The following is a 230,686-nucleotide window of genomic DNA, read 5'->3' as shown; positions in this document are numbered from 1 at the left end:
GCGCATCAGAAACTTGGCCGCCTTATCCGACGCTGCCGACCCATCGATCGCCAGGACCACATGTCGGACGGGCCGAGGGGTCTCTTTCACCACCAGTACAGAACATGGCGCATGGTGGATGGCGTGATTCGAGATACTGCCCAGCATGAAGCGATCGAGGGCATCCAAACCCCGTGACCCGATCGACAACAGTCCTACACTGCGCCGTGCATGCTTGAGGATCGTCTCCGCCACGCCGCCTCTATCCACCGTAACAGTTCCCTCTAGACCGAGGGTGGATAACAACTCCTCCGATTCCTTCTTGGTGGACTTGGCTGCTGTCTCGATCCGTTTCACTTCCGACTGAAGATATCGTTCGGTACCGACGATTATCGGTTGAATCATAAAGGGAGCTCGAAGGCTCGCCACATCGACGACATGCAGCGCATGCACCACGGGCTGAACGAGGAACGGTATCTCTGCCACCCATTTGATCGCCCATGTGCCGAACTTCGATCCATCAGTTGCCGCGAGAACCTTCATGTTTTCATATCCTTTTGTTCGACGAGACCTGTCCCGCTCGCTCAGAGGACTGCGGCGAACCGTTCTCGAAACGCCTGTGCCGAGAGGCCGGACAAGTCGCTATAGCGCCCCAATGTATCTGGATTGCTCAAGTCGTCCTGTGTAAGCCGAATCATGTATTGCCGGGCGATTTGATAGGACTGCGAATCGACATCCACCATCCTGACTCTGGTCCGTCCTGTCACGGAGTCGACCATTTGCCTGAACGGAATCGGAACGAACCGTCCATTCTGGATCGATACCATCGCCGACGTCCCGCCATCGAGCAGATATTGAGCGGCACAATACCCGAGATCACGCGTGTATTCGATGTCGTAGGGAATCGGATCCGCACAACGGAGTTCATAGCCCACGTTCTTTGCCACGACAGCAAAAGAAAGTCCCAGCGCATGGAGCTGTTTCGTCAGTTCACGCCGCAAGACACTGCCGACATCCACTTCGTTCAAACGCAAATGGCCATGCTCGTCTCGTTCGACATACTCCAACCCTCCAAGATCACGAGGATCGAGAATTTCAATCAGTCCCTCGGCCAGCACCACCACCCCGTCGGCCTGACCGTGTTCCAGCCGCTTAATCATCGTCCCGATCAAGAGATCGACGACTCGTTGGAGTCTCACCGGCCTCTCTCGAAACTCTTCAGGAATAATCGTGAGCGTGGCACCGGCTGCCTTTCCGATCCCTAATGCAAGATGCCCGGCCTTGCGCCCCATAGTCACCACCAGGTACCAGTGTGTCGTGGTGCGGGCATCCACCATCAAGTTCTTCACGATTTCGACGCCGACGTGACGGGCCGTCTGAAACCCGAATGTTGGAATCCCATGGGGAAGATCCAGATCGTTGTCGATCGTCTTGGGGACGTGGATGACTTGAAGTTGACCGCCGGATCGCTCCTCCAACTTCATGGCCGAAAACGCAGTATCGTCCCCGCCGATCGTCATCAAACGCGTGATGCCCAGGCGCTTCAGCGAGAACAACACGTTGTCGAGATGCTCCGCAGTTTTCGTCGGGTTCGCACGGGACGTACCCAGAAAAGACCCGCCTCGAAAATGGATCCGGCTGACATCCTCAATCGAGAGCGGCCGTACTTGTCCCGTGCTTCCTTCCATGAGCCATTTGAATCCATCGATCAGCCCGAGCACATCCGAGCCTCCTAGAGTGCTGCAGATCGTTGCCGCGCTGATCACACTATTGATCCCGGGAGCCGGCCCTCCACCGATCAGAATGCCGACGGTCGGACGCTGCTCTGTCATCTGCTTCTCCATAGAGTACTTCCCATCGCCCCCCTACTTCTTGATGACCTGCGGCATGGTTGTATACTCCATCCCCTTGTGATGGCAAGCGGGCCGACCCAGGGGGAGCGCGCGACACATTGATGAACCATCACGCAGGCTTGGCGTCATGGATACCGCCCTTCGCGTAGCGAAGGCGGATCATTCAGGCTTGTCTTCCAATCCGACATGCGCGCGAAGAGCATTGTAGTTGAACGCCGGCTTGCCCAATCGCCACAGGCCCGGATCGTGCTGAGCCATTTCATCGATCAACGCAGCGACCACGCCACGCATAGTAGGGATTGCAGCCGCATGTCGTGGCGTCTGCCCGCCGAGCGCGAGATGAGGCTGATCGGACCATTCAAGGTAGGCTTTCTCAAGAAACTGGCCGAGCAGCGCACCGTCTTCCTCCTGCGTCATAACCAACATGGGCGGTTCACCGGATGAGAGCTCAGCGGCCGAGAGCTGCCGAACGGGCGGCACCAGCGTCTCACCTCGGAAATGCAGTGAAAATCCAAATGAGGCCGCCAGTCGATGCTTGATCCGGTCAAGTCGTTCCGGACTGTCGCATTCCACGATGAGCTGCGAAGAGGTCAGCGTCAGTTTCGCCACAATAAACGCGGGAACCCCAGTCGTGTCCCGCTGAACCCACGTTCGTGTCAATGGAACGGCTCTCCCGATGCCCGCCTGCGATTCAACCGGAATCAATGGATTTTCCGATTCAAACTCGCTCATGGAGGACAACGTTTCAGCGAACAATCGATGTGCATGATGGTCGTAGAGCGCGATGGCATACAGATACGGTCGGCCGCCAGAATCGCGATAGCCGATGTGGGCGACCGCGTCCACCACGGCATCCAGGCGCCGCTGTGCGAACGCCCAGAGCATCATATAGCCGTAACGCTTGGCAAACTCCTTCCACTCCCCCAGCGCAAAGGATCCGGTGGTTATCTCCATTTCTCGACGCCATTCGGACGTCGTATCGAACAACGCGTCAGCATCCGCCTGTGACAGAGCGATTCCGCCTCCGGCCCAGACTGCCTTGTCGGGTTCCTGCGTGTTCGGATCATGAATAACCCGGGTGAGCAACGGACGGTCCAGCGCAAACTCCTTGACGAATCCCTCTCCGGGCAGCACCACTCTCGTTCCATCGGCGAGCGATCGCAGCACGAGATCTTCGCCAGGCGTCGGCGTAGAGGTCAGTTTCAGCACGTCGAGATGCGAATGTTTCAGCGGATCGAGCCACTGCCGTTCCTCATGGGGAATATGCTCGGTGATGACGTCCCGCAGCTGTTCGATAAGTGTCAGCTGCCCGTCTTCCGGATAGAAGTCGCAGAACAGGTAGAGACTCGCCAGTTCTGTTTCCTGCTCAAGTAGCGGAACAAGCCTGCCTGCTCCCTCTTGCAGATAGGGCTTCAGCGCCCGCGCGAACGCCAGTTCCCGCTGCAATCTAAATTCCGGCTCGAGAGAGCGTGCTTCCAAACGCGCGAGGACTGCATCGAGAGACGGAGGCCGCGGGCTCCAGAACCCGGCCGGCTGCTCATTCACGCGCTTCATGGATTTCTGTCATGACGATTTCCTCCGCATCGAGCCAATCTCGGAGAGCGCCCCCGTCATGACGGCCCCGCTCCTCCCAGATCTCATAGGCTTTGCGCGAGATCCGTTCCCACATTCCATCCGGCAATTCGACGGGCTTCACGGCCTTCTCCATGACAGAGGGGGATCGTTTATTCCCTTTGCTGGTTTTCTTCGTTGCCTTTCGCATAACTCGCTCCTCAATTAAACGTCGGTCGGTGACTCCCTGGAAAGGACACGGCGATGGCCCGGCCGAAACTTCGGGCTCCTGACCGTCAGAACAGGGCAAGAGGATCTCCGAAGAACGGACTCCGTGACACTGCCGAATAACGTACGAGACAACCCACGGCGTCCATGAGTCCCCATGACAATTACATCAATGCCCTGGGCCGTCGCCGCATCAAGAATTGAATCAGCCGGTAGTCCACCCACGATGAGGAAGTCGGACGCGAGGCCGGCGGAAGTGAGCGCGGATACGACGTCCGATAACCGCTTCGTGAGCACGGTCTTGATTGATTCCCGTGTTTCCACATGAGAAAGGGTGAAATCCAGTCCGTATGAAACCGGCTCCAGCACGTGAAGAATTTTCACGGAGGCGTTCAGTCGTTTGGCAACCATGGCTCCATATTCCAGCGCGTCGAGTGAGCAGTCTGAAAAGTCGATCGGCACGAGAAGCCGATGGAGAGCCGCATGATCGCGTCGGCTCTGGTCAGCCGGCTCCTCCCCAGTTCCTTCGGCGCGCACAGCCAGCACCGGGCAGGGGGCCGCCCGGATGATCCGCTCCGCCGTACTACCCAGCAGGACATGTGCCAGGCCGGTCTTCCCTCTCGTCCCCACGACAATCAGATCCGGATCCTCGGCGCTTGCCGCTGCGAGCACTCCTTCACTCGGGATGCCCGTCGCAATTTTTGGTTGAACCGAAATCCCGCGATCGGCAGTCCGTGCTTTCAACTTGGCCAATTCGTGCGTGGCCCGTTTCGTCATCTCACCCAAATACAGCCGATTGACGGGACTCTCAGGGTCGAGCCCAGGAGGAAATTCCAACACGTGCATGACGGTCAGGGCAGCCGGCCATGATTGGGCCAGAGCGAACGCATAGGCCTCCGCTTCTACCGCTCCCCGAGACCCATCAGTGGCCAAGAGAATTCTGGGCTTTGCTTCAGCGAGGCTCACACCGCCTCCACGCTTAGCAAGAATAGTTCTCCATTCATCGTCAGTATCACGTCCTCTGAAGGAGCAAGGGTGATGCCAGCCTCGATATGGTGAGACGGATGCTGATGGTTTAAGAACCAGCAAATCTGTCATCCTCATTCCTGCCGTCAGCAAAACGTTCCGTCTTCTGAGAAGAGGATCTCTGCTACAACGGTTGTTCGCCCGCTGTAGCAGAAGGCGCCATTCCCTGTGAAGCCCGTCCTCGTTCACTGTGCGCGGCCCGGCACTTCGGGATGTTATGGAGCGGCATTGGACTTGCTGAAGGTCATCTTCAGGAGGAGAGCGATGACCCGCGCGCAACGCCTTTTGCTTGGAGCCGTGGGGTTGGCTATCGCGATCACGATCTATTTCGTGTTTTTCTGTCCCTCGGAGTGCCGGTGAGCTCAAACCCAAAAGAAGAGAATGACGACTGCCGAAACAGGTCAGGAAGCCTCCGGACTGAAGGTGACGCCATGAAAATTTTGCTCACTGTCGACGGTTCCGACCATTCGTATGAAGCGGTCCGGTCCCTCAACTACCTGGCGCGCGCCGAGGAACTGCACATTGTGCACGTACTCGATGTTCCCAGTCCGGCCTATCCCATGATGATGCCGGAGGTGGCGCAAGAACTCTATGAGACGGTCGAGCGAAATATGCGCGATGACGGGACTCGTTTACTGGATCGCATTGTGTCATTGCTCCCATTGGATGTTGGACCAGTCGCGAAGCATCTGGTCGTCGGATCTCCGGCGGATCAGATCGTCACACTAGCGGATCAGCTGAAGGTGGATCTGATTCTTTTAGGCACCAGGGGTCTTGGACCGATCAAGGAACGGCTCATTGGAAGCGTCTCCCATCGAGTACTGACCTTTGGACCGGGTGCGAAACTGATTCTTCACGGTCCCTTGAAGGCGCTTCATCGAATACTGCTTCCCCTACAAGGAACCTATGACGCAGACCATGCCCTAGCCTTCCTTCAACAGAAACCCTTTCGCGACCCGCCCACGATTACGCTGTTCACCGTTCTTCCCCATACCAGGCCTCCCTGGCCGGTGGATGCCGTCTCAGCTGAGCACATGGAAACCCATTCCCTCCGCAAGGCAACCGACTTTCTCGACGAGACAGCGGCCAGGCTCGGAGCGTCAGGCTACCCGACCCACGTGTCTGCCGCATTGGGCACACCCGTTGATGGAATTCTTCAGGAAGCCAGGGCCTTGAATCCAGACCTTATCCTCACGGGTTCCCGAGCGCGCCGCGGCCTCACCCGTATGGTGCTCGGCAGCGTGTCACACGCCCTGTTGCACCAGGGGACCTATCCGCTCATGATTTTCGGCTGATTGTCGAAAGGGGCGCCCCATGCCGATGTACGACTACAAGTGTCTCGATTGTGGGAAAGAATCACTGATCGTCGTGACGTTGAAAGAGCATGAGCGAGGCGAGGTGACATGCCTGGCGTGCGGGAGCAAGAAGCTGCAACAACTTTTCAGCCCGTTCATCGCGCACACCACAAAGAAAAGTTAGCACCATGCTCACACCGACGCGGCGGTTCATGCGGTATCGATTGCTCGCGGCAGCGCTCCTCGGATTCTGCATGGTGAGCGGGCCGGCACTCTCTCCTGTGGAGGCCCAAGACTATCCTCCAGACATCGCGCGCGGAAAAGCAGTGTACGAACGTCACTGTCAGAACTGTCATGGCCCGGCCGGTCGAGGCGACGGTCCTGACGCCGCCCCCTTGAAAGTGCCACCGGCCGATTTTCAGCGATTCCGGTCGTTTCTGAAATCCGATGAAGAATTACTGCGAACCATCGAGCATGGCGTTGTCTTCAGTCCGATGCATTCGTGGCGCGGCCAGCTCACCGACGGAGAAATGCAGGACGTCGTCGCGCACATTCGCCTTCTGTCGCAGTAGGCGCTATGACCGGTTTATCGATTCATGAGATCCCCCAAATTCGCGATGATTCCTACGACCATCTCCCTCACGCCCTCTGATGCGTTGCTCCTTGCGGATATCCAGAATGATTTTCTTCCACGAGGGGCGCTCGGCATCAGCGACGGTGATGAAATTATTCCGATCCTGGAGCATTATGTCTGCCGATTTGCCGCTCGCGGGCTTTCGATTTTCCTGACGCGCGACTGGCATCCGCCGGACCATTGCTCTTTCGTGTCCCAAGGAGGCCCGTGGCCGACGCATTGTGTGGCAGGTTCCCCCGGCGCGTTACCACCGTCGTCGTTTGTGACACCGTCATCGGCGGTCATCATTTACAAAGCCATCGACCGAGATCAAGAAGCCTATTCAGCCTTCCACAACACCAGTTTGGATCGTCATCTCCGAGCCCTCCACGTGCAGCGCCTCTTCATCGGCGGATTGGCGACCGACTATTGTGTCTTGCACTCGGTGAAGAATGCTCGGACACTGGGCTATGACGTTTGCTTGCTGATGGACGCGATCAAGGCGGTCAACCTCCAGCCTGACGACGGTCATCTCGCAGAGGAGGTGATGATCAGCCTGGGAGCTGTGCCCGTTCGATGGGAGATGCTTGCAGCATGAATCCTTCGACCAGCGCCCTGCTGACCGATCTGTATGAGCTCACGATGGCTCAAGCGTACCTGGAACAGGGGATGGACAAGCCGGCTGTATTCGAGTTCTTTGTCCGCAAATTGCCTCTCCACCGGAACTTCTTAATGACTGCCGGTCTCGAACAGGTGCTGGACTATCTCTCGGAGTTGCACTTTTCCCAGGAAGAACTGGCCTGGCTGGATCAATCAGGGCAGTTCAGTTCGCGGCTCCTTCACTACCTGGAAACCCTGCGATTTACCGGGGATGTGGAAGCCATGCCCGAAGGAACTCTGTTCTTTCCTCCTGAGCCCATCCTCAGAATCGTCGCATCGCTTCCGCTGGCACAGCTCGTCGAAAGCCGTGTCATAAACCTGCTGAACTTTCAGACCATGGTGGCCTCCAAGGCGGCACGTTTGGTGCTGGTGGCAGAAGGAAAACCGCTCATCGATTTTGGGCTGCGCCGCGCGCATGGCGCCGAAGCCGGTCTCCTGGCCGCGCGAGCCAGCTACTTGGCCGGCTTCGCCGGAACCGCGACCGTGTTGGCCGGCATGGCGTATGGCATTCCTCTTTATGGCACGATGGCCCATTCGTTTGTGCAGGCTCATGAGGATGAAGCCGTCGCCTTCGAGCATCTTGCCCAGGCACAACCGGAGAACGTCGTCCTCTTGATCGATACCTACAATACCGAAGCTGCCGCGCGCAAAGTCGTCTCGTTGGCTCCAACGCTCAAACGCAAGGGAATTGCGATGAAGGGCGTCCGGCTTGACAGCGGAGATCTCGCCGACCATGCCAAAAAAGTCCGACGCATCTTGGATGAAGGTGGTTTGGCTCATGTACAGATCCTCGCCAGCGGCAGCCTCGATGAATACCGCTTGGGAGATCTGGTCCAAACCGGTGCGCCGATCGACAGCTTCGCCGTCGGCACGGCCCTGACGACCTCCTCTGACGCGCCTTCGCTGGACTGCGCCTACAAGCTTCAAGAATATGCGGGCCGTCCCTGTCGCAAACGATCAGAAGGCAAGGCCACCTGGCCAGGCCGCAAACAAGTCTACCGGTACTATACGGGCGACGGGCGTTTGGCCCACGACATCCTCACGACGCACCACGATCAACCACCCGGCGAACCGCTGCTCAGACCGGTTATGCAGCAGGGCCGCCCTCTCGCCTCATCACCGGGCTTGGCCGAAGTGCGACGCCATGTGGCTGCGCAGCTGGGACAACTTCCCGAAACGCTGCGAGCCCTTGATGTGGCCCCGGCCCATGACGTTCGGATTTCTCCGGCGTTGCAGACCCTGGCCCAGACGGTTGACCGCACTATTTAACACCGAAGGAGCACAAGATGACGCGCCCCTCCATACCGACCATCTTTGTGGGACTCATCATACTTATCGGATTTGCCGCCACCTGGGCGGGAGCGGCCGGTCCGTCGGCTTCCAGCACCAAATCGTCCGTGGCTCCTCCTTGCAAGAGTCTCTACAAGAAGAAATCCATTCCGGCGAAGACGCTGCACGCCCTCGTGCGTTCGCACGAACGATGGGTGGAGTATCGAGGCAACCCACATGCCAAACGCGCCGAGCTCTGCCAAGCCGACCTCAGCCGGGCCTCGCTCGCGGGCGCGAATCTCGAACGGGCTGACCTTGAAGGGACCATCCTGCGGCAAGCGAACCTGTATCAGGCCACTCTGATCCAGGCGAGTCTTGCGGGGGCCGACCTCACTAAAGCCGTCCTTGAGGACAGTAACTTCTCCGGAGCCGATCTGCGCCGTGCCCGACTCGCGGGCGCGAATCTCTTTCGTGCTATCGGCGATGAAGCCGCTCTCTTTGACGCCGTCTTCGTCGGCGCGACGATGCACGAGTCGACATTCGAGCGGGCTCAGTTGGAGGGGGCCGACCTCACCGCTGCCGACTTGACCGACGGCAACTTCGTCGACGCGCATTTTTACGGAGCGACGCTGAAAGATGCCGTCCTGGTGAATGCCGATCTGTCGGGCGCCGACCTGCGTCGTGCTGTCCTGACCAACGCCAATCTCTATCGGGCCAGTCTTCAGGGTGCGCTGCTGGACCATGCGCAACTCGAGCGGACCCATCTCATCGAAGCCGACTTAGAAAGCGCCTACCTGGACGAGGCAAACTTGCGCGAGGCCAACCTGAAGGAAGCCAGTCTGCGCGGTGCCGACCTGCGATACGCCAGTTTGTATGACGCAGACCTGCATGATACCGACCTGGAGGGAGCCAACTTGGAAGAAGCCAACCTGGCCAGGGCGAGCGTGAGCTCAGCAAGACTCCGGATGGCCATTCTTTACCATGCCGTCCTTGATGAAGCCGATTTCCAGGGTGCCCACATCAACCGGGCGGTCCTGATCGGAGCCAAGGGATGGCGCACCAACTTCACGAACGGCGATTTGAGCGAAATCTACGCTCCCAAATCCTCCCTCCGTCACGCTCAATTCAACAAGGCCAACCTGGAATCTGCTAATTTCGTCGGGGCAGATCTGAGCGGAACGAGGTTCACCGATGCAAATTTGGCCCACGCGAATCTCCAAGATGCGAACCTTCACGATGCCGTCCTCGCCGGGGCCGATTTGAGCGACGCTCGGCTGGATTCCGCAGACTTGCGTCGCGCGAACTTCAAGGGCGCCGAACTCTCCTCGGTCATCGGTCTCACGCAGTCACAACTCAACACCGCCTGCGTCGATGACCAGACCAAACTGCCGCCGGGGCTCAGCCGTCCAGTTCCCTGCAATGCGGCAAAGAAGCGAAACTAAGAAGCCATGACGGCCCCACATGAACACAATGTAAAGATCACGACAGAGCAACTTGCTCTGGAGGGTATCCTCGGCCTGCCGACCGGCGCGCGCGGGGTGGTCATCTTTGCACACGGGAGCGGGAGTGGGCGGTTTAGCCCTCGCAACAACTTCGTCGCCCGACGACTGCAGCGAGATGGACTCGGCACGCTGCTGCTCGATTTGTTGACTGAAGAGGAAGCGGACGATCGGCGCAAGGTCTTTGATATCGATCTACTGGCAGACAGACTCCTGCTGGCGAAAGGCTGGCTGGTCGCGGAGCTACGGACGAAGAACACGGGAATCGGTTACTTTGGAGCCAGCACCGGCGCCGGGGCAGCCCTGCAAGCCGCAGCGCGAGATCCGTCGAACATCAGAGCCGTCGTGTCACGAGGAGGACGACCGGACCTGGCTGAATCGTATCTGCCGTCGGTCGCGGCCCCGACCTTATTGATCGTCGGAGGCCACGATGAACCGGTCATTGACATGAACCAGGCAGCGTATGATCGGCTGACCTGTGCAAAGCAAGTGGTCATCATCCCTGGGGCAACACACCTGTTCGAGGAGCCTGGGACCCTGGAACAGGTAGCGGAACATGCAGGAAGATGGTTTGTACGGTATCTCGTTTGAGGAGCCCTGCTGAGGCTATTGGTTTATGAGAGCACGGTGTTCCTGACAACCTCCATGATTATCTCCGCTGCTTCCTTCGCTGAGACCTTTGTCGTATCGATTCTCACCCCAGGGTTCAGTGGGGCCTCGTAAGGGTCCTGTAATCCTGGAACGGTCGCCGATTCACCGCGCTGCCCGCGTCGATAGGTTCCCTTGTAGTCACGCTGCATCGCCAGTTCCAACGGACATTCCACGGCCACCTCGATGAACCTCGGAATCAGACTCCTGGCGAAATCGCGATAGGCCCGCCTATTAGCCGTGGCATCGAAGATCACCGTCACCCCATGCGAGACCAGTTTCGCACCCATGAGCGCGAGTGCACGATAGAACAGATCCCGTTCTCCGCCACTGTAGGTTGGATGAGGCGTCAAGATTCGCCGGACGGCATCCGATTCCAACACTTCGACGGAACTGATTTCCTCCAGCCTCGGCTTCAGTGCGGCAGCAATGGTGCTCTTTCCGGACGCGGGCAGGCCGGTGAGCCAGATGGCAACGCCTGGCACTCGATTCATACAGATGACCCCGCAATCGGCAACCGCCCGTCGGCCCGTCCCCGCGTGCTAATTCCGGGGACTATCGGCCACGACCTCATCATCCCCGGCAGTACTCGTTCGCACGTTCCGGCTCAAAACGCGGCACATCGAGAACATTTTCAATGAAGCGAAAGAGGCTTCGTCTGACGTCCATCGACAGAGTGGGATACCAGAGCGGGCTGGCCACGACCAGGCCGCGAAAGGCAAAGAACGGCGCCGCCGTTTCAGTGATCTCCTCGTCACCGCTGGCGTCCATGTAGGTGTCCCAGAACAAGCGGAAGAGAACTTCGAACGGTCCCCGGAGCTTGCCCCAGCTGATCAGTGAGTTCAGCAGATAATTGATCGTCATCGCGGTGATGTCGTCGGCTGGTTCGCCCCATTCTCCTCGTGACCGATCCAACACCGCAAACTCCGTTCCGGTACGGAACAGCACATTGTACGGATGGAAATCCCCGTGAACCTGAGAAAGTCGATTGGCTTTGTCACGGAGACGCCAGCGCCACCGATTGCACGCGTCCTCCACTGTTCGTAGGAGATCGCCGGTGATAAAGCCACAGCGCGCCGGATAGCTGTCGGTCAGTCCCATGATGCATTCGCCGTGACCGATCAATTCACGCAGCCGGCGCTTATACAGAGCTGCATCACGCCGTTTCTTTGCATGGATGTGGGCCAAGTAGCGCGCCAGCGCGATTGTGCGTTGGCGATCCACCTTGCGCAGCGTCCTGCCTTTCGCCAGCCGCGCAAGATCCCTATGATAGCTCACCCCGTCCGTCCATTCGTTCAACACAAAGAATTCACGAGCTTCGGCGATGGAAAAGAGCGCCTGTTTGGCATCGAATGCGCCCACATCCAGGGCCTTCACATGGCGCGGCAGGCGTCCATACGAATCGTAGTCCCACAACATGGCTTGTCCGCGATCAGCCATATGTTCGTGCCCAAACGGGCCGGGTTTCATGGTTTCAAGTACCGCGGACTGGACCCGACGTCCGATTTGAAACGTCAATTTGACCGGTGTCCCGTACCCATAACGCTTCTGTTCTCCCTTGGAGCTCTCTTTGCCGATTACTCCATAGGACAGCAAGCTGACCTTTGGGCCAAAGCGGGCCTGTAGGTAACGTTCCAAGGCTGACTTCCTCAACACCGGCATGCTGAGAGCCATCGCAATTCACGTTCCCGTCATAGCTCTTTGGAACCCTCGAGAAGGTCGCTGAATGCAAGCATGCTGGCGCGATGGGCTCCACCGATGAACAGGTCACTGTGGAAAAATGCGCCATGTTGGAGCCGCTGGGAAAGCTCGGGGATCAGGAAATATCTGCGCCAGCTGATTTGCCCACGCCGTCCAACCCGTCTCAAGTCGGCACATCGTTTGCTGACTCCGTTTGATGAAAGGGACGGAATTGTCTGGATGTGGAGGCGCTATGAAACTTGAGATTGAAAGCCGCAATGTCGCAATGACCCCCCGCTGGAAGACCGAGATTGAAGCCCGTATGGAAGACCTCCAACGAGGGCACGAGGATTTGATTCACGGCCGAGTCACGTTGACTAAGAATCGGCATCACAAGAAATTTGCGAACGTGGCGGAGGCACTGGTTGTTGTCACACTGCCCGGACGTCATACCATGACGGCCAGAAAGGAAGACAAGACCTTCGAGGAGGCCATGCGCTCTGCGTTTCATGCCGTGAGCATCGAACTCCGCAAGTATCGAGAAAAACGTGCGAAGACCGAGATTCGACTGTCACCGGTGCCGCCTCATCGCGGTGTGCTCTGCAAGCTCTTTCCCAAGGAGCAATACGGCTTCATCCTGAAAGAAGGAGGCGGTGAGGTCTATTTTCATGTGCATGCGCTGCAGGGGGTCGCCTTCGGCCATCTGGAGGATGGGATCGAGGTCCTCTTCGGCGAAGAGCAAGGAAACAAGGGCCTACAGGCGACCGTCGTCGTGCTCCCGCATCCCATGACGACAAGGGTGTCCTCATGACGATGGAGACGTTCAAAGTGCGTCCGTCGTGTTCACCTCCGTGATCGTCCGGGGACAAGTCGATTTCGAAGAGACGGGCGACCCGGAGTCCCTCAGCGAAAGTACTGGCGGGACCTATTTCCCCACCGTTTCTTGGTTATCCCCATTGATTGGAAACTAATAGTACTGTTATAGTTTCCCTAGTGTATGCCAAAACAATCCTCCATGCCGCGCCTTAAGCCGTCGTCCACTAAAATGGCCTTCCGTCAACGCATCATTCTGGAATCTCGTCGGCATTTCTTGGCTCATGGGTTTCGGGGCGTCACCATGGACGATCTAGCCCACGAGATGGCCATGAGCAAAAAAACGCTCTATGCCGGCTTTCCGAGCAAGACGGCTCTTGTGGAAGCCGTAATCCTTGAAAAGTTCAGGAACGTTGATGCCGATCTGAGCCGCATTGCATCTACATCCTCCTTAGATTCCCTCGGGTCACTCCGTCGTCTGCTCGAATGCGTGCAGGGACACATGGAGGAGATCCGACCGCCGTTCTTGCGCGACATTCGCCGCGAGATGCCGGATTTGTTTGCGGTGGTGGAACGCCGGAGGCGGGACCTGATTCAGCGCCATTTTGGAAAAGTGTTCCTGGAAGGTCGTCGTGCGGGGATCATCCGTCAGGACATTCCGCCCAAGCTGGCAATCGACATTCTGCTCGGTGCGGTACAGGCCGTGATAAATCCGTCAAAAATAGAAGAGCTGGGTTCCACACCCAAAACCGTCTTTACCGCCATCGTGCGGGTAGTCCTCGAAGGCTTGACCACCGAGAAAGCCAGACCGCTGCGTACAATCTGACTCGACAATTGGATGATGAAACGTATCCTGATCATACTTCTTGCGGCAGGAACGGTGATCATCGGAGGGTATCTCTATGTGCACTCCTTGTCCGAACGCGAGGCAGACCATACCCTCAGGATTGCAGGCAATATTGAGGCGCATGAGAGCGTAGTCAGCTTCAAGGTGCCTGGTCGTATCGTCGAGTTGCCCGTTCAAGAAGGTCAATATGTCAACAAGGGCGACCTGCTGGCGCGTCTCGATGACGACGATTACCGCCAGCAAGTGAGCGTGGACGAGGCGACCGTACGAACACGAGAAGCTGAGCTGAAGTTGGCCTTGGCCGGAAACCGGAAGCAGCAGATCCAAGCGGTGAAACAATCTGTGATCGACGCGCAATCGGATCTCGAACTCAAACGTGCAGAATTCCGCCGACGCCGAGCGCTGCTCGATGAGCAAGCCGTGTCGCAAGAAGATGTCGACAGCGCGGAAACGCTGATGAAGCGGGCAGAAGCGACGTATCGACGCCTTAAGGAAAATCATGACGAGATCGTCGAGGGCACGCGCAAGGAGGAAATTGCTGTGCGACAAGCCAATCTCCAGCTGGCCCAGGAACACTTGGAGATGGCCGGCGTGAACTTGTCTTATACCGTGCTCTCGGCGCCGATCTCCGGAGTGGTCCTCGTGCGGCAGGCAGAGCTCGGCGAAGTGGTCTCTCGTGGAACGCCGGTCGTCTCGATCGCCGATGTCGACCGCCTCTGGATGCGAGGCTATATCAACGAGACGGACCTGGGTCGAATTCAGTGGGATCAACCGGCCACCGTTCGCACGGACACCTATCCCGACAAGAAGTACCACGGTCGCATCTCGTTCATCGCATCCCAAGCTGAATTCACGCCGAAAAGCGTCGAGACCTACAAAGAACGGGTCACCCTCGTCTATCGAATCAAGATCAACCTGGACAACCAGAACCATGAGCTCAAGCCCGGAATGCCGGCTGAAGCGATCATCGACGCCCCGCCGGAACAATGACCTATGCCTTCCATCATCGCCATCACAGCCTTGACGAAACGGTTTTCGGGCATCACAGCCGTAGACCGTCTCACGTTCGAGGTACAGGCCGGTGAGATCTTCGGGCTGGTCGGCCCCGACGGAGCCGGGAAGACCACGGCGTTACGAATGTTGGCCGGCGTCCTCACACCGGACGGCGGATCGGCGACTGTCGCCGGAGCCGACATTGTCCATGATCCGGAAGCCGCCAAAGCCCGCCTCAGTTACATGCCTCAGCGCTTCGGGCTCTATGAGGACTTGACCGTCGAGGAAAATATTCGCTTCTACGCGGACGTCTTCGGCGTGTCTCGCCCGGAGCGAGTCGAGCGTTCTCAACGATTGCTCGATGCCGCCGGCATGAGTCCTTTTACAAACCGCTTGGCGGGTACGCTTTCCGGGGGCATGAAACAAAAGCTCGGACTCGTCTGTGCCCTCATCCACCGGCCACATGTGATCCTGCTCGACGAACCGACCAACGGTGTCGACCCGGTTTCGCGTCGAGATTTCTGGCGTATCCTGTATTCGCTGCTTGCCGAAGGGATTGGCATTGTGATGTCGACCTCCTACCTCGACGAGGCCGAACGATGCCATCGCGTGGCGCTGCTGCACCAAGGACGCATGCTGTATTGCGAGACGCCTGCCGGATTAAAGAGCCGCCTCCGCGGGACCATCCTGTCGGTTGTAGCAGGTGATCCCCGCCGCATTCGGACCGCCCTTGTCGGTGCAGACGGTGTCCTTCATGCATGGCTTGTCGGCGACGGCGTCCGTCTTGTAGTGGATGACGCCACACGCCGAATTCCCGAGCTTCGATCGGCACTTCGGGCTGCACATCTGTTGTTCGACCGCCTGGAAGTCGTAAAGCCCACGATCGAAGACTTGTTCGTCGCTGTTACATCGACAAGCAGCGGAGAGACGCCATGACGGATCTCCATACGTCCGCGGTAAGTGTCCGCGACCTCGTCAAACGCTTCGGGGACTTCGTGGCGGTGGACCACATCAATCTGGAGGCACGTGCGGGAGAAGTGGTGGGCTTCTTGGGTCCAAACGGGGCCGGAAAATCCACGACGATCCGTATGCTGTGCGGCCTGCTTCGTCCAACCGCAGGACAGGCCTTGGTGGCTGGTTACGATGTGGCACGGGAGGCGGAGCAGGTGCGTCGCCACATCGGGTACATGTCGCAAAAGTTTTCGCTCTACAACGATCTGCGGGTCATCGAAAACATTCGCTTTTTCGGCAGCATGTACGATGTGCCGGCGGCGATGCTCAAGCAACGGGAGGCGTGGGTACTGGAGATGGCCGGGTTGGTCGGACGGGAATCGACGGTGACCGGCACCTTACCCAGCGGATGGAAACAGCGGCTCGCCTTGGGCTGCGCCGTGCTCCATCGCCCGCCGATTCTTTTCTTGGACGAGCCGACATCCGGGGTCGATCCAATCTCACGCCGTCAATTCTGGGAACTGATCCATGCCATGGCGTCCGACGGAGTGACCGTTCTCGTTACTACGCATTACATGGACGAGGCTGAGTACTGCAACCGGCTCATTCTGATTTTTCACGGTAGGATCGTGGCTTCCGGATCGCCGAGCGAGTTGAAACAACAGACCATGACCGGCGAACTGCTGTTGATCGAATGCGATCCGCTGGGCCGGGCGCTCGATGCGCTCCAGCACGTTCCGGATATTCGGGACCTGGCTGTGTTCGGCAACGCCTTGCACGTTGTGGTTCAGCACGCTCAGACTGCGATCCCCCATCTTCGCGCTGTTTTGTCCGGACAAGGCGTCGCTGTATCAAGGATCGAGCCGATTCGTCCAAGCTTGGAAGACGTGTTCGTTTCATTGACCGCGCAATTGAGCGCGCACAGGAGCTAATGCGCTGCCATCGACTCCTCGCCATCATGCGTAAGGAAACGCTCCAGATTCGGCGCGATCTTACCAGTCTGCTGATCACGGTGGCCATGCCGCTGCTGCTGATGCTGGCGTTCGGCTATGGCGTACGTTTCGACGTCCAACACATTCCGGTCTATGTGTACGACCGTGAGGGAAGTCAGCAAAGTCAGGACTTTCTGAAGCATTTTCAAGCCTCGGAGTATTTCTCCGTCATCAAGGCCGTGGACAGTTATCCGGCGCTGATCGACGCGCTCGACGCCGGAGCCTGCCGGCTTGCCATCGTCATACCCACGGATTTCTCTGAGCGATTGAATACCGGCGGATCCGTAGGCATCCAAGCCCTGGTCGATGCCACCGACAACAACACCGCCAATATCAGTCTCAGCTACAGCGAATCCATCGTTCAGGCGTATAACCAGCGACTCCGTTTGGGCTGGGTTCAACGCCACGGGCAGGACGTCATGCCACCTCCTTTGAGGATCGACACGAGAACCTGGTTCAACGAAAACCTTGAAAGCACCGCCAATATCGTCCCTGGAGTCGTTGCTATCATCATGGCCGTGATCGGCTCATTTCTCACTTCGTTGACCATCGCTCGGGAATGGGAGCGCGGCACCATGGAACAGCTGGTGTCGACACCGGTCACGCCTATCGAACTGATGGTCGGCAAGCTCGTGCCGTATTTTTCGATCGGGCTCATCGATACCATGCTCTGCGCCGGTTTGGCGATCTGGTGGTTCGAGGTGCCGTTTCGCGGGCAATGGGGCGTGTTTGTCCTGAGCTGCACTCTGTTTTTACTCGTCGTCCTCGCTCTGGGATACGCCGTGTCGGTCGTGGCCAAGTCTCAACTGGCTGCCAGTCAAGCAGCCTTGATTGCCACGTTCCTGCCGGCCTTTCTGTTGTCGGGGTTTCTCTACCCTATCGATCAAATGCCGACCGTGATCCAGATCATCACGCATGTGATCCCAGCGCGCTATTTCATGTCGGTCATCCGCGATGTATTTCTCAAAGGAACGCCGCTTGTGTATCTCCTGGATGATCTGCTCGCATTGGCCCTCTTCGCCGCACTCTTGACACTCTTGGCCACGCGGGCGTTTCACAAAAAGCTGGCCTAGGATGCACATGTTGGGACGCCTTCGTGGCATGCTGATCAAAGAGTTCATCCAAGTCTTTCGGGACAAACGCACCCGCACGCTTTTGTTCGCGCCTCCCATTATTCAGATGCTCATCTTCGGCTATGCCGCAACCTTGGAGGTCCACCACATTCCCACCGCGGTGTTGGATTACGATCATAGCCAAGTGAGCCGCGATCTCGTGTCCCGCTTTACCGCAAGTCCTTACTTCGATGTTCGGGCATACCTGAACGATCGTCAGCAGATTCGAGATTGGATCGATCGCGGAGAGGTCATGGTGGCCCTCCAGATCAACGCGGGCTTTGCTCACGATCTTGGGAAAGGACAGACAGCGCGGCTTCAAGTGATCGTGGACAGCAGTAATTCGAATACGGCTCTGATTGCCGTCGGCTATGTCAACCAAATCGCGGCCCGATTCGCTCAAGAGTTTCAACATGCACGTCTTCTCCGCACATCGCCCTTTGCTCCATCGCAAATTCCTTCGATCGTTCTCGAGCGGCGTCCGTTGTACAACGTGAATTTCGACAGTCAGTGGTTTTTTGTGCCCGGTGTGATCGGCAATTTGATCTTGGTCATGGTCGTGAGCCTGACCGCGTTCGCGGTGGTCCGCGAGCGGGAAATCGGTACGCTCGAACAGATTATGGTCACACCCATCGGCCGCATGGAGTTCATTCTCGGCAAGACCGTCCCCTTCTTTCTGATCGGAATGCTTGATACCGCTCTGATCTCGCTGGTGGGTACCCTCTGGTTTGGCGTGCCGTTCCGTGGAAGCATCGGCGTTCTCGCGATCGGTGCCGTGTTGTTCATCCTATGCATGTTGGGGATCGGACTCTTCATCTCCACTATTTCTAGGACCCAGCAGCAAGCGATGGTATCGGGATTTTTCTTCAATATGCCGGCCATTATGTTCTCCGGCTTCGGCACACCCATCAGCAGCATGCCGGACTGGATGCAAACGCTCACCTATTTGAATCCGTTGCGCTATTTTCTGGAAGTGCTGCGAGGCATCTATCTAAAAGGCGTGGGCTTGGACGTGCTCTGGCCGCAGATGGTCGCCATGAGCCTCCTAGGCACGGCCATGTTAGTAATTAGCGTGACCCGCTTTCAGAAGTCCCTGGATTGACAGCGGCGGGGGACCATTCGATCCCCCGCCCTCGGCCTACACACAGTCGTTCTAGGCGGGTACATCCTTCAATGCAATACCCAAGGCATCGGCAATGCCCTTGCCATACGCCGGATCGGCCTTGAGACAGTGGCGGATATGGCGGATCTGGATATCACGAGGTGCGGCACCGATGGAACGAGCCGTGTTTTCAAACAGCAATTGCTGCTGCGCGGTCGGCATTAGCCGGAACAACGCGCCGGGCTGAGAGAAGTAGTCTGTGTCTTCACGATGGTTCCAATGGTCTGCGGCGCCCTCAAGACTGAGCGCCGGCTCGCGGAAATCCGGTTGCTCTTTCCACTCACCGGAGCTATTCGGCTCGTAACCGAGAGTGGCCCCATGATTATCGTCTACACGCATCGCGCCGTCTCGGTGGTAGCTGTGAGCCGGACACCGTGGAGCGTTCACCGGGATCAAATGGTGATTCACACCGAGCCGATAGCGCTGCGCGTCGCCGTAGCTGAAGAGACGACCCTGCAACATCTTGTCGGGTGAGAAGCCGATGCCCGGCACGACATTCGCCGGGTTGAACGCAGACTGTTCGACCTCGGCAAAGAAGTTTTCGGGGTTTCGGTTGAGTTCCATCACGCCGACCTCAATGAGGGGATAATCCTTGTGCGGCCACACTTTGGTCAGATCGAAGGGATGATAGGGCACCTTTGAAGCGTCGGCTTCCGGCATGACTTGTACCTGAAGGATCCACTTGGGATAGTCGCCTTTCTCAATACTCTCGTAGAGGTCACGTTGGTGGCTTTCGCGGTCCTTGCCGATCAACGTCGCGGCCTCAGTATCGGTCAAGTTTTTGATGCCCTGTTGGCACTTGAAGTGAAACTTGACCCAGTGGCGTTCGCGCTTGGCGTTGATGAAACTGAAGGTATGGCTCCCGAAGCCGTGCATATGACGGTAGGTCGCCGGGATGCCGCGATCGCTCATGACGATCGTAATCTGGTGTAGGGCTTCGGGCAGTGAGGTCCAGAAATCCCAGTTGTTCTTCGCGCTACGGAGGTTGGTACGCGGGTCTCGCTTGACCGCGTGATTAAGGTCGGGAAATTTGAGGGGATCGCGCAGGAAGAACACCGGGGTGTTGTTGCCGACCAAATCCCAGTTGCCTTCCTCGGTGTAGAACTTCAGTGCAAAGCCTCGGATGTCACGTTCGGCGTCGGCGGCACCGCGTTCCCCCGCGACCGTGGTGAAGCGGGCGAACAGGTCGGTCTTCTTTCCAACCTGGCTAAAAATCTTCGCACGTGTGTATCGTGTGATGTCCCGTGTCACCGTGAATGTGCCGTAGGCGCCTGAGCCCTTTGCATGCATGCGGCGCTCCGGGATCACCTCGCGATCGAAATGCGCGAGTTTTTCCAGGAACCACACATCCTGCAATAGCTGTGGGCCGCGTGGCCCGGCGGTCATCACATTCTGGTTGTCGGTGACCGGGCACCCGGCGGCAGTGGTCAGCTTCTTCTCATCGTTCATAGCATCTCCTCTTTGTTGAGATATAGATCAGTCCGCATGAGGTTCCTTCTTTTCTCCGCTTTTTGTGAACGCTCCGCCTCGACTTCGAACCGACCGAGGAGGGACAGAGTCCTTCCTCGGTCAGGCGTCTCGACGAGGCATTAATGGCTTATCGGTTGGATGTAGGGGTAGGCAGTGCCTTGAGATCCGATACTCTCGATCACGTCTACCCTCGTCCACTCCACTCCGGCCTTGACGCTGTCTTCCTGCGCGACCGTCGCATGAAGTGCATCGATGACATCCACCCGATGCGCATCGGCGGCCAAACTGTCGGACACGTTCACGACGCCGGTTGCGATCATCATCGACATAAATCCCACTGTCAACATGTTCTTCGCGCTCATGACATCCTCCTTGGGTTAGCTATCTGTTCAGATCATTCCGCTTACTTGAGTGCAAGATACCTTCCGCAAGAGAATCAGTCCAATTGATAGTTAATGAATCATCGATAAGTCTTACTTATCGATTCTGCGGGGCTGCAATTACCGGCAAGATTCGGCGGTTTCTGAATGGTGCGAAGGGGCAAGAGAAACAGAGTGGGCGCATCGTCACGGAGCCATTGCCAGGAGTTCGAGCGAATGTTGGAGGTCGCGCTTGACAACAGATGCCTATACCATGCATATTTATGCATATGCGTACCACGCTCAATATCGACGATCAACTCCTCAGGCGCGCGGGGCAACTCACCGGCGTTCAGGAAAAAACGCAACTCGTACGCTTGGGGCTTGAGGCCCTCATTTCTCGCGAAGCCGCTAAGCGACTTGCTCGACTGGGCGGCACTGAACCCCATCTGAAAGACATCCGCCGACGCCGGCCTGCTTAGCCATGGCCATACTGGTCGACACCTCCGTGTGGATCGACCACTTTCGTACGAGTTCATCTGCTCTTCGACGCCTGCTGGACAACGACTTGGTCGTATGTCACCCACTCGTCATTGGGGAAATCGCCTGCGGCAACATGAAGCATCGATCTGAGGTTCTTGAGTCTCTGGCCGTGTTGCCGACCACTCCCACTGTTGATCATCAAGAACTCCTGACATTTATCGAAACCCATCACCTCTTTGGACAGGGCTTAGGCTGGATCGACATTCATCTCCTCGCCTCGACGATGCTCCAGCGGGTGACACTCTGGACCCTCGATCAGTCTTTACGACAGGCTGCCAAGAAACTGCACTGCGGATTTGAGTAGTTAGATTAGCCGGGTTGTCCTCTGTCTAGCTGCAGAACACCACTCTGCGGCTAGGGTGATTCCCAGCATGGAACCATCTTCCCGCCAATTAGAATCAATGAAGGACTTTGGAGGAGGTGCATTATGGGTATCACGCTGTTACATGTTGCGATTGTGGCTACGGTGGCATTCTCTGCCGGGGCGCTCGGGTGCAGCCAGACGGCCTCCGAACGGCGCGCGGCTTCACCGACATTGGGAGAACGAATCAAACAGGATTCGGTCAGCGGCAGAGTCCATGACATCGGGGCGAAGTATGTGTCCATTAAGGACAGCAGCGGAGAAACCACACGTGTCCGCGTAGACGATCAAACCAAGATGGACCGCGTGGCGATCGGAGACCAGGTTAAAGCTTATGTTTCCGAGGATGGATATGCCTCGACGATTCAGCGAGTCTCGGAATAGGCCGCTCTGACGCTCAATATAATGCCGGCGGTAATCTACTCGCGACTCACATAGAGCAAGGCAATTTACCCCATAGTCTCTGCGACTACACCCGTCTGGGCAGGTTCCAGCGTCATCCCCTTTAACTCCTCTACGATGGCCATCTATCCTATTGTAATCAGAGCACAACTTCGCGTTTCTTCAAGGAGTTCCACAGCTGTGGTAGGCTGAAGTAGCGATCGTCCCGACTACAGAACAACGTCCAAGAGGATCATCATGAAGATGCTTCTTATCGTCTGTGGAAAGAAATTGGAGGACGAGATTGTCAATCTGTTTAAGGAACTTGGGCTTAGGGGATTCACAATGATCTCAGGCGTGGGAGGGAGCGGCGTGACCGGAACCGTGCTTAGCTCCGATACCAATCACGGTACCAATACGCTGTTCATGCTCGCGCTCGGCTATGAATCCGCGTTTCTGCCCAAGATTCTGGCCGCTCTCAAGGCGATTCGTGCCCAACATGTCCAAGGGCATCAGGAACGCGAAATCCCGTTGAAAGTCTTTCTTCAACCTTGTGAAATCATCATTTGAAGTTCCCCCTCCCGCTCTGCCCGATCATGACGTTCTTAGCTCCAACCCTTCCATAACGGCCGGCAAATTACCCTGCTCCGATCCACCCGAGACTGTGATCGACATGTTTCCGTAGGGATGACGTATAGATGGAAAAAGAACTCCACGTCATGAGGTGGCTACGCGTTTCTCATCCATGAGCGGGGCGGAGTAGAAAACAACTTACGTAGTGGGAGGCGAATCGTTCTAGACTCTAGTTTGTCTTTATCGTATGCGGCGCCTGGCCGATGATGCGGACCCTCGGGCCGCGCGGAAGAGGGGTCACACGATTGTCAGCTATCACGTTGTCAAGAACCCACTCGAACAGTCGTTTCGCGTCGTTCAGCTCAGGTTCTTTGGGAATGCCGTAATGCGCTTTTTGCATCGGTTCGTCATAGAGGCCGATACAGCCGTGGGATGCGGGATAGCCCGGCAGGTCTCGACCGTGAATCCAGTAGGAGACGCCTTCGCGATTGACAAAAAACCGGAGGGCGTAGTTCATGGGATAGGGTCTGTCCGTGCCCTCGATCGTATAGAGACAGGATTGATGCGAACCATGAGCCGCCGTCAGGCGAAACTCTCCGACCGGCGTCGGCTTTCGCGCTTCCCCGGAGGCAATCGGGACGGAAAAACGAAGCGCACCATATTCATAGGCGCCGAGAAACTGCTCGGACAGATCGATCAGTATGAACTGTTCCTCCTGCTCCGCAGGCGGATAGAAGGATGGCATCGGCTGAAAGTCCACCATGTCCTTCATGTTCTTCGGAACCTTGATGGACACCCCTGCATGCGCATGGCGCCGGTCGATTCGATTAAAGCGGGCCACGCTGATCCACAGTTCGCCGAACAGCTTTTCCAGCGACTCGCCGGTGCGGAGTTTCCGACATTCCCACTGCACAGTCCTATCGCTTGGATAGTGGATACCGCAGAGGCCTGGCGGCTTTGTCATCGGCTCCGAGTGAGAAATAGTGGGAACGAGAATGAGAATGACAAGCAGGCTATCTCTCATCAACCACGGCCCCGCAGTGGATATGAGGGACGCGCGTGCGACGAGTAACAAGAACTCCCACGGACTGTTCAAAGCGTTCCTCCGGCACGGCCGCTGGGTATTGCCCGTGGTAGAGGGAGTCTCTGGACGATGCGAGAGCGCCGGTGGCGACCGTTTCAACAGTCTGTTACGACCAATACTGCGACGCCTTCATATAGCCGAACAACAAATCTCGTCGGGCAAGAATCCCCACCAGCTTGTTATTCCGCACGACCGGTACGCGAGTCAAATAACGATCCTGGAACAGATCAGCCACTTGGGCGAATGTTTGATCTTCGGTCACGGTCACGGGCCGGGCCGACATGATTTCAGTGACCAGAAGTTTCCGAAGATCACGCCCATCGATCAAGGCCTGCAGCAGATCGTATTCGGTCACGATCCCGACCAACGTGCCGTCTTCTTCCACGACCGGAAGACTTCCGAAATTGCGATGCGTCATCAGGTGAGCGACGGCCGATGCAGCGGTGCGCGTCGTGCAGCGGGTGACGGCATCCTGCATCAATTGTTCGACGGTCAAGGTCCTTGGATCGCAGCCTTTCATGAAGAATTCGGTTTGTCGCATAGGTTCCTCACTAACCTCGTTTGCCGCCGGTTGCGAGATAGGTTCGCAAGACATCGCGTCTTGCGATAATGCCAATCAATTTATCTTTGGCGTCCACCACGGGGACGCGGACCAAATCGCTTGCGCGCAGCACGTGAACCAACGTTCCGAGCGTCGTTTCAGGTCTGACAGAATAAGGGTTGGCAGTCATGACATCCCTTGCCGCGACGGCACTGAGCTGATAACCGTCGTCGACAGCTGCGAGCAAATCGTGTTCGCTGACAATGCCGGCCAATTTGTGACCATTCTCCACGACAGGGACAGCCCCAAACCCTTCAATCATGAGGGAAGCAATCACGTCACCCTTTGTCCTCGGATGAACACATTGTACTTCGTTTTCCATCACTTGGCTGACGGTCATAGAATCAAAGCCTTTGACCTTGGCCGTTCCGGCCTTCTTCCTCTTTCTCATCTGCCCCTCCTTCTCAGCAGTCGTCGGCATGTTTCGCGAGCACTCGTCGCCGACAAACTGAACAGCAGAACTCCAATCCTCTTTCCAGCGGAAATCGACGACTTTCTGTTTACCGGACTCAACCTTAATCCCTTTGAGCCGTTGCACCTGACCCGCTCGGTGACCCTATTCGATCCGCCAGCTCACCAGGGTCTCAACGTACCTTGAATCCGAATCCATTTAGAGTGACGCGATTCACCACAGCCAAGAACCTACTCTGCCGCAAAACGCGACAACGTCTCGCAGCATCTCAGCACCGCCTTCATTGATAACTCCTCGGAAGATGAACGACTCTTCTTCCGTCTCGCCGTTTTCCACAGGCACATCCAATGCAGATCTAATACCCGAAACGATGTTCTCCACGATGGCCGCCATCGAGAAAAGGAACCCGCATGCGGATCTTATGTGCGGTCGATGGGTCCGAGCACTCACACTGGGGGATCCAAGCGCTCGAGGCCTTTGTCAGCTGTACGCCTGAACAGGTCACGTTGCTCCATGTCGTCGACAAACCCGCACTTCACGCGCTCACCGGACGGAACGCTCTCGGCGAGCGCCGTGCACTGGCCGCCATGGAAAAGGCCGGTGGCATGCTTCTTCGGCAAGCGGAACAATCAGCCCGGTTGGCTCTTGGCCAGGCCAAAACGGCCTCCCGCACCGAACTCCAGACCATCTTGGCCCATGGCCCCCTCGCAACCACGATCGTCAGACAAGCGCGACGCATGAAAGCGGGTCTGATCATCATGGGATCGCGCGGTCTGAACGACATTCAAGGATTCTTGCTGGGGAGCGTCTCTCGGCAAGTGGCATCGGCTGCTGCTTGTTCGGTTCTCGTCGTGAAACAGCCTATCCCCACACTGCTCCGCGTTGCCCTCGCGGTCGATGACTCCAAACCCTCGCGGGCAGCGGCCAAGTTTCTTCGATCCCGCATTCTTCCCGAATCCGCCATCGTCACGATCCTGACTTCAGTTGAAAGTCCCGTTACGGACTTCGCCGCAGAGTACTTATCCGAGTCGCAATTGGCCGAGTTGACCAAACCGGTCATAGACCGGGCAACCGCGTTCGTCAACAGCATGCGGGACGACTTCATCCAAGACGGCTTTCTGGTGGAGACGCAGGTCCGGATGAACCACGTCATCGAGACCATCGTCACCCACGTCGAAGCCAAGCGCGATGAGATACTGGTGATAGGGGCTCGCAATTTGACCAGGAGTGAACGGCTGCATCTCGGTAGCGTCTCCGAGAGCCTGCTCAGACACGCACCCTGTTCGGTCCTCATCGTACGAGGCGTCGGTGCGTGACTTCACCTATCACGGGATTCACCGGCTTCCGATCGACGATGTGCTGAAGCAGTTGGAGGTCGGCAGAGGCGGGCTATCCCCCGCTGAAGCTCAACGGCGTCTCGCTGAATTCGGACCGAATATTCTCATCGCGCCGGATCGCCACTCGCTCATTCGAGGGCTCGTCCGCCATTTCACCCACTTTCTGGCGATCCTCCTGTGGATTGCCGCCGGTCTGTCCTTTGGGGCGGAATTCATGAAGCCGGGCGAAGGCATGGCGACGTTGGGATGGGCCATTCTCGGTGTCATCATCATCAACGCGGGCTTCGCCTTTTTCCAGGAATATAAGGCCGAACGAGCCGTGCAGGCCCTCCACCGGTTGTTGCCGGACAAGGCTTGGGTGATGCGCGGCGGACAGTCCGTCGAGATCACGCGGCACAGCATTGTGCCCGGTGATGTGTTGATTCTCGAAGAAGGCGAGCGCGTGCCGGCGGATGCGCGTCTGATCGAAGTCACAGGCATGCGGGTGGACAACGCCGCGCTGACGGGCGAGTCCAAACCCAAACGCCGGATCGCAGAAGCCACACCGGATGGGCAGTGGCTCGATCTGCCGAACCTCGTCTTCGCCGGGACCACGATCCTCTCAGGACACGGACAGGCCGTGGTATTTGCCACGAGCATGCATTCAGAGTTCGGCAAAATCGCCGCCCTCACCACCACGGTCGAAACCGGACTCAGCCCCCTTCAGAAAGAGATCATTACGGTCACCCGCATCGTCGGCGTCATTTCCTTGGCCATGGGAGCCACCTTCTTCGTGATCGGTGTCTCAACCGGACTCGGTTACTGGATCAGCGCGATCTTCGGCATCGGCATCATCGTGGCTAACGTGCCCGAAGGACTCCTCCCGACCGTCACACTCGCACTCGCCATGAGCAGCCTACGCATGGCAAAGCGCAACGCACTGATCAAGCACCTGCCCTCCGTTGAAACCCTCGGCTGCACCTCCGTGATTTGCACGGACAAGACCGGCACCTTGACGGAGAACCGCATGAAAGTGGATCGATTCTATGCCGACGGACTCGTGATCGAATCGCGAGAGAGTTGTTTCTTCACCAGGGGGCGTTTGGTCAGCACCGCCGACGCGGAGCGATGGCGCCCCTTCTTCGATGCGCTTCTCCATTGCCACAATGCGAAGCGCGTCCGCGCCTCGGACGGACGTTTCGTGATCACCGGCGATCCCACGGAAGCGGCCTTATTGGAATTCGCCATCGAGCATGGGCTGGGCCACCAAGCTCCCCTACGACGCATGGGAGAACTCGCCTTCGACGCCGATCGGAAGCGGATGAGCACACTCCATTGGGCGGAAGGACGACTCATTGCATTTACCAAAGGCGCTCCGGAATCGGTCGTACCTCTCTGCGCCAGCCTGCAAGTGCATGGCAATGCCGTTATGATGACCGGCGACGAGCGCACGCGTATCTTGAGCCAGAGCCGGTCCTTTGCCGAGCAAGCCTACCGCGTGCTCGCCGTCGCCATGCGCGAGATCGCCCATCAGCCTGAGCATATTGAAGTGGAGACGGTTGAAGCGGACCTGACGTTCCTCGGGCTAGTGGCCATGATGGACCCACCGCACCGAGAAGTGCCTGAGGCGATCGCGCAATGCCGCAGAGCCGGCGTTCGTGTCGTCATGGTGACCGGCGACCATCCACTCACGGCATTGGCGGTTGCCCGTAAGATCGGCCTCGTGCCGGAACAGGCTGCGGCGGCATTGAGTGGATTTGTCCCGGTCATCGAAGGATCGCAGCTCGACAACACGGACGACGAGCAGCTCCGTCAGCTGCTGACACCGTCGCGTCCCGACGAGCCGGACCCGGTTTTTGCTCGGATGGCCCCACGGCATAAGATGAGAGTCGTGTCCACGCTGAAGGAGATGGGGCAAGTGGTCGCGGTCACCGGCGACGGAGTCAACGACGCACCGGCGCTCAAGAAAGCCGACATCGGCATCGCCATGGGCATCACCGGCACGGATGTCGCCAAAGAAACCGCCGACATGATCCTGCTCGATGACAATTTCGCAACGATCGTGAGCGCGATCGAAGAAGGCCGCACCGTCTATGACAACATTCGCAAATTCTCTTCCTATATACTCGCGAGCAACGTCCCGGAGTTGGTCCCATTTCTTGGCTATGGGTTCGTCGGCATGCCGCTGGCACTGACGATTCCTCAAGTCCTGGCAGTCGACCTCGGAACCGACATGATCCCCGCCCTTGGGCTCGGGACTGAGCGGCCCCATGCCGATGTCATGGACCTTCCACCACGCTCACGCAGCGAACGACTGTTGAGTCTTAGGCTTCTACTGAGGGCCTATCTCTTCCTCGGCCTCATCGAGGCCGTCATCGCGATGGGAGGGTTCTTTCTCTACCTCTTCAGTCAGGGCTGGACTTGGGGCGAACACCTGGAGTGGTCCTCACCCTTATACAAACAAGCGACAACCGTCACCTTTGCCGGAATTGTCCTGGCGCAGGTCGCCAATGTCTTGGCGTGCCGATCGGATCATCTCTCGGTGGCCCGGCTCGGATGGTTCAGCAATCCCCTCATTCTGTGGGGAATCCTCGTGGAGATTACCATCCTCATCATCATTACCTATACACCGATCGGCAACGCGATCTTCGGAACCAGCCCCGTGCCTGTCTGGATCTTCGGGCCACTCGCACTCGGGGCTCTCGTACTCCTGCTCGCTGAAGAGGGCCGAAAAATCATTGTGAGCCGGCACCATCGCGAATGAGAACTGGAATGACCCAGGCACGAACCCATTATGACCGCTGATCCCCAAGAACCCACTCGCCAGGTTCCTGTCAATGAAGTCGTTTCCCCCCACACCGCTCCTCCATCAACACATCGGCGTGCCGAGTCATTGCCTGAGCTGAGACTACCGGCCGCAATTACTCCGTTCTCCGCGCGACCGAAGCGATCTCGTCTGCCCTGGCTGATCGGCATCACGTTGATCATGCTCATTGGCGGAGGGGGAATCCGGTTGTGGTGGACATGGGGAACTCCTCCGATCCAGTACAAGACAGCCCTGGTCGATCGAGGACCGATCACTGCGATTGTGACCGCGACCGGTACGATCAACCCGGTCGTCTCCGTACAGGTCGGCAGTCAAGTGTCCGGCAAAGAGTCGCAACTCTTCGCTGATTTCAACTCCCAGGTCTCGAAAGGACAGATCCTGGCGCAGATCGATCAAAAGCCGTTCAAGGCCCGCCTGAGTCAAGCGCGCGCCGCGGTGAAAAGCGCCAGGGGCAACCTCGCCAAAGCCAACGTGGTGGCGATACAGCGCAAGCGGGAATTCGATCGCATGGCAGCGCTGCGTCCGCAGGCGTTCGTCTCCCAAGCGGACGTGGATCTCGCTGAAACCAACTACCGGGACGCGGCGGCCAACGTCGACGTCTTGCAGGCCCAGCTCGATCAGGTTCAGGCGGCATTAGCCTCGGCGGAGCTGGACCTCGGCTACACCACCATCTATTCGCCGGTGAACGGCATTGTGGTGTCGCGCAACGTGGACGTGGGCCAAACCTTAGCTGCCGCGTTCCAGACACCCATCCTCTTCGTGATCGCCCAAGACCTGACCCAGATGCAGGTGAATGCGAGCGTCAGTGAATCGGACATCGGCGGCGTGACTGAAGGCAAGCCGGCCAACTTCCGGGTGGACGCATATCCCAAACGGTTCTTCGAAGGAATCGTCACGCAAGTGAGAAATGCGCCCATCAGCGTTCAAAACGTGGTCACCTACGATGTCGTGATCACGGTGGCCAACCCGGAGCTGAAACTCAAGCCCGGCATGACGGCAAACGTCACGATCGTGACAGCCCAGAAAGAGAACCCCCTCCGTGTTCCGACAGGTGCACTACGGTTCAGGATGCCGAACGTTCCGATCGACAAGAAGGCCACCCGGGTGTGGGCGCTCGGCGGGGATAACCAGCCTCGCCAGGTGGACGTCACAACCGGCATTGCCGACTCGCTCTCCACTGAGATTACGGACGGTGTGCTGCACCAAGGAGACCGCGTGATCGTAGGCATTGAGACGGAAGAGGAGCAGGCCCAGAGAAAATTACCGCCGGGCTTCGAGCCGGGTCGGGGGATGAGATGAGGAACCGATGAGGCCGTCTGCGATTAAATGCATGGTCACAGCTGAAGACTGACTGCTGGAAGCTATACCCTATGCCCTTTCTCTGGCTCACCTTCCTTTCCGCCCTTCGGATTCTCCGCCGCAATCCGTTGCGAGCAGGCCTGACGATGCTCGGCATCATCATCGGTATCGGCGCCGTCGTTGCCATGGTCGGCCTCGGACAGGGCGCCACGGCCTCCGTGCAGGCTGAAATCTCGAGCCTGGGCACGAATGTGCTGATTATTGTCCCCGGAGCCACCACTGTCGGCGGCGTCCGTGGGGGGCTCGGCTCCATTTCGACGCTGACGGTCGACGATGCGGAGGACATAGAGAACAAAATCGTCGGTGTCACGACGGTCATGTACGGCACACGATCAGTTCTTCAAGTCATCCGGGAGAATAAGAACTGGAGCACGATCGTCTTCGGGACCACGCCGGTCTTCCCAGAAATTCGGAATTGGCCCATCGCCCAAGGACATTTTTTCACCCAGTCGGACCTCGATTCAGCCGGCAAAGTTGCCGTCTTGGGCAAAACCGTCGTGCAGAATCTGTTCGAACCGGGAGAAGACGTCGTCGGGAGTGAGATCCGCATCAGAAATGTTCCTCTCACAATCATCGGGGTCCTGGAGCCGAAAGGCCAATCTATCACGGGCCAAGATCAAGATGATTTCGTCGTGGTCCCGTTCTCTACGGCTGAACGCAAGGTCTTGGGAACGAAATTTCTAGGAACCGTCGGGATCATCCTCGTGGCAACTCACACCAGATACGAAATCCCCGCTGTTGCGGATGACATCAAGGACTTGTTGCGCGTGAAGCATCGACTGCACCAATCTGAAGAAGACGACTTTACGATTCGCACCATGGAGGATATCGCGAAGACCATCGCCGGCACCAGCCGGACCATGATGCTCATGTTGATGAGCATTGCCTCGATTTCGCTGATCGTCGGCGGGATCGGCATCATGAATATCCTGCTCGTCTCAGTGACGGAACGGACAAGGGAGATTGGGTTGCGAATGGCTGTCGGCGCAAAACGGACCCATATTCTATTACAGTTTCTCATTGAAGCGATCATCATGACCGCGATCGGGGGGATGCTCGGAGTAGGAATGGGAATCGGGATCGCCCGCTTGCTCACGGTCATCATCGGCTGGCCGACCATCATCAACGTTGAAGCGATAGTAGTCTCGTTTCTGTTCTCGCTGGTTGTCGGCCTGTTCTTCGGCCTCTATCCAGCGAACAAAGCCTCGAGAATGAACCCGATCGAAGCGCTGCACTATGAATAGTCGAGAACCGGCCTTCTGGAGTATGCCTGCGGATGAACTCCTCAGCCGACTCCAATCGACGCCTGAGGGGCTTCGTACCGAGGAGGCACAAGAGCGCCAATCACGATACCTGTCGTCCCGACTCAAACCACGTCGTGACGCTCACCCGCTGTCCATTCTTGGCGCGCAATTTCGCAGTCCGATCATCCTTATCCTGATTTTGGCCGCCCTGGTTTCGCTTTTTCTGTCCGATGCGACCGATGCCGCTATTATCTTGGCAATTATCCTGGTGAGCGCCTTGCTCGGGTTCTGGCAAGAGCACGGCGCCGTGAAAGCCGTGTCGACATTGCTCGCACTGGTTCATATCACCACTGAGGTGTGGCGAGACGGACGGAAGGTCGAGGTCCCGATCGACGACATCGTCCCCGGCGATGTCGTCGAACTCACAGCCGGGTCCAGCATTCCGGGAGACGGCTTGCTTCTTGAGGCCAAGGATCTCTTCGTCGATGAAGCGGCTTTGACGGGAGAAAGTTTTCCGACGGAAAAGCATGCCGGGATCTTGACCGAATCGGCCCCATTGGGGTCAAGGACCAACAGCATCTTCATGGGCAGCCATGTGGTGAGCGGACAGGCGAAGGCTGTGATCCTTCATATCGGCCGGGAGACGGAATTCGGCCGGCTGGCCCAACACCTCCAGTTTCGGCCTCCTGAGACCGAGTTTGAACGAGGGTTGAGGCGATTCGGCTATCTGTTGATGGAAGTAACCTTGTTGCTCGTGTTCGCCATCTTCGCCATCAACGTATACCTCCACAGACCGGCACTGGATTCGTTTTTGTTTTCCATGGCTCTCGCCGTAGGCCTCACTCCGCAACTTCTGCCGGCCATCATCAGCGTGAATCTTTCTCATGGAGCGAAACGTATGGCCCAGCGGAAGGTGATCGTCAAACGCCTCGCGTCCATCGAAAACTTCGGGAGCATGAACGTGCTCTGCTCGGACAAGACCGGCACGCTCACCGAAGGCATGATGCGACTACATGCGGCGCTCGATTTGGGAGGTCTCTCCAGCGAGCGCGTCCTCTTCCATGCCTCTCTCAACGCAATCTATGAGACCGGGTTCATCAATCCGCTGGATGAGGCACTTCGGACACAGTGCGTTGCTGATCTATCGGGATACCGGAAGCTGGACGAGGTACCGTACGACTTTCTCCGTAAACGACTGTCCATTCTGGTGGCCACACCCACGACCCACCTCCTGATTACGAAAGGCGCGGTGGAGCCGACGCTGACCGTCTGCACCAGTGCGGAATTGCCGGACGGAACGACGGTTTCCATGGACGGATGTCGCGAGAAGATCCGACAGCAGTTTCAGGACCTGAACCGACAAGGGCTCCGAACACTGGGCCTGGCGTATCGAGACTTGGGCGAAACGCCTCGTATCGACAAGACGCATGAAGCGGACATGACGTTCCTTGGGCTCTTGGTCTTCACGGATCCGGTCAGGCCTGACACGGCAGAAACGATCACAGCCTTACGGCATCTGGGCGTCGCACTGAAAGTCATCACGGGTGACCACCGGCTTGTCGCTTCTCATGTCAGCCAACAGGTGGGGATGGACCATCAGCGGCTCTTGACCGGACAGGACCTTCGTCAGATGACGGACCAAGCCCTGCTCCAACGGGTCAACGAGATCGATGTATTTGCAGAAGTGGAACCGAATCAGAAAGATCGGATCATTCTTGCGCTAAAGCGGGCGGGCAACGTGGTGGGCTATATCGGCGACGGCATCAACGACGCGCCGGCCTTGCATGCGGCAGATGTCGGCATCTCCGTCGAAAGCGCCGTCGATGTGGCGAAGGATGCCGCGGACATTGTCTTGTTGGAAACAAACCTGGCCGTGTTGGTGCAAGGAGTCCGTGAAGGACGGACGACCTTCGCCAACACGCTCAAGTATGTCTTCATGGCGACCAGCGCCAACTTCGGCAATATGTTCAGTATGGCCGGCGCCTCACTGTTCCTGCCGTTTCTCCCCCTGCTGCCGAAACAGATTCTCTTGACCAATTTGCTGACTGACATTCCCGAGATGACGATCGCCACCGACAGCGTCGACCATGAACTGATCGATCAGCCGAAACGCTGGGACATCGGCTTCATTCGCAAATTCATGCTGACGTTCGGGTTCGTCAGCTCAGTTTTCGACTATCTGACATTCGGGGCGCTGCTGTTCGTTCTACACGCGTCCCAGGACCAATTCAGGACCGGATGGTTCGTGGAGTCGGTCATCTCGGCATCGGCCATCGTGCTGGTGATTCGCACGAGACGACCCTTCCTCGCCAGCAGGCCGGGGAAGTATCTCGTGCTGGCCACTCTCGCGGTCGTCGGCACAACGCTGCTCCTTCCCTATGCGCCGGTCGCCGCACCACTCGGACTGACGCCGATGCCGCTGTCCTTTCTTCTACTCTTGGCAGCGATCCTCGTCAGCTATATTCTGACCGCTGAGTTGGTGAAGCGGCGCTTTTATTCGGGGGCTGAGGTTCGTTCTGAGGCAAGTCGCGTACAGGACAACGTCTCGTCTACATGGTGAGGACGACCTCTACCTCGCCGACTCGGCGGGCTACCCTCAAGGCCACTTCGTTTTCATGACGATCGAGCACGAGGTCAAGACGCGCGGCTCCGACCGAGAGGTTTCGAATCTCGACTCGCTCGAGGAACGGCGGGAGCGCGGGACGGACGAAACTCACGAGGCGGCGAGGGGCATCGATCCGTAAACCCAGACAGGCTTGAAGCAGCAGGAAGCCGGAACCGGCCGCCCAGGCCTGTGGGGCGCAGGCCGTCGGATAGAGTGTCGGACTTTCTCCGGGGCGCCGGGAGAATCCGCAAAACAATTCCGGCAGCCGATAGAGCTCAAGAAACAGACTGCTGTCGAAGAGCCCTGCCAAGACTTGCATGGCCCCTTGCTTATAGCCGTAGTTCGCCATACCGGCTGCAACGATGGCGTTGTCGTGAGGCCATACCGATCCGTTATGGTAGGACATGGGGTTATACCGAGCCTCCGAAGTCGCAATCGTCCGGATGCCCCATCCACTGAAAAAGTCCTCGCTCAATAGTGTGCGCGCGGTCCGCAGCCCTCGTTCCTGCCCGGCGATGCCGCCATACAGACAATGACCCGCGTTCGAGGAGCGCACACGACAGGGACGTCCTTTTCCGTCCAAGGCAAGCGCGTAGGAATTGATCTCCTCACACCAGAACGCTCGCTCGAACCGTTCTCGAAGTGATTCGGCCTCCTTCAGCAGACGATCGGCTTGATCGATATCGCCCAGAAGCCAGGCCAAGTCCGCCGCCGTTCGCTTCGCTTGATACACATAGGCCTGGACCTCGCACAACGCGATCGGCCCGTCCGCAGGCGTTCCGTCCGCGTGAAAGATGGCGTCATGGGAGTCTTTCCATCCTTGGTGCACCAGTCCATCGGCGGACCGCCGCGCATAGGTGGTAAAGCCCATACCGGTCGAGTCGCCGTGGCGATCGATCCACTGGAGCGCCCGCTGAATATGCGGCCAGAGCTTCGTGAGGAACCCGCGATCGCCGCTTCGCTCGTAGTACGCACCCGCCAGAACAATGAACAACGGCGTGGCATCGACGCTGCCGTAGTATCGGCCGAAGGGAATTTCTCCCAGCGCCGCCATCTCTCCTCGACGCGTCTCATGCAATATTTTTCCGACCTCGGCATCCTGTTCCGGCCGAACCTCCGTGGCCTGGGTCTCCGCCAGAAACCCCAGCACCCCTCGCGCGACAGCCGGATTCACCCAGAGCATCTGCAACGCCGTGATAATACCGTCCCGGCCGAACGGGACGCTGAACCAAGGCACTCCGGCATAGGGATAGAGCCCCTGTGGCGTCTTCGAGATCAACATATGAAGATCGGCAAGCGACCGGTTCAACCAGTGATTGAATTGCTCGTTCGCCGTATAAACATGAGCATCGCAGGCCTTCGCGTCCTGCAGAGCATGCTCTGTGTCATTGCATGCTCGGTTGTAGGAAAGAGAAACCCGGCTCCGGCGTTGCTTGATTTCGCAGGAAACGGCGATGTCCCATGTCATCCCGGCGTGCGGAGGAACGCGCGACTCAATACGGAATCCATCGGATGTCACCCGTTTCGGCGCGGGAGAACACCGGACATGGGTTCGACGGATGACCGCATCGAGTCCTTTGTACCCAAATACCAGTCCGGTCTTCGATCGAACCGTGTTGAGCTTTTCTCCGCGACGGAGCCGCTGCCGGCCTCTCGCCTCGAAGAGATCGGCGAAATCCGCATCCATGGTGATGGTGAGTAAGAGGGGAATTCGTGTGACCCCGTAGTTATGAACGTGGATGCGCTCATGACAGGTCCCTTGCCAGAGAAACCGGGTTCGGCACAGATGGAGGGTGCCGCGCGGCAGAGGCTTCTGCCCCTCTATCATCAGATCCGGATTGGTGAGATCGACCCGAAACAGTGCGTTGTCCTCCTTCACGGTTGCGCTGAGCAGCATCGGGCGCTGCGTCCCCATCGAGAGCTCAAATCGGGATAGGAAGCGTGTCCCCTCATGATAGAGACCCTGCGGACCAGGGAGCACTTGGTGAATATCGCCGTAGCGGTCAAACACCGCGAAGGTCTCGCCCTGCTTCAAGACTTCCGTGCGGCCCTCCGCAAACGAGGATGACGCGAGGATGTAATATTGATCGTTCCATCGAATAACATCGTTCATGAATGGTTCCCTTTACTATCCGGCGCTCGCTCGACTCATTCGCGTGGCAACCAGCGCCGTCACCATCAGAACAAGGCCGATCCCAAGCACACCGGTTTCAGGGCCTTGTTGTTCCATGATCCATCCGAACGCGGAGATCCCGCCGATAGCGGCGGTCATGGCACCGGTTCCATAAAGTCCCAAGACTCGCCCGACCATCTGACCCGGCGTCAGCTCCTGGATGATGCCCCAAGCAATCGGGGTAAAGGCACCCATTCCACAGCCGATCAGTCCCATGAGAAAGCCGGCGACATAGGGATCGAGCGTCAAGGTCAAGGCGCAGAGGGCGGCGCCGCTCAAGACACTCGTGCCCATAATCAGCCGCATGCGATCCTTGACTCTCCAGTCGGTCACCCAGAGCAGTCCGATCGACGTGAGCAACAATCCGACACCGAGCGCCGACCAGAGATATCCGACCTCGATCGGACCCAGCCCGAGCATTTTTCGCGCAAATACAGGGAACAGCGCGGTCAGCGCACTGGTGCCGAACGTGTAGAGAGCTGCGGTGCCGGTTAATAGCAACAGCTTTGGCTGGGTGACCACACTGTAGCGAAACCCCTCGACCAGATCCTGCAGCATTGTCGGCTTCGACGCAAGAGAAGGCGTACTTGTGACAGGGGTGCCGAAACGAACCAGCGCAAGGCACGCCGCCGAAATGATGTAGGTCGCGGCGTTGATGCATAAGACTTCTTGAGATCCATACGCGGCAATACCCAACCCGCTGAGCGCAGGACCGAACACAATGCCGAGACTCGTGGTGCCTTGGAGGAGGGCATTGGCCGCCGTGAATTGCTTCTTTGGGACGAACGCCGGCACCGCCGCGGTGAGGGCGGGTCCGAACACCGCCGTTGCAATCGCGTGCAACAGAACCAGCACATAGAGTACTGAGACCGTAAAGGATTCAACAGGAATGAGGCAAGGAATCAACCCGATCAGCAATGCGCGCAGCAAGTCGCTGCTGATCAGCAGGAGCTTTTTCGGAAGGCGATCGACATACACCCCGATGATCGGGCCCAGCACGATCGGAGGAATCGTCTGCAAAAGACCGATGATTGAAGTCTTGAGCGGGGATCCGGTAACGGCATAAACGAACCACAGAAGGGCCAGTTTGGAGATGCCGTCGCCGACTTGAGAGATGAGTTGTCCGGACCAGACAAGTCCGAAATCACGAGTCAGAAGCAGCGGACGATATTCGACCGAGGTGTGCTCTGATTTCTCCGCTGTCGTGGGAGAGCAGGACAAGGGGCCGGAGCGGCCCTGCATCAGCTCTCACCCTCCAGCCGAATCTTGTCGGTGTTGACCGCTCGAACTCCCGGAACCTGACGGGCAGCCTCAGCCGCCTCCAACGCAATAACTTGGAAGCGCACCGTCCCATTGAGCTGAACGACGCCCTCCTCCGTCTTCACCTCGAAGTTCGCAGCTTTCAACGTGGCACTTTTGGCGAAACGTTCTTTGACCATGGAGGTGAGGATTTCATCCTGCTTCTTCACCAACGCTTTCGCCAGGTCCTTCTCCAAAGAAAGCTTGTTGACGACAGCCTTGACGCCGTGAACCGTCTGTGCAACCTCCGTCGCAACGGCTTTCTCCTCTTCGCTGCAGATACGCCCTGTCAGGGTAATCGTTTGCTGATCGTCTTCCACTTCAATCTCGTAGCGGAACAGCCGTGAATCACCCATCAGAGCCAGTTTGACGGACAGGATCAGTGATCCCAGCGGCTTCTTGACGACGGGTTCTTTTTCCTTCGTCTCAGTGAGATCTTTCTCCTTGTCAGGCGGTGGATCGGCCTTCACGGCAGGAGCAGGTTGGGTTTGTGGCTTGGCTTCAGTAGGCTTGTGCGGAGCGGCTTGACTGTCGGCAGCGGCGGGAGGATGTGCCGGACGCGAAGCGGGTTTGTCCGGCGTCACCTCTTTATGATCCGTCGACGAATCACCCTTCGGAGTAGGTTGAGACTGCGCCTTGGGTTCCGTTGAAAGTTTGGGAGGAACGGGCTGACCGTCGGAGGTTGCCGGAGACTGTGGCGGTCGCGAAGCGGGTTTGTCCGACGTCACCTCTTTGTGATCGGCCGACGAATCACCTTTCGGAGGAGCAGGTTGAGATTGCGCCTTGGGTTCCGTTGATGGTTTGGAAGGAGCGGGCTGATTGTCGGAAGCCGCCGGAGCCTGTGGCGGACGCGAAGCGGGTTTATCCGGCGCACCCTCCTTTTCCTGAGATTCAGAGAACGCGGGGCACGCACCCATCGGTCCAATCAAGAACAGGCTCAGGCTCAGAATAATCACTGCTCGTGACGACTTGCTCATCGCACGGATCCTCCTTGCGAACCTCGTTCCTCAGAGTTTACTCAGGCATTGTAACTCGCCGTCTATCTTCTGTCATCCTCGCACGGCACGAGAGCCCCGGGGATGATCAGGGGCCTGCTCGGAATTCCTTGCCCCCGATGTTACTGGAGGTTCAGAAGTGTTTTTCGAACAGGCCGTTAAGCAGGTGTTTGCGATTGCGCGGCGTTTGGTTAGGAGGCAAAGGTGCCGGACGGGGAAGCTGCCAAAACTCGTGCATGCGACTTGTAGAAGCTGAACAACCATGCGGTGGCAGCCGTCATGAGCAGAATGAGGCTGATTCCTCCTAAGCTGGCGGCAGGACCGATCGTATCGGCAGCCCATCCAAATCCAGCCATTCCGGCCATTGATGACGCCATGCCTCCCGTTGCGAAGCTTGTGAAGACTCGACCGAGGAGATGTGAGGGTGTCAATTCTTGAAGCATCGTCCAAACCAACGGTGTAAACATGGCGGTACTGCCACCTATCACCGCGATCAGGGCTCCGGCAACGACAGGGGCTTCAAGAAAACCAAGCGCAGCCACGGCAAGGCCGCCGACCGCCAACGCGCCGGACATGAATCGCAGACGCCATGGTACGTCGCCCTGCGTGATCGATGTGAGACCGAGGGACGCGAGCAACATCCCGACGCCGAGCGCCGACCACAGCCATCCAAGTTGGATCGGACCCACTCCCAGCACGTCCTTCGCAAAGACTGGCAGTAAGAAAATGAACGCACTGATGCCGACGCTGTAGAGAGTCGCCGTCAACATGAGGAGCGTGACGGTCTTCTGTTCGACGAACACGAAGCGGAAACCCGCCAGCAGATCGCTCGTGATACCTTCGGTCAATCCTTTGCTTGCCGTACGCAGGTGGTCGAGCGTTTCGTGCATGCGGACGGGGAACAAGCACAGTGCAGAGATGAAGAACGTCGCGGCGTCGGCATAGAGCACATTTTGCGCTCCCATGAGCGCGATCCCGAGACCGCTGACGGCAGGCCCTACAAGAAGCCCGACGTTGGTCGTCGTTTGCATGAGCGCGTTGGCGGCGATAAGCCGATCCTTGGGCACAATGAGGGGTACTGCAGAGGTCAAGGCCGGCCCAAAGACGGTGGAAAAGATTGCGGTTGCAAATACAAGGACGTAGAGCCGATCGAGAGTCAAGGCGTCCATTGCATAGAGCACAGGGATCAGGAGCACCATCAGGGTTCGAAGAAGATCGACCCAGATCATAACCGGCTTCTTTCGGACGCGATCCAGATAGACACCGATCAACGGCCCAAACAGCAACGGGGGCAAGGTTTGAAGGAGTCCCACCACCACCATCTTGAGGGCGGATCCGGTCATCTCGTACACAAACCACAGCAGCGCCACCTTGTTGAGACTGTCGCCGATCTGCGAGATCGTCTGGCCCGCGAACAAAAAGCCGAAGTCTCTGGTTTTGACTAATTCCCAGCCTCGAGCACGGCTCGGAGTGGAGGAAGTCGCCGGCGCCTCAACTGCTACGTCAGACATGTCACCCTCGCCCAAGAATTTGATGCTGTTCTGTCTTGAAACTTCCATTATTCAGCTGCCCGGACGCGAAGGCGTGCGCAGTTTGAACATTTCCGTCTTCGAGAAGGCGCTCATACAGGGCCACATAGTCACGCGCCATCCGATCCGCCGCAAATCGTTCGTCAAATGCCGCCCGGCACTGCCCCCGGTCAATGAGGGCAACCTGACCGACCGCATCCACCATCTCCGACACGGTCTCACAAATAAAGCCGGTGACCCCATGATTGATGATTTCCGGGATCGACCCACGCCGATAAGCTAGCACCGGGGTTCCGCAGGCGAGGGCTTCGATCAATACCAACCCAAAGGGCTCCGGCCAATCGTAGGGACACACCAGCGCCATGGCATTGCCGATGAACTCATCCTTCTCTGCATCGGAAATCTCCCCGATAAACTCGATCAAGGGATGATTGAGCAACGGTTCAATTTCAGCTTCGAAGTAGTTCTGGTCGGCGGGATCTACTTTTGCCGCGATGCGCAGTGGAAGGCCCGCGCGTTTAGCGATTTCGATCGCCTGGTCCGGACGTTTCTCCGGAGAGATCCGCCCCAGAAACGCCAAATATCCTTGGGCTTGTGGATGAAACGTGTACAGGTTTCGTGGGAGGCCATGATGAACGGTCCCGGCCCAGTTCGCCCAGGGAAGCGGACGGCGCTGAGCATCGGATATGGACACCAAAGGCATTTCAGAAAACTCACGGAAGACCGGGACCAACTCGGGAAGGTCCAGGCGACCATGCAACGTCGTCACGACCGGAACGGTATTTCTCCGGGCTAACGGGAATCCGATGAAATCAAGATGTGAATGGATAATGTCGAAGTCGACGGTCGCTCCAAGGGCCCGCTCCTGCAGCATCATCAACGGAGCGTCTCGGTTGAAGATACCGGTATTCAAGCGGAGCGCTTGCGGGCAAATCGCTTCGAGGCGTGCGGCGGTTTCTGAGTCACCGCTGGCAAACAGTGTGACGTCATGACCCATGGCAACCAACTCTTCCGTGATGTACGACACGATCCGTTCGGTTCCCCCATAGAGCTTAGGCGGGACACTTTCCCAAAGCGGGGCGACTTGTGCGATTCTCATGATATTCCTTTCTCCTCGTGATCGACTGCTTCCTTGAGTCGTCAGCTTGTTGGTACTTATAGGAGCTGTTCTTTGATAGTGCCCACTCTAGAATCGGCTGGAGGTCGAAATTGTGGTCTTTCCGTCGATTCCATTAGCCGTTCGTGGAACTTCTCACTCGTCAACTCATAACTTCCATCGTCATGCTACTGATCGGACCGTCTCCGACTCAACGGACAAAATCTCCCCAACAAACCGGAATATGTCCATTCGAGCGCGCTTGACTTGTCGATTGGATATACGATACACGACCACTCCCGTCTTTCCAGCGCATCAAGTTCGATGCGCTGATGCAGGTGCACATCCCTTCGCGGAGCCTACAACTACTGGGTGATCCGCGCAGCCTTTACGATTTTTTCCCCTCTGATCTGCTCCAAGAATCGATCGGGCGGGACTGCCGGTGGAACGATCCGTACTTCCTGCCAACCTTCGTTCACTGCTCCTTTATGGCCCTTCATTTCATTCAACCATTGGTCAATGCTTTCCTGACTGGTTCCCTCACTGAAGGTGACCCAGAAGAGAAACGGTTGCGATTGACCATTCTGTACCGCCTGTTGGGCCGGTTGCATCACCTCAGCTTGCCGAGCCAATAGCTTGTCCGGATTCACATCGGAGCCTTTCGAAGCACCGAGGCCAGCCGCAAGCAACTTGTTTTTCAGGTCTTGATTGTACTGTTCCAGCCCGGCGACTTCCTTGGATAGCCGGTCATTGTCGACGGTGAGGGTTCGAATGGCTGCTTCGATCTGTCCATGTCTCATTTGTGCCTTGTTCGAGGGCTGGTGCACCACGCGCTCGACTTCCCGGCTTGTTGCCTGCTGCCTTTCCAATTCCTGTCTGACGGTCAGCACGCTGGACTCGACGGAGTCCTGCGTCGACGAGAGTTTGACCATGGCTTGCTGCAGTTGCGCCATGCCTTTCTGGTGAGAGCCAAGGGCTTCTCCGACTTTTGCTTGCATTCGCGCAAGCTCATCCAATTGCTGTTCGAGTTTTGCCACTTGAGCAAGTGACGCAGGTGGCGAGACCTCTTCTTGGGCGACCGGCATTGAGACTTGCTCTGGAGTCATCCACCCTGTCATTCGGTCTGTGACTAATCCGCCGATGAGGATCACGAGTACCACTTGTGCGAAGGCGAGATTGCGCATACCCGGCGCGACGGTGGCATTCGAACGACGGACCGCCAACGTATCGACAACAGCAGCGAAGCCCTTCCAGGCCTGACTCCAGAAACTTGGCGCGGGAACAAACACTGCGCTGAGTGATCCCCCTTGGGCCGTATTATGAACACACAGTTCGACGACATCGGAAGACAGCCGAACACGATCCGTTCTGAACCCATATTCAGGGGCGGCAAGTCCGCCTAGGAGCGATCCTTCCTCGGTCCGAAGCTGGACTGTCTCGATACGTTCAAGACTCTGCACGTGCAGCGTCGCACCGATGTTCGCACCCTCAAGCACCCCGACACGCCGCTCGTTGACATATACTTGGATTGGATCCGATGTGTCGCGGGTAGAGCGGCTGGGGCGACTGTTCAGCGACTCAAGGAGTTGTGATCGATAGACTTCTACATCCTCTTCGTGACTCATAGAGCCTCCTTACGGCCGAACTTGCAATTCCAGACGTGGCTTTTCTCCGCTCAACGATCCATTGACCCCAAGTCCCCAGGCCGCTTGCATGCAATCCAGACAAAGCGCGAGATGCCAAATCCGGTAATCACACCCATACCCTTGAGTGAACATCTCTCCCCATTGAGACCGTGAGAGGCAGGGGTAATGATCCGGCTCACTTTTTCGGTAATGTGCCTGGGCAACCCGGATGAGCCGTTCAGCCTCACTGTTGAATCGTTGACGATGGCGCTGCTGCTGGGTACTCAACTCAGTTAACTCTGTCTTGGTCAGACCCACCTCATTCATCGTACGCTGCCAGCCGCTCTCACGCCAGCGCCGGAAGTTCTTATAGATACGTTGGCTTTCCAACCCATTCAGTCCGGTGACCGCAATCACTTCCCCTGCACCCCACCCGTAACAGTGGCGATACAACGCGATAAGGGCGTCACGGCTGATGACCGCCCGCGCGACAAGCCCGTCGAGAAACCGGCCGAGCGGCCTCAGTAAATCCGGGTGATAACAAAACGGTTCCGGTTTGCTGTGCTGCTTGGCCACCAATGAGTCGAACAGGAACAACGGCCGGCATGGAACTTCGCTGCGTCCACAGACAAGAAAACGTTCAAGGTATTCCGAACCCCAACGCAACGCGAATTTTTCGTGCTCGATGTCGTCATTCCACTGGCCGGTTTCCCGTAGGAACCGCTTCGTATAACTCGTCGCTCGATCCAACAAACTCGGTAACGCTTGTGAAACGACCTGATCGAACTCATCCGACGTCGATACCACCTCTTCCAGGCGGCTCACCGTTGCCGTACGATCAGCCATCGCTTGGCCCTTACTGAGCGTATTATGCATTCTTGTCTCGCCTATTGTGCCTCGACCGACATCGGGAGAACACTGGACAAATATTCTGTCTCACTCGATAGTTTTGTCCGTTGTTCTGAACGCCGAAGTCTTGGTAGATTAAGTATTGTTTGCCGACTTTCAGATAAACATCTCGCCTTAACAGTAATCCATTATTTCGGCTTTATTCAATCCCCTTCGTTTGCCGATGGATGGCTGGTGTCTGACTTGGAACCGGTATTACTCATATCCCACCCCCTCATCCTACATCCTGAATTCCTGCACCATCCGGGCCACTCACCGTGGAGATTCATAAACCCATGTTTGTCAGTGAATCCGTGTCAGTCTGACCAGGCGGCCTCTGAAGAACCGTTTTCACTTCCCTACAGTCTGCTTGGAAGAGACTAGGTAGATCGGAAGGGTTGAACTCGGGAAAGCACCTGCTCATCCTCATCTAACCAGTTGATAGGGGCTATTTCACTCGCTGTTTCCACCACTTAACTGCTTCCATCGCGACCAAGGTGAGCAGCCCCATGGAGACCATCAGTTCCCAAGATTCGAGGGGTACCGGAGCGATTTTGAAAATCGGCGCGGCAGCCGGAATGGTGAGGATGGCCAGTTGAGCGCCTAGCGATACGAAGAACGCGAGCACGAGGGAATGGTTGGTGGCCAGCCCAAGCCGAAAAAGCGACCAGCGATCACTCCGGCAATTGAAGGCGTGCACCAGTTGCGTAACGACCATCACGGTGAACGTCACGGTGCGGGCCTGATCAATCGGCTGTTCCCAGACAAATAAACTGTATGCAAATACGCTCACTGCGATGACCGCCAACATCACCCCTTCTGCCCCAATTGCCAACAGTCGTCCCCGATCAAGCAGCTTCGTCTCCGGCCTTCGGGGTGGCTGACTCATGAGATCCGGAGCTTTCGGATCAGCCGCAAGCGCCAAGGCTGGGAACCCGTCGGTCACAAGATTCATCCAGAGGATCTGAATGGGCAGAAGCGGAAGCGGTAAGCCGACGAGTGCGGCAAACAACATCACGAGCACTTCGCTGACGTTGCACGACAAGAGGAAGTGGACCGTTTTTCTGATGTTGTCGAAGACGCCGCGGCCTTCCTCCACCGCGGCCGCAATCGACGCGAAATTGTCATCCGTGATGACCATATCGGCCGCTTCTTTTGTCACATCCGTCCCAGCCAGCCCCATGGCCACGCCGATATCCGCGGCTTTAACCGCCGGCGCGTCGTTCACGCCGTCTCCCGTCATCGCAACGATTGCCCCGCGACGTTTCCAGGCCTCGACGATGCGCAGCTTGTGTTCAGCTGAGACACGGGCATACACGCTCACGCGCTCGACGCGTTGCGCCAGTTGTTCGTCGGTCAAGCCATCGAGCTCGAGCCCGGACAATGCCACCGTCTCATCGCGATGCAGGCCCAACTCACGAGCGATCGCGACGGCTGTGTCCTTGTGATCTCCTGTGATCATGGCAGTTCGGATACCGGCCTCCCGGCAAAGGCGCACCGCCTCCGTCGCTTCGGGTCGCAAGGGATCCTTCATCGCGAAGAGACCGAGAAAGACCAGATCGCGCTCGACCTCCTCCGCCCCCCCCGCCGCTCGGTCAAGAGGACGATGGGCGACACCCAATACGCGGAGGGCTTGCCGCGCCAGCGACGAGTTGGTATCAGCGATCAGCCGGCGATGCCCTTCATCCAATTGTTCGGTGCGGCCATCCAGCGTCAGGCGACCGGAACAACGCTTCAGCAAGACATCCGGCGCTCCTTTGCTGTAGGCCATGCTGCCCTGCTCAGTCCGGCGGATGATCGTCATCATCTTGCGATCGGCATCGAACGGCACTTCTCGTTCCAGCGGCGCCCGGCGTTCCAGTTCATCTTTCGTGAGGCCGGCCTTCGCCGCTGCCACCAGCAGCGCCCCTTCGGTCGGATCGCCGACGACCTGCCAGATTCCGTTCTCTTGTCGCAATGCCGCACCGTTGCAGAGGACTGCCGCAGTGAGCAGCTGACTCATGCCTGCTGGAAGGAATGATGGTGGATGACTGCGGTGTACGGGACGGATCTCCCCGGACGGCTCATATCCCTCTCCGGTCACGTCGAAGCGGGAATTGTCCACAATCAGGCACGCGACCGTCATCTCGTTCTTCGTCAAGGTGCCGGTCTTGTCGGTGCAGATGACCGTGGCGGAACCCAGCGTTTCAACGGCGGGGAGTTTCCGAATCAGGGCATGTCGCCTGGCCATCCGGGTCACACCCAAAGCCAATGTGATGGTGACCACGGCGGGAAGGCCTTCTGGTACGGCCGCCACAGCGAGACTCACCGATATGAGAAACATCTCCACCAGCGGCTCACCCCGGAGAGACCCTAGAGCAAATACCACTGTAATCACGCCGATCGCGAGCCACAAAAGTGTATGGCCAAATTGTTCCAACCGGCGCTGCAGCGGAGTCTCGGCACGTTCCGCCTCCGCCGCCTTCTGAATCATGGCGGCGATCCGACCCAGTTCCGTACCGAGACCTGTCGCCACCACCAACCCATGGGCCTTACCGGATACGGCCACGGTTCCCATAAACACCATGTTGCTTTGATCGGCCAGTGGCACCGCGACGGCATCGAGCCGATCCGCTTGTTTTTGCACGGGCGTTGATTCACCGGTGAGTGAGGCTTCTTGAGCTCGAAGATTCGCCGTATGGAATAGACGCGCATCCGCCGGAATGCGATCACCCGCCTCGAGGGTGATGAGGTCCCCTTTCACCAGATCTCGTGCCGGGATGGATTGGAGCGCGCCGTCGCGGATGACGCGGGCCATTGCGATAGACATTTTGCGCAGGGCCGCCAACGATCGTTCGGCTCGGAACTCCTGCACGAATCCGAGCAAACCATTGAGAAAGACGATGGCCAGAATTGCCGCCGCATCGATCCAGTCTTCCAGCAAACCGGACACGACCGCGGCTCCTATCAGCACCCAGACGATAAGACTGGTGAATTGCGAGACAAAGAGTTTCAGCAAGGAGGGAGGAGGAGCTTCAGGTAGTTCGTTGGGTCCTTCTTGCGTTCGTCGGTGGGCCTCTTCCACGCTGAGGCCGACCTTGCAATCCGTGCGGAGCGCTGCGGCCACAGCCATCGCTTCCAATTGGTGCCACGGCGTCTTCGACACCGTTTCCTTTAACGCGGGGGTTCCGCTCTCCATGAGAAGACAAGCTCTTTTACCGACCGTTCATAGCAGAGTACATGCCTCGGCAACCCTCGACGAGGATGCCGACGTCGGCAGGAAGACTCGTGGCGTTTTGCCACGATATCTGATCGAGAGAGGTGGCCAAATGGGACAGGTGGCGTGAGAAAAGGCGAATGTATGCGTTTCTGATCCGCTTGGCACTATCCATTGGGCACCATGCTGAAACCTGGCTTGGTCGAGCGACGGCAGAAGAAAGCCGGTGTCAAAGGAAGAGGAGCGACACAGAAAATGAGGAACGGTGGGGCACGCGAGCCCAGGCAAGTACGCTCACCATTGATCTCGGAAAAAGAGGAAATATCCGACTGCGACCGCAATCGCTTGAAGCAAGATCAACCAGCGCATGAGACCCCATTGTGTCCCTGCCCGGTTCTCCACGAATCTCATTTTATCTTGGAGAGAAGGTTGCGAGAGGATAAAGGCCGCGACGATCTCTCTGGCGTCCTCCCGACTGATATTTCTCTCAAGCTGAACTTCTTCGATCGCTTTGCCGCGGTTGCCTTCCAACAGCGCTTCCAGTGCCTTATGGGGAAGATTGTGTTCCACTCGTGATTCCTCCGTCATCGTGCGATGGAGTGTACCAGAAACGGTCTGTTCGCGTCTTCCTGGATTTGACGTTGGCTCGGCTGGACGGGCATGTACGGCATACGGCATTTCCGGATCATGGAGCGCTTGGTATGACTTATGTATGGCAAACAGCCTCTCAGCTAACATGAGCTTTTATGCGGATACTGCGCACGGCGGTTCTCTACTTTCTTTTGGTGTTTGGGGCGGGATTCGTGCTGGGAATTGGGCGTGTCCTCCTTCTCGTTCCGCTGCTGGGAGAGAGAGCTGCAGAACTCTGTGAAATGCCACTGATGCTCACTGTCATCGTGGTCGCGGCCCGGCGGATAGTCCATCGGAGGTTGGATGAGCGTCGCCTGTCCTCAGCCCTCGCTGTTGGGGTTCTTGCCATGGGGCTCGTGTTGATCGGCGACTTGGTCGTGGGAATATTGTTTCGAGGGATGGCGGCACCGGAAGTCTTCTTCGACCGCGATCCTGTCTCAGGCGCCGCTTACTACGCGAGTCTCCTGCTTTTTGCCGTCATGCCCGCCATCCTCGTTCGTCGACGGCACACCTAACTCTCGAAGATGCAACGAATCAGAACAACGGGTGATGAGGGGCCGAGGCAAAAGGAGCGGCGGCCGGCACTTCGCCGGCATTACCAAGAAACCGCCAGTTGCCATCTTCTTTCACCAGATAGTGGACTTCGCGAAACCAGCTATCGAGTGTCACTCGATTCCCCGTACGTTCGTCGGTCCCGTACAACCCTCCTGTGCAGGTAACCTCTGCGCGAAGCGTATTATTCACCTGCGAGACCTTGATATCGGAAAACAGATGGAGCGATTCCACGGCCCTATAATGCTGGAATACCTCCCCCCACACCCGTCGCACGTCGTTTTCTTTCAAGCCATGGTAGTCATAGGTCGGAGCATAAAATTTCATGAGGGCGTCTACATCCTCTTTCTGCAGCGCGGCTTCGGCACGTTCGAACGCTGCGAGCAGCCCGTTCACCACTGGATGGCGCGACAGACTGCGTGGCTCAGTGATCTTCGTTCCTTCCACCAGCAGCGCGGTCTCCGGCAGGAGTTGGACCTTCGCCAGCACGGCAACGGGCTCGAAGGATCGACACAACACGAGCCCCAACACAAGGAACAGAGCCAACGTCCTCCCCCGATTCATTGCGCACTCCACGTCACCATGCCAACCTGGTTTGGGATGCTTCATTTTTTACGTTGTGGCTATGACGGCTTCAGCATGAGATACGCAACTCCGGCAGCAAGCACCAGAAACCCGACCAGCCAACGGACAAATCTCTGCCGCGCCGTTGCGAGTATCCGGTCCATCTTTTTCTTGAGCGCCGGTTCAGCAGCGATGTAGGCATCCACCAAATCCTTCGCCTCTTTCAGACCGATATTCCGTTGCTGACGAACAACTTTGATCGCCTCGATCACATTGCCATGCCACAGCGCTTCAACCGCCGTTTTGGGAAGATCCGGAGAACGCCGTGATGTGTTCGTCATGTCAGCGTCGGAACCGTGCGCCGAGATACGCGGGAGGCTCCTCATCCTGCTAAGTCTTGCCGAGAAACCTCGGCCGATCACGGACAGAGACCATTTTTACCAAGTCCCGCACGGAGAGCACGCCGATGATTTTTCCATTCTCCGTCACGGGCAAGTGGCGCACCCCCTGTTCGGCCATCACTTGACTGGCATCGCGTATCGTACGATTGACATCGATGCTGAACAGAGGAGAGCTCATCACGACACCGACATGAGTGCCGCGTGCATGCCGGTTGGTGGCCAGCCCTTTGCGGACCAGATCACGCTCGGTCACAATGCCGACGATTTCGCCGGCTTCGATCGTCAGCAAGGATCCAATCCGTTTCTCGGTCATCAACTGAGCGGCTTCCAGCAGAGACGCATCACTGGGGATCGTCGCGAGAGTCACCGCCATGAGGACACTCAGCGGGCGGTACACGTTGTTCAGTTCACAAACGGGGCCGCTCTCCGCATCCACAAACGATCGCACGAGGTCTCGCACCGAAATGATCCCGACAATCTCATCAGCTTCCACGACACAGAGATGGCGCACATGATTGGCTTCCATCAAATGGCTGGCATCCAACATGGAGCGGTCCCCGGCAATCGTCAAAATCGGGCTGACCATCACCTGATCTACCGTCGTGATCGTGGGGTCCAATCCCTTCGCAAGCACCTTCCGCACGAGATCCGTCTCCGTTGTAATCCCGTACGGTCCTCGCTTGGGATCATCTGATTCCACCAACACACAGCCGATCCGTCTGACACCCATCCGCTCGGCCGCGGCCGTTACCGTCGTATCTCGGGGAACTACCTCCAGGTAGCGATGCATAAAATCTTGAACGGCTCCCCCTCGATGTTCCATCGCAGCTCCTTACAGATTGATCGTTCAACGAATGGCCCGGGACCATTTTCCTCCGACATCCATGGCGACCACTATACCTGATATCTGAGCGGCCGCGCACATGGACGATAGTGCGATGAAGATACCGGAAACGAATTCCCAGGGTCCCTCCTAGCTCGGTCAGCATACACTCTCGCCTCTCCATCCTTCACTTCACGCCGATAAGGAGGACTCCTGACCTCATAATTTCTTCCCTGCCAAAAGCTTCCTGGAAACCACAGGCTCCCCAGCCCCCTTTGAATGGTCGCTCCAGGCTTCACAGCAAGGGTTCCACCTAGTTCGCTCACCATACAATCTGGACGCTCCATCCTTCACCTCCTACGCTACTTTGGTATCCACATATCTGGACACGTAACCATTCTTCCTGCTGCAACTCATTTGAATTGCGTACAAACCTTCAGCGAGGGAAATGGCGCGAAGTGCGACTCGATATCTCTCTGCAGTGGCATCCAACTTGCTGTTACAGCGGAGCGGACGACTTGGATAACGAAAGGGGTGAACCATGGAACGGACCACAAACCCCGTCACTGTTCGTATTGAGTGGTGTCGGCGACAGGTTGCGCAAGCCCGAACGGAGCCTGAGATGGATGGGTGGCAGGCCGAAGAAAACGGGCTGCGTGATGCCGTGATGAACCGGGATCGTACCGACGATTATCGTCTTTGTCCCCCCGGCATCTTGGAGCGGTATGTGCTGGGCTTTCAAGACGGGACGGTGTTGCTGCGCGCCGCGCGAATTGAGCGGATGATCCATGCTGTGCGGGTTCCGGACCCGGCTCCCCGGATGGGCTGGGACAGTCTACGGGGAGATGAACGATGAATTGCCTACGATGTAACGGCCTCGCCGTTCGAGACGACAGTATCTCGGTACAGATCGGTTCGTCGTCAGACTTTCATGGGTGGCGCTGCGTCAATTGTGGAATGATCATCGACGATGTGATCCGTCATAATCAGCGCGTCCCGCCACCATTGAAGAGATGCGGAAGCTCTGAACGACACCGGTACGAGAGTCAGGCTGCGTGACGACACCGATTCGACGTCCAATCACCCGTCATTTAACGTCGACGGGGAAAGGGCGGAGAGGAGATCGGTGGAGTTCCCATTACGTCCCGTGTAACACACTCTCTGAAGTAAGCGACACACTCTCGGCCTCGCTTCGCCCTTGACCCTGCCCATTGCCGGAACGCAGGAGCTTGTCTCCAAGGCCAACGGCCAGGTTTCGGTAGATGGTCACACCGATGTCTGGACGACGTCGAATGAGATCTTCCAGATCTCGCCGAAGCAGTTCGGCCACTTCGATGGGCTCTGAAACTGTCGCCGTGGCTGAGTGGGGTCTGGCCGAGAGGAGCGACACTTCGCCGCAGCTCTCTCCAGTGTGCACGGTACCGATGACGCGCGAAGAAGGACCGCCGCTGATGGTGACGTGCCCCTGAAGTATAAGGTACAGCCTGTCGGCCGGATCATGCTCGGTAAAGAGCCGTTCGCCCGCCCGCATGCTCCTTACTGCGCAGACCCCAGCCAGTCTCATCGCCTGTTCAGTGTTCATTCCATGAAACAACGGGACCTCTTTGATCGCTTGCGCCATACGTGGGGCGATGATGCAAGTAGAAAACCCTCGCATCACGACGTCGGCAACAGCCTGGACCGGTTCCATCAGACCCAGCGGCCCCAAATCTTGGAGCTTGTTCAAGCGCACCATCTTCATGATGTCGAGCCGTTCCACTTGATAGAACACCATGGCCGGCACATAGGCAACCGGGAGAAAATTCAACTCCAACAGAGTCCTCTGCATGCGAGGCGCATAGGCGCTGACGTCGATTTCAGTGTACTCGATCCCCATCTCCTCACGACACTTCCGTTCCAGCTCAGCCAGAAGAAATCGCACCACATCGTCGGCCAGCGCAATGAGTTCGAACACCCGCACAGTGTGCTCGACTGGGTCCATCGTATAGCCGACTGCCCCGACGATCTGGCCGCCGGAGCGGGCAAGAAAGTAATTAGTTTGACGCGCCTGTAGCTTGAAGAAACCATAATCCAGCCGCATGGGTCCGAAAATCTCTCGATTCCGCACTCGACCTCGTTCGATACGCAGTAAGGCGGGATAGCCCTCGGCTTGCAATTGCTCGAGGCGATAATCCCCGCCGGGAGGGTAGGAGGCGGAGTCTTCGTCCACAATAAAATCCGGTGTGAAGGGCGGCTGGTTCATCACCATATTGGCCAGCGCATAGGCTTCGGGGATGATGCGCGGGTTGTTGCGGCGTAATGCGAGTGCATCGCTGAAATACCGAGCCAGCAGCGCAAAGCTCTCCCGGTGGCGAAAGAAGTGCTTGAGCGGCAGAAAGCCAGTGGCAATGAATCCTTGGGCAAGACTGATGCGCTGGGCATAGGGATGCACGGTACGCGCGACAACAAGTCCCACATGTAAACGGTTCTTGATGGCCTCAAGCCGCTTGTCCATGAGCAGCTTCCCAACCTGCATCCGACGATAGTCCGGATGCACGGCAAGGCGGCCGAATTCTCCGACGAGATCGGAATGGGCTCCGAAGTCGAAGAGCACGGAGGCTGTCCCGACGACGCGGCCTGCTTCCGTATCTTCAGCCACAAGAATAAGGGCATCGTCCGTGAAGACGGAACGCTTCAGCCAGAGTTCATCGTAGAGTTCGCGATGCGGATAATCCGTGCCGTACACGGCGAGGAAGATCTCACGGATCTGGCCGACATCCTCTTCGCGGGCTTCTCGGATTTTGATCATGATCCTCCCGTTGGGGCAGATCAGACGGACGCCGCTTGCTTGTGGAGTTGGTGGCCGGCAATCTTGGCGATGGCCTGATAATACGCCGCCCCTACGGCTAAAGCTTCTTCATCGAAGTCGAACTTACTGGAATGTGCAGGATAGCCTTCTCGGCCGGGAACTTGACTGCCGAATCGGACATAGGCACCGGGTATTTTCTCCAGGTAATAGCTGAAGTCTTCCGCTCCCATATTGGCCGTTTTCAGCGGCAACACATTCGCCTCGCCGACCGCTTCGATCGCAGCACGTCGCGCGAGGGTCGCCATCTCCGGATGATTGACGAGCGGCGGCGTGCCCTCTGTGACCACGATGTGAATCTTCGCCCCATGCAACTGTGCGATGGACTCGGCAATGCGGCGCACGGAGTTGAGCAGTTGTTGCCGGACAGCTGGATCCTGAGCCCGTACTGTTCCTTCCAGTTTGGCCTGTCCCGCAATCACGTTCGGCGCAGTGCCCGCATGAAATTGGCCGACTGAGACAACAGAAGGACGGGCCGGATCCACCTCTCGTGAGACGATAGTCTGCAACGCCATGATCATGAGGCTCCCCACCACCACGGCATCGATGCTTTCGTGCGGTCTGGCACCATGAGCTCCTTGCCCGATGATTTCGATCGTAAAGTTATCGGATGAGGCGTTCACTGGTCCCTCACTCACCACAATGGTACCTGGGTGGTAATGCCGATCCAGATGCCCACCGAAGATCAGGCCCGCACCGTCAAGGACGCCCTCCCTGATCATGGCCATCGCGCCGGTGCCTTTTTCTTCAGCAGGCTGAAAAATCAACCGCACCGGCGCCGGTAAGTCTCTATCTCGGGAAAGCAGCGCAGCGGCGCCGAGCAACATCGTTGTGTGTCCATCATGGCCGCAAGCATGCATGACGCCGTCATGCACCGATGCGAACTCAAGGCCGGTCTCTTCTTGAACGGGAAGCGCATCGGTGTCGGCCCGCAGCACCACGCACGGAACTCCGGCCTCTCCGGGTATATCCGCGACCACGCCGGTGCCCGCCACGTTCGGGCGGTGTCGAACGTCGAGCCGCTGAAGGAATGCGCTGATCACGGCGGCCGTTCGCGCTTCCTGCCAACTTAACTCTGGATACCGATGCAGCTCTCTTCGCACCGCAACCAGTCGGTCATACAAGTCTTGAGGAACGAATGGCATGGGGGTTCTCACTGTACTCAGTTCACCGCGATCAAGCCGGTCCAACCGGACGTCGAGACCTCATCCTTCTTTCGACTGCACGCCTGGTTGATACGTCTCGTACACGTAGACAGGAACGGGTAAGTGGCCGAGATGCTTTTCGATCAAAGGCTTCACGTCTTTCCACTCGAGTCCGCCAACACCGGTCGCCAAACGAGGAAGTGCGACGCTCTTGATCTTCTCACTTTCGATCAACTTGGCGAGGGCTTTAAGACAGTGATTGATGTTCTCGATCGTGGCTTTCCCCGGTTTGGCTCCATGGCTGGAAGCTGGCTCCTGAGTAAACAGACTCACGATTCGCACACCACCTGCACCAGCCCAAGCCCACAATTCTCCGGTCTTTGGCGCAAACGTTTGGCAATAATGCCTGAAATCCTTGTACATGGCAGGCCACTGCTGCCTCAGAGACAACGCGAGGCCGCTCGCGAACCCGTCGTTCGGGGCCACGCCGTGCGCCACCATTTCCGCCCTTGTCCGCAACATATCTCCTTTTACTTCTTTCAACATGGAACCTCCTCTGAATTCTTGGGTCGAAACGGCATGGCACCTCTACGCATGTTGTCTCACACCGCCTCTATCAACATGAAGTCAACCGTACTTGCGAATCTCCTCCCCTTCCGCTATGAAAGTGAGAAGCCCTTCCTAACCGAGGATCTACATCGTGGTTCACATCAAACCGGCGACCGAGGTAGATTTTCCTGCCCTCCTCCACGTGCAAGAGGCTGCGTTCGGTGAATATGCCGGCCTCTACAAGGTAAGCGGCTGGACCACGGAAACCCTTGAGAGCCTGAAAGAGGATGCAAGAGAGAAGCATATTGTTGTGGCGGAAGAGGAAGGTACGATTGTCGGTTCCGTGCGCTTTTGGACGGTGGCCGGCGTGTGCGTGATCCGGTTGCTCTCCGTGAGTCCGACTCACCGGCGTCAGGGAGTCGGCCTGGCGCTGATCCGTGAGATCGAACGAACGACGACCGATGCCCATAAATTTTACGCCTGCACCATGCTGAGCACGGCGAGAAACATTCAGTTCTTTATGAAGCTCGGCTACAAGGCCGAAACGATTCTTCCCGATCACTACGACCATCTCGACCTTCTCTGCTTCGCAAAATACCGCTGAGCCGCCTTTCTCGAGGCACCGCGAGGAATCGTCAGACAACCCATCCTTCCATCGGCGCAACGGTTACGGCGTCTTTGCGCAACGGAATCCGTAGCCGAAGTATCGGTTCGTCGGCTGCGCACTGAACCGGTGAGCGGAACGCAGGAACTCGGCAACGTACAGCCAGGACCCACCGCGTACCACCTTCCCATCACCTTTTGCCGGCCCGATTGGGTTTTTCCGCGGACCATTCTTGTAATAATCATGGTCGTACCAGTCGAAGACCCATTCCCATGCATTGCCGGCCATATCGTAGATACCATACATACTCTTGCCCTCTTCAAACGACCCAACCGGGACTAACGCCATATGGTCATCCCTTTCTTTTCTTCCATAATTCGCGTGGAGCCGACTGGGTGCCTCATTGCCCCAGGGATAGATACGCCCATCCGTTCCCCGTGCCGCTTTCTCCCACTCCGCCTCCGTCGGCAGCCGTTTGCCGGCCCATTTGCAGTACTTGACGGCATCTTCCCAATTGACATTGACGACCGGTCGTCTCTGATGTTGGGGTTGATTCATGATGCTCCAATCCGGAGGCTCTTCCATGTCCGTCACCTCCAGATACCTGGCATATTGGCCTACGGTTACTTCATATTTGTCCATGTAAAAGGCATTCAAATAGATGCGTCGCACAGGCTTTTCATCATCGCCCATCAGGCTCCCCATTGTGAATTCCCCTGCCGGCACCAGTATCATCGGCATGTCTTGGATATCGGTCCATCCCACTCCTCCTGGAGATCCGCCCAATGTCAGCCTGTTCGATACGGCAACGGATCGCTGTCGTGGAAGTTTCGCCTGCAGCTGCAGATAAAGCGCTTGTTGATCGGTAGTGAGACCGAGCTCATTCGCACTGTCCAGGGCGTCTTCCGCCTGTTTCATCCTTTCAGGGGAAATCTTCCCGGAAGCAATCAGCTGCTTCGCCTCGTCCAGCAAGCGCCATGTCGTCACTTCCTCAAGGGACCGCCACACTGTGGCTTTTCGTAAACGCGGTTGCGTCGACCCGGTCGCACTGGACTTGGCATCCAGGTCCAATGCCGTTTCGTAATGGTCCTCCGCACAGGTCCAGGCCTCCAAGCCTCGGCACGCTTCAGCCAGGTTGATATGCGCCTGCGCATTCGACGGCTCTTTCAGGATCCCGGCTTCCAGCGATGCGCGTGCTTCCGCATACTGTTTGTTCTTCAACAGGCTTTCCCCCTTGGCAAAGTCCTGCTCACCGGCACCGGCAGCCTGCGCGATCGCCTCCGGAGCAATGAAGAGACACAACAAGGTCAGCTTTGCCAGCATCTGTCTCATGGAATTTTCCCCTCCCGATTGATGGTGATGACACCAGGAGCCGGCCTCGCCTCCTTGCCATGATGGTTTTCCTCGGCAAACTCACCACATACTCATACAAGTTTAGTGCCCTATGTAGCGGTAGACTCGCGCCTGCGAAGAAAGTCCTTAGGGACCGTTAACGACTCCTTGCTCTCCACCGGTTCATCCCTATCCCATCCACGCCACGCGACGGGAAAAGGACCACCACGCTCGTCTCACTACACCCATTCCGGCGCCTCCTCTGTCTTGACCACCTCCCCCGCGAACATGCTGTAGAGCACAGGCAACACGACCAGCGTCAGCGCCGTCGATGTGAAGAGCCCGCCTATGACGACGCTGGCGAGCGGCCGTTGGACCTCAGCCCCAATCCCCTGGGCCAGCGCCAGCGGCAGGAGCCCCAGCAATGTGGTCATCATTGTCATCACGACCGGGCGAAGACGCAGGCTGCATCCGGTGACGATCGCTTCGTCCGTTGGTTTCCCGCCGCTCCGCAGCTGATTAATGTAGGAGACGAGGACGATGCCATTCCCTACTGCGAGCCCGAACAGCTCGATGAAACCGATGGACGCCGGCACGCTCAGATACTGTCCGCTCAGCCACAGCGAAACCACGCCACCGATCAATGCGAAGGGGAGATTGAGAAAAATCAACGTTGCGTAACGTAGCGAGTGGAACGCCCAGAACAGGAGGAAATAGACGAGTCCCAAGGTAATCGGCACGACGATCGAGAGCCGCGCGTTGGCCCGTTCCATATTTTCGAATGCCCCGCCCCACACGACGCTGTACCCTTCCGGCAGGCGGATCTGCGTCGCCAGCCTCTTGCGGCCTTCATCCACGACGCCGCCGATGTCCCGCCCGACGACATTGAAGCCGATGTAAATGCGCCGCTTCACATGCTCGCGACTGATGCGGGCCGGGCCTTCGCGCATCTCGATCGTGGCAAGATCGCTCATCGGGATCAGTGCACCGGCCGCCGACTTCACCCGAATTTCCTTGATGGTGCCGATACTGTTGCGTTGCGGTTCCGGAAATCGAAGGGTCAACTGAAACCGCCGTTCACCCTCGTACACGTGAGTCGCCACCTTGCCTCCGATGGCAGTGGTGATGATCTCCTGCACGTCGGCCACGTTGATGCCGTAGCGGGCGATTTTTTGCCGGTCGACATCGATGATGAGATAGGGCTGGCCGGCAATCGGTTCGACTTTGACATCTTTGACGCCGTTGACCTGCTGCATCAACGCAGCAATCTCTTGCGCCTTGTCGCGGAGCACATCGAGATCGTCTCCGAACAGCTTGATGGCGCATTGGGTCCTGATGCCGGAGATCAGCTCGTCTACCCGTTCTTGTATCGGCTGGCTCATGAGGACGGAGATGCCGGGGATCTCCGCCAGTTTTTTCCTCATGGCGTCGGTCAACCCTGATTGGGTCCTCGCCGTCTTCCAGAGACTCCGGTCGTGCAAGGACACGATCGGGTCGCTTTCATATAGATCTTCCGGATGGTAGGGAATCTCGGCCCGACCGATTCTGCTCACCGCCAACTTCACTTCGGGAAACTCCAACATGACCTTTTGGGCCTGCTTTTCCATTTCGATGGACTCGGCCAGCGATACACTCGGCAGTTTCACAATCTGGGGGGTCAGGGCTCCTTCCTCAAGCAGTGGAATGAATTCCCGCCCCACGAATGGGATGAGAGCGAGACTGCTCAATACGATGACGATCGACCCGGACAGGACGAGGCCGCGATGCCGGAGCGTCCACCGGAGCACGGGCAGATAGCGCTCCTTCATCCAGCGCGTTACACGGGTTTCTTCCTGATGATCACCGCGCAGGAACAACGAGACGAGCACCGGCGACAGCGTCAGCGTCACCACGACCGAGGCCAGGAGCGCGATTACCAGTGTGTAGGCCAGCGGCGCGAACATCTTCCCCTCCATTCCGTGCAAGGTCATGAGCGGCAGGAAGACGACGCTGATGATCAGAATGCCGAAGAGGATCGGCCGGCCCACTTCTTTTGTGGCCCGCAGAATCACGTCGACCTTGCTCTTTCCAGTCTCCCCGTTGGTCTGCGCGAGATGGCGATATACGTTTTCGACCACGACCAGTGAGCCGTCCGCAATCTCACCGATGGCGATAGCCAGCCCGCCGAGGGTCATCAAGTTGGCGGACAGCCCCAGCCGCTGCATGGCGATGAACGTGATCAAAGGGGTAACGATCAACGAGACGGTCACGACAACGGCACTGCGCACATGGCCCAGAAAGAAAAAGAAGACGAAGACCACCAGTACGATCCCTTCGATCAACGCGTCGCGCACCGTCTGAATGGCGGCATTCACCAGTTCGATGCGATCATAGAATGGGATTAGTTTCGTGCCTGCCGGCAGGATCGTACTCTGTTGCAGATCCTGCACCTTGGCCTTGACCGCTTCGACCACCTGACGGGCATTGCCTCCGCGGAGCATCAGCACCGTCCCAATCACGACCTCCCGTTCCCCATTAAGAACCACGGCACCATGGCGAACGGCGTGGCCTATCCGGACTTCGGCGACATCCCGAACGAATACCGGCGTGCCGCCGACCTCTTTCACGATGATGGATTCGATATCGCCCGCAGTCTTGATCAACCCCAGCCCTCGCACGATCGAGCGGTCGGCATGCCGTTCCAACACATTGCCTCCGACATTGGCGTTGTTCTTCACCACCGCCTCATAGATCTGGTGGATCGTCAAGTCGAACTTACGGAGCTTGGCCGAATCCACCAGGACTTGATACTGTTTCACGAATCCGCCCATGCCGTTCACATCGATCACACCCGGCACGCTCTTCAGCAGAGGGCGGAGAACCCAGTCCTGCATCGTCCGTTGATCCGTCAATTCTCTTTCGACAACCTGAGGATCGGTCGCCGTCGCATGGGATCCTTCGACATAGTAGTGATAGATCTCGCCCAACCCAGTGGTGACAGGAGCCATCACGGGTTCGAGCCCCTCCGGTAGCCGCTCTTTGGCCGCCATGATCCGCTCCAAGACCAACTGGCGGGCGAAATAGATTTCGACGTCGTCTTGAAACACCACCGTGATCTGAGAGAGCGCGAATTTGGAGAGCGATCGGATTTCCGCCAGACCCGGCAGACCCGTCATCTGGAGTTCGAGGGGATACGTAATGAATCGCTCCACTTCGACCGGTGAGAGACCGGCCGCCTCCGTCAGCACCTGCACTTGGATGTTGGTCACGTCGGGATAGGCATCGATGGCGATAGACTGAAAGGCAAAGACGCCGACGACGGATAACAGACAGGCCAGCCCCAGGACCAGGATCCGTTGCCGGAGTGAAAATTCGAGAAGCGCGGCGATCATAGTGAAGGCTCGATCTTATGCCGTTCCATTTCCGACTTGAGAGCGAAGGAGCCCTTTGTGACGACCTGCTCGCCTGCCTTCACCCCTTCCAGTACGCTGACCACGTCGCTCTCTTCGTTCCCCAACTTGACTGTCCGCGCCTCGAACGCGCCGGCCCCCCGCTGAACAAACACCATCTTGCCGGCAGGTCCGTCTTGGATCGCCGCCAATGGTACGCTCAGTGCGTCCGGACCGGATGCTACATACACGCTGACGATGGCGAACATTTCCGGTTTCAACAGACGATCGGTGTTAGGAACCGTGACCCGGAGACTCATCGTGCGAGTTGCGGGATCAAGCACATCTCCGACATAGGTGATCGTTCCGCTGAAGATTGCATGGGGATAGGCTGCCACGACCACATTCACCTTCTGGTCCTTGCGGATGAACCGGACATCCTTCTCCGGCACGTTCCCGATCACCCACACATCCGTGAGATTGGCCACGGTGAACAGCTTTTGTTCCGTCTCGACCACTTCCCCCCGCGTGATGTTGCGTGTGATGACCCGCCCATCGAACGGGGCGCGCAAGGGCATGTCGGCTTTGATCGTCAATTCCCGATCAAGTCTGTCGATCTCCTCCGGTGGCACACCAAGCAGCTCGAGGCGGTTCTTTCCCTCTCGCAGTTCGGCTCGTGCCGTCTTCATGGCAGCTTCGCGTCGTTGCAGTTCCGCCAAGCTGACAGCCTTGTTGTCGTACAGGTCCTTGGCGCGGAGATGCGCCAGCTCCGCCTCATGCAACCGTGCCCCGGCTTTGAGGTAGTCTCCTTCCGCGACGCCAAGGTCCACACTGTGGAGCATTGCCAACAGTGCGCCGTTCTTCACATCCTGTCCGACATCGACATGGACCTTCACAACCCTGCCACGGATCAGCGTGGTGACCTCGGCCAATTCGTTTTGGTTGGCTTGAACGGTTGCGGGAAACTCACGATGGGAAAGAATCTGCCCCTGCACCACCGGCGTAAGTTCCAGCTGCATCCGAGATAACTCTTCCGGCGTCAGCCGCACGAATCCCGGCCGTGTGGGAGGCGAGTCCGGATTGACTGTTGAGATATCCGCCGCCGGTTTGTTCTCGCAGCCGATGCTTGCTGCCACGATTGCAACGGCCACTAGACAACGCATGGCATAGGCCAGAAAGAAGGTCGCGTTCCGATTCAGCCCGGGACTATCCACAAATCACAACTCCTTGGCTGTGTGCTCCAAACCCAGAGACACCTCCCCCTTCTAGCCTTCTCGCACGGGGCATGCCCCTCAAATACGTTGTTTTCTTCGCGCAACGCCTAACAATCGTGGCCTTTTGCTACGATCCGGATTCGATGCCGTAGCAAAACGCGTCAGGCATCCTGAGGCCTCCTAACACCTTGGGTCGTCGATATGAGATACTGATTCCGAAAGGAAGCGGCTCTGTGTATGGAGATCCAGGCGCAATTTCCCGACGAACAATCGCCGGCCGGGGAGTTTACCCGACAGCCCGATGCGTTCCGGGAATGGGTGACCGCCAATGGGAGCTCGGGCTATCCTGCCGAAGCCGGCCGCTATCATCTCTACGTCTCATGGGCTTGCCCGTGGGCACATCGCACGATCATCGTGCGCAAGCTGAAGAAACTCGAGACGGTGATCGGTATGACGGTCGTGGACCCAATTCGCGACGAGCGAGGATGGGCATTTCGCGAAGGCGCGGGACATTCCCTCGACCCCATCAATGGGTTTCAGTTTTTGCGCGAAGCCTATAAAAAGACCGATCCGGCCTATATCGGACGGATGACGGTTCCGGTCCTGTGGGATTGCGTGACCAAACGCATCGTCACCAATTCCGACGATGACCTGATGAGAATCTTCAACGGTGAATTCAATCGATTCACTGAAAGTCCGATCGATTTGTACCCGGACGGATGGCGGCAGGAGATCGATGAGCTCAACACTTTTATCTACGAGAACGTGAACGACGGGGTCTACCGAGCGGGATTCGCCACATCTCAGAGCGCCTATGAACGAGCGGCAGGACGATTGTTCGCCGCCTTGGATCAACTCGATGCGCGTCTTGCATCACGCCGGTATCTCTTCGGACCGGAGTTGGTTGAAACCGACTGGCGGCTCTTCGTCACCTTGGTTCGGTTCGACGCGGTGTACCATGGACATTTCAAGTGCAACGTCCGGCGTATCATCGACTACCCGAACCTCTTTGGGTATCTCAAGGACCTCTACCAAACTGACGGCATCGCTGAAACCGTCAATTTCGATCATATCAAGCGGCACTACTACATCACGCACGACGACATCAATCCTACCCGCATTGTCCCAATCGGACCCGACCAAGATCTTTCCACGCCGCATGGGCGCGCCCGTCTGCGATAGCCGTGGGCCTTTTGACGGGACCATATGCGTATTCGATACATTCTTCCCTTCTTCTGTCCAATTGAATGGACAGTCTTGAGGACATTTCCCCCAACTCACTGGATGCGTTCCGCACACGCGAGGCCGGATAGGCTGCTTTTTGCGGAGTTTAGGGACAGTCCGCTTCGCGCGATTCAAGCACAAGAGTTGCTCCATTCATAGGACAAGCGTTCACGTTGGTCTTAAATGAAAGGAGCCGTTATGGATATGATGTGGCTGTTCGCGCTGGTGATGGGTGCACTCCTCCTCGGTGGGCTTATCGTTTATAAAAAGAGCGTGTAGCGTATCGTCGAGGAATTGGACGTTCCGCTTCGAGAAAACTTCCTTTCCCTGGGGGGTGGCCACGTTGACGGCGTAGGGTTCCCCTGGAGAAGGGACTTTATCCAAGAGCGGTGATGCCCTCGGTTCATCAAACCCTCTCCAACTGATGTTTCGCTCGCCCCTCATACGGGGCGAGCGATGGATGGATGCAAGGTACGCCGGATTCTCGGGGTGATGGGCTTATCTGACGACGAGCACGGAGCATGCGCTCTGGTGTATTAGTTTTGTCGAGACGCTCCCTAAGAGAAAGCGCGCCATAGCGCTTCTCCCCTTCGCTCCCGTGACGATCAGGTCCGGTTGTTCTCGATTCACCACTTTCATGATCTCTTCCGCGGCCGGTCCCACGCGTGGGAATTCCCTGACGCGATACCCGGCCTTCTCAAGCTTGGCCGCCTCTTGGGCAAGCAATTTTTCCCCTGCTTCCTTCACCACTGTGTAGCGCAGAAACGGCATGACGTGCACCAGCAGAATATGAAGTGGCTCGGCCTCGGACTTGACCTTGAATTGCTTGATGAGGAACTGAAGGGCCTTCGTAGATGAGGATGAGCCGTCTGTTGCGAATAGAATCCGCCGAATGGTTTGTGGCGGCTCCTTCACGATCAAAACCGGAGAACGCGCGTGAACCGTAATCGCTGTCGACACGCTCCCCAATACGAAACGGTCGACTGCGTCCAAGCCCCGGCTCCCTACCGCTATCAGTGCAGTCTTGCCCGCACGTCTGAGGAGAGCATGCGCAATTTGTCCCTTCTCCACACGCACCGACCCTTCCAACCCCAGCTCCGCCATACGCTGCTTCGTTTCCATTTCCACCTGCTTGGCTCGAGTCTCTACGAGGTGAATGGCCTCCCCTTCATCGGGTTCGTGCCCACTGACAGACGGGTGCGTGACGAATGGAGCACGAGCCGAGTCGATATCGATCGCATGAACTGCCGTGATATGTGGCGAAGAACGAAACGGCATCTTACTCAGCCATCCTAAGAGCCACTCCGAGTACCGGGAACCATCTACCCCTATTATTGCTTTCATCGCCATCCCATCCCTCCCCACGTTAGAAATCCCCTCATGCGTTCATCTGGACGACCATTTTTCAGGGTTGCATAAGACCTCAATCGGCACATTCTGCAGACTGTTCAAGATGTCGAGTGGAAGGAAACGCATGATGCTCACACCAATCCTTCCGTTCTGTCAAGCCATGAGGCGACGTCTGTTGCAAGAACTCATTACAGACGATGCCGGACAACCGGAGAAGCAATGGTAATGCCATACCTGTAAGGGAAAGCGGCTGAGGGCAGTATCGTTTCTCAGCAAGAAGATTCAGAAATAATTATTGGCCGGTGAGCAGACTTTTGGTACAGTGCGGGACCGCATTGCCGATGAAGGCTTGCATTTCATACGAGGAAGGCACGCAAAGGATGAGGATACAGACTGGTGGTGGGCCGGTTCGGTGGATTGAAAGACCTTGCAGGTTGCTACTTGCCGTTATAGTAATATTGCTTTCAGGGTGTGCGGTACATGAAGGCTCGATGCGCTCCGACGCTCCCTATGTCGAGCGAAGCACACCGTCGGTTCTGCTCGCGGATGCCTCCTCGGCTTCCTCCATGCTTCCCCTTGCAGTCGCTGCTCGCGACCAATCACTGGACGAGCCTGTGGATCCCTTTGCGAAGCCGGGCGAAGAGGCCGTTGAGGAATATGATCCCTGGGAGCCGCTCAATACCAAATTCTTTGAATTCAACCGGCAGCTGGATCGGTGGGTGCTGAAACCGGTCGCCAGAGGATACGACTTCGTCATTCCGAATATTGTCCAGAACGGCGTCAGCAATATCTTCTACAATAGTCGTGTGACTCCGCGGTTTCTGAACAATATCTTTCAAGGTAAATTCAAGGGAGCGGGAATAGAAGTCGGGCGATTTCTCATTAATACGACGGTTGGGATCGGGGGATTCTTTGATGTGGCCCAGCGATTCAATCTCACGACTCCGGAAGAAGATACGGGACAGACGCTTGGATTCTATGGAGTCAAGCCCGGCCCCTATATCATGGTGCCGCTTTTGGGACCGTACACGGTTCGGGATCTTGTCGGGTATGCGGGAGATATTGCCCTCAATCCGATTTACTGGCTGATCCTGCCGACCATGCATAACATCGATGCCATTCCGACCGTGGTCTCTATAGAAGAGCGGGCGCTCACGTATGGCATCTCGATTGGCGCGCGTGCGACGGAAGTTATAAACGAGCGCTCCCTGAATCTGGAAAAGTTCGAGGGTGTGGAAGAATCGACTTTGGATCTCTATGCCGCCGTACGGAATGCCTATCTTCAAAAGCGCGCCAAGGCAATCCGCGAATAACTATCGGATCGGTGCTCGTTTCACCCCTGATCTCCATGGATCGGCTGGTACTGCCGATGAATCGGCTCAAGCCGGGCTTCCTCGCTTGAAATCCCAGCCAGGGTACATCACGGACAATATGAGTGATAGGGATGAATCGGAAGGACGGATGAGAAGAAGACAGACCGGTAACCTTTCGCCCAGCACCTTGACAACTCGCGAGACTAAGCTCACGAGGGACTGAGCCGCTTCACAATAAAACGAGGTGAAGGAATAGACCGCCGATTAGACGCTCTTCTTGTATATGATGATGCCGCCGATGAAGATGATGAGCATCACGGCCGCAAATATTAAGAAGGTACTATCCATGGTTACTCCTTTCGTTCGGACCCGTCACGCAACGAAGCGGTAGACCACAAGCACACTTCCCAAGGAATGAGACCGACAGACATCTTTCCCCTGGACAAAGCTGAAAAGAATGACATCACAGGGCTGATGCCATACAACAACTCGGCCCCACTGCTCTTCGGGAACCTACGTCTGCCTCAAATTTATTCCTGACAAAATCGACTGTCAAGTAATCTGCCAAACGTCGAAGCTGACCCGGCCATCGCATTCGATTGAACGCGTGACCCAACTGGATGTGGAGTGATACCGATGGACATTCCAAGGAGGAGTAGACGAAAAATCCGATCGCCTGCCCACCAGGACACACCCATCTGCGCTATTCAATGGAGCAGGCGAAACACCGAGCGGATAGGTCTAGTAAGATTACTGGACGGTACTTTGAATGTGCCCTATGGATGAAACTTGAGACGGCTCGCCTGGAACCGGATGGACCGTGTATGTCCTGTCTGGGTCAAGCGTCACGCGGACCTTTCCCGTCTTGCTCAAGTAATCAATAGATAGGTGGACTTGATTCCAGGTCAGATCCGGACAGAGGCCGACAACCTCTTCCATAGAACAATGTGTACCAAACTGCTTGAGCGCATGATGGACACGGTCTATGATCGCCGAGAACTGCATGGCCCCCTCCCACACACTAACGGATTCGGAATCCGAAGTAACAATTCCCATCGACACTCGAATACACGACACTGGATAACTAATGGATGATAATGGGTGAGGGCGGAGCTTGTGAACTAGTAAAATCCCTGGAAAGAAAAAGGGATATTACTAGCATCCATCTCAAATCGAGAGGCGAGAGATTCTGGACCATTCACCGGAGCGCGAAACTTCCACCAATGCCGGAGTTTGTGAAGGGACTCCGCCCGGTTCTCAGCCGAAAACGATGTTGAGACCGGAACGAAACCAAGACCGTGTACGTGTGCCTATGAGGACACACTCACGAGACCTTCAGCGATTGCATATTTGATCAACTCGGCCGTCGAATGCAGATCAAGTTCGCCCATGATGCGAAATTTGTGGAACTCGACGGTCTTCACAGAGATATTCAGAATGGAGGCAATCGCTTTGGTTCCCTTTCCCTCCGCAACGAGTTGCAACACTTCACGCTGCCGCTGCGTGAGGGACGTCACCACCGGCTTGTATGGCTGGCCTTCGGGAGATTGGAGCGTCGCTGCCAACACATCCTTCGTGATCAACGGAGTCATGTAGTGCTGCCCCCGCATCACGGCCTGGATCGCTTGCTTGAGTTCCACCGCTGCCGACCGTTTAATCAGATAACCTGCAGCACCGGCCTTAAAGGCTTCGGTCGCATACGTGGGTGTGGCGTGCATCGTCAGGAAGATGAGCTTGCTCTCCGGCACCAGTTTGGTCAATTGTCGCGCCGCGTCCAACCCGTTGAGGAGCGGCATCGAGATATCGAGCAGCACAATGTCGGGGCGAAGCTGCTGGGCTTTCTCCACCAAGGTTCGCCCGTCCTCCACCATGCCAACGACCTCGCCTTCGGCTTCTACCAACTTCCGAAGCCCAGCCAGGACAATGGCATGGTCATCCGCCATCAAGATACGTGGTCGTTTCATATGACCTCCAACTCGCAAGGAACCCAGGCACAGACCTTCGTGCCGTTGGCCGGCCTGGACTGAATCCGAAAAAATCCCTGCAGTTGCCGCAACCGTTCCTCCATACTACTCAACCCCAAGCCCTGTTGATGGGTGCTCTGGTCATGCGGGTCAAATCCCTTCCCATTGTCAGTAACAGACAATCCGATCCCCTTCGACGATCCACGGAGTTGGACCGCCACTGCCGTTGCCTGCGCATGTTTCACCACATTTTGGACGCTCTCCTGCATCACACGGAAGAGACAGGTGGCGTGATCGAGCGGGACCGCATTCGGAACCCCGGTAATCTTGAGGTGGATGGGCAAGCCGGTGCGCCGGGAGACCTGATGAACATGGTCTTCGATTGCAGGACGCAGTCCTGCGTGTTCCAAGAGAGAGGGATGAAGCCGGTATGCAAGGGTATGCACATCATCCGAAAGTTGTTCCAACTGTTCACGAATCGGCGTCAGCGCGTGAGCCAGTTCGACCGGCACGCTGGAAGACTGGCGCTCGAACGACGCGACCTCCAGGACCAATGCGGCCAGTCGCTGGCTCACATCATCATGCAGATCACGGGCGATTCGCTGACGCTCATGCTCTTGAGCCGTCAGTAACTTGGAGGTCAGCTCCTCCAGCTGGACCTGCTGTTGATGCAGCTCGAGTTGGTTATGGTGTAGCGCCTCTTCCGCCTGCTTGCGTTCGGTGATGTCGACCGCGACACCCCCAAACAGCGACGGTGCGCCCTTCTGATCGATGATGGGAAACTTGCTGACAAGGGCGTGCCGAATCTCTCCGTTTTGGATGAACGACTCGACAGTATGAAGCGGGACCCGATTCTCCCGCACTTTCCTATCATTCAAATCGTACTGCTCGGCGACCTCCGCAGGCCACAACTCGAAGGCGGTCTTCTCTTTCCACTCCAAACCTCTCAGGACGGATTCTTGAAACAGCCGATTGACATAGAGGTACCGTCCCTGAGCATCTTTGATCCACGCAAAGCCATGCAAATTATCCATAAAGGAGGCGAATCGCCGCTCGCTTATTTTCAACGCCTCCTCGGCTTGTTTGCGCTTCGTGATGTCGATCATCGCTCCCAAGGTCCGGGTGGGACGACGCACGGGGCCGTCACTCTCGAATAGCGTCCATGATCGAAAGTTGACCCAGCGGACACTCCCGTCGGGACGCAAAAGACGGTGTTCCATTGAAAACAAATCGTCAGCCGTAGGGTCGTGGGCTTGTTTGATCGCCATGACGACCATTTCGCGATCCTCCGGATGAATCAGCTGGATATAACCTTCCAGGGAGGCCGGAGCGTCCGATCCCACGCCATAGATTTCCCTCATGGCCGGCGACCAGTACACTTTCCCGCTCCGGTGATCATGGTCGAAAATTCCGAAGTTGGCCAATCGGATGACTTGATCCGATCGTTCCTCCCGCTCATGCAACGCGATCTTTGCCTCCACACGAGCCGTCACATCCTCCGTCGCAATCGCAATGCCGCCGATCTGGTCGCCGCTATACCAAGGGCGGACATCCCAGGTGATCCACTGCACGGTGCCGTCATCTCGAACGAACCGGTCTTCATCTGCGCTCAGAACCTCTCCAGCCAACCCGCGTCGATGTACCTCTTTCCACCGCGATGAGACGTCGGGAAACATGTCGTAGTGAGATTGGCCCACGATATCTCCGGTCAGCCGATAATCTTCCATCCAACGGCGACTCGCCGCCAGATAGCGCATGTCGCGGTCAAACATCGCAATCGCGGCCGGTGCATGCTCGATGAACAACGGAAACCGTTCGCCACCGTCCCGCATCGCGCCATTCGTTCGCTCGACTCCCGCGATGCTCTCTCGGACACTTCGTTTCGACTCGTCATGGGCTCCACGCACATCGTCCTCTGCCGTGATGTCGTTCCCGATCGTCAGTAGGCAACGCTTGCCGCCTACCGTGATAAGATTCGTCGAGATGAGGAATCGTCGTAGCGTTCCTTTCTTCGTCCGCATCGACACTTCAAGGTTTTTTACCGATCCTTCGGAATTCAATCGATTGATGAACCGAGCACGATCACGAGGGTGAGGCCAGATCTGCAACGTCAACGTGGTATTCCCAATGACTTCGTCCCGACTAAACCCGAAGATCTCCAGGCAGGCGTCATTAATTTCCAGGCAAAGCCCAGTGTCGAGTTCCGTGATACCGATTGGGTAAGGACTGAGACGAAAGGCTTCGGCAAAGAAATCTTCTCGAGCCGATTCGACCGCGTTTCCCTGCCGATCCCCGGTGTGGTATGCGTGTGAAAGCGGTTGGGCCCTCACCCAACGCTTTTTTTTTGCGGCCTTGGGTGCCATGGCGAGAGGAGTCGATTCTAGTCTACTTACACAGACCTCGCAAGACCAAATCCGTGCGAGCCATTATATTAGTTATGCTAATTAAACAGTCCGATGCTCTTTGGCGAGGCGGTCATTCCTCACTTGAGTTAGTCGCTCTCACTTGGCAAGCCCTTACGTGAGAAGAATTCTGTGTGCGGGAAAGTGGGGCATAATCCCCCACATGGGTCTCTTGCCCTTGACGCAGAACGCCACGATCATTTCAGAGAGAATCGCCTTTGAGTGGGCGGTTCTAACGTTCCGCGCGCGTTCTTTCCATAGATCATGCATCTCACTTGTGGCAGAGTTCCCCAATCCGAAATACCTTCCATTCTCGTCTCCTCGATAACCGCCTGAAATATCGCCCATATGCCGACTTATCGGACTATCGCGCCCTGGCGTCCACCTTGCTGATCACGCAATCTGGCATTTGCTGCTCTCGAAGCGCAGCATGCCAAGACGGACAGATGATTTGAAGAGGGTGATGAGTCATCAACCGCGTATGTGCACGCCACGAAGGGAGGCATTCCATGTCAGTTGCAAAAATCATCGAGATCAGCGCCGAATCGCCCACTAGTTTTGAAGACGCCATTGTCCAGGGTATCGCCCGAGCATCCAAGACGGTTCACGGGATCACATCCGCGTGGGTGAAAGAGCAACATGTGGTGGTCGAGAACAACAAGGTCTCCTTGTATCGAGTGGATCTGAAGGTGACGTTTGTCTTGGATTGACGAACTATCCAAGGAACGACTCACGCCATGGCTCTGCGGGAGGAGTCGGAGGCCTCCCGCGTGTCATCTGTCGATGACGGCGCTTGCCTTGACCGTTCTCTTACCCTTCGCCTTCGCCGCTCCCCCGCAAGGCGGAGAGACGCCTATGGAAGCCGTGCGCGAAACGGTTACCGAGATTCTCGGCATCCTCGAAGATCCTGCACTGAAAGACCCGGCGAAGCGCATGGTGCGGCGTCACAAGCTGGAAGAGATCGCGGCCGCTAGATTTGACTACGCAGAAATGTCAAAGCGGGTGTTGGGCAGTTATTGGAAACCGCTCACTGAGGAGCAGCGAAAAGAGTTCGTCGCAGTGTACAAAAGTTTCCTCTCGGACCGGTATGCGGGAAAAATCGAAGATTATACCGGACGCAAACAAGAAGCGGGCTACCTGACGGAACGGATCGAAGGATCGTACGCGGAAGTCAGGACCGAATTGCGTTCGGAGAAGACAACCCTTCCGCTCGACTACCGCCTCTTGCTCAATGAAAACCGATGGCTTGCCTACGATATCATCATAGACGGCGTCAGCTTAGTGAGTAATTATCGAAGTCAGTTTCAAAAGATCATTCGCGAGAGTTCCTATGAGGAGTTGATTAACAAACTGCGCGAACGGGCCATTCCGCCGGACACGAAGAACAAACCTCGCCCGGCCGGTTCGTGAACCCTGATGACTCCTATCGCGATTGATCGGCACCAGGGCTGACAATCAGCGGAACATTGAGCTTCTCCGGCACGATGATCGTCTTGGAATTGGGACTTTCATACAGTTTGAACTGCAAGTAGTCACGCGTCAGCGTTTTGGTGATGATTTCCTGCGCCTGTGACTGCCCCATGGCACGAATTCTCATGCTGTCGGCTTCGCCTTCCGCACGAATCTTCAATGAATCACCTTCACCCTTTGCCTGAATACGTGCAATCTCGGCATTGCGTTGCGCAATCACGACCTCGAAGTCCTTCTGCTCTTTTTCCTGCTCTTTTGCCTGCTTTTGTTCGATCGCTCTCAACACCATCTGTGAAAACTCCATCTCCGAGAGCGCCACGTTGTAGACATCCAGATGGCGACCTTTCAATGACTCGACCACGACAGCTTCGATCTTGTTCCCGATTTCGCTGCTACGCTCGGGAAGCGTCACCATGGTGTAGTTTGCGACAACCCCTCGCACGGCCGACAACAATTGCGGTTGAACCAGCTGCTTGTACCAGTCAGGCCCCACTTCCTGAGCCAGAAAATAGATTTCATCGGGCATTGGGCGCATGGTGATGGCGGCATAGACGGTGACTGGGAGATCATCTGCGGTCAGGGCATCCACCTTCTCCTTGAAGCTCTTCAATCTGGTGTCGAATACGAGGACGTCATTCCAGGGCGCTCGCCAGTAGAATCCTTCCTTGAGCGGTTCCTTCATCAGGCCGCTCGTGAGGGGATACCACCGCAGCCCTCGACTTCCCGGATTCACCGTATTACTGCAGCCCTGGATGATCATCACGATCGGGATCAGTAAGAACAATAGACGAGCTGTGAATGACACTTTCATATAGCCCTCCTCTTCTCGCATCGTGCAGTCCGGCAAACTTCGTGATCTATGGGACAGCCGCGGGCCGTTGCCTGTGGCGTGCCGCATCCGCATGCGCCTGGGCAACTCGTTCCAATTCCTGTGCGATCTGCTCATAGTAATGCGCCAATGACCGCGCACCGGAGACCAGGTCGGCATCAGGCCCAAAGAGTAATTCATACCGCGCCGCAGCCGTGGCTTGCGCATGGGCTTTCTCCCGCATCGCCACGGCTTGATTCCGGTAGTAGTTCGCAATGGCCTCCTGATCATGGATGGGATCGTAGGAGTTCAGATCAAGAGATTCGTATGACGCGCAGCCGCCGATCCCAACCAGACAGAACAGCAGCAGGCTCCGGCCTATCGAGGCAATCGCCTGGTTGCCAGGGCGTGCTTTCTTTTCAAGGGCGAACGTGTCGAGCATCAGTGTCAGACTTGTGCAGTGGGTTTCACCACACGGTGATTGTACTACACGAAATGCTCCTCACAACTGCAGGTCCCGTACTCGACATCCATTTCTTCCTTCGTCATAGAGAGAGAATCAAAAACACCGCACGAAACTATCCGCCGGCTGCTTGAGGTTCTCGTGCATGAGGGCAGTCGATAGCCTTCAAATCATTGTCGAAAGAGGCAACAGCCCCATAGAGACCACTGCCCCGTAATGCCACAGAATGTGCTCCTTCTCGGTCGGGCTGACACTCACCTGTCGCTGCAAACACCGCATTTTCTTTAGGCCGTCTGAGCGGCAGTCATGCCTTGAATACTGGCACCGTCGATGCACAAGCATCGGTTCAGTATCAGAATCTCAATTACACAAAGGAGGCAATGGTCATGAGCGGCTTGACGCGATGGGAACCGACGACACGATGGAACCCGTTCAAAGAAATCGAAGAGATGGAGAAACGACTTTCGAGCTTTTTCGGTCGTTCACCGGCTGCCGGCGGCGGCGAGAAGAACGAGGCCATCACCGTCGCGGAGTGGTCGCCGTTGGTGGATATCTCCGAAGATGACAAGGAGTACCTGATCAAGGCCGAAATTCCAGAAATGAAGAAAGAAGACATCAAGTTGAACGTGCATGACGATGTCCTGACCATCACGGGAGAACGAAAGTACGAGAAGGAAGAGAAGAGCAAGAAGTATCACCGAGTCGAGCGCGCCTATGGAAGCTTTGTACGGAGCTTTACCCTACCGGAGGATGCGGACGGCACCAAAGTCGGGGCCGAGTATAAGGACGGCGTGCTCAAGATTCATCTCCCGAAGTCTGAAAAAGTCAAACCCAAGGCGATCGAAGTAAAGGTGACCTGACCGAGAAAGGGAGGCGCCATGTTTCGCCATCCCCGCTATCTCGAAATTCCCTGGGCAATCCCTTGGGAGCAGAGAGACGCAGGGCCGCGCCACCATCTGCTGCTGACGGTTATTCTGATCCTGATGGCCATGTTCTTGATCGGAGTCGGCATGATAAGCGGCCTTACATAGAAACCGGAATTCTAACCGGCAGAGAGGAAGGCGGTGACGTTCAAGAATCGCGAAGAGGCAGGCCGGCAACTTGTTGACCGACTGATTCAATACCGTGATGACCCGACGGCTCTTATCCTGTCGCTCCCACGAGGAGGGGTAGCCATCGGATATCAGTTAAGCCTGGGGTTGCATCTTCCATTGGACGTCTTCATCGCCAGAAAACTGGCATGGCCGGATAATCCGGAGTATGCATTGGGCGCGGTGGGTGAAACAGGGATGGTTTATTTGAACCCTGAAGCAACAACCGCGTTCAATCTCTCTCCGACGGATCTCCAGACGCTTGTTCAAACGCAGCAGCAGGAGATCGCTCGACGGCAGGGTCTCTATCGCCAGGGCCGGCGCCTCCCTACGGTGACCGACCGCGCGGTCATCCTCGTGGATGACGGCATCGCCACCGGATCCACATTCTTTGCATCCGTTCAGTCCATCAGACACCTCAAACCGCGCCGCCTGATTGGGGCCATTCCGGTCGGCCCGACGGAAACCATCCAGGAAGCCCGCACACAAGTGGACGAGCTGGTAGTGCTTGCCACACCGGACCCGTTCTGGGCCGTGGGCAATCACTATATCGACTTTACCCAAGTCAGCGACCATGACGTGGTGCAGTATTTGAATCTGGCGGATGCGTCGCTGTTGGAATGGAACATACGGACCCATTCTCCAACCGGCTGACCGCCACGATTAAGGGAGCACGCATGACGGCGAAAACGAAAGCAGGCTTGGGAGCTCGACGCGACCGGACCGTCCAGGAGTATCAGCACGACACCTATAAGCTGCGTGGGAAACTCAAGGAGCCCACAGTCTGTATCGACTGCGGGGCTCTGTATCATAAGGGACGGTGGACTTGGGGCGCGAAGCCGGCAGACGCCGATGAAATCAGTTGCCCTGCCTGCATGCGAATCCGAGACAAGTATCCCAAAGGTTTAGTCACGCTTAAAGGCAGTTTCAAGGACGTGCAGCACGAACAAGTCATCGGCCTGGTGAAGAATGCGGAGGAAAGAGAAAACAGGGAACACCCTCTGTCTCGAATCATGTCGATCGACACGACACCCGAAGGCCTCGTCATCTCCACGACGGACACTCATTTGCCCAGACGCATCGGCGAGGCCTTGAAGCATGCGCATCACGGCGAGCTGGAGCTGCATTACGACCAAGGTGAAGAGTTCGTGCGGGTCATATGGACGAGATGAAATTCAAGGCACTCTCCTGACCCTGACGGACTCGATGTCAGAAGGAGGCTTGGTTGAGTATACGAGCTGGAGTCGCATCGACCATCACCCCTCTCATTCTCGCAATCATCTTTGTGGCCGGTATCGGGACGGTCGGAGCAAAGATCGTCGTCCCCTCCGGCTCGGTGATCGAAGTCGACGCGGCGACAACCAATGCGATTGTCGCGGCCTTTGAGCAGGCCGAGCAGGCGATCAAATCCCACGACCTCGTAGGGGTCATGGCCTTCTATTCCTCTCAATACAACTACCACGGGCTCAAGAAGGACGATCTTCATAAAATCTGGAAAGACCTCTTTGACGAGTACCAGGAGATCGCGAGCACTCATCTCTTCACCAAGATGGTGAGAGTCGGATCCGGACGAGACGCCGTGCTGGAGGTCACTTGTACAGGGCATTTATGGGCCAGATCGAAGACCAGCGGCTTGTACGTCCCCATCGACAGCTGGCACGAAGAAGTGCATTCTCTCGTTCTCGAAGAGGGGGCTGTGCGCATTCGCGGGAATCTCGGGGAGTCTCCGCGCGTGCTTCCGTTTGGGACCGCGCCACATCCGTTGTTTTGACCGTCGCCTGGACGAGGCGTTACATGAGAGTCGTCATCGGGGTTGATTGGTCGGATCGAGCCTTTGCCGCTGTGACGCAGACGTTCCACCTCTACCATCCAACGGATGTCACGCTGGTCCATGGCGTTGACTTGGGGATCTTGGAACATCCCGTCGTGGCAGAAGCGGGCAACGTGCAGGGATATGATGGGTTTCGCAGCGCCATGATCGATGCAGGACACCAGGTGCTGGAGCGCGCTGCCGCCACGATACCGGCCGAGGTCGAATCGGTCCGGAAGATCAATGAAATCGGGAGTCCCGCTCAACTCATTCTTGACAGTGCTCAGAACCTCTCGGCCGATCTGATCGTTGTCGGTGCGCGCGGGCGAAGCCGCCTTTCTGAGGTGATCCTCGGAAGCGTGTCCCATCGGGTGCTCATCCACGGCTCCCGCCCGACGTTGATCATGAGAGGCGCTGCGCGCAAGGTGCAGCGGGTCCTCATTGCGATTGAGAGCCGAGAGGATGCCGATCGAATGGTGAAATGGTTGACGCGACATCCCTTCGTCGATCCTGCCGAACTCTGCGTCTTTCATGCCGTCGTTCCGATCGGAGTGGACGACCCCTATGACGCGTTGGGAACGAGGCCATGGTGGGAGGGGTTGGAGCGCTATGCGGACGAACTCGTCGCATCGACCGCCGCCAAGCTCTTGAACCCGCACGTTACGGTTCATACGAAAGTCGCCACCGGGGATCCTGCAGCGACGATCGAACAGGAGGCGAAGGCCATGGATCTCGTGGTCGTGACTTCCCATGGACGCAAAGGCCTCTCTCGCTTCCTCTTGGGGAGCGTCTCCCACGCTGTTGTTCATCACGTGACGTGTCCCGTACTGGTTCTACGATGAAAGGATCGAAGATGAAAACGCTGACCCTCGCGACAATACTCCTGTCCGCCGTGACCACCGCCGTTTTTGCTCAAGTGATCCGAGGAGATTCAAAGGCCGGACAAGCGGTGTATGAGCAGCAGTGCCTCCGTTGCCATGGCGCCCAACTAGATGGGAGCGGGCCGGACAGCCAAGACCTCATCGTCAGGCCGGCCAATCTCCGGTCTCACATCACTCGTGCCAAAACCGATTGGGAATTACTTGTGGCGATTTCAAACGGCGTCTTGTTCAGCCCGATGCACAGTTTTCGCGGCAAACTGACGGATCAACAAATGCTGGACGTGTTGTCCTACATCCGATCCGTATCACCGCCGGATCTTACCAGTTAGAATTTCTCTCCATCGCCGCTGGTGATGGTGGATGCGGGGCAATCGCCATTCTGATCACGGTGAAGATGAAGATGTTTGGGATGAGCCGTTGTCTACGAGGACTATCTTCCCTGTTACACCTCCCTTCCCCAATAACTCTTGCGCTTGCCTTGCCTCGACAAGAGGAAATCTCTGCGCGATGAGCGGCTTGATCTTCTGCTGTCGAAGCAGGTCGAAGAGGGCGATCAAGTCCTGCCGAAACAAATCCGGTTTTACCCGCTTGAGCCATTGGATGCTGTAGGGGATCACCCGTTTCCGCCCCGGGAGAAGCCAACCCCCGGCAATGTACAACCCAAAGATGGCGATCGCGCGAAAGCGATGACGACCACCTGAGCGACCTGACGCCAAACGTCCCGCACGGAGCGTGCCAGTGAGACCATAGGCGACAACTCTGCCGCCAGCACGAAGAACCTTACGGGAACGCCAGATATGGGCGCCACCAAGGCTGTCAAAGACGACGTCTACGCCGTCACCCGTGAGGTTGCGAATTTCTTTTACGAAGTCCTGATGCTCGTAATCGATCGGGATACCGCCGAGCTCGAAAACGACCGGCGCCCCTCGCGATGAACAGGTCCCATACATCGTCAGCCCGGAGAGGCGCCCGAGTTGTAAGAGTGCCGAGCCCACTCCGCCTGCCGCGCCGTGAACCAACACGCGCTGACCCGGCCTCACCTTGGCGGAGCGATGCAGCATCTGATACGCCGTGATGTAGTTCAGGACAAGACTGACAGCCTCGGCTGCATCTAACCCGACGGGTACCGGCACCAGTTCACCTTGTGGCAGGCAGACGAACTCCGCATATGCGCCGCTGATCGGCAACGCGGCCACGATCTGTCCAGATTCGAGTCCGGAAACGCTCTGGCCTAATCGATCCACCACACCGACGAGGTCCCACCCCGGCGTAAATGGCACCGGAGGTGTCTCCGGGTGAATGCCCTCTCGCATCATCAGATCGGGCAGGGAAACCCCCGCAGCCAGCACTTTCACCCGCGCTTCACCGTGCTTCGGCTCGGGGCACTCTTCTTCAATGAGCTGAAGCGCATCGGGTCCGCCATAGTGAGTGACAATAACGCGCCTGTGTTTCATGAAGCGCTTCCTTGTCGACCAAGTGCTTCGGTTCGCGCGGCGTGGATCGTGTAACGGTCCTAGTCGAAATCCTTAGAGGCCTGCACATCCGCCTCGCCTCCCTGGCCTGTTGAAATGCAAAAGAAATGCTGCGAGGGATCGAAGGTTGGCCGGGCAACTTGCCGAAGCCGATACTGAAATCAGCGAACTCGACCGCAATCCAGTTTTCGCATTACCGGAAAGCCATCGATCGGCTCGATGACGAGGTCATTGATGGTAGTCTCACGTGACGTCCAGAGGCTACTGCTCAGGGTGAGGGTCTTTTCTGATCAGCGCGAGGTAGAGCAGCGTGTCGGCGAGGTCCTGATCGGTCATGGCGGTATCGGGAAACATCCCGGTACCGGGATGGCCTTCTCGGATAGCACGAGAACGTTCCGTATTGTTTTTCAGTCGCAACGCGTCAGCGTTCCGCAAATCGGCGGGTGGTGGATTCAGTTTTGCAATGAGCGCGGCTGTGTCCGCGGCCAGTCGAGGGGGCCTGCCGAGATACCCATCGATGCCATGACAGTAATAGCACACGCCCTTGCCGTTGAAAATTTCACGACCCCGCATGATATTGCCTTTCAACTTCCCGCTCGATTGAGAGGCTGAGGGTTCGGCCCAAGCGTCGTCGGATAGCAATACTATCTCTATCCCCAGGCCGCTCACGGCGAGCAGACTGAACGAAAGCGTCAGTCTGGCCAGCACATTGTTGAGGCTGAGGTGAGGGAGAACATATCCCACGCGGCGGCGTCCTGTTATTCGCTTTCCATCAGTGCGGACCACACCCGGCATTGTACCGGTCTTCCGGGATACTCTGCATGTTGGTGAAGACTGCGGCACGCTCCTCTTCGCTGGTCACTTGATCGATAGCGGGATAAAGGGCCCGCTCTTCTTTCCTGTTATGAGAGCTCAATTTGGTGAGCAGCGCCTGCTCTTCCTGATCGGTATCGAGATTCTGCCTTTCCACTTTTTGGTCAATCGCTCCAAGCAACTGCTTGATCTGGCTATGTTCATGCCGCATCACGGGCGTCGGCCCGTCCTCGATCATACCGGTGTTCTCTTCCCACACCGGGAAAAGGAGCTCTTCTTCCCATAGCATATGCCGTTGGAGACCGACGTTGAACGCTTTGAACGCTTCCTTGGCCTTGACGAAATCCGATCGCTTCGATGTTTGGAAGGTCTTGAACAACTCGTCCAGCCGGTCGTGATCCTCTGCATAAAATGCGGTAATCGTCCGCTGCTCACTCATGGTGTTCTCCGATACACGATCAACGTTCCCCGACTTTGTATTCCAAATGACACGCCACGCATGCTTTCAAGACATTGTTGAACGGCGGCAAAATTTTCTTCACGTCCTTGCTGGGCATCACGCGCGCCAATTCCTCCGCTGCTTCGTGATGTGCCAAGGCCAGATCATGGTAGGCGGGTGGAAACTTCTCCGGCTCCTGATGCGCCATTGCCTGGCGATGTTTAAAGAATCCCAGATGCAATTCGGTCAAGCCCTGTGCCAATTCATAGTCTTCGTCAACCAACGCGTTCACGATCACCTGAATCGTTTCCAGGTGCTGAAGCATCACCGCGCGATGTTCCTTTCCGGCTGATGACGACAACGGAATGGAATACCTGGTGTCCGACGTCAGATACGGATTCGGTTGCGATTCTCCGTGATGTCGCCCGTCCTTGGCACAACCGGCTGACAGCATAGCACAAAGCAGCCCCGTACCGAGGAGGAGAGCCGTCGTCTTATGTAGTGGATAGACCGGCCACATAGCATGATGTGCGTTCTCTCAGTAACGCTTCGAATTAACCGACGGGATTGAAAGGAGCCAAGCTTCGAATGTAGTTCAGCACATCTCGAATCTCTTGATCCGACAACCGATCCGCCCAGCCGTGCATCGGACTGAACAGAACTCCCTGCTTGATCGACAGATAGAGCTCCGTGTCGGTCTTCGTGCGCGACTTCGCCGCCCGGAAATTCACAGGCGGAACGATCAATTCCTTGATATCGGGTCCAAGCCCGTCACCGGCGGTCCCGTGGCAGCCGGCACAGTGTTGTTGGAAAAGTCTTTCCCCGTTCTTGAGATTTCCCGAATGGCTTTGAGCCAGCGCCCACGATGCGGTCAAAATGACCACGGCAAGGCCTACTACGATTCGTGCGTACATACTTCAGACCTCTCTTCTTGCGCTCGTTCCTGGTTCACATTCAAGCGAGATGCATACTCGGAGACGGACAGCGGTGCTTAATGTTTCAATGCTGGTGTTGCTGCCCTCCGCTGGATCCTCCACTCTCATGATCCCCGCCGCTCTGTCCATTCTGTCCGTGCCCGCTGCCGCCCATCGCTCCTCCCCCCATGCCACCCATCATGCCGCCCATCCCGCCTCGGCCTCCCATCATTCCACCGTGGCCCATCCCTCCCATTCCACCACCGTGTTGTCCTTCCCCCGAGCTCTTCGTGTGCTCCCGATAGGCGCGATCCTTTTCACGCTGTTCGGGGGTCAACAGGGCAATAGCGGTGCGCGTGCTTTTGATCGCCGCGAGCAAACAGGCCCCTTCCGCTTTTTTCAGCTGCTCGACTTTTGCTTGGATCACAGTGAGGTCGGCCTGCTCATCTTCCAAGAGTGCGTGCAGATCAAGTTTCGCCACCTTGGCATCGGCTTCTAATCGGGCTTCTGAGCGTTTGAAGTCCAGTTGTATCGCCTTGAGCTTACTGATTTGTTCCGGCGTCAGCCCGAGCTCTTTGGCATGTTTCAGCAGATGTTTTAGGTAATGTGCACTGTGTTCGTCTTGTTCACCCTGATCATGACCACCATGCATCATTCCCCCATGCCCCTCGTCGGCACGGGTGGAGAGAGAGGACAGCAGAAGCAAGCAAGTGAATCCCACCGCAACAACCGCTCCCTGCATTTTTGCCATCGCGATCACCTCCGGTAACACTCTTTCCGCCCCTTCGCTACCTACGAATACTCGACACAAAGCCGGCGGGAGCCTGCTCCTTCAACCAGCCTGATCCTCGATGGATACTCCAAGCCCGATCCAGGCTCTCAAGAGATCATGGCGGGTGATCGAATAGGCGACCTTGCCGTTTCTTTTCACCGGGAGATTCAGGAGCCGTTTATCCTCCATCAGCTTCACGGCTTCATCGACGCTGGTCTCTTCGGTCACCGCAATATGCTCCTTCGCCATCACATCTGCCGCCGTCAAACGATTGAGATCCTTCCCTGCTTCCAGCGCCCGAAGAATATCGAACTCGCTGATGAACCCGATGAACTCGCCTCGTTCGTCGATGACCGGCGCTCCCGGGGTATGAGTGGTCAGCAGCTCGACGGCTACTCCCATGGCGTTCTGATCACGACGAAATACGAGCTCATTCGTGGCACGGATCTGCCCTACCGTCTTAAACCCTCCGACAGGAACCCCTGGTCTGGACAATGTAGCCATATGCGTCTCCCGATTGATGGTTGATATAGACGGAATCCGTTCCTTGTCTCCCGATCCTCGCCGGCTCCTCTCTCGATTGTGACCCGCTTTTTCAAGATTGGATTCATACAAGTGGAGTGCGATTCTGATGCCGTCGGCTCACTTCAAAACGTATGTGATCGAACATGCGGCGAAACAGCGGCTTGTGGTGGTTCCATCACAACGGGGCCGTGTCAATGTGATGCAGGATTACTCAGAGCGATCGTGTCAGATGGGGAAAAAGGCAACAAAGAATGGAAGGAAAGACCCGTCGCACTCGCTAAGAGCGAGTGCGCAGAGGAACCTGTCGCAGACTTCCGGACGCCTATTACTGCTTCACAATGACTCCGCAGGCGATCCGCGCCCCGCCCGGCGCATCCTTTGTCGGGGGATCGGGCAGGTATTTGTCTGAAAGCTCGTGTATGACAAATGCGCTTCCGTCTTGATCAAAGAGTGTATTCAGGCCTGGGGCCAGGGTAACTCGGCTGGTGACGGTATAGAGCGATCCCTTTCGATTGTCATCAACGGACAGATTCTGGAGATCGCCGAGGTGATAGGGGTGGTTACCGAGACCTGGATTGACGGATGCATCAGGGTTCACTTGCGGGTCGATGTTGCCGTCGTAATGCCCCTTGGCCGCTGAAAATGGCTCGCAGCTTCCAACTTCATGAACATGGATGCCGTGCAGTCCGGGAGTCAGTTTGCTCTCCGGAGTACCCTGGACTTTTAGCTTGATCCGCACGCGCCCCTGATACTCTTCGTAGAGGTCGGCTTCCCCCGTGATGCCGGGTCCTGCAATCACCGCCTTTGCTCGAAGCTTGGTGTCATGCTTCCCTGTATGGTAGGAAGAACAACCGCTCAACAGAATCCCAATTACCAACCCGATTCCCACGGTCGTTACTGTACTCATATGGCCCTCCGGCGACATTTTCCCTCGGCACATGCTTGCATCAATAGCTCCATAGCGAACGGAGCTTCAACAAGACCATAGTAGCCGTCACGACCAAACTGATTCAATCCTTTTCTCCTGAGCGGCCATGGGAGATCATTGTCCGCACGCCTCACCCTCACACTCGTTCATTCCCCTTCCTCCTTCGCTCCGTCCTCGACGCCCCATCCCTTCCATTCCGCCCATGCCGCCGGCTTCCATCTCGCCTCTCCGGCCTCTCATGCCTGGTCCATGTCTTCCGGCGAACGTGCGCTCATAGTGGATGAGAGCCCAGATCTCGTCATCGGCCAAGACCTGACCGAATCCGATCATAGCCGTGCCGGGAGAGCCGTGTTTAATGACCCAGAAAAGTTCGCCCTCAGTGCGATGCCGCCAGAATCCATGATGCTGGAAATTGCGGGGCAAGGGATTCAGCGTGGCGGCAGCCGGCCCATTGCCGTCTCCATCCGTTCCATGACAGGTAAAGCAGGTGCCCTTGCCGTTGTACACCGCTTTGCCCTGCTCAATCACCTCGGGAGAATTCGAAAACGGGCTCTTGAGGGCGCGAGCTTCAGCCAGCTTATCGACAGGCACTCTCGGCTGCATCATGTGCCGTTCCGCCGCTACGGCGGGAACGGCGAGCGACGCCACTGCAACCAGCAATATGAGCATCTTTGTCCGCATCACCTGACTCCATTTATCTGTTGTGGCAATGTGTCGAACCAAACGCGCGCGGCTGAGCCGGAACCTGCGGGGCCGGCTCTCCTGCCGGACCAGTCACTTATCGGACTGGAAGGGAGTCGACTTCCCCTCCCGCTGCGAACGATCGCACATATCGCAGCACTTGCCAGGCTTCTTCCTCCGTCAAGATGAGCGGCACAAAGGGAGCCATCGCCGTGCCCTTACTGCCGTTCTTCAGAATCCAAAAGAGTTCCCCGTCCGTTCGAGCGGCCTGCCATTCCTTGTCGGTGAAGTTTCGCGGCAAGGGACCCTTCAGAGTGCCCGGCTCGATGTCGCCGCCAAATCCTCTGCCGTCTTTTCCGTGGCAGGTCACACAGAAGGCTTTTCCGTGGAAGAGCCGTTTCCCCTTCTCAATCGTGTCCTCCGTCGCCGGAAGCGGATTCGCCCACGTTCTGGCTTCCTCGATTTGATCCATCGGCACGCGCGGCCTGAGTACGGCTTCATCGGCTCCAAAGACCGGATTCCCCGGTGCGCCGACCGCGGCCACCATGACCATAATCAGGAGATACGGACCCATGGCTAATCCAATCTCTTACGAACGAGTGCAATCGACCGGAACCAGCCCAGTCCATTCACGACCAGGCCGGCCCCTGTTCGACGATCCTACTTGTCCGAATATCCTGGGAACTTGTGTCCGAGCGACTGAGGAAAACTGACGGTGCCGTCCGGGAACTCCTGCCCGTGCTGCCATAGATGATAGATCACGCCGTCTGTCCCTGCTGCGACTTCCGCCACCTTGGCAGCTTGGTCAGCAGGCATATCCAGAACTTGGACTCGCCCGGTCGCGATCTCTACCTTATGATCATGGAAATGCCGGTGCCACTGGATCGCGGGAAGCTTTCGTGTCAGGTCTTTGGCGACAAAATACTCGACGCCGACCAGAGGCGCCTTGGGATCGGTGGATTCGAACAGCAGGCATTGAAGAATTTTGTCGGAAATGCCCTTGCAATAATGATGGAACGGGCCTCCCGGGGTTCCATCCGCCATCATATGAGGCGCCTGGACATGAATCTCATATCCGACGGCCGGACTTGTTGGTTCCCCGCTCACGGCTTTTTGGGTGGCAACCCCACTACACCCGGCGACAGCGATCGCGACAACGGCTAACAGTCTTTTTCTCATCGCACAACCCTCCTGGCTTGAAGATCCCTCGCCTAGCCTATCTAGACCGAGAAATACCTTCATATTCCACTGACTCTTAGAGACAGATCGGATCAAATGGATTCACTTGCTTCGCGAGCACTCCTGGACGCCCGATCTTTGCGGTCTTAGGACTTGCCGGCCGCTTCGCCGTCAGTTGCCTGACGGGCCCTTGTTCGACCTCCAATCAGAACGCCACGCTCCGATCACGGTCGGCGACGGCTTTGATGTAATCCGGCATGCCCTTGATGGAAGCGCCGGGCACCAAATCCCCTCCGCCGATCTGTCTGGCCACGGCACAGGCCCCGCAAACCCAAATCGGCACACCCGCCGCCTGTACCGCGGCGAGCAACTCTTTCAGCGGGGTCAAGTTGACGCCGGTCACATAATCACCCACGCCTTTTCGCCCCAAGGTGACGGCTTCGTTCCACAACCACAGCACCACATCGTGCCCTTGCTCTCTTGCGGTCTTGGCGGCCATGAACGGCAAGGTCGCCATCGTAGGGTCATCGGTTCCTCGACTGCCGGAGATAATGAACGTCGCCATCGTGGGTGCTCCTTCTCTGCGGGACTGTCATCGTTGGAGTGACGCGAACGTTTCCAGTGATGGCGCAAAAAATGTCGCGCCGGTGACGGCCCGGCTGAATTCCATGAGTCGATCGTGCTGCCCGTCGTCCGACGTTCCCATCATGCGCGCCAGAATCAGGTCAAAAATGTCGAGGGACTTTGTGTAGGCGACAAAGTACAGCCCCGCTTCACGGACGGTTCCCCAGGGATAGCTCTGTCTCAAGATTTGCAGTTCCTCTCCATCGCGTTTGATCACCACGCGGCTGACGTGAGCCGTCTCGGGTTTTCGTGACTTCGGCAGCTCGATGCTCTTGCGTTTCGTCCTTCCGATGATCCGTTCCTGCTCTCGGTCATCCAACCGGCGCCACCGATCAAGATCGTGGACATAGCGTTGGACCGCCATATAGCTGCCGCCCGCGAATTGCCGGTCCTCCGTTCCAATCAACGCTGCGGCAGCCCTGTCTGTGCCCTTGGGGTTTTCAGTTCCGTCGATGAAGCCGGTCAGGTCTCGGGAATCGAGATACCGAAATCCGTGCATTTCCTCGCTCACCGTCGCCACCGTCTGCAGACGATGCGCGAGTCTCATGGCAAGCTCGAGATTCAAGTCATGACGCTCGGAAGAGATCTGGATCAGGAGATCTCCCCCGGTCGCAGGCGCTACGCGCCCATCCGTTTGGATCGCACGGAACGACCGGAGTCCGGCAGGGCGGTTCTTCGGGGAGAGCCGGTCCCAGAGGTCGGAGCCGATGCCGAACACGTAGTAGAGTCCGGCTCTTTTCTCACGAGCCGAGAACGCCTTCGCTGTCAGGAGAATATCCTGCATTGCCCTGATCCAGGCTGAAGGTTCGATATCGTGGCCGGTCGTCAGCGTGAGAAAATAGGCATGAAGGCTTGCTGCTGCAAGGACGCCAGGCTGCGGTGTCGGCATCAGCCATCCCTTTCCACTCCGCCGTTCCTCGATCGCGGAGCCGGCTGGACGAGCGGGAACTACAGCGTTACTTCGCCAGGGAACGAATGTAGGTGATCAGCTGCCACACCTGCTCATCCGGCAATCCAGAGAACGCCATCATCCCGGTGCCCGGCGAACCATTCTTGATGATCCAGAACAACTGGCCATCCGAAATCTCTCGCATCATCACTCCGCAGGTAAAATTCCTTGGCGTCGGCACCAAAGCCGCGCCCATCAACCCCTTTCCATCTCCTTGCTCTCCATGACACATGACACAGGCGACGGGATGTGCCGTTTTGAGAAACAGCTCTTTCCCGGCTTGGATTCCACCCGCGGATGAGGGATGCGGATTCGTCTTGGCGAGGAAATCTTCCGGAGCCTTGGCCGTTTTGCGTGGTTGCGCGCAGGTACCGCCTTGTCCTCCTCCCGGCACGGCGGCGACATCCGGCACTCCCTTGAAGGTCACCTTCAAATAAGCGATCACATCCGCCACTCCCTGCCGCCCGATGGTCAACCCCCAGTAAGGCATGTTCGGCGATTTTCCAACGGCCGGTCCGCCATGGTTGATCACGTTATAGAGGTACTCCATCGGCAGCTTTTCGAACGGCATGTTGGCGTGGACAGCCGGTTTCGGCTCAAGGCCCGATGCAGCGGGGCCATCCCCTTTGCCCGTCAAGCCGTGACACTGGGCGCAGTATTCCTTGTACAGCACCTTGCCTCGCCCTGCGTCGGCGCTGCCGAACTCAGGACTTGTCCACGGCTCGTAATACTGGAAGTCGGGCACCCCTTGGACCATCAGATAGCCGATCACGGCGCGCAGCTGAGGCTCCGTCGCATCGGCCAGGAATTCGCCGCTGTGCGGCACGAAATCCTGCGGATTCTGGCCGAAGCGAAACAGCCAGTCCTTGTCGTATCTCTGACCGGACTTCTGCAGAGCCGCACTCTGTGGGCCTCCGATCAAACGGCCGTTCTCTTCGATCGTATGACAGCCCAGGCAGGCATGGGCTTTGTAGGCCACCCCGCCGAAGGCGACGTCGAACTTGGTGACCTTCGATAGGTCAAATGCCCCGATGGTGACTCGCGGATCCTTGTTGTGTTCGGCAAAGTAATCGGCGATTGCGTCAGCCTCGGACTCCGTCACCATTGGGTGCTTGGACGGAACGTCCGTCAGGTCCCAGCGATACCCCTTGGCGTAGATCGGGGCTTCCTTGCCGGTCAGCCAGCGAATGAGCCAGGACCGTTGGTATTTACTGCCTGCCCACATCAAATCAGGAGCTCGGAGATTGAATCGCGAGTCGGCTGTGCCTTCCAACCGGTGACATTGCACACAGGTCTGTTGGATGAGATTCTTGGCGCGAGATGGATCGCCCGCAAAAGACGGATCCTGAAACGATACGAGCCCCACGATCAGCGTCACCGCCATTCCAATCACTTGCTTCCTTCTCGTCAGAGTCATCATGCGCTCCTTCTGTTTACAAGGCTTCACCGGATCCCTCGCGCCTCGATCTGTTCCCCTGTTACGATCCATTGCCTTTCAGAGACGCATGGGGGTTCAATTGGATAGCAATATTCGGCGTGACCGCGATCGATTGGTGAACGGTGCACCCATGGGCCACTTTTAACAGCCGCTCTTTTTGTTCCGAGGTGATTCGATGGGGAAGATGAATGCCGATGTCGATGCGACCGACACGATGTGGTCCCTCGGCCATGGTCCATTCCGCGTCTACACTTAATCCCTCGCGAGGAATGCCGTGCCGTCCGCAGAATTGTCCGACGAAGTACCCGACGCAGCCGGCTAGCGAACCGACGAACAGTTCGACCGGGCTCATACCGGCGTCCTGACCTCCGTCTTCCGCCGGCTGATCAGTGACGACCCGATGCGTTCCACTCGTGACGTCGTAGCGGGTCCCGCCATGAAAAGTCGCCGTGAGTTTCATGTCGCTCCAGACCCTGGAAGGTTCGTCGTTCCCCTTGAACGCAGCATGCTGGGCGTCAATGCATGATCGCCCGATCCTTCGGGCACCGGTCAGTACGGCACATCAACCGGCTTCCCACCTTTCGGCCAATCATGGATCTTGTCGGGAAAGTCCGGCCGAGGTTGCGTATTGATATAGGCTGCGACATCAAAGGCCTCGGCGTCCGTGACCGTCCACCCCCAGCCTCTCGGCATATTCGCTTTGATATAAGAGGCCGCCACGCTGATCCTCGCCATGCCCGCCCCGATGTTGTACGAACGCGGTCCCCACACGGGTGGCGCCGTCATCGTCCCCTGTCCATCGGAGCCATGGCAGAAGACACACTTCTGCTCGAACACCTTCTTGCCGTTGAGAGAATCAGGCTGATGAGTCGATGTGATGCGCGGGATTCCGCGCCAGGGCACCGCACTGCCGGGTGGTAGGTTCTGAGAGAGCCATTCGATGTACGCGACAATAGCCGTCAATTTCACACTGTCGGGAGGAAGAGGCTTGCCGTTCATGCTCCGTTCGAAACACTCGTTAACCCGTTCCGCGAGGGTCATCTGCCGTCCGGCACGCTCACGATACTGCGGATAGAGGGCGCTGATGCCGACGAATGACGCAGAATTCGGGTTGAGTCCGGCATCCAAATGACAATTCGTGCAGTTGAGCGCATTCCCGACATAACGCTTCCCGTACTCCTGTGTATCGACCACCATTTTGTAACCCAACCGAATTTGCTCTCCCCTCAGGTCACCTGGAATGGTTTCAGGAGAAGGTGGGGCGAACAATGCGTGCATCGGCAACTCGGAATTGCGAGGAACGGCCGGCTCATCGCCCCCCGTCACTCGTGGGGTCGGGGTACAACTGATCACCATCCACAAGGCAATCGACAGCGCGACGCCCGCGATCGTCTCCCTATTCATGAACGAACCTCACCTTTTTCGTGTTGGGTGTTGGAGAGGACGCCTCCTCTGTCCAACTCTTTCTTGCTGGCATATCGTATGAGGCGGTTCCCGGCCATTGGATTCGTCTTTTATGGCTGTCCACTTTGCTCGGCTCCCAAGATGCGCACATAGGCCAAGACATCCCAGATTTCTTCGTCGGAGAGAGAGTATTTCCATGCACCCATGGCGGTGTTCGGTTTGCCTTCATGGATGCGCCGGAACAAGGTACCGTCGAGCCGGGTTTGAATAGCCGGCGAGGTGAGGTCCGCCGGAGGTGGGATGAGTTGGACACCCGGCGCTCCTTTGCCCTCGATACCATGGCAACGGATACACGTGTTCACGTAGATCTCCCGCCCACTGACTGGATCGCCCCCCTTCGCTATGATAGCCAGCTCTTTCACTCCGGCATTGCTGAACCCCAGACCGATCGCGCCGGCCAGCAGAGCGCAAAATACCATCATTCGTCCGGTGATAAGCATCCTTGTCCTTTCAAAGCAAAGCTCTGCGATCACTGTGCCATCTCCCTCACGCGCTACATCATAGCTTTCTCTTTATTTATTGCCTACTTATCATGATTTGTTATGATGATGCGGAAAAATTGGAGCAAAAATGACGACAAACACCCCAGAGCATCTTGGCCTACTGACGCAGGATGCCTCAGCCATCAATCGCTGGTTGTGGGAATGTCAGAAATTCTTTCAACTTATGTTTAAACGCACTACGCTATGCATCTGGTGGACTGATAACAAGCAGTAGAAAATTCTCCTGATCAACATCTCATAGATGTCAAAATCTGTCCCTCCGTCCGTCAACAATCTCGCTGATCTCTTTGAGTTTCGTTGCCGGAGCAACCAGAATGCGCTTGCCTATGCCGTTGTTCGCGGCAACCTTGAGCTCGCAGATCAACTGACCTATAGCCAGCTTGAACGCGCGGTGCGTTCGCTTGCCGATCGGCTTGCACGTGAGGTTCCACCGGGAACACGAGCCCTTCTTCTCTATCCACAGGGGATCGAGGTCATCTGCGCGTTTTGGGCGAGCGTGTGTGCCGGTCTCGTTCCGGTTCCTGTTCCGGCTCCCGATCTTGTCAGGCGGAAGCAGAGTCTGCCAAGACTTCGCGCTATTATCGACGATGCCGAAGTATCGCTGGTGCTTACCACTTCAGATATCGAGACTCTGTCTTCGGAATTCTCACTTGCCGAGGAAGTCGGGCAGTTTAAGTGGATGGCGACGGATCAACCCTACGGTCCTGCCGATCCGGTTGAATTGCCACGACCTACACGCAGTGCCCTTGCTTATCTGCAATATACCTCGGGGTCGACGGCCGCTCCTCGCGGCGTCATGGTCGATCATGGCAATGTGCTCGCTCATTGCCGGGCCTTGAGCGTGGCCGGCGCCGTGTCGGACAACAGCCGGTCGCTCTGCTGGTTGCCCTACTTCCATGACTATGGACTGCTGCATGGAATCATCGCTCCATTCTATGCCGGTATTCCCGCCTACCTGATGTCACCCATCACGTTTCTGCGGCGGCCTCTGCGTTGGCTTGAAGCGATCTCCCGATTTGCCATTACCCATAGCGGCGGACCGAACTTCTCCTATGAGGCGTGTCTCAGGGCTGTACGGCAACAAGGCAAATGGGAAGCTGATTTGAGTACATGGATGGTCGCAAGTTGCGGCGCGGAGCCCATCCATGCCGATACGGTTGAGCGGTTTATCAATACCTTCGGTCCGCATGGCTTTCGGCGGACAGCGTTTGCGCCGGCATATGGGCTCGCTGAAGCCACATTGCTGGTGACCATGAAGCGGGTTGGTGCGGAACCGACATTCTTGAAGGTAGAGGCGGAGGCATTGACGGAGTCGATCGTCAAAGTGTCCTCCGCGCCGGACAAAGCCATTCGAACGCTGGTCGGGTGCGGAGAACCCCTCGAAGAGACTCGCATCAAGATTGTGCATCCCACGACTCACAAGGAGTGCCGGCCTGGTGACATTGGAGAGGTCTGGATCGCGGGTGCCGGGATCGCCGCCGGTTACTGGGAGAAACAGGAAGAAACGAACGTCACATTCAAAGCAACCGTGGCCGGATCAGGCGATGATCCCTATTTGCGGACCGGTGATCTTGGATTCCTCCACCGCGAAGAGCTGTTCCTGACCGGGCGCCTCAAAGACCTGATCATCGTGCGGGGACGCAACTATTACCCTCATGACTTGGAGTGGACCGCCGGGCACGCTCACCCGGGCTTGCGGCAAGGATGCGGGGCGGCCTTCTCGATCGAGGGCGAGACCGGAGAGTGCGTCGTACTGGTCCATGAGATTGAGAAGCAGCCGCCCGAATCGGATATCACCGAAGTGGTCAGCTGTATCCGCCGCGCATTGGCTGACGAGTATGAGCTGGAAATTCACAGTGTCGTGCTGATCAAGGCTGGAACGATCCCAAGGACTTCCAGCGGAAAACTTCAGCGGCATGCCTGCAAAGCCGCTTTTGAAGCCGGTCAGCTCACCGTGGTCGCAGCGAGTACGCTGAACACAACGATCGAAGCTCAGAACGGTGAGTCACCGGGCGGAATTCCCGAAACGACGGTCGAGAAACGGCTGGCGGAGATCTGGCAGGAGGTGCTCGGAGGGCCTCCGCCGGGTCGTCAGGCAAATTTTTTCGCCCTCGGAGGCAATTCTCTCCTGGCCGCGCAGATTGTGGAGCGAATCGTCGATGTGTTTCATGCCCAACTCCCTCTTAGTGTTGTGTTTGAATGTCCGACATTTTCCGATCTCGCCGCTCGTATCGCTGAAATGAGTGCCGGTCGGAACCAGACGCCTACGGTCATAGAGGGAGTTGGAGACGCGGATGACGGCGACCGCATGCAGGCTCCTCTCACGTCGCTGTTACCGGGCTCAACAAGAGGAGGCCGGATACCACTCAGCTCCTCGCAGCAGCGACTTTGGTTTTTGGAACAGGTCCACCCGGAAAGTGCCATTAATCATATTTCCATGCGTGTGCGCATACGAGGACCCGTCGGACCCCAAGTGTTGGAGGGGTCGGTGCAGGAGATCATCCGCCGACATGAAATTCTTCGAACTCGGTTCGGATCGGAAAGAGGAGAGGGATACGCGAAAGTATGCTCCGATATGAAGTTCACGATAGGACGACATGATTTCCAATCCCTGAGCCAGACTGAGCAAGAAATCGAAGTCCGGCAGTTCTTACGAACGGAAGCCGGCCGACCCTTTGATCTTAGACGAGGACCGTTGTTCAGGGTTGCGCTGCTGGCACTTGAGCGGGATGTGCATGTCTTGGCGCTGACTTTCCACCGCCTCGTCGCAGACGGCTGGTCTCTTCGTATTTTTTGTAAGGAACTGGCCCTTCTCTGGGAAGCCGGAGGCGACGCTCGAGGGGCTGGACTGTCCAAGTCTACCGTTCAGTTCACAGATTTTGCCGATTGGCAGCGAAACAGGCTTGATCAAGGCCTTCGTGGAGTGCATCGCGAGTATTGGACCCGGCAGTTGAGCGGCGTCCGGCCACCTGCTGAATTGCCTGCCGACCGTCCACGGCCGAAAGTAAGGACGTTTGAGGGAGCCGTGCGGTCACGGCCGCTTTCTCCAGGACTTGCAGACGCCTTGGATCTCTTCTGTCAACACCAGACTGTGACCAGATTCATGGTGCTGTATGCCGTCTTTGTGACGTGGCTACATCGCTACACGCAGGAGTCCGACGTCGTGATTGGATCGGTGGTGGCCGACAGGCGTCGTAGAGAACTCGAAGATATGATGGGATATTGCGTCAATACGGTGGCGCTTCGGGCTCAGCTTTCCGGCGGACTGACAGGACAGGGTCTGTTGAAACACATACGCCGGGTGGTGGCAGATGCCTATGATCATCAGGAACTTCCGTTTGAAGAGGTGATCGAGACGCTGTCATTACAACGCGAGCGACAGCTTTCTCCGCTTTTCAACGTGATGATTGTCTGCGAAGACGACCCCCTGTCGACGTTCAAAGTCAGAGATATTGAGGCCGCCCACCTCCCCTGGGAACCGACCGCGTCGGAGTTTGATCTCGTGCTGATGGTGGTCAACAAGGTGCGCGGCGTGGAGTTGGCGTTTCTTTACGACCGTGCGATCTTTGATGAGTCGACGATCGATCGCATGCTGGGACAGATCCAGACACTTCTTGAGGAATTCATCAACAAACCTGAGGCCCGTCTTGATGATCTCTCATTGCTGACGGCTGAAGAGCATCGCCGGATGCTCCTCCAATGGACCCGGCCGACAACTCCTGTTCCGTGTTCTGCCGGTATCCATGCGCTCATCGAAGCACAAGTCGAGCGAACTCCTCATGCACCAGCGGTCACGTGCGGGGACCAGTCCATCAGCTATCAAGAGTTGAACCGCCGAGCGAATCGAGTTGCCCGTGCCTTACAGAGGTTGGGGGTCCGTGCCGACCTTCCAGTGGGTCTCTGTGTCGAGCGTTCGGTAGACTGTCTTGTGGGTCTCCTTGGTATTCTCAAAGCAGGGGGAGGCTATGTTCCCCTGGATCCATCCTTTCCCGGTCACCGTCTCCAGCTCATGCTGGAGGATGCAAAGATTTCCATCGTCGTGACTCAGGGACATCTTCGTAGCCATTTACAAGGTTATACCGGCCACATCTGTGACCTGGAGACCATCGGCCAATCAGCAGTACGTGGAGAGGACGAAAATCTCGCTGTTTCAATTTCCCCAGATCAACTCGCGTATATCATGTACACCTCGGGATCGACCGGGCAGCCGAAAGGCGTGGCGGTAACACACCGCAATCTGGTGACTTCTCTTTATGCCAGACTTCTTTATTATCGGGAACAGGTATCCCGGTTCTTGCTGACGTTCTCCCTGGCCTTTGATGGGTCCGTGACCGGTATCTTTTGGACACTGATGGAGGGAGGGGAGTTAATCATTCCTTCGGAGACTGCCCATCGCAGTCCAACAGAGCTTGCCACGCTTATTGCGCATCACCGCATCTCGCATGTTGTGTGGGTGCCTTCCTTGTACCAGGCCGTGCTCGGTGAGGCCGTCAATGCCCAGTTGGAATCTCTTCGTATCGTCATTACCGCCGGCGAGAGCCTTCCCCTTGAACTCGTGAGAAAGCACTACCAACTCCTGCCTCGTACGATGCTCTTCAACGAATTTGGACCGACGGAAGCGACCGTCTGGTGCAGCGTGTATCAAACGACACGCGAGGAGGCAGGAGCCCGAGTGCCGATCGGAAAATCGATCGAGACGATGCAACTCTATGTCTTGGACGCAGGCCTGCAGCCGGTTCCCGTTGGGATGCCGGGTGAGCTCTACGTCTCGGGAGATGGTCTGGCCCGTGGGTATGTGAACCAACCTCAGTTGACCCAAGAGCGGTTTCTCCAAAATCCTCACGCGGCCGGCTCCCGCCTGTACCGGACCGGCGACATGGCTCGATATCGCGAGGACGGGAATGTGGAGTTTCTTGGACGGATCGATCAGCAGGTCAAGCTGCGTGGCTATCGAATTGAACTGGGCGAAGTCGAATATGCACTGAGCAACTTCCCGGGCGTCTATCAGACAGCGGTACTCCTCCGACAAGATAAACCGGACCAGCACCGGTTGGTCGCCTATGTCACCGGCCTGCCGTCGCTCAAAGAACGCCTCGAACAGATTCGGAGTTATCTTGTCACGCGATTACCACACTATATGGTGCCTTCCGTCATGCTGTGGGTGGAAGCCATGCCGCTCACGGCGACAGGAAAAGTGAATCGCAACGCGCTCCCCGCCCCTGAAGACACAGCCGGTCAAGCCTCAGCCAGGGTCGCTCCGAGAAATCAGGTCGAAGAATCATTGACTGAGCTGTGGAAATCGGTTCTTGCGGTACCGGAAGCCGGCATCCAAGACAATTTTTTCGAGCGAGGAGGCCACTCACTGTTGGCGACCCAGCTCGTTTCCCGCATACGCGAGGTCTTTGAGATCGACATCCCACTCCCGATGCTTTTTGAGCGACCCACTATCGAAGCCTTGGCCGAAACCGTGACGCATTTACGCGCTCAGGAACAGAACGTTTCCGTGCTTCCTCCGATCATTCAGGTTCCCAGAGATCGGCCACTCCCCCTTTCCTATTCTCAACAACGGATGTGGCTGATGTATCGGTTGGCCCCTGAGAGCACGGCCTATAACATGCCCTTTGCGTCGCGGCAGATGGGACGGCTCAACAAGTCGGCCCTCCGGAGTACGATCGATACCATATGTAGACGTCATGAGGCTTTCCGAACGACGTTCGCAATGACGGGTGAGGGACCGGTCCAGATCATCAGCTCCTTTCAATCCCCTCACTGGACCGAAGTCGATCTGACGCAGTTCCCCCCCGAAGAGCGACAGCGAGCGGCGGCTCGACTGGTGGAACAGGAAGCAGCCCGGCCGTTCGATCTCGAAAAGGGCCCGCTGGCGAGATTCCTATTGATTGAGATCGAGCCAGAGGATCATGTGTTGGTGCTCACGATGCATCATATTATCGGTGATCAGTGGTCGTTCGGAATCATCGGGCATGAGTTTGCATCGTTCTACAACGCGTATTGCCGCGGGGAGATTCCCTCTGCGAAATCGATCCCTCTTCAGTATGCCGACTATGCGGTGTGGCAGAGGCGCTGTCTCACCGACGATTGGCTCAGCGCCCAATCGAATTACTGGCAGAAGAAGCTGGCAGGTCTTTCCAAGCTTTCGTTGCCGACCGATCACCCACGCCCCATGGTTCAAACCTTCAACGGCTCGCATGGCATGCTGGAGCTGCCCGCATCGTTGATCGATCGACTGAAACAATTCAGCGCCGAACACAATGCAACGGTATTCATGACCCTGTTGGCCTGCTTCCAGATTCTCTTGAGTCGCTATTCCGGGCAGCACGATGTCGCGGTGGGCTCCCCCGTTGCCAACCGGACTCAATCTGCGGTCGAATCAATCATCGGTTCGTTCGTCAATACACTGGTGTTACGTACAGACCTTTCCGGCGATCCGACGTTCGTTGAGCTGGTCGCACGGGTCCGTGATACGGCGTTGGGCGCCTATGCCAACCAGGATTTTCCGTTCGATAAATTGGTCGAGACGATGCACTCCGCCCGTGACCATAGCTCCGCCCCGCTGGTGCAAGTCCTTTTCAATTTGCCTAATGCTCCTATCGGAGAGATCAACGTCCATGGCTTGAGTTGGGTGCCGTTCGAGGTGGAAACGCAAGCCGCACAATTTGACTTGAGCTTGACGATCGAAACTGAGATCTCCCGCAAAGCTTACTTGACCTTCAATACCGACCTCTTCCAGCCGCAGACAGCCGAGCGCATGTTGGGACAGTATAAGATCCTGCTCGATGGCGCATTGGTCAATCCCAACGCGAGGCTCTCTGAGCTCCCGACACTCACAGCGCCCGAGCGCAAGCAGATGTTGCAGGACTGGAATTCCACACAACAGGACTATCCGCAATCCGAATGTTTTCCTCAGCTGTTCGAGTCCCAGGTCGAGAGGACGCCTGAAAACGTTGCCTTGTCGATGGGACGAAAGGCGCTGCGGTACGGCGAGCTCAATGCCCGGGCGAATCAGCTGGCGCGGTATCTCCAAACGCTGGGCATTCGACCCGGTGTAACGGTAGGCATCGGCCTTGAGCGATCGTTGGAGATGGTGATCGCGTTGATGGCGGTGCTTAAAACCGGTGGCGTCTACGTCCCTCTCGACCCTGAGTATCCACGGGATCGGCTCCGATTTATGACCGAGGATGCATCAGTCGTGGTACTGCTCACATCAGAACCGCTATCCGATCGGTTTGATGCTGGAACCTGTCGCGTGCTGTGTCTTGATCGAGAGTGGGAACGGATCGCACAGGAGGGTGATGATAATCTTCCGCCGATCGCAACGCCTCAAGACCTCGCGTACATCCTGTACACATCAGGTTCGACGGGACAGCCCAAAGGGGTGGAAATTCCCCACCAGGCGCTGGTGAATTTCTTGTGCTCGATACGGCAAGAGCCGGGATGTTCAGCGCAGGATATCCTGCTCTCCGTCACGACACTATCCTTCGATATCGCCGGGCTGGAATTGTACGTCCCGTTGCTGGTCGGCGCCCGTGTCGAGATCGCCGGTCGAGCGGCTACGATGGACGGGCGGCGATTACGGTCCCTCTGTGAAACCGTCCAGCCGACGATCATGCAAGCGACCCCTGCAACATGGCGGATGTTGATCGAGGCGGGATGGCTGGGCAGTCATAACCTGACGGTACTTTGCGGAGGGGAAGCTCTTCCTCCGGATCTCGCGACGTCGTTGCTGGATCGCAGCGTCGCCCTGTGGAATATGTATGGTCCGACGGAAACCACCATTTGGTCTACGATCGAGAAGATCGAACGCACTGATCTAGAGATTACCATCGGACGGCCGATTGCCAACACAGACGTGTATATCGTGGATCAATTCCTCCAGCCGGTTCCGGTGGGAGTTGCCGGGGAGCTCTATATCGGAGGCCATGGATTAGCCCGAGGGTACCGTGGACGGCCCGAGTTAACAAAGGACCGGTTCATCCCTCACCCATTTTCCCTCGATCCCCTCGCGAAGGTGTATCGAACGGGAGACTTGGCTCGTTATCGATCGGATGGACGCATCGTCCATCTGGGACGATTAGATCATCAGGTCAAGATCAGAGGGTACAGAATCGAATTGGGCGACATCGAGTCCGCGTTGAGCCGCCATCCTGCGGTCCGGCAGGCGGTGGTCACCGCGCGCGAAGATCGGCACGGCATGAAGCAGTTGGTCGCCTATGTGGTCTGCCAGAAGGAGCCTGCCGCAAGCCAACCAGAACTTCGCTCATTTCTGCGGGCGGAGATTCCGGATTATATGGTCCCTTCGCTCTTCGTCTTTCTGGAGGCACTGCCCCTCACTGCCAATAACAAAGTGGACAGGAAAGCACTCCCATCACCAGCCTCCACTCTCTCAAGCGTTCCTGTCTATGTTGAGCCTCGCGATCGAATGGATGTCCAAATGGCGGCCTTGTGGCAACAGGTGTTTGGGCTCGACAAGGTCGGGGTTCATGACAACTTCTTCGATCTCGGCGGTCACTCACTCAAAGCCGCCCAGCTATTCCATCTCATTGAACAGGTCTACGGGCGACATCTTCCTCTTGCCACTCTGTTTCAGGCACCGACCATTGCCGAGCTCACCGCTGTTCTTACACAGGAACGATGGGTACCACCATGGCACTCACTGATCGCCATGCAGCCCAATGGGTCGACCGTCCCTGTGTTCTTGGTACCGGGAGTAGGAGGCGATGTGTTGTGGTTCGCTCCGTTGGCAAGGCTACTGGGCCAGGCTCACCCGGTGTACGGCTTACAAGCGCGAGGATTCGATGGAAAAGCGGAGCCATTTGACTCTGTACACGAGATGGCGAAGCATTACATCGGTGAAATCCGTACGCGCCTTCCCGAAGGACCATACGTGATCGTTGGCGCCTGTACCGGTGGACTGGTCGCCTATGAAATGGCCCAGCAATTGGTCGGGCAGAATGCAGCGGTCAGCCTGGTTATCATCAATAGCTGGCATCCGAGTTCGTACCGTTCACATCACACGGATCTCCCAATCGGAGTTGCTCTGCCGATGGGTATTCTCTCCATGACCTTGAACACGCTTGGCGAACTGCGACGTAGCCCTCCCAGAGACTGGCTGCCGGTCATACAACGCAAGTGCGGGAAGGCCCTGTCCTTTTTCCAACAACCGGCTGAAACTGAACTGAGACAACGTCAGATCAAACGCATTGAACAAGCGATGTTTCGCGCCGCGGCTCACTATACAATACGAGCATTTCCCGGACGAATGCTCAACATCGTGGCTTCGCAACGGATTGTGGCACACGATACTCGATATGCGTGGAGGGAGCTGGCAGGCGGTGAATGTCAGAACATAGAGATTGCGGCTCGTCGGACGGCAGACCTTCTGACATCACCACATGTCGAAGAGGTTGCCTCGCACATTCGGCGCTATGTCGCCGAAAATCGTCCATACACACCCGTCCGACCGAATAGAGCTGCATGACTTGCACCACTTCGATTTACCGACCACCGCAGTAATATCCCAAGTCAGGATGACAATGTGCTGATTTCATTTCAGTCAATCGAGCGCCTAGCCGCGACAAGACGCCAGGAACACATCCGGCTTGCGCCGAAGGCTGTGCATCTGTGGGGTATTGAGCTCAACGGGTCGTCAGAGTGCCTCGCGAGATGCGCACAATGGTTGGACGATGTCGAGCGAGGTCGAGCCGCTCGCCTGGTTCGAGAGGAGGACCGGCAGCACTACGTGCTGGCTCATGGTGGCCTGAGAGCGGTGTTGAGCTGGTACCTTGGGGTCTCCCCGGATGTCGTGACGCTGGATCGGAGCGCGGCAGGCAAGCCCTTTGTGATATTGCAATTGGGAGATCGGTCCGTGATCACGTTCAATATGTCCCATGCCCATGGCCGTGCGCTTATTGCGGTTTCAAACGCGCAAGAGGTCGGAGTCGATCTCGAATTCATTCGGTTGGATGTCGAGGTGGAGAAACTATCCCGGCGTTATTTTGCAGACACTGAACATACGGCGATCATGCGGTTGCCCCAGGAACAGCGTGCGCCTAGGTTCTTTCGCTACTGGGTTGCGAAAGAAGCGGCGCTCAAGGCTCAAGGCATCGGGCTCCAAGGACTGACCGAGTGCGAGATTGTCCTCGGAACGGATGAGGCCGACGCGGAAGTTGGAGTCCGATTGGGCTCTCCGGGTCAACATGAAGTGAGGGTTCGCTTTCTTTCTGGCGGAACTGGATGGCATGCGGCCGTGGCCGCCCAAGAATTAGACAGGATACAGCAGTGGACCTAGAGCAATAGGAAAGACCCCCCTAGCCGCTGGGTGAAGGATTCGAGACCTCGCAAACGCTCTCACTAACGACCACATTCCGTCGAGTGCTGCACGCATTGTCCAAGCCATGTGCCGACCTGATCGAGTAAGGCGGCGACCGCTCGGTTGGCAGCCAGCACGCCTCCATAGGCGTTCTCGCTCGGAGCATTCTCCACCGCTTCAAAAGCCCGTGTGCTCACGATTTCGGATTCTTTGAGATCGATCAATTGTGTGCGGATCGACACCCTGACTCGGCTTGGTTGCTGGAAAAACTCCTGTTGCAGAGAGAATCCATAGGTATCCAGGCGATAGTCTCCGCGGATCGAATTGGGCAGCGGAATCACGGAATGCCACACCCCACTCCGGCTCAGCACTTCAACCATCAACGGCGTGAGCATGCGCACCGGTGTATCGGCCCATTGATTCACGGCATAGAAGTCCAGTTCGTACGGGCGTTTGACGTACACCATGCGTTGCGTTTCAAATCCGGGCTCCGGTTGGGGCGGATTCACGAGCAACACCGGGCCGTTGCTCCCGTCAGGCCGGCCCGCGCTGTGCCAGCCATCAAGGCTCAACTGATACGTACGAATGTCCTGGGAATCCTTGCCGAGCGATAGACAGCCGGCTGCCGTCGCGAGCAACAAGGCGCAAGCCGCCGGCTGTACCAGCTGAAACTTCATCTACAGCCTTTCCCGTCATTCGTGAAGCGTATCTCGTATCGCGAAAACAAAGATGAAATATGCTCCCGTCGCATCCTGCGCTTCACGAGATACGTTTCACGGATATTACTCTCCCGGACCGCGTGGCGGTGTCTTTCGTCCAAACACCAGAGAGCTCGGCTCGCGTTCAAAATCTCTCGCCACCCGAGTCAACGTACTCGTCAGCTGTCTCAGTTCCGTGACCAAGAGGCCGGCTTCCGGGAGGGTCCGCCGCGTGAACTGTTGCAGCTCGGGTCTGGCTTCATTGACCACCGCTCCCACGGTCTTGCTGGTCCGAGCCAGTTCGTCCGTCGCGGTGCCCAGCGCGACGACGCTCTTGTTGATCCCCGCGAGTAAGGTCGGAACCTGGGCGTTGAGCGATGCCGTCAACTTGACAAGGTTGTCGGCGCTTCTGGCGGCACCGTCCAGACTTTGCTCGATCTGCGCCTTATGGGCCGCGACGGCTTGCGCGACATCGGCGAGATCCTTGATCGTCTTCTTGAGGAGCACGCGATTTTCTTCATCCAAGACCTTCGCCGCCCCTTTCGCCGCCGTATCAAGATCGACCAAGAGTTGGGCCAGACCTTCTTCAGACAGTAAACGGGAGACGGCTTCATCCAAGCGGAAGAACAGGGATGGACCGGTCTTGATGACCGGATAGGCTTGTCCCTCCTGCGCTTGCAACGAAGGAGCATCTCGGCTTCCTCCGGTCAAATTGACCGTTGCAAGACCAGTGAGCCCCTGGGTCTCCAGTACGGCGATCGTGTCGGTCTTGATCGGCGTTCCACGCACGATTTCCATCGTCAACAAAACTTCCTCCGGATTGTCCGGGCTTAAGGCAATGGCCTTGACCCGGCCCACATCGACGCCCCGATACTTGACGGTAGAATTCACGCTCAGTCCTGCGACCGACTCCCGCATATAGGCCAAGTACCGGTCGTAAGAGCCTCGGTAATCCGTCTTTCCCAGCCACAAAATGCCGCCTAAGACAGCCGCTCCGAGAAATGCGACGAACGAGCCGACCAGAATATAGTTGACCTTTGGTTCCATCTAGATGCCTTCTTCGTACTTCGTCACTCGTCTCTTGTATCTCGATCCTGAGTCGCTCGTTCGAGTTTCACGTTTCACGTTATAGAACTCGAACACGGAACTCGCAACTCTTCATTGACTTGACTCAGGAAATACGCGTCACGTTTCACGACTGACGTTCCCGGTGATTCCACGCCGCCTGTTCGCTCGCCGCCCTCCCGCGTGGTCCGTGGAAGTATTCGCGGACGACGGGATCGTCCGATCGGGACAACTCCGGCATGCTTCCAACGCCCAACACCTTCCCACGGCCCAGGACAGCCACACGATTGGCGATGCGCCACAGCGAATCCAGATCGTGCGTGACCATGACCACCGTCAATCCCAAGAGACTTTTCAGCGAGAGCACGAGATCGTCGAATCCAGCCGCGATGATCGGATCGAGTCCTGCCGTCGGCTCGTCGAGGAACAACAACTCCGGGTCCATGATGATCGCCCGGGCGAGTGCAGCCCGCCTCCGCATGCCACCACTGAGCTCGTTGGGGTATTTCACGGCACTGTCCGGCGGCAATCCCACCATGGCGATTTTGGCGGCGACCATATCGCGGATCAGCCCCGCACTCAGTGTCGTATGTTCCCGCAGCGGGACCGCGACATTCTCCGCCAGCGTGAATGAGCTGAACAGCGCGCCATGCTGAAACATCACACCGAATCGGCGGTGGACCGGATGGCCGTTGCCTGTTTCCAATCGCCGGCTGTCCAATCCGAACAACCGTATCGTTCCCGCTGAGGGAGTGATCAGGCCGATGATCTCCCGTAACAATGTGGTCTTGCCGCTCCCATTTCCTCCGGCAATCGCAAAGATTTCTCCTCGGCGAATCGATAGGCTGACGTCCTCATGCACGACAGCCTGTCCAAACTTCGTCGCGACGTGGATCACTTCGATGACCGGTGTCTCCGCATGTATGGCCGACGGCATCGGTAACTACCTCTCACACGCCCTTGCGCTCCCGTCAAAGGTCCCACCAATTGAGAAGAATGCTGCAGATCGCATCGAACACGATCACGAAAAAAATCCCCTGTACGACACTGATGGTGGTGTGTCGACCGACGTCGTCCACACCACCACGAATCTGAAACCCTTGATAGCAGCCCACCAACGCGATGATCGCCGCGAAGAACGGGGCTTTCCCCAACCCGATGAGAAAATGTTGAACAGGGACGGCTTCTTCGAACCGCGCGATAAACTCCGCGAAACTCACGTTGAGTTCCCCCAGAGCAATGAGCATGCCGCCGAATACGCCCACCACATCCGCGTACACTGTCAATAGGGGCAGGGCGATGATCAAGGCAAGCGACCGAGGCAGCACTAGGAGATTCATGGGTGAGATCCCTAATGTCCGTACGGCATCCAGCTCTTCCGTCACCTTCATGGTGCCGATCTCCGCTGTATAGGCCGATCCCGACCGGCCGGCGATCAGGATCGCCACGATCAACGGCGCGATTTCACGCAACAGCGAGATGCCCACCAAGTCGACGATAAAAATATTCGTGCCGAACTTCCGCAATTGTTCGGCGCCTTGATAGGCAATCACCACTCCGACGAGAAACGTCAGCAGGCCCGTGATCGGCAAGGCCCTGACGCCGTCCAGTTCGACGAACCGCAAGAGCGCCCGCCATCGAATGGAACTCGGCCGCATCAGTGACCGGCCGAACGCGATGGTACTTTCCCCAACAAAAGCGAGCGCGCGAATCGCGGATGCTTGCCGGGCCTGTATGGCGCCCGAGACGCCCTCAGCCCACCCCGTCCCGCGGACATCGGCTCCGCGCTCGGATCGGGGTCGCTGCATTTCGATTTTTCTAAGCAGTTCGGCAAATTCCGGTTTCAGCCCCTGAAGTGAGGCCTGTTGCCCCTTGTGCCGCACACCTTCGATGCAGCGCTGCAGCACGAGGGCGCCACCCGTATCCATGGCGGTCACTTCACCGGCGTCGCACAGGACGGTCGAGGTCTCCGGCCATCGGAGCGCCCGACCTCCCCGCTCCAGATGGGCCAAGTTCGGCAGGGTCCAAGCCCCCCGGCAATGGATCACATTATCCTCGACAGAGATCGTTGCCTGTTGTTCCACCAGCTTCACTCCGTGGGTGACCCCGACTCTTCACACGATTGAGCCGCACACGCATCAGGGTTTCGCGCAGCACCACGAGGGGTCTCTCCATACACCGCTCACATAGTTTCCATGACCGCCTTCAGCTCAGCACCGGTAATGACCTCTCGTTCCAACAAGAGCTTCGCCCCTCGTTCCAGAGCGGCCTTCTTGTCTTCCAGCAATCGCTTCACCCGTCCATATTGCGCCTCGATGATCCGCCGCACTTCGCAATCGATTTCACGGGCGGTCTCTTCGGAGTAATCGCCTTTTTCGGACGCGACCGGAAGTTGGAGGAACTGAGGCTGTCGTTCCCGTTCCAACGTGATGGTGCCGAGCTTTTCGCTCATTCCGTAGGCCTTCACCATACTTTTCGCGATGTCTGTGGCCTTGACGAGATCGTTCTGCGCCCCCGTCGAAGCCTCACCGAAGATAGTCTCTTCGGCAATCCGCCCACCAAGCAATACTGCGACTTTATTCTCCAATTCCGATTTCGTCATCAGAAACCGGTCTTCCGTCGGAAGCTGCAGCGTATAACCGAGTGCCGCCACGCCGCGTGGGATGATGGAGATCTTCTGGACCTGATCGGACCCTGGTATGGACAGGGCGACGAGCGCGTGGCCGGTCTCGTGAAAGGCGACCCGCTCCTTTTCCATCTTGTTCAGGACGCGATTCTTCTTTTCTAATCCGGCGATGACCCGCTCCACGGCCTCCTGCAACTCAGCGAAGCTCACCTGATCTTTGCCTCGGCGGACCGCGAGTAACGCCGCCTCGTTGATGACGTTCGCGAGATCGGCCCCGGAGAATCCCGGTGTCATCGCGGCGATTTGTTCGAGATCAGCTTCCTGGCTCAATGCCACCTTCTTGGCGTGCACTCGAAGCACGTCCAGACGCCCTTTCTTGTCTGGACGATCCACCGTCACGTGGCGATCGAATCGACCCGCGCGCAGCAGCGCAGGGTCGAGAATTTCAGGACGGTTGGTGGCGGCCATGAGAATCACGCCGACCCGAGGGTCGAATCCATCCATCTCGACCAACAGCTGATTGAGAGTTTGTTCGCGCTCCTCGTGCGCCATGGGGCCGACACCGCGGGCTTTTCCCAGTGCATCCAACTCGTCGATGAAAATAATGCAGGGCGCTTTGCCCTTCGCCTGTTCGAACAGATCACGGACTCTGGCCGCACCCACCCCCACGAACATCTCGACGAACTCGGATCCACTGATGCTGAAGAACGGCACCCCTGACTCGCCCGCCACCGCCCTCGCCAGCAGCGTCTTGCCGGTTCCAGGCGGGCCGACGAGGAGGATTCCCTTGGGGATCTTGCCGCCGAGCTTGGTGAATTTCTCCGGTGTCTTCAGGAACTCGATCACCTCGCGCAATTCGTCCTTGGCCTCGTCTACCCCGGCCACGTCCGCGAACGTCACCTTGACGTCCTTTTCCATGTAGATCTTCGCCTTCGACTGGCCGACCTGCATGAAACCGCCCTGGGCCTGTCCCAATCGACGAAAAATGAAGAACCAGATACCGACAAAGAGAGCGACCGGGATGATCCACGACAGAAGATCGCGCCAAAACGTGGATTCAATGACTCCGGAAAACGTGACGCCATGTTGGTTGAGTTCGCGGACCAGGTCCGGGTCCTCGACTCGCACGGTTGCAAAGACCTTCTGCTCTTTCGAATCTCCCTCGGGCTTCAACTTTCCGGTGAGCACTTGGCTGGTCACGGAGACCTCGGCTACCTTCCCGGTTGCCACCAACTTCTTGAATTCACTGTACGGCAGTTCTTCGACCTTGCTCAGCGCGTGAATGAAGTCATGCACGATGACCACCGCCATGACGGCGAGCAGCACGTACCAGATGGAAAAGGAGACTTTCTTATTCATCGGCGTTGCTCCTTCGCTGAGCCGGAAGGATGTCCCCAAAGGCCGTCGTTCTCACCCACCCACCGCCTATGGGAGCAGGCGTTTTCCCAGCCCGTACGTTGAGCCTCTGATCGACGTGAGAGCGAAGCTGGAGGACTTTTTCAGCATCCTTCTAGAACATAAAATAGGCGCCCGCTCCAAACGATTCGGTCTTCTGCGAATAGAAGAACTGGCCATACGGATTATATCCGTGATAGTAATTGAAAAGAATCCGAAGACGCTTGAAATATCCCGCTCGAGACATATCGAAGCCCATGAGCAAGTTGGTGTTGATGTACCAGTCCTGCTCCTCGACGGATTTAAAGTCCGCCGTCAGGACGGGCGAAAAGCGGATCGGATTCGAGAGCAGACCAAACAGGTACGATCGTCCCAATGGCGTCGGTGTCCGCGCTTCGAAACCCCATTGCGCGGTATTGCGGTCGATCTGGGAGGGTTGTCGATTGACCATCACGGCCCCTCCTCCATACAGACGCAACCATTTCTGGACATCATAGGACACAATCATATCGACTTCTTCATACTGGAGGCCGATCGACTGAAATCCAGGGTGAGCCCCCAGAAACTCGTCTCCGATGTGACTGCTCTGATGATAAAATCGCAGGCGCGCGGACCAGTTGCCATGACGCCAAGTCAGCGGGACACCCACGTTGAAGTCGACATTGATGAGTACGGAATTCGACGTATCTAAATCAAATTGCGAGAAAATCCCGGTCAGCAGGCTGACCTGCCATCCATTACATCCCTTACGCCTGGTATAAAACCCAAAATTCTCCCCAATACCGACCGACCCAATGTTCGCATTGGTCCGTTCATTTCGAGATTGCGTGGATTGCCAGAGCGCAAAGAACTGTGGCTGCTTCGGATCGGCCAAGAGCGGACGAAACAGATCATCCGACGGAAACATCTCGCTCGTGCCTCCCCCTTCCGAGAGTTCAGGAGCCTCCTGGTACCGGCAATCCAGCACCTCTTTCGGCGTCGAGTCATTCGGCTTCTTCTCGTTCGAATCATCAGCATAGGCCCGACTTGCGAGCAGGCAGATGAGAACCATGATCCCAATAATGCATCGTTCGGCAGACACTCTGCGACCCATGAAATCCTCCCATCCGAAATTGTGCAGTACAGGCTGGACGCCGCTTCCAATAGCACATTTCGGATAGGAAATTCACATGGTTTCGTCGCAGTTCGCTTCGATTTTGCGATGTGCCAAGATGGCACATCGAGTAGAGCCAGGCCGTATATGGTCATTCCGTCATACCCCGGGAACACGAACCAAAACTGTGACCATGACCGCGGGCGTCGACGAACGGACAGTCACGCGCATGACGGCCTCGTCATGCACGAGGCCCTCGTACGGACTTCCTATTTCCACTCCACTTCCATCGACTGATCTCCGGCATATCTTCACCATGTTCCCGGATGTATTGTCTGTGCTCCACACGTTTGTCTCGTATCGCCTGCTTGGTATAGTCGGCCCGCGAGCCGCGCAGGGGTATCCGGTCGATGACGTCGACGACCAGATGAAACCGGTCGATATCGTTCATCACCGCCATGTCGAAAGGTGTCGTCGTGGTGCCCTCCTCCTTATATCCACGAACATGCAAGTTCTTGTGATTGGTCCGCCGGTACGTGAGCCGGTGAATCAGCCAGGGATAGCCATGGAAGGCGAAGATGATCGGCTTGTCGGTCGTAAAGAGCGCGTCAAAATCCCGGTCGGACAATCCGTTCGGATGCTCGGCCGGAGGTTGCAGCTTCATGAGATCCACCACGTTGACCACGCGCACCTTCACATCCGGTAAATATCGGCGCAGCAAGGAAACAGCGGCCAGCGTTTCCATCGTCGGGACATCACCGCAACAGGCCATCACGACATCCGGTTCACTGTCCTTATCGTTACTTGCCCATGCCCAAATACCGATCCCCGCAGTGCAATGAGCGATTGCCTCGTTCATAGCGAGCCATTGGGGGGCCGATTGCTTGCCGGCCACGATCACGTTGACATGGTTTCGGCTACGCAAGCAGTGATCCGTGACACATAACAGTGTATTGGCATCGGGCGGCAGATACACTCTGATCACCTCGGCCTTCTTATTCACCACATGATCGATGAAGCCCGGATCTTGATGGCTGAAACCATTGTGATCCTGCCGCCAGACGTGGGACGACAGTAGGTAATTCAGCGAAGCGATCGGTCTTCGCCAAGGAATATGGCCACAGACCTTCAGCCACTTGGCATGCTGATTGAACATCGAGTCGATGATGTGAATGAAGGCCTCATAACAGGAAAAAAATCCGTGTCGGCCCGTCAACAAGTAGCCTTCCAGCCACCCCTGACATTGGTGCTCACTCAGCATCTCCATGACCCGGCCGTCCGTTGCCAGGTGGTCGTCATATGGATAACGCTCCGCCATCCAGGCTCGATTCGTCACTTCCAATACGTCCTGCCAGCGGTTGGAATTGTTCTCGTCGGGACTGAAGAGACGGAAATTCCGGCTGTCCATATTGAGCGCCATGGTGTCCCGCAGAAATGTCCCCATGACGCGGGTGGCCTGGGCTTCGACGGCACCCGGCTTTTTCACGGTGACGGCGTATCGCCGGAAATCGGGCAGACGTAAATCTTTCAGCAGAACCCCACCGTTGGCATGGTGGTTCGCGCTCATCCGGCGCTCTCCCTTGGGCGCCAGCTCAGCCAGCTCAGACTTGAATCGTCCTGTCTTGTCAAACAGCGTTTCCGGCTTATAACTTTTCATCCACTGCTCAAGAATCTTGACATGGGCCGGTTTGTCCATGTCGCCCATCGGGACTTGATGGGACCGCCAGTAGTCTTCGGTCCGCTTGCCGTCGATCTCCGGCGGACAGGTCCAGCCTTTGGGTGTTCGAAGCACGATCATCGGCCAGATCGGGCGCTTTTCTGCACCTTCGCGGGCGGCGGCCCTTATCCGCCGGAGGTCCGTCACTACTGCGTCGAGCGTCGAGGCCATTACGTGATGCATAACGGAGGGGTCATTGCCCTCGACGAAATAGGGACGATAGCCGTACCCGCGGAACAGGTCCTCCAATTCGTCACGGCTGATCCGCGCCAAGACCGTCGGACTCGCAATTTTGTACCCGTTCAGATGAAGTATGGGTAAAACCGCACCGTCAGTGACCGGGTTGAGAAACTTGTTGGAATGCCAGCTCGTCGCGAGCGGACCGGTTTCGGCCTCGCCGTCGCCGACCACGCAGGCGACGATCAGGTCGGGATTATCGAATGCGGCCCCGTACGCGTGGGACAGCGAGTATCCCAATTCGCCTCCTTCATGGATGGAACCGGGCGTTTCCGGTGCCACATGGCTGGGAATGCCTCCCGGGAAAGAAAACTGCTTGAACAGTCGCTTCAGGCCTGGTTCATCCTGCGAGACGTTCGGATAGATTTCGCTGTAGGTCCCTTCGAGGTAGGTATTCGCAACAAGCCCCGGCCCCCCATGGCCGGGACCGGCGATATAGATCATGTTGAGGTCGTGTTGCGTGATGATCCGGTTTAGATGCACATAGATGAAGTTCAAGCCCGGCGTCGTTCCCCAATGACCGAGCAAGCGCGGTTTGATGTGGGCGCGCGTCAGCGGTTTTGTCAGCAGCGGATTGTCGTACAGATAGATTTGACCGACGGACAAATAATTCGCCGCCCGCCAATAGGCATCCATCTTCTTTAAAAGGTCCGGACTCAATGATGTCTTGGTTGTGCGCGCCATGCGTCCTCAGTGCGTTGTGGGGTTGATCTCGAGCAATCGAAGGATCGATTCCGCAATCTCACGTTCTTCATCCGTATGCATTACGCGAACCGCCACGGGGGTTCCCTCTTTGGATACCACCTGGGCGTTGGCCTCGTTGCGTGCCCGATCGACGACCATGCCGAGAAATTCCAAGCCGTCGCAGATGCGTGCGCGAATCTTATGTGAATGCTCTCCGATCCCGGCGCTGAAGATCAAGGTGTCCAATCCTCCCAGCACCGCTGCCAACGCCCCGATCCATTTTCGAGCTTGATAACAAAACAACTCAACGGCCTCGGCTGCCCGCGGATCACGCTGTTCTTGATCGAGTAAGTCCCGCATATCAGAACTGACCTCCGAAACCCCGAGCAAGCCCGATTCGGTATTGACCATCCGGTGAAACCGCTCCACGGTCATGCCTTCTGTTCGCGCCAAATAAGGAAGCACCCCCGGATCAAGATCTCCGGACCGACGGCTCATCGGTAGACCTGAAGCAGGAGTGAAGCCCATCGTCGTATCGACAGCCTGTCCATTCTTGACCGCGGCCATGCTCGCTCCATTTCCAAGATGAGCCAAGATGATACGACCGCTCGCTTCGCCGGGCTTTCCGACTTTGGCCAGCTCTTTCATGAGAAAGGCATAGGACAACCCGTGGAATCCGTATCGTTGAAGACCCACCTGCTCGTATCGCCTGGGAATCGACAGCCGGCAGGCCACGCGTGGCATCCCACGGTGGAAGGCGGTATCGAAACAGGCACCCTGCTGGAGGTCAGGATACCGTTGCGCAAACCCCTTGATCAATTCGATCTCGGCCGGGAGATGCTCTGGGTCAAAAGGGCTCAATCGCTCCAACTCTTCTATGACAGCGGGAGTGATCATTTGGGATTCACGATACTGTCTGCCGCCATGTACGACGCGATGTCCAATTGCTCGGAGTGGATGATGCGCGAGCATGTCTTCGACACAATCCAATAGCGGGTCGATACAAGCCAGGTGATGAGAAACGTGGAACCTCCGACTTCCGGCGGCATCCGTGTCGCTATGCGTCCATGTCAATGTTCCATCCGGTGATCCGATGCGGTCGATTGATCCAGACACAAGGCGGACAAGCGTATCCCCGGCTCGAAAGAGCGAGAACTTGAGTGAGGACGACCCGCCATTGATCGCTAGGATCGAACCGACAGAATCCGACTGTGTCATGCTCGCTTCCTGATAGGTAGTTTACATACGCGCGCCATCAACTGCGATGCAGCCGCATTCCAAACACCCCGCCTCAACGGTGTTGTGCACGGCTGCTTAATGGCATCCCATAGGCTCGGTTTCTGCTCCGGGAAGGGGCATCTCGGATTCCTACGCAGCGATCACCGACTGCGAGCAGCTCTGCGACGAAGCCGTATCATCATATGCCTTGAGAGAGTTGAATGAATGTATTCCTGCTTCCGGGAGAACTGCAAGGAGAGAGTTGGTGGCGTAAAGAAGCATCTACGGCGGCTTTCGATTGGACGATTGATCAGTTGAGATCTACCGACGGTGAGCATGCAGACCAAAAGACCGGGACTGAGTGCAGACCATAGCTGTCGTACAAGGCCATAGACCAGGAGGGCGTTTTGCGTACCGAAGGAAAGGAAGTCCAGCCTTCGTCTACTACACTGCGTGACACATGCCGGAGCTACTCGCGTCGGCGACCTTGCTGACCACCTGAGAAATTACACGATACAGCTGCTCATGCGCGGCCCCCTTGTCGAGCAACGTATGGGCACCGGCGTTCGACATCGCTTCTTGATTCTTCCTTCCTACGTTGAACGAGAGGCCGATGACATGCAAGTCAGGATGTTTTCGCATGATGCGGCCTGTCGCTTCGATCCCGTTCATCCTCGGCATGTTAATGTCCATCACGACCACAGCCGGCTTCAACCGGTCCACCTGCTTCACTGCCTCCTCTCCATTTGCCGCCTCACCCACCAGATTAATATCGACGAAACGATCAAGGGCCTTTCGCAATGCCTGGCGGACGAGGAAGTGGTCATCCACCAGCAGGACTCGAATGGGTCTCAGTGGCTTCTGGAGATAGGTCGAACGCTGAGTACGACAAGCGACGGCATGCGCCGGCATATGGACCTCCTATCGGCAAGGCGATGGCTTCCGACTGAGATACGGATCGTCGATCACGGTGCAGCATTCGAGGCAACGAACCTTGCCCGTTCGTGTACCGTTTCTGCTTAGGACGTCAGCGATGAGACGCTGATGTGTGCAGCCCGTTTCTGGAGCGGCGACACCGATCTCCGCTTCGGCGTTCTGAATCACCTGCATTTCCATGGATGGCTCAAATGTCTCCATGAATCATACGATCATCTTGCGGGCCGTCGGGATCTCGGTTCGTCGGAGATCCTCGGATTCAGACACCCCTGAGACCAGGGTCGGCGACCCTCCCTCAGGGGTGTGTCCGCTTACGGTAAGATCTACGTAATGCCCGGCTGAATTATCTGAGGGTGAACAGGTGAAACCTCCACACGCGTGTCTCCTGCGGGACGAGAGGTTTGTATCCTATAGGTCCTACCGGCATCCAATGTCACACGGATCTCCCCCCTCCGGCTTAGCTCATCAATGGCTAGGAACACCTGATTCCAGGTCAAGTCCGGACAGAGTGCCACGATTTCTTCCATGAGACACGCCGTGGCCTGCTGCTCCAGTGCGATTCGAACTTGATCAACGAACGCGTCTGTAGCCATGAGTCACCTACCTTTCTCATGCCTTCCACCGTTTTCTTTTTCTAATACAGAGAGAAATACGTAGAAACTAGGAGTTGCCCCAGTTTTTGAGGCAAATGTTGCCAGCTCGTGTGATCGGATTTTCTAGGGCCCCTGGTGCTGCTAATTAACTATTGGAATGAAAATGAGGGAGTGGTGGATATGAGCAACCAGCTGATTTGATGCTTCGTCTGCGGGAACCGACCCCGACAAGAGTAACAACTAGGAGTTGGCTCTACTTCCTACACTAATTGTGCTGGGAGCAGAGTCACTGACCTCGATTTCACCCTTCGTCACCATTCGATGCGAGACAACGCTAGAGCCTGGAGAATGTGTCCAGTTGGCGATTGAATCTAAAGTCACACGGCGGGTGAACTATCTCTCGCAGAGGAGCCGGCGATGTGACCGAACAGGCTAGGGCTGTTCGTGAGTCAGTCCTTGCGCAATGGCATAGCGCACTAACTCCGTCGTCGTGTGAATGTCCAACTCCTTCATCAGGCAGTTCTTGTGGAACTCGACGGTCTTCACGGAGAGCTTGAGCAACTCGGCAACCTCTTTCGTTCTCTTGCCTTCGCCGATCAATTGCAACACTTCGCGCTGCCGAGGCGTCAATTCGGCAATGGATCCCTTGATGGCCGGTCCTTCTTCGGCCTTCAGGGCTTGCTCGATGACCGGCTTGGCAATGGACGGGGTCAGATAGTATTTTCCTTGCAGAACGGCCTCGATCGCCTGCGGTAATTCTGAGACGGCGGATTGTTTTAGCAGATAGCCGTTGCCTCCGGCTTTGAACGCTTCAGTGGCATACTGCGGACTCGCATGCATGGTGAGAAAAAGGAGTTTCACATCCGGCTGTGATTTCTTGAGTCGCCGTACCGCATCCAGACCATTCAAAAGCGGCATGGATATATCGACGAGAATCAGGTCCGGTTTAGACCGCTCCGCCGCCTCGAGCAAGGCCCGGCCGTCCTCGACCATTCCCACCACGTCGTACCGTTCTTCGAGCAATTTACGCACACCTGCCAGCAAGATGGAATGATCGTCGGCCATCAACACACGCGGCTTCTTCATCATGGTTGCTCCTTCAGGCTCTCCGGTTAACGAGGCACCTGTCTCGACACACACCGTGCATGTTATGCAAGCAGTCAGTCGTCTCCGGTCATGTCAGGGAGCGACACCCAGGCCTCGACCTCCGTGCCATCTCCCGGTTTCGTTCTCACATGAAATGTGCCATGAAGGGCCTTCACACGCTCTGCCATGCTGGTCAAGCCCAACCCGTCCAGTTTACCGACGTTCTGACATTGCTCAAACCCGCACCCGTCATCAACAACGGATATTCCCACAGTGCGCCCCGCTCGAATGAGACGGACCAGGACGTTGGTGGCCTCGGCGTGTTTCCTCACGTTTTGCAGACTTTCCTGTAACACTCGGTAGAGGCATGTGGCTTGCTCGAGCGGAATGGGAGTTCGCAAGTCTCGCACGACCATCTCCGTGGCTAATCCGGTTCGCGCGGAGAACTCCTCCACATATTCTCTGGCGGCTGCTTCCAAACCCGCATGCTCGAGAAGGGAGGGATGAAGTTGGTGCGCCAGGCGTTGTAGATCTGTCGTAAGCTGTTCCGCCTTATCCCCTAACTGCTTGAGGTGCCAAGAGTTCAATGCCTCAGGTTCAGACGCGTGAAGAAGGGATCGGCTTTGAAGATCGATCGTCAGGGCTGCGAGCCGCTGCGTAAAATCGTCGTGCAGATCGCGGGCAATCCGTCTACGCTCCTGTTCTTGCGCCGTCAGAAGTTTCTCCGTAAGGTCTTGTAGCTGTGCCTGCTGAATACGCAGCTCTTTCTGGTTCTGCAGCAGCGCCAGGCTGCCCTTTTTCCGGTCGGTGATGTCCTCTGTAAAAATGACGATGCCGCCCACACGACCATCATGCATTTGCCAAGGTCTCACTTCCCAGCAGAGCCATTGTTCAGACCCATCGGCTCGCTCGAAGCGGTCTTCTTCCTCGCGCACAATCTCACCCGCCAGCCCTCGCCTATGCGCGACCTTCAATCGAGCCGGAAGGTCGGGGAAGATTTCATACTCCGAACGGCCGATAATCTGCTTGTCCCATAGGTTATAATGGTCCATCCAACGGCGGCTGACGGCGAGATAGTGCATGTCTCGATCGAACATGGCAAGCGCCACCGGCGCATGTTCGATGAAGATGCGCAGTCGCTCCTCACTCTCATGCCTCGCCTGTTGCGCCATCTGGATCTGCCGTGCAGATTGCTTCTGCGTGATGACGAGCCACGCGATGCCCAAGAGCAGGGTCGTCGTCATCGCTCGATTCGGGCTATCGTGTTGCGTGACCGCAGTCTGGCTTAGTGCCGCCCCCAGCCATGTGAGCAAAACGGTGCTGCTGGCTGTGACGATTGTGCTGGGTAATTCAGGAGTCAGTCGAGTGAGAAGGATTGGGAGCGTAAAAAAAATCGGTACCGCATAGCCTGGTGGCGCCCACACATCGACAACAAACACGACGATCGTTGTGACTACTGTCGCGACAAGCCAACCTCTTGACGGGGTACCAGCTACCGGAACTGTTACCTGTTCAGTTCCTCGAATCAACAGTGCCGTGGTCCGATCGCTGGACATTAAAAACCACCCCTTCTCCATAAGCTTCCACGGTTGAGGCTATCGTAGAACGCTCATGGCGACACCTTGGTACGCTAGGCCAAACGGTCTATTCTAGGTGCCTAGGCAAACACCTAGCAAGGGGTGAACGATGGCACCAAGATGCTGGGGTTTGAGCTCAGTAGACGTTCTAATATTCACTTAACCTTCTTCTCATGGGCGCATGATAGCGTAAACCAAGTCATATGCCGTGAGACTGGTCGAAAGGTACATCGGTAAATCGGCATTTCTTAACCGCCATATTGGAGGAATACATGTGGAACAGAAGCATCGTTTTCGGAGCAGGGGTGTTGCTCAGTCTATTACTCAGCGGTCCGCTTCAGGCTGCAGATCAACAAGATCAGGCATCGCCTGCTCCTACAGAGGGAGCCGGCGTCATCGGCATTTCGCTCCACCTCGGGGCCGACCGTGTCGGCGACCCTGCAACGTTATATGTCGGCAGAGTGCATCAGGAAGGACCGGCTCATTAAGCTGGGTTGAAGCACGGAGACGAGCTGGTGAGCGTGGACGGAGTCGCAGTCTCGGGAAAGACGTACGAGCAGGTGGTGAAGATGATTCGAGGTGAAGCCGGGACGAATGTGAAATTGGCGGTGAAGCGGGAGGGAACTCCTCAAGAGATTTCGGTCACACGAATCGCCGGTGACAAATTGATGAAGGGCCCTGGGGATCACGGCGCTTACAAGGACAAGCCGCACTCCCAGCCGTAAGCCAGGTGAGTTTCGTTTGCCCGGCGTACTCCTACATCGATCCGAGAGACGCCGGGCCCAACTTGCCGGAGACCTGTCGCGATCCGCGCCATCACCCTACACAATCTCAGTCGACCATCCAGCCTTCTTTATGCTTGGGCTGCATTATGCTATGTTCCGGGTCACGAACGCTGTGTTCACGACGGCCGATACTCTGTAGGGAAGACAAGACCCGCTGCCATAGCCAATTACCAGTGGGAGGGAAGCGATTATGAGGCAGACCCTTAGGGCGCTGGGTTTTCTCATATGCTTGAGAATAGTCGCAGCCTCAATGGCGGCGTCGGCAACCGAGACCGGCGAACAGGATTTTGCCAAGGGAGAGACGCTGCTGAAGAAGAAACAGTATGCGGAAGCACGCGCGGCCCTGGAGGCCGGCATCGTGAACAACTCCTCGAATGTGCAGGCTCATTTTAACTTGGCTGAGGCCTGTCGAGGATTAGCTGCCTGGGCCTGCGCCGAAGAACATTACGAAACCGCGTTGCATTTGGATGCGAAATCCAGGACAGCCGGGACGAAGGAAGTACGGTTGCGCAAAATGGAGGTGTGGCGATCGCTGGAGGAAGTGACGGCCTGGCGGTTGCTGGAGGAAGCGAAAGGTCTGATTGCGGCTGGGCAGGCTCAGCCCGAGCAAGTCAAGAAAGCGGAGGAAGCCCTGGACGGTGCCAATGAGCTAGGGCTCAATCGTGAGCAACTGACTGCCTATCAACAATTGGAAGCACAACTCCCTGGTCGGCGTTCGACCACCTTATTGGATAGTCTCAAATCAGACGACCAGCCGATGGCGCTGGTGCCGGCTGGGGAGTTCACCATGGGAAGCACGATGAGCCCCGATGAAAGGCCGGTGCATCGCGTCTACCTCAACGCCTTCTATATGGATAAGTACCACGTGACGGTGGGGCAGTATGCCAAGTATCTGGTTGCAACAGGCCTTGAGGCGCCGCCTGAGTGGGATATCATGAACCAGCCCCAACATCAAAAGCGCCCCGTTGTCAATGTCAGTTGGTCTGACGCCGCCACGTATTGCAAATGGGCCGGTAAGCGCCTGCCCACCGAGGCGGAGTGGGAAAAGGCGGCGCGAGGGACGGATGGCCGCCTTTATCCCTGGGGCAACGAGGCGCCCACCAGACTCCACGCGAATTTCGGCAAAAAGGAATGGGCAAACCATATGGCGTTGGTTCCGGTGGGGATGTTTGAAATGGGCAAGAGCCCCTACGGCATCTATGACCTGGCCGGTAATGCTTGGGAATGGGTCAACGACTGGTATGACCATGATTATTACAAGAAAAGCCCGGCCAAGAATCCTCAAGGACCGACGGCGGGTAAATCGAAAGTCGTGCGGGGCGGTAATTGGTTGTATATCCAGGAATTTCTGCGTTCTTCCTTTCGTTTCAATGCCGAACCATCCAGTCGGCAGTTCGGCTATGGATTCCGTTGCGCCAAAAACTCGTAGCATTGGGCTGATTCGATGAGTTGGTTGATTGCTATGGAATCCCGGCGGATCTCCTTCACTATCCCGGCTAAAGATCGATCCGAAGACCACCGAGGACGAGCAGCGGCTGCCCGAGGGTTTTGAGCCCTCCCGTTTGCGTGGCGATGTAGTGCCTGTCGGTGAGATTCTCGCTATGAATGAACAGTTCCGCCCATGAGGCGATTCGTTTCCGCAGCGACGCATCCAAAACGATGAAATCCGCGATCGGCTGCCGGTTCAGATCGTCCGCGAACTGCCTGGACAGGTATCTGGCCTGAAGCGTGAACTGCAGGACACTCGGTTGCCCGGCCGTGAGCGCGGCCGTCACCTGGTGTCGAGAGACGTTCGGAATGCGCAGGCCCTCGCGGGACGGGTTCCCCGGGAAACTCGTCATGACCGAATCCACGAACGAGTATCCGACAGTCAAATAAAGCCGGTCGTCCAGCCGGCTTCGCAGTTCGACATCGGTGCCGACCGATCGACCTTCTCCAATATTCTGTCTCATCGCCGAGACCGGTCCTTGAGTGACGAAGAGGATCTGATCCTTGATCACATCGTAATGGCCGGTGGCGCGGAATCCGAGCAGGCCGTCCGGCAGCAGCTCCGCTTCGACCTTCATATCACCGCCCGTGAGCCGTTCCGGCTCCAGACGGTCGTTGCTCAGAAACGTAAAGCCTGACGAACTGAAGTCTCTGTACAATTCGTTCAAAGTCGGCGCGCGAAACGCCTGGTAAACCGATGCCCCGACACGCACACGGTCGTTGATCCGGTACAGCACGCTGAACTTGGGATTGATGATGCTCGCGGTATTGTCCTGCATCGCATTGATCGGTCCTGATCCTGCCGCACGCGATCCGCCGAAGTTCTTCCACCAATCCCAGCGCGCGCCGGCCGTCAGTGTCAACGCATCGAGCGGCTCGATGATCACTTCACCGAACGTTCCCACGCCCAACTGTTTGCCGCGCGTCATGAACGGCGTCTGAGAAGCCACCAGCACCTCTTGGGATTGTGCGATGATCGCCCGCGCGTCACCGCCCATCACGATGCGGAAGACCGAGAGAAGTGGCGCGCTCCATTGCGCCATGCCTCCGATATCGTTCGAAGGAATTGTCTGTAGCCGGTCCGGTTGATCGAACAAGCGGACGAAGGGTGAAGGAAGCACGACGGCGCTCTGATTATTGAACGTTTGCCATTGAGCAAAGGTTTTCGCTTCCCACCCTCCCCAGCCGGCCTGATCTCCCTTCAAACCAAACGAGACTGTGCCGATCGTGCGGTCGCCTTGACTGAACGCAGTTCCAAAGGAACGATCTTCCCTGTAATAGGTGCCCGAGAGCGTGGCGGTCGTGTGAGCGGTCAGCTCATGGGAGACTCGGCCGGTGAACTGATGATGCTCCGACCCGACGGGTAGATCCGCAGGTCCTCGTTGATAGGATGGAACCGCGAGAAATCCTGTCGTATCAAACCGGCGATAGTTGACGGTCACTCCCGTTCGGCCATTTCCATACTGAGCGCGGGTCGATTGAATATTTGTGCCAAGTAGTCCTCCGCTCAGATCGCCGCTCCAGCCGGTCTTGGGACGACCGGATTCGGAAATGATATTGATGACCCCACCCATCGCCCAGGTGCCGTAGAGGTTCGATCCGCCGCCGGGAATGATTTCGACCCGTTCGACTCGGTCAGGCACAAGCCCCCAATTGATCCACCCTCCAAAGCCATCGTTCAACGGCACACCGTCCAGCAGCACGAGGGCGCGGCGGGTCCCCAAGCCTCGGATGCTGACGAATTGGGCAGTGGGGTGATTGTATCGACTGCCAAGGAGACTCGGTTGGACCGCCGGCACATAGCGCAAGAGGTCATCGACCTGTGTGCCGCTCTGAAAGGGCGTGCGACGGATGTCTTCTTGCATCAAAACGGTCGCCGCCGCTGAAATGCGCCACGGAGCCATGGGAATTCTGGTCGCGGCCACGACGACTTCGCTTGCCTGGAGCGTCTCGTCTCCTTCGGCATAGGACATCTGAGCGAAGGAACACCACACAACGAGAGCGAACGCCGCCTGAATGCGCCGCCGGATGCGCCGATCAGCCGATTCGTCTATGACCTGTAATGCACCCACGGCAGCGGAGAGCCTTCAGGTAGGTCATGAGTCGGTCGTGTGCTATCCCCGCGCCAGTACTGTCGCCGCAATGACCACAGCAAGCGCGATGAACAATGAAAGGCGGGGGATCCAGCGCGCGGTCTTGAACACGATCTGCTCCCCTGCCGTTCGTTGAGGTTCTGGAATCGCACTGACCCGACTGACATTGGGACCAAGTACGAGATCGTGCAGCATGGTCAAGAATAACAGAAGGCCTACCAGGGTCAGCTTCACCGTCACGATCCCAGTCCATGAGGCGGGTTCCATGACATGGATGCCGCGTTGTGACAACAACATCGGACCGGTGGCCAAGAGGACTGCGATTGCGATCCAGACGACAGGGCGAAATCGAAGCGCGGCGGATCGGAACAGGGCCATGAATTCCGGCGCCGCCTTGCGGCCCCGGACCAAGGGCGCCAGAACCAGGGACAGGAAAATCATCCCCCCAACCCAGCTGACGGCGGCAAGGATGTGCAGCACCACCAAGGTTGAATACATATCGCCGCATAATAATCGATCCGGTGGGAAAAATCGTCATGTGTCCCGTGTCACTCGACACCACATCGTCGTCTGCTCTCTCGAAGGACGATCGATCGGGCATTTTCGCGACGACCATTGACTCCTGGTCGATGTTATCGGTAGAGGATGACATGATCCGTCATCGAGCCGTTCTCGGGCTTTTCGTCATTGCGACGCTCGTGGGACTCTTGGCGAAGCCGGCGATCGGAGGCGCAACAGAAGAGCCGTCATTGGGCCGTATCGCCGCGCTCGCTCACGGCGCTCCCATGATGACGGTGGCCGAGGGCCTTTTTCTCATGGGAACCGCCAAGACCACCCAGACATCTTTCAGTCTCGAGTTCCCTTATGATGACACCGAACAACCACAGCGCCGGGTATGGCTCGATCGGTTTGATATCGACCGAGATGAGGTCAACCTCGGAGAATTCCTGTTGTGGTTGCAACAGCAGCAACGTCCTACCCCTGAAGAAATACGCAAGCTGATCGATCACATGACGACGGTGCATGCCGTATCACCGGCGACGTTAACCCGTTGGCCGGCCCTCTACGTTACATGGGCCGAGGCTTCGGATTTCTGTCGCGCACGAGGCAAGCGCCTTCCGACCGAAGCCGAATGGGAAAAAGCAGCACGGGGTGATCAGGGCAACCTGTTTCCATGGGGACAACAGCCTCCTGCACCGGGGTTGGCCATGTTCGGACAGTACCATGTCCACGAGATTCCGATCGTGGCCGCTGTTGAGAGCGGCGAAAAGGGGCGCAGTCCCTATGGCCTGCACCATATGGCAGGGAATGCCGCCGAGTGGGTCGAAGATTGGTTTGGGATCGATTATTATGCGACGATGCCCGACCGTAATCCGCGCGGAGTTGGGCAGGGACGCTATAAAGTGGTGCGGGGCGGATCGTGGAAGAGCGCGGCGGTGTTGCTCCGAACCGCCACGCGAAGCGGCGCCGCACCGCAACAACGGGCATCCACGATCGGGTTTCGCTGTGCGGGACCCGCGCAATAACACGCACTGTCAGCAAAGTGAGTTTCGGCGTATGAAGATTCGAATAACCCAGATCTGTTTCTTAGTGGCGCTGGTAGTAGTGATGAGTTTCGGTGTGATGACCGAAATCACCTTGGCTGGAGCATTAGAGAACGAAGAACGGGGTTGGAAACTGTACACCAACGCCCGTTTTGGTTTTTCCGTCCGTTATCCGGATGACTGGCGCCTTGGCAACCCGCTTCCTGATGGAACCGGCGTAACGCTCTACCCTCCCATCGAGCACAGCCTCGTCGCATTATCCGGTCACATGAATGTGGTGGGCGGCCGCAGTCAGGACGGACGGCAGACACTCGATGAGTTCGCCTTGGCTCATCGCCGCATCATCACAGAACTCTATGGCAAGAAAAACACCCCCGTACGGTGGCGGCAGGAGCAGGAGAGGTCACTGGCAGGATTCCCGGGGAAGCAATTGACCTTCACGTATAAGGACCACAAACAGGGCGAGATGATCGAACACCACATCTTCTCCCTCGGCCGCAACGAAGGACGGGGCGTCCGGGTCAAGGTGCCGCTCCACTCGGAAGAGCGGCTGACGCCGACGATCAAGAAAATGCTGGAAACCTATCAGGCAGGGCGAGATCAGAACGCGGTCAGCCCGCTCAAGCCGCAATCGGAACAATCGCCGGTTGCACCCCGATAACGCACACGTCGTGCCCATTACTTGTTTTCAAACAACAGATCGAGGGAGACCGTCTCATTCGGTTTCACGGTGATCTCCCGCTCTTGCAGTCCCAAAATCGGGTGCCAGGCCTTGATGCGGTAGGTGCCGGCCGGGAGATCTCCAATGGCGAATGAGCCATCGAGATCCGTCACCGCATAGTAGGGATTGTCGATGGCATATCCCCCATTCTGCATGTAGGGATGCATACCGCACTGCATGGTAAACACCTTCCGCCCTTTGACCAGCTGCACGACATCCGTAGTCCCGCTGACTTTCAGCGCCGGCCGATGGAGGACGATATCCACTCCAGCCTGGTCATAGGCGTAGCCTTGAATATCGTGGGCAACCGGATCCCGATTGACGACGGTGACTCGACGCTTGTCGCTGACCACAGTCACGAACGGCAAGAACTGGCACATGGTCGCTTCCACTTCGGCATCGGTGAAAGTAAATGGCTTTCCTTTCTTAATGTCATCCACAACTATCACCACATCCTTGAGCCCACCGTCCGGGCCGATCTTGACTTCCTTCAGGAGACGATGCCCGTTGCCATCCGACAGCTCTCCACAAAATGCGCGATCTGGATAGCGATGCAGTTTGAATTCTTTCGGCTCCGGCACTGAACCCTTAAACGTGATCTTACCCCGCATTGTCCCGCCATCTGTGACGGTTCCCGACTCATACGCCTCGGCATCGGCGCACAGCCCGAAGCTCAGTATCGCTGATGCACAGACTGTCACCCACATTCCTGCCAGAATCGTGTTTCTCATGCCCCCTCCGATCATGCGTTTGCTGTGGCATACCGGCCGACGGATCGGCCTTATCCAATCGTGATGGGCTTAGTAAGGTCCCGCTCAGAATTGCCAGAGACCTAGCCGCCTCTGGAGATCTCAAAAGCAACTCGTATGCCCCGTGAACCAGACAAGCCATAGGCTTGATTTTCAGAGGCTTAATGGAGAACCGGCGTGAGACTAGAGGATGTATGACACCAAGTGGAGAGGATAACGTGCAAAGTTTGCACCGTGATCCTCAGTGGCATTCGAGTTTTTAACGAGATCGGCATTCCATACGACAGCGAGCGATGGTCTTCCCTCTTGAGCCGGATTACATGTGGACGTTTTTTCCTAAAGCGCTGATCCGAAGACGGACCGCCAACCGCGATCCTAGACCATGGCTCCACCGAGAGCCTCCTGATTCTCGCGCATGATGAAAACACTGAGTTCGTGTAGAATCCTACTGTGATTGAGCTCCCTGCACAGGAGGTTGTGTGCGTGTAGGCATGGCGGCCGTGTGCGCTTCTATGTGACATTGCGATGTTCAGACCCATTCCAGAAACGACGCTCTTCCGAAGGGTTCCCTATCGGTTGGTCTCTTCCGTGCTCTTGGTCCTCGCTTTGGTCGCCTCCGTCATTTTGCTTTTCAGCCTGGAACGAGAAAAACTTCTCCTTCGGGGTTCTTCCGAGGGCGGTAAGGCTCCCACGGAATTGGTCCATGCCCTCTGGCAGTCACGCAGTGATCTGCTCGTCGAGGCGCTCCTTGTTTTCTTAGTGAGTTCGATAGGTATTGCCGCAGTCATCACGTTTCTTCACTACGACACTGCCCGAAAAACACTGGAAGAAGTGAAAGGGCTGGCGCGGAATATTCTACACAGTATTCCCACAGGCGTGCTTACGATTAACCGGGGAGGAATCATCAGCGCGGTGAATCCCACAGCTGAGGTGGTTTTGAATCGCTCCACATCGGAGTTGCTCGGCAAAGGGTATGATGCCGTATTCCCCAAAGATGACCCGATCCGCCAGATACTCGACGGAGCGTTGAAAGAGCACCGTCATTTGAGTCACAGGGACTTTCTCTACGAATGCGGAGACCTAAACCCGAGGACAATTCGCGTGAGCACAGCGGAACTCACGGGGGACGATAAGAAACCGGCCGGGGTGATTTTGCAGGCGCAAGACGTTTCGGAGCGGTTAGCACTTGAACGACGCGTCCGTGTCGCAGAAAAGTTAGCGGCGCTGCACACGTTGTCTGCAGGGGTAGCGCACGAGCTGCGAAACCCCTTGAGCGCCATGGATCTGAATCTCCATCTTCTGGAAGAGGAACTTACGGAGAGGGGAACACTGGCAGAACCAGGGGCACGGTACCTTGGTGTCGTGAACGCCGAATGCCGCAGGCTCTCAGCGATTCTTGATAATTTTATGAAATTTGCCCGCCCGGGATCTGTTGGTTTACACGAGGTCGATGTCAAGGCACTTATCGACCACATCATGACGTTGATGCGCTTCGAGGCGGAGGAACGCCGGATTCGATTCGAACAGGAAATGGAAGACCACTTACCGCCTGTGCTGGGCGATGCAACTCAGATCAGTCAAGTATTGGTAAACATCGTCGTCAACGCGTTTCATGCCATGCCGAACGGCGGACGCTGTCAGATTTCAGCGGTTCAACGAGAGGCTGAAGGGAAACATTGGGTGGACATTACAGTAAAGGATAACGGAGTCGGGATCACGAAGGAGCAGCTCTCCCATCTGTTTGAGCCCTTCTATACAACCAAGTCGAGCGGCACTGGACTTGGTCTTGCCATAGCTTACCGCATTATGCAGGATCATGGCGGGACGATTCAGGTTGCGAGTGTGCCTGGCGGCGGGACGATGGTGGTGACTCAATTCCCCGCGTCGATTGGTCAACCGGACAAGGTTGGTGTGGGATCATGACACAGGTCTCTCAGGTTCTCATCGTTGATGATGAAGTCAACATCCGCAATGCCCTGGTGACCATGTTGGAGAAAAAGGGCTACCGGGTCTGGGGGCTGGGCACAGGAGAGGAGGCTCTGCGACACCTCGAAGAAACCCGAATGGATCTGGTGATCACCGATCTTCGGATGCCCGGGATGGGTGGCATAGAATTTCTGCGTCAACTGAAGGACAAATGGTCGGACACGGAAGTCGTCGTCATGACTGCATTTGGTTCGATCGATACAGCTGTTGAAGCGATGCGTCTGGGTGCCTATGACTATCTGACAAAACCGATCGATCGCGAGCGATTTGGAGTGGTCGTGGAGAAAGCGCTGGAGCGTCATACCCTAACCTCCGAGAACAAGCAACTCCGTGACCGTCTTGAAACGAGAATACGTTTCGATCAAATGGTCGGTGAGAGTGACGCCATGCAGGGAGTCTATAGCTTGGTGGAGATGGTGGCGGACAGCGATGTGACGGTCTTGCTCACGGGGGAAAGTGGAACTGGGAAGGAACTCATCGCGCGTGCAATACACCATAAGAGCCCGAGGGCCGACGGGCCGTTCATTACCATGAACTGCGGTGCATTGCCCGAGAACCTCTTTGAGAGCGAGTTATTCGGGTATGAGAAGGGCGCTTTCACTGGAGCGATGTCAACCAAGGTCGGGCGATTCGAACTGGCGGACGGTGGTACGCTGTTGCTGGATGAAGTGGGTGAACTCTCGCTCAAGTCGCAAGTCGATTTTCTACGTGTTCTTGAGACGAAGGAATTTCGGCGTCTGGGCGGCACGAAACTGATCAAAGTCGACACGAGAATCCTTGCGGCTACAAATCGCAACCTGGAAGAGGCGGTAAAGCAGGGAGAGTTTCGGGAAGATCTCTACTATCGGCTCAATGTCGTGCCTATCCGCCTCCCGCCGCTCCGCGAACGGGCAGACGATGTTCCGCTGCTTGTGGATCGATACCTGGCTGAGTCTTCAGCACAACATCACCGCGGACGGAAAGAAGTTTCGCGAGAGGCCATGCGGCTGTTACGACTCTATGGGTGGCCCGGGAACGTTCGGCAATTACGAAATCTCATGGAACGGCTTGTCGTCACGGTGAAGGATACTACGATTCAACCCGGGCATCTTCCTGAGGAGATTCAGACCAGCAAAGAGGATGCACGGACCATGGTGATCACATTGGGAACGTCTATAGAAGAGATTGAGCGGCAGGTCATTGAACGAACTCTAAAGGAAGTCACCAACCATCGAGAAAATGCCGCAAGGCTGTTGGGCATTAGCCTTAGGACTCTCCAATACAAGATCAAGGAATATGGAATTCGTGACTGATTGCTCCCGGCCGAATCTTCGCCTTGATTCCCGACCTGATTAGTAGTCTCGCATTTTCAGCACTGCCGGAGAGGTCTGAGGTCTTGTCATGACTCATACCGCAAGAAATGCACCTCAAATCACTACTGGGCAGCCAAACACTGCACTTCTTGCACAACGTAATTTGCGGCTGAAGGGTGGCGGTCCCAGCACCTCTCCACTCCAGCTATAACCCCGCGATAGATTTCATCCTTGCATAATATCCCTGTGCCTGTTCAACAGCGGCACTCTCCCTGCAATAGCTTCTGTGTGCGAGAAATTAAGAAAGCGGCGGGGTGAGAGGGAGGGTGTTGTCGTGAGATGCAGATTCTCACAGAAGAATCCCTTCAGGCTTGTGACAGCAACCAGGATGCTGGTGATACCTGGCTGTGCGCAACCGGCTGCCGAGCAACTTGAGGCTGCCAACAAAGCAAAGGGCTAGACATGACCATTAAGAAGGGAGACGGGCGGGACTGCAGGCTGTGCGCGAGCCGTCAGCGGACGCTAGATTGGCTGGCGCAACTCCAAGAACTGTCGGACGCGCTTGTGCTCTGTCCCACTGACATTACAGCGCGATGCGAACTGGCTACGTTGCTCGAGCGACTCGACCAACACGAAGAGGCGTTGGTCAATTGGAACGCGGTGCTGACTTACGATCCCAACAATCTAATAGCACGAGAAGGATCGGCTCGCTGTCGGCAGCGGATGGACCGGTCCCTCCAAGCAGGAGGCTGATCGTGAAGGACAATGAAACGCGGGCATGGCAGGGGTGGAAGGCGACGTTCTACGGTGTGTTGATCATCGCGCTGTTGGTAACCATCGCACATTTGGTTTTGGGGGGTTGAGGTATGAGATGTTGTGGTCGGGTAGGCAGCCGGTGGCGAGAGGATGATGGGAGAGTTTCCCGCATCAAGATCGGTCCGTGTGAATCAGGTGATCAAACCATCCCCTATCTAGGCCGAGCTGACGCATGAAGAGCAGACTCGATTCGTTTACGCGGTAATACGACAGGAACGCTAAGGCTCGAATCGATCGAATGTTAAACCTGTTATGGATCCTTCTCGGCGGGTATGTAGCCGGGATACTACTTCCGCTTTGTCTACCTCGACAGCCCAAAGCTCAAATTATCACGACCACCGCCCCCGCTATCGTGTCTACCAGCACAGGCGTCGTTCTTGGGCTCCTTGGACTCACGTCTTCGGATCCCATCACGGGATCGCTCGCCTCCACAATACCTCTGCTCACCTTCGCCATTCGGATTGATCCACTCGCAGCATTCTTCGTGTTGACCATCTCCCTAGCCGGTCTCGCCGCGTCGATCTATGCCATTGGATACATGCGTCATTTTGACGGGCACACATCGCTCCCTGTGCTCGGAGCGCTCTTCAACGGTTTTCTTTGTTCCATGACCGTGGTGGTCCTCGCAGACAACGGCATCTTTTTTCTCATCGCCTGGGAACTCATGTCGTTGCTCTCCTATTTCCTCGTGGTGACGGAGCACGAGAACGCTGAGGTGCGGTACGCGGGATTGTTCTACCTGATCATGACCCAGGTGGGAACCGCCTTCATCATCCTGACGTTCCTCATCTTTTTCCAAGAAGGCGGGTCGTTTGCGTTCGACGCTTTTCGACATCCGGAGCAGCTCTTGCCGGAGAACATGAGAACGATCGCATTTCTGATGGCCTTGATCGGCTTCGGTACCAAAGCGGGCATCGTGCCGCTCCATGTCTGGTTGCCCTACGCACATCCAGCAGCACCGTCGCATATCTCAGCCCTGATGTCCGGCGTCATGATCAAGACCGCTATTTATGCCCTGATTCGGGTGTATTTCGATTTCCTCGGCGGGCAATTCCCCTGGTGGTGGGGCTTCGTTGTCCTCGTGATCGGCGCAGTGTCTGCGTTGCTCGGCGTGATGTATGCGCTGATGGAGCATGATTTGAAAGGCTTACTCGCCTACCACAGTGTTGAGAACATTGGCATCATTCTGTTGGGGATCGGGGCCGGGATGATTTTTCAGACCTACGGACTCAAGGAGTTTGCCGCGCTGGGCTTGCTGGCCGGACTGTATCATACGATCAACCACGCCATGTTCAAGGCCCTGCTGTTCCTGGGAGCCGGTTCGCTGCTCTATGCGACGCACACACGCAACATGGAGGAATACGGCGGCCTTCTCCGGCGCATGCCATGGACCGGTGCCTGTTTCTTGATCGGGGCGGTGTCGATTGCCGCCCTGCCGCCGACCAACGGATTCGTCAGCGAATGGCTGGTGTTCCAAAGCCTCTTTCTCAGCTTTCACATTCCCGACACCTTCTTGAAGCTGATACTCCCACTTGCAGCGGCGATGCTGGCCCTGACCGGAGCCCTCGCCTTGGCCTGCTTCGCAAAAGCGTTCGGGATTTCGTTTCTGGCCCTTCCACGGAGCACATACGCACGACATGCGAGAGAGGTTCCGATTCCCATGCGTGTAGCGATGGCCTTCTTGGCGACGGTCTGTATCGCCCTTGGTCTTGGACCGATGGTGGTCGTGCCGCTGCTGGACCGAGTTGTCGCGCCGTTCACGGGTGTGTCGATCGAAGGCCAGGTGCTGGCCCTTGACGGTTGGGCGCTGGCTACGGTGAATGTGGAGTTTGCGAGTCTTTCGCCACCGATCCTCGCCCTGCTGCTGGGAGCGCTTTCAGTGCTTGGGCTCGGGATCGTGGCGGCCTTTGGCGGGCTCATGAGGAAGCGCTATTACAAAACGTGGGGCTGCGGGATCAACCTGACGCCCCGCATGGAGTATACGGCGACCGGATTTGTGCAACCCATCAAACGAGTATTCAGCTCGATTTATCAACCGACGGTGAAGCTCGAGACGGAGTTTCTCCACGAGTCACAGTATTTCGCCAAACGACGGCGCTTTGAATTTCACGTTGAGCCGGTCTTTCAGAAGTATCTGTATGATCCGGTGCTCGCGCTTGTTACTGCCCTAGCTGGGCGTCTGCGGGTCATTCAGGCGGGAAGCCTGCACCTGTACTTGGCCTATATCTTTGTCACGCTGATTGTCCTGTTATTGTTCTCGGTGTAAGCCGATGTTGGATGCCTTCATTCTTATCGCCATACAGACCGTCGTCTTATTGGCGTCCGCTCCGTTGATCGTCGGCCTTATCAGGAAGGTGAAGGCACGTCTGCAATGCCGGCGGGGAGCCTCCGTCTTCCAACCCTACGCTGATCTGACTAAGCTCTTTCAAAAGCAGCCGGTTGTCTCATCCACCACGTCGTGGATTTTCACCGCCACCCCCTACATCCTCTTTGCTTCGACGCTGGCGGCCGGGCTGCTGGTGCCAGTGTTTATCTCCAGGACTCCGTTGAACTTCGCAGGCAACATCATCGCCCTCGTCTATCTGCTAGCCTTGGGCACGTTCTTTTTGATGCTGGCCGGTCTCGACGCCGGTTCGACCTTCGGAGGGATGGGGAGCAGCCGCGAAGCGATTGTGGCGTCGATGACCGAGCCGGCCATGATGCTATCGGTCTTTGCAATCGCGCTCACGGCAGGGTCTACGAATCTGAGCACCATCGTCCACAAGACGGCGTTACTCGAAGGCATTGTGACCGATCCGTCGCCTCATCTCATGGCGTTCGCTGCACTGGTCATCGTGGCCATTGCCGAAACCGGGCGGGTGCCGGTGGATAATCCAGCCACCCACCTCGAACTCACGATGATCCACGAAGCAATGATTTTGGAATATTCGGGACGGTATCTGGCGCTGGTCGAATGGGCGGCGGGACTCAAGCTCTTGGTATTTCTTACCTTGATCGCCAACGTGTCCGCTCCCTGGGGGATTGCAACCAATATGGAGCCGGCTGCACTCGGTATCGGCTTGGCAGCCTATCTCGTAAAAATCTCGGGATTGGCGGTGTTGATCGGCATCCTTGAATCGATGTTTGCCAAGTTGCGTTTATTCAGAGTGACGGACTTGCTGGGAACCGCGTTTATCCTGGCACTGCTCGGACTCGTCTTCTTCTACGTCCGGCGAGGCTGATGTGCCGCTGATGACACCACCGATCGGATCACAATTGGTAGACTTGGGTTCGGCTCTCTTGCTGCTAACCTGTTTTGGAATTGTGGCACAGCGTCGCCTGTCGGCCTGTGTCGATCTGTTTGCCTTGCAATCGATTTTCCTCGCGCTCACCGCGACGCTCGTCGCATTGCTGACGGGGATTCACCATATTTACATCGCCGCTGCTCTGACCATCGTCATCAAGGCGATCGTCATCCCCCGGATCTTAAAAAAGGTGATCGAGCGACTCAATGTTTCACGTGAACTGGTGATGAATATCAATGTGCCGGCCAGCCTGCTCATCTGCGGGGTGCTGGTCATGGTCGCCTTCCTAATTACACAGCCGATCATTCCGTTTGGACATCTCCTGACCCGGGATTCGCTGGCCATTGCGCTGGCGATCGTGCTGATCGGTTTCTTTACGATGATCGCGCGCCAAAAGGCCGTCACGCAAATGATCGCGTTCCTGGTCATGGAAAACGGCCTCTTCTTAGGAGCCACGGCTGCAACCTATGGCATGCCGCTGATCGTTGAATTAGGCGTGTTCTTCGATGTATTGGTCGCCGCCTTGATCGCAGGCATCTATACGAATCGGCTGCAAGATGCCTTCGATAGCGTAGATACCGCCCACCTCAGCGAGCTGAAAGAATGAGCGATTTCGCCACGACGATCGCCATCAGCCTGCTCCTGCTCGCGCCACTTGTGGCTGGGGGGCTCAGCCTGCTGCTATCCAGCTCTCGCTGGCTTCATGTGACCAATTTGACCAGCATGGGAACACTGGTTGCCGCAGAAGTCATGATCACGCGATCCGTCTTCGCGCAAGGGTCGGTCACGGCGCTCGGTGAGATCGTGTACATCGACGCTCTCTCGTCGGTCATTCTGTTCATTATCGGGACGGTCGGCCTCGCCTGTTCCCTCTATATGCGGTCGTATATGGACGAACAAGTCGTACACGGCGTCATCGCGCCTAAACGCCTCAATCTGTTCTTCTTTCTGTTTCATATGTTCCTGCTGGCCATGGTCACTGCGACGGTTGCCAACAGCTTAGGCGTGCAATGGGTGGCGATCGAGGCGACGACGCTGGCGACGACGTTTCTCATCGCCTTCTGGCGGCGGCGCGAATCGTTGGAAGCCGGCTGGAAATATCTCATCCTCTGTTCCGTCGGGATCTCCCTGGCTCTGTTCGGAGTCGTGCTGATGTATTATTCCTCCTTGCGCGTGCTGGGAGATGTCAGTTCGGCCCTGAATATCACCCAACTCCAGCAGGTGGCGGAACAGCTGGATTCTCACATTCTGAAATTGGCCTTCGTGTTTCTGTTTGTCGGCTACGGCACAAAAGTCGGACTCGTGCCGATGCACAGCTGGCTGCCCGATGCCTACACGGAGGCGCCGGCACCGGTAGCGGCCATGCTGGCTGGCGTGCTGGAAACCGTGGCGGTCTATGCCATTCTGAGATGCCGGGGCATCGTCGACCAGGCCGTACCTCCGGATTTTACCGGCGGTCTATTAGCCGGCTTTGGGCTCGTCTCGTTCGCGCTCGCGGCGTTCTTTATCCTCGTGCAACACAATTACAAGCGCCTCTTTGCCTACTCCAGCATTGAGCATATGGGATTGGCGATGGTAGGGTTCGGGGTCGGCGGGCCCATCGGTAATTTTGGCGGCTTATTCCATTTGGTCAATCATGCCTTTGCCAAGTCGCTTGCCTTCTTTGCGGCAGGCAATATCCATCGCCGATTCAAGACCGTCGAGATCGATGAGGTCCGCGGCCTGACGACTGTACTGCCCTGGTCTGCTCTGGCGCTGCTCATTGCCGGACTCGCTCTAGCCGCACTTCCGCCCTTTGCGCTTTTCTCCAGTGAGATACAGATCGTCACGGCACTTGGATCCTCGGGGCCCCCGGGTGACTGGACCAGTCAGGGTGCCCGATTTCTTGTCGTGATTCTCCTGCTCGGCAGTCTCATTGCCTTCGCCGGCCTTCTCTATCGCATCACTGGCATGGTCTGGGGCATAGCTCCCAAGGGCGTCGTCCCTGGGGAGCAGTGGTCTGTGGGGCACGTTCCGATCATTTTCCTGGGAGCCGTGCTCGTGGGATTCTGTTGGGCTCTGCCGCCTCCGTTGCAGCAACTCTTTGACACCGCCTCAACCCTGTTGGTCAAACGGTAGTCGGGAGGAAACAGTGACAGACAGTCCATCGCCTGAGCGATCAATCGAACAGCAGATACGGACAGTTTTTCCCTGCTTGGTTCCGCATTACCCCTCAGGCACGGCTCTGGCGTGTTACCGCACCGACAAACTCCAACTACCGAAGCTCGTCCAGCTTCTTCATGAGAAGATGCAAGGCCGCCTGGCTCTGCTATTCGCGGTCGATTGCCGACCCCTGGAGGAGAAGTATGAGTTGCAGTATCTGTTTGCGTTCAAGTCCCACCAACCATTTGTGCTGTTGACGACAAAGTTGACCGGAGATGACCGTCTATTCACGTCGATCACTCCGTCGGTTCATGCCGCGCAATGGTATGAACGGGAGATTCGTGATCTCTTTGGTTTGATCCCACAAGGCCATCCTGATCTTCGTCGTCTGGTTCGACACGAGCATTGGCCGAAGGGAACCCATCCGTTAAGGAAAGACTTTCTATGGAACAGAGTCCTGAAACGCCAACAGGGCGAATACCGTTTCCACCACATTGAAGGGGAAGGGGTTTTTGAAGTTCCGGTCGGACCGATTCACGCTGGGATCATCGAACCCGGACACTTCCGCTTTTCGGTTGCCGGCGAGCCCATCATGCAGTTGGAAGTGCGCCACTTCTGGAAACATCGTGGCGTGGAAAAACTGTTCGAGCAACTCACGCTGATCGACGCGGTACTGCTGGCGGAACGCGTGTCTGGGGACACGACCATCGGGCACAGTCTGGCCTACTGCCAAGCGGTGGAAACGCTCCTGCATCTCGACGTGCCACGACGCGCCAGGTACCTCCGTTCTCTCTTTCTGGAACTGGAACGACTGTACAATCACCTCGGGGATATCGGTGCGATGTGCAATGACACGGCGTATGCGCTGGCCCATGCGCATTGTGGGCGGATGAAGGAGCGAGTCATGCAACTCAATGAACGGCTGACAGGTTCACGGTTTCTTCGGGGCGTCATGCGGATAGGAGGAGTCAGTTGGGACGTCGATCGCGGCCTATTCAGCAACCTCGTTGAAGAACTCAACGGCATCCAGAAGGACTTCTCCGAAGTGGGCGCGATCATCTTTGCCAATGCCTCACTCACCGATCGACTTGAGACCACAGGAGTCCTGACGGAACGGATCGCCCGGGATCATGCTGTGACCGGAGTGGTCGGGCGGGCGTCGGGGATGGATCAGGATGTCCGACGAGATCGCCCTTTCGCCGCGTATGACGAACTGCCGGTGAACGTGGCGCTGTATCGCTATGGCGACGCACGAGCGAGATTGCGCGTCCGTGGCGATGAGATCCACGAATCGATCCGACTCATCCGCGAGATTCACGCGCGAATTCCGGATGGTCCCATAGCGGCTGAACCAGACCGATCGGCGTCTCCTGGAACCTGGGCAGTCGCTGCCGTGGAGGGATGGCGAGGCGAGATTCTCTATTTCGTATCGGCCGGAGACGATGGAATGATTCATCGCTGCAAAGTCCGCGATCCCTCATTCGTCAATTGGCCTGCCCTACAATGGGCTGTGTTAGGGAACATCATTCCTGATTTTCCACTGATCAACAAGAGCTTCAATCTGTCGTATGCGGGCAATGACCTCTGAGAAGGGGACGAGCCATGTTTCGGATCATCAAAAAAAGCCTTAAGACGGGCGTCGTCACGGGACAATATCCAGAATCTGAACCGCCCTCGGAACCAATCAATCCGGCTGTGACAGAAAAGACTAAGATCTTTCGGCAATCTCTCGCAATCCGGGAAGTCGATACGGGTTCCTGCAACGCCTGTGAGATGGAGATGAACGCGCTTATGAATCCCGTGTACGACGCCGAGCGGTTCGGCATTCATGTCGCCGCCTCGCCGCGTCACGCCGATGCATTGGTGGTGACCGGCCCGGTCACCATTAATATGGAGCGAGCCTTGAAAGATGTGTTCAAGCAAACGCCCGAGCCGAAGATTGTGATTGCGCTCGGCGATTGTGCGATGAACTGCGGCATGTTCAAAGGCAGCTATGCCGTGACGGGTCCGGTTGAGCGCCACATTCCCGTCGACGTCCGTATACCCGGCTGCCCGCCGCGCCCGGATGAAATTCTCAAAGTCCTGTCAGAACTGCGCAAGCCGACGGAATGAGGCAGAACAGCATGTGGGACAGGCTTCTCACGTCATGCGCTCCAGAACATTTCAGCTATTGCTGAGGATATATGTCCAAAGGTAAGGCACGCGTGGTGATTTTGGGCGGGGGGTTCGGGGGCATGTATGCGGCGTTGGCCTTCGAACGGGCGTTGGCGCGCGGCGCGGCCGTCGACGTCACGCTCGTCAACCACGATAACTTTTTCCTCTTCACCCCGATGCTGCACGAGGTCGCCGCGAGCGACCTCGACATCACCAATATCGTCAGCCCGATCCGCAAGCTGCTGCGGCGGGTGACGTTCTTTCATGGCGAGATCGAGGCCATCGATCTCGTGCAGCAACGCGTCGGCCTGTCGCATGGGCACGAGCAGCATTGCCACTCGCTGCCCTATGACCACCTCGTGCTGGCCCTCGGCTCCACCACGAATTTCTTCAACATTCCCGGGGTGGCCAGCCGGGCGTTCACGATGAAGTCCCTGAGTGACGCGATTGTGCTCCGCAACCATCTCATTGCCAATCTGGAGGAAGCGGACTTTGAGTGTGGGGGGGGCTTCCGGGCGCCGCTGCTGAACTTCGTCGTGGCCGGCGGCGGGTTTGCGGGGGTCGAAACCATTGCGGCCATGAATGACTTTTTGCGGGAGGCGGTGCGGTTCTTTCCACATCTTCGGGGCGACATGTTGCGGCTCATCCTGGTCAGTGCGGGGCCGGTGATCTTACCGGAACTCGGGGAGAAGCTCGGCACGTACGCTCAGCGCAAGCTTGGGGAGCAGCAGGTGGAAATCCATGCGAACTGTAAAGTCACCGCCGTGACGGATCGCGACGTCATGCTCAGCGATGGGACCACCGTGACGACCAATACGCTGGTCTGGACCGCCGGCATTACCCCGCATGCCCTCTTAGCCACCCTGCCGTGCCCGAAAACGAAGGGCCGGGTCCTCGTCAATGAGTACCTGGAAGTGCCCGGGTGCCCCGGGGTGTGGGCGTTGGGGGACTGTGCGCTCGTGCCGGATGGCCGGACGGGCGCCTTCCATCCGCCCACCGCGCAACATGCGCTCCGGGAAGGGCGGGTGGCGGCGCGGAATATTCTCGCCACCGTGCGCGGTGCCCCGATGAAACCCTTCCGCTACGCGACGATCGGGCTGCTGGCGCCCATCGGGAAACGGACCGGGGTCGCCAACATTCTCGGGGTGAACTTCTCCGGCTTCTTCGCCTGGTGGCTCTGGCGCACCATTTATTTGCTGAAACTCCCGCGCTTGGAGAAGAAACTCCTCGTGGCCTTGGACTGGACCTTAGATGTGCTGTTCTCGAAGGATCTCGTCCACTTTCGCACCTCGCGCCCCCGAACGCCCCCACCGGCGGCGGATGAATTCGAGAAACCGGCCTGAATTCTGTGCGCCCCGTTCTTCATTACTTGTTTTCAAACAACAGATCGAGGGAGACCGTCTCATTCGGTTTCACGGTGATCTCCCGCTCTTGCATTCCCAAAATAGGGTGCCAGGCCTTGATGCGGTAGGTGCCGGCCGGAAGATCTCCAATGGCGAATGAGCCCTCGAGATCCGTCACCGCATAGTAGGGATTGTCGATGGCATATCCCCAATTCTGCATGTAGGGATGCCGCCCGCACTGCATGGTGAAGACCTTTCGTCCTTTCACTAATTGAACCACATCCGTAGTCCCGCTGGCTTGCAGCGCCGGCCGATGGAGCACGATATCCACTCCAGCCTGGTCATAGGCGTAGCCTTGAATATCGTGGGCAACCGGATCCCGATTGGTGACGGTGACTTGGCGCTTATCGCTGACCACGGTCACAAATGGGAGGAACTGACAAATGTTCGCTTCCATCTGGGCATCCGTGAAGGTGAACGGCTTCCCTCTCTCGATTCCCTCCACGATCACGACCACATCCTTGAGTCCGCCTTCTCCTCCGATATTGACCTCTTTCAAGAATCGGCGCCCCTTTCCGTCCGAGAGCGCTCCACAGAACACTTCATCGGCATAGCGCCGCAACTCAAATTCTTTTGGAGGCGGAACCGTTCCCGCAAACATCACCTTGCCGCGCACCGTCGCGGCCTCGGTTACGGTTCCTGACTCATAGGCTCCGGCATCCTGACGAAACCCCAACGTCAACATGGCCGACAGGCAACCCACTGTGCATAGCCCTACTCGAATCGCTTGTTTCATATCTTCTCCAGTCACGCGATCAATGTTGCGTGCCTGCTGATGGATTCGCGTTATCCAGTCGTCGCGGAAGTTCGAAGAGGAACGGAGACTGCTGAGTGAAAATCAACCGGCGAAACTCCTCAGACCACTTCCCCTGCTTGCTCACGGTCTTGAGGGGAAATCGCTCCGCCTTGGTCACCCACCGATAATATTGGCGAGATCTGCCATTTTCGGCAACCGTGATCTCGAACAATTCGGTAGGGCGGCCGTCCAGCATCTCTTCACCCACGAACTCACGTAAGACTTCTCCTTCCATCTTCTCAGTGACCGTCAACAAATGGCTGCTGGCAATCGGGACCTCAAGGTATTGCCGGCGTTTCGACAAGATGAGCCACGAATGCTGCTTGTCCATTCGAACGATCATGATATTGGCACCGCTTTGTGGTTGCGTGTATTCGAACCGCCAGCGATCATCTTTGGCATTGACGTGAGCGGTGACCGCAGACGTCCCGTCTTTGACAATTCGGTCGGCGGAAAAATCGAGCGCCGTCGCCGTCGCCACAGGGCCGCTTACGAGAACAATCGAGATGAACCAGAACACGGGCCACCCGGCTAATGTGCGCTTCCGGCTTACGTCCATGTCTTGTTTGTACCGCATGGATGAGATGCGGTTCAAGGCACTGTTGGCCGCCAAAAATGAATGAGGGGAAACCCGGTTTTTCAACCGGATTCCCCCCATCAAGGTCTGCAATGAGGCAGGCCTACTTGACCTGCGTGGACACCGGTAGGGATTGCACCGGCGATGGCTCTTCCGCCTGTTGGGTGGCCGGACTCCGACCGCTCAACGGCAAAATCGCGCGGCTGTCACGATCCAAAACCTTCAACATTCCCCAGTGACCGGCGTCAAGGTACCCGGGCCTCTGGTTGAGCCAGAGATAGTCGCCGGGGATACTGTTCGGCCCACCGGCCCCGCCGTGCAACCAGGCATTGATGACCTCGGACCCGCCGAATTCCATGGTGCTGACGAGGTCCGCCCCGGTCAGGTAGGGCTCATGTTTCCATTCATGACCGGACACGCTGAACAGCTGGACCTGTTCGCTGAAGGCACCTAGCACATGAATCACGACCGGATCGCCGACATGCGCGGCGATGGTCGGCGTCACCGGCTGCTCACCAGCCTTCACGCACACGAAGATTTCACTGTACGCACAGCCTTTCTCAGTGCGGTAATCCGTCGGCTCGGACCGATAGTTCACCGCCGTCACACCAGCGACTTTTTGGATGTACGGCATGAAGCTGGTGCCGATGATATTGTCCTCATCCTGGAACAGCAGCGCGAACGACCGATAGTTCTGCCGATGTTCATTCCCCGACAGAGTGCGATCGACGATCACGTCCGCCTTCCAGGAGCTCTTGTCGCTCAGATCTTCGCCGCTGGCCGGATCGCGATAACGCGATCCCTTCGGACCGATGATGATCGCGCCAAAGAGCCCGTTTCGGGGATTTTCAATCACGTTTCCCCAGTCCTGAATCAGAGCCGCGTTTTCGCCGAATTCAGGATGGGCATAGTACGTGTAGGTCCGGCTTTGTCCCGGCGCGACGGTCTGGTCACCGGGGTTGTTGCCCGCGTTGATCCCCATCGATTCCTTGGGATCGTAGGCCAAATTATCGACGTGGAATCCGGCCCGATCTTTGGCCATTTCGTTCTTCAGATTGACCTTGATGCAATCGCCGACATTCACATGCAGGGTAAGCGGACTCGGTTCGAGGCTGCCCGAGGCAACCTTCGTCTTTTCACCTTCGAGCACGTACATCTTTCCGGTTTCGTTGCCCAGCACCATCTTCCGCTCCAAGTCCACCTCCATCACACCGGGCGTTCCTTTGTTGTACCGGATCGCCTTATCGATGGCGGCGACATTGAAGGTCTTGACCGGCGCATCGGCCGGACAGACGGACTTCGCCGATTGAGGAATCTCCGCCCGACCCGGCAGCGGCTTCAGCGTCGCATCCGCCTGATCGAACACTCTGAAAATCCCCCAGCTGCCTTCCGCGAAGTGAGACGCGCGCCCGCTGTAGTAGAGATAGTCTCCGGCCATCTGCTGCGGTCCCCCTGCGGCCGGGATGGCCGCGTCATACCGCTCTCCGATCACGACGTGCAACGTGCTGCGCGGGATCGAGTCCTTGCTGTACCGCTCCATCGGGAACCAATGGCCGCTGATGTGCCAGGAATGCACTTCGTTGGCCGATCCTTCAATCAACCGGACGACCACCGGATCGCCCAGATAGGCCCGCAACATCGGGGTCTCGGGATCTCCGTGAATCGAGCTGCTGAACAACTGCGATGGATCGGGGTTGTTGGCGAGCCGCACAGACAACGGCTCAACCCGCATGTTGTAGCCGCCGCCGGTCGTCGCTTCGCCGCCGTTCAAGAATTTCATCGGCAACAGATTGAGCCGGGCGGGGTACACTGCGGAAGGGGTCCCGTCGACGGAAATTGCTCCGACCTTCGCCTGCGGATTGTCGGTGGTGATCAGTTCCGACGTTCTGGGGTTGGAATCCATGACCTGCGTGACGATCTCACGGAACGAACCCTTGATATGCGCGGACACCGGTTCGGTCGTGTGAATGTCGGCCACCGGTCCGCTGCGGACTTCCTTACCGGTCACCGGGTCATGATAGGTCGATCGCGGCGGCTCGGCGATAAACGTTGAGTAAAAGCCGTGGCCCCAGCCATCCAATCCGAACACATGGTCGTGCCAGAACGTGGTGCCGAAATCGGCGTCCACGTACCACCGTTCTCTGATCCACTCCACCGAGACGATTTCGCCCTTCTTGTGGTGATACTTGAGCGGCCGCTCAAACGTGATCTGGTTTCCACTGATCTTGCTGATTCGTGCTGATTCAAACCGGCCGACCTCGTCCATGCCCACGCCGAGTTCCGTCTTCACGTGATAGCGCGAGGCATCCTTGACCGTGATGGTCGCCGTTCCCTTGGCGGCATCGGCTTCGATCGTCGTGTTCATCGGCACCGGCATACCTTTGCCGGGGTGTTCGTCCTTCAAGATGGTGAAGGGTCGCAGCGACATCTCGTAGGAGAAACCGATGATGGGACCATCCGACGCCTGAGTGTCGAACTGGAACATGTGCGGGTGCAGGTTCGTCTTGCTGGAGAACCCTTGACGCTGATCGTCCTTCAACTCGCTCGTGTAGACGACGTCGATGCAATCCTGCACGTTCCCGCGGATCACCAATGGCATCTGCTTGGCGGAAGTTTTCCGGACGTCCTGCTCTTCTTCATGCAGCACATAGAGCATGCCGTCCGGGTCCACGATCGCCGGTGTCTTGGCGGTCGCCCTCTTCAGTGTGATCGGCAACGTAATCGCATGGATGTTGAAGAATTTTTGCGGCGCTCCTTCAGGACATAGACTCCACGGTCCCTGCTCTCCAGGCCTCGGTGGCTCCGTCGAGTTGCTGCCGTCGTCCCGGCGATGGATCGGTTCCAGCCATGGGGCACCGCTATGGCTTGGCGAGAAGGGGACACGACGGCCCAGATGCGGCCGCAACCACGGCCAAGCGAGTTTGCCGGATCGCGCATCGAAGAGAATCTCCTGCCGCTTCCCGGGCGTGGCCGACTTGTAGTTCACCCACTCATACGCGGTCTCCAGCTCAGTGAGCGCCTTGTGGCCATCCCAAGCCCAATCATTCACGGTCGCATCGTACGCGAGTGTCTGATCCTTTTCGCTGTTCTTCTTACCCGGCTTGCCTTGCGGAGGAAGCATCATCTCGACCCAGTCCTTGAGGGAGACCTTCACCGGATCTGCTTTCCAATCAGTCCGATCCTTCGTGATCTCGTACTTCTTCCCACCGTACCAATCCACTGTGGTGCCGACCAGCTTGTCCGATGGAATGCCTCCTTTCATCTTGCCCGCACGGTCAGGAAGTTCCACGAGCGGTTTCATGACGTCGGTCTGGAACCCCGGCGCTTGCAGCGTATTGTAGACACGCCAGAATCCCCACATGCCCGTCACATAATGTTGGGGGATATGGCAATGGAACACGAACTCACCGGCCAACGCCTGGAGTCCGCCGGATCCACCCTCGATCACCTGATCGTACACTTCCGTCGGTCCGATGGACTGTACGTCCAATCGATCCGAAGTATCGCTGATCGGAGGGAACTTCACCGGGCCGTTCTTCGACACCGCAAAGTCGAGCTGACTGTTCCCCGGCTGGCGCGCCCACCGGATGGACCCGCCGTGGAGATGATGCGAATGCACGATTTCCGACCCGCCTGCCATCCGGAATTTGGCCGGATCGCCGAGGTAGGACCTGGGAATCGTCGTCGCCGGATCACCGAACGTATAGGAGCCGTACGCCATCGACTCGTCGCCGTAGAACCCCATGTGCGCCTGAAGCTCGATGCGCGTACCGTGCGGCTCGCTGCGATAATTGAGCAGCCGGGCGCCCGGCCGATACGAATCGGTGTGGGGATCGCGCTGCGGCAGCATCTCACCTTTCTTGTTCAAGAGCCGAAAGGCCTCGTCACCGGCCTCATGGTAGAAGATCGCGAACTCTCGGAAGTCCGCACCGTTCGGATCTTCAATCATCGCCTCCCAACCACTCGGCATCGGCTGACCATCGAATGGACTGAGATAACGCGATCCGCGTGGTTCCACCACGAGCATCCCGATCAAGCCCAGATTGAATTGCTCGCGCGAGGCATGTGACCGGAAGAATCGCGCGCCCTCTTGCGTGTCCGGTTGGATGTACCATTCAAAACTCCGCTGCCCTCCAACCGCCACCGTCGTATCCGGGTTCGAAGGAGTCGCCGGCTTGCCCGTGGCAGTCACGACCATGGACGACCCGTTGATGACGAGATTGGTCGGTTCATCGTTGATCTGGTTGTGGAGGGTCAGCTTGAGGCAATCGCCTTGATTGGCGCGGATCACTAAAGGCTGAATGATGTCTCCTTGCAATCCGTTCGACACCGCGCCGGGATCGTTCTCTTTCTCTCGAGCGTCACTGTTGGCTTTCTCCTCGCCCCGCACCTTCTCAACATTCTCGGTCAGCACATACATGTAGCCCGGGAAGTAGTCGAGAAACCGGCTCAACGTGATTTCGACGTTGATCGCAGAGACGTGGTACTCTTTGACCGGCGCGTTGGCCGGACACCGTTGGCCGCCGCTGACAGCAACCTTGGACGGGTCTTCCGCGACCAGCAGAACGCCCTGCTGGAGCATGTGGCTATTGGCCCCATTACTATAGCCACCTTTCGCCCCTATGAACTCTTGCTGGCGCTTGACCTCATCCATCATTCGATCGTGCAGGATCGACCCGCCCTCGCGATAGATGACCTTGTCTGCCGATGCCTGGCCCGCATTGTCGTGATGACGATGTTGCTCGGCAGCAAATCCTATCGGTGCGAACGCTAAACTGCTCGCCAACGCCAGGCTTTGGAATCGCAGCATCACGCCGGCGTTCTTCTGCCTCCGCGTTTGTTCAAGTTGACTGGACCTCATGTCTCGGCCTCCTCTCCCTAGTGTAGCTGCCTCATCAGACGGCTCGTTGATTTCTGCTCATCGGTACTCATCCACAATCCTCTCGTCGTCCTTTGGAAAGAGAACCGGCCTCCGACGGACTTCCGGCCTGATTCACCGGAGGGTTAAGAGCTGGTGAAGGGCTCCTTCTCGCGAAGGAATGGGTCATTCGGAGGCCGGTCCAAAATCACCCAAACCTTCACCAGCGATTTCTTCCTAGCGCAATCGCCGTGCCTCCTCGAACAAGATTTTGGATCAATAGAACTTTTCACATAGAGACAAGGGGTTAGAGAGAGTCTGGGGCCTGTCTCGTCGATCAACAGAGGTGGGGAGCTCTTCTACAGAATAAGACAGTGACGGAGCTCTATCGAGGGATCCAATGAAAATCATGAGGTTACGCTGTCCATTGCATTGGACAGTGCCTATTGGGAAACTGTGGCATGGCGGGGCAATATTGGAGCGTGAGGGAGGAAACATCCGGCCAGGCGACACCGTAGTTCCGGCTCTTCCGCACAAGCAGTTGCGGTGGGTCGTGCTCATGCGATCAGTCCTGGACGATTTGACTCAGGTGATCCAGCGGAGCGTGACTTTCTCAGGAATCGGATGCTGTGGGTTGGGCACACCAGCCAATTGATCCAGACGATATCTCTTCAGTCGCCGATACCACACGGCCAGTGTGTCCGATTCCAAATTCAACAACATGGTTCCCTTCCGGCCAAACCCCTGTTCCTGCAATTCCAGAACTTTCCTGTCCTGGCCAAGAATAGTCCGTAGAGTTCGGCGGACCAGCCATCCCACGGGTAGCCTGCGCAAGAAGTTCCACCCGACGCAGATGTCGAACCGGCTTCGTCCATCAGCGAGCGGTGTGGCAACCAACATGACTGACGCAAACCGTTTGCCGATCTCCCATCGTTCCAGATGGATACCGGGCATGAGAAAATCGACTGTGGTCGTGGCCGAGCTCAGTCTCGGAGACAAGGCGCGAAAGATAAAGGTGTCCGGCAGCAACACATTCTGCGAGATGGTGCGAAACCCCAGCGGCAGCCGTGTAAACACTTTTTCCTTTCTTCTGGCTGCCTCGCGCCGTCGAAAATAGTTGTGGTGCACGAACGGGACGTGGGCCGGGTCCATGAGACTGTCCACCGCGAAATCCCACCGGACTTTCGCCTCGGCGGACTCGCGCACGGAAACCATGGGACTTCCGTCAGCAGGAACCGGCAACGAGGGTGGTGGAGACGAAGGGGTCAGGCACCGATCGCTGCCGATATAGACCCACACCCATCCGTCCAGTTCCTGGACTGGAAAGGCTTTCACACAAGCCGAGGTCAACGATGGATGTGCCACATTGCCGATGGCCGGAACTTCTATACACTCGCCGGAAGCGATGAAACGCCATCCGTGAAAAGGGCACCGCAAGGAATCCCCTTCCTGCCGTGCCGACGAGAGCGGCATACCCTTGTGGGGGCAGCGGTCTTCTAATGCATGCACGCGACCCTGACCATCCCGAAACAGCACCAGTGGCTGATTGCAGAGCACCGACGCGAACGGCCGGCCGGCCCTGATCGCAGTACTTTCCCCGGCAATGTACCAGAAACCTTCGAGCATTCAGTTTTGTGGCCTCAACCGCCGAGCGTGTCGAGCATTTCCTTGAGGCTCTTGAGCACGCAGCTGAAAATCGGCGTGTCGCGCAGTGTACAGCGTGAGCTCTCGGTTTCACCCAGCGCCATCACGCTGTTTCAGAAGCCGATTGCCCCATAGATACCGGCCGTCCAAAAATTGTTTACCGTGTTGGTTTGATTGGAGGCCAGATGGAATCGGCTGTCGAGCCCCAGCCACAGCTCTTTCCACACGCGATACTCGGCGCCGCCGCCGAACTGAACCCCGATATCCAAGTAGTTGATCTGACTGGACGTCGGGCTGATGACGTGGAAATCCAACCCGGCGGGAATGATCCAGGGTTGGAAATCAGTCCCCTGCCTGAACTTCACCTTGGGCGCCACGCTCACGGTCAGCATGGTCAGTTGTACCTTGCTCAGACCGCCGTTACTCACCCCCGTCACGCCGGTGGTATCCCCATTCGCGACATTGTTGGAACTCCATCGCTTGAATTCCAATCCGATCTCGCCCACAACCGCGACGCCGCTCATCATGCCCCACAGATCTCTGGTGACCATAAGATCCGTTCCGCCGCCGATGGAATAGCCGAACGACCCATCGTTCCTGCCGGCAACGCCATGGCCGTCGGTGATCAGCTCGCCGGCACGATCACTTGTAAGTCCGGCGGCGCCCCCGCGAAAGAACACGCGGTTCCCGGTCGATGTCGTATCTTCGGCCGAAGCCGGCAAGGCACTAAACGTGGCCAGTCCCGCGACAATCGCAACTGCGACAGCCCACGTTCCAACGTTCCATGTACCCCTCCGATACTGCATGATGCCTCCTAACGGCTACGCTGATCGGCGCTCGCCGGCCCAAGGCATCAGCTTGGTGAATGGACTCAATACGGTGCCGATCGATCGGACCGATGTATGATGGCGGCCGGCCCGAAGTAAGCGAAGGCATCCTTCAGATTCGAAAAGGCGCGCTGAAAAGGGCCCATTTCCGGGTCAGTCACATATTGCAGCGTAAGCACGATTCGTTCTTCCCTGGACCCGAGCGGCGTGACGGCATGCCACAGCTTGTCTCCATTGAAGATCACGAGCGACCCCGGATCGAGCGGGATGGGCTGCTCGTGTACTTCCTCCTGCATTCCGGGCGTAGGCAGGTTGGCCACGAGATGGCATTGTTCGGATCGCTCGATCAAGCCCATCAGAACTGTGTACCGCTTGCCCTTGTAGTATGAGGTATCGTAATGAAATCCGATGTGGTCACCCGGCTTCGTGTAGTAATAAAGCGCGCAGGAATGGGGATCGTGTTCCGGACAGAGCAGCAACTCCTCCTTCACGATTGTGCTCAGAAACCGCCGCAACGCCGGGGAGCGATAGAGCGAGACAATGGCGGATGACTCATGGAACTCGTTCCAAATCGCATAATAACTGACGCTGCCCCCCTGCTTGTGGCCAGGAACATAATTGCGAAAGATGTTTTTCCGGAGCAGTTCGACCTCGGTGAGACAGGGGTTGACGATTGTTTTCGGGATGAACCGATTAAGAATGAGGCATTCGTTCTGTTCCCAGTAGGTATGGCCTGACTGCTCAAGATCCACTCCCGCCACCGTGCGATTCAGGTGATCCTCCACATCGATCGTCTTGCACGGCATGGGACCTCCTCTATGTCGGGACCGGTCCGGACCCCGCAGACCGATCACACACACGCTGCATGCGAATGGAAAATGAGGGGGCCACTCTCACATGTGACCCCCTCACCGCTGACACGTGGCGGTCGGGGCAACCGCTCACCTTGGAAACATGGGCTGGATAGTGACAGGGCGCCTCATTATCCAGCACCCACAGAGCCTGGCCTCTCCGTATGCTTCCCAGACTTCCGCAACGTTCGTGCCATGATCGTCCCTAGTCACGCAACCTGATCGTTCGCGTGCCAGAAGCGACAAAGGGACTTTCACATCGAGTATCGGCGGCTGTTGCGGTTGGGACGCAATCCATCAGTTTGGACAATCGCAAACGGGTCCTCGCTCAATTGTTCAGATATCATTCACTTATGCTGTCCATACCGATAGACGTCCACCTGCGAGATAAAGGGAGAAATGGAACACCCAAGAGGCGTCTGGACTATTCGGCGCTGTACAAGCAGATACCTCAAGCCGAGGGGATGCGCATGTCGATATGCGGGATTCAAGCTCCGCATTCATCGATGCGAAACAACATCAGAACGATGAGGATACCCTCATCGTTCGCACATGTGAGGAAAGAATGAGGTGAAGGACGATCCACCGACTGGTACGACGACCACCATGGAACATGATTTGGCCCGGTACCCCGATCATGGAGTACCGGGCCTCGTCAGACCAATGGAGGCGCCAGCCTGATACTGGCCTTTCCCGACTTCCTGGCCTCTGCTTAGTACGTAGTCTTGGTGCCCACCTGTTTGGAAAACGGATCGAGGATATCTTTGGATGCACCATTCCAGATCACGTCCGCCAAGTTTGACATGCGCGAGACGATCTGCGCCGCCACCCCACCGGCCGCGCCGAACAATCCGCACCAGCCCAACGTCACGAAGCCCCAGTGCAAGGGTGCTGAAAACAGTTCGTCTACGAACCAGAACGCATGGCCCCACTCGTTCAACCCCACGTTCGGCAGAATCATCATCGGTCCAACCACCGCCGCGACCAACGGGAAGGATGTTGCCTGCGCATAGAGCGGTAATCGGGTCTGCGCGTAGAGATAACTGGACACGCCGCACGTAATGTACAACGGGAAGCTTCCGTAGAACGCTACGATATGGCTCGCGGTGAAGCTCGTGTCTCGGATGATTACCTGGTGCCAGGCCGCGTCCTGTTCCAGCGTGTAGCTCCCCGCGTAGTACACGCCCCAGATGTAGCAGACCAGCCAGCTCAGCCAATAAAAGTATCTCCTGAGCTCGAGCTTGGGATCCAAGTTGGCCAAGTTACGATCACGGGTCGTCCAAATCCATCCGACGGATACAGCGAAGAAGATGGCGTTGGCGATGATGTTAAAGCGCCACAGTCCCATCCACACCGAGTCAAACTCGGGGGTCATGGAGTCTAACCCGTGCGAATATCCGAAGATACGTTGGTACATAACCCAGAAAACACCGATCGCCAGCATCCCAAGCCAGCCTGCCTTGAGGGGCATCGTGTTATACCAAAACGCATCGATTTTCCTGGAACGTTCAGAAGCCATGCTCTCTCCCTCCTTCTGTCAGACAAACAAATGATGACCAACCCTTGCCGACCACAGGCCCTTTGCGAGAGTGTTCACACGACACATCGTTTTCACAGTCAGCCAGCTCAGCGTCTGTTGAATGGGTTGAGCAAGCTTTGTGCGCAGGAATCAAGAATTGCGCGTCAGCAGCGTAGCAGTGGTGATCGTCAACGTTTCAGCCATCTCATTACTTTTCAGACCGATCAAAAAATCTACGCGAATAGACAGTTCCGGCATGCGGCTGAACCGTTGTCCAGGACTTCAATAGGTTAGACAATCCAGATACTTGGACAGTTGCGACGAGGAAAGAGGTGGAAAAGGGCAGACGAACGCTACTCGATGGAATAGGCACGCAGCTTGTTGTAGAGGCTCGCTCGGCTGATCTTGAGCAACTTGGCTGCTTTCAATCGGTTCCCCGCGGTCTTCTTGAGGGCATCGACAATCCGGGTACGCTCCGTCTTGGCCACAACCCCTCTCGACGCTGACCGCAAGCTCTCGTGATCAGCAACGGCTCCGCTTGACACAAGATCCTCGCATACGAGCCACGGACCGGCTGTCGTCACGACGGCGCGCTCGATATAGTGCAGCAATTCTCGGACATTGCCGTGCCATGCGGCCGCGCATAATGCCCGCATCGTTTTTTCATCGACAGATCGAACCGCTTGGTGATGTCGCGCACAAGAAGCGGTGACGAAGGACTGCACCAGCAAGGGGATGTCCTCGCGCCGTTCCCTCAAAGCCGGTATATATAGCGGCAACACCGCCAGTCGATAGTATAGATCTTCTCGAAACGTCTTGGCCTTCACCAATTCCGCCAAATCCTTGTTCGATGCCGAGATGACTCGCGCATGGATTTTGATCGATCTCGTCCCACCGACCGGTTTGATCTCGCCCTCCTGCAGCACACGGAGCAGCTTCGCCTGAAAGACCGGCCTTGTATCGGCAATTTCATCGAGGAAGATCGTTCCGCCCTCTGCCTCCTCGAACAAGCCCCGTTTATTCACCACGGCGCCGGTGAAGGCTCCTTTCACATGCCCGAACAGCTCGCTTTCAAGCAGCGTTTCCGGCAATGACCCACAATCGACGACCACGAACGGCCGATCTCGTCGGCTGCTGAGTGCATGGATCGTTCTCGCGAGGAGTTCCTTGCCCGTTCCGCTCTCGCCATGGATGAGTACCGTGGCGGAGCTCTCCGCCACCAGGCGTGTCATATCGAACAGCTGACGCATAGCCGGACTTCGGCCCAGCAAATTTCCCAGACGATCGTCTTCGGCTGGAGCGAAAGAATCGTATGGCGTTGTCCGACAAGGAGACCTCGGCACCGGCTTGAACAGCACCAGCATCGACTCGACCGTTCCGTGCTGATCGGCCAAAGGAAACGCCTGCTGCATCCCGCAGGCGGCGCCGGCGCCCCCTGCCGAGCAGGAGACGCACTGCACCTCCGGCGCTTCGAACACTTTCGTCGCCGGACAGGCTTCGCAAGGATCGGTGCGATGTGCAAATGCTTCATAGCATTTCGCGCGGTGGTGATGCGTCGCTTTGGTTTGTCCGGCTGTCCACGCTGCCTCATTCGCGTACACGACGTTGAAGGCTCGGTCCATAACCGCCACCCGTTCGGACAGTCCGCGTGCAAGCTGTCGAATGGCTTCCAATCGTGCGGCAATGATGGGATCGTTCGGGAGGGGTGTGTTGAACATTTCTTCGTCGGACAAGCTTGTCTCGCTTCTTGGAGTGAAGCGTCTCCTACGACCTTACACCGTTGATGTCAGCAATCAGCTTCCGGTCTGTGGTCTAGCAGTCGTTGTACACAGTTCTTGAGATCGGCAATGCGGACCGGTTTGTCGAAGTAGGCGTTAGCCCCTGCTCGTATCACTTGGGCTTTCAGCGCCGCATCGCCGAACGCCGTGATGACGACAATAGGACACCTGGGGGCCACGGTCCGCAACCGACTGATGTAATCAGCCCCCCCGGCCGGCATACGCAGGTCGGTCAAAATCAGGTCGGGCACCGATTGCAGGACAGCCAGAAACGCTTCGTCTCCGTCCCTGGCTTCGCGGAGCTGGTATCCGGTACCCCACAGTTCATCGCAAAGCAGACTTCGCATCTCCCGGTCATCTTCGACGATCAGCACCACATCAGCTTTTCCCGTTGCCACAGTGGTCATCCTCTTTGTACCTCTGCCCCTGCCTCAGTGGACAGTGCAAGAAGCGGGCAAGAAGGCCGCCGATAGAAGAACGGGCATGGGAAGTCTGATTTCAGAGGAATCCCGCGTGATGCCGATGCCGGCAGGGCGGCAGTGATGAGAAACACCACACTCAAGAAGGAAGGCGCCGTTGCGAGATGCTACAGCACTCGGCAGGTTGAACCTCTCACAAGACTCAGGCCTACACGCGCGGGACTCAGCCCATGGCGGCCGGCTGCTATGGGCTCTGCGGAAGCAGAATCGTAAACTTCGTGCCTTTGCCCTCTTCGCTGTTCACGGCGATGGAACCCTGATGCTCTTCAATGATGCCTTTCACGACGGTCAATCCTAATCCGGTTCCTTTGCCGAATTCTTTCGTCGTAAAGAACGGTTCGAATATTTTCTCGACCGCATGCCCGGGAATGCCATGGCCGGTATCCGCGACCGTGAGTTTGACCATTCGATTCTCCGGCGCCAGGCCGATTCGTAAGGTCCCGCCGTCCGGCATCGCATGCACGGCATTCATGACGAGATTGATGAACACCTGGCTCATTTGGTCGGGATCAGCCATTGCCATCGGGCAAGAATCAGCCAATGCCGTTTCGACCCGAATCTGGTTTCGGGCAAGACGCTCTTGGAACATTTCCATCGCGTCTTCCAGGACGCCTCGCAGGTCCAGCGCGCGCCGCTCCGGCGCTTTGCGTCGGGCGAACGACAGCAACTGATTCATCACCTTCGTAATCCGCTCCACTTGTGTAATGATGGTCTGGAGCCCTTTCTTGACCGGTTCCTCCGTGACACGGTCCATCAGATACTCGGCGCGGCCGAGAATGACGTTCATCGGCGTCCCGATCTCATGGGCCATGCCGGACGCCAGTGTACCGAGTTCGGCAACCCGTTCGGTCTTGCGCAATTGGTCCTGCAGTCGCTTCCGCTCGCTGATGTCTCGGAGCATGACCAAGATGGCCGGCCCTTCCTCATCCACTAACCGAGCCGCGCTGACCTCGACATCGATCGACATTCCATCCAGGCGCACGATTTTCTCCTCGACTACCGGCACCAGTGATCTGCCTTCCAGCAATTCGTGGGTCCACTCTCTCAGGACGTCGTGATACTCGGGATGAAAGAGGCTCAGGAGTGATTTTCCCAAAACCTCATCGGCCTTCACCGCGCCGAACAGCTTGATGGCCTGGTCGTTCGCAAAGATAACGCGGCCCCCCCGGCTCACAAAGATGGCATAGGGCGAGACGGCAATCAGACGCCGGTAGCGTTCTTCGCTTTGCCGAAGCAGGTGCTCGGCTCGCTTGCGTTCAGTGACGTCGGTGACGAACCCTTCCAGGTAACTCAGTGTGCCGTCCGGTGCGTAAATCCCTTCGCCTCTTTCCCAGACCGATTTGACCTCTCCCGATTTGGTCAAGATTCGGTAGGTCGTCTCGAACGGACCATGTCGCGTGACCGCTTCCTGAACCTCCTGCCAGACTCGCTCACGGTCGCCTGCATGTATCGTGTTCCCGTATGAGATGGTCCGCTGATGTAGGTATTCTCCGATGGTGTACCCGGTCAAATCGGATACTCCTTCGCTGAGATATGTAAATGACCGGTCACGGTCATTTCGGCTGCGATACACGAAACCCGGGAGATTGCCGATCAGAGTGCTGAGTTGTCTCTGGCTCTCCCTCAGGTCTTCCTCGGCCTGCTTGCGCTCGGTGATGTCTCGGAGAATGACGGTATAGTATTTCTTTTGCTCCACCGAGATATGCGAGATGGAGGCTTCGATGTGAAACTCTTGTCCGTTCGAGCGTAGCCCCATCACCGTTCCCAGTTGACCCATCTTTCGACTCGTCAGACCGGACTGCCCAAACGCATGAACGTCGTGGCGATGGGCTTCGCGGAAACGTGCGGGCAAGAATCGATCGAGCGGCTGCCCGATTGCCTCCTGGATGGAGCAGACGAACATCTGTTCCGCCGCGCGATTGAACAACAGGATTCGCTGATCCTCGTCCACCGTGATGATCGCATCCATCGCGGATTCGATGATGCCTTCCAGCCTCAGCCGGCTGATCAGAAGCTGCTCCTCTGCCTTCGGACGGTCGGCTTCGGAGCCTGTGACATCGGCGAACGATCTAGTGGTTGGTCCCTCCATCATCTGTTCCTTCACAGAGCGTTGGTCGATGGATCCGCGTACCCAGAGCAGGCTCCCTGCAACACGCGAATACGGAACGACCACAATGATTGTGACGTGGATGTCATCATTCGTGCTGAATCCGTGAGACACCAGGACTTCGACCATTCCCCCGAGGAGGGGCAGAGTCCACGGCATAGCACGCACCGTATTTCACCCCCACTGTGCATGCGGTCTCAATCTGGCTCGATGACCGTAGGAAGCTGTCATTCTTCTGGATGAGTCTTGCCCTCGATTTCGGCGAGTTTACGATACAAGGTCTTGCGATCGATGCCAAGGGTATGAGCGGTCTGGTACTTGTTGCCGCCGGACTTCTCGAGAATCTTCTTGATGTACTCCTTCTCCAGCTCATGCAAGGGCAGGGACTTTTCGGCCGCTTCGTCCAGCACGCGGCGCTCACCGCGGGCTCCCTGCACCGCCGAGGGCAAATCATCGGGTGAAATTTTCTCGCCGCGGCTGAGCGTCACCGCCCGTTCGATGACGTTCTCCAACTCTCGCACGTTGCCGGGCCAGGTATAGTCCATCAGCATGGCCAGCGCGGCCTCGCTCACGCCCTTGACCTCTTTCCCGCGGGCGGCGCCGCACTTTTTAAGAAAGGCGTCGACTAAGAGCGGAATGTCCTCGCGCCGCTCCCGTAAGGGGGGCAGCTTGAGCTCGATGACGTTGAGCCGATAATACAGGTCCTCCCGGAACCGCTTATTCTTTACTTCTTCGTTGAGATTCAGATTGGTAGCGGCAATGATCCGTACATCGACCGAGATCGGCTTCGTCGCGCCCACCCGCCTGATTTCTTTTTCTTGAATGGCACGAAGAATCTTGGCCTGCAGCATGAGCGGCAGCTCACTGATCTCGTCGAGAAATAACGTGCCCTTCTGCGCCTCTTCAAACAACCCTCGCTTGTCTATCTTGGCATCGGTAAAGGCTCCCCGCATATGCCCGAACAGTTCACTCTCCAACAGCTGTTCCGGAATCGCCGCGCAATTGACGGGAATAAACGGCGCATCTTTGCGGTCGCTGTTATAGTGAATGGCTTTGGCGACCAGTTCCTTCCCGGTCCCGCTCTCTCCCGTGATCAGGACATTGGTCGGACTATCGGCGACCCGGCGAATGAGATCGAAGACCACTTGGATCGCTTTGCTCTTTCCCAAAATCTGGTGGAAGCTGTACTCCTTGCGGACTTCTTTTCTCAGGCGGCTCACTTCCCGCCGCAAGGATGCCTCTCGAATGACGCGCTCGACCACGCGAATCAACTCGTCCTTCCGGACAGGCTTGGTGAGGTAATCACTGGCTCCGTGCTTCATCGCCTCGACGGCCGTTTCCACCGACCCGAATGCGGTCATGAGGATGACACTGATATCGGGATCTCGGCGCTTGATTTGGGCCAGCAATTCCAGTCCCTCCATGCCTTTCATACGAAGGTCCGTGAGGACAGCCGCATAGTCCTCTTCCGCCAATCGTTTCAAGGCTTCTTCTCCGCTTCCGGCCGTGGTGACTTGATGACCACGGTCTTTCAGCATGTCATGAGCCAATTCCCGCATATCTGCGTCATCATCGACGACGAGGATCGCACCCCACTCTTCAGTCATACCGACTCCCCTCTCTGTCCCAAAATGCCACAGCGCCTGATGCATTCTGCATCAATTTGAGCCTGTTTAACGCTGGAAGCCAAATACGTGCAAGTGCAGGACCAATTGAATAGTTGGAAGTTTTAGCTAAGCTAGCCGCTGCGTATGAATTCAGTCGGATTTACTCTCAAGTGGGAGGAATGTGACATTGGCCGCTGCCGCGGGCTTGACCGGAGGATATTTCCCCTCATAGCTGGTGGGGAAGATATACAACCGCTCACCGACCGAGAAAAGAAGTTTGTACTCCGTTCTTTCATCACCGCGAAGATACACGTTGAGTAGAGCGGATGACGGTTGTTTATCGACGCGGGCCCAGTTCATCCCCAGCTGCGTAGGAACCACATACAAACCGGCGGCAATCACGACGAGCGAGAGATATGCCATTAATGGATCAATACCCTTGTCGGCTTGGCTGTACTGCACGACGAGGAGTTCGAGTGCCGAGCTAAACAACAAGAGAATAAAGGTGACAGCCACGACCGACAGGACGATTGCCGGGGTAATGTAACCAAGTGTGGTCAGCAGTGTGGTGATCGCCATGACCCCGCCCAAGACCCATGGACCATACTGGACGACCGTGACTGAGACCTTGAATCGTTTGGTCGCTGTCAGATCGCCTTGGCTTTCGATCAAGGCCAGGTTCGTGGTGGCAAGGTATCCGAAGAGGAGAATCAGCAGCAACGGAATCCAGCTTTGACTGAAGTAGATCGCCGCCGGAACCTCATCCAATATCCACGAGGCTCCAAATTCTGAAAAGTATGATCTCGTATACATCGAACCCGAAAGATACGCCACACCGCTAATGCCAAACAAACCGGCCAATACTTTTGGCGCCTGCTCGATAATGCGGCGAGCACCTGCACGAGCGGCGGTCTTGTGATCGTCGTTGGACGGCATCGTTCACGATCCGGAACACCGAAAGAACCGGCACGTTTCAAGATCAGTATTCTAGAAGGGATTCGAAGGACGGTGCAATGCGTGAGGAGAGAGATTCGTCACGAATGGATGCATAGAAACTGATGGAATCAGTTCAAATTGATGAGATCGAGGCGGAGATCATTCGGATCATCGGTGTGGAGGAACTTGAAGCCGCCAGGGTCCTGGTAATCCATGGTGATGCCGCTCATGCGCATGGCGCTGGCAACGGGGATCGCCACGGTCAAGCCGTCGACGCTCTGCGCTTCGTCGTCGGGTAGCACCCGATCCTCCAGCGTGATGCTGAATGCCAGCCGTTGGTCGTCCACGTCCTTCACCTGCACACGGACGATGGGATCCTCCGGATGATCAAGAATCAACGCCTTTAAACGCTCGACGGCCGACCGTGTGAGCTTCATGACCTCCCCATAGTCCTACGTAGCCAAGGATCAGTCAGTGAATCGTGTGTCTCACTGCCAGAGTCCTCCAAGATAACACAAGGTGTCCGCGGTATACGTCACGAAATCCCTCATGGCTGAGATGGGCCATTGGTACACGGATATGCAGGCGGAGCAGCCGAAGAAATTGTAGCCCCCGTCACATACAAGGTATTGATGCGGACACTGCTGTCCACATGGGTGCGATTGAACTGTCCTTCAACGTGGATGTAGACTTGACGCATGGCGCCTCTCGAAACCCTGGCAACACACAATTGGTGGCTGAAAGGCGTCATCGCGCGATCAGTCGGAATCATTGCCATTGCACTTGGGTTCGTCTTCGGCATGTACGGACTCGATCACCCTGCCTCACATTGGCTTCCGACGGCACTTGGATTACTCGTGACTGGGATGGTGGCCCAAGGCTATGGGCTTTACTGCTCGATCAAACGGATGCGGCAACCGAAGTCCTGATCGTGTGATGTTGATTCGGGTGATCACCTGAACGTTGTTGTACCCCGTAACCTGTTAGTCCTCAGCTCGCCCACAGGAAGACCTTAAGGGCCCCTAGCCTGCCCGAATCAATTCTTCAGACGACCCCCCTTTTGAGGTACCTAGTTCGAGGAAGGCGCTCGACCGAGCTTCCGGCTACCTTTTGTCTATTGGGATTTGCAAAGGCGGAAGGAGCATCAATGACGAACAGGAAGAACCCCATACGGCGCCATAGTCGGTTTCCGGTCAGTTGGTCGGTCTTGTATGGAAGTGACGAGTTTCTCGCAGAAGGGACCGTCTTGGATCTGACCTCCAGGGGCTGGAGAATCGCGGGATCGATGCCTGTTACACCCGGTATGCAGCTAACCCTGCAGGTTTCGGTTCCCGAAAAATCAACACCCCTTCGCGTCCAACGGGCGACCGTGCTCTGGGTGACCGATCATGACTTTGCGATTGAAGCCCACGAGATGCCGCCCAACGACCATGCATGGGTTGCCGAGTTTCTTCGGCAGAAGCTCGGGCTCATGTGGATCTCACGAGAAGACGATCACGGGATCTCTTGTCACGCCACAGAAAAGGTGCTCCGTAGCGAGACACAGCCTTCAGTTCCACGCATTGAGGATGTCCTGCAGCGATTTCTTGCCATTCAACCCCCTGTGATAGACATTCCTTCCGAAGCTCGGTGGCAGTGCGACTCGGATGTTCAGGAGAACGAGGGTCACACGGCCTCCGAGGGCTTGCCGGAAAAGATTTGGCACGAGGTGCATCGGATCCTTCGCTCGATGCTCGCCATAAGAGCCGCTCGGGAACGGACCGGCCGGGATCTCATTGCCGACAATTAGGTAGGCCGCTGCGCGACCACGCAGCGCTATGCGCATCAAAGAACCTGCCTCAGCACTCCCGAGAACACAGTGTGCTGAGAATACGAGGAGATTACTTCAGTGAAGATGACTGGGGTGCTGCACGGAGGGGAGTTGTAAGGGCTTCCCGAACTATAGGAACCAAGCACCATGCAACCCGCGTATTGCTTTGCACCGAATAATGAGTGTAGTGCTTCGGAGCAAACCGATCAGCCGGGGCTATAGTTTTCAAGCAAGGCGTGAGATCAGTATAGTCAATGCCCGCCTCTTGCAACACTTTGAGCCCCATCTGTGTCCGCCCAGCAAATTCTTCCTCGCTTTGCGGAAAGAACTGGACAATTGGGATCGACCCCGCAGATCTTACAGATTGCACAAAGGTCCGCAAGATTGCGCCGTTAACTGATATCAATGCGGCATCAGAAACCTCGGGGCCTTCGATTGTTCCAGGAGGAAACAGAGTCATCACCGCTCGAGCGAGGTAGGACCAGTGCAGGACGCTGGGTTGCCATTCGGCCGGCCTATACCCCCGGTCATACTCCAAAAATGGCACCTCCGCAATCGATCGTCGGGAAAAAAGTTCCTGAGGGGTGAGAGGAGGGACATTCAGTGTCTGCAACTTCCCATCTCGTAAGACGAACCGAGGTTTAGAAAACGGAAAGTCCCACCATTGCGATGTGAGAGGATGATAAAAAATCATGCTCCGTTCGACATTTGAAGAGGGGAAGCCCAAGATCACGATCTTTGGATTCCACCGGCGGACATCCTTCTCGTACCGCAAATAGGCTTGATCGACTCCATATCCACCGACTCCGAAGTTTAAGACCTCGAAGTCTGCGCCAAGTTCCTTTTCAAGTTGGTATCCCCACGAATCTTCGAATGCGACATCTTCTGCGAAGGTATAAGAGTCTCCTACCAGCGCGATTCTGGTCTTCTCCGTCGATTTGACGTATGACACGCCTTCATGCGGGGCACGGATCCCTTCCAAACTGGAATAGTAGGTGCCGCTCGCGTTTCGCCTGTTCGGTCCGATCGTCCACCCCATAAGATCGTCATAGACAAGGTAGGTTAATCGACCGGCTGACTGATCGACGAGCTGTCTGTAAGACGACGCGACCTGCTCCCAAACCTTCGGCATTAGCACTCTCGATCGCCACCGCTCGCCCTCTTTGGAACTGTTTGTGCCGAGCCGAACGACTATCTCGCCTGAAAGCACAATAAGAAAAATCATGAAAAGGTTCATGCCTAGTGTCATCGAGAAGCTTCGGGAGTTTGCGCTACGACTAGCGACGTACTGGTGAATGATTCCGACCGCGGCTAGGCCAAACGTGCCAGCAGCTGCAATAAATATCCTGCCCGATTGGGTATCGAGGAACATGGTCAGGCTACGATGGCTATTCACGTCCATTGCTATGACCATAACGAGAATCGATATCTCCCCAAGGAAAAGGCTTATGAGTAGGAGTAGAAGAGGGCGGCCCTTGGTCACCCTGTCACCAGCCTGAGTTGCAAACTGCTGACAGCGATACCGTGTCTCTCGACCGGCTGTGTATTTCATGGGATTCCAGGTGGATCAAGCAGCATCTTCGTATCAGAAGTTCCTCGGCACGTCGGACAACGCGTTGCAGTCGCAGATCTGGATCCCCGTGTCGGTCTATGTCCTCATCGCTATTGTCAAGAAGTGCCCTGCCCTGGACACACCGCTCTACACGTTGCTACAAATTCGGTCTGTCACATTGTTCGAGATGCCGTTTGAGCAAACACTCCACGCGCAGCGACCCCATTTCCGAACACGACAACAACAGCACCCAACTGAATCTCTTTCCTTTTTAATCGGACATTACCGGGCGGCACTAACAGCCTATGCCTGCTCTTCCCTCTGCGTTTCGCCGAGGTTAACGCCGCAATTCTCGCACTTAATGACGATTAGACCGGTGGGAAACCATCCTTCATAGATCGCTTTGTAACAGCTAGGGCAATGATTCATCATTGGAGACATCCACGTAGCGATGCTCAAGATGACCCACACAAACCCCACTACCTTTGCTGCAGCATAGTTGATGGGGATGAGCACGATTGCGAGCAAAAAACCGCCAACCAACGTCGCCCAAAACAAGCGGCAGCGCATTCTTATTCTCGCTAGATTATGCTGAACGTTCTGAACTTCCAACATCGGCCGCTCCAACACGTACAATAATTGCCAGATGCTCCCCACTCTGTTTGTTTACAACAACCCAAATCGCGACGGACTCAGGCTTGGACTGACGCGATCGAACGAACTAGATCCCATTGGACTAGAAAATTGAGTAAATCGCCGGTGCAAGTACGCTTCCTTCAAGAAAGAAACCTAATGCTGCCAGTAGCAACAGAGCAAAGATGACGGGCGCCAGCCAGTAAGATTTGCTTTCACCGATGAAGTCGATAAACTCTCCGACCGTTCCCAGGTATGCCTTTGTTCGAGAGTCCGTAGCCATGTATTCCTTCCTTTCTTTCTTTACCTAAACCAAACTCACCCCTTGCCAGGCACGACTGCCGACCTCTGCTTGATCTCAGAGGACCATTTCGTTAGATACAGGCAACATTCTCGAAACGCGATGAAAGACAGAATGGCGCCCGGATAAAACCAAAATCCCCCAAACCGTGAAGTGATGCCGCCGCACACCAAGGCGACGAGAAGCGATGAAAAATCGGCCACCGGACCGAGTGGCTCGAACACCTGCATGTGCCGGCTATTGCTGAGCAGCCCATCTTTTCGCACCACCTCCTGCTGCCAGGGACGCTTTTCGTACGGTTTTAGCCGATCCGTTTGGGGAACGGCCGGCAGTGAGGTATCTCTCAACACATTGTCATCACACGCATCGATGCAGGCATAGCACTTGATGCATTCGAGGTTCGTGACTTTTCCATCAAAATGCCAAATTTCCCTACTCACATCGATTCCCTGTGGGCAGGCATTACTACAGTCCCGGCACCCTATACACTGAGCCACACGGGTAATCTTCGCTTGAAAAGGAGACCGATTCATGAGGGGAACCATAAGGGTGACATAGGGGCAGAGTACCCGGCAAAACGCTCCCTGCCCGTAGCGAAGGTTGAGAACGATACTCATGGTGAATTGAATGAACATGGCCAAGCCGAACGCGATAAAGAAATCGTGCCAGGTTGGGTTGATATCAAGGTTGAACCAGGCGGTTTTCGCAAAAGCCTTTCCTTCATAGCCCGGCAGATCAGCGAGAGGTGGAGGGGCCATCGGGCTCACTTTCGACTGAAACCCGGTGTTATGGACCAAAATAATGACGGGCAATAAGAGCACAAATAGGGCTCCGATTCTCAGCAACCAGCGATGGGGAGTATTGATGAGCAAATTCTTGTCCCTTATTTTCTGATAGCGAGGGATCTTCAGCTTGACAAGAACCCAATCTGCAAATTCGATCGCACCACGCATGTGGCAGACCCACCCGCAAAATCCACGTCCAAAAATCAAAATTGATCCTAGGATCAGCAACACCATGATCGAGGCAGCATTGATGGTCCCCTTCGCAAGCGAAGGGACCCCCATCATCGCAGTCTTGCCCCAGATCTCTATCCCGAAGATGTGCCAGGCAATCATATGGAAGGCGATATAGGCGTGCACAAGCGCCAACGCAATCATTCGGTACTTGTGTCGCCTCGTCATCGGCAAGCTCCCGGAAGCGGGTACCTTGCATGACGTAGCTGGTTCGGTCTGATGATGGGGCCGTCTCTCAATACTGATGAGCTGAATGGGCATGTCCGCCGCAACTTGCTTCATTTGCCCTCTCACTTCTTGCCTGAAAATCAGTTTGGCTCTCGTAAACCAATTCTAATGTTAGACTGTATGTGCGTGTATACATGTTGAATTTGTACGTAGATATCCCCTCGATAGGCGGGGACAACTAACCGACTTAGTACCGCTTTGGTATGGATAGTATGAAAAATTCAAATGAGTGATGAAAACATGATCTACTTGCGTAACAGCTCCTTGTCGACTCCTTCATCCCAGCTCAGAATTACGATCACGGGATTCCAAAAAGTGGTTGTGTCGGCGGTCTGGTTTGGCGGCACTTCACGCGGCGGACCTATCCGAAGACCAACTTCCCCGACCATCGGATTCGATTAGACAGGCATGATCGATCGTTTGTGATGGTGGCACATCTCGATCAAGCGGCGTTCAACCAAATGCACCGAAGTCTGACCGACATCATCACCAACGAGAGTGATAACTGCAGATCATTCAACCGTATTACGATGTCGATCGGACCAAGATTGAACCTGACGGGCAAGTCGACAAAGATGTGATGCTGAAAGTTAAGATTACTCAAAGTGAGTCTATAGAGTGGTTCACGCGATACGAGGAGAGATATCCTGAGGGGATCCTTCCGACACTTGCCGAGGCCGTGATTGCTGCGAGGAAAGCCGCACAGCGCATCATCGATTCATTCAAACCCACTACCTGATACTCACCCGGACAACAAGATCGCGTCAACGGTCTTGGGCTTTGCGTGTGAATCCTGCGTTCACAGGCTGAGTTCCAATATGTCAGATGGCACCTTGCAAAGTTCTTGTCCGAAACACAGCGCACTACTAGTTGATACCAGTACACTATTTTGTGTAGGATAAGTCACGTACATGCGCGCTTATGCCACAATGCGTTCACACGAAGCTGAGTCCGAGGCGGAGAATGGCAGAAGACTGGAGAACGTCCATGCTGAAATATAAACGACGGAGGATCAAATTGGATCCGATCTGTCAGACTGACGGAACCTGGCAATGTTCCTATACCATTATTGAATTCAGACAAAGCTGCTATGGATGCCAGGAAGGGCACGTTGATGGCACCTTCTCGTCCCGTCAGGAGGCCAAATCGGCAGCCTGGAAGGAGGCGAAACAGATCGTCGATGCATTCGATAGATAAGCTCTTCCCCATTTTAGCGACGCAGGGGCGAACGAGTGCACAGCGGGCATCATGTTATTGCTCATCTCCGGCGAAACCGGATTCAGGCCCCTCCCCAACCGGGGATGAGCAGAAAATAGGCAAGAAGGATGAGAAACCCGCCGGCGATGATCCAGGGGGCACGATGCTGAAAGCCATCCGTTTCGGATAAGCCAGTCGCCACGACCACCACCGCCAGCACCACATAATCGAAGTCACTGGTCCATTTGAGGACGAAATCATAGTCGCTGAATGGCCAGAGGATCCGGAGCGGCCAGAGCGCGATCATGTCGCCGCATAGATGGATCGCGCCTCCGACCATGTTGAGCCCCAGCAGACGCGAGAAGGACAGGGTCTTGAGCCAGCGGCTCTCGATGGCGGCTAGCACCAGCGCCAATAGTACAACCCCCACAAGTGTATGCGTGTAAGTATGATGCACCCGGTAAAAGGCGTCCGATCCCCAGAGGTAACTGACGGAATCGAGATCCGGTGCAAAGGCGGCCAGTCCCGCCACCAGCAGCGTCGTCTTCCGCACCGCCGTGAGCGGACGCAGCCCCTGCCCCAGCAGAATACCGGAACATGTGTGCGTGATCGGGTCCATTAGGTGTCGTGCATTGGCAAGGCCATCCGTGGATGGGACGCACCACGCGGCAGAACTCGATGCCACGTTGGCGCAGAATGAAGCCTTCGCTTAGAAAGGCCACAAGGAAGGCTAGCATGTCATGGAGTGGTACACAAACAAGAACCGGTCCACGTGCCAGTCACGCGGAGCGGGCGGATTGATCTTTGTACGACCGAAAAAGCTGGTCGTTGCCGCGTGGCGGCAGTACACCTGGCTTTCAGCAGCCTTAGTGTGACCAGATCCAAGACACTCCAGCATACGGAAGCGCGGCGTCCAACCCCAAGTTCCGTTCTCCTATCCAGGCATTCGAAATGTGATGGTATCGCACTCCCACTGTCACAGCCATGCGTGTCGTCGCAAAGTATTGAACACCTGGCCCAGTCTCAAGGGCAACATTCACCTGACTACTGTCCTCAGCAATCCGGGGAGCGAGATCGGTCCACAGCAATCCAACTCCAGCATCCCAGAATGGCACCCAGCGTCCGAATGAGAGTAGGTTGTATTTGATGACCAGCGAACTCCCGACTGCATCGGCAGAAAATCCGTTCTTGAACCGACCATAGAACGGTTCCGCAAGGACCTCCAGGTTCCCCGAGAGCACGCCGGCATGCATTTCATCGGTCATGACCACCCCTATCCTGGGCATGATAAAGACGGCGTAACGGTTTGCCGAGTGTGCCTCGGTGGGAAAGAGGAACTCATTCCAGTACCCTACCGACCCGCCGGCTTCTATCGTTCCGCGCTTCAGAATAGCTCGTGCGTTCGGTGATATGGCCTCTGATTGAGCCCAACAGGGTTGGATCACTCCAGCCCAGACCGAGAAAAATACCCCTATGAGTCCAACATAGGGCGATACAGTATCTTTGTTCATTGACAACGTTACTTCTTACTACGAAGTTACCTATTTATGCGATGGCTTGGAGTTCACGCGACGTCGAGGGCCGGATCGTGTCGTCGATGAGTCTTGTCAGAGAGACTCGCCTTTGATAACTCAGTAGTGCGTGTGGTTAGCGTCCGGTTTTGCGCGGACTCGAGGCTAAGAGGCTAAATAGTGTTTGGATAACGCGTTCGAAGCGTCCTATGAACGACCGGCCGGCTCGGTGAGTGACCAAAACTTATTGAAAGATAGGTGACACGATGCGGCTGATTGATCATCCCCTAGTCCATCTCTTCGCCGCCCTCAAGGCATGTGTCGCATTGTTCCAATTGCGGCGTGCCGTGCTCACTACAGAAATACCGGCGGCAACGGCTGCACGTCATGAAGGTCATCCTGACTCGATCTCCGGCTTCGCATCGATAACACTGGCCAGCACTGCGGGCTTTGGGCATTGTTACGTCTCCACGACAGGTTGTAATGGTTCGAAACGTTATTCTTATACTGTGAGGATTACTGCAGGGAGTGGCCCGCGTCCGCCACACAGTCAGTGCTAAGGTGATAACACATCGGTGGTCGTCACTCATACTCAAAACAAACATGCGTTGGTTTTGTACATCACCATCGCAACGGCATGATTACGAACCGTCACGCATCTTGCGGCAGCCTGATGAAGAGTTCGCTAGAGCCAACTCAAGGGAAGATGGATTTGTGGGCTATTTCGCTTCCCAGACCTGTTCGTCGCCGAGTCAACCCAACATGGCAGAGGCTAGGCAGGCGGACTGAGGATGAGCGTCGTTTTGAAAGTTCTGTCTCTAGTCCAACGTGGTGAGCCGGCTGGGACTCGAACCCAGGGCCCTTGTCTTATAAGTTCAAATTGTGGTGTTTTGACAAGTGCTCGCTATTGCAATTGTTTCCCCAATTTATCTGCAATACCTGCATGTTATGGCCTTCTATTGATTCTATATATTTCCATCCTATTCCTTCTCTTCCTGCAAATTCTTGTCACAAATTGGTCGCTTCTCAGGAATCATCATTCTGACTTTTAGACAGATGGTGTCCTCAACGGGATCTACTAAATGGGGAAGCGATCCCCTGACATTCCAAATTGACGTGAATGCTTTGGCGGCTTAACGTTGATGAGAGATGTTGCCTAAGCACTCTAAACCCATGGTTCTTGCAAGGAGAGCGTTAGTGATCGATCGACTATTCGTTAGACCCTGATTTTCATATTGTGTCTAGTGTTTGCGCTTCATTCTTACCACCAACGCTGAACAGTTCTCGGACCCGCAACAAATGAGACCTGTTACAGAATGCGACCAGGAAAAAGTGCTTTCAATTTATTGTGAAAGATCTGCGCAAAGCGATTGAAGCCGACTTTGCCTGGATGCATTTCATTATGCCATGAACTCGGTTGTGGCGAAAGCGTGCCTTGCGCATTAATGAACGTCACTCCAGGTCGTTCCAGCGATTGGAGCAACATGGCGAACTGTTGCAACATCGCTTTCACTACCTCGATCTTTTCACGCAGTTGCGGACGGCGAGGAAAGTGACGGTGATTAAATGCAGGTTCCAGCCAGGGTCCAAACCACAAGGCCCCTCGCCCGTCAGGTATGGCAAAGTCGTAAGCGTGAAATATTAGATGCGTTGCGGGGCTCGTTGCATCTCGTATGGCAATTAAATCTTCATAGCCCTTTCGCAGAAGCCTAAGGACAGCGTCATAGTTCCCTTGCTCGATATGGTCGGGCAAGGGTATCGCCGGATTGTATTCCTTGATACACGCCTCCAAGTGATTGTCTACTACATCGTTGCCCCCGCCAGAGAAAAGCAGCACGTCCCATGGGCCCCCCGTCGGACTCCCATCCTGCAAATGCTCAACAAGTTCCTTTCGCTGCTCCACATCCATCATTTTCCGAACTTGGTCCCCAGCTTTTGCCAAATTGAGAATCTCGACTCCAATTAGTGGGTCCAGTCGCGGAATGATGCCGCCACCAAACCTTGGATATGGATAATCAAACCAGGAATCACCCTCCGCTAAGATTTGAAGTGGCTGGGACGTAGAGGGAAGGCCTTTGACGCCCCGGATCTTCATAATTTTCATTACACCAGTGTATTCCTTGATCCGCTCTTGATGTTCCCGCTTGTATGCTTCACGCACCTTCCGGCGTGCCTGTGCTAAATCTCTCAATGCGACAAATACTTCTCCTCCCGGTGGCCCGACTCTTTTTTGAGCCCCACGTCGCTGGTGCCCACGCATTACTTTCTGGATTTGCGTCCTTGCCAAAGCTTGCGCCTCGGCAAGGGATACGGGTCCGCCCTTGCTGGCTGTGGCTTTACCTCCGCCTTGAAAAGACTTCCGACTTCTCTTTCCACTCGGTTTCTTTTTGCCCGGTCTAGCCATAGTGTCACCTCCCCTTCCACATCACTCTTCTTGGTGTGCCTGACGTTTCTGAAGGGCTCTAACGACTGTCAATCCACGACGTTCGGCTGAACAACTACCCAGACTCAAGGCAATGGTCTTTCTCCATTTCACCTAATTTTAAATGGCTTAAGGAAATCTGCGTCAGGTCCGTTCTCCTTCCGCTTGTGTGGTGAAGCTCCCTAGATTTCCCGAACCGAGTCGCTTAGTGGTCCCAGTCAAAGGCAGCCGGACGATCCGTTCGATTCGGCCGCATTGGCCGTTCCAAATCTTCACGAAAGGCAGTTGCAAATTCACTGCGGACATAAGCATCAAAAATCAGTCGATTGCCTAATGCGAGGCGAAACGGAGTCTGATGTTGACTGGAGGGCTTTTGTTGGACTCTCACTATCTCGGCATTTGAGTACCCGATGCGGTCAGCATGTCTATACACCGCGTCGCGGCATCGGGTGGCGGTGAGGCAGCAAATACCGACGACATATTTCGCAGGAACAACGATGCCATAACGAAGGATGCTGCTGAACCCCTCCGCGACGAGCCCAATCTTCGAAACAATATCCTCATTGGCTCCCGGACCTGCACTCAAATAGACGGGAAAGGCCTCGGGGTATCGAGGATCGACAAAGGCTTGCCCGATACTAGGTCCCGCAATTCCGAGGACCTTAATCACCCGATAGCGATGGTGCCACAGGATCCGCGAAGCTGCAGCACTTCTCTGCACCCCCCCACTATGACCTGCGAGATAAATACGATCATCAGGATTAGCGTTTTCCATCACATAGCGCGCTTCGGTATAGGCGGGGCCATGCGAAAGGTTGAACATAGACCATGTGACATCAATCGCTGTCCCGTGTCGGTATGGGGGGCTGTACACATCATAGGTGAGAGGATAAACCTGTTGAGCGAATGCTGCCCATAACCCAGTATCTTGCCCCCACTTATGTCCGCCATAAATACCTCGAGACAGAAATATCTTTCGCCGCAGGTTTAAAGGTAATTGGTCCGGTTCGGAGAAATCTGCGCCCCAATTGTACTGAAATGCTTGACCGACCAATGGTGTTTCGGTCAGGAATCGATAAAAGCTTGCCAAAATATGACGACGAGGTCGCCCAAATTCCACGACTAGGGCATCCCAGGCGTTGAGGAAGTCTTGGACCGGGTAATTCAGGGGATCGCGGCCGGCAACAAAGGCTGCTAAAGTGCTGAACGGGATCTTTGTCAACTCGAAGGCTGCGTTCTTTAATCCGATCGCGGCGGAGAACGGATACCCAGCCCAATTTGCTGCTTGCATCCAAATGGGGGTTTGGTCAGGTTTCTGTTGCTCCCTTTTCTCTTGGGCTCGAGGAGCTGGTGTCGCTTCATTGGCATAGACCAGGTCATATCCCACTAATTTGGTCACAGTGGTCTTGTTGACTGGATCAAGCCGATCCGCGAAATAGAAGGTGACACCATAACGGACGAGAGTGCGATCTTCGTCCCAGGGTAGTTGGTAGCCGAGGATGAGAATGCGCTGCTGATGGCGCATACTGGGGTCAGTCTGCTCGGAGATATGTTTGATCAAGTTAGGAAGTCTCTGTGTGTACAGATCGTCCGGCTTGGTAATGATTTTGTAAAGACTACGCTGCTCCATGCAGGGCGATTCTGGTTTGCCACACCATTGTGATGAGGCATCATCACGAACATCTTCTATCCATGTGCTCCGTTGTTCGGCGTCATCTGCTTGTAAGCGTATGTTCGCCAGCGTCTGAAACAGCTGCGAGGAGTTCACGAACTCCTCAAACCGATCTATTGAATGATCGGGATCTGCTGGATCGAGTGAATATGTCGCCATCCATTTGCGTCCCACCTGTCGGAGCCAAAACTCGGCCGGTGGTTGACCGGGTCTCAATGGGTCAATGGCTTTAGACGCGACCCCCCGCATCTGGACTTTCGTAGGCAGTAGTCTATCTTCCTTTGCGTCATCTGGGCGTTGCTCGCATGTGCGCTCCTTCAAGTTCTCGTGTACCTGGATTGCAAGAAGTTCATCCTCCGCGTTGTTGAGGAGTTCGGGTCTTTGGCTTGATACCCCCATTTCTACTTCAGCCAACGCGATCGCCAGTTCAAATCTTCGCTGTATGGCGCGGACCGTGTCCGGAGCGATCTTTTCGTGCGGAAGATCCTCTCTTAGATGATCCATGAGTACTGTCTTAACAATTTGGTCTAATGGAAGGACACATTTAATGGAGACAGACGGACTTTCCCCTTTTGAATCAATTGAAATATAGTACGGTAATCGCGATGAACAGCCCAAGAGAAGGAACCCTGCACCTAACAGAGTTAAAGTGGTCAATAGCCGGACCATATATTGACCACAATTTGATCCTGCGTGATATTGGCCTTGAGTTTGCGAGCAGCAGTGCATTCATCCCTCCTCATTCACATTACGATTTACAGAAAGTGGTTGGACAAGAGGTACATCCTATGCCAAATACCGTTTTCACCCAACGTAACCTTATTTGTAAGTCATATCTTCTTCCGAGGCATTGCATAGCTATACTAGGTTCCCATTGCAGCATCAGCGGTTCAACCGATCACGCGCAGGTCATATGCTAATGTCTCGCGCGGTATATATTCGCGTGGCAGGGTAAAGGCTGATGGTCTTCCGCTGCTTATAGGGCGAGTTCGGAAGGCGGATGTGGGACAGCCTCGGTTAGTACATCCAGAAACCTTCCGCTCAGCATGGCCATAGCCGCATAAATTCGGCTGTGACAGTCATATTAAGATCCCTATAACGACTGCCGTAACAACAATGTAGCTAAGTGCTAATAATACAAAAGCAAACTTGAACCCGGAGCACCACCCCGCCACTTTAGCCATGCCCTCGGATGCACCCGATCTGATCATCTCAAGGAGCGCATAGTTCTCTACCGCATCCAAGGGTCCGGCTAGAAGGATTAGCCATGAAAGAAAGGCACCAAGGGTTACCCATTCATTTCCAGGAGTGTTTGCCAGCATTCCACAGGTTAATGAAAGAAATAATGGATAGATTGCTAAAAAGACATAGTCCAAAAACAGTTGGTCGCGCGCTTTTGCTTTCAGATGCTCCCAGGAATTAAGAATGTTCTTCGCACCTGATTCATTCCAGCTAAACTGAAAGGACAACATTCCTCTTGGTGCCGCATCCGTTATAAGAGATTTCCCTTGTGATGCCAGCTTGCCCATCAATACGGCAGTCGAGATAAGAAGTGCTGCAAGTAAATACCAACGATATACGGGTGTTACCCATGAAAATGGGTGCATACTTACCTCTATTCATTAAGCGAACCACAATGTTAACGCTTACCCTTATTCCACGACATTGAGATGTAACACTGCGTCGTTTACTGCTCAATCTAGAGCGGTGGACGCACTCGCAGTTCCGGCCGAGGGATTGGTTTGAATGAGACTGATTGAGGTTCCGTCTTCATCGCAAGGTTCTGCAACGCGATGATGAAGTCGTCTATCGCCTCACGCTCTTCCTTTGTCATCGGTTTCTCATACCCAGCTGGTGGAATAGAATTTCCACTCTGGTCCTTTGCGTTCATCATTTTATCTAGCAGTGATGCAAAATCAGCTGTGCCTCCACCGTCCGTGGCAAGAGCGGTTAAGACTCCAGGCGATCTAGCTTCAAACATCTTCAGTAGAACATGCAGTCTGACAAATCTATGTTCATCCCAGCCCTCTGATCCTTTTAGAGCAAATCGTTCAACTAGCTCATTTGCTGCCTTCACACCAAGGGCGGCAATTCTATCTATGAAATCTTTCTCCATATTGAGATTGAGACCCCCTTCATGTTCATCTAGCCTGATACGAGCAACCCTGTCCCTCACTCCTGGCATGCGTGCAAGGGAATTGTCGTTCCAGTTTTGCATTGTGCAGATGATGGCCCAGATGAACTTGCCCAATCTACTCAATGGGGCATTCTCTTCCTTGTCCGGTATCTGGTTCCATCGTTCCCCATAGCCAAATCTATATTCGTCCGGAAGAAAGACCGACCGTCGCCCTTTAATCCTGGACTCGAGGGTAATGCCGAAGGTCGGCCACATGGGCACCAAACCGTCGAATAGATGAATGGGAAAGTTGGAACTGATACCTCCATCCGAAAACCAACAGCAACGAACTTTCCTATCTGTACTGGGTAGGTCATAGTCGATGGCATAAAGTGGAATTGCTGAGAAGAGAAAAGGAAATGATAGGCTCATGCGCGCCGCCAATAAAATGGGAAAGTCTTTCGGATGAGGTAAGGCCCTCAAATCTTGTGTACTTGGGTCATTAACGTCGGGGTCTTTACCTTCTCTACCAGGATCCACGCTGTATGGTTTGGAATTATTTGTCATCCACTTCACAACATTCCCAGGCAGAACTTTTAATATCTCCTTCTCTTTGAAGAAGAGGCGTTCACGATCTCGAAACCTCGTCTGTTGCGAGCTCCCTTCCGATAAAGGGAGAATGTACGGCCTTCCATGAGATAGATTAGTGGTAAACATTTGCAGATCAATCGAACGCGGTTTGGGATTGGTGGATGCATTCAACCAAGAAGGAAGACCAGGTGCGTCCCACAGGTCTCCGAACGTGAGGGGATCGCTTTCGATACTACGTCCCGCCGCCGTTTGGATCAGATTATGCAGCCATGGGGTGAGCCCATCTCTAGCTGTCTCTCTAGATCTCTCCTCAGAATGTTCTGCAGTTGCATCTACGGTCATACCGGTGCATAGACCAAAGTTGTTGTCTACCAGCCGTCTCGTAATGTCAGCAAAAACTTGCGTGCCAACCAATGCCGGCAATGCAATAACAAATATCAGGGATGCGGCGATGCAGCTTAATCCAATGACGGCGAAATGCCACACAAAAACAGCTCCGAACAAGCCGGCCAATCCCACCGCCCCTAGTGTAGCCAGCCAGTAGACACGCAGAAATCCTATGATGGTCCAACCTATGCGCAAGGAAGTGGTCTCGCGGTTCAAACCCCAGACTAACACCGAAAAGAGTCGGCGCATGGAAGGCTGCGGCTGGAACAAGGTGAGCAACTTGCGTGTACCTGGCGCAACTTCATCAGCAAGTTCGTTTGGAATATTGTTGAGCTCATCGAAACCTTTCCGTGAGCCGGTGCGTCGCCGCTGGTATTCCGCAGCCGCTGTTACCGCAGCAGCAATTGCACCAGCTGATGTTCCTCCAATACTCCTAAAACGATAGTGATGAGATAATTCCGCAATTGCCCTGGGATACACCACACCGCTTGTAGTTCCACCTTTCATTACCAGGTCGCAAAACCTATCATTCGGTGGTTCATGATCGTTTGTCACAACGTCCTCTCTGTTCGGCCCTATTAAATTGTGTAAGCTTTGGTAGGTTCTTTAATGGCTTCCAGAAGATGTTATGCAGCGTCATCCACTTCATCAATCTTGGGTTCTCCCCCGTTTCCAAGGCTCTTTTCCCCAACTGTCTAACTTCGCTACCTCGCCGAGTCGAGTGTGCTTCCCGCGTTTACCTTCGATGAGCACTCGCTATTGCCAACAACAGTATTTGTTGGATGCAATAAAAAGTTACGCACGGTTTCGCGAGTGCGTTTCGACAGCTCTCCCACTTTTCCAACGGCGTCGTACTCCCCGATCAGCGTACTATGGGGTCTCAGTTTTTTGCCTTCGGGGTCATAGTCCCTCGCACATATTTCGGCAACACTGAGTCGATCCCCGAATCCTAATTCGCTGCTGCGGAGAGTTTCCCGCTTCCCTGGGTGTGAGATCCAGTCGGTTTGAAATCTCAAAGCGAGTATTTTAGCCTTACTTTTTTGAGCTGCCATCAAGTCGTCATTCGATAAGCCCAAAGACTTGTAATCATCTTCCGTGTGCCACCACCAGAACCTCATGGGTAGCGCTGGTTGCGCTAAGACCACCGCATCAATATTCGCATTATCTGTCCCGTCAGCCTTACCAAGAAGTCCAAGTGGAAGGGCGCCCGTCATGCAGTTGCCGATGATGCGTATTGGCGAAGACTTATGCTTTTGCTCAATGTCAGATACAACATCTCGAAGCCAATTCACTATTGGAGAACTGCCTTTTGAAGGAACGCTCCATTCGCTCCCGAACCAGTCCCAGTACGCCCACAATCCTTTCCTGTTCAAAAATGATGTCTTGCCCTTTTCGCCAAACATCATTGGAAGGTAAACGGTGAAATCCTGAGAGAGTTCCGCAGCATAACGGAGTGTCTGCGGGGTCAATCCATTTAGTTCATGGAGCAGTAGCAGAGGTGGTTTGGAGTCAGCATCACTTGAGTTAGAATCTTTCTCCAGACAATAAACAGGGTGCTGAATCCCCGCTGACGAAGAGGACATCTGAGGGCACTTCTTCCACTCGTTCCAATCCTCACTCTCAGTGATAGCCTTTTGCTCAGTGTTAGGCCTATGTAACCACAATTCAATAGCCCCACACCCTGATTGCAATAAGAACAAGGCCATCATAGAGCCATAAAGAAGATGTCCTAATGCTGTTCTAATACAAACCCCACGTATCGAGAAACATGCGCTTGCCATTTATTTGGAGACTCTATCTTATGGGAGTCTTTGCTTCACACACTTCCCATTTGGCTATTCGTTCAAACATTGGTGATCACACTCGGATCTTTTGCTCTAGGGCGAGATAGAACCAAACGCTCATGTGGCTTCCAATTTTAAAGCGGGCAGATAGTAGTGACTCCGCTCGAATCCTCCAATTCATCTTCCGAATAAGGACAAGTAGCTCTTCCAATTAGATCTTTATGACCCTATGCAGAAAGAAATCCGCTCACGCCATCGAAAATCATTTCATACTCGACGAACTGGCTCACTGCCGCGCAGTCGCCGATCGATACACCAACGGTTCTGTCGCCATTCGTTCGTGACTTATCGAGGAAACTTGTTCGGAAGGCTTCGTAAGCAAAGGACAAGCCAGGGGGAAGCAAATAGAATGATATGAATTCCTAAGTATATTGGTGTTTCTATTACCGATCGTTCTCCACGAAGGGTATCCATTGTGATTCACATAGAATCCAAATCGATTCATGCTGCAGTCTGGAAGCATTGTCCGATCAAGTCTGCCGCTAGGTAGGCTCATCCTAAAAAAGCCCTGTAAGGGATGGGTTCACACTTGAGCTTCTCCCATCTGTATTGGGTGATTAGCTTCTTGATGAAACGTCGTCGATTTCTGCCGTAGACCGTTGGTGGTGATAAAGAGCAGGAACCGAGAGGATGGAACCATTCCGCTGAATAATGTGGTGTATGACCTCCTCTCACGAAAACGAGCGGAGGAAGATCGGCGCGCACTGATGTCGTCAGTGCGTTCGATGAAATAGCTTCGCGCGGCCCCCAGTAGGCTCGTGCTCGTAATGATCCCGAATGTACGCCGCCAACGCCCCTCTGGTTTCCCAGCCAGCGAGCGTGTGGACAAATAGGATCGCCTCAGGCTTGTATTGTACGATGCATTCGTACACTGTTGACTCCGTAACTTTGCCCGACCAGATACGCTTGTACGGAATCCCTGCCATTTCGGGTGGCACCAGCAGCCCTGCCCAGAAGGGATAGAGCGGACGATCGGCGAATACCCAGCTTGTGTTCGAGGCCCGCTTTCGCAACGCGACAACCAGTTCATTCTCACTCGCGAGAGGAGCGGTCTGTAACCCCCGCAGGTGGCTCCATATGAGCCGAGGAGTGTCTGCCAGCGTCAGGGTGATCACAAGCACATAGACGAGCCAAACCAACCGGTCCAGAGACCTGCGCTCCCACCAAGCCCCGGCTCGATCTCGGAGCAGCCCGAACCAGCCGACAATACCTGCCGCTCCCAACCAGGCCATCGGGATGGCGAAATGCAGGCTGTAGTAATACCAGTACGGCCGGTGTACCCAATGGATCGCCAGCACGGTGGCAAACAACGTGGCCGGACACAACACGTCCCGTCGGCGTTTCGAGGCGAGCAACGCAATGCCCAATGCGGTCGCAGCCGATAGCGACCGTGCACCCAAGAAAAATGCAGCGGGCTTGAATGTATACCTGTCGGGCACAGCGGCGTTCGTCGATCCGGAGAAGTGAGACGCCCAGAACTCCCACACGGTATCCGTTCCGTAGAACCTCAGGACGATGAGGCCGGACGTCACGAGGACCGCTCCGAACCAAACCGCCACGTCGCGGAGCAGGTCGGTGCGAAGATTCCGGCCATTCTTGTCCAGGTATGCCACAGCCATCGCCGGCAGAAAGATCGCACTGGTCAGTTTCACTTGCAATGCGCAACCGAATAGCACGCCCGAAAGCGCCAGCCACAGCATTCTGCGCGTGGAGTCGTAGTGTGAGGCTGATAGTAATGACGCGAGAGCCAGCGTCGTTGCCGGCAGCTCGATCATGGGCGCGACGCTCTGTTCAAGAAATGACGAGGACGACACCAGCAATGCTGTCGCGATCAGACCGGCTGCTGATCCGAAGCTGTTGCTCACGAGCTTCCATACCATCCACACGAGGGTCATGGCAAAACAGAGGATCAGCAGCCGACCGACGAAAGCGGATGCTCCGAAAACGCGGAAAAGCAGGGCCAGGAGCTCAGTGAAGACCGGAGGTTGATCGCTCCATACGGAGCGGTAGAGCGCGTGGCCGCGGCTCACAAGGAGTGCCTTCATCAGCTCGTATCCCTCATCCCAACTCAATTCCAGAGCCGTTTGCAAAGGCACCGCGAAGAACAGAATCATCCCGAATCCAAGCGGTACGACCCAGTCCAGCATACGCCGTCTAGCGTCCACCTTCGTCATATCCGTACCGTTTTTCTTGGGGGTGAGAGAGAGATCCAACCAGAGATACGCAGCGGAGCGGAGGATAGCAGACGCCCGTGATAAGACGCAAACCATATGGCGTGACGCGGAAAAATCTACGTCAAAGGTGTCACGAAAAAATGCTTTGACCACAACGCCGGTGTCGGCTCATTATCGCCACCTTTATGAGCGATCAGGTATGGCATGTCCACGGCTTCGATCCGCCACATCACAAGCGCCGCTCTTGGTGGCTGCGGGCCTGATTTTCTGAGCGATCGTGCGAGTGCTCCAGGTCTACTGCGCCGGATGGGGGTATCGACCTCAATTGTTCACGCTTCAGAAACAAGCCAGTATTCGAAACTATGGCGGAATGGTCCAACTGGGACAACCGCAGTTATACCAAGTTGGATGTTCCGGCAAGAGCTTTTGGGGTGGAAACAAAGTCAGGTATTGTCTTCAGAATGTCTACGTTACGTACGCTTGCTATTGTCGCATGACCTTCCAGCAACCTCGTGGGTCTCAGGAAATCCTATGCAATAAAGTAAGGATGAATCTGAACTTGGAAGAGACCTGTACGCGCTAGGCCGCCGCGAGTCGTTTCCGATCCATAGCTGCCCTGTTCGTCGCTTAATTAGCCCTGTATGGCGGAGGGCTACCTCATGGATTAAGGATAAAGGTAGTTTTGAAAGTTCTGTCTTTTGTCGAAAGTGGTGAGCCGGCTGGGACTCGAACCCAGGGCCCTCGCCTTAAAAGTTCAAATCAGTGGACTTTGACAAGTGCTCGCTATTGCAACGGTTTCCCCAAATTAGTTGCAATTCCGATAACTTAAATCTATCTATTAGTTCTATGTTGTTCCATCTGATTCCCTCCTTTCCAGCAAATTCTTGTCACAAATTTGTCACATTATGAAGTTCAATGCAGACTTCACGAGGATGGCGTCCTGAAGGGGATATTTTAAAGCGGGAAGCGAGATCCTTACCTTCACAATTGCCGTAATCACTTTAGCAGCTTAGTAACTTCGTAAAGTTGAACCTGCGACACGCTGATTGAGAGATGCCCCGGTGGCCAAACTAGGCGGAATGGCCTTGGCAGAATCATTTATTAGCAGCTTGAAAAAGGAGCGGATCAAGAAGCGCATCTACACAACACGGGAGATCGCGAGGGCTGAGATCGACGACTACATCGAGAAGTTCTACAATCGCACTCGTCGACACAGCCATCTCAGCGGGGTCAGTCCGGAGGCGTTTGAAGCCATGTCAAACCAGGCTTAACGATGTGTCCACAAAAGTCTGGGAAGTCCATAATTGGATAAAAATGGGGAAGAATATTTTCAATCCATGTTTCTAAGTATATGGTGCCCTGCCTTTCTAAATTCCGTTATCTCGTTTTCAATGTGTTTATCTGGATAAGACCGCCATTCATACATAACGCTTCATTGCTAGCTCTAAGACTATCAACGAACACGGAGTCCCATGCTTCCCAAATTGATCCATCGCTAAGGTTGCCAAAACGGCTACCATCCGCGATATTGCATGCCAATAGATCTCCCCGTGCATTGATATCCATGCGAGTGATCCCTGCGGTACATCCAACACACGAAAGTGAAGGAGATTGTTTGTCGGATATGATGGCTTGGAGATCTGGAAATGTAATGATGGTATCTGGATACTTCTGTTGGCAGCTTCGTAGCCTGGAGTAGGCGCCTGCCAGCTCCTCCGGCGCAGGAAATAAATCTTCTTTCGTCATTTTAACTAAATAAGAAGGCATGAGGTTCATGTAGTGGAATTTTTTGATATGGGGATAGAAGTATTCAATTATTAGGTGAGTTTCGGCTACGTTGTACTTGTGTAAGACCGTTCCTGTGCTGACGCTCACACTTCGTTTAGCCAACTCATTCGCGGCTAGAAGTGCCTTATGTCCAAGTCCCCTCAGCCGATCGTTGATTTCAGGTTTAACACTGTCTATGGACACTTGTATATGTAATTGGTTTGGGAACTTAGAGAAAAGACCTTGAATCTTGTTGAGTACCGTTGTGCCAAGCGTTGTACCATTAGTTATGACACCGAGAGTAATCCCAGCACCTAACAGCTCGGTGAGGATAGGAATAATTTCCGGATGCAGAAAAGGTTCACCACCACCGAGCACAATTTGCCAGACACCGCGTCCATGCAACTGTTTGGCTGTATCGACCACTAGGTCCCGTGCCATAAAAACGCTATTCCCATTATGAGCGTAGCAGTAACTGCATGTGAGGTTGCAATGATCAGTGATGTCGATTGTTGACATCAGAGGAGCGGATAGCTTTTCAAACATTTTTCTACTCATCAAAAGAAGACAGGAACCTTAATAGATTTGTTACTTCAAAACACGGCACCCCATTTTGTGATGCAACTTCTTCTATAGATTGATCTTTTTTGAGAATGGTCCGAAGCACCTCATATGCTTGCTGGTCGAGCTTGAAAACCCTGCGAGTTGATGGATCAAACAGTAATCCTCCAAAAGATTCCGTTCTTAGCTTGAGTCGCTCGACCATAGGAGAAAGTGGTCTACCGGTACCACCGAAATTGTTCCAGTTGCTCCAATTGTTCCAATTATTCCAATTACTCCAATTGCTCCAAGCCCAAGCCTGAGTCCGAGTGATCATTTTGGCAGCAGTTTCGGCAGAGAATTCTTGGTCCAATGTGCGCATGTAAAGTTGATATTTCATGTTGCCTCCGAGTAATGGGAGGTTGCCTTGAGCTATCTCAGGACAGCTCAATATAGTGATAAAATGTTGCTTACCATTTGCATCCACCACCCCAAAAACAGCACGGAGAGGGCAGCGTTGACATACCCGGCGATTAGACCTGTCATCGCCATTCCCTCGCCGTGAATGGCTCCGTTCGAGCTGCGGATTTCACGTTTGGCCATATGCCCTGTGATAATCGCGGGAATGCTCATCAACAATGATGGACCGAGCCACGACAAGATCCCAAGTGACATGCTCGCAACAGCTAGCGAACTGTTTCTGGCTGGCGGTTGGACATTTACATAAGATTGGATATCGGGAGGCTTCGGAACAGATATTTCTTTGCCTCCAAATGGAAATCCGCAGTTTTGGCATTTGACAGCATCGTTGGCCACCTGACTCGTACATGCTGGACAGGTCATGAAAGCTTCCTTTCATCTACCTTTATTTATGACAATGTCATTTCAAAACGCGGTACCGCTCTCCGGCGAATTTGACGAAGATAAGGAGCAATGGCCTCACTCGGTTCGCCAAATGTGCCGACGTGAAATGCTTCCACCGTCTTTGCAACAGGCTCCCAGATCGCCTCATCAAGTGTCTCAGGCGTGCGGTCCGGTTGCGGGTTCCGGCCATGTAGCTCCAGTGCTGTCGTTGTCACTGGCAACATGCCTCGATGGCATAATAAGGTTCCAAGCAATTTCCGGCGTGGCAACTCTACTAAGCGTGCGTCTTCATAGACGCGTAGCCATGCTTGAGTCACATATTGATCCATCTGGGCTTGTGTCGCTGGGTCAAGAGGAATTCCAACCAGGTTTCTGAATATCTCCTTCTGGAGGTTCATGTTGTCTTGGTGGTCGCGTTGTAGGCCGCTCTCGTTTAACTTATTCAATTGGTCGAGCAGGGCGTTCCTGCCTGGCACCGACAAGGTGCCCAATGATACGGCTGCACAGTCGACCAGGATTCTCTTGCCAATATCGTGTGCTGATGCAACCTTGTTATTAACGATCTGACGCTGTGCCTCAAGGTTGACCTGAAATGGGTTTGCCCCGGCCTTAGTAGTGAGTCGTAGCCAAGCGTTCACAGGATATGAAAACTTAGCCACGAAGTCCTCAAAGTAACCTTGTAGATCCGATTGTGCTAACAAACGGAGAGAAAGCGACAACCCCTTGAGACGTCTTAAAAACCCATCCACTTTCTCAAGGGTGAGAGAGGAAAATATTCCGTCGGTCCTTATCAGTTGAATGGCGCTGTCAATACACGATGCCGATTCCAAGGGGGAAACCTCTGTAACTAAGAATTCTGCGAGTTGCTGACAAATGACACCCGAAGTGACCACTGCGGCGGCCTCATTCCTGTGGCTCCCTGCGGCCAACATACCCCACTCATAAGCGTCGCATCCTGCGATACATGGGAAAACCTTTAGTCCTATCTCGGATGAAGCTGACGGTTGTGTAACCGCTTCTCTCGGAACCGCCTTACCCAGCTTGTGCGCAGCTTCATGATTCCATCGATTGAGCACAATCCTCTTCGCCCAAGGCAAGACAAGAGCGCGCGCGGGCTCCTCTTTGGCCCATTCCGTCACAAGGTTCAGAAATTCGTCTGGTCCCTTGTTCTCAATCTGGACTACGAACTGAACTAGCTGAATGGTGTACTCGAGTGCTCGAAAATGTGGTGCCTGTGCAGTTCTTTTCACATACTCGAACATGAGCTCAGGAATTGGGATATGGGGACGATGTTCTTTACAGTCATGTCGCAAATTACAAAAGGGGACCACATGTCGATCTCCTTCAGTTATTAGTATGGAGCACGACGGCAGGAAAGATAGTGTACGTAAGCGACCATCCGCATAGAAGCTTTGCTCGATTTCTATGGCCTTTGCTGTTGCGTCTGCATCCTCGTTTTCCTTATTTTGCTGCCGATAAAATGCCACTTCCTGCGAGCCCCCGACACCCGTACCCTGCTCACGGCGGTCCCCGATGATTCTCTCCGGCGTCACTACAAACTGGCATGTCCGGCAGGCTTTTCCCTGACGGCTAAGTGCAGGTTGGAAATCCTCGCATCGACCGTCCGGGTTCTTGGCTGCAGGGATGAATAATCCTCCTGCGAAAGTACAAATCGGCGCAAAACGAGGGGGCGTGGGCCATTGCTTCTGGTCAGTCCGTAACAACTCAATTTGAAGCTCCATTTCGTTTTCCTGAACACGCGTCTCTTCTTTTCGAATGTCCAGCAGCGTCTTCATAATCGGACCGCGTGGTGCCGATCGATCAAAAGTCTTGTAGGTGTCTACGAACGACGTCTGCGGACTGTAAAAGTGACAACTCTGACACTCAGCGATCAGAGTCACTTGCTCCTCCAGTCTGTTCGGCATTCAGTCTCGTCATTCGATCAAGATCCCTTAAGGGGCCTTCGTCGCGTGTGTCGAGGTAAGAGACTAGGCGCTGGACCGTCTCTTCCGGCGAGCGGCCATCCTTCAAATCTTGCTTGAGATTTCTCAGCTCATCGAACACCACTTTTAGATTAGGATCACGCTCTGTCGCTTGTAAGTTGCGCGTTCGGTCAAAAACTTTATCGCCGTCTAGCCAAACTTCGTATCGCATTTCATAGCCGATCCGTTCCTTCACTCGGTCCTTGTTGAAAACCCCCTGGTGCGCAGTCGTAATCTGAACCTCGACCAATGCCTCGTCTCGCAAGTCTCGCAATCTATTTTCGAGTGTCGTGAAGTCTTTATGAACCTCCTTATTACCCGTTATGAGATCTTTGAAACTATCACCGCCGCCAAATACTCGACCGAGCATGTGCATCCATTCGAAGCGCTGGCCGAGTTCGCCTTTCTCGAGATCTGTCGCCCGACCGCCCATGAGGCGACCCAGATTCGGGCGCCTGGTTCGATTAGGGTTACCGATTTCTTGTCGTGACACCCATGACACCGAGGTGGACTGTACTTCATCAAGAAGATTATCTGCAGCTTGGGCAATGCTAGCGGCTTGCTCGAGAGCCTTGTGATCATAAGCAGAACGGTCTAACTCCTGGCGGACTTCCATCAATTTGGCCATGTCATCCCCAACCATGGCGAAGCGGAGGTCGTCTAGTAACCGTAGTTGATCATGAGATAAGTCGGAAGTTAGTTTTTCGTCATACGAATTGATTGCTTGTTCGAGCTCTTGCATTCGCTGCTCTAGTCGACTAAATCCCATATCGTTAACCGATATGGGTTGTTCGGCCTCATTGCGTTGTAACAACTCCTTTGCATTCTGTTGTAACATCTCCACCCCATCGCCGATCTCCTTCGCCAGAGCGGAAGCGGCATTCTTAAGTGCATCGCCGGTTTGATGGAGGTCTGTCTCCACTGCCCCTGCCAGGTCGCTCACCTGCTGCATGGCTTCCAGACTCTGTCTTGCGATGACTCGTTCGTCTAAGACTTGGTCAGAGGCAGCGGGATCGGGCGGGCGGTCTAGCGCGTTTTTAAGGGCTTGCTGCGCTTTCTCAAGACCGTCCCTTGCAGTCCACAACTGCGCTGGTTCGTTGAGCTCAGCGCTGGGATCCCCAACGAGCTGCAGATTCTGGGCGGCCAATTTTGCGGAATCAAGCGCACGCTGGATATCCTGTACGACCTGGGGTGCCGATTCCGGGATGGTAAGGTCCCGCGCCAGTTGCTGCGCAGCTTCGCGCATTACATTCAGTTTAGTTTGTACGTCTGCCTGCTCATCGAGCTTTGGTAACTGACTATTCTGAGTATCTGGCATCAGGTCACTCTTACGTACCGCACTTCGGCTCGACTCAGGCCGTCCGTGGTGCCGAGAAATACCAAGTGCCCCCTCTCCAATCCGGTGAGGAATAGATCGCTTGTTAGGACTGTACGCCTGTCAAGCTTTTGGCCCTTCTGAACGCTGCCTCCCTCCAACGAATTGGACACCCCACTATCATTGACGATCAGGTCGCCTTCACCGAGTAGCTTCGACGCGAGATCGGCCGTGTCCGGATCAGCTACACGAAAGAAGAGCTTACCGGCCGAGTTAGAAAGGATTGTCTTCCAGGCTTCTTTGACTCCTGAATTCTCCAGCATTGGCGTGCCTTGAGTAGCGATTACGGCGAGTACCCGAAACTGTCGCATCTGACTGAAAAAGATCGAATCGCCAAACCCGTCGCCTGGTAAATCACTCGCCAGTTCCGCGTATTCGTCTACAAAGAGGAACACACGCCGATCGTTATCCTGATAGAGCGTGAGACGTTCTAGTATTGCGCGCTGGAAAAGGGTCTTGGCTAGTGATGAGATCATACGTGAAACGCTTAGTGCGCTTCTCGGCACTGCTAGAAGTACCCATTTACCGTCCCGCAGAATCAGGTCGGCGAGAGACACCTGGTTAGCGTTGTCCGACACGTAATCGAGGTCAGGATCTAGGAATGGAGAAAGGACCTGGCTGATAAACGAACGGACAGTCTCGACGTTATCACTGCGTGCCGTAGCGAACTGGGCGAGCTCTGAAAGCGCACGGTCCAGACGGCGCCGGTGTATTTCGTCGGTGCTCGCCGGTTGGGCGCGTTCAAGATCGCGTTGCAGCGGTGTCACGCGTTTGTTCCCCACAAGTTCAGTACCGAGAAACAGGTTCGCAAGTGACGCTAGTGTAAGTGGGCGTCCAGTAAGGTCCAGCAAAGCAAAGCCGGCGCCAAAGAGCCGTTTCAGCTCATTGAGCCAATAAGGATCTTTCGCTGATACGCCAGCCGATTGAGCAGCTAGGGCAAGCGCAACCCCGAGGTCCCTGGGTCCCAAATGACTAGCGAGCAAGTTGATGCCTCGATCTTGATTCGGTGCAATAACATGAAGCCTATCCTTAGGGATGACATTACGAGCCTCGCCAACCAAGGTCTGTTTTGGATCCAACAGAAGGCCACCCCAAGGCTGCTCCCAAGCTGGAGCGGCTAGCTGTTTAAGCAAGCCCAGCATAAAATACGACTTCCCGGTCCCGGGTGCCCCAAAGCACACGTAAAGTTGACCTAATCCTTCGCCGGTGAGACTAACCTCGCGGTTTGTATCTTTGAAGATATACTCGAACGGTCGTTGAGCGTGCGAAAGATCCAGCGGGATACCCTTCCAAACAGGTATACGGTCCGGTCGTACGACTCGCAGAGCGTCGGCAATCACGGGTTTAGGACGTTTAACAATCGACATTTCATTGCCCAAGCGAAGATTGTTGGTCATCTTGTACTCTGTATCTTTTCGCTTGGCACGAATGGCACGAAATCTGGGCAATCTTTATCCGGATTCTGTCGATCACAGAGTATGAACTGGAGAGGCCTTCCCGCTGAGGTCGTACCGTACTCTTTACTATAATGTGCGCAGTATGGATACGCCTGGGGCTCGAAGTCGAACGCCAGATTAGCTTCGAAGCGCTGCTGCTCAAATAGCGCACGCTCGGCTAAGTGCTTTTCCCAACGCGACCGGAGTTCGAATATTTTGGGAGATTGTACCCGCCATCCCGCAAGTGGATCGCCAGGCTTGGCTTTGCGGAAGTGAGTGCACGCCTCACAGCTTCGCTCTTGGTTTTGATCTTCCGTCACCCGCATAAGCGAGCCCTCGGAAACCAGAGAAGCTGGTTAAGGTTGCTCCAATCCTTCGCTATAGTCAAGTGTGCACTGCTAGCTAAAAGGCGTGAGGAAACCTAAATATGTATTTTAACAACCACTACCGGGCTAGGGTCGACGAGGTATGCCAAGACTCTATGCGAGTTGGTCTAGTTTCTTGCCAAAGAGTTTATGTCATAGGAGGAGGAACAAGCTGAAAGCGAGATAGACACCGGTCGGCCTCAAACCCAGGGCTCTCGCCTTAAAAGATCGAAAGGTTGAATTACCGCAATGGCTTGGTTTTGCGATGGTTCCCCGTTTTATCTTGAAAATAGAGGCGTTGTTGGGGTTCTAACGATTCTGCGGGATTACAGCAATTCTGCTGGTTCTGAAGATTTTTAGCACAAATTTAGCACGCGGGTTTGGGGTGGAACCCCTCCTTAGGACATGTCTCACTCCTTAGACATTATCTTGGACCATCTATCGCAAGAGAGACTTGAAGGGCATGGCACCGGACCGCCGCAGTCAACGGTTGGTTGCCGGGAAGTACCGAGAGATGCCTGAAACTCTTGATGATGACAGTCACTTTCTTCGCATCCTCGCCAATTGAACGGACACGCCGGTAACGCTCAGTCGGTAATTGACGAGCTGTGTCGATACCCCATACATGTTCGCAGTTGTTTCAATCGACATGCCCTGTCGCATGGTGCGGACTAATGCCTCTCGGGGTAATAGCAAGCTCCAGGCAAGCCAATTCGCCTCGTCTTCTTGCTTCTGATCGAACGTGCGCATCGCAAAACTTCCATCCTGCGAAAGGATGACCGTGCTTGGTTTATGTTCTTGGATAAGATGAGCAAGCTCGTGGGCGATGTCGCTTGCCCTTCTGCCAGCCGATTTTCTTGGGTTATAGATTAACAATGCCCTCCCATCAGGGAGGATAAGACTAACAGCATGCCAACCAAATGGATCCTTTCGTCCCAACTGGACAAGGACTTCATTGGGTAAGTCAGGGATGTCATCGGGCGTCATGATGGTGACATTGAGAAGACTGGCCAGACTCAAAACGTCGAGGGCATCGTACGGGGAAAGGCCCAATTCATGCCGAATGTTCGTCGACGTGCGTTCGGCCCAACTTTTAAATCCTCGATCAAATGTCGCCATGGTCAAGGTCGGTAGAGGATTGCGGTTGCATCTTCATGGCGAACAGAATCATTTTTCCAAGTGCGTTCGCGGTATCAGGGTCAGGAGTCGATTCTCCCTTAAAGTGGGCGGATATCGTCACACATTCCGACGATTGAGGTGCCTTCGCGTCGAAACCGAGAAATTCACCGGGATCAACACTCAACCAATGGCAGACCTTCCCAAACGTTGCCACATCTGGTATTCGCCCTCCTTCAATACGCATCAAGGTAGCCGGAGATATTCCAATTTCCTTCGCTGTTTCCCGCAACTTATGAGCCCCCCGCTTCGCCGTCACCATCTTGCTGAGACTGCTTAGCGCACGTCGTGTCATCCACACCTCCCTTTAGTAAACGTAGATTGACATACAAAACACGCTGTGCTTTAATCATAGCACACTTGAGCAACGGAGATACATTCTTAAAACAGGAGGAACTATGAAGATGCTTCGAATTATAGAAGCTAAGCCAAATCCAGCGGGCAAGGATCGGGTGGGCAGCGTGACGCCAAAACGTCAGCTGGCCGCTGAATGGGTCGATTTCAAAAACGTGGGCGACGAATCTTATCCGATGCAGGGCATCTCGCTCCAACATATTGCCTACCAGCCGCGCTGTCGAGATGGACGGTGGGACACTGTCATGTCATTTCAGGGTAGTCTTGAACCTGGCCGCGTCGTCCGTGTTCATTCCGGTTCTGAACTCCCACTATCGGACATGAACGCGGAAGATGTCGCTGGCGCTGATCATCATTTGTTCACGGGCCGCAACTACATTTGGAATAACGATTGCGGTGACACGGCCCGTCTGTGGAATGGACTCATCGGCATTGATGCCGCTTCCTATGACCCGTATCCGATAGAAGGAAAGATTCTCGTGCGTCAGGGTGACAAGTTGACTTAAGAAAGGGCAAGAACAAGCTGCATCATAGCCCCCGTTGAGGCACTACTTCTTAGAGGGCCGGGCAATTCCACCCGCCCAGAATAAAAGGAGCATGCAAAATGGATAATCTTCCACGCTATACCCTCTCTCACGATGATCGGAATGACGACTGGACACTCACGAATGATGCGACGGGAAAGACGCGCAGGCGTTTCGAAACTAAAGAGGAAGCCACCCAAGGAGGGGTGCTGGAAGATGCCCTCGGAAGTTGCGGTGGATCAGTGAAGATCCAAAAACTGAACGGACTTTATCAGGAAGAGCGCACTTTCCCCAGAAGCAGAGATCCTCGCTCGTCGAAGGGTTAATCATTTCTCTGTCAGCTGGGCAGGTCACTGGGTATAGATATACTTCCTCGATTGATTACCTGGGTGGAGCTTTATTTTTTGGCGCGTAATGAGTAATTCGATCTTCGATGAAAGATCCATCAATGAATGAAAAGGAATCGGCTTGCTAGCACTAATCCCGTGAGAGAGATTTTGATGCATATACACGGTGCCGACATCCCAGCACTCCCGCTTCACTTGACGGCCCTTCTTGCGAGAGATGGAATTGGTGAACAGACGAATAGTTATCGCAATTGTCTTCTCTCCGTGAGGAGCATTTGTCCGCTTTCGTGCGTTCATAATTCAACCTCCCATGGCTGAGGCTATCCGAGATGTCAGACTCGGACCATTTGATTAGAAGCGCGGCCTGATGATTGCGTTTTAATGCTGAAGTTCTGAACTAAGCGACTCCAAACTGCCTGACTAGCCCTGCTAGTGTCATATTCTCCGCAATCACATCATGGGGAATGAGGACATATTCCCATGGCTTACCGTTGTTGCTGACGGAGTGAGTCGAGGCGCGTGAACACCACAGAACGGCGGCGTCTTTCTTGGCCAGGACTTCAGCCGAAGCCATCTCGTTCTTGGCTTTGGGTTCAAGCATGTAGATACGATCTGTCGTCTCCGCCACGAAGTCAGGTTGATAGTCATGCTGCGAAACACCGTGCTTGTACGAAATCTGGAATTGCCCTGAGGCTGGCCTGAACCACTTTTGTGAGTCTCGGTCGAGGATCACGGCCAGGCGTCGCTCGGTGTCGGAATCGAACTTCTGGACAGAGTACAGTCCGCGCTGGAATCCACCAAAGAGCATCTGTGAGATTCGGGAAGGATTCACGACGGTCTGATGGAAATCTTGAACTGGCTCGCCATCTTTGGCCGTGTATGCACTGGGCTTCAGTTCGGTGAATCCCTTACTTACTACCACATCGTAACCAGTAGCCTTTTCCCACTGGTTCGCCTGCATTTGCGCATGCACGAATGCCGCTAATTGCTTTTGGTGATAGATCAAAACATTTCTGACATCATCTTCTGCTTTCAAATACGAACGCAGGTGCTTCACTAACTGACCCGCGAGGTCATAGAGTAAGTTGGAGTGCTCATCGTAAGAGATGTCATCGAAATCAACGAGACCTCTGACCAGATAATCGTCAAGCCGTTGCTCTGGCTGCATTCGTCCGCCAAAGCTTAAGGTCTCCTGCTCGTGGGTCCGAAGGTGTTGGATGAGGAGATCCCGTTCAACGGGCTGATAATGAATGCTAGAACAGTCGAGGGTAAAAGCGTGGAAGCCCGTGGTCACGTCGCCTTTGGGCACTACCAGAATGCGCGGGATATCGATCGTCTGTTGCACGACAAGTTGAGCCGTCTTTTCCACCAGAGCGGCAATGTTTGGGGTCAAGGTCATGCCAGGTAGGGCCTGCTGATTCGGAGACAGCTGCCTCTTGACCTCTTCGACAATCTTGGCCTGAATCTCCGGCTTGAGAAGGTCCTGCGAGGATGGAAGGGTCTCGTACTTCTGGATTTCCTTGTACGCGACCTGCGCAATACCACGCTCCACTTCGCCAGAAAAAATGGCAGGAGCTGAAGGAGCTCCTGGGAGTGCCCCGCTGAGGGAAGCTCCGTGCAACTGTTCTTCAATCTTTGACGTTGCAACCACTGTTCGCATTTTCTGGAGATCGTTGGCCGGGTCGAGTTCCACCTTTGCCAATCGGATCACGGAGTCCGGCTTATTGGCCTCATCAACAATTTCCTGAAAACGGTCATGGGCCACAATGTTCAACCGATCAACCGTACTCACGCCGGTGCGCTTCCCGTAGGGAAGCCGAAGGCCACGGCCGATGGATTGTTCGATCAGTGTGCGTGCGTTCGCGGCTCTGAGCGGAACGATGGTATAGAGATTCGTCACGTCCCAACCTTCTTTCAGCATATTTACGTGAATCACAATCTCGGTCGTCTCATCCGCGCTCTCCACGGCCAGGAGACGTTGAACCATCTCGTCCTCTTCCAGACCGGTCTTACTGGAATCCACCTGAATGACCTTGTCCTTGTACCGACCCTCAAAAAGGGATTTGAACTGCTGCATCAACTGCCCGGCATGAGTTGTGTCGCGGGCGATGATCAGTATGAAGGGCTTCACCATCCGCTGCCCTGTTTCCCTTGCGTACGTTTCCAGCTCAACCTTGGTGTTCTCATGAAGATGGATACCATCCTCTAGCTTAATTTGTTCTAGCTGCGTGGCATTGAACTGACTCGAGTTAAAATTCTTCTGCGTCACCACAGCCGGTTCTTTAACAAAGCCGTCTACCATCGCTTGGGCCAAAGGGTAATCGTATATGACATTCTTGAATTGCACCGGCCCTTTTGATGATTCCACAAAAGGAGTCGCCGTGAGTTCCAGCCCCAGAACTGGCTTCAATTCGTTGATGGCCCGAACACCGGCCGATGCTCGATAGCGGTGAGACTCATCCATGAGCAGGACCAGATCGTCGAGACCAGCCAGATACTCGAAATAACTCTGGCCGATGTATTCGGACAGGCGTTTGATCCGCGGCGCTTTTCCGCCTCGGACTTCCGAGTTGATCTTCGAGATATTAAAGATGTTAATGTGTACCTCTTGGCCGAATCCTGGCAAAGAAGTCAGACGAGCCGCCACTCCCGACTCGTAGTTATCCCCTGTGATAATCGTCGGAGGCTCGGTCGCAAACTCGGCAATCCCAGTGAAGACGTACTTCGCCGTGTTTGGCGTAAAATCAGCAATGAGTTTGTTGTAGATCGTCAAGTTAGGGGCCAGTACAAAGAAGTGGTTGATGCCATGTGCAAGATGCAAGTAGCTGATAAAAGCGCCCATGAGACGAGTCTTGCCTACACCAGTAGCTAGGGCAAAACAGAGCGAAGGAAACTCACGTTCGAACTCGGTAACAGTCGCAAATTCGCTCCTGATTGCCGCGAGAGCGCTAGTCAAATCTGTGTTTTTTTTGGGTGGGACAATCTCCGTAACACGGTCGAGGATCTCAAGTGACGCTCGCTGCGGAGGTCGCAAGCTAAGACGCCCCGCGATAGCATTGACGTGGCGGTTCACGATTTGGCCTCCTCGCCGAGGAGATCCATTTGGCCAGGCGGGATTGGAGCCTTTGGCAGATTCTCGATCTTCAGGCTGTAGTCGTCATGGCCCCACTCACACCTAGAGAGCACAGTCTTGGGAATCTTTTTTATCGTCAGGTTAGAATAGCGGTCAGCCTTTCCACGGAATGCAGAGCACATCACCAGCAGCGAGCGACCATCTGCCACTTCATCGTTCAAGACCTGCAACTGGTCGTGGCTCAGATTCTGCGTGGTGATGTAGATAAAGTCCCGTTCGGTGGAGTGTCCGTGCTGCCAATAGACTGCGTCGCTTGGAGCATAGGTGAACCCTTCCAGCTTGCAGACAGCTTGCGCCAGCATGGCCGGGTCGTATGCTTTGTTAATGACCCAGTTGCCCCATTTATCCTTCTCTAATAGCGATGGAGCAAGGCGATAATAGCGGAACCCTCCACCACCTTTCCAGCCAACAGCTTCAGTGACACCGCCTTTGTCCTCGGCATCAATGACCTTCGTCAGGCGTGGGAGGATATGTGTATGGCAATGCTCGCCTAGTTCCACCATGATCCACCGACGCCCCATCTTATGGGCAACGGCTCCCGTAGTTCCAGAACCGGCGAATGAATCCAGGACCCAGTCGCTAGTGTTAGACGACATCTGGATCACTCTTTGGAGAAGTCTTTCAGGTTTTGGTGTATCGAAAGGTACAACTCCAGGGAAAAGAGCTTGGATTTCTCTTTTTGCCTCCTGTGAGTGACCAACCTCGGTATGCGGCCACCAAGTTCGAGGCACAAGACCACCCTGAACTTCGTTCAAATAGAGTTTGACAGCTGGCACATTGTCTCCCTGGGATCCAAAGGCGATACGCTTCTCTTCTACTAATCGCCAAAACTCGCTCTCAACCATGCGCCAATGACTGCCTTTGGGTGGCTTTACTTTTCGTCCTGATGGAGTTGTGATCTCATACATCAAACCTTCGTGCCGTTCTTCTGCAGCGAATATTGGTCCCAAGCGCCATGGCCCACGTGGATCATTGTCCGAGTTAGTGTATTTGCTCGCACTCTTTTCATCTCGAGGTAAAAGGTTGCGGACGTTTTTCCAATCTTGCCCAAGAGGTGAGTACACAAGAAGATAGTTATGTGCGGGTGATATCGCGGCAGCGTTGCTACGACCGTAGAAATTCTCCCAAATGACTGTTGCCACGGATGACTTCCGGCCACAAACCTCATCACAGAGAACTTTCAGATAGTGACCTTCGTTATCATCAATGCTAATCCATAGAACACCGTCGTGACTCAAAAGCTTCCATAGAAGTTCTACCCGCTCACGCATCAGCGAGAGCCAGAGTGAATGTTCTACTCCATCATCGTAATGCTCAAAAGCGCTTCCAGTGTTGTACGGAGGATCAATGTAAATGCACTTGATCTTACCGGTAAACTCTTGCTCGAGAGCTTTCAGCGCGAGCAGGTTGTCGCCGAAGATGAGCCGATTGTCGAAGATGTCGTGGTCGGTAACACGATGAGGGGCGTGGTAGGACCTTTGCGAGTCCTCCAGCAGAATGCGTGGCTCCAGCTTCGCCCGATTCTCTTTTCCAATCCAAGTGAGTTCGAGTTTTGTTTTCCTTGTCATGCCGAATTCGCCCCTGAAGATGTTTCTGATGGAGGGCTAGCGGTCTGTCCAACGAATTGCGCCTGAGACTGGCGATGAGCATCCTGTTTGGCTAGTCGCTGCATTACCTCAGAGGCAAGCATTTCTGCATCTGTAATATTTCTAAAAATAGATAGATAGCCGACCAATTGCTGGAACTTTTCCTCTGCCACTGTGTAAATTAGCTCCGCGATCTCTAGCCCGACGCGAGACAGCTCTGCCTGATCATCCTCCGCTAGATCCATTTGAGGTTTGTCGACTAATGAGCGATGTCGTCTAGCCAGGATATGAAGAATGAAAAATGCCCCATGTCGATAGAACATCTTCCGCCGAGAGTGTGGCATCTCCGCTAATTCTGAGGCCAAAAATATACACATTAGATGCCTGTATATGCGAACTGCCCGACAAAGGCGCACTCCTGTTAAATCATCCCGGAATAAGCCCTTGTAATAGACGCCCGTTTGATCGTAGATCTGCCCGATTTCCTTCTTAGCTGCGACGATCGTTTTCGTTTTGCCGCTTAGACTCGCGAGCGATACTGCCGCTTCTTCCAATGTGATGACGTTAGGTCCCTTTTTCGCAGCCTCTGCTGAAGGTCGATAGTAATATGTCACTCCTGATATTGCGAGGTCCTGTCTTAGACGCTCTTGAAGTGGGTCTAAGGCAGCGAAGTGAAGCCCTCTGATAGAGTTTTGTGTATTTCTTGACCGGGTAATCTGAGGGCCTAAGTTGTCAGGTGCATTTCCTACTTCTATTAGAGTGATAAGTAGTTTCGCGTCTGGGGAGATAGCTCCCTTGGTGGCTCGGACTGTAGCTATGGAGCCGACGGTCTGAGCTCCATTTACAACAGAAAAACCTTCCAGGCTAAACCGTCTTTTCTCGTTATTTGCACCGGGTTTGAGCTGAATTGATGAACACACAGCAGTCAGACCATTGTTTAAGTAAAATAATTCATTCGGCCTATCTTGAACAGTGGTTTCAATCGCTGTATTTACGGTTTGTGCACCCAAGTAATGCCGTATGTTTTTTTCAAAGAGTGCCTTGCCATGTTGCTGATATAAAGTTGCCAGCTCTTCCGCACATACGAGGCCATAGAACGCACGACGTGGTTGGTCCACTCCATACCACTTTTCCAAAGTAAGTTCTGCACTAACAGGTGCAATTGCATGTTCAGCGGTCAGCCATCCATGAATTATGGGTATGTCACACTCTTTCCAATCGAAACGCTCATCAAACCGATTCAACTGGACCTTTAGTTGTTCAAGGTCCGTTATCGCATGAGTGCCTAACTCACCGCCTAGGTGGATGTGACATCCAATTATCTTCACGCCAGTAGTTGATAGTGCTTCTTCTACATCTGATTCCAAACGCTCGAAGGTCTCATTAAACTTTTCAAATCGCCCTTCGATTAAGTCTGTAATGCCATCACAAAACTTTTTATTCTCACCCATATCAGGCGCGTTTCCCGCCTTTGCCTGAATGAGCCATAGTGTGTTTTTTGCTCGGTCGTAACAGACAGCATCGAGTCCGTTATCATTTCCTCCGTCCATCAATGCGTTCGCTGCAGATGTGGGGTCAACTTCTGCTAACTTTTCTATGGCGAATACAGACAATGAACGACTTAATCGATTCTTCTCGTGTTGCTCGGGGCTCCAGTTCTGTTGAATTGGCAAGACAATAGGAAAATATCGCTGTTTAAGCACCTCAATGATCTGGGTCTTCTGCGCCTCTGATATTGGCATCTTTTTGCTACCTGACCACCCAGCGAATAGTAAACAGCTGCTCCGAGCTGACCTTTTGTTGCAACTTTCCCTCGATCTCATTGATCAGTTGTTCACGTCGACGATCAATTTCGTCCTGAGCGTCGAACAACGCTCTCCGGAGCTTGCTTCGTTCGGCCTCGATCGCCTTGATCTGCTTCTGCCCAGCTAACTTCTCCTCAAGCGTGATGGCTGCCACGGCTGCCTTGCGGGCTTCCTTGATCTGGCGGTCGAACTCCTTGATGTTCCGTTCAAGGCCCACTTTCAGATCGTCTGCCCAGGAATCGAGCTTATCGACTTCGTTTTCAAAAAACTCCGCATTGCGTCTTGAAATCTGTTTGCGAATGACTTCCTGTTGCTCTTCTGCTCTTGCACGAAGGGCAAGATGGTCGAATAATGAGCTTGCAGGTTTGGTCACTATTCCTGGAAGCGAGAGCAGTCGCCGAGCCACTCCTTCATCCAAGACTTCGCCGTGGTCCGTCACTCCCGTACAAATCAGATAGTCCTCCGCTTGGTCCAATGCATCAACGGTGAATAATGACACACTCATGATGCCGGATTTGCCGATGAACGGCTCTACTACGCTAACTTTGCCGTCATGTTTGCCATACTCGAAGGCCAATTCCGCTGGATCGAGCATGCGGCGCTTGGCCTGCTCTAGAATCTGTTCTGCTAAGGGATGAGCCAGGCGATAGAGATGCGCATCCCCCGTCCGGCGGGGCAGTTCGTAGAGACCAAGGGGGATCTCACCTTTGAACGGACAGGAGTTCAGTCTAAAAGCGCTGTCCGACAGAAAATCTGCATGATCCCACAACTCGAAGCGAGTGAGATCCATCAACATACGTTCGTACCGATTCAGATACTGCCGTGAACTTTCGTCGCTGACTCGGAGCTTCTCCCTCACCTCGTCGTCAAAGTGTTCTAGTAGCAGCTGACGGGCTCTTGTCATTGCCTCGTCTATCTGGGTACCCAGTTCGCTTTGGAGTTGGTCGAACGAGGTCTTGATCTCCTGAGGGGTCCGGCAACGTTGATAGATATCCGCAATTCGTTTTTCGAAATCCACTCCGGACTCGATGGCCCCCAGGACTTCATCGCTTGCTCCGAAGACACCCTCGAAGAGCTGGAACTTTTCTGAAAGCAGACGAAAGACATGCTGATCGGCTTCGTTGGTTTGGTTCAGGAAATTCACGACCACTACATCGTGTTTTTGGCCGTATCGGTGACATCGCCCGATCCGTTGTTCGATACGCTGCGGATTCCACGGAAGGTCGTAGTTTACGACTAAGGAACAGAATTGCAGATTGATACCCTCAGCACCCGCTTCAGTGGCAATCATGATCCGGCCCTGTTCCTTGAAATAATCAACGAGCGCAGATCGCATATCGGCAGAACGTGAGCCGGTAACTCGGTCTGTACCCTGATGCCGTTCGAGCCACGCCTGATAAATTTGCTTCGACTTCTCATCATTATTCGAGCCATTGAACAAAACAATGTGGTCTTTCCACGGACTTTCGGCGAGAACCCGAAGCAGATATTCCTGCGTTCGTCTGGATTCGGTAAAGATGATGGCTTTCTGAGCCGCGCCGAGATCAGATGCCTTCACAAAAGCTGTCCGAAGGGCTGTCAGGAGCGCTTGGCCCTTGGCGTTGTGGGTGATGGACAAAGCGAGCTTTCGGAAACCTTCGAGATCATCAATTTCCTGTTGAATGATCTTCCTATCGGCTTCGGTAAGTACTTCGGCAACGTCTTCATCCTCCTCCCACTCCTCGGCCATCTCATCCAACGCTTCGAAGTCTTCTTCCAACGCTTCTTCCAGTGGAGTCGGCCCATCGGCGAGACGGAGTCGTTCTCGAAGGCGAGAACTCATAGAATCCAGAGCTCCCGCGATCGCGAAGGAGGAGGAGGCCAGAAGTTTCCGAAGCACAAGCGTCATCAGAGACCGCTGACTCGACGGAAGAGCTTGCAAGTTACCCCGCCGAAGATAGTCAGAGACGAGGTGATAGAGCCGATCTTCACTCTCCGCCGGTGTAAACGGCTGTACCATTGGCAAGCGCTTCGTATAGCGCACATAAGGCAAAACTTGGCGGCGTAACGTCCGCTTGCAGAGCGGTTGTAGACGCGCTTTCAGCGTGTCGAAGGTCACTTGGTTGTGTAGATTCGCAAACTGGTCCTTAAAGCTCTTGAGATCGCCGAATATACGGTCGTCGACCACACTCACTAACCCATACAATTCAAGCAGCGAGTTCTGTAATGGTGTCGCGGTGAGAAGAAGCTTCGGTGCGTCTTTCAGGCTTTGCTTCAGAGTATTGGAAATGACGTTGGTCGGCTTGTAGACGTTTCGCAAGCGATGGGCTTCGTCGATCACGACAAGATCCCACTGCATCAGACTGATCTCGGCCGCTTTCGAACGAGCAAACTGATACGAGCAGATAACGATGTCATCGCACTCAAAGGGTTGGGCATATCCCTGACGAACGGTTTCTTTGTAGGACTTTGTTTCTAGTATGCGGCACGGAAGGAAGAACTTTTCCAGTAACTCCTGGTGCCACTGCTTGCGAAGGTTTGACGGGGTAATGACTAGAATTCGTCGTTTGCGCTCCGCCCATTTCTGCGACAGGACAAGACCAGCTTCGATCGTCTTACCGAGCCCCACCTCATCGGCGAGAAGGGCACCTTTTGAGAGTGGCGATCGAAATGCAAAGAGAGCGGCTTCGATTTGGTGAGGATTCAGATCAACTTGAGCGTCGACCAAGGCAGAGGCCAGCTTCTCTATGCTATCGGAGGGACACCGCTTGGTGAGTTCGTGTGCGAAGTATTTGGAGTGGTACGGAGTGAGATTCGTCAAGTCAGAACCTTTCGTTCGGTTGCCTGACTGGCGGCAGAGAAGCTTACCCGTTTCCCTTTGAGAAATCACCAGGATTTAGGCGGGTCCACTACGGATTGAAAGTCACAAAAGAGTGTGGTCCAGTTCGACGGCCCCCACATGCTCTTATCTCATTCAGCCACCGTATACGGTTTGCTCCTCTTCTATGAAGGTATAGGACTAAGCGGATAAGGAGCGAAGATGTTTCAGATACTTTAGTCGCTGCGTTTATCTAAAGTGGCGACCAATTTGCTCGGACGAATCTTCATCGCGTAAGCTAATCTGAGTATTACGCTCAATGTCGGCGACTTTATTCCCCGTTCTAGCTGACTGATGTAGGTTCGATGAACTCCTGCCCGAAACCCGAGCTCTTCTTGAGAGATTCCTACCTTTTTTCTCAGTTTGGCAATCTCATTTCCAAACTGTGCTTCCGGCGAGACCTTGCCACGGGGTTCCATGGCCTGATGTTGCGTCCTTGAATACTATCGAGCTACAGACTATAGTATTCAACACTTCGTCATCTGGTTTTGTATTGTAATCTTGGTGAAGAGCAGGGCACATATGGGAAGAAATTCTTCCGATTCAAAAGCTAATCACAAGGTACTAGATCGACAGCGTCATGATTATGTCGTAGTGGTAAAACTCGCCGGATCTCTTGTGCGCTCCATCGATCAAGAGGCCGAAGCCGAAGGTCTCACCAGATCCGCTATAATTCGTCGGGTCCTCAAAAGGAAATACGAATCCGAATCACCCGTCACGGCACAGGACGTCAAGTCCATCGATTTCCTCTGATTCCGCTTCAAGCCTTTAGCCGGTATCAATTCGATAAGGACGTGACTATGAGTTAGAGTTCGCGTATCTCGCGATCCTGAAATTACCGATTAGGGAAAAGAGATCGTTCTACTGAGTGGTTGAGCCCTGGACTTCGGCGAGTGCGATGAGTAATCCCTGTCGGGCTTTGGGAGTCAATTTGGCCAGGGAAGATGCTGACATGAGCTTGCGTTGAAACTGTTTCACGGCGGCTTCCCCTGCTGGAGTTCGTGCGATTCGCTTCACTCTCCGATCCGTTGTATCGGCTGCCCGGACCACCAGACGCTTGGCTTCGAGTCGGTCCACAATGCCGGTGATGTTCGAAGCATCACACCCCATCTGGTCCGCAAACGTCCGCATTGAGTGTGGCTCCGACAGTAAGGTGAGGATCGTCGCCTGACTCGCGGTGAGTCCCACTGATGCGGCCGCCTCCTCGTGTTCTCCCCGCAAGGTTTCCACAAGCCGAAACAGGGCCATGGCAAATTCGGTCACATCGTTGTCCTGCTGAGGCTGTGTGCGCTTGCGGGAACCAGGCATGAGAGCAGTGTATCCCATACATAGTTGACAACGTCAAGTATCCCACTATATTTTATTACATCCACTATTGCTGTGCTTAACCATACAGGTAAGGTCATTGGCCAATCCGTACTCACCAGCTGCATGGAGGTGCCACATGAACCCAGTCCACATTGATCTCGCCGTCCACTGGTCGGCTCGTTTGTCCGCCCTCCTCTTCGCCATGGCCCTTGCTCTCCCTGCGTTAACCACTCGTCTGTCGCGACATGCGACCGCGCTCTATCTCGCGTTCATGATCGCTCATACCGTGCACTTCGGCTTTGTGGTGTGGATGGCTCATGTGACTGACGGAGCGAACATGTTCCCTGGCGGCCGGAGTGTCGAGGATGTGGGCGGATGGCCGACCGTGTTTGCCATTTTCGCCCTATTCTATGCGCTGGCTTTCGTCGGCTTGGCGGCGAGACGGGTAGGATCGGAAGCGGGGCACACCCTCCGTCGAGCGAGTCGTGTGACGACGACCTGTGTCGGCCTCCTCTTTGTCGTCACCTACGTGGGACTGCTTCCCCAATCTCTCTGGTATGCGGTCCCTGGTGTACTCGTTGCTATAGGAATGATCATCGAAGCATTTGCAATTACTGTTCGGCCACCGCATTGTCTTCGTTGCGCGGTGCAAGGCGGCGCTGCATGACCCTTGTCGTCTTCGGGGCCACCGGTCGCACGGGCCGTGTCGTGATCTCCCATGCCCTCGCCGCCGGCTATCACGTGAGGGCGTTGGTACGGACCCCAAGACTCGGTGATCTTCCGATCGGGGTCGAGATCTGGCAGGGCGATGTCCAGGATCCCGGTGTCGTGGAAAAGGTCATCAGAGGGACTGACGCGGTTGTCTCCTGTTTGGGGGCTAAGCTATTGGAGACTTTTTCCCACAAAGGCCGCGTCAATACCTATGGGATGCCCCACATCGTGGCGAGCATGCAGAAGCATCATGTCGGGCGCATCGTCGCCATGTCGTCTTACGGTGCCGGAGACTCTCTCCTGCAGATGGGGCTGATCGGCCGACTCGGCATGCGGACGGTCATGCGCGGGGTCCTCGCTGACATGAACGCCCTTGAGATAACCGTGCAGGCCACATCTCTCAATTGGACCATCGTTCGTCCGGTCGCGCTTAAAGATACTTCTTCGCACAAAGGTCTGGTCATTGATCGCCCTGGAGCCATCAGCATCCGTGATTGGGTGACCCGCTCCGATGTTGTGGCCTACATGCTGGCGTGTCTCGGGGATCCGGCCACGTTCAAACGCACACTGCTGTTGTCTGAGCCTCGTTAACGCCGGCACGATCACCTAACAAAACTTCCTCGCTTCGTTCCGTTCTCCATCCTTCGCTTTCTGAATGGTGTGCCATGAGCATGGATACTTGCATGTGTGCCAATACACCTGAATACATCTGATTACAGTTGGATACATCTGACTAATTCTCATGTCGTTCGCAGAACGCTATCCTCGCCATCGCTCGTCCCGCTGGGAGCAGAAAGGACACGCATGAAACGGACCCTCTTGTCGGTGAAGGAAGTGGCCCACGAGCTCGGGGTGAGCGTGCAATCGATTCGGCGCGCGTACTGGAGCGGGTCGATTCCCGCATATCGGGTGAACAAGATGCTCCGCTTCGATCTCGAACGAGTGCAGCAGATCTTCTTGGCCAAAGGGTCAGCCAGAGGGGTGCGTGCTTCGAGCATGCGTCCGGCGGCGCCAGCCGGCGGCGCATCGCGCAAGAAAGCCCCCGCTCAGTAAAACGGGGGCGGAATTTCCACTGAGCATTCGGAGGCATCGATGAGCGGATGGACTCTCAGGATGGGATGGTTGCGGTTCACGATTCCGAGTTCCACGGTCGACGAAGTGATTCATCTGATCGGCGGCGACTGGATCAAAGATCAAAAAGGCTTTCAAGGCTACCAGCAGAGCTGGCTCTCACGCGGGAATACGGGCGGACTGGGGCGGATTGGGACTGGCGCGAAACGCAATGTTCGTGAAGTCCACGTGGATCTCTCACAGGAACTCATCAGCGACTGGACCTATGAAAAGTTTCAGCACATTGCCCAGTGGGTTTTCGACAAGCAAGGGCATTTCGGGCGAATCGATATTGCCCTCGACGATCGGAGCGGGCTGATCGATGTGGATCATCTCTATCAAGCCGTCGCCATCGGCCAATGTGTCTCCCACTTCCGCCAGTCCCGCCTGATCGCCGGCCTTGATATTGGGTCCGGCTCGGACACCGGCAAAACCCTCTGCCTAGGTTCTCGGCAATCCGACACCTATCTCCGGATCTACGACAAAGCTGCCGAGCAGCGAGCGAAGGAGCGACCAGTTCAAGGCTCGTGGCTGCGGTGGGAAATGGAATGGAAGAACGAGAGAGCGCAGGCGGTGGGGTTGGCACTGTCCACGCTCGATCAGGAGGCGTTCCAACGCTACATCGTGGGTGTCTTCCGCACGGCGGTGGACTTCCGCGACTGCACCAGAGCCGATGATCCGAAGGATCGCTATTACGCACCGCTGCTGGACTGGTGGAAGGTGCTGACCGAGGGGATGGAGCGGGCCAAGCTCGCGATCGTGAAGTCGGTCAGGAAGATCGAAGAGGTCAAACTCTGGGCGGAAAAAAGCCTGTCGCCGATGCTAGGGCTGCTCTGTGCCCATCCGGAGGCCGGCGAACGGTGGCTCGTCAAAACCATTGTCGATGGAGTGGATCGATGGCGAAGCAAACATCTGGCGCTCCTCCAGAGCGGCCAGGAACTCGCGAAAGCGAAACGCAAGCTGCGGTGGTGGAACCCGAGAGACGGGTTCTCTGCCGCCTATGCCACACCGGCATCTTAAAGCTCTTCATGTGCGGGCCACGATTACGTGGCCGGTGTCAGAGCTGCGGAACGGTGTGGGTCTATCTCTGGTCCTGCACGAAGCAGGGCTGGTTTCGGTGGTCCAACTAATTAAACCTTAACGGAGGGAATCCCATGTCAAAGTTCGTCGGAACCTGTGTGGTGATGGGCGTCAAATCAAGACCGAGTCAGGACGGCAAACGGATCTTCCGGAACGCCGTGCTCTATTTCGAGGAGGACACCACCACCTTGGAAGCGAGTATCTCGGAGGACCATGAGTCGCTCTACAAGCTGATGGAAACCAACCGGATGAAACCGGCTCAGGTGACCGTGAATCTCCGGGAGTTCAAAGGCCAACGGTTTCTGGATGTGACCGGCTATCAGCCCATCACTCAAGCCGCATCACATGGTCAAGCAAGCAAGTAACGAGACAAGTCGGATCAATTCATGTTCACCGACCTGACAGTGGAGCAACAACTCACATGGCTCATGTTCTTTCTCGCCTGCTTTCTGACCGGCCTCCTCTCCGGGCGGCTCTAGCCCTGAGCGGGTATGGCACTCTGGTCTACTGTGTGGCCGTCGTCCTCTGCCTCTGGCCGCGACTCGCCTTTGCGGCCACGGGGTACGCCCGGATCATGACGGCCACGCAGTTCCACACCATGATGCTGGCCCGCCAGGCTGCCCAAGGCGGGGCCGCCGCCCAGGCGATCGCCCTGGCTGGTCCAGGAACCTCCATCGCCGTGCGCACGATCACAGCCGCCACCGGGTGGCCGGGGCTGGCCATTGCGGCTGGTCTCGTCCTCGCTCAGATGCATTTGAATGCGCAGCAAGTGCAGGACATCAAAGCGGCCTCGGCCACACCGGGAGCCCCCGACATCGAAGGCTATCCTGAGCCTGGAGGCGCGGAGATCCGTCAATGCCCGGGTGCTCCCGAGTGCATGACCAATTGGATGGAATACCTCACCGTTCCGACACCGACGCCTGGCGGGATTGGGTGCAAGCTCGCCATGGTCGGCGATCCACCAGCTGGATGGAACGGCTGGTATAGTGCACAAGCGCCGCAGACCTGTCTCGCGTTTCGTTATTCCTGGAACCCGAATCCTTCGCACCAAAATGAGCCGCAAGCGGCCACGTCCCACGATATTCAGGACTACTGGAACGAGAATCCGACCGGACCGAACAGTCCAGCCGCCAATACGACACCGGTCGGCTCCGGGGAGTCAGCCACCGCGGCCATGACGGTCATCAACGATCCAGTGACCCCGACTGACGCCCCAACTACCGTGGTGCCTTCCAATCAGATACCCGATGACAGCGTCATGGTCGATCCCAACGCGACCCCACCGGCCGGTACGCCAACCACCTCTACGACGAGCCAGCAGACCACGACGACGACCACCACCACGACCAATCCCAATGGCTCGACGACAACGCAAGACGACAGCAGCACCACCGTGCAGTGTTCCACAGGAGATCATGAGCTGCGATCGTTCGGCGGGATCTTGCAGGAGCATCTCACGGCATGGAAAGGCTCGGGGATTGCCGGACAAGTGGCGCTCCTGCAATCCCTCACCTGGCCTTCGGATCTGCCCACGATCAGTCTGAACTCGTCGCTGTTCGGCAATTTCACGGTCAACTTCAACGACTGGTCGACGATGTTCCTGGCGCTGCGTGCCATCGTGATTGCGGGAGCCGGCTTCGCCGCCTATCGCATCATCTTTGTGGGAAACGGATAACCCATGACGGCGTTGCTGAATCTGATCTATTGCTTTCTGCTCGACATGATTTTGTCGTTTACGGATGTGTGGAAGGCGGGCTGGGATTCGGTCCTCGGCGTGGCCGACAGCCTGTTGGCATCACTCGGAACCGGGTCCCTCAGCGCCCCCATCATCCCTGTGCAATACACTTGGGTCCTCGGTGCCACAGGCATGAGTCAGGCTGTGGCGATCATCGCCTCGGCGATGGTGGTGCGGTTCACCCTGCAATCGATTCCCTTTGTCCGGTGGGGCTCATGATTACCTTGTTGGAAGGCACACCGGGCAGTGGCAAATCCTATTATGCGGTGGCGGACTATCTGCTGCCCTGGCTGCGAGCCGGACGCCGTCTCTATGTCGCGGTGGATGGGTTCTATCTGGATCGGCTCGCTTTGTTCGAAGGACGGCCGCTCCCAGAGCTCCAGAAGCAAGTCACCCTCTGGCATGACCGCACTCAGATTCCATCGCTCTTGCCAACCGTCGAACCGGGCTCGGCCATCTGTCTCGATGAAGCCCAGACGATCTTTCGGGCGAAGGAGAAGATCCCCGCTGAGATCCTCCGCTGGCTCGAAACCCATCGCCACTACGGGGTGGATGTGCTGCTCATGGCGCAAGACTACCGGCAGCTGACGTCCGGTGTGACGCGATTGGTCGAGAGCACGATCAAATTCCGCCGCATGCAACGGTTTGGGATGTCACACCGATTTCAGGGATTTGTGCGCGGCAATCCAGAAGAAACCGAGGTAATTCGGGCGCTGCTCGGCCGGTATGACCCGAAGATCTATGCGTACTATTCGAGTTACGCAACGGGCGGCATCCGGGAAGAGCGGCGGATGAAAACTGTGCTGTCCAGTCCGGTGCTGATGATTGGGGTATTGGGCCTTGTTGGTGCCATCGGCTTCATAGGCTGGGGGACCTGGTTCTCCGGCACGGCGAAGCCAGCAGTTTCCAAGGCATCAGTGCCAATCATAGAGAGCAATCCTGCTCTCCTGAAACAACCGGAGAGCCCAGTTTGGACCGATCCGCTGGCTTCACCCCCAGCTGCCGTCACCGAGAAACAAGACCGCCTACGCATTGAAGGGGGCATGGTGATGGATGGCAAGGCCTATTGGTTCGATGCGCAGGGCCGCATCCTCACGGCCGGCCAGATTGCCGCGCTGGTGGGCGCTCCGGTCACGGAACAGATCATCAAGGGCGTCCCGAGCTTGGTGTCTGACCGGATTCTGTGGGGAGGCGAAACCACTCCGCGCTCGATTGTTCAGGTGCTTGAGCGCCAGCCACTCGACGAAGCGGCGGCCATTGCGTCACCGTTGTTTCAGCACCACGAAGAGAAAGCGGACGTGAAATGTATCGGGGTCGATAACGAGGAGCGAGTGTGTGATGGATCAAGCAGCAATTGATACCGCCGTCTTTTGGGCGGCGGCCTGTTATCTCGGGGGCTTCACGGTCGGCATCATCGTGCGGTTGATGCTGCATCCGGACTTGTAGCCCGGAAAGGGGGTGAGACAGATGCAGAAGTCACTGCAACGTGTGTCAGTGGCGGTGCTCGGGACGGTGCTCGGCGCGCAGACGGCGCTGGCGCAAGTGTTTCCGGTAGATACCGCCAGCACGACCACGATCTCCAACGTGAAGGCCGATATCGTGGCCTGGGGGGTGGTGTTTATCGGGGTCGCGCTCACGATCTACGCCTACAAGCGGGTTAAATCGCTGGTCCGCTAACGGCGGAGGGGTGGCTCCTGCCACGCGTGGCAGGAGCTGCTCGGTGGGAACGGAACAAGAGGTAGAGAAGGAGGAACCGTCGATGGCGTGGGCCTCGGTTGCATCGGATCTGCATCAACTCGGTATCTCTCTCGCGGCTGATGTCGTGGCCTGGGGCGCGGCGGTGATCGGCATCGCACTCACGGCGTCCGCCGTCTTATGGGTCTTGCGTTTACTTCGAAGCTAGTACGGCCATCCTTCATCAGCAAAGCTGAAATGGCGTTCATGTCCCAGGATGAGATGGTCCAAGAGCGTGATGCCCAACAACTCGCCGGCTTCTCGGAGCCGCTTGGTCAGAACACGGTCCTCCTGGCTTGGAGTTACCTCACCAGAAGGATGGTTGTGCGCACAGAGCCATGCGGCGGCGTTCATCACGATCAACGGCTTGAAGACTTCACGCGGATGCACGATCGAGAGCGACAAGGACCCGACCGAGACCACATTGATTCCGATCACGTGATGTTTAGCATCCAGTCCACAGACCACGAAGTGTTCACGATCCAGACCTTCAAAACAGGGCCGGAACAACATCGCTGCCGTGACCGAATCACGAATAGGTTCGGCCGATCCTCTCCCATCCGTCTCGCAGACCAACGTGACACGATACCGAGGGGCTCGATACGGCTCCGCTGGCCGACTGTCCTGGGCCAGCTGTACCGGTTTGCTGCTCGCTCGATCGCGCTGCTGTTTCATGTGTTTCCTCCTTGGAAAACTTATTGCCCCACCCCGCGCAAAACTCGGGGGTGGGGCAGCCAAGGAGAATGGGGGCACAGCGCTCTCGCGGCGGGCAGGACTGAACGGTGAAGTCGTCCGAGGAGTCGGGAAGGCCTGATCCGCTGCTCCTCAGCGATCGGCCCCTCACCCTATTGCAGGGTAAAGACATGCTGATAACTGCGAAAATCTTTAACCTCTTTATGGTCGGACTATTGGGTTGGCCATGACCCTTCTTACTGTCAAAGACATCGCAACTCGCCTCAAGGTGAAAGAGAAAACCGTCTACGCCTGGGCCAGTCAGGGCCGAATCCCATGCGTGAGAATCGGAAATGTCCTCCGCTTTGACGATTCAGAGATTGAGCAGTGGCTGCGGAGATGTCGAGTGCCGATGGGACCAGGCGGTAGCTTACTCTTGAATAAACAAGTCAAACGACCGTTCGACAACGTAAATGCCCTAATTGAGCGGGCCAAGCGAGCTGTCTATACTGCCGCTGGGGAAACCAGCATAGCGAGCCCATTCCGAAAGGAGGAGCAGGATGGGTCTCGTTAAAAGAGGAAAAGTGTGGTGGATGGATTTCATGTATCAGGGCTCGCGAATTCGGCGCTCCACAGGGACGGCGGACAAACGGCTTGCTGATGCGATCCTGGGGAAAGTAAAGAGCCAGATCATCGAGGGAGTGTTCTTTAACAAGACTCCCGAATCGGATCGGACCTTCGACGATATGATGACACGCTATGTAGCAGAACGCTCGGTCGTCAAGGCTCCCAAGAGCCGGCTCCGGGATGCATCAGCCCTCAAGCATCTCCTCCCGGTTTTCGGTGCGCAGCTTCTTGGGCAGATCACGCCGAAGATGGTTGCGGAGTATAAGGTCCAACGGCGGCTCGAAGGGGCAGCACCAGCAACTACGAACAAGGAACTCCAGCTGGTGCGGCACGCCTTCAATCTGGCGATGCGGGAATGGGAATGGTGTCGGGAGAACCCGATGCACCGTGTGTCTCTTGAGCAGGTACGAAACGAAGTGGACCGTTGGCTCACTGCCGACGAAGAGGAACGTCTCCTTGCCGCTTCATCGCCGTGGCTTCAAGAGATTATTCGCTTTGCGCTCAATACCGGGATGAGGCAAGGGGAGATCCTCAACCTGCAATGGCAGGATGTGGATTTCACGCGAGGGACGCTCATCGTAATGAAGAGCAAGAACGGCACACGCCGCACGATTCCATTGAACAGCACGATGTATGAGTTGCTCGCTGCCAAACAGGCGGTAGCAAGAACCTCACGCGGACCGGTCTTTAAGACGCCGCTGGGCAATACGCTTCAAGTGCGGTTCTTGGTGCGCGAGTTTTGTGAAGCACGGGATCGGGCAGGCATTCCCGACTTCCGCTTTCATGACATGCGGCACACGTTCGCGACACGACTGGTTCAACGGGGGATCGATCTGTACAAGGTCCAACGGCTGCTCGGTCACAAGACCGGGACAATGACGCAGCGCTATGCGCACCATTGCCCTGAGAGTTTGAGGGACGGGGTCAATGTGCTACAGCACCGGCCACCCATTGACACAAATTTGTCACAAATGGCCGGGTCGATAAAGGCAGGTTCTTCGAAGTCGTTGATATAAATGGTGAGCCGGCTGGGACTCGAACCCAGGGCCCTCGCCTTAAAAGGGCGATGCTCTACCGACTGAGCTACCGGCTCACTTCAAGATGTTCAAAACGGCCCCTTACTGCGTTCTCGCGTCGCTCAAACCCTGCGACGTACGATCAAACTGTACGACTCGGGTTCTTACTCGCTGCGGCCTTGTCAGCGACCATTTTGACCATCCTGGCGTACAGACTCGCTTCGTGATTCATGAAACGACGGGGATGGGATCGGCCCAGAACACAGCCGCATCATAGCATTGACCAATCACCGATGACCATTGACTAATTGTCAGGGGCGTTTGGGACGGCGGCGGGAACAGTCCAAGGGATTCCGCAGCATGATCGTCTCGGCGCGCTTGGACCCGGTCGAGATCATATCGATTCGGCACTGCGCCAACTCTTCGATGCGCGCCACGTAGCGTTTCGCTTCCACGGGGAGTCGCTTATAGCTGGTGGTTCCGGTCGTCGCGCTGGTCCACCCTTTCATCCGCTGATAGACCGGCACGCAGTTGCACAAGACATCGAGATCGGCCGGCATCGTCTTATACACGGTGCTCCCATGTCGGTAACCGATGCAGAGCTTCAACTCTTTGCAGCCGTCGAGCACATCGAGTTTGGTGACGGCCAGCGAGGTGAGTCCGTTCACCAGCGTCGCATGACGCACTACGACCGCGTCATACCAACCGCAGCGTCTCGCACGTCCCGTCGTCGATCCGAACTCTCGCCCGCGCTCTTGGAGCCCCCGTCCGACCTCGTCGGTCAGTTCGGTCGGAAACGGGCCGCTCCCGACTCGGGTGGAATAGGCCTTGGCAATGCCCATGACCGCGTCGATCATCGTCGGGCCGACGCCGGTGCCGGTGCACGCTCCGCCGGCCGCCGCACTGGACGAGGTGACGTAGGGATAGGTGCCGAAGTCCACATCCAGATTCGTGCCCTGGGCGCCTTCGAACAAGACCGTCTTATTTTTCTCGATCGCGCGATTCAGCAACGTGGTCGTATCGACAATGTGGCTCTTGAGCCGGTCGGCATAACCCATATATTGATGGAAGACTTTGTCGACCTGAAACGTTTCGACCTTATGGAGTTTCTCTAAGAACCAGTTCATTTCGACAAGATTCTCTGCCAGTTTCTTCTTGAACAAGGGCGGATTCAGCAGATCGCCCATCAGAATCCCTATCCGCGCCATCTTGTCGGCATAGGACGGTCCAATCCCTCGCCCGGTCGTCCCGATCTTCCGTGATCCTTTGGACTGTTCCGATGCCCGGTCGATAGCCTTGTGATAGGGAAGGATCAAGTGTGCCCGCTGGCTGATGACGAAGTTCTTCCGGATCGCGATGCCCTTGGTCTGGAGCTGATCCATCTCTTCGATGAGAGACCCGGGATCCACGACGACCCCGTTTCCAATGACACAGGTCGTCCCCCGGTACAAAATTCCCGACGGGATGAGATGAAAAATGTAGGTCCCGCGTTCATTGATGACGGTATGCCCGGCATTGGACCCACCCTGATAGCGCACGACGAAATCGGCACCGCGAGCTAAGATATCGACGATCTTGCCCTTGCCTTCATCGCCCCATTGCGCGCCGATGATGACGAGATTCCCCATAGTGGAAGTTCCCAGTTCCCAGCCTGTTTCTGCACGAAAAAATGGCTCTGACCGGGTTGGGAGATCAGAGCCAAGGGGGCTCATGGTAGGTGCAGCCCTGTCGTTTGTCAAGCTTCACTCCCCTGGTTCTTATACTGGATCAACTGAAGGGGAAATCAGCCTGGGCTTTCTTGACTGGCCTGTATCTGCGTGTTAGCATGGCCGGAATCGTTCTCAACGCCTCGATTTTTCGATTCATTTTCGATTCTCGGGACGAATCGGGTGGGGCTGTAGCGCAGTTGGGAGCGCGCGTGAATGGCATTCACGAGGTCGCCGGTTCAATCCCGGCCAGCTCCACCATACCAACCTTGGGTTGAGCCGATCGCTAAGTTTCGTTGTATCGTAATTGTCGCGATCGGAAAGAGTCTTCGACCCATAGGGGTTTGAGGTTCAGGATGCTCAGGCTGCACGTGTCATCAATGTTCCATTTCTTTCAGCTGCCTCGCCTTCCGACCTGCTAGCTGTCATCTCATTCGAGTTCGTCTCGGTTGATCCAGTCAGTCCATTTCACACGGAAGGTTTGCGCCAATGCTCCAAGTTGAATCCGTCAGCAAGCAATACTCTACGAAGGTGCTGCTCACCGAAGCGTCCGCGCATCTTCGTCCGAATTCCCGAGTCGGCCTGGTCGGTCCCAACGGCGCAGGCAAGACCACGCTCTTCCGCATGATCCTGGGGGAAGAATCACCGGACGAAGGCTCGATCCGGAAGCGGCCACGCCTTCGCGTCGGCTACCTCCCGCAGGAACTCGAAACGATTACGGGGAAGACCGTCCTGGATGCGGCGCATCGCGACGAATACCCTGAGCACGAAGCCAAGCGCATCCTGATGGGGCTCGGGTTTACGGAAGTCGACTTCGATCGCCTGGTCGAGAAACTGTCCGGAGGCTACCGGATGCGGGTCGCGCTGGCGCATCTGCTCTTGTCGAACCCCGACGTGCTGATGCTCGACGAGCCGACCAACCATTTGGATAAGCCGACCCAGCGCTGGTTCGAACAGTTTTTGCTCGATTCGGGCATGACCCTCTTGATCATCAGCCACGACACCGCCTTTCTGGACCGCGTGGTCACGCATATCTGGGAACTTCGGCACCATAAGATCGAAGAGTACCGCGGCAACTATTCTCTCTTCCGCAAATTGAAAGCCGAACGGGATGCCCAGTTACAGGCCTCGGCAACCCGGCAAACCAAAGAGATCGCCCGGGTGCAGAAGTTCGTCGATCGCTTCCGGTACCAGGCCAACAAGGCCAGTCAGGTTCAATCGCGGCTCAAGCAGCTGGACAAGGTCAAGCGGATTGAAATCCAGCGAGATCCGAAACGGGTCAAGTTCCGATTTCCTCTCCCGTCGACCAGCGGCCGTCAGGTGTTGGATCTGGCCGGAGCCAGTAAGCGCTACGGTGAAAAGGTGGTCTACAAGACGCTCGATTTTTCGGTCGAGCGCGGCCAACGGATCGCGCTGGTGGGTGAAAACGGCGCGGGAAAGAGTACCCTCTTGAAGATGCTCGCCGGCGTGCTTCCTCCCGATACGGGTACACGGACCGTAGGACATGGCGTGACCCTGCACTACTTCGCCCAGCATCAGGCGGAAACCCTCAACCCTGAACACTCGATTCTCGAATCGCTCGAAGAAGTCACCAAACACGCGGAGATGAATTTTCTGCGAGGCATCGCCGGCGCCTTCTTGTTTTCAGGACAGGATCAGAAAAAACCGATCAAGGCCCTGAGCGGCGGCGAGCGGAATCGGGTGGCCCTGGCCCGCATGTTGGTCGAGCCGGCGAATACTTTGCTGCTCGACGAGCCCACGAATCATCTCGATCCCGCATCGGTTGACGTGCTGACGGACTCGCTGGCCGAATTCCCCGGCACCATCGTGTTCATTTCCCATGACCCGACGTTTCTGGCGCGCATCGCGACCAGGGTCGTCGAGATTGACGAGGGACAGGCCCGCAACTTCATCGGTGACTACGAGTATTATCTGTGGAAGAAAGCTCAAGAGTTCGAATCGATCAAGGAAACGAGCGAGGAACTCCAGCCGACGCCGCAACACGGCGCTTCCGGCCCCACCCGTGCGATGGCCCAACAAGTTCAGCCCAAAGGGCGAGGAGGCGAACGACGCGATCTGACCAAGACGCAGGCACGCTTGGAAAAGCAGGTGTCTCGGGCGGAGGCAGAGATTACTGAGGCCGAGGCAAAGCTCAAAACACGCGAAGCGGAGCTGGCCGATCCGAAGCTCTACGCTGAGTTCGACCGTTGGAATCTCCTGCATCACGAGCAGGAGGACTGGAAACGGGAACTCGAACGGCTGACCGCGCGCTGGGAATCGTTGTCGGCAGAACTAGAAGAAGTGAAACAAAAACTGGGAGCCTTGTGTTGATTCTTGTAGAGCGTTCTGACATCTCAACCGCAAGGCCGCAGTAAGCAAGGAGACGAGGCCTACTGTTTTGGGGACGTCGAGGAATGTGAACGAAACGAGAACGAAGCTGATGGGGGGTTCAACGCCCTATTAGACGGAGGCTTTGAGCGTTTCTTCGAGATAGTAATAGAGCCAGCGGTTTTTCTCTTTGGTCACCAATTCATCCCAGACCACCCCGATCAGGTAGCCTTTCTTTTCCCACGGCCTCACCCAGGCGACGGTCCCATCGAGCTTTTCCTGTTGTTCGACTCGATCGGAATCCAGGAATGCGAGTGACACGGTGACTTTCTCGTTCGGAGGGAAACGATCTTTCGTGTGAAGCCCGGCCCCGATCTTGTTCACATTGTCCAACACCGCCGTACAGGCCCGCCCACCGCTCTTCGGCGACACCAATGCGGATCCGACCAATGTCGCACGGACAAATTTTCTCCGCTCGCTCAGCGCCACCATACCGGCCGATGGTTTTCCTTCTGTTCGCTTCACAAATGTAAGTATAACCGATTAGACGGGAATGTAAACTGGCTAATTGGCCCTATTTTTGCGACTTAGGGCGGTAATACCGTCGATCCTTCAGGGCCGGCGGCAAATGGGTTTGCTCCGTTCGTGCCGGTGGGTCGTCATGGACATAACGGTAGTCGGTTCCATAACCCAGTTCCTTCATCAGCGAGGTTACGGCATTCCGGAGATGGAGCGGAACCGCCAGATTACCGTGAGCTTTCGCATCCTTCAACGCTTCCAACAGGCCCACGTAGGACGCGTTGTCCTTGGGGCGTGATGCGAGGTAGGTGGTGCCATGAGCCAGGTTGATCTGCGCCTCAGGGAGCCCGACGAATTGGACGGCGTGCGCCACCGATGTGGCGACGACCAAGGCCAACGGATCCGCATTGCCGATATCCTCGGAAGCAAAGATCACCATCCGCCGGGCGACGAATTTTGGATCTTCGCCGGCGTCCAGCATACGAGCCAACCAGTAGAGCGCCCCGTCAGGATCTGAATCGCGAAGGCTTTTGATGTAGGCCGAGATCAGGTTGTAGTGCTCTTCCCCTGACTTGTCGTAGCGCAACGCTTTTGTCCGCAATCCTGCATCGACGGCCTGTGCATCGATCTCTCTTATCCCATCCGGTCCCGCGTCGCACTGCTCGACAATGAATTCCAACGCGGTCAGAAGGACTCGGGCATCTCCGTTGCCGAACGCGATCAATCGCTGTCCGGCCTCGCGTGAGCAGCGAACATGCTTTCCCCCCAATCCAACGGTCCGGTCCTCCAACGCGCGATTCATGATTTGCTCCAATGCCGCGCCGTCCAGAGGCTTGAGCACCACGACCAGGGAGCGAGACAACAGAGGACTGATGACTTCAAAGGAAGGATTCTCCGTGGTGGCGCCGACCAAAACCACCGTCCCACGCTCTACATGCGGGAGAAACGCATCCTGTTGCGCTTTATTGAAACGATGGATTTCATCGACGAACAGGACGGTTTTTTGTTGCTGTATGGCCAGCCGATGTTCAGCGGTCTTGATGATCTCGCGCAGCTCAGGAATGCCCCCGGTCACCGCTGAAAATGCGACGAAGTGAGACTTGGTATGTCGGGCGATCAGATGTGCGAGAGTGGTTTTCCCCGATCCCGGCGGTCCCCAGAAAATCACGGAAGACAATCGGTCGGACTCAATCGCTCTTCGTAAGGGACGATCCCGCCCGACAATGTCGTCCTGCCCGACAAAGTCGTTAAAGTCTTGGGGGCGCATCCGTTCCGCCAGCGGAGCCGCTGGTTGGCTCCGCGGCGCTGACGCGGTGAACAGATCAGGCCCTGGATCATGTGACAGAGGCATCACAGACTCCCTAAAATGAATGGATTGTATACACCGGTGGCCTGCGGCGCAAACAGGCTCTTGACCCCCGATCGCCGCCGATGCTACGAACAGCCTCGGTCACGGAGCCGCTTGTGCAAACCAAGATCAACGGCATTTCGATCGCGTTTCACGAGCAGGGGCGTGGAGTCCCGATCGTATTTCTCCATGCCTTTCCCCTCAACCGGATGATGTGGGCTCCACAAGAAACCGCGCTCGCTTCGCAGTTTCGGATCATCACCATCGACCTGCGCGGGCACGGCGAATCCGATGCCCCGCTGTGGCACTACACCCTCGATCAAGCCGCCGATGATGTGCGAGGTGTGCTTGACCACCTGTCCATCCAGCAGGCGGTCTTCGTCGGACTGTCCATGGGAGGCTACATTCTCTTCGCGTTCTATCGCAAATATGCCGACCGTGTGACAGGAATGGTATTGGCCGACACGAAGGCCCAGGCAGATACCGATGAAGGGAAGCGCGCGCGGTTTGAGATGGCTCAGCTTGCGTATAAGCAGGGGCCGCGTGCCGTTGCCGACATCATGGTTCCGAAACTACTGAGCCCGGCCACGATCCGGACGAGACCGGAACTCGTACAGCGAGTGCGGACAATGATCGAAGGCAATCAAGTCAGCGGCATTGCGGGGGATTTGATGGCGATGGCCGCGCGAGCCGATTCGCTGCCGCTTCTCAACCACATCACCTGTCCAGCTCACATTATCGTCGGTGAACTGGACCTTCCCACTCCGCCATCCGACGCGCAACTTATGGCAGACAAGATTTCCGATGCCCGCATGACCATCATTCCACAAGCCGCCCATCTCTCGAACCTGGAACAGCCGGGCCCGTTCAACGAAGCGGTCCGCTCTTTTGTGTTGAATACAACCAGATAACGGGGCACGGGAGGGAAACCGCCGAGCAATCAGTCTGGATCGCCGACGCTGCCGTGGCGAATCAACTTGAGAAACTCTTCACGCGTCTGTGATTGACTGCGGAAGGCTCCCAACATGGAGCTGGTGACGGCGATCGTGTTTTGTTTTTCCACTCCGCGCATCATCATGCAGAGATGTCGCGCTTCGACGACGACACCGACACCATTCGCATTCAGCTTGGTATTTAGGGTTTCGGCGATCTGGACCGTCAGCCGTTCCTGTACTTGTAATCGCCTCGAAAAAGTATCGACAATTCGCGGGATCTTACTGAGGCCGACGACTTTCTTATTGGGTAAATAGCCGACATGGACTCTGCCGAAAAACGGGAGCAGGTGATGCTCACACATACTGAAGAAATCGATGTCTTTGACGATGACCATCTCATCGTATTCGATCGGGAACAGGGCTCCGTTCAGCAGCTGGTCGATATTGCGCTGATAGCCCTGTGTCATAAAGGCCAGCGCCTTGGCGACACGCTCCGGCGTTTTGAGCAGACCGTTACGACTCGGTTTTTCCCCCAAGGCGAGCAGCATTTCCGTGACCAGGGATTGAAGCACCGGCAGATCTGCGGGCTTTCCACTCCCACTGGTGTCTTCCAGCGATTCCCGTCCTGTCTCTTTCTTCCGTGGCTTACGCACTGCACTCCCCCGTCGATTTAGGTGACGCCCGCATATTCAAAGTAGTTGTCTCTTGTCTCGATGACACCGACCTTCTGGAGACAACCGTGAGGCAAGAGCGGATTCAGAATGTCCCAAATGAGTTTGACGATGTTCTCCCCGGTTGTAGTAAGTTCGGCAAACGCGGGGTCACGATTGAGGTCCAAATGATCGAAGCGGTTGACGACTCTCTCGTTGACCACCCGGTCGAGCCGGTCAAGGTCGCAGGCTTCATGCGCCGCGCCGCTCTTGATCGTAACCAGCACCACGTAGTTATGCCCATGACCGTTCGGATTATTACATTTTCCGAAGGCGGCCCAATTCTCTTCGGCCGTAAGGAGGTCAGTGTGAAGTCTATGGGCGGCGCAAAATCGATAACGCCTTGTCACATCTACCTGTGACATTCGATCGTCTGTCTCTTGGTGTGGAGTAAACAGTTGGGACCGCTCATAGGATGAGCGGTCCCAACCTGGAGGTTCATTGCCGACTTCCTACGGCGATCCCGTGGCGATGCTTACGCGCTAAACGAGCTGCCGCAGCCGCACGTCGTTTTGGCCTGAGGATTCTTGATCGAGAAGCCCGAACCCTGCACACTGTCCACGTAGTCGACTTCCGCGCCTTGCAGCAGGGGAGCGCTCTGAGAGTCCATGATGACCTTCACATCGCCCATCTCGATGACCGTATCGTCTTCGGCCATCTTCGACTCAAACGCCATCCCGTACTGGTAGCCATGGCACCCGCCACCGCGCACGTACACCCGCAGTCCGACCACGTCCTTTTCCTCGGCCATCAACTCTCGGATCTTCTGTTCCGCCACCTGTGTAATCGTTACCATCGTTTTCCTCCTCTATGGATCGGTCCAGCCCGCATCAACAGGCTAGATTGTTAGTCTAACACCTCTTTATCGAATATCAACCCCACCGCCTCTGTCGTCGCTGTCGTTGGATTCTCCCATTTGGCTTCGGGTACGCGCACGACGACATCCCCCAAGACACGTGCCTGGCATGCCAGGCGGTGCCATGGTTCAGTCAACGCTTCCCGATCCAGCAGGTCTTGCTCGTCGAAATCGATCTCCGAAAGATGCTCGTGCCCCATCTGAACCTCCACGCGGCAGGTGGTGCAGGACGCATTCCCCCCGCAGTCGTGGTTCAATCGAAAACCGACCTCTTTCGCCGCATCAAGGAGCGAAATGTTCGCGTCCACTTCGCCGCTTCGCCCGTCTGAATGAAGGAACGTCACTCGCGGCATCACTTCTCCTAGGAATGAGCACCTATCTCGGCCGGTGCTTGCTGATAGGGACAGCGCTGCAGGCGAATATGCTCTTCATATTCGCGACGGAATAACTTCAGACTGCTTTGCACCAAGACCGATGCACCGGTCACGAGGGTACAGTATCCTGTCCCTTTGACGAAACCACAGAGCTGGAGAAGACTATCCAGGTCTTTTTCAGTGCCCTGCCCCTCTTCAATTTTCTTCATCAGTGCAGCCAAGTTGATCGTCCCCATGCGGCAGGGAGGACACTGGCCGCAACTCTCATCCTTGAAAAAATTGGAAAAGTGCAGCGTCTTAGCCACCATGCACGTCGCATCGTCGACAACGATCACGCCGGCCGATCCTAAACCCGTACCCGCTTTCTTCAACGAATCGAAGTCCATGGGAAGGTCGAGCTGGTCCGCCGTTACCATTGAGAACGCCGGGCCACCGGGAAAGACCGCCTTGATCTTGCGGCCATCGGGAACGCCCCCGCCGCATTGTTCGATCAGATCTCGAATCGTCACACCCATCGGCATCTCATACACACCTGGCCGATTGATCGCTCCGCTCAGCGAAAACATCATGGTGCCCGGACATTTTTCCGTCCCAACTTGGGTGAACCACCCGGCGCCTTTGTAGAGAATCCTGGGAATATTGCATAACGTCTCAACGTTATTGACGAGGGTCGGCTTGCCATAGAGGCCGAAATCCGTCGGATAGAACGGTGGTTTCTGTCGTGGCATCGCCGGACGGCCTTGCATCGACTCTAACATGGCGGTCTCTTCGCCGGCCACGTAGCTTCCATGGCCTTCAAAGACTTCCAGCTCGATATCGACCCCGCTGCCAAACACGTTCTTCCCGAGGAGCCCCTGATCTTTCGCCTGGGCCAAGGCTTTCTTCAGATTTTGCCGCTCTTCATGGTACTCATGATTCACATACAGAAAGGACGCTTTCGCCTGCACTGTATAGGACGCGATCAGACAACCTTCGATCAATTGGTGCGGCAACGTCTTTAAGAGATGGCGATCCTTAAACGTACCCGGTTCGTGTTCGCCGGCATTACAAACGAAATAGCGCTCTTTGACCCGATGGTTGAGAACCTTGTCCCATTTGATTCCCGTGGGAAACCCTGCGCCACCCCTTCCCCGCAAGCCGGACTTCTTCAGCTCATCAATCACTTGCGAGGCTTTCAACTCTTTGACACACCGCTTCCAGGCTTCATAGCCACCGACTTTGAGATACCCCTCGATCTCCCAAGGGGCACCCTCCATCTGTTGGACAAGGCGTGGTTCCGCGGCCGCAGGCATAGCTGACCTATCTATAGGCTCTCAAGGTTAAGGTCGTACTATACGGCTCTATCTCTTCATCCGTCAAGGCAAGCGGCCTCAAATGGGCCTGAATCTCAAGCAGTTAGGCCTAGGGGGCCTAGTCCGAGGCTGGGCATAGAGGGCAGAGGAGCGGTATGGAGGTCGCGACCGAAACCTTCGCCGGTGAGCCGAGCTCACCGGCGAACCGAGTTCTTAGCGAAAATGGCTACCGGCTCCCATGAAAAACAGCATGGGAATCGAGAGCATGAAATTCACACGAGAGGCCAGCAATGCGGTCCGCCCCCATTGAGCCATCTCGGGCGGTGCCGGCGTCCCCTGCGCCGCGGCGTTGACTGCGGCAATAATCTTCTTCTGGTTCGGCCAGATAATCCCATGGACATTGCCCATCATGATGATCCCGAGCAGCCCACCGATCGCCAAGGCCACGGCTCCCGTTCCGCCTTTGTGATACATGTGGCCGTACAACAACACACCCGCGATCACGGTCACGGTGGCTCCATGCCGGAACCAATTGAGCGCCGCCGGCATGAGTTTCGGGATCACGATATTCTTGGTCGGCCCATCCAGGCTTTTCAAGAAGGCGGCATTGATCAAGTTGAAGAAATAGAGAAGCCCGATCCACGTGATCCCGGCCAGGAAGTGAACCCAACGAAGGATCAAGGAGGCCCACTCGGCTTCACCCGCGCCAATGCCGGTTAAGCCCAGATATATCATTATCAATACGACGGTGAGGCCAAATCCAACCCACATCGTCTGCATCGGATCTTCAAGAAATTTCATAGCTCCCTCTCTCCTCCAACGGTTGACTGTCTAATCCGATGTCTGTACTGCAGCGTTTCTCCGAATGTCAAGCGGACGAACGGCCTCATCATCGCGACGCGTGCCCGTATCGCCGCTTTTGAATGAACGGATTCGTGATAGCTATCCTAGCTCATCAGCCGGTCGACGGTGTGACAAAGTTCCCGTACCGCGTTGGCCGACGTTTCCAACGCCGTTCGTTCGTCACCGGTCAGTTCATATTCGAGAACCTCTTCCGCTCCGCCCCGTCCGATCTTGACCGGAACCCCGACCACCACATCTTTCAGTCCATACTCACCATCGCACAGCACCGCGCAGGGCATCACCTGCTTCTGGTCCTTGTGGATGGCCTCAACCATAGCCACGGCCGAGGCGGACGGCGCATAGAACGCACTGCCTGTTTTCAACAAGCCGACGATTTCGGCCCCTCCATCGCGCGTTCGCTTGACGATGGCGTCCAGCTTCTCTTTCGACATGAGTTCAGACACCGGTCTTCCTTTCACGGTCGTATACCGTGGCAGCGGCACCATCGTGTCGCCGTGCCCCCCCAATACCATTGCCTGGACGTCTGTCACGGACACATCCAGTTCAGCGGCGATGAAGGTGCGCATTCTCGCCGAGTCCAACACGCCGGCCATTCCGATGATTTTCGATTTGGGAAGACCGCTGACGCGGCGCGCCACATGGACCATGGCATCCAGGGGATTGGTCACGAGGATCAGGATGATATCCGGCGAGCGGGATACCAACTCCGAGACGACGGATTTCACGATCTTCGCGTTCGTCGCCAACAATTCGTCGCGACTCATGCCCGGCTTTCTCGGCATGCCGGACGTGATGACGGCGATCGAGGATCCAGCGGTGTCCGTGTAATCGTTGGTGCCGACGACACGCGTGTCATACCCGCAAACCGGCCCCGCTTGGGAAATATCGAGCGCCTTTCCCTGCGGGACCCCATGGACAATATCGACGAGCACCACGTTGTAGAGATTCTTCTCCGCCAATCGCTGCGCTGTCGTCCCTCCGACGTTTCCCGCGCCTACCACCGTGATTTTAGGTCGTGCCATCATCTCACCTCAATCCTATATTCTTTTCTTCGTCCACCCAGCTGACAGTCTCGGGATGTCTTTCATTGCGCATGCACCGAGCACCGCCCATAGTGGCAAATCCGATGAACGAGCATGCGCGGTACGCGAGCACACAAGACATTCTGAGACCGTCAATGCCCACCCTCGTGTTCGGTCCAGCCCCCAACTTTGAAGTTGATCGTACAGACGAAATTCTCGTCGTCATAGAAATTGACCTTGATCTTCTTCTTGCCGAAAGTTCTTGCTAGAAATTCCTCCGGATTGTCGACGAGTTCTTGAAAGCCACCTGGAGGATACTCACGCAGGTCATGAAAGACCACGATCATACCCTCTTTGACTTCCTGCAGCACTTTTACCCGGCAACGCGGATAGATCTCCCAGAATTTGGCCTCGATCATCTCCTTCGTCGGCTCCGGCCGGTCTTCACCTGGTTTCACCACCTGTCCAAACTTGGCCGATCGGCGGACATAGGGATATTGATGCCCCGTGAAGAGCTTATACAACCATGCGGGGACCGTCGGCTTTCCGATCGAGTTGGTCATGCGTGTGACTTTGGTTACGCCGTCAATTGCCTGTAAATGCGAGGCAGTTTCATCGGAAGAGCCTCGACACTGCTGATGACGCAATACTGAGCCCCGGCATACATGCGGTGAAGATAACTCTCCGCCTCCCGATCGATCGTCACGCAAAAGGTGTCGACTCCCTGTCGTCTTGCCTCGCGCAGCGCCGCCTTCGTGTCTTCCAAGGAATAGTCGTCCTTATACTGGTCGTCCAAGGGCCGTCCGTCACTCAGGAGCATGAGAATGCGGGTCTTCACGTCCCGCATCAACAGCTTCGCCGTGGCATGACGGATTGCCGCTCCGTCTCGGTTCTGATGACGTGGGGCCAAGCCTCCCAGCCGATGAGCCGTCGAGGCTCCAAGACGATCGTCAAAATCTTTGATCGTGAGAAAATCGACCACCTCGCGTCCTCGGCCGGAATAGGCATACAGTCCAAACTGATCACCGATGGCATCGAGTGCTTCACAGAGCAGCACAAGACCTTCCTTCTCAATGTCGATGACTCGCCGACCGTTTCCGAGCTCTCGGCTGGTCGATCCACTGATGTCGACGAGGAAGGCCGCCGCCACGTCGCGTTCTCTTTTTTCTCGACGAATGTACACACGATCGTCGCCTTCCATTCCCGCGCGCTGCTCCCCTGTTCGCCGGACGACGGCATCGAAATCCACCTCGTCCCCGTCGTCTTGCCTGGCGACGCGGCGGAGCGCGGGAGGACGCAACCCTTCAAAGTACCGGCGCAGAGACCTCACGATACTCCGCTGGGCAGCCAATGTCACCGTGACGAACTCGTCAGACCCAAAGTCCGCGGGTCGTTCTACCACTCGGCACCAATTCATCCTGTAGTCGTCAATCCGATAGTCCCATTCAGGGTAGAGGACAGCCCGCTGCTCATGAACTGTTGTCTCCCGGATTGACTGCGTATCGGCCTCGCGCGTCAGGCATTCTTCCACAACCGACGGCAATGAACGCCCCTCGCTCAATAATTCTCTGCCTGCGGACTGTTGTTCCCCGAGCAGGACATCCTGAGGTACCGAACCGTCTGCTTGTGCTGGAGTCTCATGTTTCTGTTCGACGTGGTCCTGATGCCATCTGATGAACTCCGGATTCATCGAGCCACGATAGGCCAGATCAACTACCGTACGGTATTGGTCGCTCGGCGGTTCCTGTCGTGTGTCCCCAGCTTCCTGATCCTTCCGCTCCTCGTGCCGCTCTATGTGGATCATCTCGCCGCGGGCCACAAGCAACTCTTCCAGCCGAACATAGACCGCATCGACCACACGAACCGTTTCCTCCGCCGTGGCTGTAGCCTTCAGCACGGCCCGACACATTCCCCAGAGGATGGAGACTTCTTCCGTGAGGGCCTTTGGCACAGCGGAATGTTCTGCGTCACCTGTGGATAGCCTGAGGAGACAATCGACGACCAATTCCTTCGGGGCCACACCCTGAGCCGGATCGCGCGGGGTGATGGATTCCGCCGCCAATCGCGCCAGGTCGTACCTGAGGCCCGGATACTCCGTTTGCAGCAAGAATTCGACACGCGCATCTTCGAGCACCATCCAGAGGTTTTGTACGAGAGCCGGGTCCGGGTAGAGTCGAAACAGGTCAGCCAGCGTCTCGGGCCTCGCCTGATCGGATCGACTGTACCGATGTCGAACGGCTTCGATCAGATCGGCAAGGGCTTCGAGCCTGAGCCGATACGTACCGAACTCCACGTGCCCCGCCTCATGTGCCGCCATTACAAGATACAATCGCTCGTTCTCCGCAGCCGTGGGATACCGACGGAGCAACGCGGGGAAGGAAATGGTCCACCCGTCGGCACCGACCATCGCGCGGGACGGGGACATCAATGAATCTTGCATGGCCATGACGGCCACGTCACGACCGCACAGCCCTTGGACGAACAGCTTCAGTCTTTGAGCGACCTGCCGGAACGGCACACCGCTCAGCGCTTGCTCGACCGAAGCCAATGCTTTCCGAGACTCTACGGCAAAATAGGCGCGCGCTCCGTCCGGACTATATGCCAGCACTTCCATCCCGGCCCTAAACCAATTGTCGAATCTCGACACTGCCTCAGGACCATCTCCGATCAGTGTGATGAGTTCCGCGGCACGACGAAGGTACTCGAGCGTCGCCCCCGCGTGTTTCTCGGCAAGCAAGGAGCCGTACTGCAACAGCCTGAGCTTCCATTCCATCGAAGGCACCGCTCGCAAAACCCGCGGCGACTCTGTGAGCCAGGTCATCCCGGATTCGGGTGACTGCTCGGTCAGCACGAGACACAGGGACACGACCTTTGCGCGGACGGTTGGGTCTTCGATCTCTCCGAGAATCGTCGGGCTTGTCCTGAGAAATTCCAGTGTCCCGACGTAGTCCGGCTTCCCGAGGCTGTTCGGCACGATCAATTTCATGCCCAGTGTCGCCCAGTCGCGAACGCTTTCAAACGGCAGGACAGAAGCCAGCCGGGAGATTTGCCTGATGAACTCCAGCCCGACCACCACATTGATGGCCGTCAGTTCAATACCGATCTCGAGCCATGGCCGCAGGTGATCTGGGTGCATGGCGGACAGAATCTCCGGCGCGTGTCGCACGTATTCGAGCGCCACGTTGGCATCTTGCTCGGCGACTTCCAGACCGATCGTCAAGACCTCCGTGCGCGCATCGGCCTTCTCGATCAGGCTGAGGACCAAGGGACTATCCTTGAAATATTTGAGCGCGGAGGCGCCTGATGTCTGCGCCAGTGCGACTCCAAGATCGAGCCAGAGCAGGATGTGCGAGAGTCCGGCGCGCCGATCGAGCTCAGGAAACGCAGCGATCGCCGCACAAGCCGTTTTCTCGGATAATTCTTCGAGTTCATCGAGCAGGGTCAGGACCTGCGCTTCCGCATCCGGTTTGCCCGCTGCCTGGGTCAAGCGCGTGACGAATGGTTCAGCACCCGTCGCACCCAGTTCGGGAACCAGCCGTTGTAGTAAGCGTTGTCGGCTTGAAACGTGTCTCATAATCCGTCACTTGATTCGGCAGAAGTGATGGATTGTAAAGAAGCGAATTTCCCTTGTAAACTAGCCGTTCTGCCCATCTTGGTTCAGAGGAGGAGATTCATGGCCGAACCCACGCAGGAGAGTCTCGATAAGATGCAGAAGTTCGTAAAGAATTTTGCCGAGAAAAGCGGAACCGCGATGCATCCGAATGCCGCCGTGACGGAAGCGGTCATTAAAGGATTAGCGTCTCATGTGGACGAACTCGGAAAACCGCTCTGCCCTTGCAACTTTTACAAAGACAAAGAAGCCGAAGCCAAGCTCCGCCGGTGGATCTGTGCTTGCGACGAAATGCAGATTTACAAGTACTGCCACTGTCTCTTATTCGTTCGCGAGGATGGGATGCCGATTACGGAATATTTGCCGGAAGGCCACGAAGGTCGAGAAGTGTACGGAGTGGTCACTGATCCGACCCCGGACAAAGGCCGGGCACTGAAACATAAGGCCGTCTCCTCTCCAACTGTCCCGGAGGAGTCCGCGACCGCGCCGGCTTCCACGACATGACGTGGCATCGTATCCAGCTCGCGCGCTGTCTCGCATGGTTCTTCCTCATCGCGAGCTCGTCTGTTCTATCGGCACATGCGTTGGAGTCCGGCCCATCGAACCCACCGACACTGAATGAGAAAGAGCTCTTCCCTTACAAGCCTAAAGGTCGAGGCACGGCAACCGGACAAGTGTTCTTGAGTGCACCCTCTGGGAAAGCCCTCACTCAGGCAGGTGTCCCGGTGTACTTGATTCCGGTCATTCAATATACCCGCTATTGGTTCGACCGGAACGTCCGAACAAGCCCCTGCGCTTCAAAGGGCGAAGCGTCATCGACGGAGTCTCCTGATCCTCCCGTTCCGTTTGCCGATTGTCTCCGCACGGTCCTGACCCAGCTTCTGACTGAAAAGCGACTTGCTCCCTATCTTCGTACGACGAGGGCAAACCCAACCGGCCACTTCTGGTTCACGAAGGTTCCCGCGGGACGGTATTATATTGTCAGTCTCCTGGAGGGAGGAAGCGGAGCTCATCAAGATGAACGGGCGATCGGAATAGCCTGGTCGACCATGGATCTGGATGTAGGCGAGAAAGCCGCCAACCTGGTGGTCACGGACTGCAGAACCGGCTTCTGTTGACCCGCAGCGTCCTCAGCCGGATCTCTATGGTCCGGCGATGAGGAATGAGGTAGCTATGCGAATACTGTTGGTTGAAGACGATGTGGATCTGGCTCAATTCATCAGAAAAGGATTGAAAGAGGAACAGTATATCGTGGACGCAGCCGCCGACGGCGAGGAAGGCTTGGCATTGGCGTTGGGAAACCCTTACGACCTCCTGATTCTCGACATCATGCTGCCCAAGCTTGACGGCCTCGCCCTCTGCCGCCGTGTTCGAGACAAGGGCATCATGACTCCGGTGCTCCTGTTGACCGCGCGCAATACAGTGGAGACCAAGGTATCCGGTTTTGAAACGGGCGCGGATCAATTCCTGGCAAAGCCGTTCGCTTTTGTGGAATTCCTCGCCCGGGTCAGATCTCTCCTACGTCGGGGCAGTTCCCAGCAAGTGGCCCATTTGCAAGCGGCTGATCTGAGGTTGGACCCGGCTTCTCACCGTGTCTGGCGCGGAGGGCAGGAAATATCCCTGACGAACAAGGAGTATGCCATGCTGGAGTTCCTCTTGCGGAACAAGAATCGGGTGTTGACGCGAACCGCGATCATCGGACATGTGTGGGATATCAGCTATGACCCTATGACGAACATCGTCGATGCCCACATTCGGGCGCTGCGCGCGAAGATCGACCGGGACTTTTCGCCGCCCTTGATCACCACGGTGCGCGGCGCAGGGTATATGCTCGAAGAGCCGGACGCACCGGCATGAAATCCCTGCGCGGTTTGATCAGCTGGTCCGCCTTGGTCCTGATGGCCGGGCTTCTCGTGTTCTCCGCGCTCGTGTATGCCGCGAGCGAGATCCTCCTCCAGCGCTTTGTAGACGGACGCCTCCTCGTGTTGGCGGAGACGCTGGCCGAGTTTGTCGAGCGGCATCCGGAGATCTTCGAACACGGCGGCAAGGACACCGCTTCGACCAGCGAGTTGACTCCCAATGGCACGGAGCAGCATGTCCTGCCCGACGTGACTCACGCCCTTCGCGTCTTTTCAGCCGACGGCTCGCTTTTGTGGAGAAGTCCTCACGCGGGTAAACAAGATTCGCTCCCCACTCGTGTTCGTGAACAAGTCCGCCTCAAGAACATCCTGTTCGACACCCTCGACGCGCGCGATGGGACCCCTGCGCGGCACTTGTTTCTCTTCCTCGTCGGCAGAAACCATGTGCAGTACATCTTGCAGGCGGAAACATCGCTGCTCCATTACCAGGAGACCTTGAATGGCCTCGTGTTGCTGCTCGCGCTCGGATCCGGGGCGACACTTTTTGTCGCCTGGGTCGGCAGCCTCTGGCTGGCGAAGAAGGTGCTGGCCCCGATCGAGGCCTTGTGCACGGGCGCCGAAACGATGGCGGAAGCCGACCTTGGAAAACGGCTGGCGCTGGATTCGCCGTATCGGGAATTTCGCCGCCTGACCCAGGCAGTCAATTCCGTGTTGGATCATTTCCAACGAGGCAGTGAAGTCCAACGGAACTTTTGCGAGATCGCCGCCCATGAGATGAAGACGCCTCTGACGATCCTACAGGGCAACCTGGAGGTGGCGCTCATGAAAGCGCGGACCACCGAAGAATATCACGAAGTGCTGCTCAACAATCTTCAGCAAGTGGAGCGGCTCATCGCCCTGACCCGCCCATTGTTGACGTTGGCGAAATTCACCAGCAGCAAGCCTCCGGTCAATCTCGTGCCTCTCGCCTTGGAACCCCTTGTGCAAGAGATCGTTGACGAACTCATGCTGTTGGCGGATGACCACCAGATCAGCATGAGGTTTGAAGCCCAACCGGTTCCGCCCGTGCTGGGCGACGCGCAGTGGCTCAAACAAGCGTTGATCAATCTGCTCGACAATGCGCTGCAGTACACACCGGCCGGCGGTTCTGTCACGGTTCGCTTACAGTCGATCGGGCAGGAGGTTGCCATGGCGGTCGAGGATACGGGCCATGGCATCGAACCGGAACATATCCCCCACCTGTTCGAGCGATTCTACCGGACCGATTGGGCCAGAGCAAAGGATACGGCCGGGACCGGACTTGGACTGCCGATCGTGAAAGAAATCATGGACGCCCACGGCGGGAGCATTTCGGTCTCAAGTGACGTCAACAAGGGCTCCGTCTTCACGCTGCGATTGCCGGCCCTCGCTCAGCAGACGGTTCCTGCCTAGCATCCCCGGCATTCTCTACCCGTACCCTTCGCAGAGCTACTGCTTCGATGGAGCCCCTAAGTGCATATGGAAGCGGCGATGATAATAAGCTGCCTACCAAATGGTCAGTCGAGATTGGAATTGACCCCTACCGCTTTTCAGTGAACACAAACGTGCATTTACAGAAGTCGGGGTCTCGATCCATGAAGAACTCTTCACGATCTCCTCATGGGGGCTTCATGTTGGCGGTGTATACATAGAGTGTGTGAAAGGGGGTGAATGACTACTATGATCTCGTTCATTGAAATATTCTTGCTCGCCGCCATATTCGGTGTGTTGTACTCGATGTTGCAGCTCGCGCGCCGTTGAGCCGATCGCCCGCGCCACAGATATCAAACCACCTGGCATGGAATGGCAAGGAGTGAAGATCGATCATGACGATATGCTTCGCAGTGCCGGCGCTGAGCGCCGCCGTTGGGGTGATGTACAAGGCACTGTCTCTGGAGCGGGAATAGTCAAAGGAAAGCCTACCTGTCTTGAGATAAAGAGCAGGGGACCGCGCTTCCTGTAAATAGGAATTAGGACGTTTGCTTCGCAGTCACCGAAACGCGCCGTGTGGCTCCTCTGCTCCGGTCTGAAACGAACGGTTCTTCGGCTGTCTCTCCGCCTCCGTACTATTTTCTCTCTTTAATTGCCCGTTCAACTTCTCGCCCTGCTTCCCGAGCTTTGATCGATTCCCGGCGATCATGCTGCTTCTTACCTTTTGCCAATCCAAGTTCGACCTTCGCCTGGCCTCGCTCTGAAAAATAAATGCGGAGAGGAACCAACGTGAGTCCTTTCTGCTGGGTTTTCCCGAGGAGCTTGTTGATCTCCTTTCGATGAAGGAGCAGTTTGCGCGTCCTGATCGGATCGTGGTTCATGATGTTGCCGTGACTGTACGGACTGATGTGGCAGTGCTGAAGAAAGACTTCGCCGTCTTTAACGGTTGCATAACTGTCTTGTAGATTCACTCGTCTGTCACGAAGCGATTTCACTTCGGTCCCTTTAAGCACAATCCCGGCTTCGAACTTTTCTTCGATAAAATAATCGTGGTACGCCTTCCGATTCGTGACCACGACTTTCCGCTGATCGTCCGCCTCTTTTGCCATGTCCTGAACCCTACGCCTTGATCTCTTTCTCTGCTACCGCCTATGATGCCACATGACTGGACCTCGGACACTCGATTCCTTCAGCAGCATTCTTACCGGTCTTTCGAAGCGGCTTGGTCTGGAATCGAGGCTGCTGGAACTTCGCCTGCAGCGTCGTTGGCATGCCATCGTGGGTGAGCCCACGGCTTCCCACACCTGGCCGGTCCAGATTCGCTTCAAGAAACTGTACCTGATCGTCAGGAATCCCGTCTGGCTACAACAACTGACATTCCTCAAGCCTGTGCTCTTGGCGAAGCTGGAGACGGAGGCTGGAGCGGGGTTTGTGACGGACATTGCATTTCGGGTCGGAGAGATTCCCAGTCAGAACGAGGATGCTCCAACTGTTCACGGCCCCGACTTGCCCTCAGGTCCGACAAAGGAATCGTGGGCTGAGGTCGCCTCGCATACCGCCGCGATACAAGATCCCTCTCTCCGTGAGCGGCTTAGAGAGGTGATATCGAGATACCCTCTTCGCGTTCCGTCTCGACCGGCAAAGGGTCCGTCACAAGTCCCTTGAACAGGATCCGTGTGTCGCCGGAGAGTTGCCCATTCTTGGGCATGGGACCCAAGCCTCCTTCTTCTTCCTGGTCCAGCAAGCGATAGTATCCGCGCATGGCTTGTTCATAGTTCTTGATCGTCGTCGCGTCTCCCGCCAGGAACTTTGTCAATACTTCCGGATCGGTCCATCCGTGATCGTCGAATACATAAATCACGATCTGTCTGTACCGGCCCCCCGCATCGCCCGGGGTCGTGGGATAGATCTTCATGCGACCGAAATCCCGTGTCTCATGACCGACCTTCCGGAAACGATTCAGTAACTTTTCAATCTGATCATCGTGAGTCCCTGACGGGACATCCGTCGCGACGACATGGCCTGACTGAGAACCGACGGTATAGGGAGGAATCGATCGATCGGGACGGCTGAGATACATGCCTCCCCAGATCAGGGCGAAGGATCCCACAAAGACGGCGAGTCCGAATTTGACGACGATGTCCAGCGGCTTCTTGGCCTTAGGACCGGCAGATGGCATGGGAGAGGATGCCTGCTGGTGCATTGAACCTGGTTGCGGGGTCAGGTTAAGTCTCCGCCGTGCCCTCCGAAGCCGTCTCCTCTCGCTCGACGGCTTCGGCCAGTCTCGCGACACTCACAACGCGGTCTCCTTCGCCGTCGAGATCCAGAATGCGAACTCCTTGGGTATTCCGGCCGATTTCACGGATGTCGTCCACCTTGCAACGAAGCACCTTTCCCTGCGCGGCGATCAGCATGATTTCGTCGCCGTCTCGTACTTGCAGGAACCCGACGGCCGGACCGTTTCGCTCTGTCGTCTTCACGCTGATAATGCCCTTGCCGCCACGCCCCTGAATGCGATACTCGCCCACGGGTGTCCGTTTGCCGTAGCCCCCTTCCGTAACGGTCAACAGCGAGGTCGTGGAATCGGGAGTGATGGTTTCCATGCCGATGACTTCATTGCCCTCTTCGAGCGTAATCCCTTTGACTCCATATGCCGTCCGGCCCATCGGCCTCACTTCTTCTTCTTTAAACCGAATGGTGATGCCCTGGCGGGTCCCCAGAAGGATTTCCCGCTGTCCATCGGTCAGTTGCACGCCGATCAGTCTATCGCCCCCCTCAAGTCCCAACGCGATGATCCCGCCTTGCCTCGGGTTACTGAACGCGGACAGTTCCGTCTTCTTGATGACGCCCTTCTTGGTGCCCATCACGATATATCGGTCGTCTCGGAATTCTTTCACCGGCAATGTCGCCGTGACTTTTTCATTGCCTGACAAGGCGAGCAGATTGACCAGGGCTTTGCCCTTCGCGGCCCGGCTGGCCTCGGGAATTTCATGGACTTTCAGCCAATAGACCTTTCCCGCGTCCGTGAAAAAGAGGAGTGAATCGTGGGTGGAGGCGGTAAAGAGATTCTCGGCGAAGTCCTCTTCCTTGATACCCATTCCGATCTTGCCCTTGCCGCCTCGTCGCTGAGCGCGATAGAGGGACGCGGCATTTCGTTTGATGTATCCGGCGTGCGAGATGGTCACGATCACTTCTTCTTCCGCAATCAGGTCTTCAAGGCTGATCTCCGCCTCTTCTTTGATGATCTGGGTCTTCCGCTCGTCCTTGTAAGCCTCACGAATTTCCGTCAGCTCGTCCTTAATGATGTTTCGGACCAGCGCTTCGCTTGCGAGCACGGACTTCAGGTATTCGATCTGTTTCAGCACTTCCTGGTATTCCTCGACGAGTTTGGCGCGTTCCAACTGTGTCAGGCGCTGGAGCCGCATATCCAGGATCGCAGTGGCCTGGATCTCGGTGAGGCTGAATTGCCGCATCAAACCGGCTCTCGCTTCGTCCGGTGATTGGGACCTGCGGATAAGCGCGATCACGGCATCGAGATGGTCGAGCGCGATCTTGAGCCCTTCCAGAATGTGCGCCCGTTCCTCCGCTTTTTTGAGCTCGAACGCCGTCCGTCTCACGACAACTTCGCGCCGATGTTCGAGGAAATGACGGAGGATCTGCTTGAGATTCAGGATTTCCGGTCGATTGTTGACCAAGGCCAGCATGATGACGCCGAAGGTGATTTCGAGCGGGGTATGCTTGTACAGATTGTTCAACACCACCAAGGGGATTTCACCCCGCTTGAGCTCGATCACCACCCGCACCCCTTCGCGATCCGATGATTCGTCTCGTAGGTCCGAGATGCCTTTGATCCGGTCTTCCTGAACCAACTCGGCGATCTTCTTGATCAATGACACCTTGTTGACTTGATAGGGAATCTCCGTGACGATGAGGCGCTCGCGTTCGGTGCGCTCATCGGTCTCCACCGCAACCTTCGCCCTCAAGGTGAGGAGGCCTCGGCCCGTCTCGTAGGCCTCTTTGATCCCGCTCATGCCGTAGATGAATCCGGCCGTGGGAAAATCAGGCCCCGGGATCTTCCTCATCAGCTGGGCGATCGTCACCTCCGGGTTCTCCAACACGAGAAGCAATCCATCGATGATTTCGGCGATATTGTGCGTCGGGATGTTGGTGGCATAGCCCACCGCGATGCCACCCGCTCCATTGACCAGGAGATTCGGCACCCTGGTCGGTAGCACCAGGGGTTCCTGTAACGATTCGTCATAGTTTGGGCCGAAATCGACCGTTTCCTTGTCGATGTCGGCCAGCATCTCTTCGGCCAGTTTGGTCATGCGCGCTTCGGTATAGCGCATGGCGGCCGCTGAGTCGCCGTCCATGGACCCATAGTTGCCCTGCCCGTCAACGAGGGGATAGCGCATGTTGAAATCCTGCGCCATGCGCACAAGGGTGTCATAAATGGCCGAGTCACCGTGGGGATGATAATTGCCCATGATCTCGCCCACGATCTTCGCCGATTTGCGGTAGGCCCGATTGGAGGCGAGACCCATTTCGTTCATACCGAACAAGATGCGGCGATGGACCGGTTTGAGGCCGTCACGAACGTCGGGCAGCGCTCGTCCCACGATGACGCTCATCGCATAGTCCAGGTAAGACGATTTCATCTCGTCTTCGATGGCGATGTGGCCTAACCGTTCATCAGGAGGCATTCCGATTAACTCCTCGTTCTCCGTCGAGCGTCATCCGCCGATCGATTCGTAAGACTTCTTGTCCGGTTGACGAATGACATGTTTTAGACGTCCAGGTTTTTCACTTCGAGGGCATGGGTTTGAATGAAATGACGCCGAGGTTCGACCTCATCGCCCATCAGAATCGTAAAGATCTCGTCGACCCCGGTGAGGTCTTCGAGCGTCACCCTCAAGAGCGTGCGCATTTCAGGATTCATGGTGGTTTCCCAGAGCTGTCCAGGGTTCATTTCTCCCAAACCTTTGTACCGCTGGATGCTCAGTCCCTGCTTCCCCATATCCAAGATCGCCTTCGCCAGTTCATCGGTCGTGCGATAGGGACTCTCGTGACCTTTTGCTTTGAGCTGGTAGGGTGGACGCCCTAATCCGATGGCAGAAGGAGTCAGTTTCTGCAGCTCACGGAAGTCTGCGGAACCGACCAGTTCGTGAGTGACGTCCAGTTCGTGGGTGACACCGTTAGTGTGAAGCCGGCACACAACCTTGTTCGATTGATGTTCTTCATCGTCGAGCACGCCGAACGTCGATGTCACCTTCGGAAACGCCACGGCCAGCGCCCTCTTGACGTTTTCGACCGATCGTTGGAGTGCCGCTCGATCCTTCAGGAGCTCGCGATCGAGCCCCGGTTCATCGACAAAGGCGCGCAGCATGGTGGCTTCGTACGGCTTTTTATTGAGGCGACCGAGCAATGTTTCGAACGAGATCATTTTCTTTAGAATCGGCAACAACCGGCGCCCGGTCACGTATCCCTGAGCCCCTTCCATGTACAGTTCGACATCCTCGACCGCGAGGTCGGCCAAGTACTCGTTCAGCGACCCTTCATCCTTTAGATACCGCTCCGTCTTGCCTTTCTTCACTTTGAACAGCGGTGGCTGAGCGATGTAGATATAACCCCGTTCAATCAGCTCGGGCATTTGCCGGAAAAAGAACGTCAAGAGCAAGGTACGGATGTGGCTGCCGTCGACGTCGGCATCGGTCATGAGAATGATCTTGTGATAGCGAGCCTTGGCGATATCAAACGTGTCTTTCTCCGCCTTGTCGCTTTCTTCCCGCTTGCGGCCGATTCCGGTTCCCAGCGCCATGATGAGCGTCCTGATCTCGTCGCTCGACAGCATCTTGTCGAAACGCGCCTTCTCGACGTTCAGGATCTTTCCTTTCAGCGGCAAGATGGCTTGGAACTTGCGGTCGCGTCCTTGCTTCGCGGATCCGCCGGCTGAATCGCCCTCTACGATGTACAGCTCGCTCAAGGCCGGATCCTTTTCCGAACAATCCGCCAATTTCCCGGGAAGTGAACCTCCATCGAGCGCGCTCTTGCGTCTGATCAGATCCTTGGCTTTGCGGGCGGCTTCGCGGGCGCGGGCCGCATCGATCGCCTTGCCGATGATCTTGCGCGCGACCGGCGGATTTTCCTCGAAATAGGCGCCCAGTTTCTCGTTGACCGCCGTCTCGACGACACCTTTTACTTCGCTGTTGCCGAGCTTCGCTTTCGTCTGCCCCTCGAATTGCGGATTGCGCACCTTGACGCTGACGACGGCGGTGAGCCCCTCGCGCACATCGTCGCCGCTCAGCGACTCGGTTTCTTTCTTGAGCAGATCGTTCGCGTTCGCATAGGTGTTGATCGTCCTGGTCAGAGCGGCCTTGAATCCCACCAAATGCGTGCCGCCTTCTTTGGTGTTGATGTTGTTCGCGAATGAAAACAGGTTTTCAGCATAACTGTCGTTGTACTGAAGCGCGACCTCCAGAATCATTTCCGGCTTCTCAACCTTGACATGGATCGGTTTGTGCAGCGGCGTTTTGGCTTCGTTCAGATGTTCGACGAAGGACACGATCCCGCCCTTGTACAGAAAAACCTGCTCTTTCGCCGGCTCTTTCCGCTCATCTCTCAACGTAATGGCCAGGCCTTTATTCAAAAACGCCAGCTCGCGGAGCCGCTGAGCCAAAATGTCGAAGCTGAATTCCAACGTCTCGAACACTTGACCGTCCGGCTTGAACCGCACCTTGGTCCCTCGGCGCTTCGTCTTGCCTGTCGCCTTGAGGGGTGCATTGGGTTTCCCGCGCTCATACCGCTGCTCGAACACCTGGGCGTCCTGCCAGATCTCGAGCTCGAGCCATTCCGACAAGGCGTTCACGACGGAGATTCCGACTCCGTGCAGGCCGCCGGAGACCGTATACGCGCCTTGCTCGAATTTACCGCCCGCATGAAGGACCGTCAGCGCCACCTCGGCGGCGGACTTGTGTTGCGTGGGATGCATGCCGGTGGGAATACCGCGCCCGTTGTCGATGACCGTCACGCTCCCGTCGATATGGATCGTGACTTCGATCGCCTCGCCGAACCCCGCCATATGTTCGTCGACGCTGTTGTCGACGACTTCATAGACCAGATGGTGGAGTCCATCCACGCCGGTGCTTCCGATGTACATGGCCGGCCGCTTTCGTACCGCATCGAGGCCCTCGAGGACTTTGATTTGATCGGCGCGATAGCTTTCTGATTTGGGTGGGGAAGAGTCTTCTGTGGCCATCCGATTCCTAACAACGTGTTGAGAAACGAACTTCGCCGTCTCTGCCCCGGAAATGAGCGGGAGGACGCGATGCGAGACCGATGCCGGCTGATGCTTGCAGCATGCTGCTAAATCTTAATGGGCATGACCACGCACTTGAACCCGGGGCTTTCCGGCTCCTGAATGAGACACGGACTCAGGGGCGTATCCATCTGAAGAGACACTGTGTCCCCGTCCATCACACTGAACGTATCCAAAAGATACCGGGCGTTGAATCCGGTGTTGAGCGCATCACCCTCGTACCGTGCCGGCAATTCCTCACTCGCTTCTCCATAGTCCGGACTGCTCGAGAACAGAGTCATCTTGCCGGAAGTGAACGAAACCTTTACTGCGCTGGCCTTGTCCTTGGACAACACCGACACCCGGCGCAGCGCGCTTTCCAATTCTGCCCGGTTCACGCTGATGTGCTTGCCGCTCTCTTTGGGAATCACCTGTTGGTAGTTGGGATAGTTGCCTTCCATCAGCCGTGAGGTCAGCAGCAGACCGCTCTTGCGGAAGATCATGAGATTCTTGGAGAAGCCGATGAGCGGATCACTGTCCCCTCCCTCTTCCAACAGATGTCGAATCTCATGCGCGGCTTTCTTGGGAATAATGGCTTTTATTTCCTGCGGTATGCCTTTACTGCCGGCCTTGCCCACTTCCTGTTCCGCCACGGCCAGCCGATGGCCGTCAGTGCCGACTAAGCGGAGGGTGGTTTTCTTGTCGGTCGCAACCAACGTCACCAAAAGGCCGTTCAAGATGTAGCGGGCATCGTTATCACCCGCGGCAAAGAGGGTCTTCCGAATCAATTCGAGTAGTCCGTCTCCCGAGAGAGGTGTCAGCCCTTCCCGCTCGATCGTCGGCAATGCCGGATACTCGGTGCTGGGAAGTCCCACCACCTTGAATTGGCTCTTTCCCGCCTGGATGGTGGTCCAGTTGTTGTCCGTGGCCGTCAATTCAATGTCGCCGGGAGGTAATTCCTTCACGATCTCGAACAGCTTACGAGCCGAAATGGTCACGCCTCCGCTCGTGATCATGGTCGCCTTGTACAGACCTCGCATGCCGATCTCGAGGTCTGTCGCAATGATCTCCACCCCATCCTGCCTGGCTTCCAACAGAATGTTGGACAGTATCGGCATCGTATTGCGTTTCTCCACGACGCCTTGTACCCGTTGAAGACCCGTCAACAGTTCATCTCGCCCAATGCGTACTTTCATGGAGTCCTCTCCCGGCCAACTCGTTAGCTTCGAAGAATATGTTCCTTCAATGTTTCGAGCGTCGCATGCAACTCCGTATCAGCCTCCTTGGCCTTCGCGACCTGGCGGCACGCGTGAATGATGGTCGTATGATCCTTGCCGCCGAATTGTCTTCCGATTTCCGGGTACGATGCGTCGGTGAGTTCGCGACACAGATACATCGCAATCTGCCGAGGATGCACAAGGGTTTTGCTCCGGCGGCGAGATTTCAGTTCCGTCAATTTGACGTGAAACTGGGAGCATACCGCTTCCTGAATATCATCCATCGCGACGATCTTCTTCTTGTCGCCGATGAGGTCGCGAAGAACGTTTTTTGCGAGTTCGAGAGTAATGACTTGCCCTGTGAGCGAGGCATACGCACCTAATCGAACCAGACTTCCTTCAAGTTCGCGGATATTACTCTTCATCGTGGTGGAGAGGAACTGGATGACATCTTCCGGCAGTTTGACTCCTTCATCCTCTGATTTCTTCCGCAAGATGGCGATGCGAGTCTCCACATCCGGAGGTTGCAAATCTGCGATCAGTCCCCATTCAAAACGAGATCGCAGGCGTTCTTCGATATCCGGCATATCCTTGGGAAAGCGATCGCTGGAGAGAACGATCTGTTTGTGCCCCTCGTACAACGCATTGAACGTATGGAAAAACTCCTCCTGCGTGCGCTCCTTCCCGACCAGAAATTGAATGTCGTCGATCATAAGCATGTCGATGTGCCGGTAGCGCTTCCGGAGATCCATCATCTTGTCGTACCGAATGGAGTTGATCACTTCATTCGTGAACTGCTCGGTCGTCAAATAGGCGATTCGGACATCACTTCTTTCAGCCACATGATTCCCTATCGCGTTCAAGAGGTGGGTCTTCCCCAAGCCTACCCCTCCGTATATGAACAGCGGGTTGTACGTCTGACCCGGCTGCTCGGCGACGGCCATGCACGCGGCGTGGGCAAATTGATTCCCGGCACCGACCACGAAATTTTTGAACGTATACTTCGGGTTCAGCTGGATCCCGCGGCGTGGCCGCGTTTGACTGGTGGTCCTCGCAATCCCTACCGCGCTTGGAGGTTCGATCGGCTGACCAACCGTTTTTTCCACCACCGTAAACGCGACGGCCATTGGTCCGGTACCGCGAGCGGTCGCTATGGCTTCTTCCAGAAGGGATCCATAATGAGTGTCCAGCCATTCACCAAAGAACTTGTTCGGAACTCCAATGTGGGCGGTCGAGTTTTCAATCCGGTGTAAATGCACCGGTAGAAACCACGTATCAAACACCTGCTTTGGAACCTTTGCTCTGATGTACTGCAGAACTTCCTGCCAGACAGCGTCGTTCGTCATAAGTGACTCAAATTTCTATGCACAGGGTTATTCACACCTGTGGATAACTATCCTTCCATTGATTCAATTTCGCGGAATGAGGGCATGCTGCATATCATGT

At 56.1% G+C, this 230,686-nt stretch carries 204 protein-coding genes, 2 tRNA genes and 2 pseudogenes (1 of these 208 cut by a window edge); 82 read left to right on the top strand and 126 right to left on the bottom strand.

The genetic code is table 11. The features are described from left to right. The 5 genes from H8K04_01040 to H8K04_01020 form a co-directional block, all read right to left on the bottom strand. Positions 1 to 522, bottom strand: partial view of a universal stress protein gene (locus H8K04_01040; protein ID UVT16183.1) — the 5' portion only. It extends 336 nt beyond the left edge of the window; the window shows 522 of its 858 coding nt (coding positions 1–522); it begins with the start codon at positions 520 to 522; its stop codon lies off the left edge, out of view. A gap of 41 nt (positions 523 to 563) precedes the next feature. Further along, a complete protein-coding gene (locus tag H8K04_01035) occupies positions 564 to 1,811 on the bottom strand; it encodes a 6-phosphofructokinase (protein ID UVT16182.1) in 1,248 nt (415 codons plus the stop codon). A gap of 180 nt (positions 1,812 to 1,991) precedes the next feature. Further along, complete coding sequence (locus H8K04_01030) at positions 1,992 to 3,386, bottom strand: hypothetical protein (protein ID UVT16181.1); 1,395 nt, start codon at positions 3,384 to 3,386, stop codon at positions 1,992 to 1,994. Continuing rightward, positions 3,370 to 3,501: a DUF2934 domain-containing protein gene (locus tag H8K04_01025; protein UVT17823.1), complete on the bottom strand. Its 132-nt coding sequence runs from the start codon at positions 3,499 to 3,501 to the stop codon at positions 3,370 to 3,372. Before H8K04_01025 ends, H8K04_01030 begins: the two co-directional genes overlap by 17 nt. A 107-nt stretch (positions 3,502 to 3,608) precedes the next feature. Beyond that, positions 3,609 to 4,577, bottom strand: coding sequence for a universal stress protein (locus tag H8K04_01020; protein ID UVT16180.1), 969 nt, complete (start codon positions 4,575 to 4,577; stop codon positions 3,609 to 3,611). Between the two features lie 491 nt (positions 4,578 to 5,068). Between H8K04_01020 and H8K04_01015 the strand changes: the two genes are divergently transcribed. The 7 genes from H8K04_01015 to H8K04_00985 are packed head-to-tail and all read left to right on the top strand — an operon-like array spanning position 5,069 to position 10,564. Next, positions 5,069 to 5,932 carry a universal stress protein gene (locus tag H8K04_01015; GenBank protein UVT16179.1) on the top strand — a complete coding sequence of 288 codons (864 nt, stop codon included), beginning with the start codon at positions 5,069 to 5,071 and terminating at the stop codon, positions 5,930 to 5,932. Between the two features lie 19 nt (positions 5,933 to 5,951). Beyond that, complete coding sequence (locus H8K04_01010; GenBank protein ID UVT16178.1) at positions 5,952 to 6,116, top strand: zinc ribbon domain-containing protein; 165 nt, start codon at positions 5,952 to 5,954, stop codon at positions 6,114 to 6,116. Positions 6,117 to 6,120: 4 nt separating this feature from the next. Beyond that, complete coding sequence (locus H8K04_01005; GenBank protein UVT16177.1) at positions 6,121 to 6,504, top strand: cytochrome c; 384 nt, start codon at positions 6,121 to 6,123, stop codon at positions 6,502 to 6,504. A 45-nt stretch (positions 6,505 to 6,549) separates the two neighbouring features. Continuing rightward, complete coding sequence (locus H8K04_01000) at positions 6,550 to 7,143, top strand: isochorismatase family protein (protein UVT17822.1); 594 nt, start codon at positions 6,550 to 6,552, stop codon at positions 7,141 to 7,143. Further along, a complete protein-coding gene (locus H8K04_00995; protein UVT16176.1) occupies positions 7,140 to 8,474 on the top strand; it encodes a nicotinate phosphoribosyltransferase in 1,335 nt (444 codons plus the stop codon). The genes H8K04_01000 and H8K04_00995 overlap by 4 nt, the downstream gene beginning before the upstream one ends. 17 nt (positions 8,475 to 8,491) lie before the next feature. Beyond that, positions 8,492 to 9,916, top strand: coding sequence for a pentapeptide repeat-containing protein (locus tag H8K04_00990; protein UVT16175.1), 1,425 nt, complete (start codon positions 8,492 to 8,494; stop codon positions 9,914 to 9,916). A 6-nt stretch (positions 9,917 to 9,922) separates the two neighbouring features. Beyond that, on the top strand, positions 9,923 to 10,564 hold the full coding sequence (locus H8K04_00985) for a dienelactone hydrolase family protein (protein ID UVT16174.1): 642 nt from the start codon (positions 9,923 to 9,925) through the stop codon (positions 10,562 to 10,564). 23 nt (positions 10,565 to 10,587) lie between these two features. Here H8K04_00985 and H8K04_00980 read toward each other — a convergent pair whose 3' ends face one another. Both H8K04_00980 and H8K04_00975 read right to left on the bottom strand, forming a co-directional pair. Beyond that, positions 10,588 to 11,115, bottom strand: a complete 528-nt coding sequence (locus tag H8K04_00980) for an adenylyl-sulfate kinase (GenBank protein UVT16173.1) — start codon at positions 11,113 to 11,115, stop codon at positions 10,588 to 10,590. A gap of 79 nt (positions 11,116 to 11,194) precedes the next feature. Beyond that, entirely contained in the window at positions 11,195 to 12,295 is a 1,101-nt protein-coding gene (locus H8K04_00975; GenBank protein UVT16172.1) for a phosphotransferase, read from the bottom strand. 259 nt (positions 12,296 to 12,554) lie between these two features. On the opposite strand from H8K04_00975, the gene H8K04_00970 reads away from it, so the two are divergent. From H8K04_00970 to H8K04_00940, 7 genes are all read left to right on the top strand, one after another. Beyond that, positions 12,555 to 13,112, top strand: a complete 558-nt coding sequence (locus H8K04_00970; GenBank protein UVT16171.1) for an HPF/RaiA family ribosome-associated protein — start codon at positions 12,555 to 12,557, stop codon at positions 13,110 to 13,112. Positions 13,113 to 13,316: 204 nt separating this feature from the next. Then, on the top strand, positions 13,317 to 13,940 hold the full coding sequence (locus H8K04_00965) for a TetR/AcrR family transcriptional regulator (GenBank protein ID UVT16170.1): 624 nt from the start codon (positions 13,317 to 13,319) through the stop codon (positions 13,938 to 13,940). Positions 13,941 to 13,952: 12 nt separating this feature from the next. Then, a complete protein-coding gene (locus tag H8K04_00960; protein UVT16169.1) occupies positions 13,953 to 14,951 on the top strand; it encodes an efflux RND transporter periplasmic adaptor subunit in 999 nt (332 codons plus the stop codon). A gap of 3 nt (positions 14,952 to 14,954) precedes the next feature. Then, entirely contained in the window at positions 14,955 to 15,890 is a 936-nt protein-coding gene (locus H8K04_00955) for an ABC transporter ATP-binding protein (protein ID UVT16168.1), read from the top strand. Beyond that, positions 15,887 to 16,837, top strand: coding sequence for an ABC transporter ATP-binding protein (locus tag H8K04_00950; protein UVT16167.1), 951 nt, complete (start codon positions 15,887 to 15,889; stop codon positions 16,835 to 16,837). Before H8K04_00955 ends, H8K04_00950 begins: the two co-directional genes overlap by 4 nt. After that, on the top strand, positions 16,837 to 17,970 hold the full coding sequence (locus H8K04_00945) for an ABC transporter permease (protein ID UVT16166.1): 1,134 nt from the start codon (positions 16,837 to 16,839) through the stop codon (positions 17,968 to 17,970). The genes H8K04_00950 and H8K04_00945 overlap by 1 nt, the downstream gene beginning before the upstream one ends. Before the next feature lie 7 nt (positions 17,971 to 17,977). Next, on the top strand, positions 17,978 to 19,111 hold the full coding sequence (locus tag H8K04_00940) for an ABC transporter permease (GenBank protein UVT16165.1): 1,134 nt from the start codon (positions 17,978 to 17,980) through the stop codon (positions 19,109 to 19,111). A 51-nt stretch (positions 19,112 to 19,162) separates the two neighbouring features. Here H8K04_00940 and H8K04_00935 read toward each other — a convergent pair whose 3' ends face one another. Further along, the gene (locus H8K04_00935) at positions 19,163 to 20,620 is read right to left on the bottom strand and encodes a catalase (GenBank protein UVT16164.1); all 1,458 of its coding nucleotides are present in this window, start codon (positions 20,618 to 20,620) and stop codon (positions 19,163 to 19,165) included. Positions 20,621 to 20,760: 140 nt separating this feature from the next. After that, positions 20,761 to 21,003 carry a hypothetical protein gene (locus H8K04_00930; GenBank protein UVT16163.1) on the bottom strand — a complete coding sequence of 81 codons (243 nt, stop codon included), beginning with the start codon at positions 21,001 to 21,003 and terminating at the stop codon, positions 20,761 to 20,763. A gap of 287 nt (positions 21,004 to 21,290) precedes the next feature. Between H8K04_00930 and H8K04_00925 the strand changes: the two genes are divergently transcribed. The 4 genes from H8K04_00925 (at position 21,291) to H8K04_00910 (ending at position 22,855) form a co-directional block, all read left to right on the top strand. After that, complete coding sequence (locus H8K04_00925) at positions 21,291 to 21,482, top strand: type II toxin-antitoxin system VapB family antitoxin (GenBank protein ID UVT17821.1); 192 nt, start codon at positions 21,291 to 21,293, stop codon at positions 21,480 to 21,482. 2 nt (positions 21,483 to 21,484) lie between these two features. Continuing rightward, entirely contained in the window at positions 21,485 to 21,847 is a 363-nt protein-coding gene (locus H8K04_00920; GenBank protein ID UVT16162.1) for a type II toxin-antitoxin system VapC family toxin, read from the top strand. A gap of 123 nt (positions 21,848 to 21,970) precedes the next feature. Continuing rightward, the gene (locus tag H8K04_00915) at positions 21,971 to 22,288 is read left to right on the top strand and encodes a hypothetical protein (GenBank protein ID UVT16161.1); all 318 of its coding nucleotides are present in this window, start codon (positions 21,971 to 21,973) and stop codon (positions 22,286 to 22,288) included. Positions 22,289 to 22,543: 255 nt separating this feature from the next. Next, entirely contained in the window at positions 22,544 to 22,855 is a 312-nt protein-coding gene (locus tag H8K04_00910) for a hypothetical protein (GenBank protein ID UVT16160.1), read from the top strand. 232 nt (positions 22,856 to 23,087) lie between these two features. Here H8K04_00910 and H8K04_00905 read toward each other — a convergent pair whose 3' ends face one another. From H8K04_00905 to H8K04_00895, 3 genes are all read right to left on the bottom strand, one after another. After that, the gene (locus H8K04_00905) at positions 23,088 to 23,882 is read right to left on the bottom strand and encodes a L,D-transpeptidase (GenBank protein UVT17820.1); all 795 of its coding nucleotides are present in this window, start codon (positions 23,880 to 23,882) and stop codon (positions 23,088 to 23,090) included. 166 nt (positions 23,883 to 24,048) lie between these two features. After that, positions 24,049 to 24,483 carry a CBS domain-containing protein gene (locus H8K04_00900; protein UVT16159.1) on the bottom strand — a complete coding sequence of 145 codons (435 nt, stop codon included), beginning with the start codon at positions 24,481 to 24,483 and terminating at the stop codon, positions 24,049 to 24,051. 10 nt (positions 24,484 to 24,493) lie between these two features. Beyond that, positions 24,494 to 24,934: a CBS domain-containing protein gene (locus tag H8K04_00895; protein ID UVT16158.1), complete on the bottom strand. Its 441-nt coding sequence runs from the start codon at positions 24,932 to 24,934 to the stop codon at positions 24,494 to 24,496. Positions 24,935 to 25,365: 431 nt separating this feature from the next. On the opposite strand from H8K04_00895, the gene H8K04_00890 reads away from it, so the two are divergent. The 5 genes from H8K04_00890 (at position 25,366) to mgtA (ending at position 34,261) form a co-directional block, all read left to right on the top strand. Continuing rightward, positions 25,366 to 26,271, top strand: a complete 906-nt coding sequence (locus H8K04_00890) for a universal stress protein (GenBank protein ID UVT16157.1) — start codon at positions 25,366 to 25,368, stop codon at positions 26,269 to 26,271. A gap of 16 nt (positions 26,272 to 26,287) precedes the next feature. Then, positions 26,288 to 29,035 (top strand): cation-transporting P-type ATPase, encoded by a 2,748-nt coding sequence (locus H8K04_00885; protein UVT17819.1) that lies wholly within the window; start codon positions 26,288 to 26,290, stop codon positions 29,033 to 29,035. Between the two features lie 30 nt (positions 29,036 to 29,065). Then, positions 29,066 to 30,397: an efflux RND transporter periplasmic adaptor subunit gene (locus tag H8K04_00880; protein UVT16156.1), complete on the top strand. Its 1,332-nt coding sequence runs from the start codon at positions 29,066 to 29,068 to the stop codon at positions 30,395 to 30,397. A gap of 71 nt (positions 30,398 to 30,468) precedes the next feature. Then, on the top strand, positions 30,469 to 31,701 hold the full coding sequence (locus tag H8K04_00875; protein UVT16155.1) for an ABC transporter permease: 1,233 nt from the start codon (positions 30,469 to 30,471) through the stop codon (positions 31,699 to 31,701). Continuing rightward, complete coding sequence (mgtA, locus tag H8K04_00870) at positions 31,694 to 34,261, top strand: magnesium-translocating P-type ATPase (GenBank protein UVT16154.1); 2,568 nt, start codon at positions 31,694 to 31,696, stop codon at positions 34,259 to 34,261. The genes H8K04_00875 and mgtA overlap by 8 nt, the downstream gene beginning before the upstream one ends. On the opposite strand, the gene H8K04_00865 is transcribed toward mgtA, so the two are convergent. The 9 genes from H8K04_00865 to H8K04_00825 all read right to left on the bottom strand — a co-directional run bounded on the left by H8K04_00865 (position 34,251) and on the right by H8K04_00825 (position 47,845). Beyond that, positions 34,251 to 36,419, bottom strand: coding sequence for an amylo-alpha-1,6-glucosidase (locus H8K04_00865; GenBank protein ID UVT16153.1), 2,169 nt, complete (start codon positions 36,417 to 36,419; stop codon positions 34,251 to 34,253). The genes mgtA and H8K04_00865 overlap by 11 nt on opposite strands. Before the next feature lie 15 nt (positions 36,420 to 36,434). Continuing rightward, positions 36,435 to 37,721, bottom strand: a complete 1,287-nt coding sequence (locus H8K04_00860) for an MFS transporter (protein UVT16152.1) — start codon at positions 37,719 to 37,721, stop codon at positions 36,435 to 36,437. Next, complete coding sequence (locus H8K04_00855; GenBank protein ID UVT16151.1) at positions 37,721 to 38,755, bottom strand: BON domain-containing protein; 1,035 nt, start codon at positions 38,753 to 38,755, stop codon at positions 37,721 to 37,723. The genes H8K04_00860 and H8K04_00855 overlap by 1 nt, the downstream gene beginning before the upstream one ends. A gap of 209 nt (positions 38,756 to 38,964) precedes the next feature. Next, a complete protein-coding gene (locus tag H8K04_00850) occupies positions 38,965 to 40,284 on the bottom strand; it encodes an MFS transporter (GenBank protein UVT16150.1) in 1,320 nt (439 codons plus the stop codon). A 1-nt stretch (position 40,285) separates the two neighbouring features. Beyond that, entirely contained in the window at positions 40,286 to 41,401 is a 1,116-nt protein-coding gene (locus H8K04_00845) for a glycosyltransferase family 4 protein (protein UVT16149.1), read from the bottom strand. Positions 41,402 to 41,763: 362 nt separating this feature from the next. After that, on the bottom strand, positions 41,764 to 43,023 hold the full coding sequence (locus tag H8K04_00840; protein UVT16148.1) for a hypothetical protein: 1,260 nt from the start codon (positions 43,021 to 43,023) through the stop codon (positions 41,764 to 41,766). Positions 43,024 to 43,032: 9 nt separating this feature from the next. Then, on the bottom strand, positions 43,033 to 43,899 hold the full coding sequence (locus H8K04_00835; protein UVT16147.1) for a hypothetical protein: 867 nt from the start codon (positions 43,897 to 43,899) through the stop codon (positions 43,033 to 43,035). Between the two features lie 460 nt (positions 43,900 to 44,359). Further along, the gene (locus H8K04_00830; protein ID UVT16146.1) at positions 44,360 to 47,089 is read right to left on the bottom strand and encodes a cation-translocating P-type ATPase; all 2,730 of its coding nucleotides are present in this window, start codon (positions 47,087 to 47,089) and stop codon (positions 44,360 to 44,362) included. Positions 47,090 to 47,401: 312 nt separating this feature from the next. Next, positions 47,402 to 47,845, bottom strand: a complete 444-nt coding sequence (locus tag H8K04_00825) for a hypothetical protein (GenBank protein ID UVT16145.1) — start codon at positions 47,843 to 47,845, stop codon at positions 47,402 to 47,404. An 8-nt stretch (positions 47,846 to 47,853) separates the two neighbouring features. Here H8K04_00825 and H8K04_00820 point away from each other — a divergent pair, with 8 nt between their 5' ends. Further along, complete coding sequence (locus H8K04_00820) at positions 47,854 to 48,252, top strand: hypothetical protein (protein UVT16144.1); 399 nt, start codon at positions 47,854 to 47,856, stop codon at positions 48,250 to 48,252. Positions 48,253 to 48,271: 19 nt separating this feature from the next. Here the strand turns inward: H8K04_00820 and H8K04_00815 are convergent, their stop codons facing one another. Genes H8K04_00815 through H8K04_00805 form a run of 3 tightly spaced genes read right to left on the bottom strand, consistent with a single transcriptional unit; the run spans position 48,272 to position 50,077 of the window. Beyond that, positions 48,272 to 48,853 (bottom strand): nuclear transport factor 2 family protein, encoded by a 582-nt coding sequence (locus H8K04_00815; protein ID UVT16143.1) that lies wholly within the window; start codon positions 48,851 to 48,853, stop codon positions 48,272 to 48,274. 59 nt (positions 48,854 to 48,912) lie between these two features. Continuing rightward, positions 48,913 to 49,194: a ribosomal protein L7/L12 gene (locus H8K04_00810; protein ID UVT16142.1), complete on the bottom strand. Its 282-nt coding sequence runs from the start codon at positions 49,192 to 49,194 to the stop codon at positions 48,913 to 48,915. 49 nt (positions 49,195 to 49,243) lie between these two features. Continuing rightward, a complete protein-coding gene (locus tag H8K04_00805; protein ID UVT16141.1) occupies positions 49,244 to 50,077 on the bottom strand; it encodes a CBS domain-containing protein in 834 nt (277 codons plus the stop codon). A 541-nt stretch (positions 50,078 to 50,618) separates the two neighbouring features. Here H8K04_00805 and H8K04_00800 point away from each other — a divergent pair. Continuing rightward, positions 50,619 to 50,933: a hypothetical protein gene (locus tag H8K04_00800; GenBank protein UVT16140.1), complete on the top strand. Its 315-nt coding sequence runs from the start codon at positions 50,619 to 50,621 to the stop codon at positions 50,931 to 50,933. Positions 50,934 to 51,215: 282 nt separating this feature from the next. Here H8K04_00800 and H8K04_00795 read toward each other — a convergent pair whose 3' ends face one another. The 3 genes from H8K04_00795 to H8K04_00785 are packed head-to-tail and all read right to left on the bottom strand — an operon-like array spanning position 51,216 to position 54,613. Beyond that, complete coding sequence (locus H8K04_00795; GenBank protein ID UVT16139.1) at positions 51,216 to 52,865, bottom strand: GNAT family N-acetyltransferase; 1,650 nt, start codon at positions 52,863 to 52,865, stop codon at positions 51,216 to 51,218. Positions 52,866 to 52,885: 20 nt separating this feature from the next. Beyond that, positions 52,886 to 54,067 carry an amidohydrolase gene (locus H8K04_00790; protein UVT16138.1) on the bottom strand — a complete coding sequence of 394 codons (1,182 nt, stop codon included), beginning with the start codon at positions 54,065 to 54,067 and terminating at the stop codon, positions 52,886 to 52,888. A 60-nt stretch (positions 54,068 to 54,127) separates the two neighbouring features. Further along, a complete protein-coding gene (locus H8K04_00785) occupies positions 54,128 to 54,613 on the bottom strand; it encodes a macro domain-containing protein (protein UVT16137.1) in 486 nt (161 codons plus the stop codon). Positions 54,614 to 54,767: 154 nt separating this feature from the next. On the opposite strand from H8K04_00785, the gene H8K04_00780 reads away from it, so the two are divergent. After that, a complete protein-coding gene (locus H8K04_00780) occupies positions 54,768 to 55,220 on the top strand; it encodes a GNAT family N-acetyltransferase (GenBank protein ID UVT16136.1) in 453 nt (150 codons plus the stop codon). 63 nt (positions 55,221 to 55,283) lie between these two features. Here the strand turns inward: H8K04_00780 and H8K04_00775 are convergent, their stop codons facing one another. From H8K04_00775 to H8K04_00765, 3 genes are all read right to left on the bottom strand, one after another. Further along, positions 55,284 to 56,552 (bottom strand): SUMF1/EgtB/PvdO family nonheme iron enzyme, encoded by a 1,269-nt coding sequence (locus tag H8K04_00775; protein UVT16135.1) that lies wholly within the window; start codon positions 56,550 to 56,552, stop codon positions 55,284 to 55,286. A 239-nt stretch (positions 56,553 to 56,791) separates the two neighbouring features. Further along, a complete protein-coding gene (locus H8K04_00770) occupies positions 56,792 to 59,923 on the bottom strand; it encodes an efflux RND transporter permease subunit (protein ID UVT16134.1) in 3,132 nt (1,043 codons plus the stop codon). Continuing rightward, a complete protein-coding gene (locus H8K04_00765; protein ID UVT16133.1) occupies positions 59,920 to 61,134 on the bottom strand; it encodes an efflux RND transporter periplasmic adaptor subunit in 1,215 nt (404 codons plus the stop codon). Before H8K04_00765 ends, H8K04_00770 begins: the two co-directional genes overlap by 4 nt. A gap of 237 nt (positions 61,135 to 61,371) precedes the next feature. On the opposite strand from H8K04_00765, the gene H8K04_00760 reads away from it, so the two are divergent. Further along, positions 61,372 to 62,316 carry a glutathione S-transferase family protein gene (locus tag H8K04_00760; GenBank protein ID UVT16132.1) on the top strand — a complete coding sequence of 315 codons (945 nt, stop codon included), beginning with the start codon at positions 61,372 to 61,374 and terminating at the stop codon, positions 62,314 to 62,316. A gap of 540 nt (positions 62,317 to 62,856) precedes the next feature. Here the strand turns inward: H8K04_00760 and H8K04_00755 are convergent. Beyond that, the gene (locus tag H8K04_00755) at positions 62,857 to 63,708 is read right to left on the bottom strand and encodes a universal stress protein (GenBank protein ID UVT16131.1); all 852 of its coding nucleotides are present in this window, start codon (positions 63,706 to 63,708) and stop codon (positions 62,857 to 62,859) included. 491 nt (positions 63,709 to 64,199) lie between these two features. Here H8K04_00755 and H8K04_00750 point away from each other — a divergent pair, with 491 nt between their 5' ends. Next, complete coding sequence (locus H8K04_00750; protein UVT16130.1) at positions 64,200 to 65,021, top strand: VacJ family lipoprotein; 822 nt, start codon at positions 64,200 to 64,202, stop codon at positions 65,019 to 65,021. Positions 65,022 to 66,331: 1,310 nt separating this feature from the next. Here the strand turns inward: H8K04_00750 and H8K04_00745 are convergent. Then, complete coding sequence (locus H8K04_00745) at positions 66,332 to 66,985, bottom strand: response regulator transcription factor (GenBank protein UVT16129.1); 654 nt, start codon at positions 66,983 to 66,985, stop codon at positions 66,332 to 66,334. Then, positions 66,982 to 69,348, bottom strand: coding sequence for a PAS domain S-box protein (locus tag H8K04_00740; protein ID UVT16128.1), 2,367 nt, complete (start codon positions 69,346 to 69,348; stop codon positions 66,982 to 66,984). Before H8K04_00740 ends, H8K04_00745 begins: the two co-directional genes overlap by 4 nt. A gap of 548 nt (positions 69,349 to 69,896) precedes the next feature. Here H8K04_00740 and H8K04_00735 point away from each other — a divergent pair. Together H8K04_00735 and H8K04_00730 are read left to right on the top strand one after the other, a co-directional pair. Further along, positions 69,897 to 70,097 (top strand): dodecin domain-containing protein, encoded by a 201-nt coding sequence (locus tag H8K04_00735; protein UVT16127.1) that lies wholly within the window; start codon positions 69,897 to 69,899, stop codon positions 70,095 to 70,097. Beyond that, positions 70,084 to 70,797, top strand: coding sequence for an ABC transporter substrate-binding protein (locus H8K04_00730; GenBank protein ID UVT16126.1), 714 nt, complete (start codon positions 70,084 to 70,086; stop codon positions 70,795 to 70,797). The genes H8K04_00735 and H8K04_00730 overlap by 14 nt, the downstream gene beginning before the upstream one ends. 13 nt (positions 70,798 to 70,810) lie before the next feature. Here H8K04_00730 and H8K04_00725 read toward each other — a convergent pair whose 3' ends face one another. Both H8K04_00725 and H8K04_00720 read right to left on the bottom strand, forming a co-directional pair. Further along, a complete protein-coding gene (locus H8K04_00725; GenBank protein UVT16125.1) occupies positions 70,811 to 71,668 on the bottom strand; it encodes a prohibitin family protein in 858 nt (285 codons plus the stop codon). 46 nt (positions 71,669 to 71,714) lie between these two features. Further along, complete coding sequence (locus H8K04_00720) at positions 71,715 to 72,107, bottom strand: hypothetical protein (protein ID UVT16124.1); 393 nt, start codon at positions 72,105 to 72,107, stop codon at positions 71,715 to 71,717. A 407-nt stretch (positions 72,108 to 72,514) separates the two neighbouring features. Between H8K04_00720 and H8K04_00715 the strand changes: the two genes are divergently transcribed. The 7 genes from H8K04_00715 to H8K04_00685 are packed head-to-tail and all read left to right on the top strand — an operon-like array spanning position 72,515 to position 76,239. After that, the gene (locus H8K04_00715) at positions 72,515 to 72,988 is read left to right on the top strand and encodes an Hsp20/alpha crystallin family protein (protein UVT16123.1); all 474 of its coding nucleotides are present in this window, start codon (positions 72,515 to 72,517) and stop codon (positions 72,986 to 72,988) included. Between the two features lie 18 nt (positions 72,989 to 73,006). Continuing rightward, positions 73,007 to 73,159 (top strand): hypothetical protein, encoded by a 153-nt coding sequence (locus H8K04_00710; protein ID UVT16122.1) that lies wholly within the window; start codon positions 73,007 to 73,009, stop codon positions 73,157 to 73,159. Positions 73,160 to 73,192: 33 nt separating this feature from the next. Then, complete coding sequence (locus tag H8K04_00705; protein ID UVT16121.1) at positions 73,193 to 73,873, top strand: phosphoribosyltransferase; 681 nt, start codon at positions 73,193 to 73,195, stop codon at positions 73,871 to 73,873. Between the two features lie 23 nt (positions 73,874 to 73,896). Next, the gene (locus H8K04_00700) at positions 73,897 to 74,391 is read left to right on the top strand and encodes an ATPase (GenBank protein ID UVT16120.1); all 495 of its coding nucleotides are present in this window, start codon (positions 73,897 to 73,899) and stop codon (positions 74,389 to 74,391) included. Between the two features lie 53 nt (positions 74,392 to 74,444). Further along, on the top strand, positions 74,445 to 74,990 hold the full coding sequence (locus tag H8K04_00695) for a hypothetical protein (protein UVT16119.1): 546 nt from the start codon (positions 74,445 to 74,447) through the stop codon (positions 74,988 to 74,990). A 23-nt stretch (positions 74,991 to 75,013) separates the two neighbouring features. Next, the gene (locus tag H8K04_00690; protein UVT16118.1) at positions 75,014 to 75,871 is read left to right on the top strand and encodes a universal stress protein; all 858 of its coding nucleotides are present in this window, start codon (positions 75,014 to 75,016) and stop codon (positions 75,869 to 75,871) included. A gap of 11 nt (positions 75,872 to 75,882) precedes the next feature. Then, on the top strand, positions 75,883 to 76,239 hold the full coding sequence (locus H8K04_00685) for a cytochrome c (protein UVT16117.1): 357 nt from the start codon (positions 75,883 to 75,885) through the stop codon (positions 76,237 to 76,239). Positions 76,240 to 76,293: 54 nt separating this feature from the next. On the opposite strand, the gene H8K04_00680 is transcribed toward H8K04_00685, so the two are convergent. From H8K04_00680 to H8K04_00600, 17 genes are all read right to left on the bottom strand, one after another. Beyond that, complete coding sequence (locus H8K04_00680) at positions 76,294 to 77,364, bottom strand: zinc-binding dehydrogenase (GenBank protein ID UVT16116.1); 1,071 nt, start codon at positions 77,362 to 77,364, stop codon at positions 76,294 to 76,296. 279 nt (positions 77,365 to 77,643) lie between these two features. After that, positions 77,644 to 78,126 carry a hypothetical protein gene (locus H8K04_00675; GenBank protein UVT16115.1) on the bottom strand — a complete coding sequence of 161 codons (483 nt, stop codon included), beginning with the start codon at positions 78,124 to 78,126 and terminating at the stop codon, positions 77,644 to 77,646. 28 nt (positions 78,127 to 78,154) lie between these two features. Further along, complete coding sequence (locus tag H8K04_00670) at positions 78,155 to 78,634, bottom strand: hemerythrin domain-containing protein (GenBank protein ID UVT16114.1); 480 nt, start codon at positions 78,632 to 78,634, stop codon at positions 78,155 to 78,157. A 19-nt stretch (positions 78,635 to 78,653) separates the two neighbouring features. Continuing rightward, the gene (locus H8K04_00665) at positions 78,654 to 79,154 is read right to left on the bottom strand and encodes a cytochrome c (protein UVT16113.1); all 501 of its coding nucleotides are present in this window, start codon (positions 79,152 to 79,154) and stop codon (positions 78,654 to 78,656) included. Between the two features lie 34 nt (positions 79,155 to 79,188). Beyond that, positions 79,189 to 79,548, bottom strand: a complete 360-nt coding sequence (locus H8K04_00660) for a cytochrome c (GenBank protein UVT16112.1) — start codon at positions 79,546 to 79,548, stop codon at positions 79,189 to 79,191. 85 nt (positions 79,549 to 79,633) lie between these two features. Then, positions 79,634 to 80,299, bottom strand: a complete 666-nt coding sequence (locus H8K04_00655) for a periplasmic heavy metal sensor (GenBank protein ID UVT16111.1) — start codon at positions 80,297 to 80,299, stop codon at positions 79,634 to 79,636. 81 nt (positions 80,300 to 80,380) lie between these two features. Beyond that, positions 80,381 to 80,824, bottom strand: coding sequence for a CBS domain-containing protein (locus H8K04_00650; protein ID UVT16110.1), 444 nt, complete (start codon positions 80,822 to 80,824; stop codon positions 80,381 to 80,383). Positions 80,825 to 81,170: 346 nt separating this feature from the next. Then, on the bottom strand, positions 81,171 to 81,752 hold the full coding sequence (locus H8K04_00645; protein UVT16109.1) for a superoxide dismutase family protein: 582 nt from the start codon (positions 81,750 to 81,752) through the stop codon (positions 81,171 to 81,173). Positions 81,753 to 81,887: 135 nt separating this feature from the next. After that, complete coding sequence (locus H8K04_00640) at positions 81,888 to 82,454, bottom strand: c-type cytochrome (GenBank protein ID UVT16108.1); 567 nt, start codon at positions 82,452 to 82,454, stop codon at positions 81,888 to 81,890. Between the two features lie 97 nt (positions 82,455 to 82,551). Beyond that, the gene (locus tag H8K04_00635; protein ID UVT17818.1) at positions 82,552 to 83,007 is read right to left on the bottom strand and encodes a cytochrome c; all 456 of its coding nucleotides are present in this window, start codon (positions 83,005 to 83,007) and stop codon (positions 82,552 to 82,554) included. 107 nt (positions 83,008 to 83,114) lie between these two features. Beyond that, positions 83,115 to 83,633 (bottom strand): DUF1264 domain-containing protein, encoded by a 519-nt coding sequence (locus tag H8K04_00630; protein UVT16107.1) that lies wholly within the window; start codon positions 83,631 to 83,633, stop codon positions 83,115 to 83,117. Between the two features lie 205 nt (positions 83,634 to 83,838). Continuing rightward, entirely contained in the window at positions 83,839 to 84,198 is a 360-nt protein-coding gene (locus tag H8K04_00625; protein UVT16106.1) for a DsrE family protein, read from the bottom strand. A gap of 27 nt (positions 84,199 to 84,225) precedes the next feature. Further along, entirely contained in the window at positions 84,226 to 85,146 is a 921-nt protein-coding gene (locus tag H8K04_00620) for a Dyp-type peroxidase (GenBank protein ID UVT16105.1), read from the bottom strand. Positions 85,147 to 85,213: 67 nt separating this feature from the next. Then, positions 85,214 to 86,626 (bottom strand): c-type cytochrome, encoded by a 1,413-nt coding sequence (locus H8K04_00615; GenBank protein ID UVT16104.1) that lies wholly within the window; start codon positions 86,624 to 86,626, stop codon positions 85,214 to 85,216. A 58-nt stretch (positions 86,627 to 86,684) separates the two neighbouring features. After that, positions 86,685 to 87,104: an OsmC family protein gene (locus tag H8K04_00610; GenBank protein UVT16103.1), complete on the bottom strand. Its 420-nt coding sequence runs from the start codon at positions 87,102 to 87,104 to the stop codon at positions 86,685 to 86,687. Between the two features lie 89 nt (positions 87,105 to 87,193). After that, on the bottom strand, positions 87,194 to 88,048 hold the full coding sequence (locus tag H8K04_00605; GenBank protein UVT16102.1) for a c-type cytochrome: 855 nt from the start codon (positions 88,046 to 88,048) through the stop codon (positions 87,194 to 87,196). A gap of 110 nt (positions 88,049 to 88,158) precedes the next feature. Further along, positions 88,159 to 88,548 carry a cytochrome c gene (locus tag H8K04_00600; protein ID UVT16101.1) on the bottom strand — a complete coding sequence of 130 codons (390 nt, stop codon included), beginning with the start codon at positions 88,546 to 88,548 and terminating at the stop codon, positions 88,159 to 88,161. 304 nt (positions 88,549 to 88,852) lie between these two features. Here H8K04_00600 and H8K04_00595 point away from each other — a divergent pair, with 304 nt between their 5' ends. Both H8K04_00595 and H8K04_00590 read left to right on the top strand, forming a co-directional pair. Next, a complete protein-coding gene (locus tag H8K04_00595) occupies positions 88,853 to 98,107 on the top strand; it encodes an amino acid adenylation domain-containing protein (protein UVT16100.1) in 9,255 nt (3,084 codons plus the stop codon). A 57-nt stretch (positions 98,108 to 98,164) separates the two neighbouring features. Continuing rightward, complete coding sequence (locus H8K04_00590) at positions 98,165 to 98,917, top strand: 4'-phosphopantetheinyl transferase superfamily protein (GenBank protein ID UVT16099.1); 753 nt, start codon at positions 98,165 to 98,167, stop codon at positions 98,915 to 98,917. A 62-nt stretch (positions 98,918 to 98,979) separates the two neighbouring features. On the opposite strand, the gene H8K04_00585 is transcribed toward H8K04_00590, so the two are convergent. The 12 genes from H8K04_00585 to H8K04_00530 form a co-directional block, all read right to left on the bottom strand. Then, the gene (locus H8K04_00585) at positions 98,980 to 99,615 is read right to left on the bottom strand and encodes a membrane integrity-associated transporter subunit PqiC (GenBank protein ID UVT16098.1); all 636 of its coding nucleotides are present in this window, start codon (positions 99,613 to 99,615) and stop codon (positions 98,980 to 98,982) included. Positions 99,616 to 99,720: 105 nt separating this feature from the next. Next, the gene (locus H8K04_00580) at positions 99,721 to 100,683 is read right to left on the bottom strand and encodes an MCE family protein (GenBank protein UVT16097.1); all 963 of its coding nucleotides are present in this window, start codon (positions 100,681 to 100,683) and stop codon (positions 99,721 to 99,723) included. A 145-nt stretch (positions 100,684 to 100,828) separates the two neighbouring features. Next, positions 100,829 to 101,638 (bottom strand): ATP-binding cassette domain-containing protein, encoded by an 810-nt coding sequence (locus tag H8K04_00575; GenBank protein UVT16096.1) that lies wholly within the window; start codon positions 101,636 to 101,638, stop codon positions 100,829 to 100,831. Between the two features lie 34 nt (positions 101,639 to 101,672). Then, on the bottom strand, positions 101,673 to 102,794 hold the full coding sequence (locus tag H8K04_00570; GenBank protein UVT16095.1) for an ABC transporter permease: 1,122 nt from the start codon (positions 102,792 to 102,794) through the stop codon (positions 101,673 to 101,675). 89 nt (positions 102,795 to 102,883) lie between these two features. Then, on the bottom strand, positions 102,884 to 104,686 hold the full coding sequence (locus H8K04_00565; GenBank protein UVT16094.1) for an ATP-dependent metallopeptidase FtsH/Yme1/Tma family protein: 1,803 nt from the start codon (positions 104,684 to 104,686) through the stop codon (positions 102,884 to 102,886). Positions 104,687 to 104,837: 151 nt separating this feature from the next. Next, on the bottom strand, positions 104,838 to 105,815 hold the full coding sequence (locus H8K04_00560) for a DUF1207 domain-containing protein (protein ID UVT16093.1): 978 nt from the start codon (positions 105,813 to 105,815) through the stop codon (positions 104,838 to 104,840). Between the two features lie 241 nt (positions 105,816 to 106,056). Continuing rightward, the gene (locus H8K04_00555) at positions 106,057 to 108,453 is read right to left on the bottom strand and encodes a phosphoketolase family protein (GenBank protein UVT16092.1); all 2,397 of its coding nucleotides are present in this window, start codon (positions 108,451 to 108,453) and stop codon (positions 106,057 to 106,059) included. A 6-nt stretch (positions 108,454 to 108,459) separates the two neighbouring features. Further along, positions 108,460 to 109,671, bottom strand: coding sequence for an acetate/propionate family kinase (locus H8K04_00550; GenBank protein ID UVT16091.1), 1,212 nt, complete (start codon positions 109,669 to 109,671; stop codon positions 108,460 to 108,462). Positions 109,672 to 110,115: 444 nt separating this feature from the next. Continuing rightward, a complete protein-coding gene (locus H8K04_00545) occupies positions 110,116 to 110,583 on the bottom strand; it encodes a response regulator transcription factor (protein UVT16090.1) in 468 nt (155 codons plus the stop codon). A gap of 347 nt (positions 110,584 to 110,930) precedes the next feature. Further along, positions 110,931 to 111,200, bottom strand: a complete 270-nt coding sequence (locus H8K04_00540) for a hypothetical protein (protein ID UVT16089.1) — start codon at positions 111,198 to 111,200, stop codon at positions 110,931 to 110,933. Between the two features lie 432 nt (positions 111,201 to 111,632). Continuing rightward, a complete protein-coding gene (locus H8K04_00535) occupies positions 111,633 to 112,286 on the bottom strand; it encodes a response regulator transcription factor (GenBank protein ID UVT17817.1) in 654 nt (217 codons plus the stop codon). Positions 112,287 to 112,360: 74 nt separating this feature from the next. Then, positions 112,361 to 113,842, bottom strand: coding sequence for a PAS domain-containing protein (locus H8K04_00530; protein UVT16088.1), 1,482 nt, complete (start codon positions 113,840 to 113,842; stop codon positions 112,361 to 112,363). 293 nt (positions 113,843 to 114,135) lie between these two features. On the opposite strand from H8K04_00530, the gene H8K04_00525 reads away from it, so the two are divergent. The 3 genes from H8K04_00525 to H8K04_00515 all read left to right on the top strand — a co-directional run bounded on the left by H8K04_00525 (position 114,136) and on the right by H8K04_00515 (position 116,077). Beyond that, positions 114,136 to 114,351, top strand: a complete 216-nt coding sequence (locus H8K04_00525) for a hypothetical protein (GenBank protein UVT16087.1) — start codon at positions 114,136 to 114,138, stop codon at positions 114,349 to 114,351. Positions 114,352 to 114,378: 27 nt separating this feature from the next. Further along, positions 114,379 to 114,588 (top strand): hypothetical protein, encoded by a 210-nt coding sequence (locus H8K04_00520; GenBank protein UVT16086.1) that lies wholly within the window; start codon positions 114,379 to 114,381, stop codon positions 114,586 to 114,588. A gap of 817 nt (positions 114,589 to 115,405) precedes the next feature. After that, positions 115,406 to 116,077 carry a formylglycine-generating enzyme family protein gene (locus tag H8K04_00515; protein ID UVT17816.1) on the top strand — a complete coding sequence of 224 codons (672 nt, stop codon included), beginning with the start codon at positions 115,406 to 115,408 and terminating at the stop codon, positions 116,075 to 116,077. A gap of 67 nt (positions 116,078 to 116,144) precedes the next feature. Here H8K04_00515 and H8K04_00510 read toward each other — a convergent pair whose 3' ends face one another. Then, complete coding sequence (locus H8K04_00510; protein ID UVT16085.1) at positions 116,145 to 118,208, bottom strand: TonB-dependent receptor; 2,064 nt, start codon at positions 118,206 to 118,208, stop codon at positions 116,145 to 116,147. Positions 118,209 to 118,250: 42 nt separating this feature from the next. Continuing rightward, on the bottom strand, positions 118,251 to 118,727 hold the full coding sequence (locus tag H8K04_00505) for a CopD family protein (protein UVT16084.1): 477 nt from the start codon (positions 118,725 to 118,727) through the stop codon (positions 118,251 to 118,253). Positions 118,728 to 118,765: 38 nt separating this feature from the next. Here H8K04_00505 and H8K04_00500 point away from each other — a divergent pair, with 38 nt between their 5' ends. Both H8K04_00500 and H8K04_00495 read left to right on the top strand, forming a co-directional pair. Continuing rightward, on the top strand, positions 118,766 to 119,755 hold the full coding sequence (locus H8K04_00500) for an SUMF1/EgtB/PvdO family nonheme iron enzyme (GenBank protein ID UVT16083.1): 990 nt from the start codon (positions 118,766 to 118,768) through the stop codon (positions 119,753 to 119,755). A 31-nt stretch (positions 119,756 to 119,786) separates the two neighbouring features. Continuing rightward, complete coding sequence (locus H8K04_00495; GenBank protein UVT16082.1) at positions 119,787 to 120,434, top strand: hypothetical protein; 648 nt, start codon at positions 119,787 to 119,789, stop codon at positions 120,432 to 120,434. A gap of 17 nt (positions 120,435 to 120,451) precedes the next feature. On the opposite strand, the gene H8K04_00490 is transcribed toward H8K04_00495, so the two are convergent. Then, positions 120,452 to 121,225, bottom strand: coding sequence for a carboxypeptidase regulatory-like domain-containing protein (locus tag H8K04_00490; protein UVT16081.1), 774 nt, complete (start codon positions 121,223 to 121,225; stop codon positions 120,452 to 120,454). A gap of 543 nt (positions 121,226 to 121,768) precedes the next feature. Here H8K04_00490 and H8K04_00485 point away from each other — a divergent pair. The 10 genes from H8K04_00485 (at position 121,769) to H8K04_00440 (ending at position 134,260) form a co-directional block, all read left to right on the top strand. Beyond that, positions 121,769 to 123,166, top strand: coding sequence for a PAS domain-containing protein (locus tag H8K04_00485; GenBank protein ID UVT16080.1), 1,398 nt, complete (start codon positions 121,769 to 121,771; stop codon positions 123,164 to 123,166). Continuing rightward, positions 123,163 to 124,521 (top strand): sigma-54-dependent Fis family transcriptional regulator, encoded by a 1,359-nt coding sequence (locus H8K04_00480; protein ID UVT16079.1) that lies wholly within the window; start codon positions 123,163 to 123,165, stop codon positions 124,519 to 124,521. The genes H8K04_00485 and H8K04_00480 overlap by 4 nt, the downstream gene beginning before the upstream one ends. 462 nt (positions 124,522 to 124,983) lie before the next feature. Then, the gene (locus H8K04_00475; protein ID UVT16078.1) at positions 124,984 to 125,274 is read left to right on the top strand and encodes a hypothetical protein; all 291 of its coding nucleotides are present in this window, start codon (positions 124,984 to 124,986) and stop codon (positions 125,272 to 125,274) included. A gap of 301 nt (positions 125,275 to 125,575) precedes the next feature. Continuing rightward, the gene (gene hyfB, locus H8K04_00470) at positions 125,576 to 127,603 is read left to right on the top strand and encodes a hydrogenase 4 subunit B (GenBank protein UVT16077.1); all 2,028 of its coding nucleotides are present in this window, start codon (positions 125,576 to 125,578) and stop codon (positions 127,601 to 127,603) included. A 4-nt stretch (positions 127,604 to 127,607) separates the two neighbouring features. Continuing rightward, the gene (locus tag H8K04_00465; GenBank protein UVT16076.1) at positions 127,608 to 128,558 is read left to right on the top strand and encodes an NADH-quinone oxidoreductase subunit H; all 951 of its coding nucleotides are present in this window, start codon (positions 127,608 to 127,610) and stop codon (positions 128,556 to 128,558) included. A 10-nt stretch (positions 128,559 to 128,568) separates the two neighbouring features. After that, on the top strand, positions 128,569 to 129,228 hold the full coding sequence (locus H8K04_00460) for a hydrogenase (GenBank protein UVT16075.1): 660 nt from the start codon (positions 128,569 to 128,571) through the stop codon (positions 129,226 to 129,228). Next, the gene (locus tag H8K04_00455) at positions 129,225 to 130,739 is read left to right on the top strand and encodes a hydrogenase 4 subunit F (protein UVT16074.1); all 1,515 of its coding nucleotides are present in this window, start codon (positions 129,225 to 129,227) and stop codon (positions 130,737 to 130,739) included. Before H8K04_00460 ends, H8K04_00455 begins: the two co-directional genes overlap by 4 nt. Before the next feature lie 13 nt (positions 130,740 to 130,752). Further along, positions 130,753 to 132,351, top strand: coding sequence for an NADH-quinone oxidoreductase subunit C (locus H8K04_00450; protein UVT16073.1), 1,599 nt, complete (start codon positions 130,753 to 130,755; stop codon positions 132,349 to 132,351). A gap of 14 nt (positions 132,352 to 132,365) precedes the next feature. Then, positions 132,366 to 132,875: an NADH-quinone oxidoreductase subunit NuoB gene (nuoB, locus tag H8K04_00445; protein UVT16072.1), complete on the top strand. Its 510-nt coding sequence runs from the start codon at positions 132,366 to 132,368 to the stop codon at positions 132,873 to 132,875. A 71-nt stretch (positions 132,876 to 132,946) separates the two neighbouring features. Further along, positions 132,947 to 134,260, top strand: a complete 1,314-nt coding sequence (locus tag H8K04_00440) for an NAD(P)/FAD-dependent oxidoreductase (protein UVT16071.1) — start codon at positions 132,947 to 132,949, stop codon at positions 134,258 to 134,260. 22 nt (positions 134,261 to 134,282) lie between these two features. Here the strand turns inward: H8K04_00440 and H8K04_00435 are convergent, their stop codons facing one another. The 13 genes from H8K04_00435 to H8K04_00375 all read right to left on the bottom strand — a co-directional run bounded on the left by H8K04_00435 (position 134,283) and on the right by H8K04_00375 (position 152,736). Beyond that, positions 134,283 to 135,056 carry a carboxypeptidase regulatory-like domain-containing protein gene (locus H8K04_00435; protein ID UVT16070.1) on the bottom strand — a complete coding sequence of 258 codons (774 nt, stop codon included), beginning with the start codon at positions 135,054 to 135,056 and terminating at the stop codon, positions 134,283 to 134,285. A gap of 19 nt (positions 135,057 to 135,075) precedes the next feature. Beyond that, positions 135,076 to 135,774: a hypothetical protein gene (locus tag H8K04_00430; protein ID UVT16069.1), complete on the bottom strand. Its 699-nt coding sequence runs from the start codon at positions 135,772 to 135,774 to the stop codon at positions 135,076 to 135,078. Between the two features lie 22 nt (positions 135,775 to 135,796). Next, positions 135,797 to 140,554, bottom strand: coding sequence for a multicopper oxidase domain-containing protein (locus H8K04_00425; GenBank protein UVT16068.1), 4,758 nt, complete (start codon positions 140,552 to 140,554; stop codon positions 135,797 to 135,799). Between the two features lie 582 nt (positions 140,555 to 141,136). Further along, positions 141,137 to 142,177 carry an aromatic ring-hydroxylating dioxygenase subunit alpha gene (locus tag H8K04_00420; GenBank protein UVT16067.1) on the bottom strand — a complete coding sequence of 347 codons (1,041 nt, stop codon included), beginning with the start codon at positions 142,175 to 142,177 and terminating at the stop codon, positions 141,137 to 141,139. 131 nt (positions 142,178 to 142,308) lie between these two features. Next, positions 142,309 to 143,001 carry a hypothetical protein gene (locus H8K04_00415; GenBank protein UVT16066.1) on the bottom strand — a complete coding sequence of 231 codons (693 nt, stop codon included), beginning with the start codon at positions 142,999 to 143,001 and terminating at the stop codon, positions 142,309 to 142,311. Between the two features lie 65 nt (positions 143,002 to 143,066). After that, positions 143,067 to 143,828 carry a 2OG-Fe(II) oxygenase gene (locus tag H8K04_00410; GenBank protein UVT16065.1) on the bottom strand — a complete coding sequence of 254 codons (762 nt, stop codon included), beginning with the start codon at positions 143,826 to 143,828 and terminating at the stop codon, positions 143,067 to 143,069. 757 nt (positions 143,829 to 144,585) lie between these two features. Then, positions 144,586 to 145,392: a methane monooxygenase/ammonia monooxygenase subunit C gene (locus H8K04_00405; GenBank protein UVT16064.1), complete on the bottom strand. Its 807-nt coding sequence runs from the start codon at positions 145,390 to 145,392 to the stop codon at positions 144,586 to 144,588. Between the two features lie 353 nt (positions 145,393 to 145,745). Beyond that, complete coding sequence (locus H8K04_00400) at positions 145,746 to 147,125, bottom strand: sigma-54-dependent Fis family transcriptional regulator (GenBank protein ID UVT16063.1); 1,380 nt, start codon at positions 147,123 to 147,125, stop codon at positions 145,746 to 145,748. Positions 147,126 to 147,178: 53 nt separating this feature from the next. Next, positions 147,179 to 147,568, bottom strand: a complete 390-nt coding sequence (locus tag H8K04_00395; protein UVT16062.1) for a response regulator — start codon at positions 147,566 to 147,568, stop codon at positions 147,179 to 147,181. A gap of 265 nt (positions 147,569 to 147,833) precedes the next feature. Continuing rightward, entirely contained in the window at positions 147,834 to 149,915 is a 2,082-nt protein-coding gene (locus H8K04_00390) for a PAS domain S-box protein (GenBank protein UVT16061.1), read from the bottom strand. A 68-nt stretch (positions 149,916 to 149,983) separates the two neighbouring features. Continuing rightward, positions 149,984 to 151,363: a sigma-54-dependent Fis family transcriptional regulator gene (locus tag H8K04_00385; protein ID UVT16060.1), complete on the bottom strand. Its 1,380-nt coding sequence runs from the start codon at positions 151,361 to 151,363 to the stop codon at positions 149,984 to 149,986. Between the two features lie 150 nt (positions 151,364 to 151,513). After that, a complete protein-coding gene (locus tag H8K04_00380) occupies positions 151,514 to 152,299 on the bottom strand; it encodes a hypothetical protein (protein UVT16059.1) in 786 nt (261 codons plus the stop codon). A gap of 128 nt (positions 152,300 to 152,427) precedes the next feature. After that, positions 152,428 to 152,736: a hypothetical protein gene (locus tag H8K04_00375; GenBank protein ID UVT16058.1), complete on the bottom strand. Its 309-nt coding sequence runs from the start codon at positions 152,734 to 152,736 to the stop codon at positions 152,428 to 152,430. Between the two features lie 261 nt (positions 152,737 to 152,997). On the opposite strand from H8K04_00375, the gene H8K04_00370 reads away from it, so the two are divergent. Both H8K04_00370 and H8K04_00365 read left to right on the top strand, forming a co-directional pair. Further along, a complete protein-coding gene (locus tag H8K04_00370; protein ID UVT16057.1) occupies positions 152,998 to 153,228 on the top strand; it encodes a hypothetical protein in 231 nt (76 codons plus the stop codon). 218 nt (positions 153,229 to 153,446) lie between these two features. Then, positions 153,447 to 154,088, top strand: a complete 642-nt coding sequence (locus H8K04_00365) for a PilZ domain-containing protein (GenBank protein UVT16056.1) — start codon at positions 153,447 to 153,449, stop codon at positions 154,086 to 154,088. Between the two features lie 91 nt (positions 154,089 to 154,179). Here the strand turns inward: H8K04_00365 and H8K04_00360 are convergent, their stop codons facing one another. Then, a complete protein-coding gene (locus tag H8K04_00360) occupies positions 154,180 to 155,334 on the bottom strand; it encodes a hypothetical protein (protein UVT16055.1) in 1,155 nt (384 codons plus the stop codon). A 335-nt stretch (positions 155,335 to 155,669) separates the two neighbouring features. Here H8K04_00360 and H8K04_00355 point away from each other — a divergent pair. Next, positions 155,670 to 155,848, top strand: a pseudogene (locus H8K04_00355) (IS4 family transposase). Positions 155,849 to 156,397: 549 nt separating this feature from the next. Here the strand turns inward: H8K04_00355 and H8K04_00350 are convergent. Together H8K04_00350 and H8K04_00345 are read right to left on the bottom strand one after the other, a co-directional pair. Beyond that, a complete protein-coding gene (locus H8K04_00350; protein ID UVT16054.1) occupies positions 156,398 to 156,577 on the bottom strand; it encodes a hypothetical protein in 180 nt (59 codons plus the stop codon). Positions 156,578 to 156,612: 35 nt separating this feature from the next. After that, a complete protein-coding gene (locus tag H8K04_00345; GenBank protein UVT16053.1) occupies positions 156,613 to 157,779 on the bottom strand; it encodes a 4Fe-4S binding protein in 1,167 nt (388 codons plus the stop codon). 1,047 nt (positions 157,780 to 158,826) lie between these two features. On the opposite strand from H8K04_00345, the gene H8K04_00340 reads away from it, so the two are divergent. After that, a complete protein-coding gene (locus tag H8K04_00340; protein UVT16052.1) occupies positions 158,827 to 159,036 on the top strand; it encodes a hypothetical protein in 210 nt (69 codons plus the stop codon). 82 nt (positions 159,037 to 159,118) lie between these two features. On the opposite strand, the gene H8K04_00335 is transcribed toward H8K04_00340, so the two are convergent. The 8 genes from H8K04_00335 to H8K04_00300 form a co-directional block, all read right to left on the bottom strand. Further along, positions 159,119 to 159,655 carry a metal-dependent hydrolase gene (locus H8K04_00335; GenBank protein UVT16051.1) on the bottom strand — a complete coding sequence of 179 codons (537 nt, stop codon included), beginning with the start codon at positions 159,653 to 159,655 and terminating at the stop codon, positions 159,119 to 159,121. 247 nt (positions 159,656 to 159,902) lie between these two features. Beyond that, a complete protein-coding gene (locus tag H8K04_00330) occupies positions 159,903 to 160,547 on the bottom strand; it encodes an acyloxyacyl hydrolase (protein ID UVT16050.1) in 645 nt (214 codons plus the stop codon). A gap of 1,309 nt (positions 160,548 to 161,856) precedes the next feature. Then, positions 161,857 to 162,834: a hypothetical protein gene (locus H8K04_00325; protein ID UVT16049.1), complete on the bottom strand. Its 978-nt coding sequence runs from the start codon at positions 162,832 to 162,834 to the stop codon at positions 161,857 to 161,859. 340 nt (positions 162,835 to 163,174) lie between these two features. Further along, entirely contained in the window at positions 163,175 to 165,370 is a 2,196-nt protein-coding gene (locus tag H8K04_00320; protein UVT16048.1) for a hypothetical protein, read from the bottom strand. Positions 165,371 to 165,720: 350 nt separating this feature from the next. Continuing rightward, the gene (locus tag H8K04_00315) at positions 165,721 to 166,248 is read right to left on the bottom strand and encodes a hypothetical protein (protein ID UVT16047.1); all 528 of its coding nucleotides are present in this window, start codon (positions 166,246 to 166,248) and stop codon (positions 165,721 to 165,723) included. 92 nt (positions 166,249 to 166,340) lie between these two features. Next, positions 166,341 to 168,290, bottom strand: a complete 1,950-nt coding sequence (locus H8K04_00310; protein UVT16046.1) for a patatin-like phospholipase family protein — start codon at positions 168,288 to 168,290, stop codon at positions 166,341 to 166,343. Between the two features lie 149 nt (positions 168,291 to 168,439). Further along, a complete protein-coding gene (locus H8K04_00305; GenBank protein ID UVT16045.1) occupies positions 168,440 to 169,318 on the bottom strand; it encodes a hypothetical protein in 879 nt (292 codons plus the stop codon). A 974-nt stretch (positions 169,319 to 170,292) separates the two neighbouring features. Beyond that, a complete protein-coding gene (locus tag H8K04_00300) occupies positions 170,293 to 171,726 on the bottom strand; it encodes a glycosyltransferase family 39 protein (GenBank protein UVT16044.1) in 1,434 nt (477 codons plus the stop codon). Between the two features lie 1,109 nt (positions 171,727 to 172,835). Here H8K04_00300 and H8K04_00295 point away from each other — a divergent pair. Continuing rightward, positions 172,836 to 173,024 (top strand): annotated as a pseudogene (locus H8K04_00295) (IS3 family transposase). Positions 173,025 to 173,130: 106 nt separating this feature from the next. Here H8K04_00295 and H8K04_00290 read toward each other — a convergent pair. The 8 genes from H8K04_00290 to H8K04_00255 all read right to left on the bottom strand — a co-directional run bounded on the left by H8K04_00290 (position 173,131) and on the right by H8K04_00255 (position 181,520). After that, positions 173,131 to 174,066 (bottom strand): radical SAM protein, encoded by a 936-nt coding sequence (locus tag H8K04_00290; protein ID UVT16043.1) that lies wholly within the window; start codon positions 174,064 to 174,066, stop codon positions 173,131 to 173,133. Between the two features lie 4 nt (positions 174,067 to 174,070). Next, positions 174,071 to 174,460 (bottom strand): hypothetical protein, encoded by a 390-nt coding sequence (locus tag H8K04_00285; protein ID UVT16042.1) that lies wholly within the window; start codon positions 174,458 to 174,460, stop codon positions 174,071 to 174,073. A 47-nt stretch (positions 174,461 to 174,507) separates the two neighbouring features. Next, positions 174,508 to 174,903, bottom strand: a complete 396-nt coding sequence (locus H8K04_00280; protein UVT16041.1) for a DUF4190 domain-containing protein — start codon at positions 174,901 to 174,903, stop codon at positions 174,508 to 174,510. Between the two features lie 26 nt (positions 174,904 to 174,929). Then, positions 174,930 to 176,720 (bottom strand): hypothetical protein, encoded by a 1,791-nt coding sequence (locus H8K04_00275; protein ID UVT16040.1) that lies wholly within the window; start codon positions 176,718 to 176,720, stop codon positions 174,930 to 174,932. An 88-nt stretch (positions 176,721 to 176,808) separates the two neighbouring features. Next, positions 176,809 to 178,224, bottom strand: coding sequence for a hypothetical protein (locus H8K04_00270; GenBank protein UVT16039.1), 1,416 nt, complete (start codon positions 178,222 to 178,224; stop codon positions 176,809 to 176,811). Next, positions 178,224 to 179,678 carry a type IV secretion system DNA-binding domain-containing protein gene (locus H8K04_00265; protein UVT16038.1) on the bottom strand — a complete coding sequence of 485 codons (1,455 nt, stop codon included), beginning with the start codon at positions 179,676 to 179,678 and terminating at the stop codon, positions 178,224 to 178,226. The genes H8K04_00270 and H8K04_00265 overlap by 1 nt, the downstream gene beginning before the upstream one ends. A gap of 944 nt (positions 179,679 to 180,622) precedes the next feature. Then, positions 180,623 to 181,069, bottom strand: coding sequence for an ImmA/IrrE family metallo-endopeptidase (locus tag H8K04_00260; protein ID UVT17815.1), 447 nt, complete (start codon positions 181,067 to 181,069; stop codon positions 180,623 to 180,625). 118 nt (positions 181,070 to 181,187) lie between these two features. Continuing rightward, positions 181,188 to 181,520: a helix-turn-helix transcriptional regulator gene (locus H8K04_00255; protein ID UVT17814.1), complete on the bottom strand. Its 333-nt coding sequence runs from the start codon at positions 181,518 to 181,520 to the stop codon at positions 181,188 to 181,190. 136 nt (positions 181,521 to 181,656) lie between these two features. On the opposite strand from H8K04_00255, the gene H8K04_00250 reads away from it, so the two are divergent. Continuing rightward, a complete protein-coding gene (locus tag H8K04_00250) occupies positions 181,657 to 182,118 on the top strand; it encodes a hypothetical protein (protein UVT16037.1) in 462 nt (153 codons plus the stop codon). Positions 182,119 to 182,216: 98 nt separating this feature from the next. Further along, positions 182,217 to 182,462, top strand: a complete 246-nt coding sequence (locus H8K04_00245) for a DUF2188 domain-containing protein (protein ID UVT16036.1) — start codon at positions 182,217 to 182,219, stop codon at positions 182,460 to 182,462. 24 nt (positions 182,463 to 182,486) lie between these two features. On the opposite strand, the gene H8K04_00240 is transcribed toward H8K04_00245, so the two are convergent. The 6 genes from H8K04_00240 to H8K04_00215 all read right to left on the bottom strand — a co-directional run bounded on the left by H8K04_00240 (position 182,487) and on the right by H8K04_00215 (position 192,283). Further along, the gene (locus H8K04_00240; protein ID UVT16035.1) at positions 182,487 to 182,780 is read right to left on the bottom strand and encodes a hypothetical protein; all 294 of its coding nucleotides are present in this window, start codon (positions 182,778 to 182,780) and stop codon (positions 182,487 to 182,489) included. A gap of 100 nt (positions 182,781 to 182,880) precedes the next feature. Continuing rightward, on the bottom strand, positions 182,881 to 185,559 hold the full coding sequence (locus H8K04_00235; protein UVT17813.1) for a DEAD/DEAH box helicase family protein: 2,679 nt from the start codon (positions 185,557 to 185,559) through the stop codon (positions 182,881 to 182,883). Further along, complete coding sequence (locus H8K04_00230) at positions 185,553 to 187,184, bottom strand: site-specific DNA-methyltransferase (protein UVT16034.1); 1,632 nt, start codon at positions 187,182 to 187,184, stop codon at positions 185,553 to 185,555. The genes H8K04_00235 and H8K04_00230 overlap by 7 nt, the downstream gene beginning before the upstream one ends. Next, on the bottom strand, positions 187,181 to 188,944 hold the full coding sequence (locus tag H8K04_00225) for an AIPR family protein (GenBank protein UVT16033.1): 1,764 nt from the start codon (positions 188,942 to 188,944) through the stop codon (positions 187,181 to 187,183). The genes H8K04_00230 and H8K04_00225 overlap by 4 nt, the downstream gene beginning before the upstream one ends. 7 nt (positions 188,945 to 188,951) lie before the next feature. Further along, positions 188,952 to 191,807, bottom strand: coding sequence for a DEAD/DEAH box helicase family protein (locus H8K04_00220; protein ID UVT16032.1), 2,856 nt, complete (start codon positions 191,805 to 191,807; stop codon positions 188,952 to 188,954). 233 nt (positions 191,808 to 192,040) lie between these two features. Further along, complete coding sequence (locus H8K04_00215; protein UVT16031.1) at positions 192,041 to 192,283, bottom strand: helix-turn-helix transcriptional regulator; 243 nt, start codon at positions 192,281 to 192,283, stop codon at positions 192,041 to 192,043. 103 nt (positions 192,284 to 192,386) lie between these two features. On the opposite strand from H8K04_00215, the gene H8K04_00210 reads away from it, so the two are divergent. Then, positions 192,387 to 192,617 (top strand): ribbon-helix-helix protein, CopG family, encoded by a 231-nt coding sequence (locus H8K04_00210; GenBank protein ID UVT16030.1) that lies wholly within the window; start codon positions 192,387 to 192,389, stop codon positions 192,615 to 192,617. Between the two features lie 108 nt (positions 192,618 to 192,725). On the opposite strand, the gene H8K04_00205 is transcribed toward H8K04_00210, so the two are convergent. After that, complete coding sequence (locus H8K04_00205; protein UVT17812.1) at positions 192,726 to 193,112, bottom strand: MarR family transcriptional regulator; 387 nt, start codon at positions 193,110 to 193,112, stop codon at positions 192,726 to 192,728. Positions 193,113 to 193,308: 196 nt separating this feature from the next. On the opposite strand from H8K04_00205, the gene H8K04_00200 reads away from it, so the two are divergent. The 10 genes from H8K04_00200 (at position 193,309) to H8K04_00155 (ending at position 199,711) form a co-directional block, all read left to right on the top strand. Further along, complete coding sequence (locus H8K04_00200) at positions 193,309 to 193,839, top strand: hypothetical protein (GenBank protein ID UVT16029.1); 531 nt, start codon at positions 193,309 to 193,311, stop codon at positions 193,837 to 193,839. Beyond that, the gene (locus H8K04_00195) at positions 193,836 to 194,474 is read left to right on the top strand and encodes an SDR family oxidoreductase (protein UVT16028.1); all 639 of its coding nucleotides are present in this window, start codon (positions 193,836 to 193,838) and stop codon (positions 194,472 to 194,474) included. The genes H8K04_00200 and H8K04_00195 overlap by 4 nt, the downstream gene beginning before the upstream one ends. A gap of 213 nt (positions 194,475 to 194,687) precedes the next feature. Next, the gene (locus H8K04_00190; GenBank protein ID UVT16027.1) at positions 194,688 to 194,936 is read left to right on the top strand and encodes a helix-turn-helix domain-containing protein; all 249 of its coding nucleotides are present in this window, start codon (positions 194,688 to 194,690) and stop codon (positions 194,934 to 194,936) included. 39 nt (positions 194,937 to 194,975) lie between these two features. Further along, positions 194,976 to 196,013: a replication initiation factor domain-containing protein gene (locus H8K04_00185; protein ID UVT16026.1), complete on the top strand. Its 1,038-nt coding sequence runs from the start codon at positions 194,976 to 194,978 to the stop codon at positions 196,011 to 196,013. A gap of 134 nt (positions 196,014 to 196,147) precedes the next feature. Beyond that, on the top strand, positions 196,148 to 196,438 hold the full coding sequence (locus tag H8K04_00180; GenBank protein UVT16025.1) for a hypothetical protein: 291 nt from the start codon (positions 196,148 to 196,150) through the stop codon (positions 196,436 to 196,438). A gap of 56 nt (positions 196,439 to 196,494) precedes the next feature. Further along, positions 196,495 to 197,748 (top strand): hypothetical protein, encoded by a 1,254-nt coding sequence (locus H8K04_00175; GenBank protein ID UVT16024.1) that lies wholly within the window; start codon positions 196,495 to 196,497, stop codon positions 197,746 to 197,748. A 3-nt stretch (positions 197,749 to 197,751) separates the two neighbouring features. After that, positions 197,752 to 198,027, top strand: a complete 276-nt coding sequence (locus tag H8K04_00170) for a DUF2523 domain-containing protein (protein ID UVT16023.1) — start codon at positions 197,752 to 197,754, stop codon at positions 198,025 to 198,027. Then, positions 198,024 to 199,166 carry a hypothetical protein gene (locus tag H8K04_00165; GenBank protein ID UVT16022.1) on the top strand — a complete coding sequence of 381 codons (1,143 nt, stop codon included), beginning with the start codon at positions 198,024 to 198,026 and terminating at the stop codon, positions 199,164 to 199,166. Before H8K04_00170 ends, H8K04_00165 begins: the two co-directional genes overlap by 4 nt. A 109-nt stretch (positions 199,167 to 199,275) precedes the next feature. Next, entirely contained in the window at positions 199,276 to 199,485 is a 210-nt protein-coding gene (locus H8K04_00160) for a hypothetical protein (protein UVT16021.1), read from the top strand. A 43-nt stretch (positions 199,486 to 199,528) separates the two neighbouring features. Further along, positions 199,529 to 199,711 (top strand): hypothetical protein, encoded by a 183-nt coding sequence (locus H8K04_00155; protein ID UVT16020.1) that lies wholly within the window; start codon positions 199,529 to 199,531, stop codon positions 199,709 to 199,711. Here H8K04_00155 and H8K04_00150 read toward each other — a convergent pair. Then, complete coding sequence (locus H8K04_00150) at positions 199,708 to 200,055, bottom strand: DNA repair protein RadC (protein ID UVT17811.1); 348 nt, start codon at positions 200,053 to 200,055, stop codon at positions 199,708 to 199,710. The genes H8K04_00155 and H8K04_00150 overlap by 4 nt on opposite strands. A gap of 406 nt (positions 200,056 to 200,461) precedes the next feature. Here H8K04_00150 and H8K04_00145 point away from each other — a divergent pair, with 406 nt between their 5' ends. Both H8K04_00145 and H8K04_00140 read left to right on the top strand, forming a co-directional pair. Next, positions 200,462 to 200,788 carry a helix-turn-helix domain-containing protein gene (locus H8K04_00145; GenBank protein ID UVT16019.1) on the top strand — a complete coding sequence of 109 codons (327 nt, stop codon included), beginning with the start codon at positions 200,462 to 200,464 and terminating at the stop codon, positions 200,786 to 200,788. Continuing rightward, complete coding sequence (locus H8K04_00140) at positions 200,775 to 201,857, top strand: tyrosine-type recombinase/integrase (protein UVT16018.1); 1,083 nt, start codon at positions 200,775 to 200,777, stop codon at positions 201,855 to 201,857. The genes H8K04_00145 and H8K04_00140 overlap by 14 nt, the downstream gene beginning before the upstream one ends. A 1-nt stretch (position 201,858) precedes the next feature. On the opposite strand, the gene H8K04_00135 is transcribed toward H8K04_00140, so the two are convergent. Further along, positions 201,859 to 201,934 (bottom strand) — tRNA-Lys (locus tag H8K04_00135). A 234-nt stretch (positions 201,935 to 202,168) separates the two neighbouring features. Continuing rightward, entirely contained in the window at positions 202,169 to 203,485 is a 1,317-nt protein-coding gene (locus H8K04_00130; GenBank protein UVT16017.1) for an adenylosuccinate synthase, read from the bottom strand. Between the two features lie 263 nt (positions 203,486 to 203,748). Here H8K04_00130 and H8K04_00125 point away from each other — a divergent pair. Both H8K04_00125 and H8K04_00120 read left to right on the top strand, forming a co-directional pair. Next, a tRNA-Ala gene (locus H8K04_00125) sits at positions 203,749 to 203,824 on the top strand. A 228-nt stretch (positions 203,825 to 204,052) separates the two neighbouring features. Next, positions 204,053 to 205,894 (top strand): ABC-F family ATP-binding cassette domain-containing protein, encoded by a 1,842-nt coding sequence (locus tag H8K04_00120; GenBank protein UVT16016.1) that lies wholly within the window; start codon positions 204,053 to 204,055, stop codon positions 205,892 to 205,894. A gap of 129 nt (positions 205,895 to 206,023) precedes the next feature. On the opposite strand, the gene H8K04_00115 is transcribed toward H8K04_00120, so the two are convergent. Further along, positions 206,024 to 206,416: a PilZ domain-containing protein gene (locus H8K04_00115; protein ID UVT16015.1), complete on the bottom strand. Its 393-nt coding sequence runs from the start codon at positions 206,414 to 206,416 to the stop codon at positions 206,024 to 206,026. A 49-nt stretch (positions 206,417 to 206,465) separates the two neighbouring features. Next, positions 206,466 to 207,761, bottom strand: a complete 1,296-nt coding sequence (locus tag H8K04_00110; protein UVT16014.1) for a replication-associated recombination protein A — start codon at positions 207,759 to 207,761, stop codon at positions 206,466 to 206,468. A gap of 113 nt (positions 207,762 to 207,874) precedes the next feature. Here H8K04_00110 and H8K04_00105 point away from each other — a divergent pair, with 113 nt between their 5' ends. Further along, on the top strand, positions 207,875 to 208,669 hold the full coding sequence (locus H8K04_00105; GenBank protein ID UVT16013.1) for an alpha/beta fold hydrolase: 795 nt from the start codon (positions 207,875 to 207,877) through the stop codon (positions 208,667 to 208,669). A gap of 29 nt (positions 208,670 to 208,698) precedes the next feature. On the opposite strand, the gene folE is transcribed toward H8K04_00105, so the two are convergent. The 9 genes from folE to H8K04_00060 all read right to left on the bottom strand — a co-directional run bounded on the left by folE (position 208,699) and on the right by H8K04_00060 (position 217,385). Then, the gene (gene folE, locus H8K04_00100) at positions 208,699 to 209,241 is read right to left on the bottom strand and encodes a GTP cyclohydrolase I FolE (protein ID UVT17810.1); all 543 of its coding nucleotides are present in this window, start codon (positions 209,239 to 209,241) and stop codon (positions 208,699 to 208,701) included. 122 nt (positions 209,242 to 209,363) lie between these two features. Continuing rightward, positions 209,364 to 209,753: a 6-carboxytetrahydropterin synthase gene (locus H8K04_00095; GenBank protein UVT17809.1), complete on the bottom strand. Its 390-nt coding sequence runs from the start codon at positions 209,751 to 209,753 to the stop codon at positions 209,364 to 209,366. 125 nt (positions 209,754 to 209,878) lie between these two features. After that, positions 209,879 to 210,199: an iron-sulfur cluster insertion protein ErpA gene (gene erpA, locus H8K04_00090; GenBank protein ID UVT16012.1), complete on the bottom strand. Its 321-nt coding sequence runs from the start codon at positions 210,197 to 210,199 to the stop codon at positions 209,879 to 209,881. Positions 210,200 to 210,249: 50 nt separating this feature from the next. Further along, positions 210,250 to 210,612, bottom strand: coding sequence for a (2Fe-2S)-binding protein (locus H8K04_00085; protein ID UVT16011.1), 363 nt, complete (start codon positions 210,610 to 210,612; stop codon positions 210,250 to 210,252). Between the two features lie 8 nt (positions 210,613 to 210,620). After that, a complete protein-coding gene (gene nuoF / locus H8K04_00080) occupies positions 210,621 to 211,925 on the bottom strand; it encodes an NADH-quinone oxidoreductase subunit NuoF (GenBank protein UVT16010.1) in 1,305 nt (434 codons plus the stop codon). A gap of 213 nt (positions 211,926 to 212,138) precedes the next feature. After that, complete coding sequence (locus H8K04_00075; GenBank protein UVT17808.1) at positions 212,139 to 212,660, bottom strand: urate hydroxylase PuuD; 522 nt, start codon at positions 212,658 to 212,660, stop codon at positions 212,139 to 212,141. Between the two features lie 212 nt (positions 212,661 to 212,872). Then, positions 212,873 to 213,811: a malate dehydrogenase gene (gene mdh, locus H8K04_00070; protein ID UVT17807.1), complete on the bottom strand. Its 939-nt coding sequence runs from the start codon at positions 213,809 to 213,811 to the stop codon at positions 212,873 to 212,875. A gap of 152 nt (positions 213,812 to 213,963) precedes the next feature. Next, positions 213,964 to 214,374, bottom strand: a complete 411-nt coding sequence (locus tag H8K04_00065) for a hypothetical protein (GenBank protein ID UVT16009.1) — start codon at positions 214,372 to 214,374, stop codon at positions 213,964 to 213,966. Positions 214,375 to 214,388: 14 nt separating this feature from the next. Then, the gene (locus tag H8K04_00060; GenBank protein ID UVT16008.1) at positions 214,389 to 217,385 is read right to left on the bottom strand and encodes a VWA domain-containing protein; all 2,997 of its coding nucleotides are present in this window, start codon (positions 217,383 to 217,385) and stop codon (positions 214,389 to 214,391) included. A gap of 99 nt (positions 217,386 to 217,484) precedes the next feature. On the opposite strand from H8K04_00060, the gene H8K04_00055 reads away from it, so the two are divergent. The 4 genes from H8K04_00055 to H8K04_00040 are packed head-to-tail and all read left to right on the top strand — an operon-like array spanning position 217,485 to position 220,711. Further along, the gene (locus H8K04_00055) at positions 217,485 to 217,925 is read left to right on the top strand and encodes a ferredoxin:thioredoxin reductase (GenBank protein ID UVT16007.1); all 441 of its coding nucleotides are present in this window, start codon (positions 217,485 to 217,487) and stop codon (positions 217,923 to 217,925) included. Next, positions 217,922 to 218,539 (top strand): hypothetical protein, encoded by a 618-nt coding sequence (locus H8K04_00050; protein ID UVT16006.1) that lies wholly within the window; start codon positions 217,922 to 217,924, stop codon positions 218,537 to 218,539. The genes H8K04_00055 and H8K04_00050 overlap by 4 nt, the downstream gene beginning before the upstream one ends. 55 nt (positions 218,540 to 218,594) lie before the next feature. Continuing rightward, entirely contained in the window at positions 218,595 to 219,278 is a 684-nt protein-coding gene (locus H8K04_00045) for a response regulator transcription factor (GenBank protein UVT16005.1), read from the top strand. Continuing rightward, a complete protein-coding gene (locus tag H8K04_00040; GenBank protein UVT16004.1) occupies positions 219,275 to 220,711 on the top strand; it encodes a hypothetical protein in 1,437 nt (478 codons plus the stop codon). The genes H8K04_00045 and H8K04_00040 overlap by 4 nt, the downstream gene beginning before the upstream one ends. 653 nt (positions 220,712 to 221,364) lie before the next feature. Here the strand turns inward: H8K04_00040 and smpB are convergent. Next, on the bottom strand, positions 221,365 to 221,838 hold the full coding sequence (smpB, locus tag H8K04_00035) for an SsrA-binding protein SmpB (GenBank protein UVT16003.1): 474 nt from the start codon (positions 221,836 to 221,838) through the stop codon (positions 221,365 to 221,367). 52 nt (positions 221,839 to 221,890) lie between these two features. On the opposite strand from smpB, the gene H8K04_00030 reads away from it, so the two are divergent. Next, positions 221,891 to 222,394, top strand: a complete 504-nt coding sequence (locus H8K04_00030) for a DUF721 domain-containing protein (GenBank protein UVT16002.1) — start codon at positions 221,891 to 221,893, stop codon at positions 222,392 to 222,394. Here the strand turns inward: H8K04_00030 and H8K04_00025 are convergent. From H8K04_00025 to dnaA, 5 genes are all read right to left on the bottom strand, one after another. Next, a complete protein-coding gene (locus tag H8K04_00025) occupies positions 222,321 to 222,908 on the bottom strand; it encodes a hypothetical protein (protein ID UVT16001.1) in 588 nt (195 codons plus the stop codon). The two genes, H8K04_00030 and H8K04_00025, sit on opposite strands and share 74 nt — an antisense overlap. Before the next feature lie 46 nt (positions 222,909 to 222,954). Beyond that, positions 222,955 to 225,432: a DNA gyrase subunit A gene (gene gyrA / locus H8K04_00020; GenBank protein UVT16000.1), complete on the bottom strand. Its 2,478-nt coding sequence runs from the start codon at positions 225,430 to 225,432 to the stop codon at positions 222,955 to 222,957. 83 nt (positions 225,433 to 225,515) lie between these two features. After that, on the bottom strand, positions 225,516 to 227,984 hold the full coding sequence (gyrB, locus tag H8K04_00015; protein ID UVT15999.1) for a DNA topoisomerase (ATP-hydrolyzing) subunit B: 2,469 nt from the start codon (positions 227,982 to 227,984) through the stop codon (positions 225,516 to 225,518). A gap of 107 nt (positions 227,985 to 228,091) precedes the next feature. Further along, the gene (dnaN, locus tag H8K04_00010) at positions 228,092 to 229,219 is read right to left on the bottom strand and encodes a DNA polymerase III subunit beta (GenBank protein ID UVT15998.1); all 1,128 of its coding nucleotides are present in this window, start codon (positions 229,217 to 229,219) and stop codon (positions 228,092 to 228,094) included. A gap of 23 nt (positions 229,220 to 229,242) precedes the next feature. Continuing rightward, complete coding sequence (gene dnaA / locus H8K04_00005; protein ID UVT15997.1) at positions 229,243 to 230,586, bottom strand: chromosomal replication initiator protein DnaA; 1,344 nt, start codon at positions 230,584 to 230,586, stop codon at positions 229,243 to 229,245. Positions 230,587 to 230,686: the final 100 nt, after the last annotated feature.

Origin of the sequence: Nitrospira sp. (genome assembly GCA_024760525.1) — a bacterium.
In the GTDB taxonomy this organism is placed as follows: Bacteria; Nitrospirota; Nitrospiria; order Nitrospirales; family Nitrospiraceae; genus Nitrospira_D.
The sequence above is the reverse complement of the archived record's forward strand: the minus strand, read 5'-3'. Positions and strand labels throughout refer to the sequence as shown.

Bases quoted from the DNA above. Each gene is read 5' to 3' on its own strand.
- H8K04_00205 (UVT17812.1), bottom strand. From the start codon at position 193,112: ATGGCCCTGTTTCGGCTTGTGGAAACCTTGCGGGGAGAACACGAGGAG.
- H8K04_00150 (UVT17811.1), bottom strand. From the start codon at position 200,055: ATGTTGTTCCGGCCCTGTTTTGAAGGTCTGGATCGTGAACACTTCGTG.
- dnaN (UVT15998.1), bottom strand. From the start codon at position 229,219: ATGAAAGTACGCATTGGGCGAGATGAACTGTTGACGGGTCTTCAACGG.
- H8K04_00990 (UVT16175.1), top strand. From the start codon at position 8,492: ATGACGCGCCCCTCCATACCGACCATCTTTGTGGGACTCATCATACTT.
- H8K04_00270 (UVT16039.1), bottom strand. From the start codon at position 178,224: ATGCCAGATACTCAGAATAGTCAGTTACCAAAGCTCGATGAGCAGGCA.
- H8K04_00820 (UVT16144.1), top strand. From the start codon at position 47,854: ATGCGGATACTGCGCACGGCGGTTCTCTACTTTCTTTTGGTGTTTGGG.
- H8K04_00345 (UVT16053.1), bottom strand. From the start codon at position 157,779: ATGACGAGGCGACACAAGTACCGAATGATTGCGTTGGCGCTTGTGCAC.
- H8K04_00210 (UVT16030.1), top strand. From the start codon at position 192,387: ATGGGAAGAAATTCTTCCGATTCAAAAGCTAATCACAAGGTACTAGAT.
- H8K04_00555 (UVT16092.1), bottom strand. From the start codon at position 108,453: ATGGCGCGCACAACCAAGACATCATTGAGTCCGGACCTTTTAAAGAAG.
- H8K04_00895 (UVT16158.1), bottom strand. From the start codon at position 24,934: ATGAGAAAGAGGAAGAAGGCCGGAACGGCCAAGGTCAAAGGCTTTGAT.
- H8K04_00505 (UVT16084.1), bottom strand. From the start codon at position 118,727: ATGTATTCAACCTTGGTGGTGCTGCACATCCTTGCCGCCGTCAGCTGG.
- H8K04_00775 (UVT16135.1), bottom strand. From the start codon at position 56,552: ATGAGACAGATGCTGGCAAAGCTGACCTTGTTGTGTCTCTTCATTGCT.
- H8K04_00340 (UVT16052.1), top strand. From the start codon at position 158,827: ATGCTGAAATATAAACGACGGAGGATCAAATTGGATCCGATCTGTCAG.
- nuoF (UVT16010.1), bottom strand. From the start codon at position 211,925: ATGCCTGCGGCCGCGGAACCACGCCTTGTCCAACAGATGGAGGGTGCC.
- H8K04_00670 (UVT16114.1), bottom strand. From the start codon at position 78,634: ATGAGTGAGCAGCGGACGATTACCGCATTTTATGCAGAGGATCACGAC.
- H8K04_00435 (UVT16070.1), bottom strand. From the start codon at position 135,056: ATGAAACAAGCGATTCGAGTAGGGCTATGCACAGTGGGTTGCCTGTCG.
- H8K04_00595 (UVT16100.1), top strand. From the start codon at position 88,853: ATGTCAAAATCTGTCCCTCCGTCCGTCAACAATCTCGCTGATCTCTTT.
- H8K04_00580 (UVT16097.1), bottom strand. From the start codon at position 100,683: ATGGAACCAAAGGTCAACTATATTCTGGTCGGCTCGTTCGTCGCATTT.
- H8K04_00835 (UVT16147.1), bottom strand. From the start codon at position 43,899: ATGCATAATACGCTCAGTAAGGGCCAAGCGATGGCTGATCGTACGGCA.
- H8K04_00225 (UVT16033.1), bottom strand. From the start codon at position 188,944: ATGCCAATATCAGAGGCGCAGAAGACCCAGATCATTGAGGTGCTTAAA.
- H8K04_00120 (UVT16016.1), top strand. From the start codon at position 204,053: ATGCTCCAAGTTGAATCCGTCAGCAAGCAATACTCTACGAAGGTGCTG.
- H8K04_01030 (UVT16181.1), bottom strand. From the start codon at position 3,386: ATGAAGCGCGTGAATGAGCAGCCGGCCGGGTTCTGGAGCCCGCGGCCT.
- H8K04_00640 (UVT16108.1), bottom strand. From the start codon at position 82,454: ATGCGGACAAAGATGCTCATATTGCTGGTTGCAGTGGCGTCGCTCGCC.
- H8K04_00360 (UVT16055.1), bottom strand. From the start codon at position 155,334: ATGATTTTTCTTATTGTGCTTTCAGGCGAGATAGTCGTTCGGCTCGGC.
- H8K04_00215 (UVT16031.1), bottom strand. From the start codon at position 192,283: ATGGAACCCCGTGGCAAGGTCTCGCCGGAAGCACAGTTTGGAAATGAG.
- H8K04_00600 (UVT16101.1), bottom strand. From the start codon at position 88,548: ATGCTTATCACCGGACGAATGATGGTATTTTGCGCTCTGCTGGCCGGC.
- H8K04_00165 (UVT16022.1), top strand. From the start codon at position 198,024: ATGATTACCTTGTTGGAAGGCACACCGGGCAGTGGCAAATCCTATTAT.
- H8K04_00415 (UVT16066.1), bottom strand. From the start codon at position 143,001: ATGCAGTATCGGAGGGGTACATGGAACGTTGGAACGTGGGCTGTCGCA.
- H8K04_00110 (UVT16014.1), bottom strand. From the start codon at position 207,761: ATGCCTCTGTCACATGATCCAGGGCCTGATCTGTTCACCGCGTCAGCG.
- H8K04_00065 (UVT16009.1), bottom strand. From the start codon at position 214,374: ATGACCAACTCGATCGGAAAGCCGACGGTCCCCGCATGGTTGTATAAG.
- hyfB (UVT16077.1), top strand. From the start codon at position 125,576: ATGTTAAACCTGTTATGGATCCTTCTCGGCGGGTATGTAGCCGGGATA.
- H8K04_00655 (UVT16111.1), bottom strand. From the start codon at position 80,299: ATGGCAAAAATGCAGGGAGCGGTTGTTGCGGTGGGATTCACTTGCTTG.
- H8K04_00770 (UVT16134.1), bottom strand. From the start codon at position 59,923: ATGATCGCCGCGCTTCTCGAATTTTCACTCCGGCAACGGATCCTGGTC.
- H8K04_00265 (UVT16038.1), bottom strand. From the start codon at position 179,678: ATGACCAACAATCTTCGCTTGGGCAATGAAATGTCGATTGTTAAACGT.
- H8K04_00975 (UVT16172.1), bottom strand. From the start codon at position 12,295: ATGGCTCTCAGCATGCCGGTGTTGAGGAAGTCAGCCTTGGAACGTTAC.
- H8K04_00230 (UVT16034.1), bottom strand. From the start codon at position 187,184: ATGACAAGGAAAACAAAACTCGAACTCACTTGGATTGGAAAAGAGAAT.
- H8K04_00930 (UVT16163.1), bottom strand. From the start codon at position 21,003: ATGAGCGCGAAGAACATGTTGACAGTGGGATTTATGTCGATGATGATC.
- H8K04_00280 (UVT16041.1), bottom strand. From the start codon at position 174,903: ATGACCTGTCCAGCATGTACGAGTCAGGTGGCCAACGATGCTGTCAAA.
- H8K04_00180 (UVT16025.1), top strand. From the start codon at position 196,148: ATGTCAAAGTTCGTCGGAACCTGTGTGGTGATGGGCGTCAAATCAAGA.
- H8K04_00175 (UVT16024.1), top strand. From the start codon at position 196,495: ATGGCTCATGTTCTTTCTCGCCTGCTTTCTGACCGGCCTCCTCTCCGG.
- H8K04_00275 (UVT16040.1), bottom strand. From the start codon at position 176,720: ATGAAGACGCTGCTGGACATTCGAAAAGAAGAGACGCGTGTTCAGGAA.
- H8K04_00715 (UVT16123.1), top strand. From the start codon at position 72,515: ATGAGCGGCTTGACGCGATGGGAACCGACGACACGATGGAACCCGTTC.
- H8K04_00540 (UVT16089.1), bottom strand. From the start codon at position 111,200: ATGGCTACAGACGCGTTCGTTGATCAAGTTCGAATCGCACTGGAGCAG.
- H8K04_00160 (UVT16021.1), top strand. From the start codon at position 199,276: ATGCAGAAGTCACTGCAACGTGTGTCAGTGGCGGTGCTCGGGACGGTG.
- H8K04_00245 (UVT16036.1), top strand. From the start codon at position 182,217: ATGGATAATCTTCCACGCTATACCCTCTCTCACGATGATCGGAATGAC.
- H8K04_00530 (UVT16088.1), bottom strand. From the start codon at position 113,842: ATGTCCAGCGATCGGACCACGGCACTGTTGATTCGAGGAACTGAACAG.
- gyrA (UVT16000.1), bottom strand. From the start codon at position 225,432: ATGCCTCCTGATGAACGGTTAGGCCACATCGCCATCGAAGACGAGATG.
- H8K04_00985 (UVT16174.1), top strand. From the start codon at position 9,923: ATGACGGCCCCACATGAACACAATGTAAAGATCACGACAGAGCAACTT.
- H8K04_00740 (UVT16128.1), bottom strand. From the start codon at position 69,348: ATGGCACCCAAGGCCGCAAAAAAAAAGCGTTGGGTGAGGGCCCAACCG.
- H8K04_00390 (UVT16061.1), bottom strand. From the start codon at position 149,915: ATGCCGTGGACTCTGCCCCTCCTCGGGGGAATGGTCGAAGTCCTGGTG.
- H8K04_00330 (UVT16050.1), bottom strand. From the start codon at position 160,547: ATGAACAAAGATACTGTATCGCCCTATGTTGGACTCATAGGGGTATTT.
- H8K04_00845 (UVT16149.1), bottom strand. From the start codon at position 41,401: ATGAGAATCGCACAAGTCGCCCCGCTTTGGGAAAGTGTCCCGCCTAAG.
- H8K04_00040 (UVT16004.1), top strand. From the start codon at position 219,275: ATGAAATCCCTGCGCGGTTTGATCAGCTGGTCCGCCTTGGTCCTGATG.
- H8K04_00525 (UVT16087.1), top strand. From the start codon at position 114,136: ATGTGGAACAGAAGCATCGTTTTCGGAGCAGGGGTGTTGCTCAGTCTA.
- H8K04_00800 (UVT16140.1), top strand. From the start codon at position 50,619: ATGGAACGGACCACAAACCCCGTCACTGTTCGTATTGAGTGGTGTCGG.
- H8K04_00250 (UVT16037.1), top strand. From the start codon at position 181,657: ATGAAGATGCTTCGAATTATAGAAGCTAAGCCAAATCCAGCGGGCAAG.
- H8K04_00965 (UVT16170.1), top strand. From the start codon at position 13,317: ATGCCGCGCCTTAAGCCGTCGTCCACTAAAATGGCCTTCCGTCAACGC.
- H8K04_00460 (UVT16075.1), top strand. From the start codon at position 128,569: ATGACACCACCGATCGGATCACAATTGGTAGACTTGGGTTCGGCTCTC.
- H8K04_01025 (UVT17823.1), bottom strand. From the start codon at position 3,501: ATGTGGGAACGGATCTCGCGCAAAGCCTATGAGATCTGGGAGGAGCGG.
- H8K04_00925 (UVT17821.1), top strand. From the start codon at position 21,291: ATGCGTACCACGCTCAATATCGACGATCAACTCCTCAGGCGCGCGGGG.
- H8K04_00900 (UVT16159.1), bottom strand. From the start codon at position 24,483: ATGCGACAAACCGAATTCTTCATGAAAGGCTGCGATCCAAGGACCTTG.
- H8K04_00890 (UVT16157.1), top strand. From the start codon at position 25,366: ATGCGGATCTTATGTGCGGTCGATGGGTCCGAGCACTCACACTGGGGG.
- H8K04_00490 (UVT16081.1), bottom strand. From the start codon at position 121,225: ATGAGAAACACGATTCTGGCAGGAATGTGGGTGACAGTCTGTGCATCA.
- H8K04_00515 (UVT17816.1), top strand. From the start codon at position 115,406: ATGGCGCTGGTGCCGGCTGGGGAGTTCACCATGGGAAGCACGATGAGC.
- H8K04_00545 (UVT16090.1), bottom strand. From the start codon at position 110,583: ATGCCGGCGCATGCCGTCGCTTGTCGTACTCAGCGTTCGACCTATCTC.
- H8K04_00685 (UVT16117.1), top strand. From the start codon at position 75,883: ATGAAAACGCTGACCCTCGCGACAATACTCCTGTCCGCCGTGACCACC.
- H8K04_00710 (UVT16122.1), top strand. From the start codon at position 73,007: ATGTTTCGCCATCCCCGCTATCTCGAAATTCCCTGGGCAATCCCTTGG.
- H8K04_00290 (UVT16043.1), bottom strand. From the start codon at position 174,066: ATGTTTGAAAAGCTATCCGCTCCTCTGATGTCAACAATCGACATCACT.
- H8K04_00970 (UVT16171.1), top strand. From the start codon at position 12,555: ATGAAACTTGAGATTGAAAGCCGCAATGTCGCAATGACCCCCCGCTGG.
- H8K04_00750 (UVT16130.1), top strand. From the start codon at position 64,200: ATGCGCTCCGACGCTCCCTATGTCGAGCGAAGCACACCGTCGGTTCTG.
- H8K04_00480 (UVT16079.1), top strand. From the start codon at position 123,163: ATGACACAGGTCTCTCAGGTTCTCATCGTTGATGATGAAGTCAACATC.
- H8K04_00145 (UVT16019.1), top strand. From the start codon at position 200,462: ATGACCCTTCTTACTGTCAAAGACATCGCAACTCGCCTCAAGGTGAAA.
- H8K04_00585 (UVT16098.1), bottom strand. From the start codon at position 99,615: ATGAAGTTTCAGCTGGTACAGCCGGCGGCTTGCGCCTTGTTGCTCGCG.
- H8K04_01015 (UVT16179.1), top strand. From the start codon at position 5,069: ATGAAAATTTTGCTCACTGTCGACGGTTCCGACCATTCGTATGAAGCG.
- H8K04_00385 (UVT16060.1), bottom strand. From the start codon at position 151,363: ATGACTGAAGAGTGGGGTGCGATCCTCGTCGTCGATGATGACGCAGAT.
- H8K04_00720 (UVT16124.1), bottom strand. From the start codon at position 72,107: ATGCTCGACACGTTCGCCCTTGAAAAGAAAGCACGCCCTGGCAACCAG.
- dnaA (UVT15997.1), bottom strand. From the start codon at position 230,586: ATGACGAACGACGCTGTCTGGCAGGAAGTTCTGCAGTACATCAGAGCA.
- H8K04_00950 (UVT16167.1), top strand. From the start codon at position 15,887: ATGACGGATCTCCATACGTCCGCGGTAAGTGTCCGCGACCTCGTCAAA.
- H8K04_00560 (UVT16093.1), bottom strand. From the start codon at position 105,815: ATGGGTCGCAGAGTGTCTGCCGAACGATGCATTATTGGGATCATGGTT.
- H8K04_00550 (UVT16091.1), bottom strand. From the start codon at position 109,671: ATGACACAGTCGGATTCTGTCGGTTCGATCCTAGCGATCAATGGCGGG.
- H8K04_00940 (UVT16165.1), top strand. From the start codon at position 17,978: ATGTTGGGACGCCTTCGTGGCATGCTGATCAAAGAGTTCATCCAAGTC.
- H8K04_00735 (UVT16127.1), top strand. From the start codon at position 69,897: ATGTCAGTTGCAAAAATCATCGAGATCAGCGCCGAATCGCCCACTAGT.
- H8K04_00405 (UVT16064.1), bottom strand. From the start codon at position 145,392: ATGGCTTCTGAACGTTCCAGGAAAATCGATGCGTTTTGGTATAACACG.
- H8K04_00665 (UVT16113.1), bottom strand. From the start codon at position 79,154: ATGTGGCCGGTCTATCCACTACATAAGACGACGGCTCTCCTCCTCGGT.
- H8K04_00935 (UVT16164.1), bottom strand. From the start codon at position 20,620: ATGAACGATGAGAAGAAGCTGACCACTGCCGCCGGGTGCCCGGTCACC.
- H8K04_00350 (UVT16054.1), bottom strand. From the start codon at position 156,577: ATGGCTACGGACTCTCGAACAAAGGCATACCTGGGAACGGTCGGAGAG.
- H8K04_00185 (UVT16026.1), top strand. From the start codon at position 194,976: ATGAGCGGATGGACTCTCAGGATGGGATGGTTGCGGTTCACGATTCCG.
- H8K04_00790 (UVT16138.1), bottom strand. From the start codon at position 54,067: ATGCCATTCGTTCCTCAAGACTTGTATGACCGACTGGTTGCGGTGCGA.
- H8K04_00300 (UVT16044.1), bottom strand. From the start codon at position 171,726: ATGCTGGACTGGGTCGTACCGCTTGGATTCGGGATGATTCTGTTCTTC.
- H8K04_00260 (UVT17815.1), bottom strand. From the start codon at position 181,069: ATGACGCCCGATGACATCCCTGACTTACCCAATGAAGTCCTTGTCCAG.
- H8K04_00500 (UVT16083.1), top strand. From the start codon at position 118,766: ATGTGTCCCGTGTCACTCGACACCACATCGTCGTCTGCTCTCTCGAAG.
- H8K04_00980 (UVT16173.1), bottom strand. From the start codon at position 11,115: ATGAATCGAGTGCCAGGCGTTGCCATCTGGCTCACCGGCCTGCCCGCG.
- H8K04_00315 (UVT16047.1), bottom strand. From the start codon at position 166,248: ATGCACCCATTTTCATGGGTAACACCCGTATATCGTTGGTATTTACTT.
- H8K04_00680 (UVT16116.1), bottom strand. From the start codon at position 77,364: ATGAAACACAGGCGCGTTATTGTCACTCACTATGGCGGACCCGATGCG.
- H8K04_00830 (UVT16146.1), bottom strand. From the start codon at position 47,089: ATGGAGAGCGGAACCCCCGCGTTAAAGGAAACGGTGTCGAAGACGCCG.
- H8K04_00615 (UVT16104.1), bottom strand. From the start codon at position 86,626: ATGATGACTCTGACGAGAAGGAAGCAAGTGATTGGAATGGCGGTGACG.
- H8K04_00945 (UVT16166.1), top strand. From the start codon at position 16,837: ATGCGCTGCCATCGACTCCTCGCCATCATGCGTAAGGAAACGCTCCAG.
- H8K04_00660 (UVT16112.1), bottom strand. From the start codon at position 79,548: ATGTACGCACGAATCGTAGTAGGCCTTGCCGTGGTCATTTTGACCGCA.
- H8K04_00865 (UVT16153.1), bottom strand. From the start codon at position 36,419: ATGAACGATGTTATTCGATGGAACGATCAATATTACATCCTCGCGTCA.
- H8K04_00060 (UVT16008.1), bottom strand. From the start codon at position 217,385: ATGAGACACGTTTCAAGCCGACAACGCTTACTACAACGGCTGGTTCCC.
- H8K04_00375 (UVT16058.1), bottom strand. From the start codon at position 152,736: ATGAAGCTCACACGGTCGGCCGTCGAGCGTTTAAAGGCGTTGATTCTT.
- H8K04_00915 (UVT16161.1), top strand. From the start codon at position 21,971: ATGGGTATCACGCTGTTACATGTTGCGATTGTGGCTACGGTGGCATTC.
- H8K04_00995 (UVT16176.1), top strand. From the start codon at position 7,140: ATGAATCCTTCGACCAGCGCCCTGCTGACCGATCTGTATGAGCTCACG.
- H8K04_00075 (UVT17808.1), bottom strand. From the start codon at position 212,660: ATGATATATCTGGGCTTAACCGGCATTGGCGCGGGTGAAGCCGAGTGG.
- H8K04_00045 (UVT16005.1), top strand. From the start codon at position 218,595: ATGCGAATACTGTTGGTTGAAGACGATGTGGATCTGGCTCAATTCATC.
- smpB (UVT16003.1), bottom strand. From the start codon at position 221,838: ATGGCAAAAGAGGCGGACGATCAGCGGAAAGTCGTGGTCACGAATCGG.
- H8K04_00565 (UVT16094.1), bottom strand. From the start codon at position 104,686: ATGAATAAGAAAGTCTCCTTTTCCATCTGGTACGTGCTGCTCGCCGTC.
- H8K04_00475 (UVT16078.1), top strand. From the start codon at position 124,984: ATGACCATTAAGAAGGGAGACGGGCGGGACTGCAGGCTGTGCGCGAGC.
- nuoB (UVT16072.1), top strand. From the start codon at position 132,366: ATGTTTCGGATCATCAAAAAAAGCCTTAAGACGGGCGTCGTCACGGGA.
- H8K04_00255 (UVT17814.1), bottom strand. From the start codon at position 181,520: ATGGTGACGGCGAAGCGGGGGGCTCATAAGTTGCGGGAAACAGCGAAG.
- H8K04_00365 (UVT16056.1), top strand. From the start codon at position 153,447: ATGACGAACAGGAAGAACCCCATACGGCGCCATAGTCGGTTTCCGGTC.
- H8K04_00605 (UVT16102.1), bottom strand. From the start codon at position 88,048: ATGAATAGGGAGACGATCGCGGGCGTCGCGCTGTCGATTGCCTTGTGG.
- H8K04_00610 (UVT16103.1), bottom strand. From the start codon at position 87,104: ATGAAACTCACGGCGACTTTTCATGGCGGGACCCGCTACGACGTCACG.
- H8K04_00200 (UVT16029.1), top strand. From the start codon at position 193,309: ATGAACCCAGTCCACATTGATCTCGCCGTCCACTGGTCGGCTCGTTTG.
- H8K04_00760 (UVT16132.1), top strand. From the start codon at position 61,372: ATGGAGATCCAGGCGCAATTTCCCGACGAACAATCGCCGGCCGGGGAG.
- H8K04_00030 (UVT16002.1), top strand. From the start codon at position 221,891: ATGACTGGACCTCGGACACTCGATTCCTTCAGCAGCATTCTTACCGGT.
- H8K04_00465 (UVT16076.1), top strand. From the start codon at position 127,608: ATGTTGGATGCCTTCATTCTTATCGCCATACAGACCGTCGTCTTATTG.
- H8K04_00440 (UVT16071.1), top strand. From the start codon at position 132,947: ATGTCCAAAGGTAAGGCACGCGTGGTGATTTTGGGCGGGGGGTTCGGG.
- H8K04_00700 (UVT16120.1), top strand. From the start codon at position 73,897: ATGACGGCGAAAACGAAAGCAGGCTTGGGAGCTCGACGCGACCGGACC.
- H8K04_00575 (UVT16096.1), bottom strand. From the start codon at position 101,638: ATGCCGTCGGCCATACATGCGGAGACACCGGTCATCGAAGTGATCCAC.
- H8K04_00840 (UVT16148.1), bottom strand. From the start codon at position 43,023: ATGAGTCACGAAGAGGATGTAGAAGTCTATCGATCACAACTCCTTGAG.
- H8K04_00795 (UVT16139.1), bottom strand. From the start codon at position 52,865: ATGATCAAAATCCGAGAAGCCCGCGAAGAGGATGTCGGCCAGATCCGT.
- H8K04_01035 (UVT16182.1), bottom strand. From the start codon at position 1,811: ATGACAGAGCAGCGTCCGACCGTCGGCATTCTGATCGGTGGAGGGCCG.
- H8K04_00335 (UVT16051.1), bottom strand. From the start codon at position 159,655: ATGGACCCGATCACGCACACATGTTCCGGTATTCTGCTGGGGCAGGGG.
- H8K04_00620 (UVT16105.1), bottom strand. From the start codon at position 85,146: ATGCCGACACCGCAGCCTGGCGTCCTTGCAGCAGCAAGCCTTCATGCC.
- H8K04_00380 (UVT16059.1), bottom strand. From the start codon at position 152,299: ATGCCGTCCAACGACGATCACAAGACCGCCGCTCGTGCAGGTGCTCGC.
- H8K04_00725 (UVT16125.1), bottom strand. From the start codon at position 71,668: ATGAAAGTGTCATTCACAGCTCGTCTATTGTTCTTACTGATCCCGATC.
- H8K04_00025 (UVT16001.1), bottom strand. From the start codon at position 222,908: ATGCCATCTGCCGGTCCTAAGGCCAAGAAGCCGCTGGACATCGTCGTC.
- H8K04_00875 (UVT16155.1), top strand. From the start codon at position 30,469: ATGCCCTTTCTCTGGCTCACCTTCCTTTCCGCCCTTCGGATTCTCCGC.
- H8K04_00485 (UVT16080.1), top strand. From the start codon at position 121,769: ATGTTCAGACCCATTCCAGAAACGACGCTCTTCCGAAGGGTTCCCTAT.
- H8K04_00910 (UVT16160.1), top strand. From the start codon at position 22,544: ATGAAGATGCTTCTTATCGTCTGTGGAAAGAAATTGGAGGACGAGATT.
- H8K04_00860 (UVT16152.1), bottom strand. From the start codon at position 37,721: ATGCAGGGCCGCTCCGGCCCCTTGTCCTGCTCTCCCACGACAGCGGAG.
- H8K04_01005 (UVT16177.1), top strand. From the start codon at position 6,121: ATGCTCACACCGACGCGGCGGTTCATGCGGTATCGATTGCTCGCGGCA.
- H8K04_00425 (UVT16068.1), bottom strand. From the start codon at position 140,554: ATGAGGTCCAGTCAACTTGAACAAACGCGGAGGCAGAAGAACGCCGGC.
- H8K04_00285 (UVT16042.1), bottom strand. From the start codon at position 174,460: ATGAAATATCAACTTTACATGCGCACATTGGACCAAGAATTCTCTGCC.
- H8K04_00320 (UVT16048.1), bottom strand. From the start codon at position 165,370: ATGCACTGCTGCTCGCAAACTCAAGGCCAATATCACGCAGGATCAAAT.
- H8K04_00630 (UVT16107.1), bottom strand. From the start codon at position 83,633: ATGAGAAAAAGACTGTTAGCCGTTGTCGCGATCGCTGTCGCCGGGTGT.
- erpA (UVT16012.1), bottom strand. From the start codon at position 210,199: ATGGTAACGATTACACAGGTGGCGGAACAGAAGATCCGAGAGTTGATG.
- H8K04_00920 (UVT16162.1), top strand. From the start codon at position 21,485: ATGGCCATACTGGTCGACACCTCCGTGTGGATCGACCACTTTCGTACG.
- H8K04_00745 (UVT16129.1), bottom strand. From the start codon at position 66,985: ATGAAACGACCACGTATCTTGATGGCGGATGACCATGCCATTGTCCTG.
- folE (UVT17810.1), bottom strand. From the start codon at position 209,241: ATGCTGCTCGCCTTGGGGGAAAAACCGAGTCGTAACGGTCTGCTCAAA.
- H8K04_00455 (UVT16074.1), top strand. From the start codon at position 129,225: ATGAGCGATTTCGCCACGACGATCGCCATCAGCCTGCTCCTGCTCGCG.
- H8K04_00410 (UVT16065.1), bottom strand. From the start codon at position 143,828: ATGCCGTGCAAGACGATCGATGTGGAGGATCACCTGAATCGCACGGTG.
- H8K04_00825 (UVT16145.1), bottom strand. From the start codon at position 47,845: ATGTTAGCTGAGAGGCTGTTTGCCATACATAAGTCATACCAAGCGCTC.
- H8K04_00850 (UVT16150.1), bottom strand. From the start codon at position 40,284: ATGTCTGACGTAGCAGTTGAGGCGCCGGCGACTTCCTCCACTCCGAGC.
- H8K04_00055 (UVT16007.1), top strand. From the start codon at position 217,485: ATGGCCGAACCCACGCAGGAGAGTCTCGATAAGATGCAGAAGTTCGTA.
- H8K04_00370 (UVT16057.1), top strand. From the start codon at position 152,998: ATGGCGCCTCTCGAAACCCTGGCAACACACAATTGGTGGCTGAAAGGC.
- H8K04_00050 (UVT16006.1), top strand. From the start codon at position 217,922: ATGACGTGGCATCGTATCCAGCTCGCGCGCTGTCTCGCATGGTTCTTC.
- H8K04_00495 (UVT16082.1), top strand. From the start codon at position 119,787: ATGAAGATTCGAATAACCCAGATCTGTTTCTTAGTGGCGCTGGTAGTA.
- H8K04_00960 (UVT16169.1), top strand. From the start codon at position 13,953: ATGATGAAACGTATCCTGATCATACTTCTTGCGGCAGGAACGGTGATC.
- H8K04_00130 (UVT16017.1), bottom strand. From the start codon at position 203,485: ATGGGGAATCTCGTCATCATCGGCGCGCAATGGGGCGATGAAGGCAAG.
- H8K04_00880 (UVT16156.1), top strand. From the start codon at position 29,066: ATGACCGCTGATCCCCAAGAACCCACTCGCCAGGTTCCTGTCAATGAA.
- H8K04_00625 (UVT16106.1), bottom strand. From the start codon at position 84,198: ATGGCGACGTTCATTATCTCCGGCAGTCGAGGAACCGATGACCCTACG.
- H8K04_00805 (UVT16141.1), bottom strand. From the start codon at position 50,077: ATGGAACATCGAGGGGGAGCCGTTCAAGATTTTATGCATCGCTACCTG.
- H8K04_00785 (UVT16137.1), bottom strand. From the start codon at position 54,613: ATGTTGAAAGAAGTAAAAGGAGATATGTTGCGGACAAGGGCGGAAATG.
- H8K04_00905 (UVT17820.1), bottom strand. From the start codon at position 23,882: ATGAGAGATAGCCTGCTTGTCATTCTCATTCTCGTTCCCACTATTTCT.
- H8K04_00240 (UVT16035.1), bottom strand. From the start codon at position 182,780: ATGAACGCACGAAAGCGGACAAATGCTCCTCACGGAGAGAAGACAATT.
- H8K04_01000 (UVT17822.1), top strand. From the start codon at position 6,550: ATGATTCCTACGACCATCTCCCTCACGCCCTCTGATGCGTTGCTCCTT.
- H8K04_00645 (UVT16109.1), bottom strand. From the start codon at position 81,752: ATGAGTACAGTAACGACCGTGGGAATCGGGTTGGTAATTGGGATTCTG.
- H8K04_00535 (UVT17817.1), bottom strand. From the start codon at position 112,286: ATGAAGAAGCCGCGTGTGTTGATGGCCGACGATCATTCCATCTTGCTG.
- H8K04_00635 (UVT17818.1), bottom strand. From the start codon at position 83,007: ATGGTCATGGTGGCCGCGGTCGGCGCACCGGGGAATCCGGTCTTTGGA.
- H8K04_00955 (UVT16168.1), top strand. From the start codon at position 14,955: ATGCCTTCCATCATCGCCATCACAGCCTTGACGAAACGGTTTTCGGGC.
- H8K04_00305 (UVT16045.1), bottom strand. From the start codon at position 169,318: ATGTCCTCTTCGTCAGCGGGGATTCAGCACCCTGTTTATTGTCTGGAG.
- H8K04_00170 (UVT16023.1), top strand. From the start codon at position 197,752: ATGACGGCGTTGCTGAATCTGATCTATTGCTTTCTGCTCGACATGATT.
- H8K04_00085 (UVT16011.1), bottom strand. From the start codon at position 210,612: ATGCCGCGAGTGACGTTCCTTCATTCAGACGGGCGAAGCGGCGAAGTG.
- H8K04_00190 (UVT16027.1), top strand. From the start codon at position 194,688: ATGAAACGGACCCTCTTGTCGGTGAAGGAAGTGGCCCACGAGCTCGGG.
- H8K04_00755 (UVT16131.1), bottom strand. From the start codon at position 63,708: ATGGCGATGAAAGCAATAATAGGGGTAGATGGTTCCCGGTACTCGGAG.
- H8K04_00815 (UVT16143.1), bottom strand. From the start codon at position 48,853: ATGAATCGGGGGAGGACGTTGGCTCTGTTCCTTGTGTTGGGGCTCGTG.
- gyrB (UVT15999.1), bottom strand. From the start codon at position 227,984: ATGGCCACAGAAGACTCTTCCCCACCCAAATCAGAAAGCTATCGCGCC.
- H8K04_00855 (UVT16151.1), bottom strand. From the start codon at position 38,755: ATGAGCAAGTCGTCACGAGCAGTGATTATTCTGAGCCTGAGCCTGTTC.
- H8K04_00195 (UVT16028.1), top strand. From the start codon at position 193,836: ATGACCCTTGTCGTCTTCGGGGCCACCGGTCGCACGGGCCGTGTCGTG.
- mgtA (UVT16154.1), top strand. From the start codon at position 31,694: ATGAATAGTCGAGAACCGGCCTTCTGGAGTATGCCTGCGGATGAACTC.
- H8K04_01010 (UVT16178.1), top strand. From the start codon at position 5,952: ATGCCGATGTACGACTACAAGTGTCTCGATTGTGGGAAAGAATCACTG.
- H8K04_00430 (UVT16069.1), bottom strand. From the start codon at position 135,774: ATGGGGGGAATCCGGTTGAAAAACCGGGTTTCCCCTCATTCATTTTTG.
- H8K04_00810 (UVT16142.1), bottom strand. From the start codon at position 49,194: ATGACGAACACATCACGGCGTTCTCCGGATCTTCCCAAAACGGCGGTT.
- H8K04_00140 (UVT16018.1), top strand. From the start codon at position 200,775: ATGGGTCTCGTTAAAAGAGGAAAAGTGTGGTGGATGGATTTCATGTAT.
- mdh (UVT17807.1), bottom strand. From the start codon at position 213,811: ATGGCACGACCTAAAATCACGGTGGTAGGCGCGGGAAACGTCGGAGGG.
- H8K04_00420 (UVT16067.1), bottom strand. From the start codon at position 142,177: ATGCTCGAAGGTTTCTGGTACATTGCCGGGGAAAGTACTGCGATCAGG.
- H8K04_00690 (UVT16118.1), top strand. From the start codon at position 75,014: ATGAGAGTCGTCATCGGGGTTGATTGGTCGGATCGAGCCTTTGCCGCT.
- H8K04_00650 (UVT16110.1), bottom strand. From the start codon at position 80,824: ATGGCTACATTGTCCAGACCAGGGGTTCCTGTCGGAGGGTTTAAGACG.